Raw genomic sequence first — 230,686 nt, 5'->3', positions numbered from 1 at the left:
GGCGCGGCCCAGGTACTCCAGGTCGCCGCGCGCGTCGTACCGGACGAGGTCGCCCGTACGGTAGAGCAGCTCGCCCTCGGCGCCGTGGGGGTCGGGCAGGAAGCGGCGCGCCGTCTCCTCGGGGCGGCCCCGGTAGCCGGGCGACAGGTACGGGCCGCCGATGTACAGCTCGCCCGTGACGCCCTGAGGGAGGAGTTCGCGGTCCGGGCCCAGGACGCGCAGCCGCATCCCGTCGACGGCCCGCCCGATCGGCGGGGCCTCGGGCCAGCCGTCGGGGTCGCCGGACAGCTCGTGCCAGGTGGCGAGGTGGGTCTCGGACGGCCCGTACATGTTGAGCAGCCGGGCATGGGGGTGCCGGGTGAAGAACTCCCGGATCTGCGGGGAGACGACCAGCGCCTCGCCCACCGAGGTCACCTCGCGCAGCGCGTCGCAGCGGATGTCCTCCGCGACGGCGAGCGCCGCGAACCGCTGGAGTGCGATGTACGGCAGGTACAGGCGGGTGACCTTGTGCGCGGCGACGAAGGCGGCCAGCCGGTGCAGGTCCTTCTGGAGTTCGTCCGGGATCAGGGCGAGCGTTCCGCCGACGCAGAGCGTTCCCAGGATCTCCATGACGGAGACGTCGAAGGAGAGGGTCATGTACTGGAGGGTGGTGCCCGTCGCCCCGCACGGGGAGACCCGGTGCTGGGCGGCGACCAGGTTGCCGACCGTCCGGTCCCGGATGACGACGCCCTTGGGGGCGCCGGTCGACCCGGAGGTGTGGATCAGGTAGATCTCGTCGTCGGGCGTCCGGGTCGCACCGAGCGGCGCGGGGTCGGCAGCCGCGATCCGCTCCGCCTCCCGGTCCGTCTCCAACAGCCGTGTTCCGGACGGTAGTTGTGCTCCGGTGGTGCTGTCGGTGAGGACAAGGAGAGCCTCGGCGTCTTCGAGGACGTACGCCACCCGCTCCGGCGGATGGGACGGGTCCAGCGGGACGTAGGACGCCCCGGACTTCACGACCGCGAGCAGTCCCGCGACCATGTCGGGCGAACGGGGCAGCGCGAGGGCGACCCTGCGGCCCGCCGCCGCGCCCTCCTCCCGCAGGACCCGCGCGAGCCGCCCGGCCCGCTCGTCGAGTTCCCGGTACGTCCACGAGCGGCCGCCGTCGGTGACGGCCACGGCGTCCGGGGTGGCCGCCGCCTGCCGCTCGAACAGCTCGGCGACCGGCACCGGGTGCGCGGAGCGGTCCACGCGGTCGTCGTGGGCCAGCGCCTCCCGCTCCTCGTCGGCGGCGAGCAGACCGAGCTCGCGCACCGGGGTGTCCGGTGCGGCGTCGGCGAATTGGGTCAGCAGCCGGCCCAGCCGCTCGCCCATGTCCCGCGCGGTCTCCTCGTCGAAGAGGTGGGCGTCGTACTCCAGACTGGCGTGCAGCCCGTCCGCCTCCCTGGCGAACACCACCGACAGGTCGTACTTGGCGCCGTGCGCCATGTCCCGCCGGACGGTCAAGGCGGTTCCGTCGTGGGTGACCTGGGCGGAGCCGGGGTCGGTGAGCACGAGCATCGTCTGCACGACCGGCGTGTGACCGCCGGTGCGGTCGGGCCGCAGCCGCTCGACGACCTTGTCGAAGGGGGCCCACTTCAGCCGCAGCGCGTCGGTCACCTCCTCGCGCGCCCGCCCCAGCACCTCGCGTACGGTCATCGCGCCCGCCACGTCCTGGCGCAGCACGACCATGTTGACGAAGTAGCCGACGAGGTCCTTGGTCTGCGGGTCGTCCCGCAGCGAGACGGGCGAGCCGACCAGGACCCGTTCCTGGCGGGACAGCTTGGCGAGGTACGTGCCGTACACCGCGAGCAGCGCCATGAACAGCGTGACGCCCTCGCGTTCCGCGAGCCGTTCCAGCTTCCTCGTCACGTCGGCCGGGACGTGCAACGGGACGGTGCCGCCCCGGTGTTCCTGGGTGGCGGGCCGCGGCCGGTCCGCGGGCAGGGTGAGCACCGGCAGTTCACCGGCGAGCCGGTCGGCCCACTCGTCGAGCAGGTGAGCGGTGCGTTCGGGGGTGAGGTGCGTGCGGTGCCAGTGCGCGAAGTCGGCGTACTGCGGGCGCCCCGGCACGGCCTCCACCGGCAGGTCGCGTCCGATCCGGTCGTAGGCGTCGAGGAGTTCGCGCAGGAAGATCCCGGCCGAGGCGGCGTCGGACGCGATGTGGTGGATGTTGCAGACGATCGCGCTCTCCTCGCCCGGACCGAGCGCGCAGGTCACGGAGAGCACCGGCCCGTGCTCCAGGTCGAGGCGCATGTTCGCCACCCGCTGGGCGAGCGCGTCGAGTTCCTTGTCGTCGGCGTAGTGCTCGACGCCGTAGTGGAAGGCCGTGTCCTTGTCGGAGACGACCTGGAGGAGCCGGGCGTCACGCAACGCGTAGGTGGTGCGCAGGACTTCCTGGCGGCGCAGTACTCCGGCGACGGCCCGGCGCAGCCGTTGTCCGTCGAGCCGCAGCGGCAGCCGCGCCAGGAACGGCCCGTTGTACGCCTGGGGGGTCGGCAGGTACTGGTCGATGAGCCAGATGCCGCTCTGCCCGAACGAGGCCTCCGCAGTGTTGTCGCTGCGCGGCGCGGACCCGGCCGTCAGCTCCTGCCCGGCGGAGCCGGACCGGCCCTGTGCGAGCCGTCCGGCCACCGCCGCCGCGCTCTCCGCGCCCGGCCCGCCGACGGACGGCGGGCCGACGGCGAAGACGGCCCGCAGGACCGTGTCCAGTTCGGCCAGCAGCGCGGGGTCGTCGCAGTGGTCCGAGAAGGGCTCGTCCGGTCCCAGGCCGGGGGAGTGGAGCGTTCTGCGGGCCAGGTCCAGAATTGCCGTGATCAAGGGGTCGTTCACGGGTTTGCCACCCTCCGCGGACGTTCGGGCCACCGGCGTGGCGTGCCGGTGGCTGTCGGGCACTGTGTCAGCCGTGCGCCTACGAAGAGGTGGTGGCGGCCTGGTCGCGGGACGTCTCGATGAAGCGCGCGAGCTGCTCGACCGTGCCGTGCCGGAAGACCGACTCGGTGGTGATCTCGATCCCGAATATCTTCTGGAGACGGGAGGCCAGCTGCACGAAGTGGAGCGAATTCCCGCCGTGTCCCAGGAATGAGTCGGTGGTCGAGAACTCATCCATGCCGGATATGTCGATCCAGGACTGGAGGATGACGGCTTCGAGGGGATTCTGCATGGTCTTCTCGCCTTTCTCTGATGTCGAGTTCGGGTTCTTCTGGGATTTCTGGTTCTTGGGGGATTCCACGGTGAGCGCGGTGCGGTCCACCTTCCCGTTCACATTCGTCGGCATTTTCTCCAGATGCCGGAACGTGGAGGGGACCATGTGGGACGGCAGGTCCGCGGAGAGCCGCCGGACCAGGTCCCCGGGGTCGGCCGGGCGGCCGTCGGGGGTGGTGTAGAAGGCGACGAGCCGCTTCTCGCGGGTGTCGTCGTCCTCGAACGCCTTCACCGCGGCGTCCGCGACTCCGTCGAGGGCGCGCACCGCCAGCGTCACGGCGCTGGTCTCCACCCGGAACCCGCGGATCTTCACCATGCTGTCGGACCGCCCGACCAGCACGATGTCGCCGTTCTTGTTCCGCCGCGCGAGGTCACCGGTGCGGTAGAGCAGTCCGTCGCCGCCCGGGTCCCGGGTGAACTTCTCGGCAGTCAGCTCCGGCTGGTCGGCGTACCCGAGGGCCACACCGGCGCCCCCCACGCAGAGTTCGCCCACCTCGTCGGTGTCGCAGGGGCGCAGCGCCGGGTCGTAGACGTCCAGCGTGACCGCGGGCAGCGGCTGTCCGATCGGGACGACGCCCGCGCCGTCGACGTCATCGGGCGAGGTCAGCGGGTGCAGGGCGGTGATGGAGGAGTTCTCGGTGCAGCCGTAGCCGTTGTAGATGACCGCGTCGGTGTGCGCCAGGGCCCGGCGCAGGTGGCCGGGGGAGGGGAAGTCGCCGCTGAGCAGCACGATCCGTACCGGGCGCAGGCACTCCGGTTCCTGGTCGACCAGGGCGTTGAACAGGCCGCAGGGGAGGCTCAGTACGGTCGCGCCGCGCTCCTCGACGGCCTCCCGCAGCACCGGCAGCGAGGGCAGTCCGGGGGGCATCGGCAGCAGGGTGGCGCCGTGCAGGAACGCGAGCCAGATCTCGATGGTCGAGGCGGCGAAGGAGAAGGCGGCCGACTGGGTCAGGCCGTCGTGGGAGGTGATGTCGAGGGGGCCGCTGTGCGGTCCCAGCCGGGCCAGACCGCGGTGCGCGATCCGTACGCCCTTGGGCCGCCCGGTGGAGCCGGAGGTGTACATGAGGAACGCGGTGTCCTCCGGCCCGGTGCCGGGGTCCGGGTCGCCGTCGGGGAGCCCGTCGCTGCCGCGGACCAGGTCGTCCCCGGCGAGCGCGGTGCGGCGGGCGTCGGGGGGCAGGTCGGCCGGGTCGTCGCAGATCACCGGCGACGGGCGGGCCTCGTGGAGGAGACGGGCGAGGTACTCCGTGGGGTGGGCCGGGTCGAGCGGTACGACACAGGCGCCGGCCTTGAGAACGGCGAGGAGGACCGCGTAGAGGTCGGGGGAGCGGCGCATGTGCACTCCGACGCGGTCGCCTCTGGTGACGCCGAGGTCCTTGAGGCGCCGGGCCATCCGGTTGGCCCGCCGGTTGAGACGGTCGTACGTGACCTGCTCCGCGCCGTCCGCCAGGGCGATGGCCCCGCCGTGTTCGCGGACCGTCCGTTCGAAGAGGGTGGTCAGGACGAGCGGTGGGGCCGACGCAGGCGGACTTCCCGTGCGTAATCCCGTGCGTAATGTCGTCCCTGCGGGATTCTTTTCCATGAGCGCTGATCTCCTCGGGGTGGGGCCGGAGGAAGGACTCCCGATCGGTTTCCCGGTGCGCACGCGGCGCATTTCGCGGGGGACCTGATGCGGGCTGGTGCATTGTCAGCGGAGAAAGCCAAGAAATGTGATTTCCCTATGGAAATCAACTAATCACGATTCTGTATCGATGTCAAATGCCTGTACTGGTCCGCAGGTTGGGCGCGCTTTATGGTGCGTAATCCGCGCACGCCGACCGGCGGAATGGGGCGTGCGGGGCTGCCCCGTCTCCGTTGTCGTCTGGTATGTCCCGTGTGCCCGGCCGGTGAGGGTCCGGTGCGGGTTGGCCGGTACTCGTCAGTGACCGGCCCTCGCAGTCCGGTACCCCGGGTTCGCGCGCTCACGCCCCCCGATGGTGTCCTCAGGGAAAACATCTCCCGGCGACCGCGACGACCCCGGCGCGCGACCCCTTGATACCTTGGCACCTTCCCCCACCGGTCACCCCCCGTACGGGAAGCGTTCATGACTCCACGAGACGGCTCGACCCCCACCCATCGTCCGCAACCGACCGTTCTGCAAGCAGCCCTGACCCACCTTCAGTGCCTGCTCGTCGCGCGCCGGTCCCGCGTCAACCCCGAAGGTGTCAACTGGCACCAGTACGACGTCCTCGAACTCCTGCGGGCGCGCGGCTCCATGCGGCCCTCCGAGCTGAGCGACGTGCTGGAGGTCTCCCGGCAGACCACGTCCAAGACCTTGCGTGTGCTGAAGGACCTGAAACTGGTGAAGCAGGTGACCGCCGGAGAGGACCGGCGCGAACTGAGCACCTCCCTCACGCCCGAGGGTCACCTGTTCCTCGCCCGGGTCGCGCGCGGCCACCACGACGTCGGGCAGCTCGCCGCCTCGGTACTCACCGAGGGCGAGAGCGCCCTGTTCGCGGAACTCTGCGAGAAGGTGGCCGCGGCCATGGAGTCCGAACAGGCCCGATGACGTGCCCCGGTGCCTCGCCGGAGGTTCCCTCGTTGCACCGTGCATGAACGATGTGCACCCCGCCGCCCCTCACTCCCCCGTCCTCGTCCTCGGCGCCCGCGGCATCACCGGCCGCCGGGTCGCCGCCCGGCTCCGTGACGCGCACCACCCGGTCCGGGCCGCCTCCCGCGACTCCGCCGTCGCCTTCGACTGGCACGACGACACCACCTGGGAACCCGCGCTCACCGGCGCCGAGCGCGTCTATCTGATGCTCCCTCATGAACTGCCGCTGGCACCGGACTTCGTCCACCGCGCGGTCGCGGCGGGCGTACGCCGGTTGGTCCTGCTGTCCAGCCGGGGCATCGAGGAGATGGGCGACGACCGGCTGATGGCCGCCGAACAGCTGGTCCGCACATCCGGGGTGGACTGGACGGTCGTACGCGCCGACTGGTTCAACCAGAACTTCGACGAGGGCATCTTCCGCGAGGCCGTCCTCGACGGCACGCTGGCACTGCCGCTGGGCGAGTGCCGCCAGACGTTCGTCGACGCGGACGACATCGCGGCGGTGGCCGTCGCCGCCCTCACCGAGGACGGCCACGCCGGCCACACCCACGAGGTGACCGGCCCCGAGGCCCTCTCCTTCGCGGATGCGCTGGCGTTGATCGGCGACGCCGCCGATCTCTCCGTCGACTTCCGCGGCGACCAGGACTCCTACCGCACCACCGGCCGGTCCCAGGGCCGCCCCGCCGAGGACGTGGAGCACGAGATCGCTGCCTACGCGGCCCTCGCCGCCCTCGGCGACGCCCACCCCACGGACACCGTCCTCCGCATCACCGGCCACCCCCCGAAGCGCTTCGCCACCTATGCGAAGGAGGTGGCGGCGGCGGGCGGATGGCCGGGCAAGGAGTAGCAGGACGGCGTCCTGCGGGGGCACGTCCTCGTCGTGGTCGAGGCGGCGGCCCGCGAACGCCGACAGGCAGTCCGGGCTGCGGGCGAACCGCGCTGCGGGGTCGGGCGCTTCGACCAGGGCGGTGACGGTGACGGTCCCGGCTGTTGTCGTGCCGGCTGTTGTCGTGCCGTCTCTTGTCGTGCCATCGCGCACGTTTCGACCCGCTGTGGGGGGACACCCGACCGAACAGCGGCACAGCACGCAGCCGACTACTTCACCCCAGGGAGCTGATCATGGCAGCAGACGAGAAGGCCAAGGCCAAGACCGAGCAGGCCAAGGGCGCGGTCAAGAAGACCGCCGGCGGCGCGGTCGGCAACCAGCGCCTGGAGAACGAAGGCCGCGCCGAACAGGCCAAGGGCGACGCCCGCCAGGCCAAGGAGAAGGGCAAGGACGCGCTGAAGGACTGACCTTCCGCACCGTCCGCACAGCCGGACAGGCCCGGGTCGGCCCACAACAGGGCGGCCCCGGCCGAAGGACTCAGGCCGTGCCGCCCGACCGGAATGTCCCGCAGGGGATGTTCGGGCGGGCGGCACGGCCTGCGTCTCTTTCGTCACCGTGCCCGGGCCAACCGCGCGATCCGTACCGGCGCGGAAGACGTTCCGGGTGGGGCTGACCGGGGATACCACCGTCCGTTGACGAGCAGGACAGCCCGCCCGGTCGCGGCAGCACCAGCGGGCAGCGCGCCCCGCCGAACGCCATGTATCTCGCTCCGCCGGTCGGCGCGGGTGCATGAAGCACGATCTCGGGGAACCCGTGTGCTGGGAACGTTCTTCCCCCGCACCCGCCGACGCACCGGAAGGCTCCGCCGCCATGATCACGCCTCACCCCCAGGTCCTGCGTGACCTCCTCTCCCGCTACGCGACGGCTCGGCTCGCGCACGAGGAACACCCCGGCGACAGGACCCGACGGGTGCTGGAGGACGTGTCCTACACGCTATGCGTCACCACGGCCACCACCGACGTCCCCCACGCCCTCGCCGCCGCCGAGATCCTGCTGGGCGGCGCAGCCTCGCCGGTGCGGGAACCGGCAGGAGAACCGGCGCGAGAAGCAGAAGCGCTCGCCGCCGCCTGACGCCGGTCTTCGGCCCGGTGCACGGCCGGGTGGCGGCAGCGCGCGGGCCGGTTCGGGAGCCGCCTCTTCTGGCGGCCGACCTCGTGTGATTCTATTTGCCGTACGGCAAGAGTTTAGACGGCAACGGCCCCGGGGTTCCGACCGATCCGCAGTCGTCCCAGGCGCGAGGGGCGCGGGATGAAGATCAGCAACAGGACGCCGCTGCCCTGGGCGGCCCCGGTGGCGCGTTGCCCCGGCGACGGCCCCGCGGTCGGGGTCGGCTCCTCCCGTACGACGTGCCCCTGCTCCCGCACCACGCGGCATGGGGCTGCGCGATGACCGCGAGCAGGCCGTCGGCACGTGCGGCAACGGCGCTGAGCACGATGCCCGCGCTCCGGCAGGAAGCCCGGCGCCTCGCCAGGATCTGCCGTCTCGCCCCCGACACCGTCGCGCGGCTCGTGCTGACGGTCAGCAGCCTGGCCGCGAGCACCCTGCGCGAAGGGCGCTCCGTCACTCTCGGCGTGGACACCGGCGTGGCCCCGCCCCCCGCCGCAGGACATGCCGTCCTCACCCTGGAAGGGCTGAACGCCACGGGCCAGCCGGTCCCGACGGACCTCCCTCTCCCGCCCGCGCACACCCGGCCGCACTCCGTGACGTGGCACCTTCCCCTGCCGGACCGCCCGGGGCCCTTCCTTCCCTCGCCGCGGGCCGGATCGCCGACGGCTTCGGACACCGACGCCGACGCCGATGCCTACGAGACGGAGCTGCGGGCCGCACTCGCGCGCCTGGACGGGCTCGAACGCCAGCAGCAGCTCCTGGAGGACGAGCTGTCGGAGACGAACGACGGCGTACTCGCCCTCTACCTGCAACTCGAAGAACGCGAAGAGCAGTTGCGGTGGGCCCAGGGCCAGACCCTGCTCGCGATGGAGGACGCGCTGCGCCCCGCCGCCGTGTCGGTCGCGGGGCTGGAGCTGGCCGTCCACTACGCGCCGTCCGACCCGGCGGCCCCGACCGGCGGCGATCTCTACGACTGGTTCCAACTCCCCGACGGTACGGTGCACATCACCGTCGTCGATGCCCTCGGGCACGGCATCGGCAGCACCAAGAGCGCCCTGTCGGTGACCCATGCCGTACGCACGCTGGCACTGGAGGGCCACCCGCTGGAGTCGATCCTGGCGCGCGTGGACCGCCAGCTCTCCCCGATCGTGCCCGGTTTGCAGGCCACGGCCCTGCTGGCCCGGCTCGATCCGGCAACGGGTGCGCTCACGCTCGCCAGCGGCAGCCACCCGCCCGCCCTGCTGCTGCGCGCGCACGACGGCACCACCGCGTTCCTGTCCGCCCGCGGGCGGGGCGTGGGGTATCCGCTGCCGGGCAGTGAAGTCCTGCGGCACGAGGTCCTGGCACCGGGGGACCTCCTCGTCCTCTATACGGACGGACTCACCGAGAGCCGCCGCGACCCCCTGGAGGGCGAGGCCCGGCTGGTCGCTGCCGCCCGTCGGCACGCGAACCTGCCGCTGGCGGAGATCCCGGCCGCGATCGCCGCGGACATGCACACCGTCGTCCTGCACGCCGACGACACCCTCGCCCTCGCCCTGCGCCGCACCCCGCGGCCCCCGCACCCCCGCCAGACGTTTGCCGTTTGACAACAATGACCATTGGCAACATTCTTGCGTCTGGTTTCGGAACCGCCGCCACCGCCGGCGGGGCGACGGTCCGCCGACGCAGGACGAGAGGGGCCGGGGTGCACCAACTCATCTGCCGCGCCGCGGCGTTGCCCCCGTGGCTAAGCGGTCCGGGGCAGTACGTGGTGAGCAGCCGTCAGATCCGCGGCACGGCGTGTGTCCGCGGGTCTTTCGCCTCCTTCGCCGCCCGGCTCCGGACTCGGGGCCGCGCTCGCCCGGGCGGCCGCACGTGCGGTCGCGGCGTCGTGGGCCTTGCGGAACGCGGCCAGCCCGCTCATCAGGGCGTCCCGCTCCTGCGCCGTCATCGCCGCCAGGGTCGAGGCGAGCTCCTCCTCACGGTGGGCGCGCAGCTCGGAGAGGTAGGCGCGGCCCAGAGAGGTGATCCGCAACGTGACCTCACGGCGGTCGGTGCTGCTGAAAGAGCGGTGCAGGTAGCCGATGGCCTGGAGCCGGTCGCACAGCCGGCTCGCCGATGACGGGGCGGCGCCGATCTGCCTGCCGAGATCGCGGAGATTGATGCCGTCCTGCTGGTCGAGGGTGTAGAGCACACGGAGCTGTGAGGTGGACACCGGCGCGGTCGGCACCGCGTCCCGGCCCCGTTCCCACAGCATCTCCAACTGCTCGACCACCGCCCGTGCCGCCTCCGCGGTCCTGCCGTCCGCGAGGTCCGCAGCAGCCGGTTCCATTCTCCGCACCGTGAATCTCCGATTCAGCCCGTCGGCGTCCCTACCGACCGGGCGCTCAGTCTGCCAGTCAAACTGTACGAAGGTCGAACCCTTCGACCCCCCAAGAAAGGCCCTGCCGTCCATGGACCGCTTCGCCACCGCCGCTCGGGCGCTGCACACCGCGCTGCCCCACGCCCTTGTCGACACGGTCCGTGCCGTCTGCGCCGACCAGTACGGGGCGACCGACGTCGACCTGTGGATGGCGGACTACGCCATGACCATGCTCCAGCCCGTCACCGTCCCGCCGTACACCGCGCAGCCCGTCCCGATCCGCTCCAGCGACCCCGGGCGCGCGCTGGGAGCACAGGAGCCCTTCGTCTGCAAGGCCCGCTACCCGAAGCCGGCCCGCGCACACCTGTCCCGTCCGACGAAACCGCTGGCCAAGCAACCCGAGCCCGGGTCCGCCGTGACGGCCCACCTGCCCGTCAGCGTCCGCGGCGACCGGCTCGGCGTGCTGTCCGTCACGCTGCCCGACGGCCGCCACGAGCCCGCGGACCTGTCCGAGCTCCAGCAACTCGCGGACGTACTCGCCCATGAGCTCGTCGTCGCAGACCGCGACACCGACCTCTACCTCCAGGCCCGCCGGGCCACCCGCCTCACCCTCGCCGCCGAGATGCAGTGGCAGCTCCTGCCCGGCCGCTCCTGCACCCGCCCCGAGTACACCCTGGGCGCCCAGCTGGAACCCGCCTACGCCATCTACGGCGACAACTTCGACTGGGCCACCACCGCCGACACCCTCACCCTCACCGTCACCAACGGCATGGGCGACGGCATCAAAGCGGCCCTCCTCACCAACCTCGCCATCAACGCCCTGCGCAACGCCCGCCGCGCCGGACTCTCGCTCGCCGACCAGGCCGCCCTCGCCGACCAGGCCCTCTACGCGGAGCACCAGGGCGCCCAGCACGTCGCGGCCCTGCTCTTCGAGTTCGATCTGGCCACCGGCGCCTTCGAGGTCATCGACGCGGGCTCCCCGAAGATCTGGCGCCTGCGCAAGGGCACGGCCGAACCGATCGAGCTCGAAGCCCAACTGCCGCTCGGCATGTTCGAGGACACCCCCTACATCCCCCAGCACCACACCGTCGAGCCCGGCGACCGGCTCCTGATCGTCAGCGACGGCGTCTACGCCTCCGCCTCGGAGCACGGCGAGCTGTTCAGCGCCCGCCCCCTCACCCGGGTCCTCTCCGAAACCCGGCTCCTGCCCGCCACCCAGGTGCCGCAGGCCGTCCTGGAAGCACTCGCCGCCCACCGCGTCCCCGGGGCGGACAGCGACGACGCCATGATCATCTGCCTCGACTGGCACGGACGCCCCACCCCCGCTCGGGCCACACCGGCGACCTGAGACGCGAGCGAACGGGAGGAGCCATGGCTGTACTGACGACGTTGAGTACGCCCGAGGGGTTCGTGCTGAGGGAGTGGCGGGAGGAGGACGCCGCCTTCCTCGCGGCGACCTGCTCCTCGTCCCCGGAGCTGGCCCGGCAGATCGGGGAGGCACGGGACGAGGCGGAGGCCCTGGACTGGATCGCTCGATGCCACGGGCGGCGGGCCACGGGCACGGCGTACGCCTTCGCCGTGACGGACGGCGACGCGGGCCCGGTCCTGGGCAACGTCGCCGTCTCCGCCGTGAACCGTACGCACGACAGCGGCTGGATCTCGTACTGGACGGCGGAGGCCGCCCGGGGGAGAGGCGTCGCGGTGGCGGGAACCCGGGCGCTGGCGGACTTCTGCTTCGGTGAACTCGCGCTCCACAGGCTGGAGTTGGGGCACCGTACGAACAACCCGGCGTCGTGCGCGGTGGCCCTGCGGGCGGGCTTCGCCGTCGAGGGCCTGGAGCGGGACAAGCTGCGCTACGGGGAAGCACGGTACGACGTGGAGCGGCACGCCCGGCTGGCGACGGACCAGGGCTTCGGCGCACACGGTGGTCGACCTGTGGTGCCACCGCCGCACCAGCCCGCACGGTGACCGGACGTGGCTGGGCCGAGGAGGGCGCTCCGGGACGCCGGGGGCGGTCCCTTCGTACGGCCGGCCGTTGCGGGCCCTACGGTGTACGGCGCTCCTTGACGCACGTCGGGTCCTGCACCGGCAGCCGGCCGGTGGCCAGGTAGCGGTTGACCTCGTCGTCCACGCAGGTGCTGCCGTAACGACCGAAGAGACCGTGCCGGTTGGCGCCCCGCAGGGTGACCAGCCGGGAGCTCGGCAGGAGGTCGTGCAGGGCGACGCTGCTGCGGTAGGTGGTGCGCGGATCGCCGGTGGCGGCCACGATCAGGGCCGGGGCGTCGTGCCGTACCCGGGTGGGCCGTTCACGCGGCCGGTCCCAGAAGGCGCACGGGCCGATGTTGTGGGTCATCGGCCCGAACAGCGGATGCGCCGCCCGGCTGCCCTGGATTTCCAGCCAATACGACCGGGGGTCCCGCGGGGCGCCCACGTCCCCGCAGAGGACCGCGTGCTGGACGCCCGAGGGTTCGCTCCCGCCGTACAGCAGGTAGCGCAGCGAAGCGGCGAACTCCGCCGGGAGCGCTGTCGGCGCCGCTCCCTCGGCGGCCCGGGCCAGTACCGACATCTGCTCGCTGAAGGAGGCCCGGGCCGGGTCGGTGTCGTCGGCGGTGGCCGTGAAGAGGAGCGCGGGCACCTGGGTGTCGTCGAGCCGGAAGGCGTCGGTGCCGGTGCCGATTTCCAGCGGCTTGCGCGCGGACGCTGCCACGATCCGGTCGACGGCCGCGAGCACGTCGTCACGGGTACGGCCCAGGCGGTAGGTGGTGTGGCGCTCCGCCGCCCAGGCGGCCCAGTCGGCGAGGGCCTGCTCGTTCTCGGCCTCGGAGCCCTTCAGCATGCGGGGGCCGTAGTCGTCCGGGGCGAACGCGCCGTCGAGCACCACCCGGTCGAACCGGCCGGGGAACATCTGGGTGTAGACGGTGCCCAGATAGGTGCCGTACGAGTAGCCGAGATAGGAGATCTTCCGCTCGCCGAGTGCGGCGCGGATGACGTCCATGTCGCGGGCGGTGTTGCGGGTGGTGATGTACGGGAGCACCGAGGGCGGCGGTGTCCCCGGGGTGTACGGGAGCGCGGACGCCCCGGCGGAGCGGCACTGGGCGGACAGGCGTTTCTGCAAAGAGACTTGGCGGTCGAACCCCGCCCGGTCCGCCCCGGCGGAGAACCAGGCGCTTCCGACGGGCCAGCGGCAGTCCAGGGGAGTGCTGCGGCCGACGAAGCGCGGGTCGAAGCCGACGATGTCGTACCGCGGGCCGACGTCCTTCATCGCCTGCCGGATGACCGGCGGGACCGCGAGGGCCGGACCGCCGGGGCCGCCGATGTTGATCAGGAGGGTGCCGATGCGGCGTCGGGTGTCGGCGGCCTTCAGCCGGGAGACCGCCACCGTGATGGTGCGCCCCTGGGGCGCGGAGTAGTCCAACGGCACGGTCAGGTCGGCGCATTGCAGGCCCGCGCTGTCCATGGCGCGGCCCGTGGTGTCCTGGGAGTTCCCGGCGCAGCTGCTCCAGGCGGGGCGCTGCTCGTAGAAACGGCCGAGCGGGGCTCCGGAGACCTCGTCGGCCGGAGAGTCCGCGGCCGAGGCCAGGGGCGGGACCGTGCTGAGACAGGCGGCGACGGCCAGTGAGACGCAGGAGGCGCGGAGCACGGAGGAGCGGAGAAGGGACAAGGGGGCTCCGAAGGTTGCCGGTACGGGTTGCCCCGAGGCTAGGAGTCAGCCCCGCCCGCGCGCGTCGCCCGCGCGCACGAGGACCTCGGTCCCGCCCGGCACGCGGCTTGGGACCAGGGGCCCGGTCGGCGTCCTCCTGGGGGAGGAGCCGGCCGCTGTGGACCCCGCCGGGGGAGCCGTCCGGCGCCGCCGCCGACCGCCCGCACACGGGGGTTACCCCCACCCCGAAACGGTGGCAAGCAGGCTCCTCCACCAGCTCCTTTCCTGAAAATACTGGTCCCGCACACCAGTTGACACCCAGACAGGTCGGGAGCCCCTCCATGCACCACCACGCACGCGCGGCAACAGCCGGACCGCACACGCCCGGCTCGCGCAACGGCAGCGGGCGCGGGAGGAACAGACTGCGGCATACGGCCGTCGGGCTGATCGCGGCCGCGATGGTGGCCTCGCCCGTCACCCCGTCCGCCTCCGCCGGGACCCGGGACGCAGGGCACCGTCCGAGCGATCACCGGGCCACCCAGCAGGCCCTGGACGCAGCGGTGCGGGGCGGCCCGCCCGGCGCGCTCGCCCGTGCCGAACGGGGCCACGACGTATGGACGGGCCGTTCGGGCACCGCCGACCTGGCGAGCGGCCGACAGCCACGGGACGACGACCGGTTCCGCGCCGGTTCCCTCACCAAGACGTTCGTGGCCGCGGTGATGCTCCAACTGGAGGCCGAGGGCAGGCTGAGCCTGACCGACACCGTGGACCACTGGCTGCCCGGAGTCGTACGCGGCAAGGGGCACGACGGCACGGGCATTACCGTGCGCCAGCTCCTCAACCACACCAGCGGTATCTACAGTTACACCGACGACCCCGGTTTCAAGCGCAAGGAATTCGGCACCGGCTTCCTGCGGCACCGCTTCGACACCTGGACGCCCGAACACATCGTCCGGCTCGCCATGACCCACGAGCCTTCCTTCGCACCCGGCACGGGCTGGAGCTACTCCGACACCAACTACGTCCTGGCGGCCATGGTGATCCAGAAGGCCACCGGCCGCGCGTACGCACGGGAGATCGAACGCCGCATCCTGCGCCCCCTGCACCTGGACTCCACGACGTTCCCCGGCACCCGGACCCGCATGCCGGGGCCCAGCGGGCGCGCCTACTCCAAGCTGACCGGCGAACTCGGCGGCCCGGCCGACCCGAAGAGCACGACGTACGACGTCAGCGAGCTCAATCCCTCTCTGGCGGGCGCGGCCGGGGAGATGATCACCAACACCCGTGATCTCAACCGCTTCTACCGGAGTCTGCTGTCCGGGCGCATCCTGAAGGAGCCCCAACGGAAGGAGATGACGACGACCGTACCCATCAAGGGGGTGCCCGACGTCTCCTACGGCCTGGGCCTGATGAAGTTCACCCTGTCCTGCGGCGTCGAGGTGTGGGGGCACAACGGCGGTATCCAGGGCTCGATTTCGCAGTCCGTCACGACGGCGAACGGCGAACACGCCCTGTCCCTGAACCTCAACGGGGACTGGAATGCCCAGGTTCCTCCCGTCACCGAGGCTGAATTCTGCACACCCTGACCACCGCAGCTCGTTCCGGCCTTGTGCCACCAACGGGAAGCGCGAGGTGAGCGTCAAGCTGAGAGCGGGGCGCGCTCACGTCGGGGAGAGACCGAGCTCCTCGACGGCGTAGGCCGGGTCGGGGCGGGAGCCGTTGCGGAAGACGGTCACGGTGACCTCGTCCGGCCGTTCGGCGCCCAGGGTTTGCAGGGCCGCGACGGCCTTGCGGGCCAGCGGGCCGGCGCCGGAGTGGACGACGGGCTCGCCGAGCGTCCACTCGGCGAAGCCCGGGCCCATGACTTCGGGCAGCCAGCCGTCCGCGAGCATGCGCCGGGACTGCTCGCTGCCCGGGTCATCCGGTGTCGGCAGGTTCGCGACGTCGAGTTCCGCGCCGGACGCACCGGTGAGGACCGTGCCGTTGACCGTCGTCATGAACTGGACGACGCTGCCCTGCGGACCGCTCATGACCACGGCTGCGTCGGTCGGCAACGTGCCCAGCACCCAGTCCAGGCGTGCCCGCAGGTCGGCCCACGCCGTGCACGGGCCGGTGACGCCGCGTGCGCTGGGACGATCATCGAAACGCTCCAGGCCGTGGACCCTGAACGGGCCGTCCACGCCCCAGCCGCGCACCGTCACCCGCTCGGTGGGAACCTCCAGCACGTCGCGCAGCGCGGCCACGACGGCCCGGCCGTGCTGCGTGGGAATGTCGGCGTACCAGCGCCACTCCAGGCACCAGGTGGGCCGGGCCGGCGAGACGCCTGTGTCCCTGTTCTTCCAGCCGAGCTCCCTCAGGGCCCGTTCCTGAACGGCGGTCAGCGACATGCCCTCGGGGGGCCACACCTCCGCCACCACGTGGTGTTCACCGCACCGGGTCAGCGTGACGGCGACGGAGTCCTCCGGCGCCCCGATCCGCAGTCGGTCCCGGTCCTGCACGTACTCGTCTCCCAAGTAGCGGGCGACAAGCGGCACTTCACCGTGCCCCAACAACGCGTCCCACACTGTCGATTCCATGCCTCCCAGCATGCCCAACCCCTCCTCCGCCACCGGGCACCGGGGCCCGTGGGGAGACGGCCACCGACGTCACGCGCGGCCGGGGCCGCCTCCCGGTCCGTTGTGCCCAAGGGCGATAGTTGTCAGCAAGCAGGACCGCCGAAAGGCCCGCGCACGTGAAGAGGGACAAGGACGCCCCGTGGTCACACTGCCCGCGGGACGACGAGGGAGGGCACACACATGGCACAGGCCCATCGACCGACCAGCACCGGCTCCGGGTCCCCTTCCTCGGGACCGGCCCCGGCCGCCCCGCGGAACTGGTTCCTCCGGCTGGGTGCGCCGCCCGTCGCGGCGACCGCGCTGACGGCGGTCGTCGCGCTCTGCATGTCCCTGGTCGCGTTCGGAAACATCACAGATTTCGGGACCAACCAGCAGTTCGTCCAGCACGTCCTGAGCATGGACACCACGTTCAAGGATCCTGACCTGATGTGGCGGGCAGTCGAGTCCTCCGCCGTTCAGAACGCCGCCTACGTCGCGGTCATCGCCTGGGAGACGCTGACCGCGGCCGTCCTCCTCACCGCCACCTGGTTCTGGATCACGGGGCTGCGCCGCGACGCGTACGATCGCGCCCGCGCGGCCAGCACCGTGGGCCTGGTCATGATGCTGCTGCTCTTCGGGATGGGCTTCCTCGCCATCGGCGGCGAGTGGTTCGCCATGTGGCAGTCGTCCGACTGGAACGGTCTGGACGCCGCCGCCCGCAACCTGGCACTCGCTGCCTTCACGCTCCTCGTCGTGCACCTGCCCGGGATCCGCCGGGCAGATACGGCACGGACCTGAGGCCGACCACGCAGCGCCTGCGTCCGGCCTCCGGTCAGGACGGCCAGGGTGCCGTGGCGTTGGCATCACTGGGACGACTGGCGCTCCTCGGCGTAGCGGGCAAGCCCTTCGGCCATGCCGCGCATGAACTTCTGGAGGTGGCGCGGCATGACCCAGCCCAGCAGCCGGCTCGTTTCGTACTCGCCGTACCAGCGGATGGCCGTGCCGGCGCTCGCTGTCGGCCTCAACTCGATGCGCGCGCGGTAGTTGTGCATCGACGGGTTGAACGCGTCTTCGTAGGCCAAGAGGCGTTGCTCGACCTTCTCGGTGATGCGCTCACCGGTCACGGTGCGTCCCGTCCGGAAGGCCCGGACGGCGCCGACGCGGTCGTCGCCGCCCGGGTCGAGGTCGACCGACCGTGTCGTATCCAGACTGTCCACCGTGGACCACAGCGGCCAGCTCGCGGCATCGACCAACAACTTCCAGACGGTTTCCGGCGTGGCGCGGGTGGTCACTCTGACGTCGTATCGGTGCATGGTGAAGGGCTCCCTGCGAGTGAGCGCGGGGCGGCGTCCCCGGCGGTCGGACGAGGCGGTCGGACGAGGCGGTCGACGCGGTGTCAGCGACCGGTCGTGCCGTCGGTGATCTCGCGGAGGATGTCCGCGTGGCCTGCGTGTCGGGCGGTCTCCTCGATCATGTGGGCGAGTGCCACCCCCAGGCGTTCCACGCCGTCGATCAGTGGCTGCCACAGTGTCACCCCGTGTCCCAGGGGCTCCAGTTGCGGGGTCTGGGTCCGATAGCTGGCACCGGCCACGGAGCTGTCGATCTCCTGCAGGGGAGCGGCCAGGTTCAGAGCGGTCAGCCGGCGCTGTTGGATGTCGGCGAGAAACACCACCACGTCCGACAGCCCCAGAGCGTGCGCGCACTGACGCACCGAGGTTGCCAGATCCATCGACAGGTGCGCCGGGTCGGCCAGGAATTCCGCCAGTCGGTCTCCCGGCCCTCGCGGGTCGCGGGCTCCGGCCCTGTCGTCGTTGGCCTCGGCGTCATTCACCGCGGAAGTCTCGCAGTGCGGGGAGCCGATCCCGCAGTGCACGCGCCGACGGGTCTCAGGAATGTGTGCGGCCGTGTGCCCGGCGCGCCTCGGTGCCGGCCGGGGGACTGTGCCTCAGGCCGAGGGGGACCGGCGCAAGAGCGCCCGGGCCGCGTCGAGTTCTTCCAGGTCCGACCTCGCGGCCGCTTCCCGGTAGCCGAAGGCGTCGTCGCCCACCGGAACGCGCAGCGGCGTGCGGCTGCCGTCGGCGACGAGGGCCAGCACCTGCTCCGCGAAGTCTTCCGGCCGTCCGGAGTCGGGGTTGTCGGCGAGCGCGCGGAAGGCGGCCAGCACGGCGCTGTTGGTGACATCGTAGGCCTCGATGTGCTCCTGGACCCGGGTCATGGCGGTGCCGTACTGGGTGGCGTACATGCCCGGTTCCAAGACGGTGACGTGGATGTTGTGGGGTGCCGCTTCCAGCGCCAGGGTCTGGCTCATGGCTTCGAGGGCCTGCTTGCCGGCGGCGTAGGCGGCGGCGCCGGGGAGGGCGACGTGCCCCGCCACGGAGGAGACGTTGACGACGTGGCCGTGGCCCTGGTTCCGCATCAGGGGCAGGACGAGACGCGTCAGCCGCCAGGGGCCGACGACCAGGACCTCCAACAGATCGCGCAGGTCGGCGTCCGAGGTCTCCTCGACCGCGCCGAACATGCCGGTTCCCGCGTTGTTGACCAGGACGTCGATGCCGCCGAGCCGCTCGTGGGCCAGCCGCACGGCCCGTTCGCAGGAACCGGCGTCCCGCAGTTCGAGCGGCACCGCGGTGACGCGTCCGGGCCAGGCGCTCACCAGGGCGTCGAGATCCGCGGTCTTGCGGGCGGTGACGACGAGTTCGTCACCGTTGCGCGCGGCAGCGGAGGCCAATGCCTGTCCCAGCCCCGAGGAGCACCCTGTGATCACCCAGCGCCTTCTCATGGAATTCCCCCCGAGCGGTTTCGTTCCTGGCCCCGGACCGTGGGCGCACGGAGAAGCCCCTGAGCGGTACGGCCCCGGCCGTGCGGCAGCAGTTCATCGTCGTGGGCGGCCGGTACCGGCGTCACCCCTGCTGCGGAAGCGCCCTCGGGCGCGCGGACGCACGATGGGGCGCACGGGCGGACGCCGCTGACCCGCGGATGCGCTGACCGGGGACGGGGCTTCTCCTTCACCCCGCACCGGAGCGACCCGTATCGATGCTGCTGAGACTGCTTCCGGGCGGCAGCCGCCGGACCGGCAGTGCGAGATCGGCGCAGACGTCGACGTACGCGATGTCGAGGGGTTCGGGTGCGGACTTCGGCCGGCCTGCCGCCCACCACCCAGGACACTCGCCCGGCAGCGCCTGGACAGCGGGCGGCGCACCGCCACCGCGGCACCTCAGCGCGCGGCACGGTCCGCGATGTCCTGCGCCGCGAGGTAGCCGAAGGTCATGGCCGGGCCGATCGTCGAGCCCGCGCCCGCGTAGCTGTGCCCCATCACCGCGGCGCTCGCGTTGCCCGCCGCGTACAGCCCGGGAATGACCGAGCCGTCCTCCCTCAGTGCGCGCGCGGCGGCGTCGGTGACGATGCCTCCCTTGGTCCCCAGGTCACCGGGCACGATCTTCAGGGCGTGGAAGGGCGGCAGCCACAGCGGGGCCAGTGTGGGGTTGGGGGCGATCGAGGGGTCGGCGAAGTAGTGGTCGTACGCACTGTCGCCACGCCCCTGATCGGTGTCCCTGCCCGCGCGCGCCTGGCCGTTGAACCGGTCCACGGTCGCACGCAGCGCCGCCCCGGGCACGCCGATCGCGCGGGCGAGCCCGTCCAGGGTCAGCGCGGAGCGCACCGCGCCCGAGGAGTACCAGGAGGCGGGGAAGGGCAACGTGGGCGCCACCGTACGGAACAGGTATCGATTGCGGTAGTTCTGGTCGACCACCAGCCACGACGGAATGCACGGCTCGGCGGGATCGCGGTCGTACATGCGGTGGACGACGTCCGAGTACGGTGCGGCCTCGTTGACGTACCTCCTGCCCGCCGCATCCACGAACAGCCCGCCGGGCAGGGTGCGTTCGGCGAGGCAGAAGTACGGGCCGTCGGGCAGTGGGACCGTCGGACCCCACCAGGCGTCGTCCATCAGCGCGAGCGCCGCCCCCGCGCGCTGTCCCGCACGGATGCCGTCGCCGGTGTTCTCCTTGGCTCCCATGGTCCACTCGGTCCCGATGGGCGCCCGCTGGTACTGCTTGCGCATGGCCGCGTCGTGCTCGAAGCCGCCCGAACCGACGATCACCCCGTGCCGGGCCCGCACCAGGCCGGGCGTGCCCGCCCGTTCGACCAGGACCCCGGTGATCCGGCCGCCCGCGGTGTGCAGGTCGACCAGCGGGGTGTTCAGCCACACCGGCACGCCCGCGTCCAGCAGCCCCTTGCGCAGCGCCCCCGCCAGCGCCTGGCCCATCGTCAGAGGTTTTTCGCCGCGCAGCGCCGCCGCGGTGCCGCGCGCCAGGGCCTGCGCGGCCACGGCGGCGCCCTTGGCGCTGACCGCGGTGAGGTTCAGCCACCGGTAGTCCTGGCTGAAGATCACCATTCCGGCGGGGACGGGGAGGTACGACGGGTTGAGGTGCGCCAGTTCCGGGCCGAGGCGGTTCCCGTCGAAGACGTCCGGCTCGATGGAGCGCCCCATCGCCAGGCCACCGGGCCGCTCCGGGTAGTAGTCGCTGTAACCCTCCATCCAGCGGAACCGCAGGGGGCTGTTGCGCTGCACGAAGTCGATCATCTTCGGTCCGCCTGCGAGGAAGGCCCGCTGCCGTTCCACGGGTACGTCGTCCCCGGCCACCGACGCGAGATAGCGGGCGGCCTTGTCCGGGGTGTCGGGAACTCCGGCGCCGCGGATGACCGGGTTGTTGGGTATCCAGATGCCCGCTCCCGAACGGGCGGCGGAGCCGCCGAAGGTCGGAGCCTTCTCGACGACCAGGCAGCTCAACCCGCGTCCGGCCGCGGCGAGCGCAGCGGTGAGACCGGCAGCGCCCGACCCCACGACGACCACGTCGTAGGCCCCGAGGGTCGGCACGTCCGCTGCGTACGATCTCGTGCCGGACCCCAGCAGCCCGCTGCCGGCCGCCAGCCCGGCGGCGCCGAGCACCGTACGACGCGAGGGTAGAGAGACATCGTGCACGGCAACTCCAAGGGCTTGAGGGAGAGTTGATGGTGCGTCAGGAAACTGACGGCTTCCGCCTGCGATGTCAAGGCGCAACGAGGCATCGGTCCTGGGGCGGACCGTGACGCGACTGCTCCTGGGGCCGAGTCTCGGCGGAACCGGGGGGCGCGAGAGGGGGACACCGGGGGTGGGGCGAGGTCCGCCCGCACAGGAGAGGGCCGCTTGCACCGGGAGAACACCAGCCACCGGAAGCAAGGAACAGGCGACATGTCCGTGGACGTCAGCGACACCCCGCACGCGCCACAACGCCAGGACGGGGCGCGCACTGCGTTTCCCGAGACGGCTGCGGATGCGTCCGCCCACCCTGCCGACCGCGACCCCGCCCTCTGCCCGTGCGGATCCGCGACCTGCGGGACGGGGATGTGTCGGGGTCGGTCTGCCGGTCGGCTGTCGCCGCCCCACCCGCCGGCGCGGGACCAGGGGGCTGCGTCCAAGCTCCTGGCCGGTGCCTTCTCCGACGGGAAGAAGGCCAAGAACGGCCTGGTCACGGTCTACGGCGCGAACGGCGACCTGCTGGCCACCGGCACCTTCTCACCAGAACCGCCGGCCTCCGACGCAGCGGTCGTGCACGGGGCCTCCCGGGGCAAGGACGCAGCCTCCACGTCCCGGGCTACCGCCGTTCTCCGGCTCAGTCCGGCCTGACGCCGGTGGCCGGCCAGGTGTCGCGCACCGCGGCCGGGGTGGCGTTGATCTGCGCCGCAGCCTGCGCGCAGATCCTCCCGACGGTCTCGTCGGGCACGCCCTGGGCCTTGATCGCGTCGATCATCGCGCCCCAGGTCACCGGGGCGAGCTCGCACGTTGCTTCGGGCTGGGTGCCGGGGCGGCCGGGGAGCCCGGACGCTGACTCCCGCCGAGGGTCGGTGCGATGGTACGGCTGGAGGTCATGAGTGACGAGGGACCTCCCACAGGCTTACCTGGCTCTCCTCATAGGCCGCGGCGAGGGTTTTGCCGTCCTTGCTGAACGCCAGGTCGGTCAACGCGGTGGGCCCGCCCGGCAGGTTGCCGGTGACGCTGCCCGTGCTCGCCGACCACAGCGCCACCAATGAGGGGTGGGTCACGCTGCCCGCTGCCAGCGTCCTGCTGTCCGGGGCGAATCGCAGTGGCCCGGCAGACCCGCTGAGTGTGAAGGTCACCCTGCCCGCGTCGATGTCCCACAGCTGTACGCCGCCGGCGTCGGCGTAGGCGAAGAGCTTGCTGTCGGGGCTGAACACGCCATGAGGCTTGAGGGCGTTGCGCGTGGTGATCAGCTTGCCGGTGGCGGTGCTCCACAGCCGCACCGGCTGCTTGTCACCGGCCCAGGTGGCGATCATCTTGCCGTCGGGGCTCAGGACCATGTCGTAGACGAAGACGTCGTCCGCACCGCCAAGGGTGCTGACGGCCTTCTTCGTCGTCACGTTCCACAGCCGCACCGTGTGGTCCGTGCTCGCGGTGACCAGGGTTCCGTCGGGCGCGAAGGCCATGCTCTCGACGCCGTTGGTGTGGCCGGTGAGGGTGGCGCGGAGTGTGCCGTCGGAGACGTTCCAGACCTGTACGGGCACGTCACGGCCGGACTTCTCGGCGACGATCGTGCTGGCCGTGGCGAGGATTTTGCCGTCGGTACTGAACGCCGTGACGACGCTGCTCCCTTTGGCGTGGACGCTGACCGTCCTGCCCGTGGCCACGTTCCTCAGGCGAACCTCGACGCCGTCCGTCGTGGAGTCGGCGTCCTGGCCAGCGATGATCTTCCCGTTCGGGCTGAACCTCCAGCGCGCCTGTTTGTCGAGCGTGACGTCGGGCGTCGTCATGCTCCCGCTCCACAGTCTTACCTTCTGCTCGTCGCCGATGACCAGGGTCTTTCCGTCGGCAAGGAACTCGATCCGCTCACCGGCTCCGCTGAAACGCTTCGTGGGCGTGATCGCACCGCCGGAACCCATGCCCGTGGAGCTGCCGTTCGCCCCGGATCCCCCTCCGCCGTTGGTGAGGATCACCGAGATGACCGTGACCGCTGTCGCCAGGGCGATGGCACCCGCGAGGATGAGCCTGGCCCGGCGGCTGCGGGGGATGAGTGATCTCGCGGGCGCCGATGTGGAGGCGGCGGTAGGTGCGGTCGATCGGTCCGGGAGCGGCGTTCGGGGCGGAGCGGGTGGCGGCGAGGACGGCGGGCGGACGGTCGCGGCCCGTGACCCTGGCTGCCGCGCGGGAGGGGGATCTGGCTCGGGTGGGGGTTCCGGTACCAGGGGCGACACCGCCCGCGTCGGCGTCGGCGTCGGCGGAGCCGCCGCTTGCTGTGCCGCCGCAGGCCCGGGCCCCCGTTCCCCCGCGTGCGTGTCCGCCCGTACGACAAGCCCTCGAAGCCGCTCACCGGCCGCCCCCGACACGAGCCTGCTGTCGTCCTCGGTGAGCAGGCGCAGCTCCTCCACTACGGTCGCGCGCACCCGTTCGTTGCCGATGCGGTGCAGGTGGGCGAGCCCGTCGAGAGCGCCGAGCCGGTCGTTGGCCAGCGGACTGGAGAGGGCGTTGCGCAGGTAGCCGGGAAGCGTCCAGTTGATGTTGCTGGCGATGACCGTGCGGCCCTCGACGTTGTCCTGCCTCTTGGGCCGCTGCTGCGGCATCTCCTCGACGACCCGGTCGTGGACGTAGCTGTAGAGCTCGTCGAGGGTGATGTCCCCGTCGCCGTCGAGATCCGCGCTGCCGTCACGCAGCCCCTCGACCAGGTAGCGGGTGAACACCGACTGCGCCGCGTGGCCGTGCGCCTGGTTGCCCTCGAACGAGTACTGCGTCGCGTCCGAGGCGGTCAGCACGGTACGGCCGCGGCCCTGGAAACGCTCCAGAGCCTGGACCGAGGTGTCTCCCTTGGGGCCCCGGGCACCGAACGCGCCGCTGTAGCAACAGTCGAGGATCAGTACCTTCTGCCGCGAGACGCAGCCCTCGATCGCCCGGTCGATCTGTTCGGCGGACAGTGCGGTGAACAGCAGGCTTTCCCGCCGGGAGTTGGACATCGCCAGATAGAGTCGGCCCTCCTCGTCCTTGAGGCCGTGGCCCGTGAAGTAGAGCAGGGCGAGATCGTCGCTGCGGCGGTCGCGGTAGAAGTCACCGATGGCCTCGCCGACGACGTGATGCGGCTGGTTGAGGAGGGTCGTCACCTCGAACCCGGCGACGGCGGGGTCCCGGAGCACCTCGGCGAGCGCCTCCGCGTCGTGGGCCGGAGAGGTCAGCTGCCGAAGCCCGGGATCCTGGTACTCGTACGTGGCGATCAGCAGCGCGATACGGCGTCCCATCGTCAACCCTCCGTGTGCCGACGGACGTACGCGTCGATCAGGGCCTCGCGCTCGGCGTCCGACGCCCGGTCCAGTTCGATCGTGTCGCCGTCGATGGTCACCGACACCCGATGCCCTGCGGAGTTCCTGCCGAGCCAGTCGCGCACCGTGTCGATGAGCGCCGTGAACACCCCGCCGGACGCGCTCAACGCCACGACGACGGCCCCGATGGTGAGCGCGTCGGTACCCTTCGCGCCGGGCGGAGCCGGGCCGGAGGCGTCGAAGCGCGCCGACTCGACGTCCAGGGCGGCGATTTCGGCCCGCAGTCGTCGGACCAGCCGCTCACCCGCCTCCGGCTCCAGCTCCGGATCGGGTGCGACGACCAGCCTCACATCCCGCGCACCGCCCGCCCGCCGGTCCGCGCCGCCGTCTCTTGCCGGTATGCCCTCGGCCATGTGTCCCTCCGGTGGAGAGTCGTCCCAGAGCCTTCTGCACATTGTGACGCCATTCGGGCGAGGGCGGTGGCGAATGGGGACTCACGTTTCCGGAACTTCGGACGGGTCGTCGATGTGGTCGCCGCACTCACTCTCGGCCCGGTAGGACACAGCCCCCCCATCAACCTCAACTCTGTCTCCCCTCGGTGAGCCAGACTGCCTGCAATGCGGCTGCGTGACGGGGTATCAGCGGGCGAGTGTGACCTTCACCGGCGCGTTGGCGCAGGTCACGGCGGTTTGGGCGAGCGCGTTGGCCTCGGCGGGGTCGATGGTGAGCTGCCATCGCATCTTGATGGCCGTCCAGTTGGCCACGTACGTGCAGTGGGCCGCCTCGGTCGGCATCCAGGTGGTGGGGTCCTGGTCGGCCTTGGACCGGTAGGTGGCCGCGGAAACCGCGAGGAGGGCGCGGGGGTCGCCGAGGTCGTTCGCGTAGGCCTGGCGCTGGGCGGCCGTCCAGGTGGAGGCGCCGGAGTCCCAGGCTTCGGCGAGCGGGACGAGGTGGTCGATGTCGAGCTTCTTCGCGTCCCCGACGTAGGTGTTGTCGTACGAGCTGTACCACTCGCCTCCGCTGACGGTGCATTTCGGGCCCTGCCGGGCGGGGAGGAAGGCTTCCTCGAGGAGGACCTCGGACCGGGTGTCGCAGCCGTCCTTGTCGGCGTCGACCCAGTGCCTGAACTTGCTCCGGTCGTACCCGGCTCGGGACTCGTCCTGGATGATCAGGACCTGGAGGGCGTCCTGCAACGGCATGGTCAGTACGTCGCCGGGGGCGCCGAGCGACCCGGGTGCGGGGGCCTGCGCGGCGGCGGGAGCGATCAGGGCCGCCAGGATCGTCGCTGCTGCGGCTGTGGTTGTGATCGTGCGGGAGAAATACATCGTGCCCACCCCTACGTGGTCGAAGGTCACCGACTTCCGCGACCTTCGTAGCGGGGCGGCCGTCGCCAAGTCGACCGATTCCGGGGGGTGTTCACTCCTGCGGGAGGTAACTGTGATCATCGGCCCGGCGGGGATGGACCCTGCAGGAGAACTCGTGGCTTCCTGTGTCCGGGCGACGGGGAGCAGCCCAGGAAGAGGCTGATGCGGGCGTAAAGCTGCTCCTACCCGATCAGGTTCAGTACTTCGGCGGTGGTCCGGACGTCGCCGAAGGATGGCGTCCAGGCGTTCGGGACTGGTGGAGTCGGTCGGTAGCCACGACGACCGCACAGGCGACGGCGCCGGTGCCCGTAAGAACAGGGGGCGGCCGAGCTTTCCGGCAAGTAGGGGCATGCGTCCGGATTCCGCCCCCGGGCACCATCCTGATCAGGTATTTCAGCCCCCGCATGGTGGGCTTATGGCCCTGGTGGGTGGGGTTCTTGCCGTTGGAGCCTTCGGGTATGACGTCGGACGAGGGCCAGGACCCGGGTGTGCTGAGCGAGGCGGATCTCGCCCTGTTGCAGGCGATGCAGCTCTCGCCGCGCGCCCGCTGGAAGGACATCGGCGACACCCTCGGCATCGACCCGGTGACGGCCGCCCGGCGGTGGCGCAGGCTGGAGGCCGACGGCCGGGTCTGGACGACCTGCGGCCCCGCCCTGGAGAACACGACCGCGTTCGCGTACGTGGAGATCCGCTGCGCGCACGGGGCGGTGAGCCGGGTGGCTGCTCAGATCGCCCGGATGCCGCACGCGATGACCGTCGACCTGACCTCGGGCGAGCAGGACCTGCTGGTCACCGTCATCGCCCGGGACCCCGTCGAACTCTCCGACTTCGTACTGGACGGGCTGGCCCGCGTGGAGGGGATCCGCTCCACGGTGACGCACCCGATCGTCACCCTCCACGTCGAGGCGAGCCAGTGGCACGTACGGATCCTGGGCCGCCGCCAGGTCGACGGCATCCGGGCGTCGGCCGACCCCGCCCAGCGCGGCCGTCCTGCCGCACGGCTGCAACGACTCGACGACGCCGACTGGGAGATGGCGCTGCGGCTGGGACTCGACGGCCGCACCCCGCTGGCCGAACTCGCCGCCGCGGCAGGGATGTCGGAGAGCAAGGCGCAGCGCAGGCTCCGGCTCCTGCAGTCCCGGGGGCAGCTGCGGGTGAGGGCGGAGGTTTCCCGATTCGCCAGTCCCACCCCGGTCCTCGCCTGGCTCTTCGCGGACACGCCCACGACCCGCACCGCTGAGGTCGCCGCCCGGCTGTCGCTCTGCCCGGAGATACGGGCGGTCGCCTCACTGGTGGGACGCCGGCAGCTGCTCCTTGCCGTCTGGGTCACCTCGACGGACCACCTGCGCCTGTTCGAGGCCAAGGTCGAGGAGAACCTTCCCCACGTGACGATCACCGACCGGCGCCTGGTGATCCGCCCGGTCAAGCGGATGGGCCGGATTCTGGACCGGCGCGGCAGAGCGGTGGAGCACGTGCCGGTGGATCTCCGCATCCCGGCAGCGGGCCCGTGGGACCACCTGACCTGACCGGGGTTCGTCTGGGCGTCACCCTGCGAGACGGTTGACGCCTCAGCATTCGATGACGTTGACAGCGAGGCCGCCGCGGGCGGTTTCCTTGTACTTCACCTTCATGTCGGCGCCGGTTTCCTTCATGGTCTTGATGACCTTGTCGAGGGAGACCTTGTGGCTGCCGTCGCCGCGCATGGCCATCTTCGCGGCGGTGACGGCCTTGACGGCGGCCATGCCGTTGCGTTCGATGCAGGGGATCTGGACGAGGCCGCCGACGGGGTCGCAGGTGAGGCCGAGGTTGTGTTCCATGCCGATCTCGGCGGCGTTCTCGACCTGTTCGGGGGTGCCGCCCAGGACCTCGGCGAGGGCGCCGGCGGCCATGGAGCAGGCGGAGCCGACTTCGCCCTGGCAGCCGACCTCGGCGCCGGAGATGGAGGCGTTCTCCTTGAAGAGCATGCCGATCGCGCCGGCGGCGAGGAGGAAGCGGACGATGCCGTCCTCGTCCGCGTTCGGGACGAAGTTCATGTAGAAGTGCAGGACGGCGGGGATGATGCCCGCGGCGCCGTTGGTGGGGGCGGTCACGACGCGGCCGCCTGCGGCGTTCTCCTCGTTGACGGCCATGGCGTAGAGGGTGACCCATTCCATGGCGTGGGCCTTGGGGTCGCCGTCGGCGCGCAGCTGGCGGGCGGAGTTCGCGGCGCGGCGGCGGACCTTGAGGCCGCCGGGCAGGATGCCTTCGCGGGACATGCCGCGCGAGACGCAGGCCTGCATGACGCGCCAGATCTCCAGGAGGCCCTCGCGGATCTCTTCCTCGGTGCGCCAGGCCTTCTCGTTCTCGAGCATCATCGAGGAGATGGACAGGCCGGTCTCGCGGGCCATGCGCAGGAGTTCGTCGCCGGTGCGGAAGGGGTGCTTGAGGACGGTGTCGTCGGGGACGATCGGGTTCTCGCCCGCGACGGCGTCCTCGTCGACGACGAAGCCGCCGCCGACGGAGTAGTAGGTCTTCTCCAGCAGGGGCGTGCCCTGGGTGTCGTAGGCGAAGAGGGTCATGCCGTTCGCGTGGTACGGGAGGGAGCGGCGGCGGTGCAGGATGAGCTCGTTGGGCTCGTCGAAGTCGATTTCGTGGGCGTCGCCGATGTCGGTGCCCAGCAGGCGGAGCTTGCCGGTGGCGCGGATGCGTTCGACCTCGGCGTCGGCGGTCTCGACGTTGACGGTGCGGGGGGAGTGGCCTTCGAGGCCGAGGAGGACGGCTTTGGGGGTGCCGTGGCCGTGGCCGGTGGCGCCGAGGGAGCCGAAGAGTTCTGCGCGTACGGACGTGGTCTGGGCGAGCAGGCCGTCCTTCTTCAGGCGTCCCACGAACATGCGGGCGGCCCGCATGGGTCCGACCGTGTGGGAGCTGGACGGGCCTATGCCGATCGAGAACAGGTCGAAGACCGAGATGGCCACGGGGAAAGCACCTTTCGGGAAGGCTGAACCGGTGGGGCGGGGGAGCGCCCCACCGGTGGCGGGAGGTCAGCTGCGGGCTGCGAGCCTGGACAGGGCCCGGCCGCGCTGCTCGGCGTCCAGGGCCAGGTCGGCGGCGGCGCTCGCGAGGGCCTTGGCCCCCACGAGGATCGCGTCGTCGGCCGCCGGGGTGTTGGTCTCGGCGGTGAAGCCGTGGGTGTGGGGCATGTGGGTGGCGCCCAGGATGCCGAGGGCGGGGTGGATGGCGGGCATGACGTGGGAGATGTTCCCGAAGTCGGTCGAGCCGCCCGCCTTGCCGGGCTCCAGGGTGACCGGGGTGCGGCCGAGTGCGGTCAGGTGCGCCAGGTAGCGCTCGCTGAACCAGGTGTCGGCGCGCATGTCCGCGTAGTCGGGCTGGGTCGCCTCCATCTCCATCGCACAGCCGGTGGCCTGCGCGCCCGCGGCGAAGCACCATTCCGCCTTCATCTTCAGGGCCTGCATCTCCTCCATCGTGAAGGCCCGCACCTCGCACTCCACGGTGGTGGACTCCGGGATGATGTTGATCGCCGCGCCGCCGTGGGAGACGTACGCCGCGATGCGGTGGTCGCCGGGGATCTGCTGGCGCAGCTGGCCGATGGCGACCTGCGCGACCACGGCGGCGGACGCCGCGTTGACGCCCAGGTGCGGTGCGGCGGCCGCGTGGGCGGGGGTGCCGGTGTAGTGGACGCGGAAGCGGGCGACGGCCTGGGTGGGGAAGTGATGGGCACCGATGTCGGCGGTGGGCATGGGGTGGGCCATCATCGCGATGGCGACGTCGTCGAAGACGCCCTTCTCCAGCAGGATCACCTTGCCGCCGCCGTGTTCCTCGGCGGGGGTGCCGATCGCCTTGACCGTGATGTCCAGTTGGTCGGCGAACCGGGCGAGGGCGAGCGCGGCTCCCACGGAGGTGGCGGCGATGACGTTGTGGCCGCAGGCGTGACCGATGTCGGGGAGGGCGTCGTACTCGACGCACACGCCCACCGTCAGGCTGCCGGTGCCGAAGGTCGCGGTGAACGCGGTGTCGAGGCCACTGACACCCGTGGTGACGTCGAAGCCGTGCCGGGCGAGGACGTCGGTGACGCGGGCGGCGGAGCGGTGCTCCTCGAAGGCGACCTCGGGGTCGTCGTGCAGGGCGTGGCTGAGGGCGACCAGCTCCGGATGGACGTCGGCGGCGCGGTCCTGGAGGGCGGCCTGGAGCAGGGTGCGGGCGGCGGTGTTCATGGTGGTGGAGCTCCTCTGCGGTACAGGGACGGGAGAAAGGAAGAGGGGGAGGAAGCAGGCGGCGCCCGTCGGACACGGGATGCGCCTGGCGGATACGGGATGCGCCTGCCGGATCAGGGTGCGGAGCGGACCGCGACCTTGCGGATGGTGCGGGTCAGGACGGCCATCACGGCGCAGCAGCCGACGCAGAGGGCGAGCACCCAGACGTACGCAGCCTCGCCCGGCGCCGATCCGGCCCCGGCGGTGAAAGCGGCGAACACCGCCGCGAAGACGGCTCCGGCCGCCGCCCCGGCAGCGACGCGGGCGGTGTTGTAGATGCCGGTGGCGATGCCGGTCGTCTCGGGGGAGACCCGGGCGACGATCATCGCGGGCAGTCCCGCCATGGCGAACCCGTTGCCGACGCCGATCAGGCCCACTCCCAGCAGGAACGGGGCGATGCTGTTGTGGGCGAAGGCCAGCAGGGCGAACCCGGAGCCTGCGACCACCGCGCCGATCACCAGGACCGGGCAGTCGCCGATCTTCTTGGCGCACTTCGCGGCAGCCGTGGAGGAGCCGAAGGCGGCGAGACCGAAGACGGTCATGACCCCGCCGATCTCCAGCGCGGTGAGCCCGAGCCCGAAGCCGGTGGCCACCGGGTCGCTGCCCGCCAGCAGGGCGATGACCGTCTGGGAGCCGAACAGCTGCGCTCCCAGAAGCAGCGCGATGACGTACAGCGGCAGGACACCGCCCCGGGCGACGGCCCTCAAGTCGATCAGAGGCTCCGGAACCCTGAGCGCGGTACGCACCCACATCCCGAGCATCGCCACCCCGCCGAGCAGGCAGCCCAGCGTCAGTACGGAAGTCCAGCCCCAGGTCAGGCCGTTGCCCAGGGCGAGCAGCAGCAGCACCATGCCGATGCTGAGGGTGACCGTGCCCCACCAGTCGATCCGCCCCGCGGCACGCGAGACGCTCTCCGGCACCCCCACCCACAGGGCGAGGAAGCTCAGGGCGACGACGACCACCGGTACGAACAAGGAGACGCCGAGGCTGCCGGTGGCGTTCATGAGCCCGCCGGCGGAGACCATGCCGAGGCTGACGCCGACGGTGAGGGCGCCGACGAGGATGCCGATGATGCTGCCCGCTCGCTCGGGTGCCCGGTCCCGTACGAGACCGATCATCAGAGGCAGGAACGCCGACATCGGTCCCTGGACGACGCGTCCCGCGAGGAGCACCTCGAACGAGGGCGCCAGGGCGACCATCACGGTCCCCACGACGACCGAAGCCGTCGCGATCCGCAGCAGCAACCGGTACCCGAACATGTCGCCGAGCTTGGCGAGCAGCGGCACACAGACCGCGCCGCTCAGCAGGTAGGCGGAGCTCACCCAGTTCAACTGCCCGTGGCTGACCTCGAAAGCCCCGCCCAGCGCGGGCAGCAGCGGAACCGGCCACCCTTGCAGCAGTCCGCTGACGAGTTCGAGCACCACCAGGGAAACCAGCCCCGCCGTACCGAGCCTCGCAGCCGCACGCGGAACCGATCCCGGTATCGCCCCGGGCGGCGGATCGGAATTCTTCACGACGTCGGGTGCCGTGGTCATGGAGCCCTCCTCAAGCCAACACGCGGACAGCGCCGTTGCCGTCCGGCAGGGGCTCACCACGTCCCACCCGGCATCCCGAAACGGCCGCCGGGGCGGGATCTTGAACCCCTCTGGCCGTCATCCTGCAGTTCCGCGACCACAACACCGCGGGGATGCCCGATTCCCCCGTCCGGCGAATGAAGATCGCAGAAATGCGCCGATCTCGGGTGCCAAATGGCATTGAGCACCCATAGCGCCCCCTTGGGTGATGTGCGGCCTCCGGCGAGCAGGCGGCCGTCCAGCCCGAGGAACTCGAAGGGGACGGCGCGACACGGGACTTCGGTCCGTCCGCACGCCGGTGAGGGGGATTTCTCCTGCTGAGGCCGGCCCGTGAGGACCCTGCGACGCCCCTGGGCAAACGGGCCGACTGTCAGGTCGCGGCAGGCCGTCAGGAGCCGCGTACAGCTGCGCGGAGAACGCGGGCAACACCGCTTCCGGGCCCTCCACAGTGTGGAGAGCCCGGACCTGACCAGAGTGTCTTGGGGGGGAGAGATCACCGGGTTAGCCCGGTTTGACCGCCAATGTCGAGAAGTAGTTCGACATGTAGAGGGCGGATGCGTTGGATTGGTGCGGCGCTTCCGTGAAGCCGGTGAGGACGAACCCCGCGGCGAGTTGCCCGCCGATCTGGGCGGTGAGGGTGTGGCTGTATTCAAGAGCCGCATCCGCGCCGAACTTTGCGGCGCGTTCCTCGGCGGAGTAGTGCGTGACATCGCTGTAGGGCAGCTTGTGCACGACGATCAGCTCGCCGCGCTCGTCGAGCGCCTCGTTGTCGAACAAGTACACATCAGGGTTGAGGAAGCCCGCGAGCAGAGTTCCGCCGGGTCGCAGGACGCGGAAGCACTCATCCCACACTTGTGCCAAGTCCGGTACGAATAGGTTGGAGACCGGATGGAAGACGACGTCGAACTCGGCGTCGCCGAAGGCACTGAGGTCGCGCATGTCGCCCAGCACGGTGCGCAGTTCGAGTCCGTCGCGCGCCGCCACCATCCGGTCCTGGCCGAGCTGGCCGGGTGAGTTGTCGAACACGGTGACCCGCGCCCCTGCGGCGGCGAGGATCGGCCCCTGTTGACCACCGCCGGAGGCCAGGCACAACAGGTCCTTGCCGGTCAGGTCCGTCGGCAGCCAGGAGCGGTCGACCGGCTCACGCCCGATGAGAACGATCGACCAGTCGCCCCTGCGGGCGCGCTCGACATCCTCGGCACTCACCGGCCTCGACCACTCGTTGCCCTCGCGGACGTATCTGTCCCAGGCTGCCCGGTTGTGGGCAGCGGGGTCGACGTCAATGCCCTGCATATTCAGCTCCTGCTGTGGCCAATCGGCACCTGCTGTACGGACAGGTCGGTGCTGCCAGCCAACACGTCAGCCGTGTGCCGCTCAACCACATTGTCGGGAGTTCCGCTAGATCCGGGCTGCGCAAGGTGCACGAGTGCCGTCCCGCAGTCGGTCGGGCGTTATGCCGCACCCCCCTTCTCCAGCAGCGCGGCGAAATCAGGAGCGTTGAACAGGGCGTCCCCGTCCTCGACCTTCTTGCCGTCGAGCAGCACCGAGGGCACGGATGTCTCCCCGCTCGCCTGGAAGGCCTTCAGGGACTGCTCGACCCAGCCCTTGTACGAGAGGTCGTTGACCGCCTTGTCGAAGGCCTCGCCCCGCAGCCCCTTCACCTGGGAGGCCAGCTGAAGCAGGTACGCGTTCGAGAAGCCCTGGGCCTCCTCGGTGCCCTGCGCCGTGAAGACGGCCTCCTGGAACTCCGCGAACTTCCCCTCCTCCAGTGCCGCACGCAGTGCGTTGGCCGCCCGGGTGGAGCCGGCCGTCTCGCCCCGGTCCAGGAAGGAGGCGATCGTGTACTCGGCCTTGACCTTGCCGGAGCGGACGGCCTTGGCCACCGCCTCCCCGCCGCCCGTCTCGAACTTGGCGCAGTACCCGCATTGAGGGTCCACCGAGATGCGCACGGTGTGCGGCGCGTCCGGCCGGCCGACGACGACCGTGGTGCCGTCCTGCGCGAGGGCGGCCGGGAGGCCCTTCGCGTGTCCGGCAGGAGTGGGGGAGGTGTTGGTGGGCGGGGCGTCGGACGCCTGGGACGTCGAGCCGCAGCCCGTGGCCGCCACCCCGACCAGCGCGGCCGTCAACACGGCCACCACCACCCGTCCCGTCCGGCGCGCAAGGGGATGAGGGGTCGTGGTCATGGGCCGGGTCCTCCTGGTCGTACCTGGATGTTCCACCGTTCACGCTAGGAGGCGAGGACCGCCGCTCCGCCCGGCAGAAGGCCCGTCCTTCAGGCCCAAGGTCCATAAAGTCCCTGTCAGGGAGACCCCCCGTCAGGAGAAGGAGAGCAACAGAGTCAGCAACCCTGCCGAGCAGGCGAGTTCGACCATCCCCACCGTCCGCACCCGCAGCCTCCGCCCCGGCAGTACCGCCGCCCGCAGCAGGAAGCAGGAGAACAACACCGCCGCCATCGGAAGCAGCAGCGCCGCACAGGCCAGCGCCGCCGCGTGGTACGCGATCGAGCCGTACAGGTAGCGACGGTTCCGGCGCTCCCGGATCATCGTCTTCACGTACAGCACCGTGCCCGCGAAGTAGAGGAAGCAGAGCGCGGCAGGCACCACCCCCTCCGTGATCGTCCCGCCCCCCAACCGCAGCGCCACCAGCAGTACCGCGCAGGCGGGGAACACCGCCAACAGGCCGTTCACCAGCGCCCGTTCACGGTTGCGCCACGCGTAGAGCGTGTTCACGGCGAAGCACGGCAGCGCGGCCGCCACCGCGACGAGCAGCCACGGCCGCAGCACCAGGAGCGGCACGCCCAGCACCGCGAGCGCGCCCGCGAACACGGCCGTCGGCTTCACGTGCCGCCCCGCCGCGCGCGGATTGCGCGAGAGGCGGCGCAGACGTACGTACTGCTGGAGGTGGAAGGCCGTCGCGTACGCCAGCAGCCAGCACACGAACAGCGGCAGATGCAGCCACACCGGGTGGCCCAGGAACGTGCCCACGGCGTACGGCACGGTGAGCATGGCCCACGCACCGTGCTGGTCGGGCACCCACTGCGTACGTTTCCCGCTCATGCCGTACGTCCCGTCCTCACGCGGCGACCACCTGGTGCAGGGGCTCCACGGCGGTACGGTCCAGGGCCGCCCCCGGCGCCTCCCGCTCGCCCGGCCCCGCCAGCAGCTCCACCGGTTCCCCCGCCCGCACCCCCTGCGGCACCACCACCGCCAGCGCGTCGCAGGAGGCCAGGCCGCGCAGCATCGCCGGGCCGTGGAAGTCCAGCGGGTGGACGGACCCGTCCCGCACCGCGACCGGCACCAGCGCCGTGGATGGGGCGCGCCCGGCCAGCCGTACCGCCGCCGGAAGCCCGACCGGGGCGGCGGGCGGCAGCCCCGCCAGGGTGCGCAGGAGCGGCACGGCGAGCGTGGCGGTCCCGGCGACCGCCGCCAGGGGATTGCCCGGCAGTCCGACGACGGGCCTGCCGTCGGGGAGGAGCGCCAGGAGCATCGGGTGCCCGGGACGTACGGCGACGCTGTCCACCAGCATCCGCGCACCCAGCGCCCCCAGGGCGCGCCGTACGTGGTCGACCGGGCCGCGGGCCGAGCCGCCCGTGGTCAGGACGACGTCCGCCGTCGAGCGGGACAGCGCGGCGCACAGCGCGTCGAGGTCGTCGGCGACCCGGGCGCGCGAGGCCACCCGTACGCCGAGCGCCTCCAGCCACGGCACCAGCAGCGGGCCCAGCGCGTCCCGCACCCGGCCGCGCCCCGGCAGGCCCCGGTCGAGGAGCTCGTCGCCCAGTACCAGGAGGTCGGCGCAGGGGGTGCCGGTGACGGTGAGGGCGTCGTGCCCGGTGGCCGCGGCGAGGCCCAGGACGGCGGGGGTGACCCGGGTGCCGGCCGGGAGGAGGGGTTCGCCCGCCCGGCACTCCTGGCCGCGCAGCCGGATGTCGCGGCCGGACGGGAGGTCGGGCGGGAGGTCGGGCGGGAGGTCGGGCTGGAGGTCGCGACCGCGTTCCAGGACCGCCGCTCGGGCGGCCTTCAGCACATCGCCTTCACGCACACCGTCCTCGCTCCGCAGCACCAGCGACGCGCCCGCCGGAACCGGTGCACCGGTCGCGATCGCCACCGCCTCGCCCGGCCCCAGCGGCCGCCCCGTGCCTCCCGCGAGCACCCGCCCGCGTACGACGTGCCAGGGCCCCGGACCGTGCACCGCCCAGCCGTCCATCGCGGAGGTGTCGAAGGCGGGCAGGTCGGTGAGGGAGGCGAGCGGTGCGGCCAGCACCCGGCCCGCCGCGTCGGAGAGCGGCAGCCGCTGCGGGAGCAGGGGCTGGACGGCGGAGGCCGCGACCGCGCGGGCGTGCGCCCAGGTGTGCAAGAGAATCGACCGTCCCTTCGGGAGCGCCCTTCAGCCGCGGAGCAGTCCGCCGGGCCAAAAGGCCTTTTGCGCAAGCATTTTGTTGCCGAATTCCACCATGTCACCCCTCCCGGAGCGGAATTGTGGAATTAGGTCACCGTCCGGCGGGACCTTGGTCCCCGGGGTCGACGGAAAAGCAGTCATAGGGTCGAGGTGGGCCAGGGAATTTACCGGCGAACCGTCGGCAAGTCCGGTCCGCTGTCTTTCCATTCCCCGGAGGGTCAAGTTGCGGCAGAACCAGAGCGGCGCTGCGGAAGCACTGCTCAAGGCCGGACGGTATTTCACCAAGGCCGAAGTGTCCGACGATCTGCGCACGGTGCACCGCACCGGCGGGCGGGACGGCGAGCGGTTCTACCGGGACCGCTGGAGCCACGACAAGGTCGTCAACTCCACGCACGGCGTGAACTGCACCGGCTCGTGCCGCTGGAAGGTCTACGTCAAGGACGGGATCATCACCTGGGAGACCCAGGCGACCGACTACCCCTCCGTCGGCCCCGACCGCCCCGAGTACGAACCGCGCGGCTGCCCCCGCGGGGCGTCCTTCTCCTGGTACAGCTACTCGCCGACCCGGGTCCGCCACCCCTATGTGCGCGGCACCCTGCTCTCGATGTACCGCGAGGCCAAGAAGCGCCTCAGGGACCCGGTCCTCGCCTGGGCCGACATCCAGCGCGACCCGGCCCGCCGCCGGACGTACCAGCAGGCCAGGGGCAAGGGCGGCCTGGTCCGGGCGACCTGGGACGAGGCCCTGGAGATCGCGGCGGCCGCGCACGTGCACACCATCAAGGAGCACGGGCCCGACCGCGTCGCCGGGTTCTCCCCGATCCCCGCGATGTCCATGGCCTCGCACGCCGCCGGCGCCCGCTTCCACTCCCTCATCGGCGCGCCGATGCTGTCCTTCTACGACTGGTACGCCGACCTGCCCGTCGCATCCCCGCAGGTCTTCGGCGACCAGACGGACGTCCCGGAGTCGGGCGACTGGTGGGACGCCGCGTACCTGATGATGTGGGGCTCGAACGTCCCCGTGACGCGCACGCCCGACGCGCACTGGATGGCGGAGGCCCGCTACCGGGGCCAGAAGGTCGTCACCGTCTCTCCCGACTACGCGGACAACACCAAATTCGCCGACGAATGGATGCACCCGCACCCCGGAACGGACGGCGCGCTCGCCCTTTCGATGGGCCACGTCCTCCTCAAGGAATTCTTCGTCGACCGGGAAACCCCCTTCTTCCGGGACTACGTACGGCAATACACGGACCTCCCCTTCCTCGTCACGCTCCGCGACACCGAACAGGGCCTGGTCCCGCACAAGTTCCTGAATGCGGCCGACCTCGGGCAGGACACCGAGAACGCCCGGTGGAAAACCGTCCTCGTCGACGACGCCACCGGCGAACCCGTCGTCCCGCACGGCACCCTCGGCCACCGCTGGGGCGCCAACGAGACCCCCGAGTGGAACCTCGACCTCGGCGACACCGTCCCCCGCCTGACCCTGTACGGGGAGGGCTCGGCGGAGATCGTCCTGCCCCGCTTCGAGGAGGACCGGCCCGGCACCGTACGGCGCGGAGTCCCCGTCCGCCGGATCGGCGACCGGCTCGTCACCACCGTGTACGACCTGATGCTCGCCCAGTACGGAGTCGGCCGCGACGGCCTGCCCGGCGAGTGGCCCACCTCGTACGACGACGCGTCCCAGCCCGGCACCCCCGCCTGGCAGGAGACCCTCACCTCCGTCCCGGCGGCCCAGGCGGCGCGCGTGGCACGGGAGTTCGGCGAGACCGCCGAGAAGTCGCGGGGCCGCTGCATGATCCTGATGGGCGCGGGGACCAACCACTGGTTCCACTCCGAGACCATCTACCGCGCCTTCCTCGCCCTGCTCACCCTCACCGGCTGCCAGGGCCGCAACGGCGGCGGCTGGGGCCACTACGTCGGCCAGGAGAAGTGCCGCCCGGTCACCGGCTGGGCCACCCTCGCCAGCGCCTCCGACTGGGCCCGCCCGCCCCGGCACATGATCGGCGCGGGCTGGTTCTACCTGCACACCGACCAGTGGCGGTACGACACCCTGCCCGCCGAAGCCCTCGCCTCACCCCTCGCGGAGGGCACCTTCGACGGCATGTCCGGCGCGGACTGCCTCGCCGCGTCCGCCCGCATGGGCTGGATGCCCTCCTACCCCACCTTCGACCGCAACCCCCTCGACCTCGGCGCGGCGGAGAACCCCGTCGCAGCGGCCGTCGAGGAACTCAAGGCGGGCACCCTCGGATTCGCGGGCGAGGACCCCGACGCGCCCGGCAACTGGCCGCGCGTCCTCAACGTGTGGCGGGCCAACCTCCTGGGCTCCAGCTCCAAGGGCAACGAGTACTTCCTCAAGCACCTCCTGGGCACCCACAACAACCTCCCCGACGACGGCCCGCGCTGCACACCCCGCGACGTGACCTGGCGCGAGGAGGACGTCGAGGGCAAGCTCGACCTGCTGATGGCGATGGACTTCCGGATGACGTCCACGACGCTGCTCGCCGACGTCGTCCTCCCGGCCGCCACCTGGTACGAGAAGCACGACCTGTCCTCCACGGACATGCACCCCTTCCTGCACGCCTTCACCCCGGCTGTCGACCCCCCTTGGCAGGCCCGCTCCGACTACGACGCCTTCCACGCACTGGCCCGCCGCTTCGGCGAACTCGCCGGTCAACACCTCGGCGTACGCAAGGACCTGGTCGCCACCGCCCTCCAGCACGACACCCCCGGCGGCGAGATGGCCCAGCCCGGCGGCGTCGCCCTCGACTGGTCCCAGGGCGAGTGCGAGCCGATACCCGGGCGCACCATGTACAACCTGGCCGTCGTGGAACGCGACTACGGCGCGATCGGCGACAAGTTCGCGGCGCTCGGCCCGCTCATCGACACGCTCGGCGTCACCACGAAGGCCATCACCTTCGAGGTGGGCGAAGAGGTCGACTACCTCGGCGCGAAGAACGGCACCGTGCGCGGGGGAGTGGCCGACGGCCGCCCCCGCCTCGACACCGCCCAGCGGGCCTGCGAGGCGATCCTCTCCCTCTCCGGCACCTCCAACGGCCGCCTCGCCGTCCAGGGCTTCGAGACCCTGGAGAAGAAGGTCGGCACCGGGATGGCCCACCTGGCCGCCGAGGCCGAGGGCAAGCGGGTCACCTTCGCCGACACCCAGGCCCGCCCGGTCCCCGTCATCACTTCGCCCGAGTGGTCCGGCAGCGAGTCCGGCGGACGCCGCTACACCGCGTTCACCGTCAACACCGAACACCTCAAGCCCTGGCACACCCTGACGGGGCGTCAGCACTTCTTCATCGACCACGACTGGCTGCACGAGGTCGGCGAGGCCCTGCCCGTCTACAAGCCGCCGCTCAACATGCACCGCCTGTACGGGGAGCCCGAACTCGGCCGGGTCGAGGAGAAGACCGTCGCGGTCCGCTACCTCACCCCGCACAACAAGTGGGCCATCCACTCCATGTACCAGGACAACCACTACATGATGGCGCTCGGACGGGGCGGCCAGACGGTGTGGATGTCGCCGCAGGACGCCGCGTCCATCGGCGTCGCCGACAACGACTGGATCGAGGCCGTCAACCGCAACGGCGTCGTCACCGCCCGCGCGATCGTCTCCCACAAGATGCCGCCCGGCACGGTCTACATGAACCACGCCCAGGAGCGCACCGTCGGCGTCCCGCGCACCGAGAAGACCGGCCGACGCGGCGGCATCCACAACTCGCTCACCCGCGTGATGCTCAAGCCCACCCATCTCGTGGGCGGCTACGCCCAGTTGACCTGGGCCTTCAACTACCTGGGCCCGACCGGCAACCAGCGCGACGAGGTCACCGTCATCCGCCGCCGCAGCCAGAACGTGGAGTACTGACATGCGCGTCATGACACAGGTCGCGATGGTCATGAACCTCGACAAGTGCATCGGCTGCCACACCTGTTCCGTCACCTGCAAGCAGGCGTGGACCAACCGGCAGGGCACCGAGTACGTCTGGTTCAACAACGTCGAAACCCTCCCCGGCCAGGGCTACCCCCGCCGCTGGGAGGACCAGGAGAGGTGGAAGGGCGGCTGGGAGCGCACCCGCTCCGGCAAGCTCCGCCTGCGCTCCGGCAGCCGCCTCAAGCGCCTCGGCAACCTCTTCGCCAACCCCGAACTCCCCGAGATCTCGGACTACTACCAGCCCTGGACGTACGAATACAAGAACCTCACCGAGGCCCCGGCGGGCGACGACCTGCCCACCGCCCGCCCGGTGAACACCCTCACCGGCGCACCCCTCGACACCATCGAATGGGGTCCGAACTGGGACGACAACCTCGGGGGCGCGGTCGAGCACGGGCCGCGCGACCCGATCGTGGAGAAGATCCGCGACGAGGTCGGCGAGAAGATCAGGTTCGAGTTCGAGCAGTCCTTCATGTTCTACCTGCCGCGCCTGTGCGAGCACTGCCTCAACCCGGCCTGCGTCTCGGCGTGCCCGTCCGGCGCGATGTACAAGCGCGCAGAGGACGGCATCGTCCTGGTCGACCAGGACCAGTGCCGCGGCTGGCGGATGTGCGTCAGCTCCTGCCCGTACAAGAAGGTCTACTTCAACCACCAGACCGGCAAGGCCGAGAAGTGCACCTTCTGCTTCCCGCGCATCGAGGTCGGGATGCCGACGGTCTGCTCCGAGACCTGCGTGGGCCGCATGCGCTACCTCGGCGTGATGCTGTACGACGCCGACAAGGTCGCCGAAGCGGCGGCGGTCGAGGACGAACACGACCTCTACCCCGGTCAGTTGGAGGCCTTCCTCGACCCGCACGACCCGGCCGTCCAGGCCGCCGCGCGCGCCGCCGGCATCACCGAGGAGTGGCTGGAGGCCGCCCGCCGCTCCCCGGTGTACGACCTCATCGCCACCTACCAGGTCGCCCTCCCGCTGCACCCGGAGTACCGCACGATGCCGATGGTCTGGTACGTGCCGCCGCTCTCCCCGGTGGTCGAGGCGGTCGCCGCGAGCGGCCACGACGGCGAGGACGCGGGCAACCTCTTCGGGGCGATCGACGCCCTGCGCATCCCCGTCGAGTACCTGGCCGAGATCCTCACCGCGGGCGACACCGCCGTCGTGGACGCGGTCCTGCACCGGATGGCCGCCATGCGCGCCTACATGCGGCGCGTCAACCTCGGCGAAGACCGCGACGAGACCATCGCCCGCGCGGTCGGCCTGACCGGCGAGGAGATGGAGGACATGTTCCGCCTCCTGGCGATCGCCAAGCTGGAGGACCGCTTCGTGGTGCCGAGCGCCGCCCGCGCGGACGCCGAGACACTCACCGAGGCGCACCCCTTCGAGGACGAGGGCTGCCCGGTCGCCGACCTCCCCGCCGAAACCCCCGCCCGCGTGATGCTCAACCTCGGCCCCACCCGGAGGAGCGCATGACCACCGCCACCCCGACCTCCGACTCCGTCACCCGGCTGGTCGTCGGGCGCTGCCTGGAGTACCCGGACTCGCGGCTGTACGCAGACCTGCCCCACCTCCGCACGGCACTCGACGACACGGCACCCCGGGCCGCCGCCCTCCTCCACGGCTTCCTCGACCACGTCGCCACCACCGAGCCCCTCGACCTCGGCGCGCACTACACCTCCACCTTCGACACCCGCAACCGCCGCTGCCTCTACCTCACCTGGTGGGCCGACGGCGACACCCGCCGCCGCGGCCTCTCCCTGGTCCGGGTCAAACAGCTCTACCGCGACCACGGCCTGGAGTACGCCGACGAGGAACTCCCCGACTTCCTCCCCGTCGCCCTCGACTTCGCCGCCCGCCACCCCGAGGCGGGCACCGCACTCCTGGAGGAGCACCGGGTCGGCCTGGAACTGCTGCGCCTGGCGGTCACGGCCGCGGACACCCCGTACACCGCCGTCCTCGAAGCCCTCTGCACCACGCTGCCCGGCCCCTCCCCGCAGACCAAGGAGGAGGCCAAGGCGATGGCCCGCAAGGGGCCGCCGCAGGAACTCGTCGGCATCGGCTCCCCGCTGGAACCCTTCGGCCCCGGCATCGACCTGCCGTGGCCGACCGCCGGAACCCGCACCCCGTTCGAAAGGCCGTCGGCATGATGGACCTCCTCCTGTGGGGCGTCCTGCCCTACGTCTCGATCGCCCTGCTGATCGCGGGCACCGTCTGGCGGGCCCGCTACGACCAGTTCGGCTGGACCTCGCACTCCTCCCAGCTCCACGAGTCGAAGCTGCTGCGGATCGGCTCCCCGCTCTTCCACTTCGGGATGCTCTTCGTCGTGCTCGGCCACGTCGTCGGCCTGCTGATCCCGCAGAGCTGGACCGACGCGGTCGGCGTCAGCGACCACACGTACCACCTCATCGCCGTCGGCACCGGAGCGATCGCGGGCGCGGCGGCGGCGATCGGCATCGGCCTCCTGGTCTACCGCCGTCTCAAGGTCCCCGCCGTGCGCCGGGCGACCCTGCGCAGCGACCACCTGATGTACACCTTCCTCCTCGGCGCGATCGTGCTGGGCCTGCTCGCCACGATCCTCAACTCCACGGGTGCGACGGACGGTTACAACTACCGCGAGGGCATCTCCCCCTGGTTCCGCTCCCTGTTCGCGCTCTCGCCGGACTACGCCCTGATGGCGGGCGCGCCCCTCGCCTTCAAGCTGCACATCCTCTTCGGCTTCACGCTCTTCGCCCTGATCCCGTACTCGCGGCTGGTGCACATGTTCAGCGCCCCGGTGAAGTACGTCTTCCGGCCGTACGTCGTCTACCGCAGCCGGGACCCGCACAAGATCCCGGCCCAGCGCCGGGGTTGGGAGCGCACCCGGTGACGCACCCCCGGGCGGCGGCCCCGCGCCGCCTCGTCCGCACACCCCGGCACGCCGTGGCCGACCGCCCCTTCCTGGTCATCTGGGAATCCACCCGCGCCTGCCCGCTGGCCTGCCTGCACTGTCGCGCCGAGGCCATCCCACGGCGCAACCCGCGCGAACTGAGCGGCGCGCAGGCCCGCGACCTGATGGACCAGATCGCCGCCTTCGGCCGCCCCCACCCCCTGTTCGTGATCACCGGCGGTGACCCCTTCCAGCGCCCCGACCTCACCGAACTCATCGCATACGGGACCGGCCTCGGCCTGCGCGTCGCCGTCTCCCCGTCCGGCACGCCGACCCTCACCCGGCAGAACCTGACGGCGGTACGGGACGCGGGCGCGGTCGCCCTCTCGCTCAGCGTCGACGGCTCGACCGCCGCCCGGCACGACACCTTCCGGGGCGTCGACGGCGTCTTCGGCCTGACCCTCGACGGCTGGCGCGCGGCCCGTGAACTCGGACTCAAGGTGCAGGTCAACACCACCGTCTCCCGCTGCAGCATGGAGGACCTCGCCGACATCGCCGCCCTCGTCCACCGCGAGAAGGCGATGCTCTGGTCCGGGTTCCTGCTGGTGCCCACCGGACGCGGCGCCGCACTCGACTCGCTCACAGCACAGGAGACCGAGGACGTACTGCACTTCCTGTACGACTGCGGAGCGGTCATGGCCACCAAGACCACCGAGGGCCACCACTTCCGGCGCGTCGTCCTGCAACGGGCCGCCCTCGCCGAACGCGGCGAACTCCCGCGCACCGGAGCGCTGCACGCCCGCCTCACCGCACGCGCGCACGCGCTCGGACTCTTCGACGGCGGACACCGAGCGGTGCGCCGGCCGCCCATGGACGTGTCCTCGGGGCGCGGCTTCGTGTTCGTCTCGCACACCGGCGAGGTGACCCCCAGCGGGTTCCTTCCGTTGTCCGCGGACAACACCAAACACCGTCCATTGATGGACATTTACCGTGAATCGCCACTCCTTCAAGAGTTGAGGGACCCCTCGCTGCTGCGCGGCAAGTGCGGCGTCTGCGAGTACAAGACGGTCTGCGGCGGATCGCGTTCGAGGGCGTACGCCGTCACGGGCGACTACCTCGCCGCCGATCCGTGGTGCGCCCACCGGCCGCCCGCGTGGCAGCAGGCCGGAGAAGAAGAGGAGTCCCCGTGCGCTCAGTGATCGTCATCGGCGGAGGCATCAGCGGCCTCGCCGCCGCCTGGGAGCTGCGCGGCAAGGCCCATGTCACCGTCCTGGAGGCGCACGACCGCGTCGGCGGCAAGCTCCGCACCGGAAGCCTGGCCGGTATCCCCGTCGACGAGGGCGCCGAGTCCCTGATGGCGTTGCGGCCCGAGGCCGTACACCTCGCCGAAGAGGTCGGACTCGGCGACGCCCTCTGCGATCCGGCCCCCGCCCCCGTCACCCTGTGGAGCGGAGACGCCCTGCGCCCGCTGCCCGCGGGCCACCTGCTGGGCCTGCCGCCCGACCCCGGCGTGCTCGCGGGCACCGGACTGCTCTCCGACGAGGGGCTCGCCCGGCTCGCCCAGGAGGAAGCGGTCCCGGTCCGCCCCGTCACCGCCGACGTCACCGTCGCGGACTACCTCGTCCCGCGCATCGGCCAAGAAGCCGTCGACCGCCTCGTCGAACCGCTCCTCGGCGGCATCTACGCGGGCCGCACCGACCAGCTCTCCCTGCACGCCGCCATGCCCGGCATCGCGGCGATCGCCGCCACCGGCGACTCCCTCCTCGCCGCCCTCCGCCGCCGGGCCCGACCCCGGCCCGCCACCGGCCCGAAGCCCGGCGTGGTGCGCGGCATCGCGGGCGGTACCGGCCGCCTCCCGCTCGCCGTCGCCTGCGCGAGCGGCGCCCGCGTCCTCACCTGCAGCACCGCCCTCGCACTGGAGCGCGTCCCCGGCGGACGCTGGAAGGTGCACGCCGTCACTGGACGAGGACCCCTCGTCCTGGACGCCGACGCGATCGTCCTCGCGCTCCCGGCGCACGCGGCAGCGCCGCTGCTGCGCCCGCACTCACCCGCCGCGCACGCCGAACTGGCGGGGGTCCGCCACGCCGGATCGGCCGTCGTCACCATGGCGTTTGCCCGTACGACAGCGGGCCCGCCGCCCGAGCTGAACGGCTTCCTCGTCCCCCCGGTGGACGGCCGCACGATCAAGGCCGCCACCTTCCTCTCCCACAAGTGGGCCTGGCAGCGGGAGGCGGCACCCTCGACGCTCGTCCTGCGCACCTCGGTGGGCCGAGCGGGCGAGGAACATCTCCTCGACCTCGACGACCAGCGCCTGACCGCCCTGGCCCATACGGAACTCACCGCCGCCGCAGGCCCGTTGGGCGAACTGCTCGCCGCAAAGGTCACCCGCTGGCACAACGGACTCCCGCAGTACGAGGTGGGCCACGCCGACCGGATCGCCACGATCCGCGAGGCAACCGCGCTCCTGCCGGGCATGCAGCTCTGCGGCGCACTGTACGAGGGCGTGGGCGTGGCGGCCTGCGTGGCGACGGGCCGGACAGCGGCCGAACACCTCCTGGAAGGCTGACTACCGCTGCCACCGCCCGCCTCCGGAGCCGGCGACCGGCACCCGGCCCCGGAGGCGGGGCGCGATCCGGTGCTCCGGCGCGCCCGAGGATCAGGTCTGCGGCGTGGTTCCGGGCAGGAACGTCACGTTCGCGGTGTAGAAGAACCCTCCGCCGCTGACGGTGTTGCCGGTGACCTCGACATCGCTCACGGGAGAGACATAGCCGCCCGCGGGCGCTTCCGCGCTCACGCGGACCGCGTTGCGCGAGGCGCCCGAAGCTCCTGCCTTCACGGTCACCCGGTTGTCGAGGATCCTGACCTTCGAGATGGGGTTCGGCCCGACGTGGACCGGGGGCTGGGCGAGCGTTTTGGCCGACATGGAACTGACGTAGACCCCACCGACGCTGTTGTTGATGGTGTTGTTCTGGATGGTGATCTCGGTGGTGTTCATCGCGCCGATGGCATCCCACTTGGCGTTGTCGACCGTGTTGCCCACGATCCGTACGCGTGCGTGGACCTGGCCGACCTTCTCGCCGCCGGTGTGCGAACCGACGAGCTTGGCCCAGGAAGGCTGGGAACCGGATGCACCCGCGTAGTTGTTCAGGATGTCCACCCCCACGGTCGGAGTGCCGTCGCTCGCTCCGGCCCAGGTGTTGTTGGCGAGGGGCAGATCGAGCTGGATGGCCTCGCCCTGCCACAGGCCCCAGGTCGGGTTCTCGATCCAGCCCAGGAAGGAACACTCCTGGACCACGGCCCGCTGCACGGCGTTGAGTTCGATGCCGTGCCACCACTTGACGTTGTAGACCGTCACCCCCCGGACCTCGACGTCATGGGTGTGGGTGAAGGTCAGGACGTTCATCGGCGGAGCCTTGTCGGCGCGGGCCCGTGCGGGCCCGGAATCCTCCCACACCCAGGCGGAGACGGGGTCCCACTCGCCGCCCTTGACCATGATGTTGCCCGGTGCCGCGTACCCCTTCGTGGTGGCGCTGGGAACGTGATTGATCAACATGGTGGAGGCCTTGGCGCCGGACACGGCCGGAGCACTGAACGCCCCCTGGCTGTCCGTCACGTACTCGGGAGTGGGCGAGTGCTGGTTCTTCCGGTCCAGCGTGTACTTCCGCATGACGGTGCCGAACTTGGCCACGAACCTCGCGCCGGTCGCGTCCAGGACGGTGTTGCCGCCGATCACCAGGGTGTTGAGCAGCGTGTAGGTGGGGACGCCCGCATATCCGGCCTTCACGATGATCCGGCCCTTGTCGTCGACCCCGTGCGGGCCCACCACGCCTGCCGCCGCGTCGTCCAACGCCTTGCGCAGCGTACGTACATGAGCCGCCTCGCCCGCAACGGACGGATTGACGCCCGCGGCTGCGGCCGGCCCCGCCGACACCACACCGCCCACGACGGTGGAAACCCCGGCCACTACGCCCCCGCGCAGCAGTCCCCGTCGACTGATCCCCGCCACTCTCCTGCACCACCCCTCGGCCACCGGCCGACTAGTTCGAACATTTGTCAGAGAATTGCCCAGCTGTGCGTCTGTGCGGTGATCCTATTCCGCACCACTGACACCGACGGCTCATCCGTCACTCCGCGCTGCGGCATCGCGGCGATCGCCGCCACCGGCGAGGTCTGCGGGGGAGAGCGGACGGCGGGGCCGCACCGGTCCGGCGTGGACCGGTACCTTCCGTGCGGCTTGCGTCAGCTCATCCGGTCCACGGTGTCCTTGGCCTCCTTGAGCCCTTCGCCGGTGAGTTCCCGGTACACCTTGATGGCTTCGATCTTCTTGCCCTGGCGGATCAGTTCGTGCACCCGCTCCATGCCGGGGAGTTCCGGCTCCGCCACGCCGAGGTGGTCGAGCAGCAGGTCCACCTTCCGCTCCAGCCGGGCGAGCCGCCGCTCGACGTTGTTGACCTTCCCCGACGGGGAGAAGGCGAAGAGCAGGGTGACGAGCACAAGGACGGCGGACAGCAGTACGGATTCCATGCCCGAACCCTATGACGGGGCGACAGACACCCCGAGGGCGGCCGGAACGGAACGCCTCGCCCGCCCGGCCGACGGCCCGGGGCGCCGAATGCCCCGGACCGCCGAAGTGCGCCGGACCGCCGCCCCGCGTCAGGAGCGGTAGTCGCGCAGGAAGAGCGAGGGACTGGAGTCCGTACGGGAGGCGTTGACGCCGTCTCCACGGGTGTAGTCCCTGCCCTCGTTGGCCCCCCAGTCCTGGATCGGGCCGCCCGCGCTCCTCAGGTGCTGGAAGGCGCTCGCGTCACCTGCGGCCGAGCCGAACTGGTACAGCCGGGAGGTGTCGCCGTAGGGGCGGTAGGGCTCGTAAGGGCCCGACGGGGTGAGCTGCTTGGCGAGCGTGTTGTGGAAGAAGACGTTCTGCGGGCCGGTGGAACCCGACCAGCCGACGCCCTTGCTGCCGGCCGCCCAGTAGATGGGCCACCAGGTGCCCTCGTCGCCCGCTCCGCCCTCGCCGCCGCAGTTGGTGTCGCACTCGCCGGAGGAGTGGTTGTACGGCACGCGGACCGTGTTGTTCTCGAACAGGTTGCGGCGCTCCCAGCCGCCGTGCAGGTTGAGGTCGGAGTCGAAGTCGTTGCCGATCGCGACGTTGCCGGACGCCGACCACTGGAAGGTGAAGTGGCGCAGGTTGCGGCTGGTGTTGGAGGCGTACAGGGAGTCCCAGACGCGCGATCCGCGCAGGTAGCCGTTGCCTCCCTTGCCCTTGTTCCAGGAGCCGTCGAAGGTGTTGCGCTCGATCTGGATGTTCCGGGCCACCTCGGTGACGACGGGGTGCGAGCCGACCATGTCGGCGCGCACGCCCCGCACCCAGGAGTCGCGGGCCCACTTGAAGACGATGCCGTGCATCGCGTACTCGGGGGCCATGTTGCCGTAGTTGTGCACGGCCTGGGCGGGGTTGAGCTGGTAGGTGCCGCCGCGCAGCTTGGGCAGGCCGTTCAGGTCCTCGGTGAAGGAGAAGTCCTCGAAGCCCACGTCGGTGATCATCTTCAGTGCGGTGACCTTGCTGACGTACGGCTTGCCGCCGACCCCCAGCGGCGGCGAGCCGTCGGAGGTGGAGTCCACGGGGACGTCGTACTCCAGCGGCTTGTCGAGGGTGACGGTGTGCTTGCCCGCGTCCACGGCGGTGATCGTGAACACCTGCTGGCGCATGTGGAGGTTCTCCAGGCGCCCGTCGTCCGCCGTGGCGCCCGCGACTTCCTGCGCCTGGTAGAACTTCAGGCTGTTGGCCGCGCCCACCCACAGGTCGCCGCCCGGCTTGAAGGCGTCCATCTTCGCCTTGGCGTTCAGCTGGACGATCCGGCCGCCCTGGCGGGCCGCGTAGTTGGCGTCTCCGGGGGCTCCGGCGACGGCCACGCCCGACTCCCAGTGCTGGTTGATCGAGCCCTCGAAGAGGTCACGCCGGTTCTCCGGGATCTTCGACGGGAAGCCGCAGATGCGGGCGTACTTCTCGGCGGCCTCCCTGGTCTGCACCCGGAACAGGCCGCGGCCCGGCCAGATCCAGCCGCCGGTGCCGACGTTGTTGCCGGTGGTGAACTCGCACTTGTGCTCCATGGCGGTCTGGTCCCAGCGCTCGCCCTTCGCGGTGAGGACGTCGTAGCGCGTGTTCTCGTCCGGGCGGAAGACGATCCGCGAGCCGTTCGCGGGGTCGGCGCCCTGGCCTCGTACGAGAAGGTAGGAGGCGTCCACGGACAGCTGCTTGCTGACGTTGAGCACGCCCCTCGGCAACTCGATCACCGACAGCCGGCCGGGGCCCGCGTGCGGGGTGCAGTCGTCGCGGATCGTGTCGACGGCCTTCTGGAGGCCCGCCGTGTCGTCCTGCCCGTCGTCGGCCTTCACCTGGAACCGCGACTCCAGCGCGGACGGGCCGAAGTGGCAGGCGGAGTCCGGGTTGCGGGCGGCGGCCGCGGGCAGCAGCTCGCCGCCCCGGTAACCGGCCCGGCTCCAGTCGGGCAGTCCGGCCACCGGACCGCGCCGGTTGCCCCGGCCGAGGTCCTGGCCCGGTTCGCCGACCGAGCCGTCCACGTCGCCGGGCGGGGCGGACGGCCTGCCCACGCAGGAGGAGGCCACCGGCTGCTCGCCGAGCTGCGCGGCGATCTTCGTCAGGCAGGCGGCGAGGGCCTGCTGACCGTACCGGTTGGGATGGATCGCCTCCTGCTGGTTGCCCTGGGCCTGCCACGGCAGGTCCTTCATCCCGTCGAAGAGGTACGGGACCCAGCGCACCCACTCGGCGTGCTCGGCGCCCAGCGGGGCCGTCAGCCGGTGGTCCGGTCCGGCCTGCCGCGTCGTCGTGCTGCACAGTTCGTGCCCGGCGAACGCGCTCTGGAGGTCCAGGAAGGAGACGGACGCCTCGTTGGCCGCGCCGCGCAGCATGGCGCTGATCCGGGGCACCACGGAGGTGTGCGCCCAGTCGCTGTCGAGGTCCAGGAAGGGGCAGCCGCCGCCCAGGTAGCGGGCGTAGTTGGCGGGCGGCACGGGGGCGTTCTCCGGGTCGCGGTAATTGCGGCCCAGGGGAAGGGGGTTGGCGTAGGACTGGAGCACGATCTGGTACGTGCCGTCGTCCTGCCCCGCCTCACGCAGCACGGTACGGATCGCCTCGACGGTCCGTACGACCTTGGCCCGCACCGGGTCGAGGCTCTCGGCGAACTCCTTCTCCTTGGCGCCCCGGCAGCCCTTGTTGAACAGCGAGGGGTAGAAGTACGCCTTGACGCAGTCCTGGAGGATGTCGGCGAACTTCAGGTCGTTGCCGCCGACGGAGAGCACCACCATGCGTACGTCGTTGCTCTGCGCGAGGGCGCGGAGGTCGTCGACCTGGGGCCGCTGCCCCTTGAACCCGGTCGTGGTGACGTTCTCGGTGGTGGCCCCGGAGCAGGCGATGTTGAAGCGCCGCTCCAGGGGTACGCCGTCGAGTTCCAGGCCCCTGATCTCGGCGGAGTCCGACCTGTCGCAGGCGTCGGCGCCCCGGTCGTAGCCGGTGTCGCCGTAGATCCGGGACACGTCGTGGTCGCAGGTGCTCTCGTCGGCGTTGCAGTTCACCGCAGCGCGGTCGGTGCCCCAGGCGGAACCGGCCGCCGAGGCCGCCGCGTTGCCCGCCCACCGGCCGCCCTCGCCGGAGATGTAGCTGTCGCCCATGGAGACCACGGCGGGCGGCGGACCGCAGGAGTCGTCGGCGGCCGCGCGCACGGCACGGGCGTTCGCCGTCGGGTTGTAGACGGTGCGGCTGCCCCAACTGCTGCCGCACGTCGGCGCGTTCGCCGGGGCGAACCGTACCGGCCAGTGGTCGGAGGTGCCGTTGCGGCCGTTGAGCGACACGGCGAGGTTCTCCAGCTGGTCACTGGCGATCAGGTAGTCCAGTGCGTACCCGGAGAGCTGGGTGGTGGCGGGGACGCCGTCGGGCCGGCCGTTCTGCGTGGCGTAGAAGGTGTTCGCGAACCGGCCGCGGGTGGGGGCGGCCGAGCTGTTGAAGTCGCCCAGGGCCCGCCAGCGCTGCCCGGTCATGGTCTGGGAGATCGTGTTGATCAGGGCGACGGTGTGCGGGTTGGGCGTGTCCCCGGAGCGGATCGACGCGGCGTGGATGTTGAAGTACCAGGTGGCACCCACCTGCACGCCGAAGGCGGGGCGGGTCCTGATCCACTTGTTGCCGGTGGCCTGGGCCGGGAACACCCGGATGCGGGGGGCGAGGGTGCTGAGGTCGTCGGGGGCGTTCTTCAGCCAGATCGCCATGGACTTCTGGGTGTTGCCCTCGGTACCGGTGTCGGGGTCGTCGTCGGCGCCGGTGCCCTGGCCCCAGGCCGCCTTGTCCAGGATCTTCAGATAGATCAGGACGCCGGGGGCCTCACGAGTCCCCGGCTTGCCCCAACGCGCCGCGCTGACCCGGTACTTGAGGCTGGGGAGCCCGGACGGGGTCTGGGTGGTGTCGGCGAGGTTGTCCAGGAGCACCTGCTCGTCCCGGAAGTCGCTCGGCGGCTTCACGGCCTCCTGGAGGGCGATCACGTCGGCGGCCTTGAGCAGGGACGACCTGACGGTGTCCCAGCGGGTGCCGCCCTGGGTGTTGAAGGTGATGGACGCCTCGGTGACGTCCTCGACGGCCTGTGCCGACGCGGGGGCGAGCAGGGTGACGAGGGAGGCGAGCAGTGCGGTGCAGAGCGCCTGCACGAGGGTGTGCCGACGCCAGGCTCTGGGTCTGGGTCTGTGCCGGAGGGCGCTGCGGCCCGGTGTGTGAAGGGAGTGCAGGGACACGGCGGTCCTCTTCTCTTGTCCGCGGGAGTTCGCGGGCGTCTGCGGGGGGCGCGGGATGCGGCCTCCCGTCCACCGGATGCGGTGGCACAACAGCGAGAGACTACAAAGTGGATCTTGGAATGTATGCCCAACCCCTGTGCCGTGGCGCATAACTGACGGTCCGTCGCCCTCACCCGCACTCTATGATGAGGGCCTTTCGTGAAGATCGCGGAGCGTCGTTCCGGGCGGTCGGGACCGGGCCGCTGCGGCCCAGAAGGTGGTTTCCCATGAAGACGAGATCCATCAGGACGATTCTCGCCGCGGGCGTCCTCGCCGGTGCGGCGCTGCTCCTCCCGGCGGCCCCCGCCACCGCGGCCAACCCGCCGTACGCCGACTGCCCCGGCTGGGCACTCTGCCTCTACCAGCACGGCGGCGGCACGGGCTCCAAGGCGGTCATCACCCCCGCCTCCGGCAACGTCAACCTCTACAGCGTCCACTTCCTGAACGGGGACCTGGCCAACAACCAGGTGTCGTCCTGGCTGAACAACTCCACCTGCCAGGTCAAGTTCATCGACGACCCCGCCCACTACTCCGACCTGGACTTCACCCCCAGCAACCAGTACGGCGCCAGGGGCGACTGGGCCGGCGCGTACGCCAACGACAAGCTGACCACGGTCCAGTTCTACTGCCCGTGAGGCGAGCGGCCCCGCCGTCAGCCCGCCCGGTCGGCCCCGGTCAGCGCAGCGAGCGGATCGCCGGGCTCGCGGCGACCAGGGCGGCGCACGCCAGTACGGCGCTCCCGCAGACCACGAACAGCGTCGTCGTGCCGTACGGGAGCAGGACGCCGGCGATCGTGTACGAGAACGGGTCGAACGCCACTGTGGCCAGCACGACGAGGCTCAGCACCCGGCCACGCAGCCGCTCGGGCACGCGTTCCTGCAACGTGGCCACGATGACCACGCCGAGGAACGCGGACCCCAGGCCGACGAGGGAGACGACGGCCGTCGCGGCGACGACATGAGGGGCGGCGGCCAGTCCCGCCACGCCCGCGCCGATCGCCGCGACCCCGCCGACCACGGTCCACCCGCGCCGGGTGGGCGGCCGCCACCCGGCGAGCAGCGAACCGGCCAGCGCGCCCGCGCCGAATCCGGACAGTACGATGCCCAACGCGCCCGCACCGCCGAGGCGTTGATCGGCGAGCACTGCGCCGCCCACGATCACGGGGCCCACGACCGCGATGTTGATCAGGGCGACGGCGGCCAGCATCCCGCGCACCAGCGGTTCACGCCAGGCGTAGGCCAGACCTGCGCCGAGAGCGCGTGCGCTGCTGAGCTGCTCCCCGTCGACGGCGTCCGGGCCGGCGTCGTCCCGGGGGCCCTCGCAGTCCCCTCCGTTCCGTATCGCCCGGTGGAGGGCCGTGAGGGCGAGCGCGGCCAACGCGGCCAGCACCGCGATCCCGCCGAGTGTCGCTTCGAAGCCGATCGCGGCGACGACTCCGGCAGCCACCGCCGGGCCGACCAGATCGCCCCCCGACTCCGCACCCTGCACCAGCGCGTTGACCCGGGACAGCTTCCCGGCCGGTACGACGGCGGGCAGCAGCGCCAGCGCCGCAGGGAAGTACGCGGCGTCGGCGACGCCGAGCAGCGCGGCGAGCAGCGCGACCGAGGTCACCGACGGCGAGGCGAAGGTGACCAGGGCGCCGAGGGCCAGCAGGACGGCGACCCGCAGCCAGGACGCGCCGACCACGACGCGGGCCGCGCCGACGCGGTCGACGAGTACCCCGGCGGGAAGCAGGAGCGCGGTGCGCGGCAGCGCCACGGCGACCAGGACGAAGCCCGTGGCGATCCCGGGCTCCGACAGTTCGAGCACGAACAGGGTGAGCCAGACCAGGAACAGCGCGTCGACCACGGCCGCCAGACCCTGGCCGACCACCAGGCGGCGCAGCTGCGGTTCGCCGAGCGGTTCGCGCGGCAGGGGCCGGTCCTTCGGCTCCGTCGTCATCGCGATCTCCCCGTGCCGCGCTGCTCGCTGACCATCAACGTCCTTGCCTCCACCAGCAGTTGTCGGGACCGGCGTTGTGCCGTCAGGCGATGTGCGTGCCGCCGTCGACCACCAGGGTGGTGCCGGTGATGTAGGACGCCGCGTCGGAGACGAGGAAGACGAGGGTGGCGGCGAGTTCCTCGGGCCGTCCGACGCGGCCCGACAGCACGCGCGGCAGCATCGCCTCCAGGTAGCCGTCGGCATACCCGTCGGTCATCGCGGTGTCGAAGAGGCCCGGTGCCAGGGCGTTCACCCGGATGCCCCGGTCGGGGGTCCACTGCTGGGCCAGGTCGCGGGTGAGCCCGAGGAGCCCGGCCTTCGACGCCGAGTAGGCGGCCTGCGGCAGACCGCCCGTGACCAGCGCGAGGATGCTCGACACGTTGACGATGGAACTGCCGGGCGGCATCACCGCGCCCGCGGCCTGGGCCATCCAGTAGGAGCCGTTGAGGTTGATGTCGACGACCTCGCGGAACTGCTCCGGCGTCTCCTCCGTCGCGGGCCGGTCACCGCTGACCCCGGCGTTGTTGACGAGGATGTCCACCCGCCCGAAGGCGTCCACGGCCGCGTCGACCAGCGCCCGGCAGTCCTGTGGCCTGGCCACGTCGGTACGTACGGAGACGACCCGGCGGCCGAGCTTCTCGACGGCCGTGCACACGGCCTCCAGCCGCTCGGCGCGACGTGCGCCGAGCACGACGTCGGCACCGGCCTCGGCCAGCGCGGTGGCGAAGGCGACGCCCAGCCCGGACGAGGCTCCGGTGACCACGGCGACGCGGCCGTCGAGGCGGAAGCGGTCGAGGACGCTCATGACCGGTGGTCGGCGATGTGGCGCACCACGGCGTCGACGGTTCTCAGCTCGGAGAGGTGGCCGTCGGGGATCTTCACGTCGAACCGGTCCTCGATCACCACGGTGATCTCCACCATCGACAGGGAGTCGATGTCGAGGTCGTCGGTGAACGCCTTCTCGCCGGTCACCTCGGCGGCGGGGATGCCGGTGACCTCCTCGACGATCTTGGCGATGGCGTTGAGGACGTCGGTGGTGTCCGTCACGGGTTTCTCCTTCTGCGGTCGGTAGGGCCTGCTCCGGGTTTCGGTCGGTACGGCTTGCTCCGGGTTTCGGTCGGTACGGCTTGCTCCGGGCGGGGACGTCAGACCCCGAGGCGCCGTCGGTAGGTGAGGAGGGTGCGCAGGAAGCCGTCCATCTGCTCCTCGGTGTGGCCCGCGTGCGGGAACAGGCGCAGGAGCGCCTGGTTGCGCGAGACCGCCGGGTAGGAGAAGACGGGCACGAGGTAGCCGTCCTCGACGAACCACTCCCGCATCTGGAGCGCCGCCGCGTCGCTCCCGATCGGCACCGAGAGCATGTACGAGTCGGTCGGCGTCGTCGGGGTGCCCGCCTCGTGCATCTGATGGCGGAGGCGTGAGGCGTGCGCCAGGTAGTCGTCGACGATCCGCGGATCGTCCGCGAGGGCGTCGATGGTGCGCGTGGCGGCGTGGGCGGTGGGCGGCTGGATGGCGGCCGTGAACATCGAGGTGCCGGAGAGCAGTTCGAAGGCGTCGACGGCCGACGCGGGTCCGGCGATCACTCCGCCCTCCAGGCCGATCGCCTTGGACAGGGACACCATGACGAAGTCCGCCCGCTCCCGGATCGCGGCCGCCTCCCGGGCGTACGGGCGGTGCTCGGGCCCGTAGACCATGAAGCCGTTCGCGTCGTCGATCATGCTGACGGCGCCGTGCCGGTCGCACGCGTCGAGGATGTCCGCGATCGGCCCCATGGTGCCGTCGGCCGAGTAGATGCTCTCGGCGATCACCACGGTCTTGCCCGGCGGCACCCGGTCCAGGACGCGTGTCAGGTGGGCGACGTCGTTGTGCCGGAACGCGTGGACGTTGCGCCCGTAACGGAGTCCCTCCAGGCCCTTCCAGATGCTCCAGTGGACGTCGCGGTCGACGACGAAGACGGTGTCGCGGTTGCGCACCTCGATCCCGGCGTCGAAGTGCGCGGCACTGCTCATGGCGTGGACGAACCCGATGTTCGCCAGGAGCCCGGTGGCGAAGCTGATGGCCCGCTCCTTGCCGGTGTGGCGGGCGACCGTCTCCTCCAGTAGTTGGTGCGGGCGGCAGATCCCCTGTGTCATCCGGGACCCACTGGTGCTCAGGCCGTGGGCGAGAGCCCCCGCCGCGAAGTGTTCGCGTACCGGGATGTGGCGTTCCAGGTCGAGGAAGCTGATGCTGGCGAAGTTCACCAGCTCGCGGCCGCCCTGGACGATGGTCGGCCCGACGGGACCGTCCACCACCGGCGGGCGGTACGCCGTGTCGTGGGTGTTCGCCTCGACGAAGGCGGCGAAGGCCCACGGAGCCAGGCGGTCCACGGACGGTGCGGCGGTGCGGGACGTGGTCATGGTGTGGCTTCTCCTGAACGAGGGGCGCGGGGCGGCAGGGGTTCCAGGGCGGCGGCGAGGTGTCCGAGCGAGGCGGTTCCGGCCAGCTCGTCCGACGCGACCCCGGTGAATCCGAACTGGTGGAGCAGCGCCAGCAGACGGGGCACGGCGACCACGGTGATCCCGTGGTCGGCGAGACAGCGGTTCATGTCCACCGCGTCGGGGCTGGCGACGGCGCCCGTGCCGACGGCGGACACGGCGGCGGCCAGCACCCGTTCCGTACGCGTCGCCGGTGGACGCGACGGGATCCGGAGGATGTCCGGGGTGCTGCCGGGCGGGTCGGGCGCACGGGTGGACTTGTGGCCCGTCGGGGACAGGACGTAGCGGCCGGGGGCGATGAGACCGGGCACTTCGCCGAGGTGGTCCAGGACGTGGCGGTGCAGGTCACTGGGGGTGACACCGGGTGCGGTGCGCACCTGCGCGACGAGGTGCGGTTCGTCGTCGTCCTCCTGCGGAATGTCCTCCTGCGGAGTGTCCTCCCTGGGTGCCACGGCCGCGTCGCGTACTCCGGGATGGCCGCGCAGTACGTTCTCGACCTCGGCCGGGCACACCCATCCCTGCGGGGCGCGCCACCAGCCCGGTGCGGCCGGTGCGGACGGGCGTGCCGGGAGCGGGCGGTCCGCGCCGTCGGCGAGCGCACGCAGGAAGGCGCACAGCCGGACGGGCAGCGCCAGGGCCTGCTCCGCGTCGAGCAGGTGATCCCCGACGGTGACGTCGAGGGTGACGGCGCCCTCGTCGAGAGCGAGGTCGACGTACAGCGTCTCGCAGGGCTCGTCGGGCGTACTGCGGATCCAGGAGGAGGCCTCGTCCGGCGGGGCATCCGGTGTGGGGACCAGGTAGTTCCGTGGCCAGGAGTAGCAGTTGTACTCGATGGTCGGTACGGTCACGATGCCGCGGCGGCGGTCCATGCGGGCCTGGGCGGCGACCAGTTCCGCGGGACGCCACCGGCCGTGCCGGTAGGCCGCGGCGGAGGCGGCGGCGACCGAGGCGACCACCTCGCCGAACCCCGCTCCCGGACGCAGGTCGATCTGCACCGGAACCGTCAGGGCGTGGACGCCGACGCTCTCGCGCAGCGCGGCCCGGGCCCGGTTGGAGACCACCACCGACGCGAGGAAGCGGTGTTCGCCGGTGCGGGAGGCGATGAAGTGGGCCAGCGCCGCGAGCATGACGACCTCCGGGCTGACCCGGTGGCGCCGGGCGACGCGGTGGAGGTCGTCGTAGGCGTCCGCCGAGCGGTGCTGGAGGCGGTGGCGTCCGCCGCCGTCCCGGGCCCCGCCGAACGGGGCCAGTACGCCGGTCGGGTTGCCCGCGAGCCGCAGGAGCCACTCGCGCTCCGCCGCACGGGCGCGTTCCAGGGGCTGATCGGCGAGGACGTCGAGCGGGTGCACGGATGTCACCGCCAACGGGCCTTCACCGCTGAGGAGTTGGTGGAGCTGGCCCAGCAGTATCGCCAGCGCCCAGCCGTCGATCAGCAGGTGGTGGGCGGCGATCAGGACCGCCCGCGGCTTGCCTCCCGCCAGCAGCACCCTGGCCCGCCAGGGCGGCGTGCGCGCCGGGTCGATCGGGCGGGCGGCCAGCTCCGCCGTGGCGGCCGCCAGCGTGGCGGCGTCGACGGCGGGGACATCGAGGTGGTCGACCGGCAGCGGGGCCCAGTCCGCGCGGTGCACGTGCTGCACCGGGCGGAGCGCGTCGACCGTGCTGCGCAGCGCCTCGTGGCGGGCGGTGAGTGCCGCGAGTGCCTCGTGGACGTCGGCGACGGTCGCCGGGGGCGGTACGTGGCAGTGGTCGGCCAGCGGTGTCGGGTTGACCCGCCGGGGTGCGGGGATGGTGTGCTCGAACCAGTGCCACTGCTGGATCCAAGTCAGCGGTCCGCTGCGAGTGCCGGCGCCCGGGGGCGGTGCTGGGAGACGGTTCACGGCCGGCACCTCAGACGGTCCGGACCACGAGAGCTGCGTTGTGCCCGCCGAAGCCGAACGAGTTGCTGAGAGCGACCCGCAGGCGCTCGTGGTGCTGCGCGTGATGCGGCACGAAGTTGATGTCGGGGGCGAGCGGTTCGTCGCAGTTGATGGTCGGCGGGACGTCGCCCGTGCGCAGGGCCTGGATCGACGCCACGAGTTCGACCGCTCCGGCGGCACCGATCATGTGGCCGGTCATCGACTTGGTGGAGCTGACGGGGATCCGGGTGACCCGGTCGCCCAGCACCTTGCGCAGGACGGCCGTCTCGGTGGCGTCGTTCAACTGCGTTCCGGTGCCGTGGGCGTTGACGTAGTCCACGTCCGCGCCGGTGATTCCCGCGTCGCGCAGCGCCGCCTCGACGGCGAGGCACGCGCCGCGTCCCTCGGGATGGGGGGCGGTCCAATGATGGGCGTCGGAACTCGCCCCGTAGCCCGCGAGTTCGGCCAGGGCGGGCGCCCCTCGCCCCTCGGCGACCTCGGCGGCCTCCAGCACCACCACGGCGGCTCCCTCGCTCATCACGAACCCGTCGCGCCGCGCGTCGAACGGGCGGCACGCCGCGGCCGGATCGTCGTTGCGCCGGGACAGCGCGCGGGCGTTGCCGCTGCCCGCGAGGTCGACGGCGGTGACGCAGGCGTCCGCGCCGCCGACGACGACGATGTCGGCCTCGCCGTGGCTGATCATGCGCATCCCCGCGCCCACCGCGTCCGTACCGCTGGCGCACGCCGTGCTCTGGGCGCGGCTGGGCCCCTGGGCGCCGAGCCGCATGCTGATCTCTCCGGCGGCGCTGTCCATGGCGGTGGTGACCTGGGCGAAGGGGCTGATGGCCCGCGGGCCCTTGTCGCGGAGCGTGTTCGCGGCGCGGTAGATCGAGCCCACCGGGCCGTAGCCGCTGCCGATGATCACGGCGACCCGCGGTGCCAGCTGCTCGTCGACGACGAGTCCGGCGTGCTCACAGGCCTCCAGGGCCGCGGCGAGTGCGTACTGTGCGTACGGGTCGGCGCGACGGCTGACCTGCGGAGGCATGGAGAGGCCGGGATCGAACCCGCGGACCTGGCCACCGATCCGTACGTCGAGACCTGTCGTGTCGATCCCCTCCACGGCGGCGATGCCGCTGCGCCCGGCCAGCATCGCCTTCCACGTCTCGTCGACGCTGTGACCCAGCGGGGTCACCGCCCCGTACCCGGTGACCACCACCCGGCGTCGGGCCCGGTCTCGTGCGTCGGTCACTGCGGAACCACCTCGGCGTCGCGGACGGGCGGGGGGACGTCGTCGGGGGAGACCGGCACCATGAGCACCACCGTGCCGCCCCGCGCGCAGCGCCCTCGCGCGGCACGCAACTCGTCGGTCAGCGCGGCCTTGTCGTGCAGTACGCGGCAGTGGACGTCCGGGCCGTCCACCACGGGCGGTGGCGCACCCGGGCGGGTGAAGGGGTAGCTCGCGGCGTCGAGGCCGAGGCGGGCGCGTTCGGCGTCCAGCCAGCCGTAGCCGCCGTTGCACAGCACCACGTAGAGAACGCCGCCGTGGTCGGCCGCGGTGAGGGCGATGTCCGCGCGGGCCGCGAGGAACGCGCCGTCGCCGACGAACGCGGTGACCTCATGGTCCGGGGCGGCCCGTTTCACCCCGATGGCCGCTGCCGCTCCGAAGCCCAGCGGGGTCTGCTCCGAGGGCACGACGGAGCCGCCGCCGACGTGGAAGGGGAAGCAGTACGACCACATGTCCTGCAGCCCGTTCTCCTGGACCAGCACGCGGGGCCCTTCGGAGGTGGCGTCGAGCGCGGCGAGCAGTTCGGCGATGCGGATGTCCGGCAGCGCGGCCGCGCGGGCCAGCTCCGCCTCCACCTCCAGCGCCATGGCCTTGCGGGCGTCGGCGATCGCGTTCGCCCACGACTCGGCCGCCTCCGTGTGCCCGGCCCCGTGGTCCTCCTCCGGTGCCCGCGACCAGCCGAGCACGGCGTGCCGGGCGTCGCCGAGCACGCGCGGGCCGGCGAACTCGGCCGACAGCCCGCCCGGGTCGACGTTGACCTGCACCACCGGGACCGGCGGCCACGGCGATCCGCCCTCGGCGACCGTCTCCTCAAGCCGCCCGGCGAGCGACACCACCAGGTCGCAGGACGACCACAGTTCACGAGCGGGGGCCGCGGCGTAGAGGCCCGCCACGCCGCAGAACAGCCGGTGGTGCTCGTCGACGGAGCCCCGGCCGGACGCGGTGGTGAACAGCGCCGCGCCGAAGCGCTCCGCGAAGCGCTCGACCACACCGTCGTCGTTGCGGTGCCGCATTCCGCCGCCCACCAGCACCACCGGGCGCCGGGCCGCGCGGATCGCCTCCAGCGCCGCTCCTTGCGTCACGGTGACAAGCTCAAGTGCCAGTGCTTCGGGGCGAGTTGGGGGTGGTCCGGTGAAGAGGACCTCGGTCGTGCGGACGTCGTCGGGTATCTCCAGGTACACGGGTCCCGGCGGCGGCCCGAGGGCCCGGGTCAGCGCCGTCACCGTCGCGGGGACGACCCGGTCGGGATGGCCGATCCGGTGGGCCCACCGTACGAGAGGAGCGGTCACGGCGACCTGGTCGAGCTCCTGGAACCCGCCGCTGCCCCGGCGCCGCTCGGGTGCGCCGGCGGCGAGCACGAGGACGGGCGCACCGGACTCCCGTGCTTCGAGCAGCCCGGTGGCCGCATGCGTGACGGCCGGCCCCTTGCCCAGCGCGCAGACGCCGAGCCGGCCCGACTGGAGCGCGTAACCGGTCGCCATGTACATCGCGTTGCGCTGGTCACGGCAGGGTACGAAGCCCAGTCCCGCGGCGTCGGCGGCGCGCAGCAACTCCAGGTCGTCGGCGGGCAGTCCGAACAGGACGTCCACCTCGTTCGCCACCAGCAGGTCGACGATCGCGTCCCACGCGCCCGCGTACCGCTTGCTCGCCCGGGTCACTTCCCACCCACCGTGCTGGGGGCGGCCGTCGGCAGGTACTGTGCCGCCGCCTGCGACATGAGCAGGGGTTCGGCGTGCCGTTCGCCGTTGTAGGAAAGGTAGTTGGCCCGCATGCCGAACCCGCCGAACGGGCGGTTGCCGTCCTCGGAGTCCAGCAGCGTGTGGTTGACGCAGGTGTGGTGGCGCCGGGACAGGATCTGCACGGTCTCCGGGTCGTCCCCGTAGACCATCGCACCCAGCGCCCGTTCGCTGAAGAAGGGGCTCGACAGCCGTTCCCGAAGCAGCCGGGCACCGGGGTAGGCCACGACGTTGAACACCGGGGCGAACATCTCGTCGAGGGGGATCTTGTCGTCGAATCCCCACAGCAGCACGGTCGGTTCGATCCTGCGGGACGGCAGGTCGATGAGCCCGCCGTGCCGTATGTGACGTGCGTGGCGCACCAGGTAGTCCGAGCAGTTCACCAGCGCCGAGTCGTAGTGGATCGGTCCGTAGTCCGCGGAAGGGTCGTCGTTCTGCCCGAAACGCAGCGATGCCAGTTCGGCGGACAGCAGGCCGACGCATTCTTCGGTACGCCCCTTGGGCGCGAATACGACGTCGGGACCCAAGCAGTCCTGGCCCGAGTTGTAGAGCCGGATTTTTGTGAGGTCCTGAACCGCGCGTTTCATGTCGGCGTCGGGTGCGATGACGAAGGGGTTGAGTCCGTGGCCGAAGTAGAGGAAGAGCTGGTCCTCGGCGAGTCCTTCGCGGACGGTCTCGGCATTCTCGAATGTTCCGGTGAAGACGATGAGGTCCGCCTCGCGCACCGGACCCGTCACGAACTTGCGTCGGCTGAGTTCGAAAAGCTCGATGGGTAATCCGTGAACGGGTGCCAGCAGGGCGTGCAGGCGCTGCATCTGGTTTTTGTTCTGCGTGGACGGCCGGAAGGTGATCCGGTCGCTGTAGAGGGACGCCACGAGCAGATAGAGCGCGTAGGAGTAGAGCGGGATGTTGGAGGGGACGAACACTGCGGTCCGCGGCACGTGGCCGGGCCGGACGCGGAGGATCTCCTCCTCGGCTCCGTCGAGGGTGGCGAGGAACGAACGGAGTTCGGCGGCGGCCGTCTGGTGGGGCGAGACCTCGGTGAGGATCCCCAGCACCGTGTCCTCGTTGTCGGCGACGAACCGGCGTACGGCGCGCAGCGCCTCGACGCGATCGGCGAAGGGGATCCGGTACTCGGCTGCTCCGGCTGCTCCGGCCGCCCCGGCCGTCGAGCCGGACGCGGCCGGGCCGGGCGAGGCCGCGCCGGATGCCGTCGAACCCGGCGCGGCCGGGCCGGTGGTCGTGTCGTGCGACGCGTACAGCGAGGTCATGGCGATCTTCTCCAGAGCGGCCTGGTTGGGCTTTCCCGTGTTCGTGAGAGGCAGCGCGGGAAGCACGATGACGTGGTCGGGCTGTTCGTAGCGGGCGAGCACCGGGCGCAGCAGGCGCTTCCAGTGCGCGGGCTCGCGCTCGTCCGGATCGGCGATCACGAACACCAGCCGGGAGCCCAGGCGCGGGTCGGGGACGGCGACGACCGCCGTCCGCGCGCCGGCCGACTCGGCCCGTTCGGCGAGGTGGTCGGGGTACAGCGTGTGGCCGTCCCGGTGCACGGCGCGCTTGCGCCCGACCGGGAAGACGCGCCCGGCGTCGTCGAGCAGACCGATGTCACCGGTGCGGTGAACGGGTCCCGAAACCGGAACGATTTCACCGTCCTCGCCCAGATGACCAGTCATCAGGCCCTCGCTGCGCACAACGAGTTCGCCGATTCGGCCGGGGGGAAGCGGCCTGCCCCGGTCGTCGTGGACCTCGACGGTCACGCCGGGCAGCGGTGTGCCGCACCCGACCGGATCGGCGGGGGGCGCCAGCGCGATGTTGCCGACCTCGGTCGACCCGTAGCCGTCGAGCAGGTGTCGGCCGGTGCGGGCGTGGAAGCGGGCCGCCAGGGTGCGGCCGAGCGGCGCGCCGCCCACGCACCAGGCCCGTACCGACTCCAGCGCGTCGGCCAGGGCCGGACGGTGGTCGAGCAGGTTGAGCAGGCTGTAGTAGGTCGACGGGGCGGCGTCCACGAGGGAGAGGCCGTGGTCGACGCCCACCGCGAGTGCGTGGTCCAGGCGGGTGGTCGGCCCGTGGACCACGAGGGTGCCGCCGCCCAGCCACCAGCAGAGGACCAGCGACAGACCGTACTGGTGGGAGTACGGCAGGACGGGCAGGAAGACGTCGTCGGGCCGGTAGCCCATGCGGTCCGCACTGAGGGCGAGGTTGTCCAGGATCGAACGGCCGGAGCGGACGATGCCTTTGGGGGCGCCCGTCGTACCCGACGACCACGCGATTGCGGCGTCCTGACGCCGTGCCCAGGCCGCGAGGTCGGGAACGGCCACCGATGCTGGGGCCGGGGCCGGGGCTGGGGCTGGGGCTGGGGCTGGGGCTGGCGCTGGGGCCGGCGCCGGATGCGGAATCACGGTGTCGCTCGTACCGTCGCCGATGTCGAGCACCACGCGTGCCCGGGACCGGATCTGCGACCGCTGGGACGGGGTGGCTCGATGGTCGGCCAGGACCACCGAGGCGTCGAGGTGGATGAGCGCGAGCAGACGGACGACCCATTCCAGAGAATTGGCCCCGCTCATCATGACCCGCGAACCGGGTCCGATGCCGCGCCCGGCAAGAATGTCGGTGACACCGAATATGCGGGCCGTTATTTCGTCCGTCTCCCAGATCTGCCCCGCGGGCGCTATCAAGCGTCTGGAGATGGGCAACTCGTGCTCCTTAACGCCAGGGGTGCGTTCGACTTCCTGGGCATGCACGTTTGCAGAAACCGCAGTCCCGCAATCTCACCGATTTCCGCTCGGCGATGAAGACGAAAGCGACTATGCCACGACCGCGAAAAGGCGTCGAGTGGTGCACCGGCACTCCGTGGTACGCGTGGAACTGCTGGGTTTGCAGTGAAGCCAGAGGTGTGATGCGTGGCCAGTTCCCGCCGCCGAATTCTCGGCGCGAGCGCTGTTCGTATACAGGCGGAATTCATCTTCGGCCGGGAGCGGGACACGGATGCCAGGGAAAGATTCCCGCCGAAAATCACCTTCCCCCTGGCGGCAACACTTGATCTTGCCGGTGCCTTCGGTCCGGGACCGTCCACGCGCCCGACACCGCCGCCCCGACGGGGCGTCGCGCGTTCACGGTGCAGCGGCGCCGACGAACCGGTCAGCGGCAGGCCCACTTTGCGCAGCCTGCGCAACCGGTCCGCGTGCGCCGCAGACCGCGGTGCGGCCCGTCGACCACGAACTCGTCCGCTTCGGGGAACCGTTCCGGGGCGGCGAAGACCGGCCGAGCGCCGCACACCGCCGCACACCGCCACACGGAGGCCGAGAAACGCAGGGTGGCCGGGGGCCGACCGGCTGGAGGTTTGCCGCGAAGCGTCCTGCTGACGTTGCCGCGGACGCTTGCGTATCCGCAAGGCGTCGGACCGTGGAGTCGGCCCGCCGGGGAGATTCGGGTCAGTCCCGGCCGGGCTCGGCCAGCAGCCGCCGGTGGAGCTCGGTGGTCATGGCGTGGATGGCCCGGGTCAGTTCGGTGTTCGTCCTCAGCTCCAGTTCCTGCTCGACGAAGTCGTGGTCGGCCTTCGCCTGCTGGAACTCAGCCTGCCGGTTCTGGCCGATCATGACGAATGTCGACAGGAAGATCGCCTCCAGGGAGACGATCAGCGTCAGCATGGGCCACGGGTTCGCCTCCACGAACAGCATCCACACCAGGAAGCCGACCGCGTGAAGGTAGACGAACACCATGGAACCGGCGAACTTGGTGATCGCATCCGCGACGCGCAGTTGCACATCACCCGCACGCTTGGCCCTGTGGGCTGCCACCACCGGATGGTGCCGGTCCGGGGTCCCCGGGGTCCCTCGTTCACTCATGGCGTTCCTGCTCCCTCGGGCTGCGCGACGAAGTGTCTGCTGCCGCTTCCGTACGAAGAGCGCGGCGTGGGCCACCACGCTAGGGGAGACAGGGAGTTCGCCGCCCCGACAGGCCGCACGGATCCCACGGATGCGTGCCGAGCGCCCTTCCGGCTCCCGATGATCCTTTCAAGTAGGGCCGGTTGGCCCGCTGTACAGCCCTTCGGCCCACGCTGCGGACTCGTTGACCGCCGGACACTGAGGGGGTCACCGCAATCGCGGTGGCGATCCCGGGAGGGCGTGTCCGTCATGGCAGTTCACGAGAGCGCGAGCGGACGGACGGCGGCAGGGCCACGGTTCGCCTCGCGGTCGGGGAATCCGACAACGACCACGCGGACATCTGCTGGTGCAACGACCCCGCGGACATCTGCCGGTGCCCTGGAAACCACCCGGTCCACGACGTTCGACACCGTCTTCGCCGGGCTGCGGATCCTGACCGGGTTCGTGTTCCTCTGGCCCTTCCTCGACAAGGCCTTCGGGTGGGGTTACGCGACAGGACCGGGCAGGGCCTGGACCGAGGGAGGGTCGCCGACCAAGGGCTTCCTCGGCGGGGTCGCCGCGGGGCCCTTGCAATCCACCTTCCACAGCATGGCGGGCGAGACCTGGGCGGACTGGCTGTTCATGCTGGGCCTGCTGGCCATCGGCGCAGCGGTGACGGCAGGGGTGGCACTGCGGTTCGCGGCCGTGGCCGGCACGGTGATGATGGCGCTGATGTGGGCGGCCGAGTGGCCGCCGGCACAGCACGTGGCGTCCGGTGCGCCGAGCATGTCCACGAACCCCGTCGTCGACTACCACCTCCTGTACGCCGCGATTCTCATCGCCCTGGCCGTGGGCAACGCCGGGCGGGTGTGGGGCCTGGGCCGTGCCTGGGAGCGGCTGCCGATCGTGCGGAACAGCCCGTGGTTGCGCTGAGGAGATCCGCACCGGACCGAGAAGCCGGACCGAGAAGAAGGAGGTACTGCCATGACGCAGCGAGCGTTGGTGGCGTACGGGACGAAGAACGGATCGACGGCGGGCATAGCCGAGGTCGTCGGCGAGGCCTTGCGCTGCTGTGGCATGGAGGCCGAGGTGTGTTCTGCTGCCGAGGTCGAGGATGTCACCTCGTACGACCTGGTGGTGCTCGGCGGTGCCCTGTACGCGGGGCGCTGGCACGGCGACGCGGTGCGCTTTGCCCGCCGCCACCGGGCCGAGCTGCTGCACCGGTCGGTGTGGCTGTTCAGCAGCGGGCCGCTCGATCCGTCGGCCGGGGAGCGCAACATTCCGCCGGTGCGGGGAGCCCGCCGGGTGATGGACCGCCTCGATGCCCGTGAGCACGCGACGTTCGGCGGGCGGTTGGAGCAGGGCGCTCAGGGCCGCATGGCACGCATGATCGTCGCATCGGGCCGCGGCGGGGACTTCCGGGACTTCGGGGCGATCTCCGCATGGGCGGCCGACATGGCGCTGAAGCTCGGCGCCGAAGTGCCGCAGCGATGACAGTCACCGGCATGCCGACTCCGCCGGACGGCGAAGCCCTCTCGTACAGGCCCGGGTTGATCACGTCACCGCCGGATCAGGTCCACTGCCCTGCGGAAGGGAAGCACGCGCCATGTCTGTCCTGACGAACATCCTGAGCGGCCTTCCCGAGGAGCACCGGCCCCGGCTGTTGGCGCTCGCCCACGAAGTGTCCATTCCGGCCGGTACCCGACTGTTCAACGAGGGGCAGCGCGCCGACCGGTTCTGGGTCGTACGTCAGGGGTCGGTGGCGCTGGACATGCACGTCCCCGGCCGCCGCGCGGCCGTGATCGAGACGCTCGGCCCGGGGCAACTCGTCGGCTGGTCCTGGCTGTTCGAACCGCACGCGTGGCAGCTCGGGGCCACGGCCCTGCGCCCGGTGGCCGCGGCCGAGTTCGACGCCGTCGCCGTACGGGAGTTGTGCCACGGAGACCCGGAACTGGGAGCCGCTGTGGGACTGTGGGTCGCACAGGTCCTCGCCCACCGCCTCCACGCGGCACGGATCCGGCTGCTGGATCTCTACGGGCCCGCGGGCAGCGGCCTGCCGCGCTAGCACTGCCTGATCAAAGGGCTGCCCGACGCCGACCGCCGGTTCCGCGGCCCCGGTACGACCCATGGGACAACCGACGCCCGGAGGGCGATGTGAGCCAGGGACGCGTGTTCTCACCGGAGTCGCCGATCCGGGTCTTCCTCCTCGACGATCACGAGGTCGTACGGCGTGGAGTGCACGACCTGCTCGACTCGGAGCCGGACATCACGGTGGTCGGCGAGGCAGGCACCAGCGCGCAGGCCCTCGTCAGGGCTCCCGCTCTGCGCCCGCACGTGGCCATTCTCGACGTCCGGCTTCCCGACAGCGACGGCATCACCGTCTGCCGCGAACTGCGCGGCCGGATGCCGGAGTTGGCCTGCCTGATGCTCACCTCGTTCGATGACGACGACGCCCTGCTGGACGCGATCATGGCCGGGGCGTCCGGGTACGTGCTCAAGCAGATCAAGGGCTCCGACCTGATCACCGCCGTACGCACGGTCGCCTCCGGGCAGTCGATGCTCGATCCCGCCACCACCGCCCGGCTGATGAGCACGCTGCGCGGTGGGCCCGACGCGCACCCCGTACTGCCGGACGGGCAGGTGGACGTACTGAGCGTCCGGGAGCACGAGATCCTGGATCTCGTCGGTGAGGGCCTCACCAATCGGCAGATCGGCAAGCGGCTCTTCCTCTCGGAGAAGACCGTCAAGAACCACATCTCCCGGCTCCTCGCGAAGCTCGGTGTCGAGCGCCGGGTCCAGGCGGCCGTCCTGGCGGTGCGCTGGGATCAGCCGCCTCGTCAGGACGGCTGATCCGGACAGCCGCTATTGCCGGTCGGGAAGCGGCACGGCCCACCGCAGCAGTGTGCCGCCCCCGCGCGGTACGGACAGGCTCAGCTCCCCGCCCAGGTTCCGGGCCCGTTCGCTGAGGTTGCGCAGTCCGCTGCTGCGCGCGCTCGAACTGATTCCCACCCCGTTGTCGGCGACGGTCAGCGTGAGTCCTTCCTTGTTCACGATGAGTACGATCTCGGTGGCCGAGGCCCGCGCGTGGCGGGCGATGTTCGCCAGGGCCTCGTGGAGGACGGCCAGGACCTCGTCCGCCACCGGTTGCGGTACATCGGTGTCGAGCAGGCCTTCCACACGCAGGGACGGGGTCAGGCCCAGTGTCGGGACGGCTTCCTCGACCGCGCGGGCGGTGCGGGCCCGCAGTCCGCTGCCGCCGGGGCCCGCGTCGTGGGCCCGCAAACCGAAGATCGTCGAGCGGATGATCTTGATGGTGGTGTCGAGGTCGTCGACCGCCCGGCCGATGCGTTCGGTGGCCTGCGGGTGCTCGACGAGGCGCTCGACGCTCTGGAGCGTCATGCCGGTGGCGAACAGCCGCTGGATGGCCAGGTCGTGCAGGTCGCGGGCGATCCGGTCACGCTCCTCCAGCAGGCTCACCTGCTCGGCGGCCCGGCGCCGGTCGGCCAGTTCCAGCGCGAGCGCTGCCTGCCCCGCAAACCCCGGGAGCGGCTCGATCTCCTCGCGCGTGAACGGCCGACGCCCGGCCTTGCGGGCGAGCACGAGGACCCCCCGGTCCCCTCCGCTCGTGCTCATGGGGATGGCGACCGCCGGACCCAGTCCCTGCCAGTGCCCGCTGCGGAAAGTGACCCGAGGGTCGCTGTCCACGTGCGAGGTGACGACCAGCCCACCGGTGGCCAGGGCCGTGCCGGCCAGCGTTCCCTCGCGCGGCAGCCGCAGGCCGCGGTGCACCTCCGCACCCTCACCGAGCGCAAACGCGCCACGCAGTTCCCGCGTCCCCGGTGCGACCAGGTCGACCACGCCGAGATCGGCCGATGTGATCTCCCGCGCCCGGTTCAGCATCAGCTCCAGCACCTGGGTCTCCGGAGCGCCGGAGAGCAGCCCGCTGGTCAGCTCGGCGCCTGCTGCCAGCCACCTCTCGCGGACCTGGCCCTCGGCGAAGAGGCGGGCGTTGTCGACGGCCACCTCTGCCGCCGCCGCCAGCGCCGAGAGCACCGCCTCGTCGTCGCCGTCGAACGCGGTGCCGTCGCGCTTGCCCGCGAGACAGAGGGTGCCGAAAGGGGCGCCACGAACGACGATCGGCACGGCGAGGAAGGCATCCCACCGCACACCGTTCGAAGAGGGCTCACGATCGACGCTGCGTTCTGTCGATCGCGGTGTGTCCGGATGGCGGACCGGTTCGCCGAGCAGGCGGTGGCCGCTGGGGAGCTGCCCGCTCAGCGCGAGCGCCTCCGGGCTGATCCCAGCCGTGAGGGACGGATCCAGCTCCGGTTCCACGACTCCGATGCCGCCGCACTGTGCACCGCTCAAGATCACTGCCGCTTCCGCGATGCGACCCAGGACCTGGGGAAGATCGAGTTCCCGACCCGCGGAGAGCACCGACTCCAGCAGCGCGTACGGGTGGTCCCGGATGCCCCGGACGACCTGGATCTGGGGCCTCAGCACGGCCAACGGCCCATCAGGATCGTGCCGGGCTCGCGAGCGGGGCGGCGAGGTTCGTTCCGTGTTCACTGGTGCCTCCGTCGGCATGCTCGTTGCAGGCGGCCGTGCCTGTCCGGCGACGGCCATGGGTGACGAGGCCGAGTCAGGTCTGGTGTTCCGCTTCGTGACAGATGAGGCAGGTGAGGCGACGGGCGGGTTCGTTGAGCGTGGTGAGGCCCATGCCTTCCGGGCGCATCACGTCGTCGGCGTTGGACTTGATGTGCTCGGGGCAGACAGCCCCGCCGCAGTGCCGGCAGACGGCAACGGCGGGAACGGTGGTGCCCAGGAGATGGCAGTCGTAGCAGTTCATGGCTTCCTCTGCGTGCGGAGATGCGTGCGGAGTTGCGTGCGGCGCGCACGCTGTGGCGGCGCACCTCCTCGATCTTTCGGGGCTCGTGAAAGGGCCCGTCGGCGAGATGGCCGTGCCACCGTCCGTGCGGCGGTCCGGGGTGCTGCCGGGAGCCCGGCCGTCGCGCTGCGGGCATCGGGTGCCACGGCTTCACATGGTTCGGCCGACGGCTGGGATGCGTGCTCGTCGCGCGGAGGCAGGAGGAAGTCCTCCCACCAGGCGAGCCCGATCATGGTGCCGAGCAGGGCCAGGGGGAGTGCGACAGGGAGAAGCAGTAGGTACACGTGTACCGCCAGGGCTTTGTCGGGCGGGAGCCGTGAGTGCGGGACACAGCAAGAAGACGTCCCGCCGGACGTATCGGCCGGCCCTCGGGTGCCCTGCGCGGGACGTGGTGGTACGCCGATGCGACGTCGTGGAGACAAGCGGCGCAGCCGGGGACCGGGGCGGCATGCCTCACGCTAGTCCTCCCCTGCGGCCTTGCACAGGTCCGGGCGCGTCCGCGGGGCACGGACGCAGTGGGTCCGGGCAGGGAGAAGGGCCGTCCGGCCCCTCGTGCGAACCCGGGGGCGGTCCTAGCCTCAGGAACGAGACACGGGCCGCCGACGGCTGGGCCATCGCCCGGGACCGGTCGGTGATCTCGCCCTGCCCCACTGCTCAGGAAGGGATGACGGGATGCCGCAGTTCGATCAGGAATCGGCCGCCTACCTCGGTGTGCAGGAGTTGGCGGCGCTGGATGCGCACTGGCGGGCGGCGAACTACCTCGCCGTCGGCCAGATCTATCTGATGTCCAACCCGCTGCTCACGGAACCGTTGCGTCCCGAGCACATCAAGCCCCGACTGCTCGGGCACTGGGGCACCTCGCCGGGGCTGAACCTCGTCCACACCCACCTGAACCGAGTGATCAGGGACCACGGGAAGGACGCCCTCTGCGTGTGGGGGCCGGGGCACGGAGGCCCCGCCGTTCTGGCCAACTCCTGGCTGGAGGGCACGTATACGGAGACGTACCCCGATGTGAGCCGGGACGCGGAGGGCATGGCGCGGCTGTTCCGCCAGTTCTCTTTCCCCGACGGCGTGCCCAGCCACGTGGCACCGCAGACGCCCGGTTCGATCCACGAGGGCGGTGAACTCGGCTACTCCCTCGCGCACGCGTACGGCGCCGCCTTCGACAACCCGGACCTCCTCGTCGCCTGCGTGATCGGCGACGGCGAGGCGGAGACCGGGCCCCTGGCCGCGTCCTGGCACTCCAACAAGTTCCTCGATCCCGTGCACGACGGCGCGGTCCTGCCGATCCTGCACCTCAACGGCTACAAGATCGCCAATCCGACCCTCCTGGCCCGCCTGCCGTCGTACGAACTCGACGATCTTCTGCGCGGACTGGGACACGACCCCCTGCACGTCGAGGGCGACGACCCGCTCCAGGTGCACTGCGCGATGGCGCACGCCATGGACACCGCCCTCGACATGATCAACACGATTCAGCGCGGCGCCCGCGACGAAGGGGTCACCGAGCGCAGGCGCTGGCCGATGATCGTGCTGCGCACTCCCAAGGGCTGGACCGGCCCCGCCGAGGTCGACGGCGTACCGGTCGAAGGGACCTGGCGGGCGCACCAAGTGCCGCTCACCGCGGTCCGCGAGAACCCGGAACATCTGCGTCAGCTGGAGGAGTGGATGCGCTCCTACCGGCCGCGGGAACTCTTCGACGACCAGGGACGGCCGTACGACCAGGTCCTCGCATGCGTGCCGCAGGGCACCCGCCGCCTCGGCGCGAACGAGCACACGAACGGCGGCCTCCTCGTACGCGACCTCCCGGTGCCGCCGCTGGAGCGGTACGCGGTCCCGGTCGACAAGCCCGGCGTCACGGCGCACGAGCCCACCCGGGTGCTCGGCGAGCTGCTGGAAACGCTCATGGAGAACACCGCCGAACGGCGCGACTTCCGCCTCGTCGGCCCGGACGAAACCGCGTCCAACCGGCTCGACTCCGTCTACCGGGCCACCGGAAAGGCCTGGCAGGAACAGACCCTCCCGGTCGACGAACACCTCGACCGGCACGGCCGCGTCATGGAGATCCTCTCCGAACACACCTGCCAGGGCTGGCTGGAGGGCTACCTCCTCACCGGCCGCCACGGCCTCTTCTCCTGCTACGAGGCCTTCACCCACATCGTCGACTCCATGGTCAACCAGCACGTCAAATGGCTCCGCACCTCCCGCCGCCTGCCCTGGCGCCGCCCCATCGCCTCCCTGAACTACCTGCTCACCTCGCACGTCTGGCGTCAGGACAGCAACGGCTTCTCCCACCAGGACCCCGGCTTCGTCGACCACGTCCTCAACAAGTCGCCCGAGGTCGTACGGGCCTACCTGCCGCCCGACACCAACACCCTCCTCGCCGTCGCCGACCACGTGCTGCGCTCGCGGGACTACGTCAACGTCGTCGTCGCGGGCAAACAGCCCTGCTTCGACTGGCTGACCCTGGAAGAAGCCCGGGGGCACTGCGCGCGCGGCGCCGGAATCTGGGAATGGGCCGGTACGGAGAACGGCCGCCGCGAGCCGGACGTCGTCCTGGCCTGCGCCGGTGACGTCCCCACCCTGGAGGTGCTGGCAGCGGCCCAACTCCTGCGCCGCCACCTGCCCGAGCTGGCCGTGCGCGTGGTGAACGTGGTCGACCTGGCCCGGCTCCTGCCCTCGGCGGAACACCCGCACGGCATGCCGGACGCCGAGTTCGACGCCCTGTTCACCACCGACCGGCCGGTCGTCTTCGCCTACCACGGCTACCCGTGGCTGATCCACCGCCTCGCGTACCGCCGCACCGGCCACGCCCAGCTGCACGTGCGCGGCTACAAGGAGGAGGGCACCACGACCACGCCCTTCGACATGGTCGTCCGCAACGACCTCGACCGCTACCGGCTCGCGATGGACGTCGTCGACCGTGTGCCCGGACTCGCGGTCCGGGCAGGGGAGTTCCGGCAGGAGCTGGCCGACACCCGGCTGCGCCACCACGCCTGGATACGTGAGCACGGTACGGATCTTCCGGAGGTCGCCGACTGGACCTGGACCGGCTGACACCCGGCACGCGAGGACGGGGACGTCAGCCGACGGGCGGAGCCCCGCCGGCGGAGCGCCGTAACGGACGACGGCCGGGAGGCTGGTCAGGGGCGGTGCCCTCGGGGGCCGCGGTGGGCAGGGTCACTGACCGGGGAGACAGGGGGGAAACCTTGAGCGGTGTTCCGTAGTGCTGGATCTCCAGTGGCTCCCCGGCCGGAACGGAATAGGTGGCCGTTCTCCTGGTGACCTCGACCCGCAGGGCCCGGCCGTGCACGAGGACGGTGAAGGCGAGACGGCTGAGTGCCGTCGGGAGCCGGGGCGCGAAGGAGAGCAGCCCTTCGTGGTGCCGCATGCCGCCGAACCCGGCGACGAGCGCGGTCCACGTACCCGCGAGTGAGGCGATGTGCAGGCCGTCGCGGGTGTTGTGCTCCAGGTCGGAGAGGTCCATCATCGCGGCCTCGCCGAGATAGTCGTACGCGAGCTCCACATGACCGGTCTCGGCGGCGAGCACCGCCTGGGTGCAGGCGGACAGGGAGGAGTCCCGGACCGTCAGGGCCTCGTAGTACGCGAACGCGCGGGCCTTGTCGTCACGGGTGAAGGCGTCACCGCGCAGATGCAGCGCGAGCACCAGATCGGCCTGCTTGAGGACCTGCTTGCGGTAGAGGTCGAAGTACGGGAAGCACAGCATCAGCGGGTACTGCTCAGGGCCGGTGGCAGGGAAGTCCCACACCTCGTGGGAGGTCGAACCGGCGGACTGCTCGTACATCCCGAGCGCGGTGCTGTACGGCACCGACATCCGGGCCGCCGCGTTCCGCCAGGAGGCTGTTTCCGCCCCGCTCACGGCGAGCAGTCCGGCCTCGCGCGGGTAGCGGGACACCAGGTGGGCCGCGGCGGCGAGGTTCTGCTGTGCCATCAGGTTGGTGTACGTGTTGTCGTCCGAGAGGGCGCTGTACTCGTCGGGGCCGGTCACTCCGTCGATGTGGAAGGCCCCCTGCGGGTCGTGGTGCCCCAGGGCCCGCCACAGCCGGGCGGTCTGCACGAGCAGGGGCACCCCTGCCTCCCGTGCGAAGGCGTCATCGTCCGTGGCGGCGACATAGCGGACCACGGCGTCGGCGATGTCGGCGTTGATGTGGAAGGCGGCGGTCCCGGCCGGCCAGTACGACGAGCACTCGCTGCCGTTGATGGTCCGCCACGGGAAGGCGGCCCCGGCCAGGCCCAGTTGCCGTGCCCGCTCCTGCGCGGCGGGCAGGGTGGCGAAGCGCCAGCGCAGGGCTTGTGCCGCTGCCTGAGGGGCGGTGTAGGTGAGCAGGGGCAGGACGAACGTCTCGGTGTCCCAGAAGCAGTGGCCGTCGTAACCGGGACCGGTGAGGCCCTTCGCCGGGATGGCGCGTTCCTCCGCACGCGCCCCGGCCTGGAGCACGTGGAACAGGGCGAACCGGACCGCCTGCTGGATCTCGGCATCCCCGTCCACTTCCACGTCGGCCCCGGCCCAGAAGGCGGCCAGGTACGTGTGCTGCTCCGCGCGCAGTCCGTCCCATGCGGTGTGGGTGGCGGAGAAGAGGGCGGCTTCGACCTGGTCGTGCAGGGCGGGCAGGGATCGGGTGCTGGACCAGCCGTGGGCGACGAACTTCTCCACGCGCAGCGTCTGCCCCGGGTGCAGGTGGGTGGTGAGCGTCAGTCGGCTCAGGTTCTCCGTGCTCTCCGCACTCGTCGTCGTACCGGCAGGCGCCTCGACGACGTGGTCCGCCGCGACGGCCACCTGCAGTCCGCTTCCGGCCGTCCGGTGGATCAGCCGAAGCCGGGTGTCGCGTGCGAAGTTCTCCTCGGGCACCAGAGGTGATTCCAACGCGGCCGCGCTGCGCGGATCCCCTCCGGGGACGGGGGGAAGCTGCTCGTTGGCGACCAGCTCGGACTGCAGCACGATGCGTATCTCGGCGTCGACGGGTTCGACCTCGTAGGCGACGGCGGCCACCGCGCGTTGCGTGAAGGAGACGAGCCGTGAGGAGCGGATGCGGACGGTGCTTCCGGCGGGGGAGGTCCAGGCGACGGTCCGGTGCAGGAGCCCGGTGCGGAAGTCGAGCACCCGCTGGTGATGGTGGAGCCGGCCGTAGCGCAGGTCGAAGGGCTCGTCATCCACCAGGAGCCGGATGAGTTTGCCGTTGGTGACGTCGATGACGCTCTGGCCGGAGGCCGGGTAGCCGTATCCGGCCTCGGCGTACGGAAGAGGGCGCAGCTCGTACACCCCGTTGAGGTAGGTGCCCGGCAGTCCGTGCGGTTCGCCCTCGTCGAGGTTTCCCCGCCAGCCGACATGGCCGTTGGAGAGCGCGAACACGGATTCGCTCTGGGCCAGCAGGCCGAGGTTGAGTTCGGTCTCGCGCAGGCACCACGGTTCGATGTCGTAGGCGGGATGACTGATCACCGGGGGTCCTGGAGCAGGTCGGCCAGGTCGCGTACGACCACGTCCGCACCGCGCTGGTGAAGGGCGGCGGACCGGTTGCCGCGGTCCACGCCGACGACGAACCCGAACCCGCCGGCCCGGCCCGCGTCCATTCCCGCCAGGGAATCCTCGAAGATCGCGGAGCGGGCGGGGGAGACGCCGAGGGCGCGGGCGGCGGCCAGGAAGGTGTCGGGGTGCGGCTTGCCCGGCAGGTGCTGTGCGGCGGCGACACCCGCGTCGATCCTGACCTCGAAGAGGTCGGCGATACCCGCGGAAGTGAGGACGTCGAGGCAGTTCGCGCTGGAAGAGACCACGGCACGCCGAAGCTCCGCCCCCCGGACGGCCCTGACGTAGCGGACCGAGCCGGGATACGCCTGCACGCCCGCGTCCCTGATCTTCCGGAGGAGGATCACGTTCTTCCGCTCGCCGAGATCGTGCACGGTGTCCGCCTCCCGCCTCTGGGGCAGCGCGATCTTCCGGGAGGCGAGGAAGCTGCGTACACCGTCCTCACGGGAGAGTCCGTCCACGTACGAGGCGTAGTCCTCGACCGGGTCGAAGGGGCGGAAGGCGCTGCCGTCGCGGCGGAGCAGGAACGCGTCGAACGTCTCCTTCCAGGCTGCCGCGTGCACGACTGCCGTGCGGGTGAGGACGCCGTCCAGGTCGAAGAGGCAGGCACGAATGCGGGAAGGGAGGCCGAGGCTGGGACCGGTCGCGGAGTGTGGAGGCGGGTCGGCGTTCACAGGGCGTAGATCCTGGTGAGTATCCGGTGGTGAACGGCCTCGCCGGGGCGGGGGTGGGTCACCATGACCGTCACATGGCTGGGGTCACGTCCTTCGACCCAGGTGATGCCGTCGGCCGTCAGGGTCTGGACGTGTGCCTGCCGGGCCTTGAGCCACCCCTCGCAGCGCTTCAGGTCCGCAGCACTGGGTGCGGCCCAGACCACGCACTGGATGCCTACCGCCCCCAGCGGATGCGGGGCCCGGCGGCCGACGGCACGCAGATACAGCTGGAACCCTTCCGGGTTGAAGAGCAGCGCGGCCGTCGGAGTGCCCGATGCGCCTTCCTGGAGTTGCAGCAAGGAGCGGTAGAACGCCACGGACGCCGGGAGATCCTGTACGTACAGGACGACCGCCGCGAGGGCCATGCCAGGCCCCGATGACACGCTCGCCGCGGTGGGACCGGTGTCCGTGATCTGGACCGTTGCACGGTGCGCCATGCGCGTGCCCCCTTTCGCTGCTCGGCTGGGACAGCGGCGCGCGGTCCGCACCGCTGTCGAGTCTTGCGCGGTTCACGGACGAGCAGCAGGGGCCGAACGGCCCTCACGACCGTCGGCCCGGTGCTTCCGGACACGGCGCCGGTCCGTGGGGTTCGGTCCGTGGGGTTCGGTCCATGGATTCGGTCCGTGGGATGAGGGACCTTTGTCCCCTGCCCGGACGCCACCGACCGGCGGGAGGCTGTGGACATCAGGGCCCCTCCGCCCCGCCGCATCCACCCGAAGGTGGTCAACAGCCATGCAACACCGCACTGTTCAGGATCTGATGACCCACGACGTCATCCATGTCCGTGCCGGCACCGGCTTCAAGGAGCTGGTGCAGAAGCTGACCGACAACGACATCACCGCAATGCCGGTCGTCGACGAACGGAACTGTCCCATCGGGGTGGTCTCGGAGGCCGACCTGCTGCACGGCGAGGCCGTGCGCCCCGACCCCGAAGGCCGTCCGGCCCCAGGCGGAAGGGAGTACAACGGGCCCGGCCGCCAGACGGAGGACGCGGGCCGGCTGATGTCCTCGCCGGCCGTCTGCGCGCAGCCGCAGTGGAACGTCGTCGAAGCAGCCCGCACCATGGAGCGCTACCACATCAAGCGCCTGCCCGTCGTCGACGAGTCAGGGAAACTCGTCGGCCTGGTCAGCCGGAGCGACCTCTTGCGGATCTTCCTGCGCCGCGACTCGGCCATACGCGAGGAGATCGTCTACGACATCCTGGGCCGAACCCTGTCCCTGCGCCCCGACGCCGTACAAGTCACCGTTTCCGACGGGGTGGTGACACTCCGCGGGAGCATCGGACAGCGTGCCCTGCACACCACCCTGCTCCGGATGTGCCGGGCGGTCGACGGCGTCGTAGCGGTCCGCGAACTGGCAGCCGACACTGCTCACCCCCCGCACCACACAAGCGTGCAGTTCCTTGAGCGGTAGCGGCCGGTCCTCGATGCCCCACCCGGCGGTGGTCACGTCGAGGATCTCGCGGACGTCGAGGTTGATGCGGTCGGGTCTGCGCCAGCGTCTCGTCCAGCGTGTGCTGCCCCACGACCCTGTGCGGGGTGGTCTGTGCGATCTGGCCGATCGCCGTGATCCCCCCCATCGCGCGCCATCCGTGCCCGGGGCAGGGGCCGAACGGCCCCGCATCAGGTCCGGTTGGCTGCAGACCGGGCCGGTGTCCGTACGTAGCGTGAAGGTGCCGTGCGAGCCGGTCCGGGTTGCGCGGCACCTAGCGGCAGGGGATCGACCATGACCCAGCACACCCAGGACAGGCCCCGCATCGTCGTGGGCGTCGACGGCTCACCGTGCTCCCGGGCGGCACTGCGATGGAGCCTGGCCCAGGCCGCCCTGACCGGAGCGCAGGTCGAAGCGGTCGCGGCGTGGCAGTACCCCGAGGTGTACGGGTACAGCTACGGCTGGGTGCCCTCGATGTCCGACGGCGGCGTGTACGCCAAGGCAGCCGAATCAGCCCTGCTGGACACCGTCGCCACGGTACGGGCCGAGCAGCCGCAGTCCCCGGAGGTCACGTCCCGGGTTGTCGAAGGACACCCGCTCCCGGTCCTCATGGACGCCGCCCGCAGTGCCCGACTCCTCGTCCTGGGAAGCCGCGGGCACGGCACGTTCGCAGGTGCCCTGCTCGGTTCGGTCAGCCAGCACTGCGTGCAGCACGCACCGTGCCCCGTCGTGGTCGTGCCCCAGCCGTGATCGTCGTGCCCCGGCCGTGATCCGTACGGCTTCGAGCACCTGCTCGGCCATTGCACAGCTCCACCGGAGAAGGGCTTCCCATGGGCGGGTCGCGAAACAGCACGGTGCGCAAAGGTCGCGCGGCGGACGAGCCCCACAACGGGGAACCCGATGACGCCGAGGAGACCGACGAGCGCCTTCCGCCGGCCGACCTCTTCCGCGAGCTGCGCACCTCCCGTTCGGGCCTGACCGGCAGGGAAGCAGCGCGGAGGCTGCTCGTTTACGGGCCCAACACCCTGACCAGGGCCGGCGGGCGTCGGTGGCCGGGCGAGCTGCTCTCGCAGTTCACCCAGCCGCTGGCGATCCTGCTGGCCCTGGCCGCCGTCCTGGCCTGGGTCGGCGGAACTCCGGCGCTGTCGGTCGCCGTCGTGGCGGTGATTCTCCTGAACGCCGGGTTCGCCTTCGTCCAGGAGATGCAGGCCGAACGGGCTGTGGAGGCGCTGGCAGCGTTCCTGCCGCCCACCGCCCGGGTCGTACGCGACCGCGTGCGCAGCGACATCGAGGCGCGGGATCTCGTGCCGGGCGACATCCTTGTCGTCGCCGAGGGAGACCGCGTCTGCGCGGACGCGCACCTCGTCGAGGGCACGCTCACGCTCGACCTGTCCTCCCTCACCGGCGAATCCCTGCCCGTCACCCGCTCGCCCGAGCCCTCCGCGGACACCGTCTCCCTGCTGGAGGCGCACGAACTCCTCTTCAGCGGCACCACCTGCACCGGCGGCGAAGCCGAAGCCGTCGTCACCCGCACCGGAATGCACACCGAACTCGGCCGCATCGCCACCCTGTCGCAACGCGGCAAGACCGAACGCAGCCCCCTGGAACGCCAGGTCCGCAAGGCCACCTGGATCATCGCCGCCGTCGCCGTGGTGATCGGGGCCGCCTTCCTGCCCGTCGGAGTCGCCGCGGGACTGGGCTGGAGCGCAGCCATCAGCTTCTCCATCGGCCTGATCGTCGCGAACGTACCCGAAGGACTCCTCCCCACCATCACCCTCGCCCTCGCCGCCGGAGTACGGGAACTCGCGCGAGGGGGAGCGGTCGTCAAGCGCCTCTCGGGCGTGGAGACCCTGGGGTCCACGACGGTGATCTGCACGGACAAGACCGGAACCCTCACCGAGAACCGCATGCGCGTCACCCGGCTGTGGCTGGCCGGCCACGAACGCAGCCCGGACGAGGCAGCCCACGACCCGCAGGCGGCACTGCTCGCCGCGAACGGCGCCGCCTGCACCACGGCCGACGCACCGACCGAAGCGCAGCCCCACGGCAGCGGCGACCCCACGGAACTCGCCCTGCTGTCCCTGGCCGACGACCTCGGCGTCGCCGTCGAGTCCGACCGCCGCAGGTCCGCCCGGCGCACGATCTTCCCCTTCGACGCCCACCTGAAGCGGATGACCACCGTGAGCGACACGGCGGACGGGCTCACGGTGCACACCAACGGGGCCCCCGAATCCGTACTCCCGCACTGCACCCACCTCCTCGATTCCCCGGGCAAGAACCGCGACCTGGACGAGCCGGCACGACACGAACTGACCACCGTCATCGACCGCTACGCAGCCTCCGGGCTGCGCGTGCTCGCCCTCGCCCATCGCGTCCTGGACCCCGGCGAGGAAGTACCGACGCAGCGCGAGCAGGCGGAATCCGGCCTGACACTGCTCGGCCTGGTCGCCATGGCGGACCCCGCACGCCCCGGCGTCACCGAGGCCGTCAAGGCCGCGCACCGGGCCGGAATCCGCATCCACGTCATCACCGGCGACTACGGACTCACCGCCGCCGAAATCGCCCGCCAGGTCGGCATCGGCGCCCCCGGCAGCCCCGTCCTCGCAGGCGACGTACTGGAGCGCATGACCGATCACGACCTCGACGAACTCCTCTCGGGCCACCAGGAGATCGTGTTCGCCCGCACCTCACCGGAAGCCAAACTGCGCATCTGCGAGGCCCTCCGCGCACAGGGCGAGGTCGTGGCGATGACCGGAGACGGCGTCAACGACGCCCCCGCGCTCCGCCACGCCGACATCGGCGTCGCCATGGGCAAGTCGGGCACGGACGTGGCCCGCGAGGCGGCCACGATGGTCCTCACCGACGACAACTTCGCCACCATCGTCTCCGCCGTCGACGCGGGACGACGCGTCTTCGACAACGTCCGCAAATTCGTGCTCTACATCTTCGCCCACGCCGTCCCCGAGGTCGTTCCCTTCCTCGTCTTCGCGCTCTCCGGGGGCAGCATCCCGCTCCCGCTCACCGTCCTGCAGATCCTGGCCATCGACCTCGGCACCGAAACGGTGCCCGCGCTCGCCCTCGGACGCGAACCCGCCGAACCCGGACTCATGTCCCGCCCGCCCCGATCCCGCACGGCCGGAGTCATCGACCGGACCCTCCTCTTCCGCGCCTGGGTGATCCTGGGCACCCTCTCCGCGATTCTCGTCATGGCCGGCTACCTCTTCACCCTCGGGCAGGCCGGCTGGCATCCCGGAGATCCCACCGGCAGCGGCACCCCCCTGCACCAGGCGTACCTGGAAGCCACCACGATCACGTTCGTCGGCATCGTCGCCTGCCAGATCGGCACGGCGTTCGCCGCCCGCACCGACCGTGCCTCCCTGTTCACCATCGGCGTCCTCACCAATCGCCTGCTCCTGTGGGGCATCGGCTTCGAACTGGTCTTCACCGCGGCAGTCGTCTACGCGCCACCGCTCCAGGACGTCTTCGGCACGGCAGCCCTCAGCCCGGCCCAACTGGCCGTCGTCGCCCCCTTCCCGCTCCTCGTCTGGGGAGCGGACGAACTCCTTCGCCGGGCCCGCCGCCACAAGACCGCCGGGTTGGGCGCGGGCGCGGGCTGAGGGGGGAGGTGCACCGGAGTCCCCTCCCGTGCACCTCCCCTTCTGCTCAGCTACTTGCCGTAGTACGCGTGGTGGATCGTCAGTGCCGACGTATTGCCCTGCTTGTCCACGATCTCCGCGCGGAACGAGACGGCCTTGTCCTTCGCCGGGTTCTTCACGGAGATGCTTCCGCCGTCGACCTTCGCGGACTGCCAGGTCTTCCCCTCGTCGTAACTCACCTCCAACGCAAGGGACTTGAGGTTCTTCCCGGCCGCCGAACCCTGCACGGTCACCGGCACCCGTACCGTCCGGCCCGCCGGAGCGCGCGAGGCGAGGTCGACAGGGACCGCGAAGCGCACCGTGGAGACCGGCATTGCCGTGGTCCGCGTGACGGGCTTCGAGCGGAAGGTGAAGTCCGCGTCGACGCGGGTGGAGGCCTCGGCGATCTCCGCCGAGCGCTCGATGGAGACCGTGAGCCGGTACTCGGCGTCGGAGGAGTCGACTGCGAAGGGCACCCGGCCGTTCGGCGGGGCGCTGCTCCCGGCGATCTTCACGCCGTTGCGGTACAGCGTGGAGGAGGCCGACGTGTACGACTGGACGTAGGGGTCCGCCGTGTCGTCGAGGTGGCCGTTGCCGTCGGACAGGAGCGGCAGCAGACCCACGATCAGCTGCTTGCCCGTGATCGGGTCGGGCGCGGTGCGAAAGACGCCCCTCTCCTTGTTCAGCAGGGGGCCGAAGACGCCCGTGTTGAACCTGTCCCGGTAGGTGCGGCCCGCTTCGTAGCGCTGCGGCCCGACCGTCGTGGAGTAGCTTTCGAGGAACCGGCCGCCGTCCGCGTCGGGCTTGCCGTACTGCTGGACCTCGGTCTGCCACCGGACGCCGTCGGCCGTGGATACGTACAGGGTGCGTGTGCCGTGCGCCGCCTGAAGCACCGGGAATCCGCCGTCCGTCGACGCGCCGGGCAGCTGGGGAACGGCGTAGGCCGCGAGGGCCTTTCCGGGAGCGGAGGCGCCGAGGCCGATCTTGAGCGTCGCGAGGTCCTTCGCCTGCGTGTGCCTGACGAGGCCGGTCGCCAGCTTCTTCGTACTGCCGCCGAAAGCCACCGAGTACTGGGAAGCCGCGTCCTTGACGAAGTCCGCGTTGAAGGTCTGGACGAGGGTGCCGTCGGTGACGGCGGGGCCCACGTGCGCGGTGCGGAAGTCGATGAAGTCCCCGACGAACACCCGCCCGAGGCCGACGGCGCTGCCGTCGGCTCCACGGCTCTGGTACGCCACGGCGCTGTCCGCCGTGCTGTGCCCGGGTGCGGTGAGGATCACCGGCTTGGCGGTGCGTGCGTCGAGGGTGACCGTAGTGTCCCCGTTGACGTCCAACTGCGGCTGGGAGACCGAGTCGACGCCCTTGGTGGAGTCCGACGCATCCTGCTCGATGTTGGCGAAGAGAGCGTACGACCCCTTGGGCACCTGGAGCGTGTGCGGGCTCGACGGGTCGAAGTAGCCCCCGAAGCCCTTGGCCGGACCGCTGACTCCGCCCAGCAGGGCGAGGAAGCTGGTGGCGTCGGCGCCGTCACGGCCGAGCACCTTGACGTTGAGCTTGTACGACTCCGCCTCGCGGACGGCGACGGCGGCCGTACGGACCGACTGCCCCGCGCCGGTGGCGGTGACATAGCCCGAGTAGGTGCCGTCGGCGGAGCCGACGCCGGTGTGGGCGGTCAGGTCGACCTCGGCCCTGCCCCCGGCGGGCACGGTCACCTTCTTCGCGCCGAGCGTGAAGAACCCGGCGGGAGCGGGTTTGCCGTTCGGGTCCCGCGTGGCCACCGCCAGGTCGAGGGTGACGTCGGCGGTCCCGAGGTTGCGGTAACCGACCTTCTGGGTGAGGGGCTTGTCGTCGGTGTGCGGCCACTGCGCGACGCCGAAGTTCAGCGAGACCGGATCGGCGATCACGCTCAGGCCGAGCGCCTTGTCGGCCTGGACGCGCCCAGCGCCCTGTTGGAAGGCGGTGTACGGGCCGTCCTTGGCGGAACCGGTCAGCGCGCCCTTGAGCTCGGCGGCCTTCCAGCCCGGATGCCGCTGCTTGAGGATCGCCGCCGCGCCCGCGACATGCGGGGTGGCCATCGAGGTGCCGTCGATCTGGAGGTAGCCGGGGGCCGGGTGCGGCGTGTCGGGGAGGGTGTCGATGGCGCTGCCCGGTGCGGCGGCTGCGGTGATGGCGACACCGGGAGCGGTGACGTCCGGCTTGACGGCACCGTCGGTGGCGCGCGGGCCCGTGCTGGAGAAGGGGGCGAGCACGTCGTCCTTGTTGACCGCGCCGACGGTCAGCGCGGCGTCCGCGGTGCCCGGGGAGTCCAGCGACGAGCTGCCGCCCTCGCCCGCGTTGCCCGCCGCGGCCGCGAACAGGATTCCCTTCTCGGCGGACAGCCTGTTGACCGCCGCCTCCACCGGGTCGACCTCGGGGCTGTCCGGGTGGCCGAGGCTGAGGTTGACCACGTCCGCGCCTTCGGCGGCGGCCCACTCGATGCCCGCGAGGACGCCGGAGTCGTCGCCGTACCCGTCGTCGTTCAGCACCTTGCCGCTGAGGATCTTGGCGCCGGGAGCGACGCCCTTGTACTTCCCGCCCGACGCGGCGCCCGTACCGGCGGCGATCGAGGCGACGTGCGTGCCGTGGCCGACGCGGTCGGCGAGGTCGGGGGCTTCGGAGAAGTTCTTCTCGCCGACGACCTGGGTCCTGAGGTCGGCATGGCTCTTGTCGACACCGGTGTCGAGGACGGCGATCTTGACGCCCGTGCCGTCGTACCCGGCCTGCCACGCCTTGTCGGCGCCGATCTGCCGGACGCTGCGATCCAGGCTCGCCCGGCGCACACCGTCGAGCCAGACCTTGGCGATGCCGGAGCCGGTGGCCCGTACGCCGTTGTGCCGCAGGTCGGTCAGTGCCTCCCAGACCTTGGCGGCACTGCCCTGCGAGGCACGTACGGCATCGGCGTTGATCGTGGGGAACGTGCGCCGCCCCTGGACGCCGGTGGCCGCCCGCACCTGTGCCCGTGCGGTGGAAGCGCCCTGTTCGTACTGCACGATCAGCTTGAGCCCGTCGCGGTGGCTCTTGCGCACCTGCGGGTCGGTGAGTTCGTTCAGGTCGAACAGCCGCCGGTCCAAGCGGCCCGTGGAGATCAGGCGCTGTGCGTCCGCGGGGATCACCAGTGTGTGCCCCTTGGCGCGCAGCGTCTGCACGGGTATGCGTTCACGGCCTTCGGCGGCCTCGAAGCCCGCCAACCGGCCCTTGGCGTCGACGCGCACGTGGTCGCCCGTGACGAGTTGGATGCGCTGACTGCCGTCGGGCTGTGCGGCACGGGACGGCGCGGCGGGCGGGTCGACGGCCGTCGCCGGGCCGGTCATGCCCGCCACGAGGGCCACCGAGGCGGCCGCCGCGACGGACAAGGCGCTCTTCGATCTTCCGGTCACTTTCCTGCGCAAGTCTCCCCCAGGAGCTTGGGATATGGGGGGCGGGGGCGGCATCCGGTCATGCGCCGAACGCCGAACCTGCCGGTCAGCGCAGTATGTGAGCTGTGTGACGTGTGATCAACGAAGGGACGGGAAGGCAGAGTTGAGGTGTGTACTTTCCGGCCACGTTGATAAAACCCGCCCCTTCAGGAACCTTGGCCCTGCCGGTTGAGGACCTGCACCGGCAAGAGCGACAGCCGCGGGGAGCGCCCCTGACTGACTCCGGCAGACCGGCGCATTCACGGACAGAGCGGCACGCCCGCATTGGCCGTAACCGCGTGTGCGGGCCCTGTGCGCTGTGTACTGCTACGTGCGAGTTCCGTTGACGCGTTCGGCTCGCAGTGCTTCGGCCTGCTCGCCCACTCCTGGAAGTGGGGCCTGCGGGGTGCAGCGGTGGCGACGTCAGGCGACCCGCGTGCCTGGGAGGCGCGGACGCCTGCCGTGAACCAGGTTCAGGCTGCCTCGGTCACCTCGGGCGCCGCGAGCGGGCGGATCGCCGTCGCCCGGCGGGCCGTTGGGCCCATGGCGCAGGAAGCGCCCAGCAGGAGGAAGCCGAGCAGGAGCCAGCCCAGGGTTCCCACGTCGATGAGCAGAGTGGTGAGTACCAGGGGGCCCAGGGTTCGGGCGACGGTGACGCCCGTGCCGAAGAAGCCCTGGTACTCGCCGATCCGGTCGTCCGGGGCAAGTTCGAAGCCGAGTTGCCAGGAGCCTGCGGACTGCAGCATCTCCCCCGTGACCAGCAGGAGTGAGCCCGTGATCAGGGAGGTGACGGCCACCCAGGTCGGGGTTCCTGCGGAGAGGGCGAAGACGGCACAGGTGAGGAGCATGAGGGCGCCGGAGCGGCGGAGTGCCGTGACCGCTGTGGTGGTGCTGGTGACGGAGCGGGCGGTGCGGACCTGGAAGAGCATGACCGCGACGGTGTTGAGGACAAAGAGTGCGGAGACCAGCCAGGCGGGGGCGGTGGTGCGTTCGGTGATCCACAGCGGCAGGCCGAGGCTGAGCAGGGGCATCCGCAGCAGGAGCACCGTGTTGAGGAGGGTGAGGACGGTGTACGGGCGGTCACGCAGTACCGCGAGCTTGGCTCCCTTCGGCGCGGGGAGCGGGGTCACCGCCGGCAGGCGCAGCAGGACCACGGCGCAGAGCAGGAAACTTGCCGCGTCGACGGCGAAGACGGTCAGGTAGGCGCTGCGGGTACCGGCGGAGAGGGCGAGACCGCCGAGGGCCGCACCGAGGGCAAGGCCCGCGTTGAGGGTGGACTGGAGGTGGGCGAGCGCGCCCGTGCGTTCGTCTTTGGCGATCAGGCCGGCGAGGAGCGCCTGCCTGGCGGCGGCCAGGCCGGACTGCGCGGTGGCGTAGAGGCAGGCCGCCAGTACGAAGGGCAGGAAGTCCCGTACGACGAGGAACGCGGCGACGGACGCACTGGTCGCAAGGGCGAGCAGTGCTGCGGTTCCGCGCGGGCCCCTGCGGTCCGCGAGGCGCCCGAGCGGTACTCCGACGATCGAGCCGACGGCCCAGGCCACCGCGAGGCCGAGACCGATCCTGGCGGGGGCGAGGCCGACGACCTGGGTGAAGTAGAGCGCGGAGGTCACGTAGAACGCTCCGTCCCCGACGGAGTTGCTCAACTGGGCCAGGGCAAGCGTGCGTTGAGGCCCCGGAGGCGGTAGTGGCTTCATCGATTCCCTGCCCGTGAGTGAGTCAGTGAGCGAGTGTGGGGCTGAACCACGAACCGTGGATGGTGCGGTGAGCGAGCCACTTCGCCGGGCGACCGGCAGGCGCATCGGGCCTGCGCTGTGACCGACGAGGCAGTGCCGGGTCGCGGCAGCGAACACCGTGCGGGCCCGTCGGCCGGGCCGCACGAGACAACGCGGGCGTCCCGCGCCCACAGCTGACGCACCGACCACACGGTCGGATGCCGGTGCGGGGGAGCGCCTCACCGGGAGTGCGGGTATTCCTTCTCGATCCAGTCGAGGACGGAGGAGTGGGCGGGGCGCCAGCCCAGTTGGGCCGCTGCGCTGCGTACCCGGCTGTTGGAGGCGAGTACGTACAGGGCGAGTTCCTGCCCCCAGAAGGCGACGGCGGTGTCCGCGTCCCAGGACTCGGCGGGGCCGAGGCCGAGTGCTGAGGCGAGGGCGGCGCAGATGTCGGCGAACGACACCTCGCCGTTCTCGACGAAGTAGAAGGATCCGGCCGGGGCGTCGGTGAGGGCGCGGAGATAGAGGTCGGCCATGTCGTCGATGTGGACGGTCGACCAGATGTTGCGGCCCGTGCCTATGTACCGGGCCACTCCGCTGTCGCGGGCCTGCCGGGCGAGTACGGGGATCTGGACGCTGTCGCGTGCCATGCCCCGGCCGTACCCGTAGACAAGGGAGTTGCAGAGTACGACCGAGCGCACGCCGTTGTCCGCCGAGTCCAGGACGAAACGGTCGAGGGCGACGCGGGCCTCCTTCTCCTTGACGGGCCGCCAGCTCGTCCCCGCTGTCACGATCATCTTCTCGGTGTGGATCTCGTCCGTGGCGGCACCGCGGGAGTCGGTGCTGACGATGCTGGAGCCGCTGGTGTGCACCAGGGGGCGGCCGGTGTCCGTCAGTCCTGCGACGAGCGCTTCGACGGCCCCTCGGTGGTCGCTGTTGGCGGCGTTGACGACCGCGTCGGCCGCACGGGCTCGCGCGGTGAGCAGTGCGCTGTCGTCGAGCGTGCCGAGAACGGGGGTGATGCCGCGGCGCTCCAGTTCGAGGGCCTTGTCCCGGGTGCGGACGAGACCTTCGACCTGGTGTCCGCGGCGCAGCAGCAGATCGGCGACCGAACCGCCTATGTAGCCGGTGGCCCCGGTGAGGAAGACGCGCATGGGAGGACTCCAATTCGTTTACGTCGACAGGGATGGTGCACCTGTGACCGGGGCCGGGCCGGGGCATGACAGGCCGGGGGCGGCTGCGCGCGGGTCCGGCTGCGCGTTGCGTCAGTCGAGCGGCCAGGGCCGGGCGGTGGCGCCGAGCCGGTTCCAGGCGTTGATCACGGTGATGGTCCAGATCAGCTCGGCGAGTTCGACCTCCGTGAACGCGTCGGCCGCCCGGCCGTAGACCTCGTCGGTCACGGGGCCGTCGGTGAGCCGGGTGGCCGCTTCGGCCAGCTCCAGGGCGGCCCGCTCGCGAGCGGTGAAGAACGGGGTCTCGCGCCACACGGGCAGTGCGTAGAGGCGCTGCTCGCTCTCGCCTCCCGTACGGGCGTCCCGGGAGTGCAGGTCGACGCAGTAGGCGCAGCCGTTGAGCTGGGAGACGCGTGCCCGCACCAGTTCCAGCAGTGCGGGCTCCAGGCCGACCTTCCGGGAGGCGGCGTCGAGCGCGTTGAGGGCACGGTTGATGTGCGGGGCCAGCTTGTCCACCGGCAGTCGTACGGATGTCATGGAATTCTCCTTCGAGGGCGATGTCGGTTTGCGGGGGGTCGTGCGGTGGTCAGTCCACGAGGGCGACCTCGCCGTCGCGGAAGACGCGGTAGAGCACCCCTTCGCGGTCGTAGCGCTCCACGACGCGCTCGATCTGCTCGCTCTCGGGAATCGGCGAGCGGTAGTGCGGAACGAAGGCGTAGTCCAGGAGGCCGAGGCCTTCCCAGAGCACCGGCCGGTCGTAAACGGTGACGGCGTCGGCGGGGTCGTCCACGAGTTCGAGGCCGCGCAGGCTGGGCGACAGGACGCAGGCCCCTGCACTCCAGCCGGCGTACACGAGGGCGTCGCGGCACAACAGGTCGGACAGGATCTTGTCGGCGCCGCTGAGGGCCATCGCCAGCCGCAGGACGAACGGATTGCCGCCGTGGACCCAGACGACGCCGACATCGGAGAGCCGCTCGGCGAGCGTGCCCGCGTCACCGAAGTGCTCCCGCAGGTCAACCTCGGCCGCCAGGTAGCCGCGGTCGCGCAGCATCGCGATCTCCCGGCCGGTGGCCTGCTGCCTCTGCGGGGCGGGGAGGGCGTCCAGCGCGTTGCCGATGACGGCCGTGTTCCGCGCGTCTTTGGCCAGATCGTCCAGCAGTTCGGGGGTGTCCCCCAGCTTCCAGGAGGAAAGGAACAAGCGCATGGTCCTGCTCTCGTGACAAGAGATGCGGGCAAGGGACTTCGGGCCGCTGTGCTCTGCCGCGGCAAGCAGCGGATCAGTCGGAAACGGTGAGTACGATCTTTCCGGCCGTGCGGCCCCTCTCGCCGAACTCGTGTGCCGTGGCGGCCTGTTCGAGCGGCAGGACCGTGTCGACGCGCACCCGCAGCCGCTGGGACGCGGCAAGGGAGGCGATCTCCTTCAGCCCCGCCTGGTCGGCTTCGGTGATCATGAAGGTGGAGCGCAGTCCGAGCGCTCGGGCCCGGTCCTCCAGGTGCGCCTCGGCGGGGGACGCGAGCGACACGACCATGCCGCCCGGCCGCAGGGTCTTGAGGGAGCGAGGGCCGTAGTCGCCGCCGATGGTGTCGAGCACGACGTCGATGTTCCGGGCGACGGTGGTGAAGTCGGTGCGGGTGTAGTCGATGACCTCGTCGGCGCCCAGCCCTCGTACGAAGTCGTGGTTGGCGCTGCGAGCGGTGCCGACGACATGGGCTCCACGCGCCTTGGCGATCTGTACGGCCAGATGCCCGACCCCGCCGGCCGCGGCGTGGATCAGCACCCGTTGCCCGGGGCGGAGCCCGGCGGTGTCGACCAGGGCCTGCCACGCGGTGAGCGCGGCCAGGGGGAGGGCCGCAGCCTCCACGTGGGAGAGTCCCGGCGGCTTGGCGGCCAAGTGCCGCGCGGGAGAGACCACGTACTCGGCGTAGGTACCGGCAGGGGCCGGCTGGCGCGGCATGCCGAACACCTCGTCGCCGGGTGCGAACAGGGTGACACCCGGCCCGGTGGCTTCGATGACACCCGAGACGTCCCAGCCCAGGCGGATCGGTGTGTCGCCCGCCAGTCCTCCGGTGGCCCGGTGCCACCAGTCGGTCGGGTTCACCCCCGCCGCACGTACCCGGACGAGCACTTCGGCGGGGCCGGGCACCGGACGCGGTACCTCAACGACCTTCAGCACGTCCGGTCCGCCGAAGGAGTCCTGCCCGATGGCGCGCATAGTGAGGTTCCTTTGTGTCCGGGAGGCCGTCCGTGGTGGTCCGGCCGTGCGGGTGGAATGAGCGGAGGTCTCGCGTCCAGACGGCACGGGCCCGGCCGCAAAGGCGACCCGGGAGCCTCGGGCGAGGGGTGCAAGTGCCGTGCGAGGGCGGCCCGTTCAGACTCCTACGGGTGCGATGTGCCAACAAGCTGGCATAGTGCAACGGTCGTTAAGGTGGGTTTAACGTCCGGAGGACTGGGTGCTGGAGCGGCTTGAGCTGGAGGCCTTCCTGACGCTGGCCGAGGAACTGCACTTCGGCCGCACGGCCGAACGCCTGCATGTGAGCACCGCGCGGGTCAGTCAGACCATCAAGAAGCTGGAACGTCACATCGGCACGCCGCTCTTCGAACGCAACAGCCGTCATGTCCGTCTCACCGAGGCCGGCCGGCTGCTGCGCGAGGACGTGCGCCCTGCCTACGACCAGATCGAGGCCGGGGTGGAGAGGGCGATCAACGCCGCGCGAGGCGTTGATCGCCTGCTGCGGGTCGGGTTTCTCGGCGCGGCGGCCGGACAGCTCATGGCCCAGGCCGCCCGGCTGTTCGACCGGGGCAACCCCGGCTGGAGGGTCCGGCTCAGGGAAATGCAGATCGTCGACGGCCTTCGGCGGCTGCGGGCCGGCGACGTCGATCTTCTGGTCGTGAGCCTGCCGCACCACGAACCCGACATGGTCACCGGGCCGGTCCTGTTCTCCGAGCCCCGGGTGCTGGGGGTGCCGTCCGGCCATCCGCTCGCCCGGCGCGACAGCGTTTCGCTGGAAGACCTGGCCGCGGTCAGGATGCTTCAGGTGGCCGGGGCGTTCCCCGACTACTGGCGCGCGGACCGCACACCACGCCTGACGCCTGCGGGCCGACCCGTCGAATGCGGCCCCGAGTTCGAGACGCTGCAGGAGGCTCTGGCGCTGATCGACGCCGGCGAGGGTGCCTTCGTCATGGGCGCCCAGGTGACACGGTTCTACGCGCGCCCCGGCGTCACCTATCTGCCGCTGAGTGACGCGGCGCCCCTGGAATGGGCACCCACGTGGCTCGTGACCAACACCGCACCCCAGATCCTCGCCTTCAACCAGGCCGCCCGGAGCGTCGCCGTCCGGCTTCCTCCTCCTGCCCCTGTCGGGGAGTGAGACCGGCCGGTGCGCCGACTCTGAAGGGTCCTGCCGCATTCGGGCCGCGAGACAGGGCATGCTGCCTTGAGGCGTGGGCCTTCCGCGAGGGGGCACCGTAGTCGGCGGCCTGGCCACAAGACGGAAACGGCGACTTAACGACGACTGCCGGCCAGAAATAGAGAACTCTGGCCGACAGTCGCATTCTCCGCCCGGATCGCTACAGAATTTCGATCGACTTCACCTTCGGCGGACGGTTCGGGTACGTGATTTCGGTCCAGCGGTTGATGCGGACCGAGTCGCCGTTCACGTCGTAGTAGATGAGGTCGTTGTTTCCGGTGGAGATCTTGTCCACCCACCACCCGCCGAAGTCGGTCCGGCCCCGGTTGGCGTAGCAGTCCACGCTGTCCCGGCCGCCGCTGTGCGACCAGATCTTCAGGAAGTTCTCGCCGCCACGGCACTCCACCTTGTCGATGGCGAACGCGTTGCTCGTGGGCATGGCCAGGGTGAGGGTCGCGGCTGCCGCGATCGCGAAGGCGGAGGAGCGCACCAAGCGCTTTGCTCGGGAAACCATGAAAACTCCGTTCGTTACGGGAGATGAATGCTCGCGCAGTCGTCGATGAATCAACCGGTCCACGACCTGGCTCGGTCAATTCGATTTCAACGAACGTCGCTTGCACTTTCTTGATCCAGGCTCCTCTGTGTATGGGGCATGTAGCAACCCCGCTTTCGCTTACAGGCTGGAAATTGCTTGAGCGTGACTTGAATCGATCTTGTCCGAGCTGAATAGATGTTTTGCCGATTGGCTCAATAAGAGCGAACCTGCGGACCCTTTCGGGCATCGGGGAGAAACCTGCGAACTCCTGCCGGACCGGTCGCGTCCCGTACCTCACCGACCAGGACCACCGCTGCGACGCCGGTACCCGGCAGGCGGTGTTGACGGGTGGTCAGGGAAACGGCGGGGCACGCCAGGCGGAGGCGCCCGGATCTGCCGACACCACCTCGTCAGCGCGCATGCCGCGCTCCTCGGCCACCCCGGGGCACCGAGCGCGTTGACGTACCCGCGTGCGGAGGCACATCGGGGGAGGGCGGGCCCCAACGTCCGCGAGGAGCATGCGCCCTTGGTCCTGGATTGGCTGCTCGGGGACCGTGCGCGGTGCGCTGAGCGGAGTTCACGTGGTGTGCCATCCGGCCGCGATGGTGGGCCTCGGCAAGGACCTCACGGACGCCCCCGAGGAGGAGAGGTGCGGCGACGCCGCGGCCCGCAGTCGCTACGCACTCCTGCGGCTGCTGCTGCGGTTATGCCGGGAAGTCCTCCTCGAAGTAGCTGTCGTGCCGTACGCGGAACTGCTTGAGTTCCTCGCTGCCGCGCTGTGACATCTCGGCGACGCGTTCGAAGAACTGCTCGCGCGGGGCGCCCGGGGCGAAGAGCATGAGCATCGAGGTGGGCTCGTCGGTCACGTTCTTGAACGCGTGCAGGCCGCCTGGCGGTACGTAGAGGAAGTCCCCGGTGCGGCCCGTCACCCACTTCTCGCCGTTGAAGAGCGCCAGCTCTCCGGACAGGACGTAGAAGGACTCCGACATGGCCTTGTGGAAGTGGGTCCTGGCACCCGCGGCCCGTGCTGCCAGGTCGACTTGGTACAGGCCGTACTCGCCGCCGGTCGAGCCGTGGGTGGCCAGGTAGCGGTAGGTGTCACCGCGGGGCGAGGTGAGGTCCGGCGGGGTGTCCGCGCTGCGGAAGGAGGCGCTCACCTCGCCGGCTTCGCCCTGGTAGCGGGGCTCGGGGTAGTGGAGGTGCTGGGGGTGTGACATCACGGGCTCCTGTCGTTCAGCCTTGAGAAGTTCAACGTTGAGATAAAATCACCCCAACTCGTTCAACGTCAAGTATTTCAACGTTGAGATATGCGAGGTGGGTGCCCGGCGCGAAGGGCGGCGCACCGTCGGCAGCCCCCGTCCGGGATCTGCGTCGGGCACACCAACGCCGAGCCGGGGCATCGGAGCCGCTCCGGCGGTGCACCGGCCGCCTCGAAACGTATATTCCGGGCCACATGGCGATCTCCTACCTGGCCTGCGACCGAACCGCCCAACGGCCCGATCTGCCGCCTGCCGGGCGAGCGCCGAATCCGCACTAGCCCGCGATTCCGTCCCGTGGGTGACCATCGGCCGAATCGCCACCTGCCGAGCGCGGGCGTAGATGTGCCCGGGAGCTGAACTCGGGTGTTCCGCCGAGGATTTCCGCCCTCGGACGCTGCGGGTCGTAGGGAACCCAGCCGGTGCTCCCGGTGCGGGCGAACGCGACCCAGGCGCCGTGTACCCGGGCCGCCAGGCCGGCGGGGGCGGAGGCGGCGCCGAGCAAGCCGGTGTCCCCGTGCAGCCAGGGTTCGTCGGCGAGGTCGAACACAAAGGGCAGTTCGACGGCATGGGCGGCCCCGAGCCGCCCGTCCAGGGCCGTCGAACGGTACCCGAACGAGTAGAGGTACGTACGGCCGCCCGAGACCCGCGCGTGGGCACGCGCCATACGCGTCGTACCGGCCTCGAACAGGACCTGCCCGAGCAGTGCCGAGCGCAACTCGCCCGGTGTTGCGTGGGGCAGCGCCGCGCGGTGTGCGGCGAGAACCGTCTGCGGGTCCGTGTGAGCCCGGGCGGCGAAGGCGCGCACCTCCGCCTGCGTGGTGGACTCCAGGACGCCCTGCGGTACGAGATAGAGGTGCCCCTCTTGGGAGTTGGTGCCGATGAGCAGGTCGATTTCTGCGGCCGGGCCGTCAGCGAGGGCGTCGGCGGGCTGGACCGGCAGGACCAGGCTGAACGGGCTGAGTCCGGCCAGTGGGTCGCCGGCGGTACTGGTGCGCAGGTCGAGTCCGGCCAGTGCGGGCAGCACCGCCAGGAAGCGGCTGTCGGGGATCGCAGCGAACGCCTCGGCGGTCGGCTCGACGCCCAGGGCGGCGGCCGCTGCGGCACCGGCCCGTTGCGCCTGCTCCGGAGTGAACGCACCCATCCCGTTGCCGCTCTGGATGATCGCCCGCCGGAACAGGCCCTTGGCCTCCGGTGTCGCGAGCAGCGCACCGATGAGGGTGGCGCCCGCGGACTGGCCGAAGACCGTGACGTTTCCGGGGTCGCCCCCGAAGGCCGCGACGGTGTCGCGTACCCAACCGAGTGCGGCGAGCAGGTCGAGCAGCCCGCGGTTCGATGGAGCCCCCTTCAGGTCGAGGAACCCGGGGATGCCGAGCCGGTAGTTCACCGTCACCAGGACCACGCCGTCGCGGGCGAACGCGCTGCCGTCGTAGAGCGCCGCGCGGTTCGAGCCGGTGACGAAGCCCCCGCCGTGCACGAAGACCATGACGGGTCGCCTGCCGCCGTCGGCCGCAGGCGTGTGCACGTCGACGGACAGGTACTCCCCGCCGGGCACCCAGCCCGGACCGAAGTAGGGGGTCATGTCGAGGCGGCCGAAGTCGCGGGTCGGCTGGGGAGCGGTGGGCGAGGGCCGCGTGCCGTCCCGCACACCGGACCAGCCCGGGTGCGGTGCGGGCGCCTCGAAGCGGCCGGCGCCGGTCGGCGCCGCCGCGTAAGGGAGGCCGCGGTAGCGCTCGCCCGTTCGGCCGCGGAGGCCGCGTACGGCACCTGATGGGGTTTCGACGAGCGGATCTGCCTGTCGGGGCACGGACGTTTCCTCTTCAGAAGGGGGGAGCGGGGAGAAGGGGAGGGGGAGGGGGGAGGAGGTGTCAGGAGAGGCGGGAGAAGCCCGCCCACCCCTTGATCGCGAACTTCGATCCGTTGCGCACGATCTCCGCGGCACCGTGTCCGCCGAAGTGCGCCGGAAAGACAAGTGCGTTGTTCTCGCAGGCGCTGCCCAGCAGTCTGTGCCGGGTGGCGCGGGACTGCGCCGGGTCCTCGCAGAAGCAGGAGTTGGTGTCCGGCTCCGCGATCTGCAGCGCGGTGTGTACCAGATCCCCGACGAACAGGCCCTGATCAGTGCCGGATTCCAAGGTCAGCACGGACGAGCCGGGGGTGTGCCCGGGAGCAAGATCGAGGCGCAGGTTCCTGTCGATCCGGTACGACCCTTCCCACAGATGCGTCAGCCCCGCTTGGTGGACGGGGGCGACGCTGTCCTCGAAGACGTTCTGGTTCCCGCGGCCGAGCACGCTCGTGTACCCGCCCGCCGGGTCCCAGAAGTCGAAGTCCCGCCGGGCCATCAGATACGTCGCGTTCGGGAAGGTCGGCACCCAGGACCGGCCGTCGAGGCGGGTGTTCCAGCCCACGTGATCGATGTGCAGGTGGGTGTTGACCACGATGTCCACGTCCTCGGGCCGCACGCCGGCGGCGGCGAGATTGTCGAGGTAGTCCGTGTCCATGCGGCTCCACACCGGCGCGTAGGGGCGGTCCTTGTGATTGCCCACGCCGGTGTCGACAAGGATCGTGCGCCCCTCGCTGCGCAGCAGCCAGGACTGGATCGCCGTACGGCACTCGTCCGTCCGCGGGTTCCAGAAGTCGGGCGCCAGCCAGTCACGGTGCTCGGCCCACGAACCGTCGGGGCTGTCCGGGAAGAACGCGCCGGGGGACATCCGGGCCGAGCCGTAGAACTCTCTGACGCGGGTGACGGTGACATCGCCCAGGGCGATCTGCTCAGGTTTCCGATCCATGCGGTCCGTCCTCGGGCAGGGTGTACGTGCGGACGGAAACGAGCTTGGACGCGTGTACGGACACGAGCCACTCCCGCCCTGTCCCACCCCTCGCAGGGTGTGGCTGAGGGCGGGCCCGGCACCGAATACTGGGGCGATGAACGCACCCGGCCCACTCGGCACCTTCCTCCAAGCCCGACGGGCGAGGCTGCGACCCCAGGACGTGGGTCTGCGCGACCTCGGGCCCCGCAGACGGGTGGCCGGCCTGCGGCGCGAGGAACTGGCACAGTTGGCGGGCGTCAGCGTCTCGTACTACGCACGGCTGGAGCAGGGCCAGTCACGCGGGGCCTCGGCCGAGGTGCTCGACGCGATCGCCCGCGCTCTCCTGCTCGACCACCACGAACGCGAACACCTCGACCGGCTCGCCGAGGCCGGCCGCCACGCACCCAGGCCACGCCGCCCACAGCCGGAGACCCTCGCCGACGAAACCCGCGACCTCCTGCGCGCCGTCGACGGTGTCCCGGCGATGGTGCTCGGCCGCCGTACGGACGTGCTGGCCTGGAACACCCTCGGCCACGCCCTGCTGGCCAGTCACCTGGACCTCCTCGACCCGAACGACCCGTCACGGCGTCCGAACATGAGCCGGATGCTGTTCCTCGACCCGCACTGTCAGGAGTTGTACGCGGACTGGAAGCGCAAGGCCCGCGCGGTGGTCGGCAACCTGCGCATCGCCGTCGGCAGACACCCGGAGGACCCGCTGCTCGCCGCGCTGATCGGCGAACTGACGATGAAGAGCCCCGAGTTCGTCGCCCTGTGGGCGGACCATCGCGTGACGCCGTGCGACGCCGCGTCCTACGAGCTCCACCACCCCGTGGTCGGCACAGTGACGGTGACTCAGCAGACCCTGTCGATCGCCCGCGCGCCGGAACAGGCGCTCGTCGTATGCACCACCTCCGCCGACTCCGCTTCCGAAGAGGCCCTCGTACTCCTCCGGCACGCGAGCCGCAGCAGGCACCGCATGCGGACGGCCCCAACTGAGGACAAGGACACGGCGGTGAGACAGAACGCTTCGGCCACGCCATGACAAGGACACGGGTGCGGCCCGGCCGGCCCGTGGTCCAGCCCGAACCGGTCCGGCAGCGCCGCGAGGAAGTCGTCCAGGCCGGTCCGGCAGGGACGGATGTGGGTCTTCCGCAGGGTGTCGGGACGAGTGATGATCCATCCGGCGACCGTGCTCATGGCAGGGGGCCCTCGCTGTCATGCTTGGCGGGCGTAGGACGCGAGGCGATCGACGAACTCGCTGACGAGGTCGCGCAGTTCAGCGGGACGCTCGATGACGAACGGCCGGTCGAGTGAGGCGAGTACCGGAGGCAACCAGTCGAGTCGCTCCGCCCGCAGCTCAACGCGTAGCCAGCGCTCGGTTGCCCGGTCCTCGGTTGCCCGGTCCTCGCCCGCCGCGGGCTCGTGCTCCTCCAGGCTCGCGACGCTGGCGGGAAGGTGCGCGCGGATCAGCTCGACCGTCCCGTGGACCCGCAGGGTCACCTCATGCCGGTACGCGGCCGTGGCGAAGCCCGACAACACGCGCTGTGCCGGACCGGGACCCGTTGGCGCTTCTGGCGCTTCGAACGAGCCGGGCAGGGTCCGCGCGTCTGCGATGCGATCGAGCCGGAAGGTTCGGTCCTCGCCGATCCGGGCGTCCTTGCCCGTGACGTACCACCGGCCCGCATGGGCGACGATCCCGTACGCGTGCAGCGTGCGTTCGCTGCGCCGGCCGTCGCGGTCGGTGTAGCGGATCGAGACCGGCCGCCGGTGGCGCACCGCATCGGCGATGGCGAGCAGGACCCCGGCATCCGCGGCCTCCGCGACGTCCGGGGTGTCGAACTTTCCGTGCTGATCCGTGAAGGAGAGGGATTCCAGGAGTGTGTCGAGTCGGCGGGCGATGTGCCGGGGCAGCACTCTCCGGATCTTCGCCGATGCCGTCTCGTGCGCCGTGTGCTGCGTCGTGGTCAGCCCCGCCCGGCGGCCGGCCATCAGGCCGAGCAGTACGGCCAGCGCCTCGTCGTCGCTGAGCATGAGCGGAGGCAAGCGGGACCCGGGGGCGAGCCGGTACCCGCCGTAGCGGCCGCGCACCGACACCACCGGAACGTCCAGTTCGATCAGCTGCTCCACGTACCGCCGCACGGTGCGCCCTTCGACACCGAGTCGGTCGGCCAGTTCGGCCACCGTCCGGGTGCCGCCCGACTGCAGGAGCTCCAGGAGTGTCAGCACGCGGGCAGTGGGTCGAGGCATGGTCACAACCTAACGCGAATACAGGACCGATTCTGTCCACTATTTCTCCTAGCCTGCGCAGTGCACCCCTCCAGCACAGCCAAGGAGATCCCCATGGACTTCGTTTCGATTCGCATCATCACCGGCGACGTGGCGCGCCTCGTCGGTTTCTACGAGCGAGCCACAGGAATGCGGGCGACGTGGGCCACCGAGGACTTCGCCGAACTCAAGACTGCGGGCGCCACCCTCGCGATCGCCGGCACCCGTACCGTCCCGCTGTTCGCCCCGGGCTCTGCCCGCCCGGCGGACAACCACAGCGTGATCACCGAGTTCCTCGTCGACGACGTGGACCGCGTTCACCAGAACCTGACCGGCTTCGTCACCGATTTCGTCACCGAGCCCACGACGATGCCCTGGGGCAACCGGTCGCTGCTGTTCCGTGACCCCGACGGCAACCTCGTCAACTTCTTCACCCCCGTCACCTCAACGGCCGTCGACAAGTTCGCACGCTGACGCCACGCGCAGCCGCTCACGCGGGAGTCCTGAGGCCCCAGGGCTCCCGGTGAACGCGGCCGCCGAGTCCGGGAGCGCCAGCAGCACGGGCCGGCCCGCCTCGCTGCCGATCTCCAGCGCGGCGGCACGGCGTTACGCTCGCGCCCGCGACCGAGTCGGCGACCTGGCCCAGCCGGCTGCGGGAAGGTCTAGCGGATCGGCTCTGGCCGGCCGCCCGAACCACTCGCGGACATCCCGCAGCAGCTCACCTTCGAGTGGTCAGCGGGGTCGCGTTCGTGGGAACAGGGGCGAGTGCGGTTCGCAGGACCCTCACGTCGCCCCGGAACTCGCCGGCGGCGATGCCCTCCTCGACGCTGATCGCTCCGGTGGCCAGAGCGACGACCACGTCGGGAGCGGCAGTGAACACGGAGGCCGGATCCCGATCGGGAACGTATGCGCTTGGACCGTCCTCGTCGATCCTCAGGGCCAACAGGAAGCCGCCGGTCTCGATGCCGAGCTCGACGGGAGGAGAGGCGGTCGCGCCTCGGAGGAGGGCAGGCAGCGCGAGGGTCAGCCAGCGCGGCTGGAAGGCGTCGTCTCCCCGGCCGGTCGCCAGCAGCGGCGCACCCCATCGGCCCAGTGCCTCCATCGGCTCCCGCAGGCCCGCTCCCCATGACGTGAGGGCGTAGACGACTGCCGCGCCCTCAAGGCGACGATCGACGATCCCGTTCGCCTCCATGGCCTTCAGCCGCTCGGACAGGAGGTTCGTCGCGATGCCTGTGAGTGAGGTCTTCAGCTCCGTATAGCGCATCGGACCCGGTAGCAGCTCGCGCACGATGAGCAGCGTCCACCGGTCGCCTATGACGTCCAGGGAACGCGCGAGGGCGCAGAACTGCCCGTACGAGCGTGAACCCCGGACCTTCTGGTTTACTTTTTCCACCATGCTTGATGATATCAAGCGAACGGTGAGAGCTCCGGACAGAGGAGATTCCGTGGAACTGAGCATCAGCTGGCCGGCGGTCGTGGCCGCGATCGCGGTCGGAATGGCGATCGCCTGGGTCTGGTACAGCGACTGGGGGTTGGTCGGCGGCATCTGGCGGAAGCTGACCGGGGTGACCAAGGAGGACTCCGCGAAAGGCGGCAAGGGTCCGTTCGTGGTCCTGGTGGCGTCGATCGTCGTCACGGCGCTGGCACTTGCAGCCGCCAATTCCGTCGCTTCCGGCTTCTTCGGCACCGACTCCCTCTGGGCCGCCCTGACCGTTGCTCTCGTGGCATGGCTCGGCTTCTCACTGTCGACCCTGGTACAGCACAACAGCTTCGAGCAGAAGCCTGGCCGGCTCACTGCGATCAACAGCGCCTATCAACTCGTGCTGTTCCTGGGCATGGCAGTCCCGATCGGGTTGCTGCAGTAGCAGCCCACAGGGGGACACCCCGTGGATTGCGCCCAGCCAACTCACCACGCCGTCGGCCCGCGCCGGTGCGGGAGACCACGCTCTGTCCTGCGGCATGTGTCCGGCTGCGCAGGGCACGGGACCCGTGTTCCGGTTCCTTCCGCGGAGATCGGGCAGTTCTGCCGGGTCGGCACGCAGCGGGGGTGTTCGGGCTACGGTGGAGGGATGGCCAAGGAGATTCGCGTTCAGGTGGATGACGAGACGTACAACGAGCTCGTCCGCCTCGCGGCCGGTGACCAGGTCGAGCCGGGCCAGTACGCGGGCCGGCTGCTCACCGCCGACATCACGCGTGCCCGCTTCGACGACGCGTTCGCCACCTTCGCCCAGGAGCACGGTGCGGCGTTCGCCCGCCACTTCGGGACCACCCGCCGTGCTGACGGTGCCGCCGCCTGATGCCCTTCACCCTTTTTGTTGATGAGCGCTGGATTCTTGACCAGGCGGAGAGCCGTGTGCCCGGGGACCCCGACGTCACCGACTTCGGCTCGATCGCAGCAGCTGTCGCACGCCATCGTGCCGAGGTCATGGGCGTTCTCGTGTACGCGGAGCCACACCACCGTGCCGCCGCGCTCCTTCACCAGCTCGTACGGGTGCCGGCCTTGGAGCACTCCAATGAGTTCCTCGGGGTCGGGGTGGCGGTGGCGTACCTGACCGCGAGCGGCAAGGTGGTGAAGGTGTCGTCGGACGAAGCCGTTGACCTCGCGGTGAGCGTGGCGGTGGGAAGTGCGGATGTGCGGCAGGTGGCGGCGGCCCTCAAGTCCTGGGCGCAGTAGATCCGTCACCCGTGCGCGGATGGGCCACCGCGGTCGGTCGACTGCGACGGGATCAGCTCGTCGTGGCCGTGAACGAGTGGCGGTGACCCTCGACCATCACGCGCTGGGATCCACGTTCCACACCTCCGGCAGATCGCTGCCGCAGAAGACGCAGACGAAGTCGTCCTCGCGCACGATGTTGTGCTCCTGGCAGGCAGGACACCGGCGGAACACCATCTCGTGGGTGAAGCTGGAGGGTCGTTCGAGCCCTGCACCGTCCAGAGCACGAGCGACGCTCGGCCAGGAGTCGATGTCGGGGCAATACCCTGTGGACTGGTTGCTGACCTCGCCCACGGCCCACCGGTCCGCCTCGCGCACGAAACTGATCTCGCCGGCGCTCAAGACCATGGCTCCGCCGGCGCAGGCCACGTGCTCGCTCCGTCGGGGCGCCAACCGGAGCGCACCGTCCAGGCCGACCACGAAGGTGAACGGCTCGGCAAGTTCCGCCGCCGATCGCACAGCGATCCACTCGCCGAATTCAGCTGCCGAGCCGATCCGGCGCCCGCCGCTGCCAGGCCGGACCGCAGCCTTCAGCTCGACCGGTCCGACGTATCGGTAACTCCGCCCCCGCGCACTCACGTCAGCCAACCTAGAGCACTTCCTCCACAGGCCCTGGGCGGGTGCAGGTTCCTCGTGATCAGCAGCTTCGGGTCTTGCAGAGATGCCAGGGTGGCCGCTTTCCGTGGTCCCACTGCTGCACCGACCCTATTCCCGGTAGTTCATGAACCAATGGGTGTCGAAGTAGCGGGCCAGGGTGAACCGGTGGTGCGGGTCGACGAGGATGCGGCAGACGAACTCCGCGGCCTGGCAGTCGAAGGGAACGTTCTCGCCGTCGGAGGACCGAACCACGACGGGCCAACGGTCGTGGTCGTCGCCGTCGGTCCTCCAGCAGTACAGGTCCTCGTGTTCCGTGCCCGCCCAGATGAGCAGCCCATCCTCCGCGAAATCGGTCCACGGCTCCTGGATCAGGTTCAGGAAGCCGTCGAAGGCGCCCTCGCCGAAGGTCTCGACCATGCGCTTGTAGTCGCTCGGCAGTGCGGTTCCCAGGCGTGACTCCACCTCCGCCCAGTCCACGTCAGGCCGCTGGGCGGGCTGGGTCCAGCCGGTGATCTGTAGGAGCCGCTGCATCCAGTCGACGTCCTCGTCCGGGGTGACGTCGGGAGCGACCTCCAGGGGTTCGGGCACTTCCCTGCGAGCGATCACCAGCACCGGCCGCTCGGTTCCCTCCGCGTCCCGCGCCGTACCGGTGCCGACCCACTGATCCCCGAACGCCCACGCCCGTATCTTCACGGCCCGGCCCTCGAAGGGGACGAGGAGAGCCGCGCCTGTGGACTCATCGGCTGTCGGATCGACGAAGCCGTCGAGGACGAGGGTGCGCGGATTGCCGTACCTGCTGGCGAGCAGGTCCGTCAGCTCCTGTGGGTCCAAGTCGCTGGGCAGGTACAGAGAGGCGTCCCCTGGGCCGAGTTGGGCCAGCAGGTCATTGACGGTCGCTTGCGTGAGCTCCATGGCGGACAGTGAAGCTCACTGCACTGACAATCGGTTACTCCGTGCCCGCCCGGTTCAGTGCCACCGCACCATCCGGGATCGTGGCACCCGGAGGCCAGTGGCAGGCACGCCGCCGACCGGACGGATGCGCCGGCCTCGCCTTCGCGACCATCAACCCCGTCTCGGCGGACAACGACGTGGGTTCCGATGCGACGGTGACTCGCAGCGATGGCTGTCACCGAGCGTGGGATCTGAGCCGGCCTTCGAAGGCGATCTGGAAGGCGTTCAGCGGCGGGCGACGTGCGACGGTGCTGCTGGTGAGGGTGAAGTCCTGGCCCGCCCCTTCCCCGGGCGGGGGTGAGGAGGCGGAATAGCCGACGGGGGGCTGGTAGTTGGCTGATGTGATCATCACCGTCACTGGACCACTGGACCACTGGACCGACTTGGGAGCACTGGTGTCTCGTTCCTTCCTCTTCCTCCTCGCCAGCGCCCGCCCGGAGGGCAATTCCGAGTTGCTGGCACGGGCCGCGGCACAGCAGTTGGGGTCGGGCACGAAGCAGACGTGGCTGGACCTGACGAGGCTTCCCCTGGCCGACTACGTGGACGAGCGGCATGCGCCGGGCGGGGCCACCGACGGGGACGAGGTCGAGGCGGCGCTGCATCGGGCCACGCTCGACGCCTCGGACATCGTCATCGTCTCGCCCCTCTACTGGTATTCGATGTCCTCGTACGCCAAGCGCTACCTGGACTACTGGTCCAAGTGGCTGGCCACCCCGGACCCCGGCTTCAAGTCGAAGATGGCCGGAAGGACGCTGTGGGGCGTCACGGCCATGGCGCACCGGCAGGAGGAAGTCACGGAGCCGCTACGGCTGACCCTTCATCACACGGCGGCGTACATGGGCATGCGATTCGGCGGGGTGCTGCTCGGGAACGGTACCCGGCCGGGGCAGGTGCTCGCCGATGAGCGGGCAGCGGTACGGGCCAAAACGTTCTTCGCCGACGAGGCCCCGATTGCCCGTTTCCCTTACGAGGTGTAGCGCCCGGTCCTGGGTCACGTCTGCGCCCCTCGCAGTTCACACTGCAGGGTGGCACCACGTGCGCCGAGCACGGGGGCGCGGTGCCCGCATGCCGTGGAGTGCCACCTGTGCGGTGGTCTGACCTGCGCGGTTCTCCTGGAGCCACCGCTGTGCGGTCCGCAGCGCGGCCGAGCCGCGTACGCTGCCGTCTCTCGACCGCCCGGCGTGCAGAGCTTCCTGCACACGCCGCCCGGCCGACACCGAAAGTTTGACCCCATCCCCTGCACCTCACGAGAGGTCCCGCGACCGTGCAACACGGTTGCCACACAGGCGATATGACGACCCTTCATATATACAGCGGGCGCGTGCGGCGGTACCGGCGAGGCGGTCGGCCGTTCCCCGGGGAGTGAGCGGCGCGGTGTGGGGCACACGCAGCGCATCCCGTACTGCCCCCACCCACAGCGAACCGAGGTGTTCCCATGATGGTCGTCGGCATCGTCGCCGTATGCGTGGTCCTGCTGGTCCTGGCCTTTTTCCTGCCCCGACTCTCGCGCCACCCGGAGCGCGGCACGCAGCGGACCCTCGGCGCGGGCTCCCGAGCCGCGAGCAAGGCGCCCGGCCCGCTGGGGCGTTGGCTGAGCAAGCCGTTCGCCACCAGTTCCCGGGCGGTCGGCCGCAGCGGCGCGGCGGGCCGCAAGGGTCGAGGCCGGATGCCCTTCTGACCGTAAACCGGTCGGTACATCGGCGCGACGACACCGCGGGCCGCGAGGTGCGAGAACGCCCAGAGCCGGAACGTGACGGAGCCCGGGAGCATGTCCAGCTCCCGGGCTCCTCCTTGCCACCCACCGGTACGTCCTCGTCGTACACCTCGACCTGTGCCAGGTGTCTCTCCGTGGCTCGGCCTCCACGTGGTTGCGCGGGACCTTCTTCGTACGGGTCGTCCGCACCCGCCGAAGGGGCCAGTCTCCACGCCTGGCAGGCTTCCGGCGCCGACAGCTTGCGCATGAAGGTATGCAGGTCGGAGAGCTGCTTCTCCAGGAACAGCAGACACGGGACGGACACCTGCGGCAGCAGCACCGAATCGAGAGATCCGCCACGCGGTCCGGTCCGCACTGGCGGGACCGGTCCTGCGAGCCTCATCGGCCAGGAAGCGGTAGCCGAACTCTGGGCCCTCACGGTGGGCGAGGTACCCAGGGGCAGGGAAGGCACCACCGTTGATGCAGCACTGCAAGTGCTACTCCAGTACGGTGAGTTCGTCCCCGGCTCCAAGACCCGCTTGGCGGACTGCCGCTTCGCAAAACTTCCGAGGCGGACAGTACTGGTGCTCCAGGATGTAATGGAGCACCAGCGTGGGAGCCGCGTAGACAACCCCTTCTGCGCCCTCGACGTGTACCTCGGCAGATCCGAGGAACACCTCGTTCGTACCGCTGTCACCCCCGAGGACAGATGGTGCGAGTGCCCGGCAGAACTCGCACTGGTGATAGCCGCGCATCTGATTCTCGGGACGAGCACAAAGGACTTTGAGCGCGTTCACGACGACGTCGGCCACGAGCCCCTTGGGGTACCGGTGCCGACCGGAGAGCCATCCCACGTTGACCATGTGGCGTTCGGACGGCTCGTAGGTGTAGGGCGAAAGGTCTGGGAAGTAGGCCATGGTGCCTTCCTGCTGATCTTTTCGAAGGCTTGGTGGCGTCGGCGACACCGGCGAGGTTGTCGAGTTCACGTTTCTTGAGCGAGGACCACAGCAGTTCCACGGGGTTCAGATCGGGAGCGTAGACGGGCAATCGTTCCAGGGCGAGCCAGTCCTGTTCCGCGACCTGGGCCAGCATTGTCCGGCTCCAGTGGGCCGCCAGGCCGTCCCAGACCATAGACCACGCGCTCGCCGCGGTAGAACACCTTCATCTGCTGCAGGACCTCGATGAGGGCGGCGGTGTCGTGGCTGCCCGGCTTGAGGTGAAAGCACAGGCACGCCCCGGCGGCCGGGGTCGGTGGCGTGGTGACCCAGGGTCCCGGCCATCGATGCACGCTCTCGGCACACACTCCCACCGCCCCTGCGAACTCCGCAGGGCCTGCTGGGAAAGTGGTGGCCCCGTCGAGGAACGTTTGACTCCGCCGTGCTGGTCGTCACTGTGTCCTCGTAGGCTCTCGGTGACCTGATCGAAGGGACTGACGTGGAAGACCCGACGGGTGTCGCAGCGCTGGCCAGGATTCTTCCTCCGGATTTCGGCGCCGACGAGGAGATCGACTGGGCGGCTGCGGAGGCGCTCTGGGGCACACGGCTCCCGCGGGACTACATGGCCTTCATGTCCGTGTGGGGCGGCGGCACCATCGCTGAGGCCTCTGGGGAGGTCGCCATCCTCATGCCCTTGCCGAAGGAGTACATCCAATGGGATCCCGGGACCTTCGAGGAGGAAACGGAGAACGTTCGCTACACATGGGAGATGCTGGGCGGTCAGGAAGGCCTTGCCATCAACCCGGACGCCCTACTCGCCTGGGGCGTTACCTCCGGCGCGGACATCCTGTGCTGGCTGACCACTGACCCCGACCCTGACAGGTGGCCGGTCCTGGTCTGCGGTCGCCACACCCGCGAAGACTTCACCCTGTTCGCCTGCGGCATGGTCGAATTCCTCCGCAAGCTGCTCCTGGACGAGTTCGACCCCTATCCGCTCAGTATCGATCTCCGCGACGCCTCGCCGCGCTACGTGCACTGGCTCACGCAGCAGCGTCGCTGGAAGGCGGGCCGGGACCCGTACTCCGGTGAGGCACGGCCCGCCAACCAGTGAGGGGGGGGCGCGGCCCCGCTGATCACGGCCACGCGATGTGCAGCCGTCTCCTCGTCACCCGGCCCCTGCCCCCCCCCGTGTCGCCGACCCGTCTGTCAGCTCAGGTTCGGGTCCTTGCGGACCGCTGCCAACAATTTGTCCACATCCGTGAAGTCCAACGGCACGATCGGGAGCTTGGCGAGCTGGCTCAGCCTCATGTCCGCGATCATCCGGTACCGGGAGCTCCCCTCCTGCGGGTACGCGTCGCCCATGGTTTCCCGTACGCGCTCCAGCAGACGGTCGACCGCCGCGCCGCCGACCGGGTGGGCGCGCCACTCCGCGATGGTGGAGTCGGCGTTCGGCGCCTCCTTGCGAGGGTCTCCCTCGACGGTGAGCGTCGTGGTGAGGCGGATGTCCCGGCTGGAGGCGCCGACCTCGACGCGGTAGTCCGTTCCTTCGACCAGCCAGGCGTCGTCGACGATGTCGAAGTACGCGAGGTCCTCGCGGGCGACGCGCAGGGTGATGTCCCGCGCCTCACCCGGCTCCAGGAGGATGGTGCTGAATGCCTTCAACTCGCGTACGGGGCGCAGTACTTCGGATTCGAGGGCGCCCATGTACACCTGTACCACCTCGTGCCCCGCGCGGCTGCCGGTGTTGGTGACCCGGACGGTGATGTCGCATCCGGTGGCGTCCTGGGTCGCCCGCAGGTCAGTGTGCGCGAAGGTGGTGTACGAGAGGCCGTGCCCGAAGGGGAAGGAGACGTCCATGTCGCGGGCGTCGTAGTGGCGGTAGCCGACGAACAGTCCCTCTCCGTAGCGGGCGTGTCCCCGCTCTCCCTTCCATTCGAGGTGGGCGGGGGTGTCGGCGATGCGCAGCGGGACGGTTTCGGTGAGGCGGCCCGACGGGTTGGCGTGGCCGAAGAGCAGGTCCGCGGTGGCGGAGCCGCCCGCCTGGCCGAGGAGCCAACCCTCCAGGACGGCGGGGACGTCGTCGATCCAGCCGGAGAGGCGGACGACACCGCCGTTGGCGAGGATCACGGCCACGTTCGGGTTGACGGCGGTGACCGCCCTGAGCAACTCGGTCTGCTCGGACGGGAGATCGATGTGGTCGCGGTCGTAGCCCTCCGACTCGAAGCTGGGCGGGAGGCCCAGGAACAGCAGCACCACATCCGCCGCGCGCGCGGTGTGCACCGCCTCCGTCCGGAGGGCTGCGATGTCGGCGTCCGGGTCGTCGACCGGGAAGCCGGGGGCGAAGTCGACCGTCGCCGCCGGTGCGGTGGCGGCGATAGCGGTCAGGGCGTCGTCGAGGCGGGTCGGGGTGACGCGGGAACTGCCGGCACCCTGGTAGCGGGGGGTGCGGGCGAACTCGCCGAGTACCGCGATGCGCAGTCCGGCGGCAGGGTCGAGCGGGAGCAGGGGGCCGTCGTTCTTGAGGAGTACGGCCCCGCGCGCGGCGGCCTCGCGGGCGAGGTCGTGGTGCGCGTCCCGGTCGTAGTCGGCGGGTTCCTGGGGCTGCCCGGTGGCCTTGTGGGCGAGTGCGGCGATGCGGGTGGCGCTGGTGTCCAGGGCCTGCTCGTCGAGTTCACCCGACGCGATCGCCGTGAGCAGCCGGGCGGGGCCCAGGCCGGAGGAGGTGGGCATCTCCAGGTCGAGTCCGGCGGCGAGCGCGCGGGCCCGGTCGAGGACGGCGCCCCAGTCCGAGACGACGACTCCCTCGTATCCCCATGTGTCGCGCAGCAGTTCCGTGAGGAGCCAGTGGTTTTCGGAGGAGTGCACGCCGTTGATGCGGTTGTACGCGCACATCACGGTCCAGGGTTTCGCCTCGGTGACCACCCGGCGGAAGGCCGGGAGGTAGATCTCGTGGAGGGTGCGGGTGTCGATGTCGGCGCTGACCGACATCCGGCCGCTCTCCTGGTTGTTGGCGGCGAAGTGCTTGAGGGAGGTGCCGACGCCCTGCGACTGGACGCCGTTCACCCAGGCGGTGCCGAGGACGCCGCTGAGGAAGGGGTCCTCGGAGTAGTACTCGAAGTTGCGTCCGCACAGCGGGCTGCGCTTGATGTTGATGCCGGGGCCGAGGAGGACGTGCACGCCGTGGGTGCGGGACTCCCGCCCCAGCGCACGCCCGACGCGTGTGGCGAGATCCGTGTCCCAGGTGCTGGCCAGTGTGACAGCGGGCGGGAAGCAGGTGGCAGGGGCGCTGTCGTTGATGCCGAGGTGGTCGGCCCGCTCGTCGTTCTGCAGGCGCAGCCCGTGCGGGCCGTCGGCGAGACGGAACGCGGGGACGTCCGCGTGAGGGTGGGCGGCGGTGGTCCACCAGCTCGCTCCGGTGGCCAGCGCGGCCTTCTCGTCGAGGGTGAGCCGGGCGACCGCTGCTGAGGCGGTGCTGGGAACGGTCCGGAGCGGGTCGGTCATGGGGAGGACTCCATGTTCTGGATGCGGGTGGAGAGGTGCGCGTACGGGAGGCGGGCGCGGCCCTGCGCAGGAGGCGTGTGCCGGAACAGCAGAGGGCTCGGGACGGGCCAGTCCGAGAGCGGGCGGCGGACCTGGTGGGCGGCAGCATTGCGGTGAAGTGGTGGTGCAGGCGGCGGCTGCGGGCCCTCCCGGGGGTCCTTGCACGGGCGGGACCTTCTTCGGCCGTCCGCCTCGTCCGCCTGCCGCGGAACCTCCGGCTGCAGCGAAACAGTACGACGTACGGTTTTGTGGGGCAAGGGGTGAGTGCCGACCGGCGGGAAAGAGGTGGGGGAGGGGGTGAGTGCCGACCGGCAGGAAAGAGGTGGGGCAGGAGGTGGGTGCCGACCGGCAGGAAAGGGGCCGCCCGGGTCCGGTCCACTCCGCGGCGGCTGTCTCCCGGTGTCTAGGGTGGTCCGGTGAAAGCCAAGAGTTCGTACGCCAAGGGCATCGCCAAGAGACAGGAGATCCTCCAGGTCGCCCTGGAGGTCTTCGGCCGGGAGGGTGCACGGAACACGACACTGCGTGCGGTTGCCCAGGAGAGCGGCATCAGCCTCACCGGCCTGATGCACTACTTCGATTCCAAGGACCACCTCCTCACCGAGGTCCTGCGCGCGAGCGACCGCGCGGCCGAGACCCGGTACCGGGCCCCGGACGCGGTGCGTGACCCCGGCGAGTTCCTGGCCGTGGCACTGTCGGCGAACACCACCGACACGGCCCGCGCCCGGCTGTACATCACCCTGCTCGCCGCCTCGACGGACCCCGCCCACCCGGCGCACGCCTACTTCCGGGAACGGTTCACCCTGCTGCGTGCCACCATCGCCGAGCACCTCGCGGCCGAGGAGGCCGCGGGCCGGATCGCCCCCGGGCTCGACCCGGACTTCACGGCTTCGGCGATCGTCGCGGCGTCCGACGGCGTCATGATCCAGTGGCTGAGCGATCCCGCGATCGACATGGCCGACCAGGTGCGCCGGGTGTGGCGCGCCCTCACCGCTCCCCGGGCCGCCGGGTGACCGTCCGGAACCCGCAGTTGCCGCTGCTGGAGCCGGGGGTGTTGGCCGAGCGGGCAGCCACCCGGTAGCGGTGGCAGTAGGAGCGGTGGCAGAGGTACGAGCCGCCGCGCATCACCCGCCGGTCCCCGCTCTCCGGCCCCCGGGGGTCCACGGCGGGTGAACGGGCGTAGTAGCCGGGCGCGAACCGGTCGGCGCACCACTCCCACACGTTCCCGGCCACCTCGTACAGGCCGAAGCTGTTGGGCGGGTAGCTGCGGACGGGCGCGGTCGCCAGGTGGCCGTCGGCGCCCGTGTTCTCGTACGGGAAGCGACCCTGCCAGATGTTGCACGGCCACCGGCCGCCGGGGGTCAGTTCGTCGCCCCAGGCGAATCGGCGGCCTTCGAGGCCGCCCCGGGCCGCGTACTCCCACTCGGCCTCGGTCGGCAGCCTGCGGCCCGCCCACGCGCAGTAGGCGACGGCGTCGTCCCACGCGACGTGCACGACGGGGTGGTCGGGTTCGGCACGGGACAGGGGGCCGTGCGGGTGCCGCCAGTCGGCACCCCGCACCTCCAGCCACCACGGGACGGCCGGGTCGGACCGTACGACGTCGGTGCGGGCGGCGGCGACCGCCAGGTGGAAGACGGCCGAGCTGCCCTCCCGCTCGGCCACGGTGACGTACCCGCTCTCCTCGGCGAAAGCCCGGAACATCGCCACGGTGACGGTGGTGGCGTCGATGCCGAACGGTGCGACGCGCACCGTGTGCACAGGACGTTCACCGTCTGCCGGATAGCCCTCGTCGAAGGCGTCCCCCATCGCGAACTCGCCGCCCTCCAGGGGGACTTCCGCGTGCACGGGTGGGACGGCGGCCCGCTCGGGGAGCGGTCCGGCGGTACCGGCCCGGGGGACTGATGAGCAGCAATCCATTGACGCCTCCATGACCCGAGTATATGAATACTCACATAGGTGAGAACACACATAGGGAGTCGCCAGGGTGAAGTTCGAGTACGTGCTGTTGGGGCTGCTGGCGCGCCGCCCCTACAGCGGCTACGACCTGCGCAAATGGCTGGAGACGGAAGGCCAGTTCGTGTGGGCCAAGGTCCATCACAGCCAGATCTACCGAAAGCTCGGCCAGCTGGAGACCGACGGGTGGGTGAGCCATGAGGTCGACGCGCGCGAGGGCCGGCCGGACGCCAAGGTGTACCGGCTCACCGAGCGCGGACGCGACGCGCTGATGCAGTGGGTGCGTTCCCCGTACGAGCCCTCGGACCGACTCCAGGACATCGACTTCACCGCGCGCTTCAGCGTGTCCGCCCCCCTGGACAGGGACACGGCGATCGGCATGCTCCGCACCGAACTCGACTTCCGCCGCGCCCAGATCGCCAAGAACCGCCACCGGGACCGCACCCTGCACTACGAGGACCCGCTGCCGGAACTCGACCAGGACCTCGACCGTCAGGTCCACGAATCGCTGCACCTGCTCGGCGCGGGGGCGATGGACTACTGGATCGCCTGGCTGGAGGAGGCCCTGCACCGGCTGACCGGGGAGCGAGCGACGCCCGACGACCGTACGACCGGAGACCGTGCGACGCCCGACGACCGTACGACCGGAGGGGAGGACGCCCGATGAAGGCCATCATGGTGATGTTCGACAGCCTCAACCGTCACATGCTGCCCCCGTACGGGGGCGACTGGACGCACGCCCCGAACTTCGCCCGCCTCGCCGAGCGGGCCGTCACCTTCGACAACGCGTACGCGGGCTCCATGCCCTGCATGCCGGCCCGCCGCGAGATCCACACCGGGCGGCACAACTTCCTGCACCGCAGCTGGGGCCCGCTGGAGCCGTTCGACGACTCCATGCCCGAACTGCTGAAGCAGCACGGCGTGTACACCCACCTCGTCAGCGACCACCCGCACTACTGGGAGGACGGCGGCGCGACCTACCACGGCCGGTACCACACCTGGGAGTTCTTCCGCGGCCAGGAGGGCGACCCGTGGAAGGGCCAGGTCGCCGACCCGCCGATGCCCGAAGACCTCAAGAAGGTGCGGTTCGGGGCCGGTTACCGCCAGGACTGGGTCAACCGGCAGCACACGGCCACCGAGGACCGTCACCCGCAGACCCTCACCTTCGACGCCGGTCTCGAATTTGTCCGTACGAACAAGGACGCCGACCGGTGGTTCGTCCAGATCGAGACCTTCGACCCGCACGAGCCCTTCTTCAGCCCGCAGCGCTACAAGGACCTCTACCCGCACGACTACGAAGGCCCGCACTTCGACTGGCCCGACTACAAACGGGTCGTCGAGACCGACGAGCAGGTCCGGCACGGGCGCATGGAGTACGGGGCGCTGCTGTCCCTGTGCGACCACTCGCTGGGCCGCGTCCTGGACACCATGGACGAGCTGGGGCTGTGGGACGACACCCTGCTGATCGTCAACACCGACCACGGACTGCTGCTCGGCGAGAAGGGCTGGTGGGGCAAGGGCGTCCAGCCTTGGTTCAACGAACTCGTCCACCTCCCCCTGTTCGCCTGGGACCCCCGCACGGCTGCCGCGGGCGCACGGCGGGAGTCGCTTGTGCAGACCGTCGACCTCGCCCCGACCCTCCTCGAGTTCTTCGGCGTCGAACGGCCCCGCGACATGCAGGGCGCGCCGCTGCCGATGGCCGACGACACACCCGTACGGGAGGCCGGTCTCTTCGGCCTCCACGGCGGACACGTCAACGTGACCGACGGGCGACACGTGTACATGCGGGCACCCGTCTCACCGGACAACTCCCCTTTGTACGAGCACACGTTGATGCCGACGCACATGCGGGGCCGGTTCTCGCCCGCCGAGCTCGTCGGCCTGGAGCTGGCCGAACCCTTCGCCTTCACCAAGAACGTCCGCACGGTACGCGTACCGGCCCGCACCCTCTTCAACCCGTACCACCACGGCACCCTCCTCTTCGACCTGGAGAGCGACCCCGAGCAGAGCACCCCGCTCGTCGACGACGCCCTCGAACTGCGCATGGCGACCCTGATGACCGAACTGATGCGGGCCAACGACGCACCGCCCAGCCAGTACGAACGTCTGGGCCTGCCCGAGCACGGCCCGGTCGGGGACGAGCACCTGCTGGTACGGGACCAGCGGGCCCAGGCCGAACGAGCGGCGCAACCGCTGCCCCGCACGGCGGACTACCCGCAGGGCCGGCTCTCGCTGCGCACCCCGTTCCAGGCGCTCATCGCCGACCCGTTCGCGGTCGAGGTGCTGCGCGCCCACCTGCCCGGCGTCGTGGACTCCGAACTCCTCCAGATGGTCGGGTCGACACCGCTGATCGACCTCGCGGCGACGGCGGGGGCACTGTTCCCGTCCGACGCGCTGCGCCGGGTCGCCGAGGAACTCGCCGAACTCTGACCGCGCCCGGCGCCCTCGCCCCTCTTCCGCGATCCCTCTCTCCGACCCCCTGTCCGCTGTTTCGCCGAACAGAATCGAGAAGGCACGATGACCGAGCTCAGCAAAGACGCTGCGCCCCCGGGCCCGGCTTCGGGCTCAACTCCCGCCCAGGTCAAGGGGCGCAACGGACAGCTCGCTCTGCTCGGCGGCACCCTGCTGGTCGACAACACCGAGGCCAGCCTGGTCAGCAGCCTGTTCCCCCTGATCAAGCAGTCCCTCGGCGTCTCGCTCGGCGCCCTGGGCATCCTCACCGCGGCCAGTAAGATCGTGGGCGTGTTCGCCGGCCCGTTCTGGGTGTGGGCGGCCCAGCGGACCTCCCGCAAGAGCGTCCTCGTCGTGGCCACCGGCCTGTGGGGCGTCTGGGGACTGGCCGCGGGATTCTCCCAGAACTTCACCCAACTCCTGATCTTCTACACGATATTGGCGGCGGGCTACGCCGCGGGCGGCCCGATCATCACCGAAGTCATCGGTGACCTCTTCGGCAGTTCGTCCCGCGGCCGTGCCGTCGGCATCGTGTACGGGACGGTATCGCTGGTCAGCGCGGTCATCGGGCCGCTCAAGGGACAGCTCGCAGGCGTGGACGAGGGCTGGCGCTGGGGTCTGTGGGGCATCGGCACGTTCAACGTCCTGCTCGGCCTGGCCCTGCTGATCTGGTTCCGCGATCCGGGCCGCGGCGCCGCCGAGCAGCAGCTCGCCGATCTCGACCAGGCCACGCGCGATGCCCACTCGAAGCTCACTTGGGACAAGGCGTTCTCGCTCCTCAAGATCCGCAGCCTGATGATCCTGATCATCTCGCGCCTGCTGTCCGGGCACCTGCTGGTGATCACGTTCGGCGTTGTGTTCCTCGTGGACGTGCACGGCTTCAGCACCCAGAAGGCCGCACTCGTCACCCTGCCCTTCGGCGTCGGCTACTTCCTCGGAACCCTCCTGGGCGGGGCCGCCTCCGACTGGGCGTCCCGGCGCAGCCCCCGCTACGGGCCGGTCGCCGTGCTCCAGGCGGCACAGTTCGCTTTTGCCGTCTTCGCCTTCTTCGGCACCCAGTTCCACTACGACAGCATCCTCGTGTACGGCACCTTCTTCGCCCTGATGGGCGCGTCGCAGGGCATCAACCCGAGCGTCAACCGGCCGATGGTCATGGCCATCACCCCGCCCGAACTCCGCGCCCCCGCCTTCGCGTTGTACGTGTCGATCGCCGAAGCGATCGCCTGGGCGGGCTACAGCCTGGGGGCGGGCTTCCTCGCCGACGCCGTGGGACTGGGCGCCGTGTTCCTGTGGGTCCTGGTCGTCCTCATGGTGATCAACGGCCTCTTCCTCTCGCTCCTCTACCGCCCGTACGCCGCCGACACCGTCCGCGTGCAGCGGGAGCTGGACGCGCGGCGCGACACCGCCCTGACCGAACCCCGCTAGCCACAACCTCACCCCGCACTCCGCACCCCTCACCCCTGGAATCGAGTACCGCCCATGACACCCGTACGCCGTTTGCCCGAGGGATTCCTCTGGGGCACCTCCACCGCCGCGCACCAGATCGAGGGCAACAACACCAACAGCGACTGGTGGTTCTTCGAACACATGGAGAACCCGTACGTCAAGGAGCCCAGCGGAGACGCCTGCGACAGCTACCACCGCTGGCCCGAGGACATGGACCTGCTGGCCGAACTCGGCTTCACCGACTACCGGTTCAGCATCGAGTGGGCGCGCATCGAGCCCGCCCCCGGCGAGTTCTCCAACGCCGCGATCGCCCACTACCGGCGCATGGTCGACGGCGCCCTCGCGCGCGGCCTGCGCCCCATGGTGACGCTGCACCACTTCACCGTTCCCCGGTGGTTCCTGGAGCGCGGCGGCTGGGCCGCCGCCGGTTCCGACGAGCTTTTCGCCCGGTACGTCACGGCGGTCGCACCCGTCTACGCCACCGACGTGGCCCACGTGTGCACGATCAACGAGCCCAACATGGTCGCCTCCATGGCAACCGCCTACGAGGCCGTGATGTCCGGCCGACCGCTGCCGACGACCGGGCTTCCGGCACCGGACGCGGCCACCACGGACGCTCTGATACGGGCACATGCCCGCGCCGTGGAAACGGTCAAGTCCCGTGCCCCACACGTGAGTACGGGGTGGTCCGTCGCCAGCCTCGTCTACCAGGCCCTGCCCGGAGCCGAGGACATCGCGGTGACGCTGCGACGCCCGCGCGTGGACGTCTTCCTGGAGGCCGCCCGCGCCGACGACTGGCTCGGCGTGCAGTCGTACACCCGCACCCTCATCGGTCCCGACGGGCCCCTGCCCGTACCGGAGGACGCCGAACGCACTCTCACCGGCTGGGAGTTCTACCCCGAAGCCCTCGGGCACGCCCTTCGCCACACTGCCGCCATGGCCCCCGGCGTCCCGCTGATCGTCACCGAGAACGGCCTCGCCACCGCCGACGACACCCGCCGTGTCCACTACACCGCCGGAGCGCTGCAAGCCCTCTGCGCAGCCATGGACGACGGCATCGACGTCCGCGGCTACTACCACTGGAGCGCGCTCGACAACTACGAATGGGGCCGCTACGCCCCCACCTTCGGCCTGATCGCCGTCGACCGCGAGACCTTCGTCCGCACTCCCAAGCCCTCCGCCGCCTGGCTCGGAGCGGCGGGGCGCACCCGGACCCTGCCCGTGGCCCCGCAGCCGGCATAGCCGCCCCGCTGCGAGAGCCGCCGGACACCACGGATACGAATCACCAGCTCCCACCCACCGAGAAGGCAGAACAACCGTGACGCACGACACCCCCCAACCGCTCGACGAACACCTCCTCCGCGCCGCGCTTGCCGTCGCCGTCCGTGCCCGCAAGAACGGCAACCACCCCTTCGGAGCCCTGCTGACCGATGAGAAAGGCCGCGTGCTGCTCGAAGCGGAGAACACCGTCGTTACCGACTCCGACGTGACCGCGCACGCCGAAACCAACCTGGTCCGCAGCGCATCACGCACCCTCGCGCCGCAGCAGCTGGCGACCGCGACGCTGTACACCAGCACGGAACCGTGCGCGATGTGCGCGGGAGCCATCTACTGGAGCGGCATTCCCCGGGTCGTCTACGCCCTGGGCGAGGACGAACTCTGCGTCCTCGCCGGAGCCGGCGGCGAACACCCCCTGCTCGCCCTTCCCTCCCGTCAGGTCTTCGCACACGGCCACCCCGTCGTGGAGGTAGCGGGCCCGTACCTCCACGACGAAGCGGCTGCGGTGCACGCCGGTTTCTGGACCTGAGCATCCCGCCTCGGCGTCCTGTCCCGCAGTGGTGACGACCGGACGAGGGAGCGGCCCCTGGAGGCACGCCGCATTCCGGGTTGACGTGCTGCCCGTATCGGCGTGCCTGTCATCCCCGGGTCGTCGCTTCGGGCAGATTCCCCATCATGCAGGATCCATTTGATCGCACCCTTGGCTGGCCGAGCTCTCATTACCCCCCAGCGGCGATTCAGGTCGGACTGGTGGCGGCGGGCGGTGCAGGCGGCCTTCCGTCGGCGGACGTCTCAGTACAGAGCTGCGGCGTGGGTCAGGAGCTGTGCGGTGGCACGGTGATGCCGGTGGGGGTTCAGGAGGCGGCGCATGGCGTCGAGGCACCGTCCGATGCGCAGCGAGTGCAGGCCGGGGGCTTCGTCGAGGAACGTCTGCCAGTGGGTGAGGGCGGCATCGAGATGTCCTTGGCCCAGGAGGCTCTCGGCGAGCCGCGCTCGGGTGAGCGTACGGGCCTGGCCTTCGGCGGGGGAGCGTAGCCGCAGAGATGCGGTCAGGGCTCTGGTGGCGCCCGCCTGGTCGCCGAGAGCGGCCAGGGTCTCAGCGCGCTGGTAGTGCAGGGCGCCGACCGGGTAATGGGTGAAGGGTCCCGGTGTGGTGTGTGCCTTCTCGTAGAGGCGCTCGCAGGACGTCAGAGCGGTGAGAGCGGCGTGCTTGTCGTGGTGGGCCTGCACAACGGCCAAGTGGGCCTGTGCGTAGGCCTGCACGATCGGCGCGGTCTCGCGGGTGGCGGCCCGTTCGGCCAGGTTGAGGACGGCGGGGGTGCGGTGGCCCAGGTCGTGGGCGTGAGCGGACATGGTGCGCAGCGCGATGGCGAGGGTCGAGGCGTCACCGGCCTCGACCGACAACTGGGCGCCGGTCTGGTGGTACCGCTGGGCGAGCGCATCCGCCCCGCTGTCGGCACACATGGTCCCGAGCAAGATGGTGAGCTGGGCGGCGCCGGACAGCAGTTGCCGGTGCAGGTCCTCCGTGGCGCGGGCGTGGAGGTAGCCGGTGGCGTCGTGGCCGAGGTAGGCGGCCAGTGCGGTGCGGACGTGCCCCGGGCCGTGAGCCTGGGCGGCCTCCGCGAAGACCCGGGTCATGGTCTGCATCTCTTCGACCTCCGCACGCCCTGCCCGGCCGGGCGCACCGGCCGGCCCGGCCGGGGGCTTCCTGTGCGGCTGCAGGGCTTCGGGTGCGGCCAGAACAGCCAGGCTGTACAGACCGGAGCTCAGCAGGTGACGCCTCGTGGGGTCGAGTTCGGCACGGGTCAGTGCGGAGAGCCTGCGCAAGGGGTCGGCCTCCTGGATCAGTTCGGAGACGGTGGACGGGGCGCGGCTGAGGCCCGCGTCCTCGGCGGTGACCGTCCGCTGAAGGCGCCGTGACAACACCTCCAGCAGGAGTGACGGAGCCGGGGGCCGCGGAGAGGTTCCGGACAGCCATCGCGAGACCATGGACCGGTCGTAGGCCAGACTCCTTCCGTGTTCGGTTCCCAAGTGTCGCAGTGCGGAGGCGAGTTGGGCACCGCTCCAGCCTGCTTCCTCGAGCAGCGACCGCAGCTGGGTGTTGGGCCTTCTGGGCACGTTCTTTCCTCCCGGCTGGAGCCGACCAGGCCGCTCACGGCTGATTTCACAACTGCGCAATGTTGCAGCGCTTGCATCGCATGCATCGCCCCGGCCCTCTGTGCGGCGCGGGGACGGGGCGATGTACTGGTTCTGCCCGACAACCACCTGCCCGCAACGTGATTGCGCCTGGGCGGGTTGGTGTCGGTCGCGTCCAGGCCCCGGCGGAGGAACGCCTGATGACCGTTGCCACACCTTCAGGGCCTAGCCCGGCCGTCGAACGCCCCCTGCTTGCCGGGGCCGCCCGCGCCGGAGGCGGCACAGAGTTGTACGAGGCCCTGAGCGGTATAGCCCTGCCCAGCAGCAGATACTGCAGGACCTGGTGGGCAATCCGGCGCTCGACGCGGAAGGCACCGCCCGCATCCGGCCCGTACTCCAAGCAACCGGCGCCCGTGCCCGGGTGGAAAACATGATCTCCGACCGCCATGCACAGGCCCTCACCGCACCGCAAACGGCCCCCTGCCCGTTCGCTGCTGCCGCCGCCCGGCGCCAGATCGCGGACCAGGCTGTGCGGCGCACCGCATAGGACGCGGCACGGCTCTCCTGCGCGGTGCGGTCCCGCCCCGGGCCGGCCGTCCGAGCCGCTCCGCATCGGCGATCTCCCGGATTCTCCCGCACAGACACCACACGGAGCGAATGATGACCACGACCCACGACTCCGATTCCGCGCGGACACGGCCCGCGGACGGGAATCAGGCAGCCCGGAAGAGTTCGGAAGGGCTGAAGGGAACCTACGGATACGTCTGGGCGGACTGGCTGTACGGCCCTCACAAGGACATATTCATGGCGTCGGTCTACAACGCCTGTTATGAGATCGACAAGTGCGACTCGCCCGTCATGAAGTCCACATTGATCGAGCAACTGAGAAAGCGTGTACACCGTTCCGGCGAAGCCTGGGTTGAGGGCATCAGGGAATTCCTGGACTTCGAGGAATACCGGCTCAGTCATGGGGCCGCGCCGGTCGATGTGCTGGACGACGGTGACGACTACCGGGCACTTGCCGCGCTGGACGCCGCCTATCGGCACGGGGCGTTTCGAGGTCTCTGCAAGACTCCCAGTGGTGCCGAATGGGTCGGCCGAGTCGGCGAGTTCGCCGCTGCTTGCGTGCACCAGGGATTCAAGTGGGTGCGGGTCCATGGTGGAACGGACGAGTGGGAGCTGCCCACGTTCGGAGAAGCCTGGTGCAAGGGGGCCGTCATGTGGGGGCTCACCACTATGTGGGTGGCCGTTGACGAAGCCGGTGCCTTCGCGGACAACGACGAGGTCCTGGCTCGCATGCACACCGTGATCTGCGCCCATCACATGGCGGGAGCCGGCTGGAGCGCGTACAGGGGTGAGCACCCCCACGAACACCGAGAGTGGGACCGTGCCGTTCCGGGCAGGGCGCCAAGTCCGGACGCGATCAAGGAGTTCGGCCACAAATGCTGCTGGCCCGAGCAGATGATCGCCGTTCTCGTTCGCTCCGCCGAGCACGTCAACACCTGGGCCAACCCGCCCTTCGATCCGGCTCACTTCGACCGAACGCGGGGGCTCGTGATCGCGGATTACACGCCGCGGCTGAACGCTGCTCTCATCAAGCTGCGCGATGAATTGTGCACGGAGCTGGGGGAGGCGGCGGGAGGAATCACCGACAGCGAGGCGCGAGAGATTCTCTTCCGCATCCAAATCTGGGTGTGCAATTTCTCAACCCATTGGAGGGGGCGAGGGACACGCAGTGACCTGTTCCTGGAAACCAGTGCGGTCGGTGCTGTCCTGGGGGTTCTGCGTGAGAACCGGCCTCATCTGACGGCCGAATTCGTTGAGCGGGCCGTCGAGTGGACTGCGGGGCGATTCGGCAGCCTGCCCCGTGAGCAACGGGACACAGCGCTCGAGCGGGTTCGGCGCTATGTAGAGGTCCGGGGAAGGGTCCCAGGGGCAGCAGGCTCCGCTCTCGGTAGTGCCGGGTCAGGCAACGACCGATTTGTGGACGGGGTTTGGGACTATGCGGAGTGGAGTGTGAGTCAGGTCGAGAACCGGGGTCGGCTCCCCGAGGTTCACCGAGAAGACGCTGTCAGGATGTTCAACGCACTGACCATTCAACGGCGCCTGGCAAGTCGGTACGACCTCGGACCCGACAAGGAAAACCACGGAGGGTGCTGGGTGTGCATCTGCGGCACCTTGTTCCGCGGAATGGTGGACAACCGGCCAACGACAGCCGTCAATCAGTGCCAGATTTGGGGTGGGCTGCTGTACGGGAATCTCGGCCTCGGTGCGGTGGATGACTGGTCTCTCGGAACCAGGTGAAAGGGTGGTCGCAGTGGATGCCATTCCCCTCCCGCAGGAGCGCAGCAACCCGCTTCTTCCTGCAGATGCTTACCAGGAAATCAACGGTCGGCCCGTGAGGGTTCGCATCCGCGACGGCAGTACGCCGTGGATGTTCAGCAAGTACGAAGAAGTGCGGCACATCCTGAACGACATGGAGACGTTCAGTGTCGACAACCACTCCCCGTACCACCCGCACCTCTCCAAGACTTCCTCGACCGGTTTCATCACGCTGCCCTTCCTTGACATTCCTGATCACCCCAGGGTCAGGAAGAGTGTGCAGCGGGAGTTCACCCATCATCGGATCAAATCCCACCGGGACAAAATTGAACACCGGGTCCACCAGCTTCTTGACGTCATGGAGGAGCACGGGCCGCCCTTCGACTTCCTCAACGGCTTTGCGATCCCCTTCCCGGTGGGGGTGCTTTGCGATCTGTTCGGGCTCCCCGAGAGCGAACAGCGAGAGTTCGTAGGAAACGCTTCAACGATCCTCCTCCCTGATGCGACACGGGAGCAAGCCGCACACGGCATGACGTCCGTCGTCCAGTACGTGGAGTCGTTCGTGTCATCCCCGTGCAGGCCGCCTGGCCTGGTGGACCGAGTGGTGCAACACGTGACGGATACGGGCTGCATCTCGCACAGCGAATTGCAGGGACTCATCCGAACAGTTCTGTTTGCCGGGCATGAAACCACCACCAGGGCGCTGGGCCTCGGTGTCCTGGCACTGTTCCAGAACCGCGACCAACTTCCCCAGCTCATGGCAGACCCGGCGAACGCGGTGGAGGAAATCCTGCGCCATCAGACCATCTTCCACTTGGGCATGGGGCTCTTCGCAAAGGAAAGCACAGAGCTAGGAGGTATCCGATTGGATCCCGGCGACGGAGTAGTGGCCTCCTTCGTGGGAGCCAACCACGACAAGGAGGTGTTCCCTCATCCTCACCGGCTCCACTTGGCTCGGGAAAACGCCTCTAAGTCAGTGGCGCTCGGACACGGGCCCCACGAGTGCCTCGGTGGGAATCTCGCGCACCTGGAATTGCAAATCGCGTTCGCGTCGCTGTTCGAGAGGTTCCCGAACCTTCGGCTGGCGGTGGATCAATCAAGGCTCACGTTCCAGGACTCGGGAATTCTCTATGGAGTGGCAGGCCGCATGCCCGTGACGTGGTGAACGAATCCGCCAGGCTGCGGTCCTCCTGCTGCGGTCCTTCTGTGGTGCGGGTCAGGGAGCCTTCTCGCGGTGCTGCTTCAGGGTGAGGATGTCCTCGGCGATCGGCGTGTCGTCCGGTCCCGGGCGGTGCGCACCGCCCAACAGCGCGGCGGGCATCGCACTTCCTCATCGGCGAGCCCTGCGATCGTCCCGGACGATCTGAGGGAAGATCTGCCCGCGACGGCGCAGGCGGCCTTGTCCTCCATCGTCAGCAGGCCGATCCCGGCCACGACATCGAGGGAGCACATGCCGTGCGACAGCGGGCAGTGACCAGCGTGCCCTGGGCTCCAGCCCTCCTGCTGATCGCCTGTGTGGCGCTCGACGCCGTGACCCCGTACGACCAGCGGTTCGACTGGCTTCTTGCAGCGGTTCCCGCACTCGCCGCGGCTTCCTGCACGGTGCGGACCACGCTGGGCATCGGCGCCGTCACGATCGCGGTGGAGATCCTCCTGTGCATGGTCAACCACCGCCTCGGCGCCTACATGGTCCTCCCACTCGTGGCGATCGCGGCCATCACCCTCTCGGCCGCCCACACGAGCCGGGTCCGCATCCGGCGCGAGGAGAGCCTGGAAGACACCCGGTCGGTCGCCCGCACCCTCCAGAACGTCATCCTGCGCGTACCGCCGCCTGCGCTGGGACGGCTGAACCTTTTTGTGCACTACGAGGCGGCCGCCAGCGAGGCCCGCATCGGTGGCGACTTCTACGAGGCCCTCCACACGGCCCACGGCGTCCGCGTCATCCTCGGAGACGTACAGGGCAAGGGGCTGCCCGCGGTCGAGAACGCGGCGGTCCTTCTCGCCTCCTTCCGCGAGGCCGCCTACGACGAACCCGACCTCGCACACCTGGCGGCGCGGCTGGAGACCAGCATGCAGCGCCACAGCGAACGCCACCCGGGATCGCCGAGCGCCGAGCGGTTCGCCACCGTCGTGCTGGCCGAGTTCCCCGACGCCGTGCCTGTGGTGCGGATCGTGAACTGCGGCCACCCCGAACCCCTGTGGCAGCGAGGCCCGGAGCTACGGTTCCTCGAGCCCGACGACCGGCTGCCGCCGGTGGGACTCGCCGGCCTGCTCACCGATGCCTACCGCTGGAAGGACTACCCGTTCGAGGAAGGCGACCGGCTGCTCTTCTACACGGACGGCGTCAGCGAGGCCCGTGACGACTCCGACACGTTCTACTCCCTTGCGGAGCGCGCCAGAATCTGGGCCGTGCTGCCCGCACGGGAGTCCCTGCCCGCCTTGGCCGCCGACCTGCGTCGGCACCGGGACGGGGAGGCCGACGACGTTGCCGCACTCCTTGTCGAACGCCCTCTGCCCGAGTCGGCTCCCACAGGGAGGAAAGCCCCGGCGCGCCGCTGACCCGGCATTCGACCCACGGCAACACGCGGCCTCGCTGTGGCACACCGCCCTGGCGCGGTCCGGATTCACGCGGTGGGACATGCTTCTCCCCTGCGGGCAGGGTCCGCGAAGACGGCGGCGAGGACGAACCCCATGCGTGCTTCGGCCCAGGGGCTCCAGAAGTGGAGGCGGGCGGTACCCCGGGGAGGGCCGATCTTCCTCCGCGAGCTTGCTCAGAGCGAACCGGTCCGCACCTGCGGCGAGGCCACTGCCCGGGGCGTGGCCATCGTGTCCGGTGAAGGCGTGGGCCGTTCGGCGAACCGTCGAGCCCCGCAACAAGCGCTCCTTGGTACGGCAGTCGGACCGTGCCTGTCGGCGGCATCCCGCCGTGCAGAGTACGTGGCCGTTCGGACGGGTTACGTACGCCATTCAGGTTGACCTTCGGGCGACTCTCCAAGATCAACATGGGGATTTCGGCATGTACGACATTCTCGCTGCGTTGATCCCCCGTTTGGAGGCGCAGATGTCACATGAGCCGACTCCTTGTGAGCGCGGTCGGTACGCCATGCCCGAGCGGCTCCAGCGAGCCGTCCGCGTCGCGGTGGCCCTGGCCATGATCGCGGGTGTGCAGTCGGCCGGAGCCGCCTCCCTTGCCGTCGCCGCCGCGGAACGCGGCCGGTGTGACAACACCGCGTACATGCTGCGGGACACCCAGGACGGCAAGCGCCGCAGCCTGGGCACCCTGGACCTCCACGCGGGGGACGGCACTCCGCTTGCCCGCACCGAGGGGCTCGACGCTCTGGGCTTCAGCCGCCGCGACGGACTTCTGTACGGCGTACGCCCGTCGGCGGACGGCACCAGCTCCGAGGCCGTCGCCCTCGACCCGGCCACCGGCACGCAGAAGGCCGCACGCCTGTCCCTGGCGGGAACCGGCTACACCGCAGGCGACACCACGGACGATGGGCACCTCGTCGTGCGGGCCGACCGCGCGCTGAGCATCGTCGACATCGATCCCGCCGGCCCCGACTACCTCCGGCGTACGGCCAGCGTGCCCCTGTCCGAACCCGTCACGGGTCTGGCGGACTTCTCCTACCACCCCGGCGACGGCGCGCTCTACGGCGTGGACGACACGGGCCGCCTGGTACGCGTGGATGTCGCATCCGGCGCGGTGAGCCGACACGGCAGTGTCGGGGTCAGGGGCGTCGGTGCGACGTACCTGGACCGAGGGGGCCGCTTCTACGCCGTCGGCGACAAGACCGTACAGATCGACCTCGGTCCCACCGGAATCACCGGCAGGTCCAACCGGTCGCTGACCGCCACCGTGATCGCCGGAGCCCCGTCCGGACTCCGCGACGGCGCCGGGTGCCTGGCCGACGAGAACCGCGCACCCGAAACCCCCGCACCCCGCCCCGCCGCCCCGCAGGCACCGGCCCGTGCGGAACGGGAGGAGACGGCCGACGCGGCGCCCGAGCGGCCCTCCCCGCAGACCCGCCGTGCGCCGCGAAGCGCACCCTCCTCCGTGCCGCGGCCTCGCGGACAGGCCGCTGCGGTCGGGCCGAACTGCGACGACGTCTTCTACCGCTCGGTCAACACCTCGTCGAAGACAGTTCTCCAGGCCGTCGACCTGACAACCGGGGCCGTTCAGGAGCGGGGCACCGCGGACATCGCGTACAACGCCCTGGCCCACGACAGCCAGAGCGGCGGTCTGTACGCGGCCCCCCGGTCCAAGGCCGACACGATTCTGCGGATCAACCCCACGACCGGCGCGGCGACCGAGGTCCAGGTTCCGGGGCTGCCGTCCGCCAACTACACGCAGGGCGCGATCAGTCCCGACGGCAGCACCTACTACCTGCGTGCGGGCAGCGGCGCTCTCTACGCGGTCGCGCTCTCCGCAGGCAACACGGTCTCCAACGTCAAGGTGTCCAACGAACTCGGTGACTTCGCGGTCCACCCGGGCGACGGCAAGCTCTACGGGTACACCTCCACCGGTACGCTGTACGCCCTCGACCCGGCCACCGGCACCGCCACGCGGCTCGGCTCCGTCCCGAAGACCGGCAGCACCCTGGAGAGCGTCGCCTTCGACGACCTCGGCAACCTGTACTCGATCGCCCGGGACGGCACCATCACGCAGGCCGACCTCACCGAGGTCGACGCAGGCACGGCAAAGCTCGGCAGCTCGTACCAGACGGGCAAGACCACCACCGGCTCCAACGCCGACGGGGCGGGATGCCTGGTCGCCCGTGACCGAGGCGACGCTCCCGACTCGTACAGGACCACCGACAGCTCCGACGGGCCCCGCCACCGTCACATCCCGGGCCTGACCCTCGGCGACAAGTGGGACGCCGAGCGCGGTGTCGGTGCGGCGAAGCTGAACACGAAGCTGGACGACGAGACGCTCGTCCCCGACGAGGACGGCCTCGCCGGGACATGGCCCTCGACCGTCACGGGAAACACCTACACGGGCGACGTCACCGTCACCAACACCACGGGCAGACCCGCCACCCTCGCCGGCTGGGTGGATTTCGACGCCAACGGCACCTTCGAGCCGGCCGAACGGACCACCGCGACCGCCAACGGCTCCGGCACGGTCCGGCTCAACTGGACCGTGCCCTCGTTCCGTTCCGGATATCTGACCGTGCGGCTGCGCCTGTACCCCGACCAGACGGCGGACCCCCAGCCCACCGGTGACATCACCGGCGGGGAGGTCGAGGACCACCGGGTGTGGGTGTGGAAGCCGGGCAACTGCCCGAACGACGTGTGGATCGTGAAGAACAAGGAGGAGAACCTCTACACCTGGACGCCGGAGGGCGGCACCAACCTCAACCTGATCGGCTCCGGACCGGCGAAGGTCGACGCCCTCGGCTACAACGTGATGGACGGCCATCTCTACGGCATGTCCTATCGCTACGGCGGCGGCACAGCGGGCCTGGTGGTACGGATCGACCCGGCCACCGGCGCCAGGCAGAGCTACCCGGTCGCCCCCAACGCTGAGGGGCAGAAGCTCTACGTCACGGATTACGAGGCCGGAGTCGTCTCCCCCGACGGTCAGAAGCTGTACGTGCTCACGCACACCGCGGGCGGTGGTTTCCAGGCGAACACCGTCAACGTGATCGACATCTCCGAGCCGACCCGTCCCCAGTTCGTCAGAAACATCCCCAAGGTCATCGCGCACAGCCATGACATCGCGTTCCACCCGCAGGACAATCACATCTACCAGGTCGACAACGGTGGACGGATCTACCGGGTGGATCCGGAAACCGGCAGCCAGAGCACCCTTCCCAGCGTCACCCTGGGCACGTCGGGCGGCTTCATCGAAGGTGCCTGGTTCGACAAGGACGGCTGGCTGTACGTCTACGGCAGTTCTGGCGGCACGGTGGCACGCATCGACCTGCGCAGCACCGATCCCTCCACGGGACTCGCCGTCGTCGGATCCACCACGGCCGAACCCGTGGGCCAGATCGGGAACTACAGCGGCCCCGGGTCGGACGCGGCCGGCTGCGTGCCGCCGCCACTGCTGTCGAAGAAGACCGTCAGCAAGACGACCGCCACCCCCGGAGAGACGCTCACCTACACCTGGACGATCGAGAACCTCGCGGACGAGCCGAAGCGCAACGCCCGCATCGAGGACGACCTGGCCAAGATCCTGGACGGCGCGGACTTCGTCGAAGGCAGCCTCACCGCCTCCAGCGGCACTGCCACCCACAACGGCAACACGATCACCTGGACCAATCCGCAGGTCGCTCCCCGCGAGAAGATCACCGTCACCTATCGGGTCAAGGTCAAGAACCCCCAGCCGGCCGGTTCCGACGGCATCCTCGACAACCGCATCCTCGCCAGCGAGGGCAACTGCCGTCTCGGCTCACCCGACGCACGCTGCGCCACCCGCGTCCGCATCGGTGTCCTGGACATCAACAAGACCGCCGACAAGACGACCGTCGACCCCGGCGGCACCGTCACCTACACGGTCCGGGTCAAGAACCCCGGCACCTTCCGCATCGACAAGGGAACCTTCACCGACGACCTCGCCAACGTCCTCGACGACGCGAAGCTCACCGCGGGCCCCACCGTCACCGGTCCCGGAACGGCCACCACCACCGGCGACAAGCTCACCTGGACCGGCGACCTCGACCCCGGCCAGGAAGCCGTCATCACCTACACGGTCACCGTGAACGACCCGCCCACCGGCGACCGAGAGATGATCAACTCCATCACCGGCGGCGGCAACTGCGCCCCCGACTCCACGACCCGCAGGCTCTGCACCACCACCACCGCCGTCCTCGCACCCACCGTGCAGAAGTCCGCCGACACCGCCGAGGCCGCGCCCGGCGACACGGTCACCTACACGATCACCCTGGACAATCCCGCCGACGCCCCCATCAACGGCTTCACGCTCTCCGACGACCTCGCCGACGTCCTCGACGACGCCGACGGCCCGACCGGCCTGGCCTCCACCCACGGCACCGCCCCGGCCTTCACCAATGGCAAACTGACCTGGAACGGGACGCTGCCCGCGAAGAGCACAGTGACGCTCACCTACCAGGTCACGATCAAGGACGCCGTCGGCGGCAACCACGCCATGAACAACCTGGTCGTCACGAACAAGGGCAACTGCCCGGCGGGCAGCAGAGACGCGAGCTGTACCGCGCACGTCGCGATCGACCCGCTGAATCGGCCCCTCGCCCTGAAGAAGACCTCCGACGCCGCCTCCCCGGTCAAACCCGGCGACAAGGTGACCTACACCGTCACTGTCACCAACCCCAACCCGGCAACCTACCCGGGCGCCACGTTCGAGGACGACCTGACCGGTGTCCTCGACGACGCGAAGTACAACAGCGACGCGGCAGCGACCGCAGGCTCAGTGTCGTACACGGCACCGAAGCTGTCGTGGACCGGGGACATCCCGGCCAAGAGCACGGTCACCGTCACCTATTCGGTCACGGTGAACAAGCCGGTCACCGGTGACGGCACGCTGACCAACGCCGTCGTCGGCCCGGAGGACTCCAACTGCCCGACCGGTTCGACAGACCCGGAGTGCACCAGCCCCGGCGGCGAGATCGCCGAACTGAAGCTGAAGAAGGCCTCGGACGCCACCGGCCCGATCAAGCCGGGCCAGAAGGTCACCTACACCGTCACGGTCACCAACAACGGAGACGTCGCCTACCCCGGCGCGACGTTCGAGGACGACCTGACCGGCGTCCTGGACGACGCCGCCTACAACAACGACGCGGCAGCGACCGTGGGAACGGTCTCCTACGCGGCTCCGAAGCTCTCCTGGGCCGGCGACGTCCCGCCGGGCGACACGGTCACCATCACGTACAGCGTCACAGTGAACAAGCCGCTGTCCGGCGACGGACAGCTGAAGAACGCGATCACCGGCCCCGGCGGCTCCAACTGCGAACCCGGCTCCACCGACCCCGACTGCAACGCGGGGGAGGGCAACACCGCTCAGCTCGCCTTCAAGAAGACCTCGGACGCCAAGAACCCGGTCAAGCTCGGTGACAAGGTCACCTACACGGTGACGGTGGTGAACTCCGGCAAGGCGGAGTACAAGGGCGCCACGTTCGAGGACGACCTGACGGGTGTCCTGGACGACGCGAAGTACAACGGCGACGCTGCGGCCACGTCCGGTGGGGTGTCCTACGCGGCGCCGAAGTTGTCCTGGTCGGGTGATGTCCCGGCCGGCGGTACGGTGACGATCACGTACAGCGTGACGGTGAACAAGCCGGCTTCGGGCGACGGCAAGCTGACGAACGCGGTCGTCGGCCCGGAGGATTCCAACTGCGCGGCCGGTTCGTCGGACCCGGAGTGCACCAGCCCCGGCGGTGAGATCGCCGAGCTGAAGCTGAAGAAGTCCCTGGACAGGACGGGGGTGATCAAGCCGGGTGAGAAGGTCACCTACACCGTGACCGTCACCAACCCCGGCAAGGCCCCCTACCCCGGTGCGACGTTCGAGGACGACCTGAGCGACGTCCTGGACGACGCCACGTACAACGACGACGCCACAGCATCGTCCGGCAGTGCCTCCTACACGGCGCCGAAGTTGTCCTGGTCGGGTGATGTTCCATCCGGTGGCACGGTGACGATCACGTACAGCGCGACGGTGAACAAGCCGCTGACGGGCGACGGCAAGCTCGGGAACGCGGTGGTGGGTCCGGAGGACTCCAACTGTGCCACCGGTTCGTCGGACCCGGAGTGCACCAGCCCGGGCGGCGAGATCGCGGACCTCAAGCTGAAGAAGGTCTCGGACGCCAAGTCGCCCGTCAAGCCTGGTGACAGGGTCACCTACACGGTGACGGTGACGAACACCGGGAAGGCACCGTACGAGAACGCTCGCTTCGAGGACGACCTCACGGGCGTTCTGGACGACGCGAAGTACAACGGCGACGCGGCGGCCACCACGGGTACCCCCACCTATGCGGCGCCGAAGCTGTCCTGGTCGGGTGATGTTCCTGCGGGGGCGACCGTCACTGTGACGTACTCGGTGACGGTGAACAAGCCGGCTTCGGGTGACGGCAAGCTGGCGAACGGGGTCGTCGGTCCGGAGGACTCCAACTGCGCGGCCGGTTCGTCGGACCCGGAGTGCACCAGTCCCGGTGGTGAGATCGCCGAGCTGAAGTTCAAGAAGGCATCCGACGCATCCGGTGCGATCAAGCCCGGCCAGAAGGTCACGTACACCGTCACGGTGACAAACTCCGGGAAGGCTGACTACCCGGGTGCCTCGTTCGAGGACGACCTGACCGGTGTGCTGGACGATGCGAAGTACAACAACGACGCGGCAGCCACCTCGGGCACGATGTCCTACGCTCGGCCCAAGCTCACCTGGACCGGCGACGTCAAGACCGGCGAGACAGTCACCGTCACGTACAGCGTGACCGTGGACAACCCGATCACCGGTGACAAACAGCTGAAGAACGCGATCACGGGCCCCGAGGGCTCGAACTGCGAGCCGGGGTCCACGGCACCTGAGTGCGACTCCGGCGAGGGCGGCATCGCGGATCTGAAGCTGAAGAAGGTGTCGGACGCGAAGTCGCCGGTGAAGCCGGGTGACAAGGTCACCTACACCGTGTCCGTGGTGAACTCCGGCAAGGCGGAGTACAAGGGTGCTTCGTTCGAGGATGACCTGACGGGTGTGCTGGACGACGCGAAGTACAACGGCGATGCTGCGGCTTCCTCGGGTGCGGTCTCGTACGCTGCGCCGAAGTTGTCCTGGGCGGGAGATGTACCCGCAGGCGCAACGGTGACGATCACCTACAGCGTGACCGTGGACAAGCCGATCAGGGGTGACAAGCAGCTGAAGAACGCGGTGGTGGGTCCGGAGGACTCCAACTGCGCCGCCGGTTCGACCGATCCGGAGTGCACCAGTCCCGGTGGTGAGGTCGCCGAGCTGAAGCTGAAGAAGGTGTCGGACACCTCGGGTGCGATCAAGCCCGGTCAGAAGGTGACGTACACCGTGACGGTGACGAACTCAGGGAAGGCTGACTACCCGGGTGCCTCGTTCGAGGACGACCTGACCGGTGTGCTGGACGATGCGACGTACAACAACGACGCCGCCGCTACGTCGGGCAACGTGTCCTACGCCGAGCCCAAGCTCACCTGGACCGGCGACGTCAAGGCCGGCGAGACGATCACCATCACGTACAGCGTGATCGTCGACAAGCCGGTCAAGGGAGACAAGCAACTGAAGAACGGTGTCACGGGCCCGGAAGGTTCGAACTGTGAGCCCGGTTCCACCGACCCGGACTGCACCAGTCCCGGGGGTGAAGTCGCCGACGTGCAGTTGCAGAAGGTCTCCGATGCGAAGTCCCCGGTGAAGCCGGGTGACAAGGTCACTTACACCGTGACCGTCAGGAACGACGGCAAGGCCGACTACACCGGTGCCTCGTTCGAGGACGACCTGACGGGTGTGCTGGACGACGCGACGTACAACGACGATGCCTCGGCTTCCTCGGGCGCCGTGACGTACACCGCGCCGAAGCTGTCATGGACCGGCGAGGTGAAAGCCGGTGGAACGGTGACGATCACGTACAGCGTGACCGTGGACAACCCGATCACCGGCGACAAGCAGCTCAAGAACGCGGTGACCGGTCCGGAGGGTTCGAACTGCGAGCCCGGCTCCACCGACCCGGACTGCACCAGTCCCGGGGGCGAAGTCGCCGACGTGCAGTTCAAGAAGTCCCTGGACAAGACCGGTGTCCTGAAGCCGGGTGACAAGGTCACCTACACCGTGACCGCCACGAACACCGGCAAGGCCTCTTACCCCGGCGCGACGTTCGAGGACGACCTGAGCGACGTCCTGGACGATGCGACGTACAACGCGGACGCCGCGGCCACCTCGGGCACCGTGACGTATACGCGGCCCAGGCTGACCTGGACCGGTGACGTTCCGGCCGGCGGCACGGTGACGGTCACGTACTCGGTGACGGTGAACAAGCCACTGTCGGGTGACGGCAAGCTCGGGAACGCGGTGGTGGGTCCGGAGGACTCCAACTGCGCCCCGGGTTCGACCGACCCCGACTGCAAGACGCCCCCCGGAGAGGGAGGCATCGCCGAACTCAAGCTGAAGAAGACCGCGGACGCGAAATCCCCCGTCAACCCCGGCGACAGGATTACCTACACGGTCACTGTCACCAACCCTGGCAAGGCCCCGTATGAGAACGCGCGGTTCGAGGACGACCTGGACGGCGTTCTGGACGACGCGACGTACAACGCTGACGCCACCGCCACCGCCGGTACGGTCAACTACACCGCCCCCCGGTTGAACTGGAGCGGTGACGTCCCGGCCGGCGGCTCCGTGACGGTGACGTACTCCGTGACCGCGAAGCTCGGCGGCGACGCCGAGCTGTACAACGCGGTGAGCGCTCCGGACAGCAACTGCCCGGCCGGAGCGGCCGCAGGAAGCGGCGACTGCGGGATCGTGCTGGAAATGCCCACCGTCGAGGTGAGCAAGAAGGCGGACAAGAAGACGGTCAAGGCGGGTGAGAAGCTCACGTACACGCTCACCTTGCGCAACACCAGCAACACCCCGGCTCGCGGCATGACGGTGCGCGACGACCTGGCCGCAGTTGTGGACGACGCTGTCGTCGACGTCAACAGCCTCACCGCGACGGCCGACCCGGCCGCGCCGGTCGACGCACCGACCTACGACGCGGCAGCCCAACGGCTCGACTGGGCCGGGGACATCGCCCCCGGCACGACGGTGACGCTGACCTACACGGTCACCGCCAAGCAGGGCAGCGCGCTCGGCGACCACCTGCTGCGCAACGGGGTGACCACCTCCCTGGGCGGCTGCGCCGCGAGCAGGCTGAACCGGGCCGCATGCACGACTGCCACCCCGGTGGCGGCCCTGGAGCTGCGCAAGGCCTCCGACGCGAGCGCACCGGTGAGGCCGGGCGACACGGTCACCTACACGGTCACCGTCACCAACCCGGGCAAGGCTCCGTACCAGGACGCCCGGTTCACGGATGACCTCAGCCAGGCGCTGGACGACGCGACGTACAACAAGGACGCGGCAGCCTCCGCCGGCAGCGTGGCATACACGGCGCCGAAGCTGACCTGGACCGGAGACGTACCGGCCGGCGGCACGGTCACGGTGACCTACAGCGTGACCGTGAACGACCCCGTCACCGGCGACCACCGACTGGCCAACTCGATCGTCGGACCCAACGGCACGAACTGCGTCCAGGGATCCACCGACCCGGCCTGCGCCTCGACCGGCGGCAACATCGCCGACCTGAAGATCAAGAAGACGTCCGACCAGGACGCGTCCGTCCAGTTCGGCGACACGATCACCTACACCGTCACCGTCACCAACCCCGGCACTGCGGCCTACCCGAACGCCCGGTTCGAGGACGACCTGACGGACGTACTGGACGACGCCTCCTACAACCAGGACGCCACCACCACCTCGGGCAGCGTGGTCTTCGCGGCCCCGAAGCTCACCTGGACCGGCGACCTGGCCGCCGGGGCAACTGTCACGATTACTTACTCGGTACGGGTGGGCCTGGGCGGCGACGGCACCCTGCGCAACGCGGTGACCACCATGCACGGCAACTGCAAGGCGACCCGTCCCGCTGCCGTCTGCTCCACCACCCACACGATGCCCGAGGTCGACGTCGCCAAGACCGTCGACAAGGAGGTCGCCCGCCCCGGCGAGAGGGTCACCTACACCGTGACCCTGAAGAACGACAGCGACGCCTCGGCCCGCAACGTCGACGTCTTCGACAACCTCACCGAGGTCCTCGACGACGCCGTCCTGGACCCGGACAGCCTGATGGCGACCGCCACCCCGGCCGGCAGCCCGCCAGCTCCCGTCTTCGACGCGGCCACCAGCAGGCTCACCTGGCGCGGAGACGTACCCGCCAGGACCACGATCGTCCTTACCTACACCGTCACGGTCAAGGGCTACCGTGACCTCACCGACCACCGGCTCACCAACACCCTGACCACCTCGCTCGACGGTCACCGCTCGCTGCGCGACCTCCGCCGGATCATCTCCACCACCACCCCGGTGGCCACGATGGAACTGCGGAAGTCCACCGACGCGGGCCCCGAGGCCCACCCCGGGGACAAGGTGAGCTACACCGTCGAGATCACCAACAAGGGCAAGGCCCGCTACACCGGCGGCTCCTTCAGCGACGACCTGAGCAACCTCCTGGACGACGCCACCTACAACCAGGACGCCACCGCCACGGCGGGCAACGTCACCTACGACGCGCCGCTGCTGGCCTGGACCGGCGACATCGAGCCGGGACAGACCGTCACCGTCACGTACTCCGTCACCGTCAAGCCGACGGGGTCCGGCGACGGCAGGCTCACCAACCGGGTGACCGGCACCAGCCCCGGTGCAGGCTGTCCCGCCAACGCATCCGAACCGGACTGCGCGACCACCCCGGTGCCCGTCACGCCGCGGCCCACCGGCCCCGGGCCCTCGCCCAAGCCCACCCCGACCGGCCCGACGAAGCCGACCACCGGCCCGACTGCCGGGCCGGGCAAGCCGAAGCCCTCGGGCGAACCCACCGGCACCCTGCCGGACACCGGCACCGGCGAACGCGCGTGGATGCTGTGGCTGGCGATGATCGCCTCCGCAACCGTCCTGACCGGTGCCGGACTGGCGCTCAAGCTGCGCAAGGGCCCGCGAGGACGCCACTGACCACAAGGCATCGGCCGGACGGTGTGCGGGTGGGACAGCTGCGTGCTGTCCCACCCTCGACGGCAGAGTGAGGGCAGGCAGCGGACTGAGCGATTGTGGTGGGCGTACCTCACGAGGCCACCTCTGGTTGCCGTTCGGGGTACGGAGAGCGCCACGTGGGAGACCGACCGGGTTGTGGGCAGCGTGCGCCGGTCGTCAGAGAGCGGTTGGTCTGATCAGTCGCGGGTGGGCATGGTGAGCGTCGCCAGCAGGGCGAGCAGCGTCACCGCGGCGCACACTCCCCAGATCGTCAGGTAGGCCCCGAGGGCGGGGGAGCCGGTGCCGCCCAGCACCCATGAACCCAGGAGCGCCGCGAACCCCGTGCTCGCGATGCTGCCGCCCACCGTCTTGAGGTTGTTGTAGACGGCGGTTGCGCCCGCCACCCGGTCGGGTGTGCTGGCTTCCACCACGGCACTGGGCAGCCCGCCCAGTGCCAGGCCCATGCCGGCCGCGGCGATCGCGTAGGCCAGCAGGAACAGCGGCAGCGAGTCATGGACGGCCAGGAGCGCGAGGTGACCGGCCGCGGTGAGCAGGAACGCGAGCGTGAGCATCCGTCGCAGTCCCAGACGGGCCGCTACGGATGCGGCCAGGGCGGCCCCGGCGAAGGACAGGAGTTGGGGGAGCGCGATGCACACGCCGATCTGCCACGAAGCGAGGCCGAATCCGTACCCTTCGTCCTGCGCGGAGGCATCGAGATAGCTGACGCAGACGACCGGTGCGGCGAGCATCACCACGCCGAAGGCCAGGGCGGACAGGAGATGGGGGGCCATGGCCCGCGACGCCGACGCCCGCACGTCCACCAGCGGATGCATGACACGACGTTCCCACCCCACCCAGAGGGTGAAGAGGAGCAGTCCAGCGACGACGGCCGCGGCGGAGGGCAGGGGCGAGCTGTTGACCTGGGAGATGCCGGCCAGGAACAGGATCAGGGCGGCGCTCAGCAGGAGTGCGCCCGCCCAGTCCATCGTGCCGTGCGCCCGCACGGTGGATTCGGGGACACGGGTGAAGGACAGCGCCAGACACAGGGCGGCGAGGAGGGCGAAGACCCACAGCATCGGACGTACTCCGCCGACCAGGTCGCTGACCGGCCCGGTGGCCAGCGCACCGAGCAGTGAACCCAGGGCGAGAGTGGAGACCAGGACGCTGACCGCCTGCCGACCGTACTGCGGTGGGAGCCGGGTGCGGCACAGCCCGATCTCCAGGGCCAGCAGGGCCGCGAGCGGGCCGAGCAGCACCCGGCCGGCCAGAAGCAGCGGCAGACCGGGAGCCAGTGCGACGAGCACGCTGCCGAGCGTGATGAATCCCAGCGCCCAGCGCAACAGGCGACGGTGCCCCGTACGGTCACCGAGCCGGCCGAACACCGGAGCGCAGAGGGCCGCGCCGAGCAACTGGACCGCGGCGATGAGCTGGGCCTGCCCGGTGCTGAGGTCGAAGGAGTCGCGGATCTGCGGAATCAGCTGAGTCGTGCCGCCCTGAATGAAGCCGCTGAGCAGCTCGAACAGGGCGAGCAGCCCGACCGCGGTGCGGGCCTGTGACCGGGAGACGGGCTGAGAGGCATCCGGCGCCGCGGCGGAGTCCACGGTGCTCATGGGCGTTCGCTGCGGCGGGCGAGACGGGAGGCCGCGAGTTCGGCCAGCAGGGCTGCCTGCGGGCCCAGCACGCCGTCGTCGAACACCGCGGCGGGGGAGTGGATGGGCGGAGCCGTCGCCGGGTCCAGCCCCGGCGGCGTCGCGCCGAGCAGGAGCATCGCCCCCGGTACCTGCTGCAGGACGTAGGAGAAGTCCTCCGATCCGGCACTGGGCTGCGGGGACAGCCACACCCGCTCCCCGCCGAACAGCTCTCGTGCGGTGTCCATGGCGAAGTCGGTCTCGTCGGGCGTGTTGACCGTCACCGGGTAGAGCCGCTCGTAGGTGACCTCCGCCTCCAGGCCGTGTGCGGCGGCGATGGAGCGCACCAGCAGGGGCAGCCCCTCGGCCAGCCTTTCCTGGTTGGCGGCGGAGAAGCTGCGCACCGTGGCCTGGAAGGCGGCGGTCTCCGGGATGACGTTCTGCTGCGATCCGGCGTGGAAGCTGCCGACCGAGACGACGACGGGGTCGAAGATGTCGAAGGTGCGCGAGGTCCAGGTGTTGATCGCGGTCACCACCTCGCAGGTGGCAGGTACGGGGTCGAGCGCGTTGTGGGGTGCCGAGCCGTGGCCGCCACGGCCGTGCACGGTCACGTGCAGGACGTCGGAGGCGGTGGTGATCGGGCCGGGACGGCTCGCGACCATTCCCGCGGGCAGCGTGTTCGACGCCACGTGGAGGGCGTACGCCGCGTCCAGCGGTTTGCCCGCTGCCTCCAGCACTCCTTCGTCGATCATGAGACCGGCGCCGTTGAAGCCTTCCTCACCCGGCTGGAACATGAACACGACGTCGCCGCTCAGGGCGTCGCGCTCGGCACTGAGCAGTCGTGCCGCCCCCACGAGCGAGGCGGTGTGCAGGTCGTGGCCGCAGGCGTGCATCCGCCCGGCGATCTCGGAGGCGTAGTCCAGGCCCGTCTTTTCCTGCAGCGGCAGGGCGTCCATGTCTCCCCGCAGCAGCACGGCGCCGCCGGGGCGGCCACCGCGCAGCACGGCGGTCACCGAGCTCAGGCCCTTGCCCAGGGTGATCTCCAGGGGGAGCCCGGCCAGGGCATCGAGAACCTTCTCCTGGGTACGGGGCAGCGACAGCCCGAGTTCGGGTTCACGGTGCAGCCTCCGGCGCAGCGCGACCAGATCGTCCTGGATCTCCCCGGCGTTGCTCAGCATCGACGTCGACAAGGCGGGTGCCGTCCTTCCTGGTGGGGCAGCCCTCGGCGGGCGGGGGCGAGATGGATGTCGGTTACGCTGCGGGAGGCCCGGCGGCAATGGCGAGAGAACGCCGGAAACACGCAAGGAGCACCGAGGGATGCAGGAATCCCGCCCGGCCCTGGACGGTGCGGACCGGGCCCTGGTGCACGCGCTGCAGGTCGACGCCCGGGCCAGTTGGTCCCGGCTGGCCACGGTGCTGGGTGCTGACGAGGTGACCCTCGCCCGTCGCTGGGCGCGGCTCAACGAGCGGGGCGCCGCCTGGATCAACGGCCATCCGGGCATGGCCCTGAGCACCCAGGGCTGCCTCTCCTTCGTCGAGGTCGTCTGCGCCAACGGCCAGGTCGTGGAGGTCGCCGAGCGGCTGCAGCGGCATCCGATGGTCGTCACCGTCGAACACCTCACCGGTGACCGGGACCTCCTGCTCACCCTCATGACGCCGGACGTGGCGAGCCTGTCCCAGTGGCTCACCCAAGTCGCCGGTCTCACGCCCGGCATCACGTCCGTACGCACCCACCTCGCCGACTCCGTCTACACCGAGGGCAGCCGCTGGAGGACGCATGCCCTGAGCGCCGCCCAGGTCGCCCAGTTGCAACGCGGCACGCCCACGGGCGAGCGACCCTCGGTGCCGGTGCTGGACGAGGTGGACCGCAGGATCACCGCCCTGCTCTCGGTCGACGGGCGCGCGTCCTACCGCGATCTGGCCCACCGGAGCGGCGTCAGCGCCGACACCGTCCGCCGTCGCACCAAGCGTCTGCTGGATTCGGGCGCCGTCCAGCTGCGTTGCGAGATCTCCCGGCTTCTTTCGGACCGCCCCACCACCGTGATCCTGTGGGCCCGGACTCCGGTGGAGCGACTGGAGTCCACCGCTCGTCACATCGCGGGCATGGGAGACATCCGCCTGTGCGCCGGCGTGACGGGACGCGACAACCTGCTCGTCGCCGGCTGGATCCGCTCCGTCAACGATCTCCAACGACTGGAGAGCCGCATCCTGGAGCGCGCCCCGCACGTGGTGATCAACGAGCGCGCGGTCACGCTGCGCACGATGAAACTGAGCGGCCAGGTCCTGGCCGCCGACGGACTGCGGCAGTACGCGGTCCCCATCGACCCCTGGCTGAGCCTGGACTCCGCGGACGACGATCGGGCCCCCGCTCCGCAGTAGACGTGTCCCCCCTTCGACGGGCATCCGCAGGAGAACCCGCGGCAACCTGCGGCCGTCACCGTGAACCTCAGGAGGTGGCGCACAACGGGGCGGCGACGTGGCAGCACTCCCGGCGGAGCGCGCCCCCCCCCCGTGACGGGTTCTCAGGAACGCTGTTCGGGTGAATCCGCCGCACGAACAGAGCCCGCCTGCCCCGAGGGGGGAGGGAGCCTGAGTGCCCCCGGGGATCTGCCCGTCGGGTGGCCGCCCCTGCCCGCAGACGGAGGATTGCGTTGACGACCGCCGACCCTGCCACCGCCCGCCCCCACGCCACCCGGCCGCCGCCCAACGACTACTCCCTGCTCCTGGGCCAGATGCGCTCCCACGGCCTGCTCCGCCGAAGGCCCGCGTGGTACGTCGTGCGGATCGGCGCGCTCCTGGCGTCGGTGTGCGCGCTGTGGTGGGCCGTGCGCGAGTTCGGCGACACGTGGTGGGCGCCGGCGGGAGCCGTGGTGCTCGCCTTCCTGTCCGCACAGGCCGGATTCCTGGGACATGACGCGGCGCACGAACAGGCCTTCGCCTCCCACCGGGCCAACGCCTGGACGGCGTTCCTCCTGGGGAACCTGCTGACCGGTACGAGTTCCGCCTGGTGGCGGGACGAGCACAACCGGCACCACCGCCACCCCAACGACCCCGACCGCGACCCCAACGTCGCCGAGATCGTCCTGAGCCTCAGCCCTGAACGCGCGGCCGTGCGGCGTGGCGCGAAACGGTTTCTGGCCGCCCACCAGGCCTGGCTGTACTTCCCCGCGACCCTCCTGCAGGGAGCCAACCTCCACCACGTCAGCATCCGCGCGCTGCGTCGCCGCGAACTGCCCTGCCGCACCGTTCCCCGGATCGCGGAGATCACAGGACTTCTCCTGCACGTACTGGCCTACACCGGGTTGCTGCTGGCGGCCCTGCCGCCCGGCCGCGCCGTGGTGTTCGCCGTGCTCCACCACGCGCTGTGGGGCCTCTACCTGGGCGCCACCTTCGCCCCCAACCACAAGGGCATGCCGCCCCTGACACCTCAGGATGCCCGCGACCCCGTCCGCCGACAGGTCGTCACCGCCCGCAACATCCGCGGCGGGCGGTTCGTCGGGTTCCTGTACGGAGGGCTCAACCACCAGATCGAGCACCACCTGTTCCCGACGATGCCACGCCCGGCCCTGCGGCGGGCGGCCCCGCTGGTCGCGGAGTTCTGCCACAGCCGCGGCATTCCCTACGTCACCGAGACGGTGACCGGCTCCTACGTACGGGTGCTGCGTCATCTGCACGATGTCGGCACCGAGCTGCGTGCGGGAACCCGGTGACGCCCGCACCGCCCCGCTTCCCGTCGGCCTCCGGGCCGGTAGCGGGGGAACTGCGTCCGGTCGGTACGGCCAAGCGCTCGGCACTCCTGATCGGGGTGGTCATCCTCCCGCCGGCCGCGCTCCTGGCCGCGGTGCCCGTCGCCTGGGGGTGGGGCGTCACCCTGCGGGACGTGGCGCTGACCGCGTGCATGTACGTCATCGGGATCTGCGGCATCACCCTCGGCTACCACCGGCTCTTCACCCACCGGTCGTTCAAGGCGGGCCGCGGGCTGCGGATCGTGCTGGCCCTGGCGGGCGGCTTCGCGCTGGAGGGCTCGGTCGTGCACTGGGTCGCCGAACACCGCCGACACCACCGGTACGCCGACGCTCCCGGCGATCCCCACTCGCCCTGGCGCTACGGGGACAGCGGGTGGGCGCTGTTCAAGGGGCTCGCGCACGCGCAGGTCGGCTGGTTCTGGTCGAACCGGGAACGCGCGGACTTCGGCCACTGGGCCCCCGACGTCCTCGCCGATCCCGACCTGCGGGCCCTGTGCCGGTTCTACCCGCTCGTCGCGCTCGCCTCGTGGCTGCTCCCTCCGCTGGCCGGAGGGCTCTGGGCAGGTTCCTGGCAGGCGGCGTGCACCGCCTTCTTCTGGGCCTCCCTGGTGCGCTACGCGCTGGTCCACCACGCGACCTGGTCGGTGAACTCCGTCGCGCACACCTTCGGTACCGCCGCGTTCGCCACCCGCGACCGCTCGCGCAACGTGCCCTGGGTCGCCCTGCTCACGCTCGGCGAGGGCTGGCACAACTACCACCACGCGGACCCCACCAGTGCACGGCACGGCGTACTGCCGGGGCAGCTCGACCCGACCGCCCGGCTCATCCGGCTGCTGGAACGGGCGGGCCTGGTCCGGGACGTCCGCTGGCCCACCGCCGAGCGGATCGCCGCCCGCCGGCTCGACTGACGGGCTGCCGCACGCGCACTCGTTCGGCCCAGTACGCGTGCGGCCGGGCGGCGGACGGGGGTTCCCTGGAAGGACGCGCCGTCACGCGGTCCGGCGGTTCGGTTCGCGCAGAGAGCGGGCCGTACCGGCAAGTCGCATCGCCGAACCGCCCTATGCCTCGGACCTTGGAGTTGATCCCCCGTGAGTGCCCCGCCCCGCGAACCCGCAGCGCCCCGCACCACCTCCCGGACGCCTTCTCACGGTGGACCCTCCGGGGCCAAACAGCGCCGTGCCTGGTACGACAGGACGCGCGTCCTGGGGCTCGCCGAGCTCACTCACCTGCGTACGCAGATGGTCCGGCACAACCTCTTCGACGCCTACAGCGCCACCGAGCGGGCCGGCCGGGCGCCGGCCGGGCTCACCCCGTACCGCAGCTACGACGGATCGGGCTACGACCCGCACGATACGGACATGGGCCGCTCCGGAACCCGTTTCGGCCGCAACATGCCGCCGGAGTCCAGCGTCCCCGAGACCCTGCCCCAGCTCCTCACCCCCAGCCCCCGTGACGTCAGCCGACTGCTGCTGACCCGGGACGTGTTCCGGCCCAGCGACCGGCTCAACATGCTCGCGGCCTCCTGGCTGCAGTTCCAGGTGCACGGCTGGGTCAGCCACGGCGACGCCGTCAAGGACGATCCGATCGAGGTCGGCCTCGCCGACGACGACCCGTGGCCGTCGTGCCCGATGCGGGTGCGCCGCACCTCCGCGGACCCCCACCCCTCCTCGGAAGCCGGGGCGGCACCGGGATTCGCCAACCACATCAGCCACTGGTGGGACGGCTCGCAGATCTACGGAGCCGACGAGGCGCGCTGTCGGCAACTGCGTACCGGTGAGAACGGCAAGCTCGCCATGACCGACGGCCGTCTCCCCGACGAAACCGCCCCCGGCATGGCGGGCATCGACAGCACCGGCTTCAACGACAACTACTGGCTCGGCCTCTCGCTGATGCACACCCTGTTCGCCAAGGAGCACAACAGCATCTGCGACAGGCTGAAGGCGTCCTACCCGACCTGGGACGACGAGCGGCTCTTCCACACCGCCCGGCTGGTCAACACCGCCGTCATGGCCCGCATCCACCTGCTGGAATGGACCCCGGGAATCATCGACTGCCCCGCCCAGCACCTCGCCTCCTCCGTCGTCGGGCGGGGCGGACTGCCCCGCTGGCTCTCCTCCCGGGTACGCCACGGCGGACTCCTGTCCCGCAGTGTCGAAATGACCGGGGCCCTCGGCTCGACCATCGACCACGAGGGCGTGCCGTTCTCCCTCACCGAGGAATTCGCCTACTGCTACCGCCTGCACCCGATGCTGCGCGACGACTACCCCGTGCGCGCCCACCAGGACGGACGACTCATCGACACGGTCGACTTCACCACGCTCCAGGGCCTGGAAACCCGGACCGCGGTCGACCGCTTCGGGCTCAGCGACCTCATGTACTCCTTCGGCACGATGCCGTGCGGCGACAACGCGCTGCACAACCACCCCCGCGCCCTGTCACAGCTCACCCGCCTGGACGGCGAGGTCCTCGACGTCGGCACCCTGGACATCCTGCGCGGCCGGGAACGCGGCATCCCCCGCTACAACGACTTCCGCGCCCAGGTCCGCAAACCCCGCCTCACCGACTTCTCGCAGCTCAGCACCAACCCCCAGTGGGTGCGGCAGATCCGGGACGTCTACGAGGGCGACCTCGACCAGGTCGACGCCATGGTCGGCATGCTCGCCGAACCGCGCAAGGCGGGCTTCGGGTTCAGCGAGACCGCGTACCGCATCTTCGTCCTGATGGCGGTCCGCCGGATGACCAGCGACCGCTTCTTCACCGACGACTACTGCCCCAAGACCTACACCCCCGAGGGCATGGAGTGGATCGAACGCACCGGCATGCACCAGCTCCTGCTGCGCCACCACCCCGAACTCGCCGACGGCCTCGAAGGAAACCGCAACCCCTTCCACACCTGGCAGTCCTCCCGGTGAACGCGGACGCCGCGGACACCGCCCCGCCCCCCTCGGGCACCGAAGCACTGCACGCCGCGTCCCGGCTGCTCGGCAGCGCCGCCGCCGACGCCCGGCGGGCCGGCCGGGACGCCACCGCCGCCCTGTGCTGTACCGAACTCCTCGTCGCCGGCCTGCGCCGACCACGGACCGGACTGACCGCGGCGCGCGCCCTGCTGCGCGCCCTCACCCACCGCCGGGGCCTGGGACACGGCTTCGCCGGAGGACGGCGCGGGACGGCGGTGGAGTACGTCGGCCTGCTCCTCAACCGCACCGGCCTCGCCCGCGATCTGGCCGTCACGGGCCTGCGCCTGCGCATCGAAGCCGCAGCCCTGCGTCACCCGGAACTTCTGCAGGGGCCACTCGTCCGCCTCATCGAGGCGATCGAAGCAGACCGGCAGGCCGAGGCGGTGAAGATCTTCCGGGAGATGTCCGCGGCGGACGGCACCTCCTACTCCCTGTCCTCCGTCGCCCCCGTCTTCGCCGACCTCCTCGCCTGGAACGCACTCATCGACGAGAACCCCTTCAACGACCGCAGCGCCTGGGCGATCGCCACCGGGGACGTCCCGGACGCCGAACCGCTGCTGGGCATCCCCATCAGCTTCTGGGCGTTCTTCGACCGGGGCGCGGGACGCGCGGAACTCCTCACCGAGGACCCCGACCTCCTGGCCCGTCTCGGCACCGGGGGCTCGATCACCCAGTGGGTACGCAACATCGCGGCCCTCGGCAACGTAGGCCGGATCATGATCCACGCCGTGAGCTGCCCCGACGGTGGCGACCGCTACGTCCTGCAGATGTCCGGCATGGGCGGCGGCGCCCCCCGCAACGACAGCCCCATGGACCTGGTCGGCGGATTCACCAACGTCGGCCGCACGGACACTCCTTACACCCGAGCGGCCCGCAAAGCCGTCGCCGCCTGCGTGCCCGCCGGAGCACGGCTGGCGATCGTCGGCCACAGCCAGGGCGGCGCCGCGGCCATGAACCTGGCCTCCCTCCCCGCGTTCACCGGCACCTACGAGGTCACCCATGTCGTCGCCGTCGGCTCACCCGTCGACTACAAGAGGCCCGCCGATCCCCGCACCCAGGTGATCAGCCTGGTCAACGAACACGACATCGTGCCGGCCCTGGACGGCCGCAGCGCCGTCTCTCCGTACCAACTCCCCGACGGATGGCTTGAGTTCACCTGGCTCGACACCAGCCACGCCTTCCCGCTCTGCCACGCGGCCGAGCGCTATGCCGACAACCTCGACCACCAGGTCCCCCAGGCGCGCGACCGGATCGACGTCCTGCTGGCCCCGTACCGCGGACCCGTCACCGCCACCAGTGTCTTCCGCCTCTACGACCGCTGACAGGAGCCGACATGCCGCTGCGCACCCCGCTCACCGCCCGCGCGGACACCCTGCGCTCACACGCCGCACGTCTGGACAACGCGGCCGCGGAACTCGAAGCGCTCGCCGGTACGACGCAGCGGCAGGGCGGCCCGGGGGAGGGCCTGGCCGCACAACTGCGGGGCCAGGCCGAGCGTTCCCGGCAGGCGGCCACCGACCTGCGCGAGGCGGCCGGCCGGCTCGCTGACTGCGGGGGGCTCCGGCCGCGACCACGTACGGCAGCGCTCGGGGCCGCGGCGCTGCTGGCCGGGGCGGTCGCGGTACGGGCTCACCACCGACGGAGCGATCACCGCTGGTCCGTGCCCGGGGCGGCGGTGCGGTGGCGCAGCTGTGCCTGGAGGGCGGCGCTCTCGCGGGCGTAGGGGCGGTACAGCAGGGTGACCAGGGCGCCATTGGCCAGCATGAGGACGACGGTCAGCCACAGGAACGCCGTCTGGAGGCCGTACGCGTCACCGAGGTAGCCGACCAGCAGGGAGGTCAGGGCCCAGCCGGCCGCCTCGACGGAGAGCACCAGCGCGAAGGCGGTGCCGCGCAGCTCCGGCAGGGTCACCGAGGCGATGATCGGCCGGTTGATCGCGGGGTTGGAGCCCTGGACGGCGCCGAGGACGCCGAACAGCACGACGTACGCCCACAGCGGTTCCCAGGCGATCTGGCTGGCGACGTAGGAGAGCAGGCCGTAGACGACGAGGGCGGTCTGCATCATGGCGATCCGGCCGGTGCGCGGCGCACGGCGGTGGACCCGGTCGGCCACCACTCCGGCCAGGACCGTCCCGCCCAGGTAGCAGAGCATGACGGGCAGGGTCACGACTGAGGCCGCGGCGTTGCTGAAGCCGCGCACCTGGACCAGGAAGGTGACCCCGAAGCCGAACAGGATGAACTGACCCGTCGTCAGCCGCTGGGCGCAGATCAGCAGCAGTGTCCGGTTGCGCAGCAGGGCGCCCAACTGGGCGCGGGTCGGCGGAGGCTTGTCGGCCCGCCGGCCGTCCGTGGCTCCCACCCCGGGGTCGTGCAGGAACAGCAGGACCAGCACCCCGAAGAGCACCTGCACGGCGCCGGAGGCGAAGAAGCCGTACCGCCAGCCGTCCCGGACGTCGGAGAGCAGGCCGAGCAGCGGCCCGGCGACGCCCACGCCGAGGCCGGCCAGGCCGTAGAGCAGTCCGGCGGCGCGGCCGCGGGCGCGGTCGTCGAAGAGGTCGGAGAGCATCGCGCTGGTGAGCGGACCGCCGCCGGCGGCCCCGGCGGCGGCCACCGTGGTCAGGATCAGGAGCTGGGTGAAGTTCTGGGCCAGGCCGGCGGCGGCCGTCCACACGCCCCAGAATCCGCAGCACACGGCGAGGACCTGCTTGCGGGGCCACCGGCGGGCGACGGCGACCCAGGCCGGTCCGGCGACGACGGCGACGAGCTTGCCCGCGGCGATCAGGCCGCCGAGGGCGGCCATCGGCAGGCCGAGCGCCGCTCGCAGGGCGGGGAAGAGCACCGACAGCACGCTGGCTTCGCCGTTGTCGACGCTCAGCAGGCCGCCGAGCAGGGCGAGTTGGCGCCAGCGGCGCGGTGGTTGGGAGGGGGCCTGTGAGGGAGGGGAAGGAGAGATCGGTGTGGCGGGGGGAACGGCTTCGGTCGGCATCGCGGCTCCTTTGCCGGTGCGGTGGACCTGCGGCGGGTGGGTGGGTGAGCAGCCGTTGGCGCGCTGGGCGGAGGGCCGGTGGTCGGCGCGGCTCGGCAGGGCGTCGGGCGCGGGGTCAGCGGTCGGCGCGGCTCGGCAGGGCGCTGGGCGAGGGGTCAGCTGTCGGCGCGGTCGGCAGGGCGCTGGTCGCGGGTCTGCAGCAGGTGGATCCAGCGTTCGAGGAGCTCGGTGGTGCGCGGCCGGTCCGGGGCGTGCCAGGAGACCGGCACGTTCAGCGTCGCCAGGCGGTGCTCCAGATCCTCGGCGAGGTGGGCGCGGCCGGACTCGCGCAGGTGCCGGGCGTAGCGGGCGGGGTCGTTGTAGTACGTGGGGCCGGTCTGCAGGGTCGCCTGCATGGGGTCGGGCAGGGCGCCGGGCCGGCCCGCGTACTCGTTCCACCACTCGGCGAGGTGCGAGCGCATCCGGGCGGCGAGTTCGGGCTCCTGCGCCAGCAGGTCCCGGGTGAGGTACGGGTCCTCGGTGACGTGGAACAGCTGCTCCCACTCGGCGCGGAAGCACCCGGGGTGGTAGGTGCGGAGGTAGAGGTGGTCGCGGGTGCGCACGGCACGCTGGTAGGTGTGGGCGCCGTGCCCGAGGACCAGGTACGCGCGGGAGTCGATCCGCTCGCCGCGGACCGCCGCCGCGAAGGACTCGCCCTGCCAGCCCGCCGGTACGTCCAGGCCGAGCAGGTCGCACAGGGTCGGGGCGAGGTCGATGTTGTACAGCAGTGCGTCGTTGCGGCGGGCCTCGGGCGGCAGGCGGTCGGTCACCCCCGGCCAGTGGACGATCAGCGGGACGCGCTGGACCGGCTCGCTGGCCATGCCGTGCTCGGCGTAGGAGCCGAGCTCGCCGAAGGACTCGCCGTGGTCGGCGCTGACGATCACCGCGGTCTCCTCCGCGATTCCCAACTCCTCCAGGGCGGCCATCAGTTGACCGAAGTAGTGGTCCCAGTAGGAGATCGCGCCGTCGAAGCCGTTGACCAGGTGTTCGAAGTCGGCGCGGGAGCGGATCGCGTCCGGCATGTTGTGCGGGACGGGCGACTTCCCGGCGCCGTGGATCGAGTAGTTGAGGTCGAGGGCGCTGCGCGGGCCGTAGACCTCGGCGTGCGCGGCGATGGTCTCCTCGTCGGGCCAGGCCTGGACCGGGCCGGAGGCGGCCATCTTCTCGGTCCACTCGGCGGGCTGGGTGTAGTTGGTGTGCGGCTCCCAGTAGGTGAGGTGCAGGTACCAGTCCTCCTCGTCCGCGTGGCGGCGCAGCCAGTCGATGGCGGCGCGGTTCACGTCGGGGGCCTCCTCGTCGCCCATCCGGTCCGTGGCGCGGAGCGACTCGCGGAAGTTGCCGTGGAAGAAGTACGCGCGGTGGCGCTCGGCGAAGACCGAGATCGCGGCGGTGTAGTAGCCGCTCCAGATCAGCCGCTGGCCGAGCAGCGGGCGGTCCGGCTCCGGGCCGTGGCCCGCGTCGAGGCGGTACTGCGCGGCCGGTCCGAAGTGGCCTATCACGCCGTTGCTGATGCCGAACTGACCACTCGTCAGTGCGGTTCGCGACGGCAGGCACGGGGAGTCGGAGCAGTAGTAGCGGTCGAAGACGACGGACTTGTCGGCGAGCTTCTGCAGGTTGGGGGTGGTGGGGCGGTGGTATCCGTAGGGGGTGGTGTGGTCGGCGCGGAGGGTGTCCACGTCGACGTAGATGATGCGCATGCGTGGCTTCCAGGGGTGTGCGGGGTGGATTTCGGGCAGCACTCGTCCGCCGCGCGGCGGTACGGCGCACCGCGCGGTGGGGGAGTGCGGGGAATCAGCGGCTGAGCCGCGCCTCCAGTCGCGCCTTGGTCAGCTGGAGCCAGGCGATGTACGAGGCGGTGGACGCGTAACCCTGCTCGCGGGCCGTGGTGTGCACCTCGCGGGCCCAGTCCGCGTCCAGCTCGGGAAGCTGCGGCTCGTAGTCGTCGATGGGCGGGGCGGGCGAGGTCGCGTCGTGCTTGAGCCGGAACTCCAGCTCGGTGCTGACGATGTCCAGGGCGATCTCGGGGCCGAGCTGACCGGCGAAGAGGAAGCGCAGCTTGAACTCGGGGTCCATCGGGCGCGGCGACGGCTCGAACGGGGAGTGGGCCCACTCCAGCAGCGCTGCCCGGCCGTCCTCGGTCAGCCGGTAGACCTTGGCGTCCGGGCGGCCCTCGCGGGGGTCCACGTCGAACGCCACCCAGCCGCGATCCACCAGGGAGCCGAGCCGGCGGTAGATCTGCGGCAGCTGCACGCCGTAGCCGAGGTACCGGCCCGGTCCGTCCATCCAGCGGCGCAGGTCGTAGCCGGACGTTCGGCGCAGGGCCAGCACGCCGAGAATCACGTAGTCGAGCTGCATTCGGACCTCATATGTTCGCAAGAATCTATATGCCTCAGATTCACCTGGGGTGCTGGCGGTGTCAAGAGTCCGCCGGAACCAGTCCGCCGGAACCGGTCGCGCGACGTCAGAGCACGCAGCGGAACCCGGCATGGCCGCTGGAGCTGTCGGGGCTGTTGGCGGCTCGGGCGGCCACGCGGTAGCGGTTGCAGTACGACACGTGGCACAGGTGCGAGCCGCCGCGGGTGACCTTGTCCGTCCCCCGCCGGGGGCCCCGTGGGTTGACCGGCGCACGAGGGGCGCGGTGGTCGGTGCCCCACCAGTCGGCGCACCACTCCCAGACGTTGCCCGCCATGTTGTACAGGCCGAAGCCGTTGGGCTCGAAGGCGTTGACGGGCGCGGTGCCCCGGTAGCCGTCGGCGGCGGTGTTCTTCGTCGGGAAGGCGCCCCGCCAGATGTTGCAGCGGTACTCGCCGGCCGGGTCCAGCTCGTCGCCCCAGGGGTAGCGCCGCTGCTCCAGGCCGCCACGGGCGGCGTACTCCCACTCCGCTTCGGTCGGCAGCCGCTTGCCAGCCCAGGCGGCGTACGCCGAGGCGTCGTTCCAGGAGACGTGCACCACCGGGTGGTCGCCGCGCCCCTCCAGCGTGCTGCCCGGCCCCTCGGGCCGGTCCCAGGCGGCGCCCTGCACCCCGCACCACCACGGGGTGCGCTCGGGCCGGGGTGCACCGCGGCGCAGCGCGGCGGGCAGGAAGGCGGCGAAGACGTACGACCAGCCGAGGCGCTCGGCGTCGGTGCGGTAGCCGGTGGCGGCGACGAAGGCGGCGAACCGGTCGTTGCTGACCGCGCAGGCGTCGATCCGGAACGGGTCGAGGCGCACCCGGCGCACCGGCCCTTCGCCGTCCCCCGGGAAGCCCTCGGCGTCCTCGGCCCCCATCAGGAACTCGCCGCCGGGCAGCAGCACCGTCCCCTGCGCCGGCGGCACGGCGGGCGCCCGGCTCGCGGAGAGCAGCAGAGGTGCGGGGGCGACGTGGGCGCCGCCGCTCGTGGGCATGCAGCAGCGGGCGGGGCCACCTTGGCTGCGGGAATCGCTCATCTCGTCTCGGGTCCTTTCGAGCGGCCTGGGGTGCCGGACCCCGATCTATGTTCCAACGTACATATGAAGCGGAGATCGCGACAGAGCGGTGCGCGCATGAAGGTCACGCTGTGGCTGCTGTCCGGCACGTTCCTGCACCCCATCGAGACGCCCCGCTGAACACCCGCATCGGCACGGGAAGGTGCACCACGACGCAACGTGCCACGAAGCGGCCGCAGATCGCTGGAACGTTTCGTGCCGGACGCCACACAGTGGGCTCGACGAATGAAGAGGAATGAAGGCTTCTGCCGCGTCGCGCAGGAAGCGGAACCGGTGGCGGACATTCGGGCGCGAATCGAAGAAGCGATCACATGGTGAAGAAAGAAGGGGAGTGGATGGATAAACAGTGAAGGAGAGGGAGGTGCTGGTTCCCGTGGGCGGGTAGGGCAATTGACGCCCCGGCGTCCCGCCCCGGCACCCCGGTACCCCGGCCCCCGGTCGCTGCGGCGAGGTGGGCTGGGGAGGCCTGCCTGACGGCCCCGGACGCCCCGTCAGGCAGGTCGGCCAGATGAACTGATGTGGACCTTGGATGAATTGAGGGGCTGGTCCGTTCCCGTCGACGGCCGACCGGGCGGGTCCTGGCGGGCGCTCCGCGTGCTCCGTGGAGTCCGGGTGCGGCTGCGGCCTCGCCGCAGTGTGTAACCCCGCGCCCTGCACGAGACGGTCGAGCCTCCCCGCTCACCGGGTGCGGCGCGCCCGCCCCGGACTCCGGGGCCGCGCGGGACCGCAGCCCTCGCCGGGCGTCGCCGAACTGCCGGTCAGCCGGACGTCACACCGGCGGATCGGCGTGCAGACCCGGGAAATGCAAACGCCGTCCGGCTCCGCGCACGGGGCTCCTCACCCCTTGCTTCGATGGCGTGTGCTCACGCAGTGCGATCGACGGACGACCCGCGAGGGCGCTTCCCGTCGTGCGGCGTGCCGACTCGTGGTCCTTCCGGGCCGGGCCGGGCGTCCGCTGGCCGGACGCCCGGCCCGGCGATCCTGACGGTCCGCGATCAACTTCGGGGTAGACACGCGTCACCGGTACGGAAGCGTCACGTTCGGTGTCGCCCGCGATCGGGAGCGCCTCGCGCCCCAACTGTTTCCGGGGGTGCTCGTGATGCAGAGCCGGCCCGGCCGTTCCGTCACGGAAGGGAACCGGGCCTTCCGAATGAATTCGGGTCCTGTTGCTCTTCGCAGGCGCGACATCGTGAAGACGTCAGGAGCGGTGGTGCGCACAGCGGCCCGGATTCTGTATGCGCATTCCTGAAGTGCCGGTGCCGGTAATCGTCCTTATGCAAACGACCTCCCCGCCCAATCGTGGTGGCCGGCGCCGGATTCGCGCGCACTGACATTGCGTGACGTGCCGCCCCGGCGGGCGTCGTGACGACGCCTTTCCGTAGCCGGGAAAGAAGAACAACGCGCCATCCCTGGCTGAGGGAGAGCGGATGGCCGAGTTTGCATCTTTCTTACGGACTGAACGATCTGAAACGGGCCCTGACGTGCATCGGGCGGTCCCTCATAAGTCGGACATTTGCATGGAAATAGGCCCTGTTTGGGTCCTCATTCCTTGCGTGAGGGCTTGTCCGCAACATGCCCACGTCCCTCTCTCAAGGGCTGATCTGGCCATGTTGAATCAACCATAAACCGTGCTTGACGCCCCCCGGGGGAGCTGTTAGAACAAGCGGCGGAAAATCTGCGTCGCCGCTGGTGACAGCAGAAGAGAGGTGGGGGCACTTCCTGAGGAATCACGTACGGGGTTTTCGGTATTCGCTTCCGGATGCGCGCGTGAATTCGCAGATCAATCGTATTGAGGCACTTTTCTCCGTCGTCATTCGATGCGCTCGTCGAGCCTGACGGCAGATCAAGGAAGGGTTGCCTTTCCTTCGCACACCCAAAGCGCTTTTGGCGTGTTCTGCACGCCGCCCCGTCTGCCTTGCCCGCCCTTTTCGGCCTACTGAACGGTGTGGAACGTGAAAGCATATTTGGCCATCCTGCGCATCGGTGACTACCGACTGCTCTGGTCGGCCCTCGTCCTGAATCTCCTCGGGGACGGCGCCACCTACGCCGCCCTCGCGTGGATCACCCTGGAGAAGGCGGGAGCCCCTGGACTCGCCGTCCTCGGTGTGTGCCTGACCCTCCCGGTGATCCTGGGAGGGGCTGTCGTCGGACCGCTCCTCGACCGGTTCTCCCGGCGCAAGCTCTTCATCTACGACTCGGTGTTCCGCGGCTTCGTCGTCGCCCTGATTCCGCTGCTCGCGCTGCTGGACGCGCTCCAGACCTGGCACCTGTACGTCGTGGCGCTGGTGTACGGACTGCTCAAGATCATCCCGTTGGCAGGCACCCCCGCCGTGCTTCCCGAACTGGTTCCCGAGGAGAAGCTCCAGGCGGCCTCCGGTCTGGAAGCCACGGCCATGGGGGCCGCCAACGTCGTCGGCCCGGCTCTCGGCGCCGCCATGATCACGGCCTTCGGCGCCCCCCAGGTGCTCATCCTGGACGCCGTGACCTATCTGGTCTTCGCCTTCCTGATCAGCCGTATCAAGGCCCCGATGGGCCGGCCCGAACCGGTGGGCGAGGCCGGTGCCAAGGACTCCCGGCCCGGCTGGGGACCGGTGTTCCGCCTCATCGTCCGCGACCGCTTCCTCCTGGTGCTCACCCTGGCCTTCGGCGCGTTCAACGTCTCGGCGGGCGCGCTCATCGTGGCGCTGCCCTGGCTGGCGAAGTTCGAGTTCGGCGGCGGCCCCGGCATCCTCGGCCTGATGCTCGCCGTCATGGCGGCCGGCGAGCTGATCGGTTCCCTCGTCTCGGGCGCGGTGCAGACCTCCGAGCGGCAGATGCTCCGCATCGGCGTGCTCCAACTCCTCTCCGGGGCCGTGCTGTTCCTGCTCCTGCCGACCGCGCTGCCGTGGATCCTGCTCGGCCTCGCGCTCAACGGCATCCTCTCCGCACCCATGACGGTGCTCGGCGGAGTGGTGCGCATGACCCGGGTGCCCAACGCGATGCGCGGGCGCGCCATGACGCTGATGCGCACCGTGATGGCCGGCGCCCTGCCCGCCGGATCGGCGCTCGGCGGTGTGCTGCTGACAGGCAGCCACTACGGCGCCCTGATCCTGGTGGTCTCCGCGCTGGCTGCGGCCCCCGGTGTCCTGACCGTCGTCCTCTTCCGCAACACCCCGTTCCGGCTGGGGGTGACTGCAGCAGATGACCAGCGCGCCCAGCGGGACTCCGACCCCGACGCCGTCAACACCGCTTCCTGACCCGGGGACGCCTGCCCCGGGGACGTCGGATGCCGACGCCGTACTGCTGATCACCGACCGCCCCCGTACCCGGGAGTCCGCCTCCGGTCCCCTGGCCACGCTGCGGGTTCCCGGTGCTGGGGGAGCACAAGCCCTCGCCGCCCTCGCGGTTCTGCTGCACCGCCACACCGGCCAGTCCCGGCTGCTCCTCGACATCGGCACGGCGCACGGTGCAGCGGGCGCGCTCACTGTGACGCTGGACCCGGACGAGCCCGTGGCCGCGCTGCTGGCGCGGACGGCCGAGGTCCTGCCGGAGGGTCCCCCCACCGGTGCGGCCGTGCGGTTCGTCCAGGCCGCGGACGCCCGGCCGGGCGGCCCGTACGCGCCTTCCGCCGAACCGCACACCCCAGGCGGCAGCCCGTACGAACTACTGGTGACCAGCGACGGCGACGACCTGCTTCTCGGGTACCGCACCTCCCTCTTCGAGGAGGCCACTGCCAACCGCCTCGCACGTCACCTCGTGCTGATCGGAGCGTTCCTGACGGAACATCCGGACGCGACGGTCGGAGAGGTGGACCTGCTGGCCGACGGAGAGCGGGACCAGGTGGTCGGTGCGTTCAACGACACCACGCGCCCCTACCCCGACACCGCCACCGTTCACGGCCTGTTCGCCGAGCAGGCCGCGCTGACGCCGGACGCCCTGGCCCTCAGCTGGCGCACGACAGAAATGACGTACCGTCAATTAGACGCTCTGTCCGACGAGTTGGCGCACCGCATCCATGCGGCGGGAGCGAGGCCGGGCGACCGGGTCGCCCTGCGCTCCGGGTGCACCCCCGACTTCGTCGTCGGAGCCCTGGGCATCCTCAAGGCGGGCTGCGCCTACCTTGCACTGGAGCCCGACTACCCCGCCGAACGCGCCTCCTGGCTCCTCGCGGACGCGTCCGCGAGGATTCTGGTGGCGGCCGGTGACCTGCCGGTGGACCTGCCCTTCGACGGTACGGTCCTCACCCCCGGCTCGCAGGCCGTGGCCGACTCCATCGCGCCCGGCATCCCCGGGGCCGCGGACGACCTGGCGTACGTCTGCTACACCTCCGGCACCACCGGCAAGCCCAAGGGTGTCGAGGTCACCCACCGCAACGTGGTGCGCCTGGTGAAGGCCGCCCACTACGTGGACCTGGGCCCCGACGTCAGGATCCTGCCCACCGGCTCCACCGTCTTCGACGCGAACACCTTCGAAGTGTGGGGAGCCCTCCTCAATGGGGGATCGCTGCGCCTGGTGGACCGCGACGTGGTCCTCGACGCGCATGCGCTGGGCCGGGAGCTGGCCGAGCACCGCATCACCACGATGTGGCTCACCTCGCCCCTGTTCAACCAGCTCGCGGAGCAGGACGCGAGCGCCTTCGCCCCGCTGCGCGAACTGCTGGTGGGCGGGGACGCCCTGTCGTCCGTACACGTCCGGAAGGTGATGGACGCCTGCCCCTCGGTGACGCTGGTCAACGGGTACGGGCCCACGGAGAACACCACGTTCTCCGTGACGCACCGGCTGGACCGGTCCGACCTCGCGCGCATCCCGATCGGCCGGCCGATCACCCATTCCACCGCGTACGTCTTGGACGAGCGGGGCCGCCCCTGCCCGGTCGGCGTACCCGGCGAGCTCTGGCTCGGCGGTGCCGGAGTCGCTCGCGGATACCTGGGACGGCCGGACCTGACGCGGGAACGCTTCGTCGCCGACCCCTTCGGCCCCGAGGGAGGCAGGCTCTACCGCAGCGGCGACCTGGCGCGCTGGCGGCCCGACGGCGTCATCGAGTTCCTGGGCAGGCGCGACCACCAGGTCAAGGTGCGCGGCTTCCGGGTCGAGCCCGCCGAGATCGAGACGGCCATGCTCGCCCACCCCGACGTGGCGGAAGCCGTCGTCGTGGCCCGCACCAGGCCCGGACGGGGCGACAAGTACCTGTGCGGCTACTACGCGGGCCCCCGCACGCCCGACCCCCGGCACCTGCGCGACCTGCTCGCGGCCGAACTGCCGGGGCACATGGTCCCCGCCCACCTCGTGCCGTTGCCCGCACTGCCGCTCAACCACAGCGGCAAGGTCGACAGGTCCCGGCTGCCCGACCCCGACGGCGGGCACCTTCTCGCCGGGACCGACTACCTCCCGCCCTCGGACGACACCGAGCGCGTCATCGTCGAACTCGCCGAGCGCGCCCTCGGGATCGACGGCATCGGCACAGCGCACGACCTGCGCGAACTCGGCGCCGACTCGCTCACCGCGACCCTGATCGCGGCAGGCGTCCAGGAACGGCTCGGACGGCACTGCCCGGTCAGCGCCGTCCTGCGCGCGGGCACCCCCGCCCGGCTCGCGGAACTGGTGAGAGGGGCCGCGCCCGGACTCGGCCACTCCGTGCCGCCCGCACCCAGGCAGGAGACCTATCCCCTCACCCCGCAGCAGCGCCAGCTGTACTTCGAGCAGGTCAAGGACGACCGGGCGGTGCACTACAACGTGCCGCTCAGCCTGGAGCTGCCCGCCGACACCGACCCGCACCGTCTGGTGCGCGCCCTGACGGAGCTCGCCGGGCACCACGAGGCACTGCGCACCCGCTTCGTCGTCGAGGACGGCGAGGTGCGCCAACGCATCGAGACGCGTGCCGACGTCGAGGTGCGCGTCATCGACCAACCCCCGGGACCCATCGGGGAGTTCGTCCGGCCCTTCGACCTCGGGCGGGTGCCATTGTGGCGGGCGGACGTGCACCGCACGCCGTCCGAGGTGACACTGCGGCTCGACCTGCATCACATCGTGGTGGACGGGTTCTCCCTCGCACCGCTGCTGGAAGATCTGGCGACCCTGTACGCGGGAGGGGCGCCGCAGCCCGAGGCCACGCGCTACCGGGACTACGCGGTGTGGTTGAACGGTCCGGCCGGGACCGCCCTGCGGGAGGCCCAGGAGCCGCACTGGCAGCAGGTCTTCGCCACCCCCGTCGATCCGGCGGACCTGCCGACCGACACGACGAGGCCCGCCCTGCGGGAACTCGCTGGAGCGGTAGCGGAGTTCGAGGTGGGGCCCGAACTGACCGCACGGCTGCGCCAGTTGGCGCGCAAGGAGGGAGTCACCCTGTTCGCGGTGCTCGCGGGTGCGTACAGCGCCCTGCTCGCCGCGCTCAAGGGCACCGACGACATCACGGTCGGTGCACCCGTCTCCGGTCGCACCGCCCCCGGGCTGCACCGCACGGTCGGCATGTTCGCCAACACGGTCGTGCTGCGCACCGCTGCCACCCCCTCCCTGCCCTTCACCGCCTACCTGCACCACCTCTCCGACGTCGCCGAAGACGCCTTCGCACACCAGGACTTCCCCTTCGAGAGCCTGGTCACCGCGGCGGCCCCGGTGCGCGACTACAGCCGCAGCCCGCTGTTCGACGCCCTCATCGCGCTGCACAGCGGTCGCTACCTCACCGTCGACTTCCAGAGCACCGGGGTCCCGGTGCGCCTGGAACAGACCGGGCAGTCCGTCTTCGACCTGGACCTCCAGATCTACGAGGACGCCGGATCGCTCCGCATGTGCTGGCGGTACTCGCGCGGGCTGCTGCGGCCGGAGACCGTGCACGCCTGGCGGGACGACTACCTCCGGCTCCTCGGCGCGGTCGCCGACGACCCCGCGCGCACGCTCGCCGAGCTGCTGCCCGCACTGCTCCGTACACCCGTCGTGCCGGAACCCGTACTCGACTTCGACTTCTGACACCCGAGCAGCACACCGCGTGCCCGCCACGCACGTGCCGCCCCTCTCCGTCCCCGCCGCGCACGCACGCTTCACCCGCACCCCCCGCTCGTACGTCCAGGCGCACGTCTCACGCGTACGCCTGCGACGTCGACGGCTCAGCCACATCCGAACGGCTCACAGCTCAGTGCAGGAGAAACACATGCCACTGCTCGACTCCGAAGCGAACAGCTCCGCTTCCCCCTCCCAGGCCGCCTACTGGCGATCCCAGCTGGCCTCGCTCACACCGACGCCCGGCCTCCTCCCCGACCTGCGGCCGCAGCAGGCCGCGGAGGGGACGGCGCGCGCGGAGCACGGCACCCACGCCGTACGCCTCGGCTCTCCGCTCACCGAACGGCTCGACCGCATCAGCCGCGACCAGCCCGAGATGCTCGCCGTCGTCCTCACCGCCGTGCTGGCCGCCCTCGTCGCCCGGTACACGGGCGAGGAGGACGTGACCGTGTCCCAGCCGACCCGGGGCGCCGTCCCCGAGTTCGCGGGCGGTCCGCTGGCGCTGCGCATCACCACGGGCGGCACCCTGCGGGAACTCCTGGGGCGGGTGGCCCCGGCCGTCCGTGAGGCGGAGCACCACCAGAACCACGCGGTGGCCCCGCTCGCCGCCGAACTCGGCCGCACCGACGTCTTCGCCGTCGCGATCACGCTCGACGGGTACCACGACGCACCGGACACCTCCACCGACGGCGTCCGCCTCACCGTCTCCCGTGACGGCGCCGAACTGGTCGTCACCCTCTCCTACGACACCACCCGCTACACCGCCCCCTCCGTCGAACGGATCGGCGCGCACTACGCGCTGCTCCTGGAGAAGGCCGCCCACGCCCCGGACGACGACCTCTCCAGCCTCGACCTGCACACCGCCGACGACGCCTCGGTGATCGACGCGAGCAACGCCACCGGGCACCCCTTCGACGAACAGGCCACCCTGCACGGCCTGTTCGCCGCACAGGCCGCCAGGACCCCCGGCGCACCCGCCCTGCTCACCGACGACCTCACCCTCACGTACGCCGAACTCGACGCCCGCTCCAACCAGTTGGCCCGCACCCTGCGCGAGCGCGGCCTGGGCCGGGACCAGGTCGTCGCCCTGGTCGCCGAGCGCTCCCCGGAGATGATCACGGCGATCCTGGCCGTGCTGAAGGCGGGCGGTGCCTACCTGCCGGTCGACCCGTCCTACCCGCAGGCGCGCATCGACTACCTGCTCGCCGACAGCGCGGCCCGCCTCGTCCTGCACCAGGCCCGCTTCGCCGCCCTGCTCGGCGACGCGCCCGGCCTCGACCTGGACGACGACGCCTCGTACGCGACGGACTCCGCCCCGCTCGAAGCGGCCCCCGGGACGGACTCCGGCCCCACCGACACCGCCTACGTCATCTACACCTCGGGCTCCACCGGCCGCCCGAAGGGTGTCCTGGTGGAGCACCGCAGCGCCGTCAACCGGCTCACCTGGATGCAGCGCGCCTACCCGATCGGCCCCGAGGACGTCGTCCTGCAGAAGACGTCGATCTCCTTCGACGTATCGGTGTGGGAACTGTTCTGGTGGTCCTTCACCGGAGCCGCGCTCGCCCTGCCCGCGCCCGGCACGGAGAAGGACCCGGCCGCCCTCGTCGCCGCCCTGGACCGGCACAAGGTCACCACCACGCACTTCGTGCCGTCGATGCTCACCATGTTCCTCGGCCACCTCGCCCGGTTCGGCGACGGCACCGCGGCCGGCACCCTGCGTCAGGTCTTCGCCAGCGGCGAGGCCCTGGGCACCGCACAGGCACAGAAGTTCGGCCAACTGCTGCCGAACGCACGCCTGGTGAACCTGTACGGGCCGACCGAGGCCACCGTCGACGTCACCCACCAGCCCGTCGAGGGACTGGAGAGCGTGGCCCGCCTGCCGATCGGCCGCCCCATCGACAACATCCGGCTGTACGTCCTGGACGCGGCCGGGCGCCAGACCCCCGTCGGCATCCCCGGCGAGCTCCACGTCGCGGGCGTCGGAGTGGCCCGCGGCTACCTGGGCCGCCCCGAACTGACCGCCGAGAAGTTCGTCACCGGCGACGCGGTGCGCGAGGCGACCGGCGAGGAGCGCCTCTACCGCACGGGCGACCGGGCGCGCTGGCTGCCGGACGGCGGCATCGACTACCTGGGCCGGGTCGACCTCCAGGTCAAGGTGCGCGGCTTCCGGGTGGAACCGGGCGAGATCGAGGAGCGGCTGCGCACCCACGACGCCGTCCAGGAAGCCGCGGTCGTCGCCGTGGACGACGGCTGGCAGACCTCGCTGCGCGGCTTCGTCGTCCTGGCCGACGAGGCGAGCGAGGCCCAGCTCAAGGACTACGTGCGGGCCGCACTGCCGGAGTACATGGTGCCCGGCCGCGTGGTGTCGCTGGCCGAGCTGCCGCTCACCCCGAACGGCAAGCTGGACCGGGCGGCGCTGCGGCGCCCCGAGGCGCTGCGCAAGCAGGCCCCCGCGCACGTCGCCCCGCGCACCGAGCGCGAGGAGACCCTCGCGGAGATCTGGAAGGCCGTGCTGGGCCGCGAGAAGGTCGGCGTGCACGACAACTTCTTCGCGCTGGGCGGCAACTCCATCCACTTCGTGTCCGTGCTCGCCAAGTCCCGTGCGGCCGGACTGGACTTCACCTTCCAGCAGCTCTTCAAGCACCAGACGGTCGCGCTCCTCGCGGAGTCGATCGCGGCGGAGCAGGAGAGCGCGACCGTGGCCGAGGACGTCGCCGCGCGCGGCGCCTTCCAGCCGTTCGAGCTGATCGGCGACGCCGACCGGGCCCTGCTGCCGAAGGACGCGGAGGACGCCTACCCGCTGTCGATGCTCCAGGCGGGCCTGATCTTCCAGACGGAGATCACCGGCGGTCTCGGCCAGTACCACGACGTCCTCAGCTACTCGATCACCGGCGGCTTCGACGCGGAGGCGTTCACCGAGGCGGTGCGACTGCTGACGCTGCGGCACCCGATCCTGCGCACCACCTACCACCTCACCGGCTTCAGCGAGTTCCTCCAGATCGTGCACCGCGAGGTGCCCGTCCCGCTGACCGTCGACGACCTGCGCCACCTCGACGAGGACGGCCAGGAGGCGTGGCACGAGGACTGGCTGGCCCGCGAGAAGGCCCGCCCCTTCGTGTGGGAGGAGGGCGGCCTGGTCACGCTGCACGTGCAGGTGCTCAGCGACGAGCTGTACCGGTACACCGTCAGCCAGCACAACTCGGCGCTCGACGGCTGGTCCATCTCGCTGCTGCACACGCAACTGTTCGAGCTGTACCACCAGGTGCGCGACGGCCGGGACACCGCACGGCCCGCCGTCGACAACCACCTGCGCAACTTCGTCGGACTGGAGACCGAGGCGCTGCGCTCTCCCGCGTCCCGCGACTTCTGGCTGGACGTGCTGGAGGACGCCGGCCCCGCCGACGTACCGCCGAAGCCCGGCGCCGTCGCCACCGACGACTTCCGGGTCGTGCTGCGCGACGTACCGCTGCCGGCCGGACTGACCGAGCGCGTGGAGGCGACGGCCGACGCCCTGTCCGTACCGTTCAAGGACGTGCTGCTGGCCGCGCACATGAAGGTGCTGGGGCTGGTCTCCGGGCAGCAGCGGGTGATGACCGGCTACGAGCACAGCGGCCGTCCCGAACTGCCGGGCGCGGAGACGACGCTCGGCCTGCACCTGAACTCCGTGCCCTTCCAGATCGACCTGGGCGGCGGCAGCTGGGCGGACCTCGTCCGCCGCGTCTACCGTGCGGAGCTGGACCTGCTGCCGCACCGCCGTTACCCGATGGCGAAGATGAAGCAGGACCTGGCCACCCAGCGCACCCTGTTCGAGACGACGTTCAACTTCACGCACTTCTACCTGCTGAAGAACCTCCAGGAACTGCCCGAGTTCTCCCTGCTGGACATGCGGGTGGACTCCGAGACGGAGTTCCCCTTCCGCACGGAGTTCTCCCGGCACTTCTTCGACGACGAGGTGCAGCTGTGCCTGCACTACCACACCCACCTCTACGACCAGGAGCAGATCGACCGCATCGGCGGTTACTTCGTCCGCGTGCTGGAGCTGATGGCGAGCGAGCCCGACGCCCCGCACGAGGCACGGCAGTTGCTCGCCGACGAGGACCTCGCGCTGCTCGGCCGCACCCGCGCCGACGAGCCCGCGACGGTCGCACCGGGCGCTGGTGCGGCGGCGTCCGAGGAGACCGTCGCCGCGATCCGTACCGCGTGGGAGAGCGTGCTCGGCCTCACCGCCCAGGACATCGGCGCGGACGACGACTTCTTCGCACTCGGCGGCAACTCGCTGTCCGCACTGCGGGTCGTCCTGGAGCTGGACGGCCTGGTCACCCTCTCCGACCTCACCCGCGTGCCCCGGCTCGCCGAACTCGCGGCGCTCGTCGAGACCCGCGGCAGGCAGGAGGGCCCGGAGGAACTCCTGCACCTGCTCAGCTCGAAGGCCGACGGGGCCAGGGCGGCCGTGGTGTGCGTGCCCTACCCCTGCGGGCACCCGGTGAACTTCAAGCCGCTCGCCGAGGAGATCGAGAAGCTCGACCCGACGCTCGTCGTCTACGGACTGGAGCCGCCCGGCCACGACCCGAGCAGCCCCGGCGAGTTCGCCGACGTCCTTGAGACGGCGGCGCGCACGGCTGACGAGATCGAGGCCAAGGCGGACCTGCCGCTCATCCTGTGGGGCCACTGCGGCGGAGCCGCCGTCACGGTGGAGCTGGCCCGCGTCCTGGAGGACCGGGGCTTCGACCTGCGACACGTGTTCATCGGGTCGAAGCTGCTGCCGCCCGCGAAGGACATGCAGGAGTCGATCGACATGATCGAGACCTGGTCGGACGACCAGATCATCTCGTACATGGTCGAGGAGACCGGCTACAGCGAACTGGACGGTCTCGACCACCGCTACACCGCGTTCACGGGCCGCCTCTTCCGCCACGACGTGTGCGGCGGCTACCGCTACTTCATCAACGTCACCGAGGAGCAGCCCGACTGGCGCATCCAGGCGCCCGTCACCGCCGTCGTCGCCGACGACGACAAGGGCCTCGCCCACGCCCGGGACGAGTTCCGCTGCTGGGAGCGCGTCGCGGACGACGTCAGCTTCCTCGAACTGGCCGGCGGCGGCCACTACTTCGTGCGCGGCAATCCCGCCGGCACCGGTGAACTGATCGTGCGGGCGTGGGCGTCCGCCGCCGAGTTGGAGGGCTGACATGCAGATCCCCGTCCTGTGCTTCCCGTTCGCGGGAGCCGGAGCCTCCGCGTTCCGCCGCTGCCAGGAGTACGGCAGCGACACCGTCCAGATCGTTCCCGTACAGCTCCCGGGACGTGAGGAGCGGTTCGGCGAGCCGCTGTACACCGACGTCGTCACCGCCGTCGACGACCTGCTGCCCACCGTCCTCGACCAGGTGGCGGGCAGCCCGTCCGTCGCCCTGTTCGGGCACAGCCTGGGCGCGGTCATGGCGTACGAGATGGCCCACCGCATCAGCGCGCTCGGCGGCCCCGAGGTCGTCAAGCTCTTCGTGAGCGGCTCGCCCGGTCCCTGGACCCAGCGCGAGACCCGGGCCAGCGGGCTCTCCGACGACGCCTTCCTCAAGCAGGTCGAGGAGTTCGCGGGCTACACGCACCCGGCGCTCGAACACCCCGACCTGCGGGAGATGCTGCTGCCCCCGCTGCGCGCCGACGTCGAGATGCACGAGGCCTACCGCTCCCCGTCCGAGGTCCCCCTGAGCGTGCCGGTGGTCTCGATCCGGGGCGAGGTCGACGAACTGGTCGACCGGGCCCAGGCCCGTGAGTGGGACGCGGCCACCACCGGCCCGGTCCGCCAGGTGGAGCTGCCCGGCGGGCACATGTACCTGGTCGACTCGCCCGCCGCACTGGTCCGCCTCCTCGACGAGGAACTGGCCGCCCAGGGGGTGGGCCGATGAGCACCCTGCTCGGTGCGGCTCCCCACGGAACCGGTCCGTTCACCATCGCGCCCCTCGCGGGCAGGACGGCCCTCGTCACGGGAGCAGCCCGCGGCGTCGGCCGGGCGTGCGCCCTCGCGTACGCCCGCGCCGGGGCCGACCTGGTGCTCACCGACATCGGCGAGGACCTGGACGGCGTCCCCTACCCGCTGGGCACGGCGGGCCAGTTGGAGTACACCGCGCGGCTGTGCCGCGAGGAGGGCGGCGGGCCCGTCTCGACGGCCACGGCCGACGTCCGCGACCTGGACGCGGTACGGGCCGTGGTGGACGGTGCGCTCGACCGGTTCGGCCGGATCGACGTGCTGCTCAACAACGCCGGGATCGCCGCGCCCTCCGGCAAGACGGTCCACGACATCACGCCCGACGAGTGGGACCTGATGCTCGACGTCGACGTCTCGGGCGCCTGGCGGATGATCCGGGCGGTGGGCGCGGCCATGACCGCCCAGCGCGCGGGCAGCGTCATCAACGTGGCGTCCACGGCGGGCCTGGTCGGCTACCGGCACTTCGCCGGATACGTCACCGCCAAGCACGCCCTGGTCGGCCTGACCAAGGCGGCGGCCCTGGACCTGGCGCCCTTCGGGGTGCGGGTGAACGCCCTGTGCCCCGGGTCGGTGCGCGACGACGACGCCGCCGAGGGCCGGATGCTCACCGAGATCGCCCGGTCCCTGGACGTACCCGTCGAGGAGCACGAGGAGACCTTCGTGGCGGCCCAGCCCATGAACCGGCTGATCGAGCCGGAGGACGTGGCGGGCGCCGCCGTGTGGCTCGCCTCCGACGCCTCCCGCCAGGTGACGGGTTCCACCGTCACCGTCGACGGAGGGTTCACGAGCCGGTGAGCGCCCGAGCCCTGGAGGGGAAGACGATGAACGACACGGGAAGACTGTGCCAGGCCCTCGCGCTGCGGGTGCACACCGGCGCGGACCCCGAACGGCTGCGCCGCAACCTGGCGAGCGTCGCCGACGGCGTACGGCTGTGGGTGGAGGACGTGCCCGGCGGCGCCGACTCCGAGACCGCCGCACTGTGCCGCGAGCGGGAACTGACCCGGCCCGCCGACCCGCGCACCGGCCCCGGCCTGCGCGCGGTGCTGCTGCGGTACCGGGACGGGGCGGCGGACCTCGTGGTGGTCGCCCACCGCGCGGTCCTCACCGACCCGTACGACCTGGTGCAGTCCCTGCTGGTGGAACCGGCCCGGCCCGCCCCGGTCCCCGGAGAGGCCGGTGAACGGCTGCGTTCGGCGCTCACCGCGCTCGACCGGGCCGAACTCCCGGAGTGGGGGCTCGGCACCCCGGGCGCCACCACGTCCGGACTGCACCGCTTCGAGGTTCCCGCGGCGGGCGGCGCCCCCGCGGAGCTCACGCTCCGGGCGGCACTCGGCCTGGTCCTCGCACGCTGCACGGGCAGCGGCGAGGTGGGTGTCGGCGTGGACGCGGAGCACGCGCTGGTCCTCACGGTCGACCCGGCGGCGACGGTGGAGCACTATCTGGAACAGGTGGCGCGGGCCGTGCCCGTGACCGGCCGGACGCCGGTGGCGGGCCTGGTCACCACCCGGGCGCCGGAGGCGCTGACGGGGGAAGGGCTGAAGGCCGAACCGCTGGCGCACCTGCCGTTCCTGGACCCGGTGCACGCCTTGTCGGTGCACGTCGCCGACGACGGCTCCACGCTGCTGCGCGGCACGGTCCGCCACCGTCACGCCGCGTTCGGCGACGAGACGGCCGCGTGGCTGACCGGAATGCTGGCCACCGCCCACCGGGCACTGACCGCCGCCGACCCCGGAACCCCGGTCGGTGACATCCCGCTGTTCGACGCAGAGCAGTCGCGTGCCCTGGCGGTGCTCGGCGGCCTCGGCCGCGCACCCGAGGTGCCCGACGAGCGCATCGAGCAGGTGGTACGGGAGAGGGCCGACCGGACACCCGACGCACCGGCCGTCGCCTACGGGGACCAAGAACTGACCTACCGTCAACTCCTGCACAGGGCAGACCAGTACGCCGCCGCACTGCGCGACCTCGGAGTCGCCCCCGGCGACCGGGTGGGCGTCTGCCTGGAACGGTCGCTGGACCTGGTGGTGGTCCTCCTCGCCGTCCTCGTCGCCGGGGGCACCTACGTACCGATGGACCCGGCCTACCCGGCGGAACGCCTCGCGTACACCAGCGAGGACGCCGAACTCACCCTGGTGATAACGGAGTCGGCCCACTTCCCGTCGCGCGAGGGCGTCCGCACGGTGCGCCCCGACGCGCTCGCCGAGGGCGGCAAGGAGCCCTTCACCCCGGGCGACCTGCCCGCCGACGCGGCGGCCTACGTCATCTACACCTCCGGCTCCACCGGGCGTCCCAAGGGCGTCGTCGTCCCGCACCGCAACGTGGGCGCGCTCCTCGCCGCCACACGCGAGGACTTCGGCCTCGGCGGCGGCGACACCTGGACGCTCTTCCACTCCAGTGCCTTCGACTTCTCCGTGTGGGAGATCTGGGGCTGCCTGATGACCGGCGGACGCCTGGTCGTCGTCCCGTACGAGGTCTCGCGCGACCCCGCCGCGTTCGCGGCGCTGCTCGCCGCCGAGCAGGTCACCGTCCTCAGCCAGACGCCGAGCGCCTTCGCCCAACTGGTCGCCACCGACGGGGAGAAGAGGGTCTCGGACTCGGTGCGTCTGGTCGTCTTCGGCGGTGAGCCGCTGGACACGAGGCCACTGCGGTTCTGGCTCGACCGGCACCCCGAGTCGGCGTGCCGTCTGGTCAACATGTTCGGCATCACCGAGACCACCGTCCACGTCACCGCGCAGACCGTCACCCGGCGCGAGGCCCTCCAGGGCTCGCGCTCGGTGGGCGGCGCACTGCCCGGCTGGCACCTGTACGTCCTCGACCCCGAGGGCCGCGAGGTGCCCCCGGGGGTGCCCGGAGAGATCTACGTCGGCGGCCTCGGCGTGGCGGGGGAGTACCTCAACCGGCCGGAGCTGACCGCCCAGCGGTTCCTGCCCGACCCGTACGCACCGGGCCCGATGTACCGCAGCGGCGACCGGGGACGACTGCTGCCCGACGGCCGCCTGGAGCACCTCGGACGTCTCGACAGCCAGGTCAAGCTGCGCGGCTTCCGCATCGAACTGGACGAGATCAGGGCCCGGTTGCTGGACGCGCCGGGCGTGGGAGCCGCCGCGGTCGTCCTGCGGCAGGGCTCCGGTACGGGTGACACGGCAGGGGCGCGCCTGGACGGGTACGTCGTGTTCGGCGACGCCTCGGACACCGACACCGGGGAAGTACGGCGGCACGCCGCCCGCTTCCTCCCCGAACACATGCTGCCCGCCACCCTCACGGCACTGCCCGCGCTGCCGCTGACACCCAACGGCAAGGTCGACACCGCGCGCCTGCCGGAACCCCTGGCCCGCGAAGCGGGCGACGAGACGCCGCCCGAGGGCGACGACACAGAGTCGCGGCTGCGCGCCGCGTGGGAGAAGGTCTTCGGCTTCCGGATCGTCCCGGACGACGACTTCTTCACCCTGGGCGGCAACTCGCTGCTGAGCGTGCGGTTGCTCGCAGCGGTACGCACGGCGGGCCTGCCCGCCTTCGCGCTCCCGCACCTCTACCTCCACCGCACCGTGCGGGCGCTCGCCGCGCACCTGGACACGCTGGGGGCCCGGTCATGACGCTGGTGCTGGTCGGCGCGGGCTCGCAGGCGTACCGCGAGTACCTGCTGCGCTCGGTGGCCGCCGCGTACGAGGTCCACCTCCTGGCGGACCGGGGGCCTCTCTGGGAGGCGCCCTACCTCACCGGGCACACCGTCCTGGACACCACGGACGTCGCCGCGATGGCCGACGCGGTCCGCGGGCTGTCCTGCGAGGGGGTGATGACCTGGGACGACACCCGGGTGGTGCACACCGCGGAACTGGCCAGGCTGCTGGGTCTGCCGGGCAGCGACCCGCAGGCGATGCTCCGCTGCCGGGACAAGCGGGCCACCCGGGAGGCACTGCGCGAGGCGGGAGTTCCGCAGGCCCGCTCCGAACTGGCCACCTCCCTTCCCCAGGCACGGGCGGCGGCCGCCCTGGTCGGCTACCCGCTGGTCCTCAAACCCCGGGCCCTGAACGCGAGTACGGGCGTGGTGAAGGTGGACGCGCCCGAGCGGCTCTCCGCCGGATTCCGGCTGGCACGCGGGGCGAAGGCGCCCGGTGCCGTGGAGGTGGCGCCCGGGGACGTCCTGGTCGAGGAGTACCTGGACGGCCCGGAGATCAGCTTCGACGCCGCCTGGTACGAGGGCCGGATGCACCCGGCGTTCGTGGCCCGCAAGGAGTGCGGGTTCGCCCCGTACTTCGAGGAGACGGGCCACGTCGTCGACGCCGCCGACCCGCTGCTCACCGACCCGGCCGTCCTGGACGTGGTGGCCGCCGCCCATGCGGCGGTCGGCTTCACCACCGGGTGGACGCACACGGAACTGCGCCTGACGGCGGCCGGCCCCAAGGTCGTCGAGATCAACGCCCGGATCGGCGGCGACCGCATCCCCGACATCGGACGCCTCGCCCTGGGCGTCGACGCGGCCCTTGCCGCGGCCAGGGTGGCGTGCGGAGCCGCCCCCGACGTCACCCCGGACCGGCACCGGGTCGCCGCGGTGCGCTTCCTCTACCCACCGGCGGACTGCATCGCCCGTGAGGTCGTCGTCGACACCGGGGCGCTGCCCGCCCCGGTGGACACGGCCCTGGCCATCGCCCTGCCGGGACAGGAACTGCGCCTGCCGCCGAACGGTCACGTCTCCAGCCGCTACGCGCTGCTCACCTCGGTCGCCGCGACGGAGGCGGAGTGCTGGGCGGCGCTGGAGAAGGCGTCGGGGGCGGTGCGGCTGGAGGTGCTGAAGGAGCTCTGAGTCGCTCGCGGGGCCACCGCGACGACACCGCGCTCGCCGGATGCAGCCCTACGGGCTGCGTCCGGCTCCAGCGCCTGTGCCATGTCGGTGCCCGCTCGTCGGGAGTGATGCCGCTGCAGATGCCCGCCAGGTGAGCAGTTCCGGTGAACTCGCCCGCCTCGCGGGATCGAGCTTTCGTACAGGTCAGGGCCGGTGATCGCTGCGGAGACGCTCTGCATTGCGAAGGTTCAGCGGCGAAACGCTTGGCGTTACTACGTGCGTGGGGTTGCGTACGAGGACGGGTGCCGCCCTGTCGGCCGGTCGTTGGAGGACGCCCAAGCGATGGCCGGGCTCCCGCCGGGGGTGCGCACGGGGGCGCGGTCTGACCGTGCTCGGACTCGCCGACGGGCAGGCGGTGACGGAGCGGCAGCTGGAGCTGCTGTTCGATCGGGGCCGGCACCCGGACACGCCGGTCGACCAGCAGCTGGCCGACGGGCGACTTCACCTGCGGGATCCAGGCGTGGTCAGCACTGGGCGGGCTCGGGAGGGACCGCTTTGCTGCGGATGCGCTGCGTCCAGGCGGTTGTCGCCGCGGTGGCGTTGGGGGCGGCTTCTGTGTAGAGGGCGTAGCCGTCGCCGTAGCTGCCGCCCAGGTAGAAGCCGACGATGTACTGGTGGCCGGGGAGGAGCAGGTCGTAGCGGCTCGTTCCTTCACCGATGGTGTACGAGCCGTCCGGTTTCGTGTCGACGGACTGACCAAGGCGGAAGGAGCCCGGGGGCGTGCCTTTCAGGATCTTGTCCGTGCGGACGGTGACGGTCTGGACGCCGCCGGGCGTGGCGCGTTCCTCCGCGACGAAGCCGTGTTTGCCCGTCACCGTGATGAGCGCGATGTTCTCGCTCGCGGCGGATACGTACTCGGGCCGGGACAGGTCGGGAGCGCACAAGGCAGGGGAGTCGGCCGGGGAGGGACTGCCGTGCCACCAGGTGCAGCCCGCCCACCCGCCGGCGGCCAGCCCGCAGACCGAGAGGGCTGAGGCGAAGAGCGTGAAGGTGCGTCGCATGGGCTGTCCCCAGAGCTTTCGGTAGCTGGCCTTGTCGATGGCGGTGGGGGCCAGGAGCGAGCCCGGTGACGTGAACCTGGTGAGCCTGCTCAGCGTCGCCGACGACCTCGCTCGCAGCCTCTCCGCGCTGAAGATCCCGGTCCAGCCCCACACCCCGAAGACCTCGCTCGTCAGCCCCGAACGAGCCCGGGCAAACACGGAGAAGGAAGTCAACCACCTCCTGGCCACGGCCGTTGACCTCCAGCGCCACGCCCTGCCGCGATGCTCGGATGCTGCGTCCTGGGCGCGGAGTCCAAGGAGGACTGCTCGGAGTAGGTGTCAAGAGTTGTGGATGGGGCGGTTGATGTCTATCGGTGCTGCTCCCACTCGGTCCGGGTGAGTTCGTACTCGACTTCACCGTGCTCGGAACCCTCGATCGCCTCCGGCCAGTCCCCGGTGAAGTTCCGGACGAAGGACAGGCCCGATTTCTCCATCACGCGACGGGAGCGGGTGTTGACGGCCATGGTGTTTGCGGTGACCCGCTCGACCTCCAGCTCCGCGAACCCCTTGTGGACCAGGGCCCGGGACCCCTCGGTAGCATAGCCACGCCCCCATGTCGCCTGGTTCAACCGGTAACCGAGTTCGACCACGGCGGGGCTGTGCTCCTCCAACGGCCGGAACTCGAACCAGCCCAGGAAGGTGCCGGTGGGCTTTTCCTGCGCAGCCCAGTAACCGCGGGTCTCCCAGCACGGGTAGTCGTGCAGGAGCCGCGGGAGGGTCCGTGTCTCGATCGCCTCCCGACTTGTGGGGCGGCCACCATTGATGAAGCGCATGACCTCGGGGTCGTTGTCCAGGGCGAGCAGGTGGTCGATGTCGGTGGCCGTGAACGCGCGCAGGACGAGCCGGTCGGTCTCCAGGAAGTTGGGCATGCCGCGATCTTCGCCACGGGCGGGCCGGGCCTGCCACTGGTTTTCTGACCGGCGGCAGGCGGTGGTGTTCATGCCGCGCGGGCCCCGGATCGCTCGACCAGGAAGCCCCGCTCGAAGCGGGCGCCGGCCCGGACCAGGGCGACGAGACGGGGTGCGTTCACGGCCCGCCGGTGTTCCTGGGCTGACGCGATGAGCCTGAAGACCATGACCAGGACGGCGGCCTTCGCCTCTTCCCGGCGTATGCGCAGGTGAACGCCATCGGCCCAGACGTAGACATAGTCCGCGGCTGGTGGAAGCCGTTGCGCACGACCAGGCGGCGGCCGGAATCGTCTCGCTGATCGGTCACCTCGGTTACGTAGGCGTTGACTTCTGCTTACAGGGCGGCGGCCGGCACGGGCGTGCCTTCCCAACCGGCGCAGCGGACGTCGGCCTCCTCGATGACCATCACAGGATCATCGGGAGGGTACGCCCTTCGCGTGCCAATCGGAGCCCGATCCACAGGACTTGAGCATTGCTCAATGCTGAGGGTGTCGCCAGTTCCGGTGCGACGCCAGGTGACGTGCTGTGCGCCGGGATGCGTGGCCGGTCCGTACGGCCGCGGCGCGCGACTGTTGCCGTTTCGGATGAGGTCGCATGCGCTGGGCGCGCGGTGGCTACTTCGGGTCCGCACCCTGCCGGGCCCGGTGCGGTGCCACCGGGGCGGGCGGGCCCAAGTGTCCGGTTGCGGTGTCGGCGGACTCCGGGTGCGGAATGGTGTCGATGCGCAGACCGGTCAGGGCAATGAGGGCGACGAGCGCGAAAGCGCAGGCGCCGAGTGCGAAGGAAATCGTGTACTGACCCTCGGCGGGCAACGGATGTGTTCCGGGAGGAAGGCCTGTCAGCAGATGGGCACTCAGCACCGCGGTGATCACAGCACTGCCCAGGGAACTGCCCAGGGACCGGGCGATCGAGTTGATGCCGTTGGCGATCCCGCTCTGATGAGAGGGAACACCTGCCACGATGAACGCGGGCAGCGTCGCGAAGCCGAAGCTGACCGCGATGCCGGTGAGCAGGCCTGCCGCCACGACGCCTGCGGGGCTGCCGTGGCTGAGGGCCAGCCAGCCGAAGCCCATGACCCCCGACGCGGCCCCGGCAGCAAGGGTTTTGCGGGCACCGATGCGGCGGACCAGTACGCCACCGAACTGCGCGGCGATCAGAGATGCGATGGTGCCGGGCAGCAGATAGACCACGGCGGCTTCCAGCACCGATGCCGAAAAGCCGTAACCCGCCACGCTGTTCGGGGTCTGCACAAGGTAGGAGATCCCGATGAACTGGGTGAACATGCCGAACCCCAGAAGAACGCCGGCGAGGTTGGTGAAAACCACCGGCCGCAGCACGAACATCCGCATGTCGACCAGCGGCTGACGCACCCGACGTTCCACGAAGACCCACACTGTGGTGAGCAGCACCGCTCCGCCCAGCAGCCCCAAGCTGCGTGCCGATGTCCAACCCCAGGCCGCACCCTGTGAGACGGGCAGCAGAAGCAGGATCATCGCGCCGGCGAGCGTTGTCACCCCCAGCCAGTCCGTGCGCCCGCCGACGGAGGAGGGGGACGGCGGCACAGCGATCGCCGCGGTGGCCAGGGCGATCAGGGACAGGACGGTCGCCAGCCAGAAGACCCGGTGATAGTCCGGGTGCGGGCCCTGGCTGAGCAGTCCCGCACCCACCAGGGCGAGGCCGCTGCCGAACGCGAGCGTCCCGCTGACCAGACCCATCGCCCCTGGCAGACGTCGGGCCGGCAACTCGTCGCGCAGCACCGACAGGGCGAGCGGGAAGATCGCCGTGGAGGCGCCCTGCATCGCGCGGGCGAGGAGGAGCAGCGGGAGCGAGCTGGTGACGGCGGCCAACACGGATCCGGCGACGGTCACCCCCAGAACCCCCAGCAGCACGGGCCTCTTTCCGTGCATGTCGCCGAGCCGGCCGAGCACGGGGGTGAACACGGCGGCCGACAGCAGCGTCGAGGTGGCCAGCCAGCTGGTTGTGGAGGAAGACAGGGACAGATCCTTCTGAACCACTGTCAGGATCGGGACGATCAGGGTCTGCATCATCGAGACGATCATGGCCGCCAGGCCCAGTGCGAAGACGAGACCGCGTCCTGAGGAATCCTTCGTGGCGGAAAGCCGGTGAGTGCGTGGCATGGTGGTCCGCTTTCCGTTGCGGTCGGAGGCAGGAGGCAGGAGGCAGGAGGCAGGAGGCAGGAGGCAGGAGGCCCGCCGGTGGGACAGCCCGTCAGCGGGGCACGCCGACCGTGGTGGACAGCAGTGCCGACACGTCGTCGGCGAGGATGCGCAAGCCGCCCTCGGACAGAAGGGATTCCGGGTGGAACTGCGTGGAGCGCAGCCGCGCTCCGCGCAACGCGTGGACTTCGCCGCTGACCGGGTCCCGGCTCACCTCGACCTCCTCGGGACCGTGCGGGCCGCGGAAGCGGTCGGTGGGGCACAGGGCCGCGTAGGTGTTGTAGAAACCGAGCCTGGCCGGGTGACCGAAGTGGTCGATCTGCCGCTGCACCCCCTGGTTGGGCGGGTTCTTGCGGACCAGGTCGAGCCCGAGTTCCGCGCAGAGCACCTGGTGTCCGAGGCAGACGGCCAGGAACGGCCGCTGTGCGGCCAGGAGCCCGCGGACGGTGCGGCCCAGGGCGGCGATCTTGGGATGGTCGCGGTCGCGCGGGTCGCCGGGACCGGGGCCCACGATCACGAGGTCGTGATCGGCGGGTTCGTAGGGTTCGTCGAAGCGCCGGACCGTGACGTGCAGGCCCAGGGAGAGGAGTTGGTGGTTGAGCATCGCGGTGAACGCGTCCTCACCGTCGATGAGCAGGATCCGCCTGCCGTTCAGGACCTCGCGCTCCTCGCGGTGCACCTGTTCGTCGAACGGGTCCAGCCAGAACCGGGCGAGGTGGCGATTGCGGTCCGCCAGGGAGCCGAGGATGTCACTGTTCCCGGTGAGCCCGGCGTCCGGAAACGTCCCGAGCGCGTCGCCGCGCAGGGCCTGGAGCACCGCCGCTGTCTTGGCGCGGGTTTCGGCCACCTCGGATGCCGGGTCGGAATGGCGCACCAGGGTGGCGCCCACTCCGATCCGCAGCCGTGAGTCCCTGGTGATGTCGGCGCAGCGGATGAGGACCGCGGAGTCCATGCGGCGCGCGCCCGCGCCGTCCCGGCCGATCAGCGCGAAGATCCCGCTGTAGTAGGCGCGTCCGTCGGTCTCGTACCGGTTGATGACCCGGCAGGCGTTCTCCAGCGGGCTGCCGGTCACGGTGGGGACGAACATCGTCTCCCGCAGGATGTCGCCCGGCTCGCGCGTGGTGCGCCCGGTCAGGTGGTACTCGGTGTGGGCCAGTCGCGTCATCTCCCGCAGGAACGGGCCCTCGGCACGGATTCCCGGCTCGCAGATCCGCGCCATCATCTTCAGCTCTTCGTCGACGACCATGTACAGCTCGTCCGTCTCCTTGGCATCCGCGAGAAAGCGGAGCGTGTCCGGGACGGTGGGGCCGAGAGCCGGGTAGCGGTAGGTGCCGCTGATCGGGGTCATGGTGACGGTGCCGTCGTTCAGTGCGACGTGCCGCTCGGGGGTGGCACCCACGAGGGTGCGCGTTCCCGTGTGCACGAGGAAGGTCCAGTACGCCCCCGCCTCCCCGCGAAGCAGACGGCGGAACACCGTCAGCGCTGCCGGGGTGGGCGGCCCCTGGACGGTGGCGACGAAGGAGCGTTTGATGACGAAGTTGGCCCCTTCGCCGCGTCCTATCTCCTCGCTCATGATCTTGCGGACGATCGTCTCGTACTCGGCGTCGTCCGTGTCGAAGCCGGCGTCCGTCAGCTCGAAGGGCCGGTCGGGGATGGCCGCGAGGGTCTCCTCGACGCTCATCCTCGTCTGCTCGTTCACCGTCATGGCGAGCAGGGGGGTGCCGTCGTCCTGGTGCGCGTAGCCGCGCTCCGCTATCTGCCGGTACGGGACCAGGACCACGAGGTCGTGACGGTTCCCGGATCCGTCCTGCGGGGGGTCGCAGGGCAGCGGAAGGTCGCTCAGGCCCGGCACCTCCATGACGTCCCCGAGGAGGAGTTCGACATCCTCGTGCCCCGCGGAGTGCGGCCTGTGCAGCAGGACGAACGACGGGGCGTCGAGCCCGCACAGTGCCTGCAGACGTGCTGTGTTCATCTCATTCACGAGAACTCCCCGAAAGCTCGCAAGGCAACAGGATGGCCGCCGCCTCTGGGCTCTTGTTTTCGCGCATTCACACTTCTCCTGCGCTGCGACCAGAGTCTTGCAGCCGGGCCGGGCGGGGGCCACTACTCACATACGCTGCGCGCTGTGCCGGGCGAGTAGGTTGTCAACAGCTTCCGGCTACTCGTACGGGTAGCCCGAAAGGGCTTCCAGGCGGCTACATTCGAAATCGGCTGACCGCGACGGACTCAGCTGCGCACACCGGCTGTTCAGCCGAAACAATCGTTCAACCTCAGCGTCATTCGGCTGTAACGTGCCGAACACCGACGATTCACTTTGTGCCTCATTCAGTTGCTCTGTGCCGAGGCTGCCGACAGGGGATACGGGGATCGAACCTTCATGAATGTCGCCATCAACTGGGCCGGACTCACCGAATTCCATTCCGCCCTCACCGAGGACGAGATGCGGTCCTGGCGGCTGTTGCCTTCGCGCCAGCAGCCCGCCTGGAACGACGACTGGCTCGTCACGGGCATCAGGCGGGACCTCGCTCTGCTGCCGGAGCTGGTGGACGCCGTCGAGGTCAACGCCCTGCACTCGGCCCTGGCCGAGGTCGCGGAGGGCCGCAGGCAGGTCATTCAGGCGGGTGACTGCGCCGAGGACCCGGCCGAGTGCACGCCCGCCCAACTCGGCCGGAAGACCGGCCTGCTGGACGCTCTCGCCGGCGTGATGCAGATCGGCTCCGGGCTCCCGGTGCTCCGGGTGGGCCGCTTCGCCGGTCAGTTCGCCAAGCCCAGGTCCGCTCCGACCGAGATCGTCGACGGCGTCGAACTGCCCGTCTACCGGGGTCACTTGGTCAACGGGCCGAAGGAGACCGAGGAGGACCGTCGGCCCGATCCGCTGCGCATGTTCGCCTGTCACGAGTCCGCGACCACCGCCATGGCGTACCTGCGCAAGCAGCAGGAGATCACCAGGGTGCCGGTGTGGACCAGCCACGAGGCCCTGGTGCTGGACTACGAACTGCCGCAACTGCGCCGCGGCAGCGAGGGAGATCTGCTGCTGACGTCCACGCACTGGCCGTGGATCGGCGATCGCACCCGGCAGATCGACGGGGCACACGTACGGATGCTGGCCCTGGTGTCGAATCCGGTCGCCTGCAAGGTCGGCCCCAGCATGACGGAGGACGAACTCCTGCGCCTGTGCGCACTGCTGGACCCCGAGCGCAGCCCCGGCCGGCTGACCCTCATCGCACGCATGGGAGCCGGAGAGGCGAGCCGTCGCCTGCCGGCGCTGGCCGCGCGGGTGCGGGAGGCTGGGCACCCGGTGGTCTGGCTGTGCGACCCGATGCACGGCAATACCGTCAGGGCCGCCAGTGGGCGCAAGACGCGACTGCTGACCTCCGTCGTGCAGGAGATCCGTGAATTCCAGGGTGCTCTGCGCGACATCGGGTTGTTCCCCGGCGGACTTCATCTGGAGACCACTCCCGACGACGTCGGCGAGTGCGTCACCGACGCGTCGGAACTCACCGGTCGCGACGGCCGCTCCACCTCGCTGTGCGATCCCCGGCTGAATGTGGAACAGGCAATTCATGTCGCTGCGAACTGGAATTGAGGAGCAGTCGGTGCCCGGAGTGGAGAAGTCGATGCCCGGAGTGGAGAAGGTCGCCGCGCTCGATCGTGTGCGCAGCATCGTCGCCGATGTCCTCGAAATAGAATTCGAGAACGTGGAGGCGGACTCCATATTCTACGACGACCTTGCGGCGGACTCCCTGGAAAAGGTCGAGATCGTCGTCCGGGTGGAGCGGGATTTCGGTGTCGAAATCAGCCCGGACGAGGCCGCCGGAGCGACGTCGGCCGCCGGTGTGGTGGCGCTGCTGCGCACCAAGCAGGAGACGGTCTGATGGCGGCGCCGGTGGAGTGCGCGCCGGGGCGGCCGGGTGTGGTGGTGACGGGAGTCGGCGCCGTTTCACCGGCCGGGCTGGGCCGGCGGGCGCTGTGGGAGGCCGTCCGCGGGGGGAGGGTGACGACGGGCCCCGTCACCCGTTTCGACACCTCCCGCCACCCCTCGGACCGCGCCGGGGAAGTTCCCTGCGACGCGCTGTCACAGCTCGACTCCCTGGTGGCGCCGCACCGTTCGCTCGCGGCACGCTTCCTGGCGGCCGCCGCCCTGGAGGCGGCGCACGTCGCGCGACTCACCGGCGGGCACCGCACCGGGGTCTTCGCCGGGACGGTCATGGCCACCAGGCCGGTGCTCGACCACGGGATCACCTCCGAGGGCCTGACGCCCGAGGGCACCGAGTGGGCCGAGCCGGAGCGGCTGCTCGATCTGATGCCCGACGTGGTGCCGTACGACGGGCCCGCGGTGCAACTGGCCTCCGGCTGCTCCGTCGGCGGCGACGCCGTGGCCCTCGGGGCCGACGCGATCGCCGAGGGCGAGGTGGACGTCGCCATCTGCGGCGGGGCGGAGGAGCTGTCCCAGGAAGTGTTCGCCATGTTCACCACGTTGCGGGCGCTCGCCCCCGACGTACCCCGCCCCTTCGACGCCGACCGGCTCGGCATGCAGCCCGCCGAGGGCGCCGGCGTCCTGATCCTCGAAAGCGCGGCGCACTGCGCCGCACGAGGCGCCGAGCCGCTGGCCGTCCTGCTGGCACACGGCGGCGCGGCCGACGCCTACCACCTCACCCGGCCGCGGCCCACAGGTGACGCCCTCGTCCGGGCGATCCGCACCTGCCTGACGGACGCGGGCCGGTCACCGGAGAGCGTCGACTGGGTGTGCGCACACGGCACCGGCACCCCCGCGAGCGACGGGATCGAGGCACGGGCGATCGCCGCCGCCCTCGGCGGCCCCACGCGGCGCAAACCCGCCGTTTCCTCGCTCAAGGGCGTGCTCGGCCACACCCAGGGCGCGGCCGGCGTCCTGGAAGCCGTGGTCGCCGTGCTCGCGCTGGCCGAGGGCCACCTCCCGGGCAACGCCACCCTCCGCCGCGCCGACCCGGACTGCGCCGGGCTGGATCTGGTCCCGCCCCCGGGCCGCCCGGCGGACCTCGCCTCCGTGCTCAGCCTCGCCTTCGGGCTGGGCGGCGGGGTGTCGGCACTGCTGCTCGGTGCGGCCGGGAGCGACGATGCGGCCTGACACCGTCGTACGGACCGCCCCCAGCGCCCCCGTGCGCCGAACGGCGGCAGCTGTGGCAGGGGTCGGCGTCCGGCTGCCCGGCGCGGCGGGGCTCGCCGAACTGCTCGCACCGTCCGGCCCGCGCACCTTCGCGCAGGAGGCGCCGGAGCACGCACACGCGCTCGCCGCGGCCACCGCCGCCCTTGGTGCCACGTCATGCCGCGCCGCCGGGGCGCCGGGCGCGACCGCCACGGTCTGGGCGACGTCCACCGCGGGGCTGGCGGACTACGCGCAGACCTGCGCGGACATTCCGGTGAGCGGGCCCACCCGGGTCTCCCCGCGGCGCACCGCGCACTCCGCGTTCACCGCGCCGGCGACGGAGCTCTCCGTACGGCTGGGACTCGACGGACCGTACCTGAACGTGACCGGCGGGCGGGACGCGGGCGCCCACGCCGTCACCGAGGCGATCCGCATGCTGACCCGCCGGCGGTGTGAGCGGGTCGTGGTCGGTGGGTCCGCCGAGGCCTCCGCCTGGCGGAGCGGCCCCGACGGCGACCCCGCGGAAGGGGCCCTGTGCCTGGTGCTCCGCCCGGAGGCCCCGGGCCACCGGGCGACGACCCTGCGGCCGGTCCTCAGGGCCCGCTGGACCCGTGGCGGCATCGACGCCCTCGTCCGCTCCTGCCTGGCACGCATGGACGGGCCGGCGAACGGGATGGTGCTGTCCGCGTCGGCCGCCGACGCCCCCGCACCGGACGCGCTGGCCCCGCTGAGCCTGGCGACGCCGCTGCGCGTCGAGGACGAGCTCGGTGACCTGGGGGCCGCGGGCGGCGTCGCCGCCCTGATCGCCGCCGTCGCCCGGACGGCGGACCACAGCACTTCGCAACGACGGGGCCCGCGCGTGCTCGCGCTGGCCCTCGGCAACGGCAACGCCGTTGCCCTGGAAGCGACGTCCCCGAGGAAGGATCCGCGATGAACCTGGTGGAACTACTGGTGGGCAGGCATGTGCGGGCAGGCGCGGGGGACCGCGTCAGCCACCTGGACCCCGACGTCGGCGAGGTGACCTACGCGCAGCTGCACGCCGCCGTGACCGGTTACGCGGGCGCGCTGCGCGAGCGGGGCGTGCCCGCGGGCACACGGGCACTGGTGGTCGCCGACGACTCGGTGGCGACCACCGCGGCGATCCTCGGCCTGTGGTGGCACGGGTGCGTGCCCGTGCCGGTCAGTCCCGCGCTCTCCGACCCCGAACTGCGGTTCATGGCCGCCGACTGCGAGGCCGGGTTCGCGCACTTCGACCTCCCCAACGCCGACCGGCGCGAACTGGGCGAACACATCAACGGCCTGCCCCGCAGCACGGGGGAGGAAGTCCGTACGGTCTTCGGCGGTGCTCCCGACACCCGTGTGCACGCCCCCGGCTCGGCGTCGGAAGAGGCGGACTGGGCCGCCGGGCAGCCCGCACTGATCCAGTACACCTCGGGCAGCACCGGCTCGCCCAAGGGAGTGCTGCACGCGGCCGGCGGCATCGAGGCCGTCACCTCCGCGGTCGGCTCGCTGACCGGACTCGGCCCCGACGACACGGTTCTCTCCACCGCCAAGGTGTCCTTCGGCTACGGCTTCGGGAACTCCGTCATCCTGCCGCTGGCGGCGGGCGCCCGCACCGTGGTGCTGCGCGGCGGCGTCGACGCGCACGCCGTCCACAGCGCACTGCGCCGCCACCGGCCGACCGTGCTGTTCTCCGTCCCCCGGATGTACGTCGCCCTGATCGCGCTCACCGCCGCCCACGGCACCGACGCCATCGCGTCGCTGCGGCTGGCGGTCACCGCGGGCGAGCACTGCCCGGCCACCCTCACCGAACAGGTGCGCGAGGCCTTCGGGGTGCCTCTCGTCAACGGCCTGGGTGCCACCGAAGCCCTGCACATCGTCGTCGCCACCCCGCCCGAGGCCGCCACCGCCGGGGCGACCGGCCGCCCCGTCGCGGGCGTCACCGCGACCGTCAGGGACAAGGAAGGCGCCCTGCTCCCGGACGGCACCGAGGGCGCCCTGCACGTGGCCGGGCCCTCCGTGGCACTGGGCTACCTCAACCGGACCGAGGCCACCCGCCGGACCTTCGCCGACGGCGGCGCGTACACCGGCGACATCGTGCGCCGCGACGAGGCGGGTGACCTCTGGTACCTGTGCCGCGCGGACGACCTGCTGAACATGGGCGGCTACAAGGTGGCCCCCAGCGAGATAGAGGCGGTCGTGCGCGAGGCCGTCGAGGTGGCGGAGTGCGCGGTGGTGGCCGTGAGCGACGAGAACGGCCTGGACCAGGCCGTCGCGTACGCGGTCCCCGTGCCGGGCGTTGACCCCGGAGTCGCCCGCAAGGCGATACTCGCCCTCCTCCGCGCCCGCCTCGCGCCGTTCAAGCGCCCGGCCAGGGTCGAGGTGATCGACGTCCTGCCCACCACGTCCACCGGAAAGCTGGCCCGCAACCGATTGCGGGAGTCCGCGGGACGGGAAGCGGGGCCGGGCCGATGAGCTGGGACATCACGGGCCTGGGCGCCGTGGCGAGCATCGGCGACACCCCGCGCGCCGTCTACGACGCGCTGTGCGCCGGCCGCAGCGGCCTGGCCGGACTGCGCGCCTTCGACCAGGAGAAGTACCGGGCGAAGCAGGCCTACGAGATCGACGACCGCGGCCCGGACGGCGCGGACCGCCCGCTGCGTGCCACCCGCTGGCTGGAGACCGCGGTCGAGCAGGCCCTCACCGACGCGGGCCTCGACGCGGCGGACGGCGACATTCCCGTCCTCGTGGGGACGACCCTGCGCGAACAGCGCTCGGCGGAGCTGTGGTGGCGCGACGGGGCCCCGCTGACCATGCCGGACCTGCACTTCGGGAGCGCGCTGCGGGACCGGTTCGGCACCGCGCGCAGCTACACCTTCGCCAACGCCTGCGCGGCCACGCTGTACACGCTCGCCCTGGCCACCGACATGATCGAGCTGGGGCAGGCCGACACCGTCGTGGTGGCAGGCACGGACTCGATCGCCGAGAGCGCCTTCGGGACGCTCGACCGGGTGCAGAACGATACGCCGCGCGCCCTGCGGCCGTTCGACCGGGCACGGGCCGGCATGCTGATGGGCGAGGGCTCCGTCGCCGTCGTCGTCCAGCGAAAGGGCGTCTCCCGCGCGGGAGTTCACGCCGTCGTGCGCGGAGTCAGCACGAACTGCGATGCCTCGCATCCCACCGCCCCCGACCCGACGGCCATCTCGTGGGCCATCAGGGACGCGCACCGCAGGGCCGGACTCAAGGCGGACGAGATCGATCTGGTGATGCTGCACGGCAGCGGCACCCAGCTCAACGACTCGGCCGAGGCGACCGCGGTGTCCCGGGTCTTCGAAGGCGTCGGCCAGGGCCCCCTGCTGACCGCAGTGAAGTCCATGACCGGGCACACCCTGGGCGGCTCCGGACTCCTCAGCCTGATCACCGCGGCCTTCGCCCTGCGTGAGGGCGTGGTCCCGGCCGTCCTGGGACTGACCGACCCGATCGAGGAGGCGGCCGGTCTGCGGCTGGTCCGCGACACGGCCGCCACCGCCCGGATGACCACCGCACAGATCAACGCCTTCGGCTTCGGCGGCATCAACGCCGTGGCCGTCCTGGAGAAGGGGGACCGCCCGTGACCGCGCTCCATGAGGAAAGGACGGCGGCGTCCGCCGTGATCACCGGGGTGGGCACCGCCGTCCCCGGCCTCACCGAAGCCGCCGATCTCCTCGCTCCGGGCGACCCCGACGGCGGATTCGACCCCGGCACCGGTCTCAAGGGCCGGGAGATGCGGCACAAGGACCGTGCCTCGCGCCTCGCCCTGCGGGCCGTCGCCCCCGCGCTGCGTCAGGCCGGTCTGCTGTCCGACGACGGCGAGACGTACACCGGCCCCGGTGACACCACCGCCGTGGTGATCTCCTCCAACCTCGGCAACCTCGACAGCGTCTGCGACTTCGTCGACACCATCACCGCGCACACGGTCACCGGACTGAGCCCCCTCGGGCTGCCGCACACCTCGTCCAACGTGACAGCGGGCTGGATAGCCATCCGGTACGGCATGCGCGGCCCCAACCTCACCGTGTGCAACGGGGCCACCAGCGGAGCCGACGCCCTGCACTGGGCGCACAACCTGCTCGCCGCGCGCAGGGCCGACACCGTCGTCGTGATCGGCGTCGAACCGGACACCGAGCCCGCCGCCAAACTGCTGGACGACGGCTCCGGGCGCACCCCGCTCGACGGCGCGGCGGCGCTGGTCCTGGAGTCGTCGGAACGCGTCGCCGCGCGCGGTGCCCACCCCCTGGCCACCCTGACGCGCAGCGTGCGGGCCGCCGACTCCGCCACCGCCCGCGCCGGCGCGCTCGGCGACGACACCGCTGTCGCAGGCCTGTGGCTGGGGTCGGCCGAAGACGCCGCGACGGCCTCCGCGCTCGACCTCTCCGCACGGCTCGGCCACTGCTCCGGGGCGCTCGGCGTCCTGCAAGCGGCTGTGGGCGTCGCACATCTCGCCGGTGGGGGGCCGGGACCCGTCCTGGCCACCAGCGGCGGAGGGGCCGAGGACGACGGGGCTGCCGCACTCGTGCTGACCGCAGCCGGTGAGATGCCGTGAGCGCCCACGACCGGCACGGCCGCCGGGTGGTCGTCACCGGCCTCGGAGCGATCTCCTGTCTGGGTTCGGGCGTGCCCGCGTTCTGGCAGGGACTCGCCGACGGGGGCGCCGCGCCGCGCCCCGTGACGGACCCGGACGCCCGCATGGCGAACCGGCTGATGTACCTGGTGCCGGAGGCCGACGTGCCCGAAGGCCCCCGGCGGCACGCCCACGTCGAGCTCGGTGCCGGCCCCCGCATGGCGGTCGCCGCCGCCCGCGAAGCGGTGGCGGACGCGGGCCTCGACGCCGTACTGCGCGAACGCCTCAGCGTGGTGCTCGGCGTGGAGATGGGCAACGCCGGACAGCACGAGGCCCGACGCTCCGCGCGACGTGACGCGCCGACGCGCCCGGCCGCCGGCACCTGGTCGCCGATGACGGTGACCTGCGCCGCCGTCTCGGCAGCGATCGGGGCCACCGGTGGCAGCACCAGCTTCGGCAACGCCTGCGCGGCCAGCGGCTACGCGGCGTCCGTCGCCGCCGACATGGTGCGTGCCGGCGAGGCGGACGTGGTCCTCACCGGCGGGGCCGAAGGCCCGACCCGGGTGGGCATGGGCGTCTTCAACCGCATCGGCGCGGCCGACCCGGTGGCGTGCCGCCCCTTCGACACCGACCGGCAGGGCACCCTCTTCGGCGACGGCGCGGCGATGCTGGTGCTGGAGGCGGCGGAGCACGCCGAGGCCCGGGGGGCGAAGGTGTACGCGGAGTTGTCGGCCGCCGCCTTCAGCTGCGACGCCCACCACCCCACCGCCCCCGATCCCGGCGGCGTCCAGGCCGTACGCGGCATGCGCCGGGCGCTCGCCGAGGCGGGCCTGCGGCCCGACGAGGTCGGAGCAGTGGTACCGCACGGAACGGGAACCCCGCTCAACGACGTCGTGGAGAGCGAGGCGCTGCGTGCGGTGTTCGGGGCGCACTGCGACGAGCTCCCCCTGTTCAGCCTCAAGGCGATGATCGGCCACACCGCGGGAGTCGCGGGCGCGTTCGGAGTGCTGACGGCGGCACTGATGCTGCACCACGGGCAGGTCCCGGCCAACGCGCCCGTCCTGGCCCAGGATCCGCGCTGCGCGGTGTGGCTGCCGCAGGACGGACCGGTGCCGCTGGGCGTGCCCTCGGTGCTGGTCAACGCCTACGCCTTCGGCGGCAACAATGTCTCGCTGGCGCTGACCGCCGCGCCCGGACGAGCGGCCGCACACCGGGACGCGCCGGGCCCGGCGGCCGCCGCGCGCCCCGCACCCGCCCGCTCCGGCCCGGCCCGCCGGGACGTCGACCTCGGGGGAGCCGCCGCATGAGCACCCTGAACGTACTCGGTGTGGGCGTCTGCCTGCCGGGCACCGACAAACCCGCCGAAGCCTTGTCGCCCGCCGTCACCCGCACCCGCGGCCCCGGCTGGCTGGACGTGGCCACGGCGCTGCCGGGCCGCGGTTACAAGCGGCTGCCGTCGGGCTGTCAGTACCTGCTCGCCGCCACCGGCAATGCGCAGCAGGACGCCGAGGGGGCGCTGTCCGCCGTGCCCGCCGACCGCCGCGGTGTCGTCGTGGGCACCAACAACGCGGGCATGGCGCTGCTGGACGAGCAGGACCGCACGATCCTCGACGAGGGCGCGGCGGCCATCGCCCCCCTGAGCGCGCCGTACTTCGCGATGAGCCTGTTCGCGTCCCGGCTCGCGACGGAGCACCAGGTCAACGGATTCACCCTCACCGTCAACTCGCCGCGCACCGCGGCCCTGGACGCGCTCGGCGCCGGTGCCAGGGCGCTGGCGGCCGACCGCGCGGACACACTGGTCGTCGGGGCGACCGAGGAGACACTGCCGCCCGGCGAACCGGGTGCCGAGGGCAGCGACACCGGAGCCGTCGCATTGATCTGCGCCCGCCCGGACACGCGGTCCCCGGGGTCCGGGTACGGGACCGTGCGGGTCCGTACGGCCTTCCTGGCGTCCGGCGCCGGTGCCCCCCGCGTACTGGCCGACGTCTGGCGCGACCTCGTCGCGGACGCGGAAGGAATCCCGAAGGTCGACGCGGTCGTCGACGACTCGCCCGTCGGCGAAGCCGTGCTGGCCTGGCTGGGAGCCCAGGACGCGGATCTCACGTTCTTCCCCGCCGGCGCCGGAGCACTCACCCCGCTGCGCCACCTGGTCGCCGCGCTCGCCGCCCGCGACGGCCGCCGCAGGATCCTCGTGACGGCCGCGGCGGAGGGCAACGTGGCCTTCGCCCGGCTGGACGCCCCCGGGCCCCCGGCCCCCCACCATCCCCAGCAGCAAGTCCACCCCCAGCAGAAAGGGAACCGGCAATGATCACGGACATCCAGGGATCCTGGTCCCTCGTCCTGGGCGTCTCCAGCGGCTTCGGCAGGGCCGTCGCCGGAGCGCTGGCACAACGCGGCGGCAACGTCATCGGTGTCCACTTCGACACCGCCGACAACGCCGAGGCCGCCGCCAAGTTCGAGGCCGAACTGCGCGACACCGGAGTGTCTGCGCACTTCTTCAACCTCAACGCGGCGAGCGCGAACACGCGCAGGGAGGTGGTCGCGCGCGCCGTCGACCTCGCAGGCGACCAGGGCATCCGCATCGTGCTGCACTCGTTGGCGTTCGGCTCGCTGCTGCCGTTCGCCGCCGCGCCGGACGGCCCGCAGGACCAGGAGACGGTCACCTCGCGGCAGTTGGCGATGACCCTCGACGTCATGGCCAACAGCCTCGTCTACTGGACGCAGGACCTGCTGGCGGCGGGACTGCTGCGCCGCGGCGCGAAGATCTACGGCATGACCAGCGCGGGCAGCACGCGGGTCCTGGACAGCTACGGGCCCGTGTCCGCGGCCAAGGCCGCACTGGAGGCCCATCTGCGCCAGCTCGCGGCGGAACTCGCACCGCGCGGCATCGCGGCCAACGCCCTGCGCGCGGGCACCACGCTCACGCCCGCCCTGGAGAAGATCCCGGGCAGCGCCGCCTACGCGGAGGTGTGCCGCAACGCCAACCCGCACCGGCGGCTGACCGAACCCGAGGACGTCGCCGAGGCGGTCGTCCTGCTCTCGATGTCCGACTCCTCGTGGCTCACGGGCAACGTCATCGGCATCGACGGCGGCGAGATCCTCACCGCCTGACCTGACCCGATCCGACGTGCCCTGACCTGACCGCGCGTCACCCGAAGCCACCGCCACCAGCTCCACCCGCAGCATCCCGCACGTCTCCACGGAAGGAAGTCACCACATGTCCGAGAACACCGCTGTCGCCGTCGACACCGAGGAACTGCGCTCGCTCGTCGCCGACGCCCTGGAACTCCCCGTCGAAGAAGTGACCGACGAGGCCCACTTCGTCGACGACCTCCAGGTCGACTCGCTGATGGCCCTGGAGATCGTCGTCAACCTGGAGAAGAAGTACGCCATCAAGGTCGACGAGTCCGACTTCAAGCAGGTGTCCAACCTGCTCCAGGTGCGAGCACTGGTCGACTCCCGGCTCAAGTAACCGTCCCGGCCCCGGGTCCGTGGGCCCCCGCGCGTCGGCGCGGGCCCACGGACCCGCCCCGCACCACCGGCCGGGCCCCACCGTCCGCCGGCCCGCGTCCCGTGGCCGCCCCGCGAGGGCGGCCGCGGACACCGACCCGCACGTCCAGCGAAAGGCAGCAGGCATCATGAGTGACGGCGCACGACCGGTCGCCCTCGTCACCGGGGGTTCCCGTGGAATAGGGCGGTCCGTGGCCACCCGGCTCGCCCGCGACGGCTTCGACGTGGCCCTGTGCTACCGCTCGGACACCGGCGCGGCCGAACAGGTCGCCAAGGAGATCACCGAACTCGGCGCACGGGCCCTGACCTGCGCGCTGGACGTCGCGGACCCGGCCGCGGCCCGCGAGTTCGTCACCCGGACCGAGGCGGAACTCGGCTCGCTCGACGCCGTGGTCACCAGTGCGGGCATCGTGCGCGACAGCCCGCTCGTCCTCATGGAGGACGCCCAGTGGCGCGACGTCGTCGCCACCAACCTCGACGGCACGTACGGCGTCTGTCGCGCCTCGGTCTACTCCTTCATGAAGCGGCGTACCGGCACCATCGTGACCATGTCGTCCGTGGCGGGCGTGTACGGCAACGCCACCCAGACCAACTACGCGGCGTCCAAGGCCGGCATCATCGGCTTCTCGCGCTCGCTCGCCAAAGAGGTGGGACGGTACGGCATCCGCGTCAACTCCGTCGCTCCGGGGCTCATCGAGACCGACATGACCGCGGCCATGTCCGACGCCGCCAAGAAGCAGATCCTGGGCAGGATTCCGCTGCGCCGCTTCGGAACGGCCGAGGAGGTCGCCGACCTCGTCTCCTTCCTCGTGTCGCCGCGGGCCGCGTACATCAGCGGCCAGGTGTTCGGCGTCGACGGAGGGCTGGTGGTGTGAGCAGCAGCGGTACGAACTCCGGGGGCGGCCATGCGCGTACGCCCGGGGCGTGCGGCCCGACGCACCGCACGCGGACTTTGCGCCTTCGGCCAGGGACGCGGTCGTGAGCGGCCGCGGCGGGGTGCTCGCGGCGCCTTTCGACGCCCTGCGCGCCGCGTACACCGCCTTCCACCCGCCGGGAACGGCACGTCGCCGCCGTCCCGCGCAGTTCGGACTCACGGCGCAGGAGGTGACGATCCCCGCGGGCCGCGGCGGCCGGACCCTCTCCGGCTGGTACTGCGCCGCGGAGCGGACCGACCGCGTGGTGCTGCTCGGCCACGGGCTCGGCCTCGACAAGTCCCGCAGCCTGCCCTACGCCCAGGCCCTGCACCGGGCCGGGCACTCGGTGCTCCTGTTCGACTACCGCAACCACGGCGACAGTTACCGTGACCGAGGCTTCACCGGCTTCGACCGCAGGTTCGCCCAGGACACCGTCGCGGCCGCTCGCCACTGCGCCGTCCTGACCGGGGGCACCCGCCCCCGGCTCGTCCTCTACGGCTTCTCGCTGTCCTCGTTCGCGATGCTGCGTGCGCTGCGCACGCTGCACCGGGACGTCGACGCCGTGGTCTGCGACAGCGGACCGGCCTGCGACCCCCCGGCGATCTCTCCGAACCTGCTTCGCGAGGGTTTGCTGACGCTCCCCGAACGCTCCCGGGAGGGGAGGGCCGCCACCGTCGCCGCACGGGCCTTCGAACTGTTCAACCACCTCACCATCGGCAGCACACAGTGGCCGCCGGCCCCGACCGCGCCCGGATACGCCACGACCCCGATGCTCTTCATCGGCGGCGGCGCGGACACCGTGGTGCCCGCCGAGGAGATCGTGCGCCTCGCGCACCGTTACCCCCACGCCCGCACGCTCGTGCTTCCGGGCGCCCGGCATCTGCGCGGCCTGTGGACCGACAAGGACCGCTACACCTCGACCGTCCTGGACTTCCTGGACACCACGCGCGTACGGACCGCAAACGCCACGGAGACGGCCGCCGAACCGACCAGGACGGTGCACCGATGAGACTCGGACTGAACCTGCGCTACCTCGGCCCGCTCGGCGCGGGCGCCGACCCGAGGACCTCCGCCCGCTACGTCCAGGAGGCGGAACGGCTCGGTTACGCGGTGGCCTGGACGGCCGAAGCCTTCAGCTCGGACGCCGTGTCCCTGCTCGGCTACCTCGCCGCCCACACCAGCCGCATCGGCCTGGGCACCGCCGCCATGCAGATCCCGGCCCGGAGCCCCGCCATGACCGCCATGACCGCGACCACGCTCGACATCCTGTCCGAGGGCCGCTTCCGGCTCGGCCTCGGTGTCTCGGGGCCCCAGGTGGCCGAGGGCTGGCACGGCACCCGCTTCGACAGACCACTGGCGCGCACCCGCGAGTACCTGGACATCGTCCGCATGGCGCTGCGCCGGGAGGACGTCGTGTACGACGGCGCGCACTACCGGCTGCCGCTGCCCGACGGACCGGGCAAGCCGTTGCGCCTGGGCACCCGGCCGCGTCGCAAGGACGTGCCGGTCTACCTGGCAGCCGTCGGCCCGCGCAACGTGGAACTGGCCGGGGAGGTGGCCGACGGCTGGCTCTCGGTCTTCTTCCAGCCCGAGACCGTCGCCGAGCATCTGCCCCTGTTGCGGGCGGGAAGGGCGCGTACGGGCCGGGACCTGCACGGGTTCGACGTCGTGTCCTCGATGCCCGCGGTGATCGGAGACGACGTCGCCGACTGCGCGGACCGCGTCCGCATGTACACCGCGCACTACCTGGGCGGGATGGGGTCCCGCAAGGAGAACTTCTACAACCGCCTCGCCGCCCGCATGGGTTACCCGGACGCCGCGCGCCGCGTCCAGGAGCTGTACCTGGAGGGGCGCCCGCGCGAGGCCGCCGAGGCGATACCCCAGCGGTTCCTGGAACGCACGTGCCTGCTGGGTCCCGTCGACCGCGTCGCCGGCCTGCTGCGGGAGCACGCCGGGTCGGGCGTCACCACGCTGTCCGCGATGATCTTCCCCACGGACGCGGAGGACGGCCTGCGGACCCTGCGCTCCCTCGCGGACGCCCTGGACAAGGCGGGCGTCGGATGAACCCCACGACGCGCGCGGCCCCGGTGACGCCGCGCCTGTCCGCGCGGACGCCCGCCTCCCCGCCCGGCCCTCCACCGGGCCCCGTCTCCGCACTCCGGACCCTCACCCTCAGGAAAGGCATGGTCGTCCCGTGTACGACGTCATAGTGGTGGGAGCGCGGGTCGCGGGCTCCCCGACCGCGATGCTCTTCGCCCGTGCCGGATACCGCGTGCTGCTGCTGGACCGCGTACGTCATCCCCGTGACACTCTCTCGACCCTCTACATCCACCAGCCGGGCGTCGCCCATCTGAACCGCTGGGGGCTGCTCGACGCTGTCGCGGCGACCGGCTGCCCGCCGATAGAGAAGATCCGCCACCAGGTCAAGGACGTGGCCCTCGAAGGGTCTTCGTGGCCCGCCGACGGAGTCACCGCCGCATACGCGCCGCGGCGCTACCTCCTGGACCACATCCTCACCGAGGGGGCGGTCGCCTCGGGCGCCGAGTTCCGGGAGCAGTCCACGGTCGACGAGCTCTTGTTCGAGGAGGGCCGGGTCACCGGCGTCCGTTACCGCTCGGGCGGGAAGCAGTTCGAGGAGCGGGCCCGCCTGGTGGTCGGCGCCGACGGCATGCGCTCGAAGGTCGCCGAGCTCGCAGGCGCCGGGACCGAGATCGAGGATCCCCTTCTGACCTGTGTGTACTACTCGTTCTGGTCGGGCATCGACACCGGTTTCGAAGTGTACGAGAGCACCCGCAAGTGGGCCGGGTTCGTCCCCACCAACGACGGCCTGACCCTCGTCGGTACGTATTTCCCGATGGCCGAGTACGACCGGGTGCGGGCCGACGCCCGTTCCGCCTACCTGGGCAACATCTCCGCGATCGCACCCGTGCTCGCCGACCGCATGGCGGGGGCCACGCAGGAGGACCGGTTGTTCGGCACCGGCGACCAGCGCAACTTCTTCCGTCAGGCGGCCGGCCCCGGCTGGGCGCTCGTGGGAGACGCGGGCCACCACAAGGACTCGCTGACGGGCAAGGGCATCACCGACGCCTTCCGGCAGGCTGTCGCACTCGTCGAATCCGTCGGCGAGGGACTGCGGGACGGGCCGGGGCTGGACAAGTCGCTGCGCCAGTACGGCGAGCGACGCGACGACCTGGTCATGGACGGCTATCGGGACACCCTGGCGGCGGCGGAGCTGCGGCCGGGCCGCCGACTGCCGCTGATGCGGGCCATCGTGGGCGACCCGCAGCTGACCGCGCGCTTCTTCTCCGCGATCTCCGGCGTACTGCCGTCGGAGGAGCTGATGACGCCGGAACTGCGAGAACGCGTCGGGGCGTGACGCGGGCCGTCCTCACCGGCCGGACAGCAGACGCACGCCGGCCCTCGCCCGCCGTCAGAGAGGCGGGGAGGGCCGGCGTCCGGACGGACCGGTCTAGAAGCCGGCCACCGCGGGACGGGCGGCCACCGAGCGGAAGCACTCCCGGGGGTCCGGGACGAGCTTGCGCGCGTCCAGATCGAGGATGCCGCCGACGTTGAAGACCTCCGCCACGAGAGTGCCGTCCGTCTTGGTCATGGTCTGCTCCACCCGGAAGCTCTTGCCCTCGCCGAAGACGAAGGCGCAGCTGACGTCGACCTCGTCACCGGCGACCACTTCGCGGTGGTAGCGGATGGTCGTCTCCAGGTTGACCGGACTGACCCGCTTCTTCAGCAGGTCGCCCTGGTGGATGCCCGCCGCGTTCAGCAGCTCCCACCGCGCGTGCTCGGCGTGCTGGAGATAGACGTTGCCGTTGAGGTGTCCCTGGGCGTCGGTCTCGTAGACGCGGACGGTGACGCGGACGGTGAAGGGCTCGGTCATGGCTGGTTCTTCCTTTCGACTGCGCGCGCTTCACGCGCCGTGGACGATGTGGCGGGCGACTTCCACCCGGGAACTGATGTCGAGCTTCCGGAAGATCGCCCGCAGGTGGTAGTTGACCGTGTGCGGGGACAGGCTGACCCGTCGCGCGACCTGACGGTTGGTCAGCCCGTCGCTGACCAGCAGGGCGATGGATCTCTCCGTCTCCGAGAGCGCCTCCCAGCCCGTCGTGGCCGCCTCGGCCCGGCGAGGAGCGTGCGAGGGCGGCGGCCCCTGACGCTGTTCCCTGAAGGCCTGGATGCGCGCGGTGTCGCCCTGCGAACCGATCTGCGCGAAGCGCCGCTCCGCCGACCGCAGCGCCGCGGCACCGAGAGCGCCGGTCTCCTCCCGGCCGCTCAGGAGTATCCCGAGGTCCTCCTCGGCGAGCGCGCCCGCGCAGGGACTGACGTGCTCACGGGCCGCCTGGCGCAGGGCGTCGGAGTTCCGTTCCAGCAGCCCCCTGGCGTGCAGCGCGCCGACGGCCAGGGTGGGGTGACCGACGTTGGCCGCCGCGAACCTCTCGGCGGCCGTGACCACGGTCGTGGCGAGCGGGATGTCGTCGGCGGCCAGGGCGAGCCTGACCAACCAGGCGGCCGCGGCCGCCTCTTCGACGAACAGTTGGGGGGAGGTGAGCAGATGGGCGTACGTGGTGGTCAGCACCTCTGACGTGCGGTGCGGGCCGAGTTGCAGGGTGGCCACCAGACACTCGCCCCAGTCGAAGTGGATGGAGGGGAAGACCGTGCTGTCGGCGCCCACCGCCGCCCTGCACCGCCACACGTAGTCGGAGGCCGACGCCAGGTCGCCGCGGCGCAGGGCGACCAGGATCAGCACCGCCTGCCCCACCGGCACGACCCAGCCGCCCCCGGCCCGTGCCGCGATCTCCAGCCCGGACTGGGCACAGGCCTGGGCCTCCTGGAGCCTGCTGGACTGGAGCAGCACTCTGGCCCGCGCGATCAGCGGCGTGGCCCGGTGCGGTCCTCCCAGCGCCTCGGCCTCCGTACCCGCCGCCTCGATCAGCTCCTCGGCCTCCTCGAAGCGGCCGACGTCGGAGAGCTTGGTGGCCAGCGCCATCCTGACGTAGGGGGACCACATCGGCGGGGTCGCGGGACCCAGGCTCTCCACGGCGCGCCGCGCCCACGTGAGCCCTTCGGCCAGGTTTCCCGCCGCCCACTCCAGGTTGGACATGACCACGGTGGCCGTCACGATGTCCGCCTCGTCCGCGCGGCCCCGGTGGCCGGCGAGCACGGCCCGCGCCCGAGCGGTGGTCCGCTCCGTCCCGTCCGAGAAGAGGGAGACCGTGTTCCGGGTGATGGTGCCGAGGTGCTCCGCGCGTGCGGAGCGCGTCCTGGTGGGCTCCACGAGGGCGTAGTGGGACTCCAGTGCGGTGGACAGGCCGGTGCGCAACGCCTCGGTGAGCCCCAGCGGCAGGGGCTGTGCGCGCGTGCTGCGTGCCATCAGCAGGGCGGGCAGCAGCCGGTCGACGGCTCCGGGCCCGTCGGACGGCACCGGGAGGCGGGCCGGTACCGGCAGCCGGGAGGGAGCGTCCGCGGATGCGGGCGGGCGGGCGGGGGAGGCGGGGGTGGCGGTCACCGGGCTGCCGGTGACCAGGAACTCCGGTGGGATCGGCACTTGCAGGCAGTGCTGGCTGCTCAGCGCCGCCATGTCCTGGCGCAACGCCTGACGGACCGCGGCGGGGAGCGTGGCGGCGATGGCGCACCGAATCAACTCGTGCTGGAACAGGGTCTGTTCACCGGGGCAGATGAGCAGACCCGAATCCAGGGCTTCGTTCAGAGTGGGAAGCATCGACGCGGTGGTCTCCCGCAGCATCGACGCGACCTCCATGACCATGAAGGATCCGCCAACGGCCGCGGCGACCTGGAGGAGTTGGCGGGCCTTGTCCGAGAGGGAGTCCAGCCACTGCTGCGCGAGGTCGCGCACCCGCCGGGGCACGCGCTCGTCCAGCAGCTCGGCCCGGCCGCGGGAGATCTCCACCAGACCCTCTTCGCGCAATCCGCGGATCAGCTCCACGACCAGCAGGGGATTTCCTCCCGCGCTGGAGACCGCGGCCGCGAGTCGCGGATCGGGTGTCGCGCCGAGGAGGCTGGCGGCCATTGCCTGGGAAGTGCCGTCGGAGAGTCTGCCGAGATCCATGCGGTCGCTTCCGGTGAATTCACTGGAAAGACGGCGTAACGCATGGTCCTGCAATCCGGTGCGGAGTCCGATTATCCGCACCAGCGGCGCTTCTGGGGAATTCCTGGGGATCCGGTGGCGGGCGAGTGCTGTCACCGCCTCGGTCAATTCCTCGGACGCGTCGTGCAGGTGGTCCACGACGACCAGTCGGGGGCCGGTGCTGGGGGCTCCGGGGGAGAGCACCCCGCGGAGTGAAGCGGTTTCCTCGCGCCCCGCGGTCCTGCCCACGGCAGGTGCGAGGAAGGAGGAGACGGTGTATCCGCCCTTTTCGGCGGCGCGTTGGGATTCCAGCAGCAGCTGTGTCGTACCGATACCAGGGGGTCCCTGGATGACGAGGGTGCCGCTGTGTCCGGCCCTCCCGTCGGCAAGTAGCTGCTGTATTCGCTCAATTTCTGCTGTCCGACCGAAAGTCTGAAGTAATTCAGTGCGATCTGTCATGTCGCCTTAAGGGGTGCGGGCGTCGGATCGGGCAAAATCCGAACATGCGGACAGGTGGGTGCTTTCTGTGCACTTGCGTTGCGGTTTCACCATGGTTTCCTCTCCCCTTTGCGGCGGATCGGCTACCAGTGCGACCCCCGTTCAGACTGGCATAGACCCAACTGTTTCCGGCGTGACCTTCGTCTCGGTTTCGAATTCCTTGACGAGGATTTGGTGTGGCGAGCAGGGAAGTGCCCATGGCGGTGCGGTGTTTCGGGTGGGGAGGAGCCGGCTCGGAGGGGGCGGGTCAGGGCCGTGGCGGCGGACACGTCTCGACGTGCGGGCGACCGTCCGTGATGCGCACCACGGGATCGCCGGTGAGCTGCAACAGGACGGTGCGCAGCGAATCCCGGGCGAGTGGGGTCAGCCCGGCGAGCAGGTCGCTCTCGATCGCGTCCACGTCACGGCGGGCGGCCGTGAGGGCGTCCCGGCCCGCGTCGGTCGCCTCCACGATGCGCGCGCGTCTGTCGGCGGGATCGGGGCGACGCTGGACCAGCCCGGCCGCCTCCAGCTCGTCGAGGACGATGACGAGCTTGCTCTTGTCGACGGACACGACCTGGGACAGGGCGAGTTGACTGCGTGTGGGTGCGTCGACGACCCCCATCAGCACCGTGTATCCCCACAACGTCATGCCGTGCTCGCGGACGGCCGCGGTCTCCGCGGTGGCGAGCCCTTGCTTCAGTCGGGAGAGCAGCCAGTGGAGATCGCTGCCGAGCAGGCTGCCCGACGTCCGTCCGTCGACGGGGGGTGTGAGGGACATGGCGGCAGTCTAGCGCAGAATTGAGATCGTCTTGACTTGAGATTATCTCCAACTACCCTTATTTCAGGGCGAGATCATCTCGTCAGCAGGATCATTCAGATCGAAAGGGACAGTTGTGCCGCATCTGCTGCACCTCGACACCAGCGCCCGGAGCGACTCCTTCTCCCGGGAGCTCGGAGCCACGTTCGTGGACCACTGGAGGGCCGCCCAACCGAACGGCACCTACACCTACCGCGATCTGGTCAAGGACCCGGTGGAGCCCATCGACGAGGCGGGTTCGCGGCTGGTCACGGAGTCCTCCGTGCACGGCGTGCAGGACCTCGCAGCCATGGACGAGCTGGCGTCCGCGCCCGAACTCGCCCCTGCCTGGGCAGTGACCCGCCCGCTCATCCACGCGCTCCTGAGCGCGGACGTCCTCGTCATCGGCGCCCCGATGTACAACTTCTCCGTCCCCGGCTCCCTCAAGACCTGGATGGACCGGGTGACCCTGCCCTGGCTCCCGCTCTCGGGCAAGACCGCCGTGATCCTCAGCGCCCGCGGCGGCGCGTACGGCCCGGGGACCCCGCGGGAACCCTTCGACTTCCAGGAGCCCTACCTGCGCGCCTACTTCTCAACGCTCAACCTGACCGACATCGAGTTCGTGCACACCGAACTCACCCACGCGCCCGCCGTGTCCCGCCTGGCGCACTTGCGCGACATCCATGACACGTCCCGGGCCACCGCGCTGGACAGGGTCAAGGAGCTGGCCCACCGGCTCCCCCCGACGGTGCGGAGCGCCTGAGCCGTACGTCCCGACCGGACGTGACGGACACGGAGCCGGCACGCCCCGGACGGCTCGTTCCAGGGGCATGCCGAGGACCGGCGGCCGGGACACGCTGCGCGCGGCGCCCCGACCGCCGGCGCGGCCGCTCTCGCCCTGGCCGCGACCGTTGACGGGTGAGGGGCAGGGGCAGGCCGTGGACCTGGTGCGTCTCTCAGACGGGGACAACAGTCTCCGGGTGCGTGTGCCGGGCCGCCGCAGGCCGGGGGTGCTGCTGCACGACCGGCTGGCCGCTGAGGTGCTCATCGAGAGTGGTTTCGTCTGGATGTACTGGCCTCGGGCGGTGACGTCTGCTGGATGGACGACGACCGAAGCCCTGAGATCCGGGTCCAGGCACTCAACGAAGCCTTCAGACGGGGGCGTAGCAGGTCGATGGCTTCTTGCCCCGGCCAAGGGCGACCAGCAGCCGGGCCTCGACTGGTGCGGCCAGGCGGTCCGCGCCTTCCTGGGCGCGTATGAGGGCCAGGGCTGCTTCGGTGCGTCCCCAGCTTTCCAGCAGCGTGGCGGCGAAGTTGACCGCCTCCCACTGGTGGGGCTGGGCGTAGGGGGCTGTCACCGCCCAGGCATCCTCGTGCCGCCCCTGGCGGCTCAGTTCCGCAGCCGCGGTCCGCGCGCACTCCGCCAGGTCATGATCTTGCGTCTTCATGGGCGGCACTCTAGGGACGCCCACTGACAATCCGTTGTCTGCAGAAGCCACCGCGAGGGCGACTCCCGCGCCCTGATGAGCACGGGAACCGGCGTAGTGACAGTGGTGCTCGAGGACGTGAACTCGGCCGAGGACGCGATGCGGACCGCGCTCACGAACCGGTACGTGACGGTGCACCCGTTCCTTCGCTAGGGCTGTGTCTGCGGAGAACGCCCGTCGAGGGTCAAGGCGCGCAGCCGCAGCGGTACGACCAGGACGTCGATGGCGTCCACCAGGCTCAGGAGGTCTGTGTCCAGGCCCGTCACTGCAACGGGCACACGCCGCGCCCGGCTCCCCATCGAGAATCAGACAATCGGCATTTCAGGTGTGATCAGGAACTTCCCGGGCACTCGGCCTGGCGGAGGGGGCACCGGCTTCCGCTACGGCCGGACAGCCGCCCCTCCCCGCCGGACCCAATGAGGAAAAGGGAGTTATCGTGAGCGACATCTGGGGTTACCAGCCGACCACGGGCCACACCGCCGGAACCGACCTGACCGGGTACAAGGTCGAGGCGACGGACGGCAGCATCGGCAAGGTCGACAAGCACTCCGACGAGGTCGGCTCCGCCCATATCGTCGTCGACACCGGGGTATGGATCTTCGGCAAGCACGTCCTGCTCCCCGCGGGCACGGTCAAGTCGATCGATCCGCAGGAGAAGAAGATCCACGTCGCGCTCACCAAGGACCAGATCAAGGACTCGCCCGAGTTCGACAAGGACAAGCACACCGGCGACGCCGGATACCACCAGCAGGTGGGCGACTACTACGGCAACCCGCGCATCTGACACCCAGGTACAGCGCGTGAAGGCCGGAGCCCGGCCGGAGTTCATTCTCCGGCCGGGCTCCGGCACGGACTGCTTGAGCCGGGAGGGCACTGCGACGGCCGGATCCTGCCCGGTGGCAAGGACGAGTAACCGGCGCAGTTCGACGGACGGTGGTGCGCGGCCTCTACGGTTGGCTGCGTCTCGGTCCGCACGTGGATCCAGGAGATCGAGCTCCCCGCCTTCGCCGGCTACGACCCGTCATGGGTGAGGTGCTCCTGGTCGCAGCGCGCGCCCTCAGGACGCCTGTCAGTGGACGGAGGTGAGGCGGGCGTAGACCACGACGTTGTCGTCGTAGCGGCGGGTGGTGGGGGAGTAGGCGCCGCCGCAGGTGATGAGGCGGAGACCGGCGTGGTCGAGGTTCTTGTACACCTCCACGGTGGGGAAGTCCTTCTTCGGGTAGCGGACGGTGCGTTCGACGGTGAAGCGCGCGGTGCGGCCGTCCGCGCGGGTGATCTCGATCTGCTGGTCCTTCTTGAGGTCGCCCAGCTTGAAGAACACGCTGGGCCTGTCGTTCCAGGTGACGTGCCCCGCCACGACGGCGGGTCCCTTCTGCCCGGGTGTGGGGCCGGGGGTGAACCAGCCCGCCTTGTCCGGGTCCTGCGGGGTCTCCATGGCGCGCCGGGCGTCCAGGCCCAGCCGCTCCAGGGAAGAACGGACGCCGATCGCCGGAATCGAGAGGAGCTCGGGGGAGGAGGCGGGCAGGACTTGCCTGCCTCCGGGCGAGCGAGTGGGGTTGTGGTGGGCATGACCGGACGGTGGCGGACCGCCTCGGACGGACGAGTTCGCGGACGGGGGAGGAGCGGGCGCCGCCTGCGGCGGTGCTGGTTCCTGGCGGGCCACCCCCACGGCCAGGAGGACTCCGGCGGCGGCCGTCAGGGCGGCGGACGCCACGAGGAGCGCCCGCCGCCGACACGCGTTTTCTGCCCCGTACCGCCGGGCGGCGCTGTCGCCCCTCGGTGGTGCGGTCTCTTCGGGGGAAGTTCCTCCGGTCATGGCCGGGACCCCGGTTCAGCGAGCCCGGGCGTCGTGGCGCCGGCGCGCCACGACGAACGTTCCGGCAGCCCCGGCGAGGGCCGTGCCCCCGAGCGCGAGCAGAGCGGGTGACTCGACGCCGCCCGTGGTGCCGGTACCGGTCTCGACGCCCCCGACCGGTACGGAGCCGACGGCCGCGCCCTCGATCATGCCGCAGCTCGCAGGTGCGGTGGCCTCCTGAGGCAGCTTCGGGTCGAGTTCGCTCTTGCCCTGGGAGAAGTCGTACTTCTTGTTCTCGTTCGGGTCGATGCCGTGCTGGACGACGTGCAGGTCCTGGAGATGGTCGGCCGCTGTCTGCGACACGGTGATCGTGCGCTCGTAGGAAAGGCGTCCCTGGGCGTCTGCCGTCGGCATCCGGTCGACGGCCAGGCCGCTCGCCTTGCTGGTGTCCCCCTTCGTGGTCAGAGAGATGTTGATGTCGCCGTAGTCCGGGATGCCCTCGGCGGTGGTGACGAGGCCGTCGCCGTTCTTGTCGGCGGAGGCGCTGGGGCAGTGGAAGTCGTGCCCGTCGGTCGAGCCGTGCAGGTGCTGCGCGTGCGGCTGTCCTGGGACCAGGCCGTCGGCCTCTATCTTGACGGTGAGCTTCGTGCCGTCCAGCGTCAGCATGGCGATGCCGCTGGCCCCGCTGTCGTTCAGCTGCTCCAGGCCGACCTGGTAGGTCTTGCCGTCGGCCGCCGCAGCGGTACCGGCGAGGCCGAGGACGAGTGCGGCGGGCAGTATGGCAAGGGCGGTGAGACGGGCGGTGCTTGGGGTGATCACGATCGTTCGACCTCCAAGAGGGCGGGACCGCCCGGCACATTGCGTACGGGCGGGATGAACGTGGTTCACCGGTTTCGCCGTCCGGGGGCCAGGGGTACGAAGACCGATCTGGTGTGTGATTCGGAACGGGGTGCAGGGGTGGATTGGTCGCACCCGGCGTTCTCTCGCCAACGTTCCTTGCCGGGACTGTAGTTGTGAGCCCGGCTGCGAAGGGGAGCGCCCTGTTCGCAGCGGACCGGTCGCCCGGGAGAACCCGTGCCACAAGATGCCTGGCGCGCGCCCTCAAGGGCGGAGACTCCTGGTGAACGAGGCGCTGGAGTCAGTGGATAAGGACGGACCGAGGGTGCGGTGACTGTCCTGCATCGAGCGCGGAATGCGCGACATATGCCTGGTGGGCAATTTCGTATTGCTTTGTCCTGGGGAGTACGTTGCGGTACTGCCGGGCCACATTGGTGGCTCCCGCAGGATGGAGAAGAGCCGCATGCTGATCGCGCAGCGTCCGTCATTGACCGAGGAAGTCGTGGAGGAGCACCGATCCCGGTTCGTGCTCGAACCCCTGGAGCCGGGATTCGGCTACACACTCGGCAACTCGTTGCGCCGTACCCTCCTGTCGTCCATCCCGGGGGCTGCGGTGACGAGTATCCGTATCGAGGGGGTGCTGCACGAGTTCACCACCGTGCCAGGAGTGAAGGAGGACGTCACCGACCTCATCCTGAACATCAAGCAACTCGTGGTCTCCTCGGAGCTTGACGAACCGGTGACGATGTACCTCCTGGCGCAGGGTCCCGGAGTTGTCACCGCCGGCGACATCGCCCCGCCGGCCGGTGTCGAGGTCCACAACCGGGATCTCGTCCTGGCCACCCTGAACGGCGGGGGCCGCCTGGAGATGGAGCTGACCGTGGAGCGCGGCCGCGGCTACGTCTCGTCGGTCCAGAACAAGCGGGAGGGACAGGAGATCGGCCGGATCCCCGTCGACTCCCTCTACTCACCTGTCCATCGGGTCACCTACAAGGTCGAGGCCACCCGGGTCGAGCAGCGCACGGACTTCGACCGTCTGGTCGTCGATGTGGAGACGAAGCCGGGCATGCTGCCCCGTGACGCGATGGCATCGGCGGGCAAGACCCTGGTGGAACTCTCCGGCCTGGCCCGCGAACTCAACACCGACGTCGAGGCTCTGGACTTGGGCAACCCCCTGGTGGACGCAGCGACGACGGCCCAGCTGGTGGTGGCGATCGAGGACCTGGACTTCTCCGTCCGCACCTACAACTGCCTCAAGCGCGGCGGCATCCACACCGTGGGCGACCTGGTGGCCCTCACCGAGGCCGACCTCCTCGACATGCGCAACTTCGGTTCGAAGTCGATCGACGAGGTGAAATCCAAGCTGGAGGAGTGCGGACTGACCCTCAAGGACGGGGGCCCTCCCGGTTCCGCTGCGGCCCCGGCACCGGGCTTCGAAGGGCAGGATGCCGGTACCGGTTTCGTGGGCATCGGGCAGTACTGAATCCACGCACACGTTACTGGCCGGCATGCACGTCGCGGGTCACCGCAAGCCCGTTGTCGGCGGGCCGCCGGGCAGCGACGTCGGCGGAGGCGGTGGATCGTTGACGCCCGCGTTTCAAGGGGTGCGCTCGCTGTTTCTTGTGTCCCGCCTGGGCTCGGACGCCGACATACTCGAGGCCGCCCGGCAGGCGGGTGTGGAACATGTCGTGCTGGTGTCGTCCATCACCGTCCAGACCCACCCGCACCTCGGCCCCGCCGGCGAGAACCTGGCGGTGGAGCAACTGCTCAAGGCAAGCGGCATGGCCTGGACGATCCTGCGGCCGACGCAGTTCGCCTCGAACGCCCTGATGCGGGCGGCTTCCATCCGGGGCCACGAGACCGTCCGCGCGCCGTACGCCGAGACCGCGCTGCCGACCATCCATCCTGCGGACATCGCGGCGGTGGTACGGGCGGCACTGACCGAGCCCGGCCACCACGGGCGCACATATGCCTTGACGGAGGCTCAGACGACAGGTCGAATCTGGAACTGATTCACGCAGACTGCCATCGGGAACACCATGCCCTTGGCGACCGAAGGGCACCAATTGCGCGGGCCTCGCAGCCCGCTTGAGCCGTGTGCGTTGCGAGGCGCACGCACGGTTCTGAGGGGGGTCCGGCGCAGCAATGCGCCGGACCTGCCCGACCGCAGAGGCCTCGCCGGTTCCGCCGTCGGCACCCCCGACCTCCAGATCCTCAACGGCACCGCCCGCCCGGTCCACCACGCCGACGTCGCGGTCATCGTGACCAACGGGCGGGTGACCGTACCCGCAGAGACCTTCGCCCACCAGCAACGCCTCCACGTCGTCGACCGTCACATCCTCGCCACCTGGGCCTCCGGCTCCCGCCCCCTGTGGGACCTGCTCCCCGCCGTATCCCGGCCGCGCAAGCCCGGCGCCCTCTCTTGAGCCCCACGCATACCGATCGCCGCGGTCGGGGCAACAGCCCGGCGGCAGCGGCGGTTTCAGGAGATGGGCACCGCCGGGCGACGCACGGGGCGACATCCGGGCCTGGTACCGCTCAGGGCCGGGGTCTGGGACGTTGCGCCCGGCACCCCGTTCCATTGGTGGGCTCCCAGCCGAACGTCCCCTGCGTGCAATGGGCGTTGGCCGTTGGCACTGTGTTGCCGTGCGGAATTACGTCCTAAGGGCTGTCCCGTAACTGGGGTTACGGACAGGCGTCAGACGCTCGGGTTCCTCCACAGGTGTCGCTCGTCCAGGGTCCCGAACCGCACCTCTCCGCGTGCAAGGTCGACGAGGATGGGCCAGCAGTCCAACAGCTGCTCTCGCGGCTCCCGCGAGGCGAGGTACTGCACAGAGTTGTAGGGCACGATCAGGGGCCCGTTGCTCACCCGAACTCGCTCTGCGTCGATGGCGAGAGGCGGCTCATCATCACGCTGGCTGTCCGCGAGAAACGCCACCGCGAGTTGCAGGGCCTCATCCTGTTCCATGATCCGTCTCCAGCCCGTCGCCTCGAAGGAGAAACCCTAACCAGCCTGGAATGATCTTGGTGTGGCTGGTGTGATCACGGCGTCGGAGCCGTCTTGGATAGCCCCGTTCACCGGGCTGAACCCGCGGCAGTTCGGGAAGCTGGTGACTGTGCTGCGGCGGTAGGGGGCGAACGCGGTCCGCAGAGGCCGGCCGTGGAGTCCTCCGCTGGAGGACCGGGCCCTGCTGGTGGCGGCCTACTGGCGCACGAACCTGACCATGCGCCAGCTCGCTCCGTTGTTCGGGGTGTCCAAGTCGGCGGCTGACCGGATCATCGACCACCTCGGGCCGATGCTCGCGCTCCAGCCCCGCAAACGGTTCGCGAAGGACACCGTGCTGATCGTGGACGGCACCCTGGTCCCCACCCGTGACCACACCATCGCCGAGCGGTCGAAGAACTACCGGTACTCCACCAACCACCAGGTCGTCATCGACGCCGACACCCGCCTGGTCGTCGTGGTCGGTTGGCCGCTCGCCGGGAACCGCAACGACTGCAAGGCATGGGAAGAATCCGGCGCCAAGGCCGCCGTCGGCAACACCGTCACGATCGCCGACGGCGGCTACCCGGGCACCGGACTCGTGATCCCCCACCGCCGACAGCAAGGCCAGACCGAACTGCCGGACTGGAAAGAGGAACACAACAAGTCCCACAGGCAGGTCCGGGCCCGCGTCGAGCACGTCTTCGCCCGCATGAAGACCTGGAAGATCCTCCGCGACTGCCGCCTCAAGGGCGACGGCGTCCACCACGCCATGCTCGGCATCGCCCGGATGCACAACCTCGCCCTCGCCGGATAGACCAGGGATCACACCGCGACCAACGATGCCCGGGACAACTTGGAGATCATTTACGGGACAGCCCTTAGCATCAGGGCATGGCCGACCACGAGACGGCGTTCGCTTCCCTGGACGGAACCGCCCTGTCCGGCACGTTCCGTCTTGAATGCCGTCAGGCTGCTGCTCAGCGCAGCGACGTGGAGCTTGACGAGGTTGACGCTGTGGCTGATGTCGCGGTAAATCTCCTTGTAGTGCTCGGAATCCTGCGCGCCGATCCACGGCGGGCGTATCCAAGGTTCATTTCCGGGCTGGGTCATGTTTCCTCCTTTTCGTAGCGTTCGCTGTTTCTCTGGCCCCTTCACATGTCTCGCTGAGGAAAAGGGTGGATGAATCGATACTCGGTCCCTGGATCTGCTGGCTCATCATCCTGTTTCCGGCGGCTGCGGTGGCACCGTGGGTGCTGCACTCCTGTTTCATACGTATACGGCTCAGGATCTGGGGGGTCGCAGTCAAGGCGGAATGCACGGGGACCAGCTATTACGGCCAAAAGCAGGGCATCGATTACGTGTACTTCGCCCCGAAGGGGAAAAGGAACTGGCGGCTCTTCAGGGTCGAGTACGGGATTCCACACTTCGAGGAGGGCGACGCGGTCGAGGTGGTGTACGACAGGGGACGGCCGTCCCGCTCCCGCACCCAGTTCGAACTGGACCGCTGGTGTCCGTGGGCGGGAGCGACCGTCGGGTCCTATCTGTTCGCGCAGTTGGTGTGCGGCATCGTCGGTGTGGTGTTTCTCCGCGTCGGGATGTTCCGGGGGTAGGCAGTCCGGTCAGCCGAAGAAGCAGACCATCTCGGCGACACTCGGGCCGGAGGCCGCCGGATCGGATGCTGCCGGGCCGGAAGTCCCGGACTTCGACGGCAGGTCCTCGTCAGGCTCCCGGACTCCTGTGCCGGGGCGCACCACCGGCACCGGATACTCCAGCCTTTCCGCGTCCTCGTCCTGATTGACCGTCGCGTACATCCAGTTGGCCTCGGCGAGGTGGTCGACCGCTCGTGCCAGCAGGTAGTCGGTCACGGACCAGTCCGCGGCCTCGCCGTTCAACTCACGGGCAGAGGCGCTGTCCTGCGGCGGGTGCCGCACCAGCACCGCGAGTCGGCGGGAGGAGAGCCGGCCGCGGTGCCAGTCGAGCAGGTCCACGCCGTAGTGCCTGAGCAGGTCGGCCTCCAGGGCCTCGGCGTGCTCTTCGACGAGCGCGCCGAGGCTCAGTCTTCCCCCAGGCCCAGCCCCGCCTCCTGGCCGTAGGCCTCCAGGATGGCGGAGATGTCCTGCATGGTGACGCCGTCGAGCCCGTCGAAGCGGGCGTACTGGCTCTCGCCGAGCAGCAGGGTCAGCAGGGTCTGGTGCGCGCCGGCCAACGGCGGGACGAGACCGGCGCGAAGGTGAACGAGTACCACTACTCCAACACCTCCTCAGCCGCGTCGAGTTCGACCAGAATCCGGTCCGCTTCCGCCTGAAGCTCCTCCGCTCGCACCCGGGCAGTGGTTTACCGCTCCTCCAGCAGCCCCATCACCGACGCCACCGGCCACCTCCGCATCGCCGAGAACGAACTGAACGCCCGCCCCTCCCTCGAGGACATCGGAACCATGCCTGACCAGGGGAAACTCAACGCTCACAATCGGAAAGACAACGGCTTCTAGGAGGTCGTTTTCATCTGCAGAGTCTGTTTGCTCCCAACATGCCCTTGTGGCAGGGCGGCATCCAAGCGCTGCCGTGGGCACCCGTGACTCGGGGGCTCACGGGAGGCCCGGATTGCCTGTCTCATCCCGCAGGGCCTGTCTCACTCCAACAAGCGTGGCCCACACCGTTACGTCCCTCGCCGACGCGTCCAGATCCGTGAAGCGAGCGGCAGCGGTGCTGTATTGAGGCATATGAGGGGGCGCAAACCAGATGAAAACGACCTCTGAGGCCTGCGGCGGTCAGAACAGTGGGAGGGTGCCCGTCAAGGCCCGCCGGTAGGCCGTCGGGAGACGCCGATCGCCGCCGAGGGGTGCTGGTGCAGGGAGACGGCCGCGCCGAAGCTCGCGTGGCCGCGACGTCCTCGACGGATTTCTCGCGGGAACCGGCCTCTCCCTCGACCTTCCACCACCATCACCCCGAAGCGCCGACTGCAAGTACGGCGCCCTCTTATGGTCGTGCCTGCGTGGGCAGGGTGAGAACTTCGGCTCCGTTGTCGGTGATGGCGATGGTGTGCTCGCTGTGCGCGGTCCGGCAGCCTGTCGCGCTGCGCAGTGTCCAACCATCGGGGTCGGTGACGAGTGTGGCAGTGTCGGCCATGACCCAGGGCTCCAGGGCGAGCAGCAGTCCGGGGCGCAGCTTGTATCCGCGGCCGGGCCGCCCGGTGTTCGCGACGTGTGGGTCCTGGTGCATGGTCGAGCCGATGCCGTGGCCTCCGAACTCGGTGTTGATCGGGTAGCCCGCCTTGCTGAGGACCGTGCCGATGGCGTGGGAGAGGTCGCCGATGCGCGCCCCAGGCTTGGCGGCGGCGATGCCCGCGGCGAGTGCACGTTGGGTCGTCTCGATCATCGCAACGCTCTCCGCCGGCCTGGCCTTGCCCACCAGAAAGCTGATCGCGGCGTCCGCTGCCACCCCGCCCCTGGCCACGGCGAGGTCGAGAGTCAGCAGATCCCCGTCTGCCAGTGTGTAGTTGTGAGGCCGCCCGTGGAGCACTCCGTCGTTGACGGCCGTGCAGATGTAGTGCCCGAACGGGCCGCGCCCGAAGGAAGGCGCGTAGTCGACGTAGCAGGACTGTGCTCCCGCCTCGGTGATCATCTCCTTGGCCCACTGGTCGATGTCCAGCAAGTTCGTCCCGACCGTGCTGCGCTGCTGCAGCGTGTGCAGGATGTTTCCGACCAGGGCGCCGGTGTCTCTCGCCCGCTCAAGCCGCGCGGGGGTCAGGATCTCGATCATGGGGGCCTCTCCGATGCGTCCAATAACTATGCCGGTATAACTGTACCGGTATTTGAATGGGGCTTTGGTCGTGTTGCCGCTCCTCCCTGAACTCCCGCCCCTCACCGAGCCGACTCCGACGGCGGCTGCTCGTGCTGCTCTCCTCGATGGCCCTGGGCTCTCCGGCCTGCTCGTCACCGCCGGTCCCACACACGCGGACGAGCTGGTCCAGATCACCGAGTCGGCCGACCCCGTCACGGTCGGCACCCCGTACACCTACACCGTGACCGTTGTCCCCGGACGGGATCTCTTCAACGCCTCCGACAGCATCAGCGGTCCGGCCACGATCACCAGTGCCGACAACGGCGGGGACCCCAGCCTTGTCTGCTCCCTCTCCGCAACGAGCTACTACCGCTACACGGCCCAGTCCGGTCTCACGAACTCGGCGGTCCTGACGCTGACGGTGCTGCCCCACGCCGCTGGCACCGTGACCGCCAGTGGCGCCTCGGAAGCCAACAACCGTCAAGGCTCCGACAGCATCACGACCACTGTCAACGCGGCCCCGCCCGTAGCGGCGGACATCGACGTCGATGTCACCGCGCAACCGCACCTGGGCATCCTGGTCCTGTAGCTCACCTACACCCTCAAGGCCAAGAACACCGGCCTCGGCGACGCTCACCGCGGCCCTGCCCCCGGGGGGCGAGCGCCACGAACCTCTCCGCCGGATGCACCACCAGCACAGGTACCGTGACCTGTACTTACGGGGCTGTCACCGACGGAGCCGCCTCTTCGAAGACATTCCGCGTCCCGCTGCACCTGCTGTCCCTGGGACCCGTCACGGTAACCGGCACACGAACTGCGTCCGCCCCAGCGACCCGAACGCGGCCAACGACCGCGACTCCGCCTCCTGCACCGTGATCTCCCTCGTCCTCGTCTCCTGCGCGTAGGCTGCACCCCTGCCTCGACGCATAACCGCGCAGGGCCCGCACCTCACCTCGGGTGCGGGCCCTGCCGCCGCCCCCCTCACGCTGGTACGGCCTGGTTTCGCGGGACGGCTACGTGTGGGAGCACACCGGCTGCGAGGCCTTCACCGCCCTCGCCACGGTCTCTACCGCCGAGCTGACCACCACACACGTCGCCGAAGCGACCGTCAACGGCGACTGCGGACACTGCACCCCGCGTGAGCGGGCCTCCGGGCGCGTCTTCCTGGCCCGGTTCGCGGCGGGCTTCCGCTGCACCCGTGACTCGTCGGGCACCGGCTGGCGGGCCGAATCCCTCAACGGTTCCCCCGGCTTCACCCTCCTACGCTCCTGACCCGCATGCAGGCCTCTGGCCGCGGTGCGAGAGGCGACACGGATCGTGTGTGCCAGGGCCCGGGAGGAAGAGGCGCGGTGAGTGTCGGCGCATGAGGCCTCGGTACAGCGGGGCCATGCCCGTGGAGGGGGTTGAGGGCGCACTGGGCGTCCCCGACGAAGGCGAGTCGCCGCAGCGGAGGGGCCGGCCGTAGCGGTGCCAGTGGTTCCCGAGCCCGGAGTACCGGCTAGAGGGGGCTGAGGGGCTGACAGCCCTCTACGATCTGCTTGATGTGGGGGTTTTCGAGGGCGGCGGCGTAAGCGTCGAACCCCTCGGGGGCGGAGACATCGCCGGCGCCGAAGAGACAGACGAGCCAGCGGTCGTCCTCGATGGCGACGACCAGGCCGCCACGGGGAGTGGTGGGGGCGATGGTGGCCTGCAAGGAGGCCTGGAAGCCCGGGTGGCAGCCGGGAGGGGGCGGTCGGGAAGGTGCCTGGACGGTACGGAAGGGTGCCGTCGGCTGTCCTGCCTGCCTGTTCGTCCTGCGGTCACGGGCACAGTACGGCCCTGCCACGGATTCGGCCCGCCGTCAGATCGGCAGCGGCACGTGCCGCGTCCGCCAGCGGGTAACGGCGGACGTGACTGAGGTCGAGGCGTCCCGCGTGGGCCAGTTGGAAGAGATCGTGCAGTTCGGCGAGGCCGCCCCAGACGCTGGTGGACAGCTCGGTCTCGAAGGGTACGTCGGTGCTGCCGACCCCGAAGGAGACGGTGCCGCCCTTCGCGCCGACGACCAGGCAACGGCCGGAGGGGCGAAGGGCGGCCGCGGCCAGTCTCAGCGACTCGGCGGTGCCGACGGTGTCGATGACCGCGTCCACCTCACCGCCGGGCACCAGGTCGCACAGGCCGTCGGGCCCGTCGGCGAGCCCCGCGACGGCATCCGCTCCGAGCCGGCGCGCATGGTCGGCGAGTTCGACGGGGCGTCGTACGCAGCTGACGACCATGGCCGGGGTGAGCAGCCGGGCCAGCTGGACGGCGAAGGAACCCACACCACCCAGACCGATCACGACGACCGCCCCGCGTGGACCACGCGAGGCCAGTGCGGGGAGCGCGCGGCGCACGGCATGGTAGGCCGTCAGCCCGGCATCGGTCAGCGGGGCAGCCTGTTCTGCCGGAAGACCGTTGAGGGGGAGCAGGTGGCGGGCGTCGGGCACGGCGACGTACTCCGCGAAGCCGCCCGCACGGCCTACGCCGAGCCAGCCGCCGGAGCCGGGGCACAACTGCTGGTGTCCGGTCGTGCAGCGGGCGCAGTCGCCGCAGCCGCCGGGGCCGTACACCGCGACCGGGCTGCCGTCGGCCACGTCGGCGGGTGGCCGTGCGTCAGGGCCCAGTTCGGCCACCACTCCTGCCACCTCGTGGCCCAGGACCCAGGGGAACTCCGGCAGCGGGAACAGGGGTGCCAGCTCGCCGGCGGCCAACTGCAGGTCGGTGCCGCACAGGCCGCAGGCCCGCACCTGGACGAGTGCCCCGCGCGGCGGGACCGGAGGCACAGGGTGGTCCCAGGCCGCGAGCGGGGTGCCGTAGGCGGTGAGCAGCACGGCCTGCATCGTGGTCATGGCGGATCACAGCGCCTTTCCGGGGGAGACGAGGGACGGCACGCGGGAGGCCAGGGTGCGGTGTTCGGCCGAGCCCAGTTGCAGGACCACCGGAGCGGCGGCCCGGCCCCGGGTGAGTTCCGCCAGGAAGTGCGCCGCGCCTTCGTCCTGGGTGAGTCCGCTGAGGTGGGCCCGGCGTGCGCCCAGCGCCTGGGTGAGGGGCGCGGAGCCCATGCCGACGTCCCGCCACAGGGTCCAGGCGATGGTCTGTTCGTCGTGCCCGGCGGCATGGGCCAGTGTCGCGCAGGCGCCGAGGTAGTCGTTGGCGGCGGCGTAGTCGGCTTCGCCGGGCTGGCCCAGGGTTCCGGCGAGGGAACCGAAGTTGACCCAGCGACGGCAGTGGGTGCCGAAGGCGTCCTTGAGGTGGTGGTAGCCGGTGGTCTTGACCGCGGACACGGCGCGGAAGTCGGCGAGGGACTTGCGGCCGGGGACGGTGGAGCGGTTGATGCCCGCGCCGTGCACGAAGAGATCGATGCGGGGGTGCCGGTGGAGGACGCGGGCAGCCGCGGCGGTGACGGAGGCGGCGTCGGTGACGTCGCAGCGGACGTAGTGGACGCGGTCGGGGCCGAGAAGGGAGCGCAGTTCACCGAGGGTTCGGGTGGTCTCGGATGCGGCACCGGCACGTTCCTGGGCGCGGACGGCGTCGGCGAGGGAACGGCCGGGGTGGGCGGCCAGCCAGTCGCGCAGGAACGCCTTCCGCTCCTGGCCGACGGCCGCTTCCGACTTCTCGTCGGGTTCGGGCGAGCTGCCCAGGAGCCACAGGTGGACCCTGGCGGTGGCAGCCAGTGCGCGCAGACAGGCCGCGGTGATCCCTCTGGCGCCGCCGGTGGCGACCACCACCGCGTCGTCGGACACCAGTGCTCCGGCGGCTGTCGGCCGGGCGGCCCGGACGCGTTCCGTGTAGCGCTGTCCACCCCGGTGATGCACGCCCTGGGCAGTGGGCGCGCAGGTCGTTTCCGCGGCGAGGGTGCGCAGCCCTTCGTCCAGGTCGGAGCTGTCGGTGAGCACCGTGGTGAAGCGCAGGCCCGGCAGGTCCAGGGTCAGGCTCTTCGCCAGGCCGGCGAGGAGGGCGGTGTCGGGGTGCGGCGTGGAGGCGAGGAACGCGCGCAGACACAGCGTCAGGAACGAGCCGGTGTCGGCGTTCTCCCGCCACAGCCGGCGGGCGGCGAGGAATCCGAGTTCCTGGAGGCGGACGGTGGCTGGTTCGGCATGCGGAACGTGCGGTGGTTTCGGTGTGGCGCAGAGGTTCACCAGACGGATGTGCCGGGAGCCCGCCGCGAGGGCGTCCAAGCTCGTTTCGGTGACCTCGGTGAGGGTGTGAACGGCGCGGTGTGCGGCGCCTGACCGCGTGCAGACGACGACGGAGTCGGAGTGCCGTTCGGCCAGAGTGTCGGCGATGTGGCTGTCGTCGCAGATGACGAGGGTTCCCGGGGGCATGGCCTCGACGGGGGTGCGTACGGCGGTCGGGGGCTCCTGGACGCGCCCGAGGATGTGGCGGCGGGCGGTGAAGGCCGCGTCCGGGGCGGTGACGCCGCTCTCGGCCGGTTTCTCGTCCACGGCCGTGCAGTCGACGGCCGCGCAGTCCACGGCCCCGCAGTCCACGGCCCCGCAGTCCACGGCCGTGCCGCCCCGCACGGAGCGGCGCAGCACCAGGGAACGGGCTCGGCCCGGTACCCGTACGACGGGTGTGTCCGCCTGACGCAGTGCGGCCGCCAGAGCCGTGGCCGGGTCGTATCGCCGTGGGCCGGCGGGCACCGTAAGGGTGGCCACCGCCCCCTGTTCCGCCGTGACTTCGGCGAGCACCGGCCAGCCGTGGGCGCGGGCGCGGTCGGCGCGGGCGAGGGCGAAGAGGTGCGTGGTTGCCGCGGTCTGCGGGCCGGCCTTGGTGAGGGTGGTGGCCCAGGGTTCCGGGTTCGTCGGCGAGGACAGAACCAGTGCCAGTTCGAGGTCGCCGTCGCGCAGGTAGCGGGTCGCGAGGTCGACGGCCGCGTGCAGGGAATCGGGGCCGTCGCACACGGCCATGGCCAGACCCCGCAGGTTCTCCCTGTTGGTGATGCGGGACGGGGTGACGTTGGGCATCAGACCCGGCGCGGTGTCGGGGCCGGTCGGCGCGGCCCGGTTCTGGAGTGCGGTGAGCCCGGAGCGTACGCCGACAGCGGCCCGGGGCATCCCGGACGCGGACAGGTCGTCGGCGATGCGTGCGACCACGGTGCGATAGGCGCGGGCGGTGACGTCTGCCGAGCGGGCGGGCGGCTCCCACATCGCCGAGATCACACCGGTGCGTTCGGCGATGTCGGGGTCCTGCCACAGACGTCCGTGTTCGGCTGCGAAACGTTCGGCCACGAGCAGGGCCTGGACCTGCGTGGCGTCGATCTCCCGCACCGTCCGTGGGGTCAGGCGCAGTTGGCCCGACGGGGGAGGGGCCGGGGAGGCGGGCTGTGTCGGCAGGGCGGTGAATGCGAGGAGCACCAGAGGTTCGTCACTGTCGGCCTCCGGAGTGTCCTCGGCCTCCGGAGTGTCCTCGGCCTCCGGAGTGTCCTCGGCCTCCGGAGTGTCCTCGGCCTCCGGAGCGGCCTCGGCCTCGGGGGCGGGATGGTACGGGTCGCTGACCAGGAGATGGGCGTCCGTACCGCCGAAGCCGAATCCGGAGATTCCGGCGACGCGCGGTGACTCGTCGGCGGTCCGGGGCCAGGGCACTTCCCTGGTCGGTACCTCCACGGCCGGCAGCTCGTCCGCGAGGCCGGCCGGCAGGTGTGTGAAGCGGGCCTGGGCCGGGATGAGGCCGGTATCGAGCGCGGTCACGGCCTGGACGAGGGAGACGGCGCCCGCTGCCCAGCCGGTGTGTCCCAGTACGGACTTGTTCGCCGTCACCGTGACGGGGCGCTCGCCCCTGCTCTGCTGGATGACCGTCAGTTCGGTGCTGTCGCCTGCGACGGTGCCGGTGGCGTGGGCGAGCAGCCACTGGGGCGGGGTGCTCCGGGGGTCGCGGTGGCGTGCGGTGGCCCGTTCGATCGCGTGGCGCTGGCCCTGGGCGTTGGGGGCGCTGATGCTCTTGCCCCGGCCGTCGCAGGCGGCGCCGAAACCGCCGAGTACCGCGAGGACACGGTCTCCGTCCGCACGCGCCCGGTCGAGACGTTTGAGAGCGACGATCGCCGCGCCGTCCGTGAACATGGTTCCGTCAGCGGCGGCGTCCAGCCCGCGTACGTCTCCGGAGGCGGAGAGGCCGTGGAGCTTGCTGAACATCACCGAGTAGCGGGGCGTGTTCTGGTAGACGCCGCCGCACAGAGCCACCTCGCAGCGTCCCTCGCGCACGGCCCTCGCCCCCAGATCCACGGCGTACAGGGAGGAGGAGCAGGCCGTGTCGACGACGAGCCTCTCGGCGAGCCGCGGGAACAGTCCCTCCAGCGCGGCGTCGAGGACGGCCTCGGGCAACAGGGTGCTCGGATCGTCGGTCAGCCGGGGCAGGTGCTTGCGCAGTACCCCCTCCAGCCGGGACGTGTCCGCGGCGCCGGCCCAGGTGCGCAGCAGCAGCCCGAGCACGTTCTCCTCCAGGTCCTGGCTGCCGTCCACCCACTGGCCGCTGTAGCAGGCCACGCGGTGGGACTCGTCGATGCGTACCTGCTCGGCGGCTTGAACGAGGCTGTGCCGCAGCCAGTGTGCGCAGTCGCCGCCCGATGCGGGGCGCGCGGCCCGGGGGTGCGGCACGAAGTCGTGCAGGTATCCGGAGAGCCGTGAGTACGTCTTGTCCTCGGCGGTGCGGTCCGAGGACCAGAAGTCGTCGATGTCGAAGCGGTCGTGCGGCTCGTCGAAGACCGGACGGCCCTCCTTCACCAGCCGGTGCAGTTCCTCGGGCGAGGAAGCGCCGGGCACGGCGATGCCGCAACCGACGACGGCCACCAGATCGCCGTCCGGGCCCGGGGCGGCCCGTGGTGCGGGCTCGGAGACCGACAGCGAGGCCGTACGGACCCCCGTTCCAGCCGTACGGACCCCTGTTCCCGGTGTCTCCGGCAGCCCGGGGACCAGGGGCGGGGCCGCCGGCCGTCGGGGTGGCGACAGCATCACGCCGCCCAGCGACAATCCTCCGTCCGCCATCACGGACTGCCCCGTGACCCACTCGGCCGCCGGGGAGGCGAGGAACCCGACGACCGCGGCAAGGTCTTCCGGGCGCCCCATGCGCCCCATGGGGGTCGCTGTTGTGACCGCCGCGCGTACCTCCTCCGGGTGCGGGAACAGCCCCGTGACCCTGCCCTCGATGAAGCTGGCGTTCGCCGTGTTGACCCGGATGCCGAGTGGTGCGTACTCGTACGCCAGGTAACGGGTGTACGCCTCCTGTGCTGCCTTGGAAGCGGCCACGGCGGCGTAGTTGTCGATGATGAACTGTGTGCCGATGGAGGAGACGTTCACGATGGCCGCGTGCTTCCGGCCGAGCATGAGGGGGATCGCCTCGGCGCAGCACCAGCGGACGCCGTGGAAGTTGAGGCCCAGCACCCGGGCCCAGTCCTTCTCGGTCAGCTCGGGGAGCGGTACGAAGCTGCCGTACGCGGCGTTGTTCACGAGGACGTCCAGTCCGCCGTGGCGTTCGCGCACCTCGGCGAACAGCTGCCGGACGCTGTCCTCCTTGGCGACGCTGGCACGGATCAGCTCTGCCGACAGTCCGTCCCCCGTCAGCTCCGCCAGCGTCTCCTCCGCCGCCTCCTGGGAGTGGAACCAGTTGACCAGAACGTGCGCGCCCCGTTCGGCGAAGTACCGGGCCGTGGCCCGGCCCACCCCCTTGCTGGCACCCGTGATCAGTACGACGCGTCCCGTGAACTCGCCCGTGGCCGCCTCGCCGCTCATGCTGCCGCTCCCGTCCCGGCCTGGGATTCCAGCAGTGCGGCGACCTCACTCAGGGTGGTGTACTGAGTGATCCGGAGTGTGTCCGGAAGGTTTCCCAGGCCGTACTGCTCCATGGCCTGCGCGAGCACTTCGGTCTGCCGGATGGAGTCGACTCCCAGGTCGCCCTCCAAGTCCGCCTCCGCGTCGAGGAGTTCCTCGGGGTACTCCAGCGCTTCGGCGTACAGGGTGCGCAGGTCGGCCAGGAGCTGGCCGTGCGCGGGCAGTGTGCCGGGTGCTTGTGACGACGGCCCTGTCCCGACGTCTGTCGTCGTGGCCCGCACCGGCTCGCGGTCCTTCCTCTCGTCGACAGCCACGGGCGCGGGTTCGGGAGCCTTCGTCGTGGCGGCCACCGGCGCCGCCTTCGGAGCGGGGGCCACCGGACTCGGCCCCGGGGAGGCGTCGCTCGCAGGCTCCGCGGAGCCTCGGGGGCGCACCACACGGGGTGCTGCGGAGGCGGGCAGCGCTGTGACGACCCGCAGCATCCCCCGCAGTTCCTCCCCGGACACGGTCGACTCCAACGGCGCCACCGTCTGGATCTGGGCGACCGCCGCACGGGCCAGTCCCGTCAGTGCCGAGCGGGCTCCGGCCTCGACGAAGAAGTCCGTTCCCGCGGCCTGCAGTTCACGCACGGCGCGCAGGAATCCCACCGGGTGGGTCAGATGCGCGCACATCAGTGCGGTGACGTCGTCACCGTCCGTGTACCAGCGGTGGTGCACGGTCGAGTGCACGGGGAACCGCATCGGCCGCACCGGGACATCGGCGAGAGCCTGCTCAAGGTGCCGGGCGACGGGCTCCAGGAACCGGTGGTGGTAGGGGTGGGGCGACTCCAGCCGCTTGCGCGGAACACCGAGTTCACCGGTGATCGCGACCAGCTGTTCCAGGGACGCGTCGGGGCCCGAGAGCACCGTCTGGCGCGGACCGTTGACCGCGGCCACGTCGATGTCGACCAGCCCCGCACCGGTGACGAGTCGGTGCGCCCGCTCGACGGACAGGCCCACTGCCAGCAGCCCTCCGGCCGGTACGTCGAAGGCGCTCATCGCCTTGTCGCGTTCGCACAGGACCCGGGTCCCGTCAGCGACGGAATAGGCACCTGCGGCGGTGAGTGCGGTGATCTCACCCACGCTGTGCCCCACCAGTACGACATCGCTCAGGCCGAGTTCCTCGACGGCCAGCGTGGCGACGACCAGTGACGCCGCGAAGATCGCGACCTGGAGGCGGTCGGGGTCATCGGCGAGCAGGACGCCGAGCGGGGGCGAATCGGAGTCGGTGAGGAGCGGTGACACGGGGGCGACGCCGTACTGCGCCGCCACTCGGTCGATGGTGTCGAGCTGCTCGGCGACCGACTCGTGGTCGTCGTGCAACTTCTGCAGGGCGCCCGGCAGATAGGCGCCTTTCCCGGGGAAGAGCAGCGCGGTACGGGGAGCGGTCAGGACAGACATGCGGACATTCCTCCAGGACGCAGGACGCAGGCACGAGGTGGACGGGTCGGACGGCAGGGGGCTGGGGCTGGGCAGGTCACGGGGGCAGGGCCTGGGGCGGGGACAGAGAACCCGCGCGGACGTTTCGGGCCGGGGCACAACGGGCCGAGTGCCGGGGTCCCGAGGGGGCGCGACGGCGTCGGCGGGCAGCCTGGCCGGCGGCCGTGATGCCGCCGGGGTACCACTCGGCCCGAGGTGTGGACGCCCTGGCCCGCGACACGGAGCTCGGGGCCTTGCCGTGCTGCCCCTTCCCTCGTGCTGCCCCTTCCCCCGTGCCGCGCCTTCGGTGTGGGTCACGCGCGGGCACAGTCCCCGCCCCACGGAGCGGGAGCTCAGGAAGGCGCAGGCGTCGCCGTTCGCCTTCCGGGTACGTCCGTCACTCGTGGCCCCGCGGAAGCGGACAGCGGTTTCACACCGCGCGAGCCGCTCCCTGGACCTCTGGCCATGTACCCGGCAGATGTGCGGGCGTCGCCACGGACACGGCAAGTGACAGCACGACGGCATCGCACTCTCGCGCAAACCGCACTTTCTTCTCGACGACTGCCGCCTCCGGGGCACCGGTGAGGCACCGGCACTGTCACGACGTCGCCTGCCCGGCCGCCCGGCCCCCGCGCCGGCTCAGGCTCGTGGACGATTGCCCTGCGACCCCGCGGCGTGCACGACACGGAGCGATCCCTCCACCGTACGAGGCAGCCGGCGGCCGTCCGGGAACGGTGGCGCCCAGGTCGAATTCCGCCGTCCACGGGGGACCCACTCCTCGTCCTGCTCCACCGCCATCGCCACCGCACTCCTCGGTATCCCGTACGACTTCACATGCTGGATTTTCAGGTTGAATCTCGACATTCCAGATTTCAATAGCCCCTAAGGGCTACTACCGCACATCAGGGGCAAGTCCATATAGTTTGCAAACGTGAGCGAATGTGATCCTGTTGACACCCCCCACGGTCTCCAGCCACGCGAACCTCTAGCCGGCCAGGACCTCCCCCCATGCGAACTCACCGTCGCCGTCATGCATGCCGTCAGCCAACTGAGCAACAGGTCCGACCAGTTGGATCATCCTGTTGCGGAACCACTCCCGGAAGATCTCCCGGAAGATGCGGTGCAACCCCCCGACGACACGGGGCTCCAAGCCCCCCAGGTCGCCCGCGGCCTGAGCCGTCGAGAGCTCGGCGTGGCACTCCTGATTGCGCAAGGACACACCAACCAACGGATTTCCAGGACCCTGGGGATCTCACTCAACACGGTCAAGAACCACAACAAGAAGATCCTCGCGAAACTGGGGCTGCGCAGCAGGACCGAAGTGGCCATCGCCGTCCACCGCGTACCCGGGCAATGCCGGGGAAACCGGAACAGCGATGCCTGACGGTGCTTCTCCCGTCCGGTTCCAGGGCCTTCCCCCTCCCGAGGGGCTGGTCGCGCAACCCGGTCCGGCCTCAACGTCCCTGTACTGGTGGCCCGTTCCCCAGGTGCGTCCCGTGTCGGCTCCCGAGGTGCTGACCCTTCGGGAGAGACGCCGTGTCACCGCGCTTCCGCCCGGCCCGGGCGCCACGTACGCATCCGCCAGGACCGGAACCCGTATCCTCCTGGCGGCCTTGCTGGACGAGGACCCGTATCGCCTCGTCCTGCGTCGTGCCCGCTGTCCCTTGTGCGGTTCCCTCCGGCACGGTCCACCCGAGGTCGCCACCCCTCGTGGCCCGGCTCCGCTACGGATCGCGCTGACACACACGGCCGGTGTGGTGCTGCTCGCCACGTCGACGGCGCATCGCCCCGGCGTCGATGCGGAGGTGCCGCACCGCAGTCCCGCCCCGCCGTCCCCGGCAATGCTGAGGCTGCTCTCCGAGCCGGTGGAAGCAGCCCGTATCACCTCGGCGAACTACCTGAGGGCCTGGACTCGCAAGGAGGCGATCTCCAAGGCCATGGGGGTCGGGCTGGGCATCCCGCTGCCCGCACTCCGTGTTCGCCCTGAACACGAGAGTCCGCTGGAGATCCGCGTTCCCCCGGGCCCCTGGTCCTGCGTCTGGCGCGTGGACGATTTACGGTGTCCACTGCCCGGCGCGGAGGGCACGGTCGCGGCACTGGCCACACCGGGCCGGGGGAATCTGCAGGGACGACGGCGACCGTCGTGAACACGTCAGCAGCGGTCGAGTTGCTGGACCTGCCGCGCAGCGCGGGCCTGGCGGCCGCCCGGGACGCGATCGCCGACCCGGAGACGGCACCCGCAGCAGGCGAGGGCCCGCACGTACGCTACTTCTCCCGCAGCGTGGCCAGAGTGGCCGGTGCCGTCGGCAGTCCCCGGGCCGCGACCTCCCGCTTCGTCCCGTCGGTGAGCGGCACCCCCCACGCCGCGGAGAACGCGGTGAGATCCTGTCCGGCGACGCGGCTGGTCAGGACGGCCGGATTCCCCTAGCGGTCGCTGCCCGGCATCGGGTGCTCCCGCAGGTGCCGCTGCGTCCGCGGCCAGAAGTCGTCCCCGTACTGGAGGGTCAACTGCTGGAGCATCACCAGCCGTTCGAAGGCGTCGAAGGCCTTCTCGAACTCCGCGCCCGGCGTGCCGACCTTCCGCAGCGCCCGGTCGTAGACGGAGTCCGTCACCAGCCGCGACCGCTGCTGGAACGCCTTCTGCACGGCCGGCGAGAAGACGTTCACCGACACCTCGGCCAGTGCCGACGGCAGCACCGCCCGTTGCTGGCGCTTGTGACCCTGCTCGTGCCACACGCCCCAGCCCGCCTCCGCGCTGTCCGCGACCCACGGCGCGGAACCGTACGGGACCTCGCGTCAGCATTCGTTAGGGCGCGGGAGCGGCCCCCGCTCACAACCGGCGGGTGAACTCCTGGCGGTCGGCGAAGTTCTCGTAGCCTGCCCGTTCGAAGGCCATGATCATGGCGGTGTTGGCCGCGTCGCAGTCGCCGCGGATCTCCTCGGCGCCCGCTTCGATCAGCAGCCGCGTGCCGCGTGCCACCACCGCCGTCGCGTAACCGTTGCCGCGGCACGCGGGAGACACAGCCACCAGGCCGATCACCGCGGTCGAGGGGTTTCGGGCGGGGAGGCTGAGGGCGGCCGGGGTGCCGTCCGGAGCGTAGCCGATCTCCCACCACCGGGGTTCGTACGAGAATTCCTCCATGTCCGTGAAGAGGCTCTCCGCGGCACGCCGGGCGCCATGCCGGGCGACCATGGCGGCGAGTTGGGCGTCGGCGCTGGTCGGCAGCGCCTCGGCGAGGAGAGCGATGAACGGCTCACGGCCCAGACTGGGCAGGGAATTCCAGTTCAACCGGTCATCATGCGATGCGAGTTCCACTCCGGAGTGGCGGCGGAAGCGGCGACCGTCTCGGGCGCGCTCGAAGCCCGCCAGACGGAGAAGTTCGGCGCGCCGTTCCGGCTCCGACTGGTACTGCGGCGGCTGTGTCGGTGAGTCGGTGACGTGCTCCAGCTCCGTGGCGCCGAGCGAGCCGGCCAGGGCGACGGCCTCGGCCAGCAGTGCCTGGCCGGTGGCCAGGCCGGGTTCGTCCCACGGTGCCTCAAGAAGCACCAGGGCCATCGGGACGTCCTTCCCGGGGAGGGTCCACAGCGCGGTGGCCGCGGTGAGCCGACCGGCCTCGTCCTCCGCGACCAGGCACCACTCCGGCCGGGTGCACTTCTTGGCCAGTAGGTCGGTGAGGTAGGCGGCCGTTCCGGCGTTGCGCTCGGGCTGGTCGGAGTGCTGGACGAGGGCAGGCAGTTCGTCTGGGCGCGCTATGCGTATAGGCATGTACGGGGATCATCCTGTCTCTCGATGACGTAGCCGGCTTTGCATGAAACTGCCGCCAGTGGCACCGGCACGGGCTGTTCCTGTCCTTGTCGGACCGAACGTCAGAGCCGGGCCTGCGGCCTGGATACTGTCGGCCTCCTGCGGCAGCGGTGGGTCCCACTGCCGATCGGTGGTGGTCGTGGCCTGGCGCAGGGCGGTGCTGCGTAGGCCTCTCATTCCACCGGGTAGCGCACCACCAACACCCCCTCCACATTCGGCCCCACCGCCTCGTACTGATGCGGTACATCCGCCGCCCACCGGGTGTGGCCGCCCGGGCCCACCTCGAGCGGGGCGGAGGCAGGACCAACCCGCGCCGTGCCGCTGAAGACCAGCAAGTGCTCCTCCGTGCCCGTCACATGAGCGGCCGAGTGCTGCACCGCGCCGCTCTGAATGCGGATGCGATACACCTCCGACACCGCAGCCGCGTCCTGCACGCGGTCCGTCAGCACCGCGTGCACCGCCGCACCCTGTACCGGGGCGGGGCCGACCACCGTGCTCAGCGGTGCCTCGAGGGCCGTGGTCAGCGCGTACAGCGTCTCCAGGGTCGGATTGCGCCGGCCGGTCTCCAGTTCCGAGAGCGTGCCTTTTCCGACGCCGGAGCGGCGGGCGAGTTCCGACAGCGACAGGTCACGGTCCTGGCGCAGACGGCGCAGCCGCGAGCCCACCTCCTGGGCCAGTTCCATAGTTTTCCGCCCCTTACTGCGTCGTTGATGCATGGGCCGTGACGCGACTAGCGTTCCACAAACAGAACGTTCTGTAAACGGAACGATCGAGGCGATGCACGCGCAACGCGGCGCAGGCGTGGGTTCGGACTTACTCGTCTAGAGGGTGGCGAGCCAGTCGGTCAGCAGGCGGTTGACCTCGTCGGGGCGTTCCTGCTGGATCCAGTGGCCGGTGCCGTCCAGCAGGTGGGAGGCGGACAGGGCGGGGAGGGTGGTGGGGTGGGCGTCGATGGCATCGGACATCCAGGTGGTGGAGGCGTCCAGTGCGCCGCCGATGAACAAGGCGGGCTGGGTGATCGGGGCGCCGCGGTGGGGAGCGAGGTCTTCCCAGTCGCGGTCCATGTTGCGGTAGCGGTTGAGGGCGCCGGTCAGGCCGGTGCGCTCGAACTCCCCGGCGTAGACGTCGAGGTCGTCCTCGGTCAGCCAGGCCGGGAGCGGGCCGGCGGGGAACCGGTCGCGCAGCTGACAGCCCTGGGCGACGAAGTGCGGGTCGGGCTCGCCCTGGGCGGGCATGGTGTCGGCGGACAGGGCCGCGTAGAAGCCCGCGAGCCAGCCCCGTACGTCGGGTTCGATCTCCGCCTCGGCGCGGCCGGGCTCCTGGAAGTAGGAGACGTAGAACTCCTGCTCGGGGCCGCCGATCCGGCCGAAGATGTCGGTGGGGCGGGGCCCGCCGGGCGGCGCGTACGGGACGCTCAGCAAACCGACCGCGCGGAAGACCTCAGGGTGGAGCAGGGCGGAGGTGGCGGCGATGTTGGAGCCCCAGTCGTGGCCGATGACCACCGCGTTCTCTTCACCGAGGGCGCGCACGACGGCGACGTTGTCCTCCACCAGGTCGAGCATGCGGTAGGCGTCGGTCGCCGCGGGCCTGGAGGAGCGGCCGTAGCCGCGTACGTCGATCGCCACTGCCCGGTACCCGGCCGCGGCGAGGGCAGGAAGCTGTCGGCGCCAGGAGTACCAGGACTCGGGGAAGCCGTGCACGAGCAGGATCAGCGGGCCGGTGCCCTGCTCTGCCAGGTGCAGGCGCCCGGCTGGGGACTCGATGGTGCGGTGGCGGAGCGCAGTGGTCTGCTCGGAGCGCATGGGGGACTTCTCCTTCTGTTCGCAGGCGGTCGGCGGCACCCAGCGATCATGCGGCGCTGCGGCCGGTCGGCGCGATCAGCGTTGCCATTTTGGCAAGGTTGCCGCACAGGGCGGTGAAGCGTGCGAGGGGAAGGAACGGGGACGGCGGCTGGTGACGACGTGATCCAGACGCTGGCGGCGATGGGGCCGCGGTTGCGGGTCGTGCGCGAGTGCCGCGGCGTCACACTCGCCGATGTCAGCCGCGCGACCGGCATCGCGCCCAGCACGCTGTCACGGATCGAGACCGGCCGGCGCAAGCCCACCCTGGAGGTGGTGCTGCGCTGGCGAAGGAGTACGCAGTCGTGCGGTGTTTGCGCTGATTGCGAGCGCATGCGGGCCACGCAGCGACCTCATTCCAGGACTCGGCCATCCGGTCGGTCCGCCACCTCGCTCTTTCGCCGCGCCTTGAGAGCGCTCAGCCGGTGACCGTCTTGCGGCTGCGGAAGGCCGCGACGCGGGTCCGGTTCTGGCAGGTCACCGAGCAGAAGCGGCGTCGGCCGCCGGGAGACTGGTCGAGGTAGACATCGGCGCAGTTCCTGGCGGTGCAGACGCCGATGCGGGCGAAGCCGTGGGCGGCCAGGTACTGACGCAGAGAGATCGCGGCTGTCGCGAGCAGGGCGTGCTCGGCATCGTCGACGCTCCACACGGCCCGCAGCGAGCCGCCGTCCCCGGCCCCCAGGGCGGGGCGGACGCCACTGTCCGCCAGCAGACGCGTCAGGTGCCGTGCGCACGTCTCGGCGTCCTGGGCGGAGAAGACCGGGTACAGGCGGTCGGCCGCATGCACGAGCGCCTGCGGGGTCAGCCCCGCGTCCACCCGCGCGGGCAGCCCGAGGTGTGCCGTGATGTCGGCTACGGGCCGGTACGGAGCGTCTCCACGGCCGTCTCCTTCGCGTGGCAGCGTGCCCCAGCCGTTGACGAGGTCCGTCAGCACCTGGAGAGGAATGTCCATGAAGGTGACCGCCATACGTTCCAGCGTAACGCGCTACTGCTCCTCTATGCGTTGCGGCGACAACATCGGGTAGGTAACGTAATGAAGAGCTTGTAAGCGTTACTCGCCCAAGTGCGGGAGGATGTCATGCTGGACCTCACACTGTTACCCGCCTATCTGGCGGCGGTCGCGATTATCACCATCGCCCCCGGGCCCGACGCCGCGTACATCACGGCCGTAGCACTCGAACGGGGCCCCCGGGCCGGTCTGGTCTCCGCCACCGGTATGGCGCTGGGCATGGTCGTGCACGTGACGGCCGCCGCCCTCGGCTTGGCCGTCCTGCTGCGCTCGACGCCCGCAGCACTGTTCGGGGTGGAGCTGGTCGGCGGCCTCTACCTGGGATGGCTCGCGGTATCCACCATCCGCTCAGCCAAGAAGCCGCCCACAGAAGCCCCTGAGGCACCGCCCGAGCGCCGAATCCTGCGCCAGGCCGCCCTCACCAATCTGCTGAACCCCAAGACCGTGCTGTTCTTCGCCGCGTTGCTGCCGCGCTTCACCAGCCCCGGACACGGCCCGCTGTGGCTCCAGCTCCTGGCACTCGGGCTGATCTTCCTGGCAGTGGGCTTCCTCTGGGACAGCACGATCGGCCTGTGCGCCGGCCGGCTGGGCCAGGGCCTGATGCGGAGCCGCCGCACGGCCGTAACAGTGAACAACGTCGTCGCCGTCACCTTCGCCACGCTGGCGGCATTCCTGCTCCAGGACGCGCTGGCCACGCTCCTAGCAGCCTGACCACAGACCGAACGACCACCACACCGCCCAGCCCGCCCACCCCACCACCGACTGCCAGCGCCGCCACCATACGGCGAAAGCGCCCCGTCGATCTCCACCTCCACGGCGACGAACGGCCCCAGCCCGGTCGCGCCCCCGCCTTCCCGCCTTGTCCACGACGTCCGGTCCCTGCTGGGAAGCCTCCTGTCCACGCACGCTTCTCACGAACCGCCGTACCGCCCCCGAGTCTGTCCAACATCCCACCGCCCGGACTACGTAGGGGCAAGCACCCGATGGCACGTCGTGGGCGCTGCTCGCGGCCGCCGGCGGCGGGATGATCGCCGAAGGGTCCGTGTAGCGAACGGTGGAACTCCGTCGGTCTTGTTCAGCGGCGTCCGGCGGTGAGCCGACCTAGAGCGGCCGTGCGGGTCGGTGGCGTACACCTGCAGGTCCGCGAGCGGTCCGAGCGGCTGGTTGCCCACGCTGTAGCTGATATGGCCGTGCGGGTCCATGACGACGGAGCGGCCGTCGTCGCTGCGGAGGAACACCCACAGAGCGAATTGATTCTGGCGGCGACGAGCGCGTGCGAGGCCCGCTGGAGCAGACCGTCGTTGTAGTCGTAGTCGCCCCCCTCTGCTTCCGGGGCGATGACCGCGCGAAGGTCGGCGTCGGGTTCGGCGTCGAGCCAGTGGGCCCGGACGGCTTGCCGCCTTCCCCACCGCAGGTCCAGTTCGGCGAGCCGGGCGCGGCCGTGCTCGATGGTGACGTTGCGGTAGGCCGTCTCGTCGGGAACGTGGGACATGAAGCCGCCCACCGCCGCCTCGACACCCTGCTCGGAGGCATGCGCCCCGTGCAGTGGAGCGCGTGACGTCCAGGGCCACGACTGCCTCAGTGGCGGCGCAGGTTGGCTGCGAGTACGCGGTCGACCGTGCGGTCTGAGAGGAACCGGCCCAGACGCATGATCAGGGCTGCGTCCCGCCCTGCGGTGTACCGGGTGCGCGGCTTGCGCGTCGTGACGGCCTTCGCGATGACCTGGGCTGCGGCGTCCGCGGTCAGACCCGACGCGGTGCCCGACGACATCAGCTTGTTGTTCGACCGGACCAGCCTGCCGTAGCGCTCGTCCTGCTCCGGCGTCATCCCGGCAGCCAGGCTGTTCGCAGTCGCCACACCGCGGGCCGCCATCTCGGTGCGGACGCCGCCGGGCTCGACCACGACCACCCGTACGCCCAGCGGGGCGACCTCCCGGCGGAGCGAGTCGCTGACCGCCTCAAGGGCGAACTTCGAGCCGGCGTACGCGCCGTAGGTGGCCATCGCGTATTTGCCGCCGATCGAACTGATGTTGATCACGCGGCCCTTGCTGCGCAGCAGGTCCGGCAGGAGTGCCTGTGTGACGGCGATGTGGCCGAACAGGTTGACCTCGAACACCCTCCGCCACTCGTCCATCGGCAGGGCTTCGACCGGGGCGTTCACCTGGATGCCCGCATTGTTGACGAGGGCGTGCAGCGCGCGCGGGTCCTCGGCGACCCGCGCGGCCAGCGCCGCCACCTGTTCGGATCTGGTGATGTCAAGGATGACCGGTTCGATCCCTGCCGACCGGACGGCGTCGGCGTCACGGTCGCGTCGGACACCGGCCAGGACGTGGAAACCCTGATGAGCCAGTTCACGGGCGGCCGAAGCGCCCATGCCTGTGGAGGCGCCGGTCACGACGATCAGCTTCTGAGTTTCAGTTGACGTTGTCACCTTAAGTACGTTACCAGTTCAGATGACGTCGTCAACTCGTTGTACGATCGTGGCATGGTCACCCGTGCGGAATCCGCCGCTCTCACCCGTCGCGCACTGCTCGACGCGGCTGCCGAGCTCCTCGACCTCGGCGGTCCCGAAGCGGTGACCCTGCGGGAGGTGGGCGCGCGGGCAGGGGTGAGCCGGGGGGCGCCGTACCGGCACTTCACCGGCAAGGACAGCCTGCTGACCGCCGTCGCGACCGAGAGCTGGGAGCGGATCGCCGACCAGGTCCACGCCCTGCGTACCGATCCGGCCCTGTCGGCCTCCGAGAAGCAGCGCGGCGCCCTGCGCACCCTCATCGGCGTCGGCCGGGACCAGCCGCACCTCTACCAGATGCTCTTCAGGCGCCCAGGGCACCGCCCCGAGGACCAGGGCGAGGGGATCGGCCGGGTGCGGCGGCAGCTGTGCGGACAGGCCGGCGGACCGAGGAACGGGCAGACCTGCGATGCGACGGGCGAACAGGCAGGCGGGCCGGGGGAAGGGCAGGCCGGCGGGCCGGTGGACGGACCGATCGGTGATCCGGCCGCGGACCGCATGCGCGCGGCCGGACGCTTCCAGAACGAGTTCCTGGCCGTGGTCGCCGAACTCGTCGGGGAGGAGAACGCACGGCACTACGGCGCCCTGCTGCTCACCAGCGCCCACGGCATCGCCGACATGGAACTCAGCGGCCACCTCGGCGCGGAGAGCCTGCGCGCCACTTCCGACGAGCTCGTGGACACGCTCGTCCGCCTGGTCGGGGACGCCGCCAGGACGGCATGACGGCGCCCGCACCTACCTCCTGCCAGGAGGAGTGAGGTGCGGGCGGCGCAGTTTTCGATCAAGTTATGGACACAGTTGCTCGTTGTCCAATGTCCGCACGTGGCCATCAGGTTCAGTACCGGGCTGACGTCGTCGCGGCAGCGGATCACGTGCCCAGCACCGAGCCAATCCGCCATGGCGGAGCGCCGAGACGTGCGGTCGGGACCGTCGAAGCTCCCAACGCGGGACTTCGGCAGCGGCGCGCCGCCGGAGTCCCGTGTGTGAAGGCGTCTGGTTCTGCCCTCACCAGGGTCGCTCACGGCTGATGGGCAGCGATGACCTTGTAGAACTCCAAGTTCTGCTCGGCAGCGCCATCGCCGGGCTTCTCGGCGTCAGCGTAGGACTTGATTCCGGACAGGCAGCCGATGCCGGGGACCTTTGCGGCAAGACCGCGCAGGTCGTCGGGGGTGAACACGGCTCCTGGCAGGTCCTGGGAGCCCTGGGTGCCGAATCCGACCATGGCGCCCATCCGGCGCCATACCTGTGCCTGGCTCCATCCGGGCCACAGCTTGGCGATGTCGCCTTGCGCACCAGTGAGGATCGTCATGCATGCCTGGGCAAGATCGCTGGGAAGCGTCGTGGAGAGCGGGCTCTTGTCCATCCTCAGATCACCGAGGTCGATGTTGATCAGCGAGGGCACGTAGCCGCCACCGGCAACCTGGGCCAGCAGCGCCTGCGCGTACCCGTGGAGTCCGTCGTAGCTGCCGGATGCGTCGAGGAACGCGGGGACCGTGTAGGAGACCTGGAGGCCGGGGTTGGCCGACAGGAGACGCCTCACCGCCGCGACGTGCCGGTCCCACGGTGTCGTCGTCCCGTCGCTGGTCCCCTGCAGCTGCAGGGTCCACGCGTTGCTGAAGTCGATGTGAGTGCACCGGTAGTTGTCGATCACCCGCTGGTACGCCGCCGTGACCTCCGCAATGTCCGTCTCCTCGGCTTCGGGCAGGCGCCCGGCCTCCCCGCCGAAGGAGAACGCGACGTGTCCGCCCGCGTCCCTGAACGCCTTCAGATCGTCCTTCTGGAAATCGGTGCTCCCCGCGTCCCCGTCGTACGTCTCCCACGTCGACTCGTAGGGCCGGCCGGTCTCGGTCTGCTCAACAGTCGACGTCGCCGTGCTCCAGCCGAGCACCGCCGGCTTCTGCGGCGCTGCGGAGACCCAGCCCACCGTGAATCCGTCCAGCCCGGTCGCACTCTGGCGCTGGGCGAGCTGCGGCGTGGGGAACTCGTCGTACTGCACCACGACACTGCGCCGGATCGACCATGTCCCCGGATCAAGCACGTCACTCTGGTTGGTCATCGAACCTCCTTGGAGTAGGAGCCGCACGCCGGCCCGCCCAACCAAGATCGCAGAACCGGACCATCCTCGTACCCGAAATCCGGCACCGCTGGCCCTAACCTTCCGTCACCGCAAGGACGTTAAGGAACGAATGGACAGAACGCTGGGGACCTGTGAGGTGCCCGGCTCTGCCGGCCGCTGGTCTGCGGGAAGACGCATGGACGACGCTCGAAGGCGCCCTTGGCACCGAGCCCGGCTGCATTGGGCGGGCAGAGCATCGATGCCGTGCGTAGACGGAAACTTACCTTGCGGCGTGATCAAGAAGACCGCCAGACTTGGTACGCCCTGCAGCCAGCCTGAAAGGACGCCTCCATGAGCGACCAGAGCGACACAACCGCCTCGCAGATCCCGGTCGTGGTGACCTACCCCAACAACAACGCGCCGACGATCCCGCAGGGGCATCTGACCGTCACCGGCACGGGCGAGCCCGGAGCTGCGATTACCCTCGCCTACGATTTCTTTCCGGGCTCCGCAACGATCGGTACGGCGGTGGTCGACGCCACCGGCGCGTGGTCCTGCACCACGACGACCTACTTCGTCAACTCGATGAAGTCCCTGTCCGACGGGGAACACATCGAGGTCCGTCAGAAGTCCTCCGGCCCCACCGCGGCCGAGAGCTGGACCAGCTTCAACTTCTCGATCGAGTACGACACCTCCTTCGACGAAGGCGATCCCTCGAGTAACGAAGGGCGGCCGAACCACGGAGCGTGGCAAGACCTGCGGTAGGTCACGGGTCCTCAGTTCCCGCGACCGGGTCCCTGGCTCGGGGTTCTCAAGGCGCGGCGGCCGCTATACGGGATGGGTGGCGGCAGCACGAGCTGCCCTGAGCTTGACTCTGTCGGGGATCTTGGAGTTTGCCGGTGTGGCAGAGCGGTGAACGGGCATGCCCGGGTAGTTCCGCCGACCGATGCAGCTGTCGAGGTGCCCGTTGTCCCTGCGCCCCCGTTCCGGTGAGCAATTCCCTCCCTCCTCTGACTGCGCAGGTCGCACGCGCGAGCAACCCGGTTAGTACGACGGCGATATGGGTGCGGGATCGCCTCGACGGGCTGTGGCGTGACGAGGATTTCGCCGACGGGTACCCGCGCGACGGACGTCCCGGCCTCTCGCCAGCTCAACTGGCCACCGTCTGTGTGCTGCAGTTCCTGCTCGGCCTGTCGGACCGGAAGGCTGCGGAGGCGGTTCGCTGTCGCATTGACTTCAAGTACGCGATGGCCATGGAGCTGGACGATCCCGGCTTCCATCACAGCGTGCTGTCTGATTTCCGCGACCGTCTCGCTGAAGACGACCGCGCTGAACGTCTTCTTGACCTTGCACCAGCCCGTCTCAGAGAGGCCGGACTGGTCCGCGAGCGCACCACGCAGCGCACCGATTCCACCCATGTCCTGGCCGCGGTGCGGGACCTGACCCGCCTGGAGTTGATCACCGAGGCGGTCCGTGCCGCACTGGAAGAAGTCGCCGGCATCTCGCCTCATCTGCTGGACGAGCTGGTCGATGAGGACTGGGGGCGCGCCGCTACGGCCGACCGGTCCGCCTGGGCAAGAACCCCACCAAGCCCAAGACCAGGATCCTTGCCACCGGACACGACGCCGTCCAGCTCCTGGAACACCTCTACCGGCACGGAGCAGACCGCACCTCCGGCCCTCATGTCCAGGCCCTGGGCCAGATCCTGGTGCAGAACTACCACCGTGACACCGCAGGGCACCTGCGCTGGCGCACCGCCCGAGGCGGAAGGCGGGCGCGGACTGCCGCCCTCGTCCCGGGCGATCGTCTCGCCCTACGACACTTCGGCCCGCTCCGCACGGCACGGACACATCATCAGCTGGAAGGGATTCGCCGCTCACCTGACCGAGACCTGTGCTCCCGACGGCCCCAACGTGACCACGGATGTGGCCACCACCGCGGCGACCACCCACGACAGCCAGGTCCTGCCCGGCATCCATACCCGCCTGCCGCATCGCATGCTGCTGCCCGCCGAGCACCTCGTCGACGCCGACTACACCTCACTTCCGCACGTGGAACAAGCCACCCGTGAACACCAGATCACCGTCTCCGGACCACTGCGGGGCAACCCCACCTGCCAGCACCGCCAGACCGAGGGCTTCGCCCGTGACGACTTCCACGTCGACTACGACCGCCAGCAGGTCACCTGCCCCAGGGCCAAGTCAGCCAGGGCTGGCACGGCCCCTACCCGACCTCCTCACCCACCGCCGCCCCGCTCATCGTGGCCAGGTTCACCAAGAGCCAGTGCCGCCCCTGCCCGGCCCGCACCCAGTGCACCACCACAGCCGACAGCAACCGCACCGTGGGCTTTCCCCGAGAGAACTCCGCGACCTGCAACTCCGCGTCCGCGCCGAACAATAGACACCCGAGTGGAAGACCCGCTACGCGGTCCGCTCCGGAGTCGACGGCACGGTCAACGAGTTCGCCCACGGACACGGACGGCATGCGACGCTGCCGCTACCGCGGACAGAGAAAAGCCCACATCCAGCACGTCCTGACGGCCATCGCCGTCAACATCGAACGCCTCAGCGGACTGCCACCGAACGAGGAAGCTCTTATCCCCCGCCGACCGACGGCCTTCCAGAACTACCTCGACCGGCACGAGCGACCCCGACCGAAGTCTTGGCGAACCCTGGGCACCTGACCTCGGCGACTCCAGATCCCCGACAGAGTCAAGCTCAGTGACCTTCGGGTGGCAGGGGCATGAGGGTCGACACGGGCGCACTGCGGCCGTTTCGTCAGGTGCACCAGTAGGTCGGAGCCCGGGACTGCCTTGTCCGGGGCACGCGACCACCCCGGTGTGCGGTTCCCGTGCGAGCTCTGGGAAGCGTGGGAGGAACGGGGCGAAAGTCCCGTCCCATTCGGGACCTTCGCGGGGAACCCGCCACTCCTTTCCTCCCTATGCTTTGCCCGTTCTTTTGCATTCCTTTACCCATATCGGCATGCTTACGTTGGCTACGAAAAAAGGCCCATGACGGAAACCATTCCGCCCAGACCTGCCCGTACACCCCGCCACCGAGCCCGCATCGGTCTCGGCCTGGCCGGTGTCCTCCTCCTGGAAGCAGCCGTCGGGGGGCTTGCCGCGACAACAGCGCACGCGGCTCCCCGGCCGGACGGCAAGCCCACCCCGAAACAGGACGCCAGCAGTGCGTCTCTTGAGGCCCGCATGACGGGTCAGCGGGTCGAGGTGCTCGGTGAACGCACCGAGACCCAGACCGTGTGGGCCAACCCGGACGGAACCCTGACCGAGGATCAGGCTGCGGGGCCCATCCGATTCCGGGGCCCGGACGGCGCCTGGACGGACGTGGACATCGAGCTGAAGAAGTCCGCCGACGGCGGCGTGGAGTCCAAGGCCCACCCCCTCGGCCTGACCCTGGCGGGGCAGCGGGCCGAGCGGCCCGACGCCGATGCCACCAAGCGCCTGCGGTCGGCCGAACCGGTCGCGGCCGCCAACCCGCTGGTGTCCCTGACGTCCGACCGGGGCCGGCGCATCGAGCTGGGCTGGCGCGGAGCACTTCCCGCGCCCCGCATCGACGGCACGAAGGCGACCTACCCGAAGGCCCTGCCGCATGCCGACCTGGTGGTGGACGCCACCCGCACCGGGTTCGAGCAGTTCCTCCTGCTGAAGTCCCGCGAGGCGGTGGACGAGGCCGGAACCCTGCGCATGACCCTGAACGCCACGGGCCTGACCGCCCGCAAGGGCAAGGACGGCGGGGTCGAGTTCCTCGACTCCAAGGGCGCGCCGGTCGGCACCCTGCCCGCGCCCATGATGTGGGACGCCCGGGTGGACGAGCGGTCCGGTGAACAGCTCCACCGGGCACCGGTCGCCCTGGAGTTCGCCCAGTACGGGGACCAGGTCGAGCTGACGCTGACGCCCGACGCGGCGTTCCTGGCCGATCCGGCGACGAAGTTCCCGGTGACGGTGGACCCCTCGGTGAACCTGCTGACGACGTTCACGACCTTCGTGCAGCAGGGGTACACGACGGACCAGTCCACGTCCAAGGAACTGAAGATCGGCAACAACGGGTCGAACCAGGTGGCGCGTTCGTTCCTGAAGTTCAACAACCGGCCGGTCAAGAACAAGGTCGTCCAGTCGGCCACCCTCAAGCTGTGGAACCACCACTCGTGGTCCTGCCAGGCCCGTTCCTGGGAGGTCTGGGACACCGCCTCGCCGAGCACGGCCACCCGTTGGACCGCGCAGCCCAAGTGGAACAACAAGTGGGCCACGTCCACCCAGACCAAGGGGTTCAGCAGCGCCTGCAACGACGGCTGGGTCACCGCCGACGTCAAGTCGCTGATGCAGGCGTGGTCGAACAACCCGAACGCCGAGAACTCCCTGGGCATCCGGGCCACGGACGAGAAGGACGCGTACGGCTGGAAGCGGTTCAACTCGCGCAACGCGGCCAGCAACGTGCCGGTGCTGTCGGTGACGTACAACACCCTGCCCGACACCCCGCAGGGCGCGGCGGGCATCGCCCCGTCCTCGTACAACGAGTTCAACAAGCAGACCTACGTCACCTCCCCGACGCCGACCTTCTCCGCGAAGGTCTCCGACCCGGACAGCGGGACGGTCAAGGCCCAGTTCGAGGTGACCGCGGTGTCGGCCGCCGCGAACGGCTACGCGTGGACGGCGACGAGCGCCGGTGTCGCCTCCGGGCAGGTCGCGAAGGTGACCGTGCCCGCGGACAAGAAGCTGGGCGACTACTGGTACAAGGTGCGGGTGCGCGCGCACGACGGGACCGCGTACGGCCCGTGGAACACGCACTTCTCCTTCCGCGTGAACACCGGCAAGCCCGCCGCGCCCAAGATCAGCTGTGACGGCTACCCGCAGGAGCAGTGGACCGACAGGCCGGGCGGCGACATCACCTGCACGCTGACCACCGCTTCCAGCGACGGTCGCGGCTACCTGTACGGGCTCGACGACCCGAACACGCCGCAGAAGGTCAACGACCCCGACGGCACCGGCGGCAAGCCGCAGACCGTGAAGGTCAAGGCGGGCAAGGGCTGGCACACGCTGCACGCCCGCACCGTGGACTCGGCGGGGCTGCTCTCGGGGACGACGGCGTACCAGTTCGGCGTGGGGCCCAAGCCGAGCGTGCTGACCGTGCCCGACGTGCCGACGACGCTCCAGGAAGGTGCGGAGGCGAGCGACACCCCCCTGCTGTCCGGCGTGCTGACGTCCCGGGGCCAGGAGAGGCTGCGCGGTGAGTTCGCGCTGTTCGACGCCCAGGGCAAGGAACTGCCCGGCGTCGCGCTGCCGCCCGCGTTCGAGTACAGCGGCAACCGGGTCGCTTCGGTGATCCCCGAGGACACCATCGCCCCCAACCGCCCCTACCTGTGGGCCATGCGCGCCTGCAACGACGAAGCCTGCTCGCCGTGGACCCAGCGCCGTGCCTTCAGCGCGAAGACGCCCAAGGACGACCCCGCACCATCGACCCGTACGGTGGAGATCTCCGGCGCGGCCCTGGCGGACGCGACCGCACCCACGGGAGCGGGCGACTGCGGCGGCAAGCCCTGCGCCGTCGTCCAGGACGGCACGCTGAAGGTCGGTACGCCGGGCGGGACGGCCTGGCGCACCTGGTTCAAGCCCGACGTGTCGGCCGTGCCTCCGGGCGCGCTGATCACCGACGCGCGACTTCAGCTGCACCGCGCGGACTGCACCGGATCCTCGTGTGTGGAGCCTGCCGCGTCGCTGCGCGAACTCAACCGGCCGTGGAACCCCGCGACGCAGAGCGGTCAGGAGCTGGCCGCCGCCGCTGCCGAGGACCTGTACCACGCCGAGGACGAAGTGCCGGTGGGACTGCCGGACCTCAACATCGGTGACCTGATCGCCGACTGGAGGTACGAGCACACGGACGACAACCACGGTCTGAGCCTCCAGCTGGGCGACGAGAAGACCGCCAACCCGGGCGTCGTCTACCACTCCTCGCGCGCCGCCGACACCGCCAAGCGCCCGAAGCTCGTGGTGACGTACGTCCCGTCCGGCGCACCCAGCGCCGCCGGGCACGTCAAGGCCGTACCCGCCGACGGCGGCCTGCTCGCCACGTGGAACGCTCCCGAGGAACCGGGCGCGGAGACCGAGGCGTTCCGGTACGAGGTCGTGCTCCGCAAGGGCGGCTCGGAAGTCGCGCGCCGGACGACCGAGGACACCCGGACCACCTTCCAGGGCCTGGACAACGCAGCCGACCACACGGTGACCGTCACCGTCCTGTCCCCGTACGGAAAGTCTCCGGCCGCCTCCTCGGCGGCGGTCCGGCCGACGCCCGTGTCCGACGCCGACCGCTACACGGCTGCGGTACGGGACTACCACGCGGCCCGCGACGGGCTCCGGAGCGGCATCCACACCACCCTGGAACAGGCACTGGCCGGCTCGCCGCACTCGGCGGTGTTCCGCGACCTGCTCTCCGCTCAGACGGAGAACCTGACCGAGCGGCACAAGACCTTCGCGAAGAACGGAATGAAGATCACGGCGAAGACCGAGCTCACCGACCTCCTCGTCGGCCCCGGTCCCGGCGGCAGCATCCTCGTACGCGGCGAGGTCACGGAGAAGAGCGCTCTGCGTCACACGGACGGAACCGAGGAGACCGAGGAGGATTCGCTGCCCGGCCGGTTCGTCTTCATCGACGGAAAGATGCAGCGCAAGGCGAACGACGCCGAGGTGGAGGTCACCCTGCCCGCCACGCCCGAAGCGGCGCAGTCCGCGACCGTGGCCCTGTCCGGCGAGGAGACCTTCGAGGAGCTCTTCCCCGAGGACGGCGAGGCCCCGCTGGTCGACGTCGGCGAGAACGGCCTGCCGGTGGACACCCCGGGTGCCGCCGCCGCACCGATGCCGTTCGCCGCACCCGACGGCAACGGCACCTCCAACTGGGCCAAGCGCAATGTCGCCACGTTGAGCCGCCCCTACGACCAGGGCTGCGCCAACTTCGTCTCCCACGCGCTCAACCGAGGCGGCAAGGTGCAGCAGCGCAAGGGCGGCCGTACGAATCCGTCCCGATGGTTCCAGAACAAGATCGGCCCGAAGCGCTTCGACAGCTACACCTGGGCGGGTGCCAACAACCTGCGCAACCACCTCAAGGCTCACCGGGGCGGCCGGGAGATCTCCCGGTACAACGTCCGCCCGGGCGACGTGATCTTCGCCTTCTACCGGAGCGACCGGACGTGGAACCACGCGGGCGTCGTCACCGGTGGCAGTGCTGGCCGGATGAACATCGTCCAGCACGTAGGCAAGAACCAGAGGCTCAACCAGTCCACCCTCAATGGCTGGTTCCAGCGCAACAAGGACCTCAGAAGCCGTCTTCCTATCGACCATGAGCACGATGTGATCGAAAAGGGGGATGGAGGCGGGTGAACTTGGCCGTGGCGTGCATGAAGGCAGGGCCTCCGGTGCAGCACGAGGGTTGCGAAGCCAACTCGTGACCCAGGAGG

General features: G+C 70.8%; 177 protein-coding genes and 9 pseudogenes (1 of these 186 cut by a window edge). 93 read left to right on the top strand and 93 right to left on the bottom strand.

The genetic code is table 11. The features are described 5' to 3' along the window. A protein-coding gene (locus ACIO3O_RS00930) for an amino acid adenylation domain-containing protein (protein WP_401740269.1) crosses the window boundary here: on the bottom strand, positions 1–2,847 show its 5' portion. Its footprint begins 1,797 nt before the window's first position; only the first 2,847 of its 4,644 coding nucleotides appear in the window; the start codon lies at positions 2,845–2,847; the stop codon falls past the left edge of the window. A gap of 79 nt (positions 2,848–2,926) precedes the next feature. Further along, positions 2,927–4,801 carry an amino acid adenylation domain-containing protein gene (locus ACIO3O_RS00925; RefSeq protein WP_401740266.1) on the bottom strand — a complete coding sequence of 625 codons (1,875 nt, stop codon included), beginning with the start codon at positions 4,799–4,801 and terminating at the stop codon, positions 2,927–2,929. 501 nt (positions 4,802–5,302) lie between these two features. Here ACIO3O_RS00925 and ACIO3O_RS00920 point away from each other — a divergent pair. From ACIO3O_RS00920 to ACIO3O_RS00900, 5 genes are all read left to right on the top strand, one after another. Then, a complete protein-coding gene (locus tag ACIO3O_RS00920; RefSeq protein ID WP_401740263.1) occupies positions 5,303–5,767 on the top strand; it encodes a MarR family winged helix-turn-helix transcriptional regulator in 465 nt (154 codons plus the stop codon). Between the two features lie 43 nt (positions 5,768–5,810). After that, entirely contained in the window at positions 5,811–6,656 is an 846-nt protein-coding gene (locus tag ACIO3O_RS00915; RefSeq protein ID WP_401740260.1) for an SDR family oxidoreductase, read from the top strand. Between the two features lie 272 nt (positions 6,657–6,928). Further along, complete coding sequence (locus tag ACIO3O_RS00910) at positions 6,929–7,102, top strand: CsbD family protein (RefSeq protein WP_401740258.1); 174 nt, start codon at positions 6,929–6,931, stop codon at positions 7,100–7,102. A 403-nt stretch (positions 7,103–7,505) separates the two neighbouring features. After that, entirely contained in the window at positions 7,506–7,766 is a 261-nt protein-coding gene (locus ACIO3O_RS00905) for a DUF5133 domain-containing protein (RefSeq protein WP_401740256.1), read from the top strand. Positions 7,767–8,080: 314 nt separating this feature from the next. After that, positions 8,081–9,388 (top strand): PP2C family protein-serine/threonine phosphatase, encoded by a 1,308-nt coding sequence (locus ACIO3O_RS00900; protein WP_401740254.1) that lies wholly within the window; start codon positions 8,081–8,083, stop codon positions 9,386–9,388. A 140-nt stretch (positions 9,389–9,528) separates the two neighbouring features. Here ACIO3O_RS00900 and ACIO3O_RS00895 read toward each other — a convergent pair whose 3' ends face one another. Next, positions 9,529–10,113 (bottom strand): MarR family winged helix-turn-helix transcriptional regulator, encoded by a 585-nt coding sequence (locus ACIO3O_RS00895; protein ID WP_401740251.1) that lies wholly within the window; start codon positions 10,111–10,113, stop codon positions 9,529–9,531. Positions 10,114–10,234: 121 nt separating this feature from the next. Between ACIO3O_RS00895 and ACIO3O_RS00890 the strand changes: the two genes are divergently transcribed. Beyond that, positions 10,235–11,491 (top strand): PP2C family protein-serine/threonine phosphatase, encoded by a 1,257-nt coding sequence (locus ACIO3O_RS00890; RefSeq protein WP_401740248.1) that lies wholly within the window; start codon positions 10,235–10,237, stop codon positions 11,489–11,491. 23 nt (positions 11,492–11,514) lie between these two features. Further along, positions 11,515–12,111: a GNAT family N-acetyltransferase gene (locus tag ACIO3O_RS00885; protein WP_401740246.1), complete on the top strand. Its 597-nt coding sequence runs from the start codon at positions 11,515–11,517 to the stop codon at positions 12,109–12,111. A gap of 76 nt (positions 12,112–12,187) precedes the next feature. On the opposite strand, the gene ACIO3O_RS00880 is transcribed toward ACIO3O_RS00885, so the two are convergent. Beyond that, positions 12,188–13,804: an alpha/beta hydrolase gene (locus tag ACIO3O_RS00880; protein WP_401740244.1), complete on the bottom strand. Its 1,617-nt coding sequence runs from the start codon at positions 13,802–13,804 to the stop codon at positions 12,188–12,190. Between the two features lie 320 nt (positions 13,805–14,124). Here ACIO3O_RS00880 and ACIO3O_RS00875 point away from each other — a divergent pair, with 320 nt between their 5' ends. Beyond that, positions 14,125–15,369, top strand: a complete 1,245-nt coding sequence (locus ACIO3O_RS00875) for a serine hydrolase domain-containing protein (RefSeq protein ID WP_401740242.1) — start codon at positions 14,125–14,127, stop codon at positions 15,367–15,369. Between the two features lie 75 nt (positions 15,370–15,444). On the opposite strand, the gene ACIO3O_RS00870 is transcribed toward ACIO3O_RS00875, so the two are convergent. Next, positions 15,445–16,359, bottom strand: a complete 915-nt coding sequence (locus ACIO3O_RS00870; RefSeq protein ID WP_401740241.1) for a TY-Chap domain-containing protein — start codon at positions 16,357–16,359, stop codon at positions 15,445–15,447. A 219-nt stretch (positions 16,360–16,578) separates the two neighbouring features. On the opposite strand from ACIO3O_RS00870, the gene ACIO3O_RS00865 reads away from it, so the two are divergent. Next, on the top strand, positions 16,579–17,175 hold the full coding sequence (locus ACIO3O_RS00865) for a DUF2165 domain-containing protein (RefSeq protein WP_401740239.1): 597 nt from the start codon (positions 16,579–16,581) through the stop codon (positions 17,173–17,175). 65 nt (positions 17,176–17,240) lie between these two features. Here the strand turns inward: ACIO3O_RS00865 and ACIO3O_RS00860 are convergent, their stop codons facing one another. The 4 genes from ACIO3O_RS00860 to kstD all read right to left on the bottom strand — a co-directional run bounded on the left by ACIO3O_RS00860 (position 17,241) and on the right by kstD (position 21,358). After that, a complete protein-coding gene (locus ACIO3O_RS00860) occupies positions 17,241–17,690 on the bottom strand; it encodes an SRPBCC family protein (protein WP_401740237.1) in 450 nt (149 codons plus the stop codon). Between the two features lie 83 nt (positions 17,691–17,773). Further along, the gene (locus tag ACIO3O_RS00855; RefSeq protein ID WP_401740235.1) at positions 17,774–18,208 is read right to left on the bottom strand and encodes a DUF664 domain-containing protein; all 435 of its coding nucleotides are present in this window, start codon (positions 18,206–18,208) and stop codon (positions 17,774–17,776) included. 114 nt (positions 18,209–18,322) lie between these two features. Continuing rightward, positions 18,323–19,141 (bottom strand): SDR family NAD(P)-dependent oxidoreductase, encoded by an 819-nt coding sequence (locus tag ACIO3O_RS00850; RefSeq protein ID WP_401740234.1) that lies wholly within the window; start codon positions 19,139–19,141, stop codon positions 18,323–18,325. Between the two features lie 450 nt (positions 19,142–19,591). Next, complete coding sequence (kstD, locus tag ACIO3O_RS00845) at positions 19,592–21,358, bottom strand: 3-oxosteroid 1-dehydrogenase (protein ID WP_401740232.1); 1,767 nt, start codon at positions 21,356–21,358, stop codon at positions 19,592–19,594. Positions 21,359–21,607: 249 nt separating this feature from the next. Between kstD and ACIO3O_RS00840 the strand changes: the two genes are divergently transcribed. Beyond that, positions 21,608–22,042 (top strand): hypothetical protein, encoded by a 435-nt coding sequence (locus tag ACIO3O_RS00840; protein ID WP_401740231.1) that lies wholly within the window; start codon positions 21,608–21,610, stop codon positions 22,040–22,042. On the opposite strand, the gene ACIO3O_RS00835 is transcribed toward ACIO3O_RS00840, so the two are convergent. The 4 genes from ACIO3O_RS00835 to ACIO3O_RS00820 form a co-directional block, all read right to left on the bottom strand. Then, complete coding sequence (locus ACIO3O_RS00835) at positions 22,029–22,181, bottom strand: hypothetical protein (protein ID WP_401740230.1); 153 nt, start codon at positions 22,179–22,181, stop codon at positions 22,029–22,031. The two genes, ACIO3O_RS00840 and ACIO3O_RS00835, sit on opposite strands and share 14 nt — an antisense overlap. A 100-nt stretch (positions 22,182–22,281) precedes the next feature. Next, positions 22,282–24,657, bottom strand: a complete 2,376-nt coding sequence (locus ACIO3O_RS00830; RefSeq protein ID WP_401740228.1) for a caspase family protein — start codon at positions 24,655–24,657, stop codon at positions 22,282–22,284. A gap of 2 nt (positions 24,658–24,659) precedes the next feature. Further along, positions 24,660–25,091, bottom strand: coding sequence for a hypothetical protein (locus tag ACIO3O_RS00825; protein ID WP_401740226.1), 432 nt, complete (start codon positions 25,089–25,091; stop codon positions 24,660–24,662). 225 nt (positions 25,092–25,316) lie between these two features. Next, on the bottom strand, positions 25,317–26,033 hold the full coding sequence (locus ACIO3O_RS00820) for an HNH endonuclease family protein (protein ID WP_401740225.1): 717 nt from the start codon (positions 26,031–26,033) through the stop codon (positions 25,317–25,319). Positions 26,034–26,500: 467 nt separating this feature from the next. Between ACIO3O_RS00820 and ACIO3O_RS00815 the strand changes: the two genes are divergently transcribed. Beyond that, positions 26,501–27,568: an Lrp/AsnC family transcriptional regulator gene (locus tag ACIO3O_RS00815; protein ID WP_401740224.1), complete on the top strand. Its 1,068-nt coding sequence runs from the start codon at positions 26,501–26,503 to the stop codon at positions 27,566–27,568. 42 nt (positions 27,569–27,610) lie between these two features. Here ACIO3O_RS00815 and ACIO3O_RS00810 read toward each other — a convergent pair whose 3' ends face one another. The 7 genes from ACIO3O_RS00810 to ACIO3O_RS00780 all read right to left on the bottom strand — a co-directional run bounded on the left by ACIO3O_RS00810 (position 27,611) and on the right by ACIO3O_RS00780 (position 36,219). Further along, a complete protein-coding gene (locus tag ACIO3O_RS00810) occupies positions 27,611–28,996 on the bottom strand; it encodes an L-serine ammonia-lyase (protein WP_401740222.1) in 1,386 nt (461 codons plus the stop codon). 66 nt (positions 28,997–29,062) lie between these two features. Continuing rightward, positions 29,063–30,253 (bottom strand): amidohydrolase, encoded by a 1,191-nt coding sequence (locus ACIO3O_RS00805; RefSeq protein WP_401740220.1) that lies wholly within the window; start codon positions 30,251–30,253, stop codon positions 29,063–29,065. Positions 30,254–30,366: 113 nt separating this feature from the next. Further along, on the bottom strand, positions 30,367–31,827 hold the full coding sequence (locus ACIO3O_RS00800) for an MFS transporter (RefSeq protein ID WP_401740218.1): 1,461 nt from the start codon (positions 31,825–31,827) through the stop codon (positions 30,367–30,369). Positions 31,828–32,367: 540 nt separating this feature from the next. Further along, a complete protein-coding gene (locus tag ACIO3O_RS00795) occupies positions 32,368–33,159 on the bottom strand; it encodes a class I SAM-dependent methyltransferase (protein ID WP_401740216.1) in 792 nt (263 codons plus the stop codon). A 158-nt stretch (positions 33,160–33,317) separates the two neighbouring features. After that, positions 33,318–34,049 carry a thioredoxin domain-containing protein gene (locus tag ACIO3O_RS00790; RefSeq protein ID WP_401740214.1) on the bottom strand — a complete coding sequence of 244 codons (732 nt, stop codon included), beginning with the start codon at positions 34,047–34,049 and terminating at the stop codon, positions 33,318–33,320. Between the two features lie 132 nt (positions 34,050–34,181). Next, a complete protein-coding gene (locus tag ACIO3O_RS00785) occupies positions 34,182–34,922 on the bottom strand; it encodes a YwiC-like family protein (protein ID WP_401740213.1) in 741 nt (246 codons plus the stop codon). A 16-nt stretch (positions 34,923–34,938) separates the two neighbouring features. After that, the gene (locus ACIO3O_RS00780) at positions 34,939–36,219 is read right to left on the bottom strand and encodes a molybdopterin molybdotransferase MoeA (protein ID WP_401740211.1); all 1,281 of its coding nucleotides are present in this window, start codon (positions 36,217–36,219) and stop codon (positions 34,939–34,941) included. Between the two features lie 265 nt (positions 36,220–36,484). Between ACIO3O_RS00780 and ACIO3O_RS00775 the strand changes: the two genes are divergently transcribed. The 6 genes from ACIO3O_RS00775 to hemG are packed head-to-tail and all read left to right on the top strand — an operon-like array spanning position 36,485 to position 45,619. After that, positions 36,485–40,126, top strand: a complete 3,642-nt coding sequence (locus tag ACIO3O_RS00775; protein ID WP_401740209.1) for a nitrate reductase subunit alpha — start codon at positions 36,485–36,487, stop codon at positions 40,124–40,126. A gap of 1 nt (position 40,127) precedes the next feature. Further along, positions 40,128–41,660: a nitrate reductase subunit beta gene (gene narH, locus ACIO3O_RS00770; RefSeq protein WP_401740208.1), complete on the top strand. Its 1,533-nt coding sequence runs from the start codon at positions 40,128–40,130 to the stop codon at positions 41,658–41,660. Then, positions 41,657–42,334 (top strand): nitrate reductase molybdenum cofactor assembly chaperone, encoded by a 678-nt coding sequence (gene narJ, locus ACIO3O_RS00765; RefSeq protein WP_401740206.1) that lies wholly within the window; start codon positions 41,657–41,659, stop codon positions 42,332–42,334. Before narH ends, narJ begins: the two co-directional genes overlap by 4 nt. Then, positions 42,334–43,053, top strand: a complete 720-nt coding sequence (narI, locus tag ACIO3O_RS00760) for a respiratory nitrate reductase subunit gamma (RefSeq protein WP_401741813.1) — start codon at positions 42,334–42,336, stop codon at positions 43,051–43,053. Before narJ ends, narI begins: the two co-directional genes overlap by 1 nt. Then, positions 43,050–44,252 (top strand): TIGR04053 family radical SAM/SPASM domain-containing protein, encoded by a 1,203-nt coding sequence (locus tag ACIO3O_RS00755; RefSeq protein WP_401740204.1) that lies wholly within the window; start codon positions 43,050–43,052, stop codon positions 44,250–44,252. The genes narI and ACIO3O_RS00755 overlap by 4 nt, the downstream gene beginning before the upstream one ends. Beyond that, complete coding sequence (hemG, locus tag ACIO3O_RS00750; protein ID WP_401740203.1) at positions 44,240–45,619, top strand: protoporphyrinogen oxidase; 1,380 nt, start codon at positions 44,240–44,242, stop codon at positions 45,617–45,619. The genes ACIO3O_RS00755 and hemG overlap by 13 nt, the downstream gene beginning before the upstream one ends. Positions 45,620–45,709: 90 nt before the next feature. Here the strand turns inward: hemG and ACIO3O_RS00745 are convergent, their stop codons facing one another. The 3 genes from ACIO3O_RS00745 to ACIO3O_RS00735 form a co-directional block, all read right to left on the bottom strand. Next, positions 45,710–47,017 carry a hypothetical protein gene (locus ACIO3O_RS00745; protein WP_401740201.1) on the bottom strand — a complete coding sequence of 436 codons (1,308 nt, stop codon included), beginning with the start codon at positions 47,015–47,017 and terminating at the stop codon, positions 45,710–45,712. A gap of 275 nt (positions 47,018–47,292) precedes the next feature. Next, positions 47,293–47,577, bottom strand: a complete 285-nt coding sequence (locus ACIO3O_RS00740) for a ribosomal protein L7/L12 (protein ID WP_401740200.1) — start codon at positions 47,575–47,577, stop codon at positions 47,293–47,295. A gap of 129 nt (positions 47,578–47,706) precedes the next feature. Next, positions 47,707–51,765 (bottom strand): hypothetical protein, encoded by a 4,059-nt coding sequence (locus ACIO3O_RS00735; protein WP_401740199.1) that lies wholly within the window; start codon positions 51,763–51,765, stop codon positions 47,707–47,709. A 350-nt stretch (positions 51,766–52,115) separates the two neighbouring features. Between ACIO3O_RS00735 and ACIO3O_RS00730 the strand changes: the two genes are divergently transcribed. Next, entirely contained in the window at positions 52,116–52,523 is a 408-nt protein-coding gene (locus ACIO3O_RS00730; RefSeq protein WP_401740198.1) for a peptidase inhibitor family I36 protein, read from the top strand. Positions 52,524–52,563: 40 nt separating this feature from the next. On the opposite strand, the gene ACIO3O_RS00725 is transcribed toward ACIO3O_RS00730, so the two are convergent. From ACIO3O_RS00725 to ACIO3O_RS00685, 9 genes are all read right to left on the bottom strand, one after another. Continuing rightward, entirely contained in the window at positions 52,564–53,829 is a 1,266-nt protein-coding gene (locus ACIO3O_RS00725; protein WP_401740197.1) for an MFS transporter, read from the bottom strand. Between the two features lie 82 nt (positions 53,830–53,911). Beyond that, on the bottom strand, positions 53,912–54,673 hold the full coding sequence (locus ACIO3O_RS00720; RefSeq protein WP_401740195.1) for an SDR family NAD(P)-dependent oxidoreductase: 762 nt from the start codon (positions 54,671–54,673) through the stop codon (positions 53,912–53,914). Beyond that, positions 54,670–54,915 (bottom strand): acyl carrier protein, encoded by a 246-nt coding sequence (locus ACIO3O_RS00715; RefSeq protein WP_401740194.1) that lies wholly within the window; start codon positions 54,913–54,915, stop codon positions 54,670–54,672. The genes ACIO3O_RS00720 and ACIO3O_RS00715 overlap by 4 nt, the downstream gene beginning before the upstream one ends. 98 nt (positions 54,916–55,013) lie before the next feature. Further along, positions 55,014–56,261, bottom strand: coding sequence for an aminotransferase class I/II-fold pyridoxal phosphate-dependent enzyme (locus ACIO3O_RS00710; RefSeq protein WP_401740192.1), 1,248 nt, complete (start codon positions 56,259–56,261; stop codon positions 55,014–55,016). Further along, on the bottom strand, positions 56,258–58,216 hold the full coding sequence (locus ACIO3O_RS00705; RefSeq protein ID WP_401740191.1) for a condensation domain-containing protein: 1,959 nt from the start codon (positions 58,214–58,216) through the stop codon (positions 56,258–56,260). The genes ACIO3O_RS00710 and ACIO3O_RS00705 overlap by 4 nt, the downstream gene beginning before the upstream one ends. Before the next feature lie 10 nt (positions 58,217–58,226). After that, entirely contained in the window at positions 58,227–59,483 is a 1,257-nt protein-coding gene (gene fabF / locus ACIO3O_RS00700) for a beta-ketoacyl-ACP synthase II (protein ID WP_401740189.1), read from the bottom strand. Then, the gene (locus tag ACIO3O_RS00695) at positions 59,480–61,177 is read right to left on the bottom strand and encodes a thiamine pyrophosphate-binding protein (protein ID WP_401740188.1); all 1,698 of its coding nucleotides are present in this window, start codon (positions 61,175–61,177) and stop codon (positions 59,480–59,482) included. The genes fabF and ACIO3O_RS00695 overlap by 4 nt, the downstream gene beginning before the upstream one ends. Beyond that, positions 61,174–63,948 (bottom strand): aldehyde dehydrogenase family protein, encoded by a 2,775-nt coding sequence (locus ACIO3O_RS00690; protein ID WP_401740187.1) that lies wholly within the window; start codon positions 63,946–63,948, stop codon positions 61,174–61,176. The genes ACIO3O_RS00695 and ACIO3O_RS00690 overlap by 4 nt, the downstream gene beginning before the upstream one ends. 738 nt (positions 63,949–64,686) lie before the next feature. Next, positions 64,687–65,052 carry a DUF1003 domain-containing protein gene (locus tag ACIO3O_RS00685; RefSeq protein WP_401740185.1) on the bottom strand — a complete coding sequence of 122 codons (366 nt, stop codon included), beginning with the start codon at positions 65,050–65,052 and terminating at the stop codon, positions 64,687–64,689. Positions 65,053–65,388: 336 nt separating this feature from the next. Between ACIO3O_RS00685 and ACIO3O_RS00680 the strand changes: the two genes are divergently transcribed. The 4 genes from ACIO3O_RS00680 to ACIO3O_RS00665 all read left to right on the top strand — a co-directional run bounded on the left by ACIO3O_RS00680 (position 65,389) and on the right by ACIO3O_RS00665 (position 67,968). Next, the gene (locus ACIO3O_RS00680) at positions 65,389–66,051 is read left to right on the top strand and encodes a hypothetical protein (RefSeq protein ID WP_401740183.1); all 663 of its coding nucleotides are present in this window, start codon (positions 65,389–65,391) and stop codon (positions 66,049–66,051) included. 51 nt (positions 66,052–66,102) lie between these two features. Beyond that, positions 66,103–66,612 carry a flavodoxin domain-containing protein gene (locus tag ACIO3O_RS00675; RefSeq protein ID WP_401740181.1) on the top strand — a complete coding sequence of 170 codons (510 nt, stop codon included), beginning with the start codon at positions 66,103–66,105 and terminating at the stop codon, positions 66,610–66,612. 112 nt (positions 66,613–66,724) lie between these two features. Continuing rightward, positions 66,725–67,183 (top strand): Crp/Fnr family transcriptional regulator, encoded by a 459-nt coding sequence (locus tag ACIO3O_RS00670; protein WP_401740180.1) that lies wholly within the window; start codon positions 66,725–66,727, stop codon positions 67,181–67,183. Positions 67,184–67,272: 89 nt separating this feature from the next. Then, the gene (locus ACIO3O_RS00665) at positions 67,273–67,968 is read left to right on the top strand and encodes a response regulator (RefSeq protein WP_401740179.1); all 696 of its coding nucleotides are present in this window, start codon (positions 67,273–67,275) and stop codon (positions 67,966–67,968) included. A 12-nt stretch (positions 67,969–67,980) separates the two neighbouring features. Here ACIO3O_RS00665 and ACIO3O_RS00660 read toward each other — a convergent pair whose 3' ends face one another. Next, a complete protein-coding gene (locus ACIO3O_RS00660) occupies positions 67,981–69,621 on the bottom strand; it encodes a GAF domain-containing sensor histidine kinase (protein ID WP_401740177.1) in 1,641 nt (546 codons plus the stop codon). 139 nt (positions 69,622–69,760) lie between these two features. Then, on the bottom strand, positions 69,761–69,967 hold the full coding sequence (locus ACIO3O_RS00655; protein ID WP_401740176.1) for a DUF2180 family protein: 207 nt from the start codon (positions 69,965–69,967) through the stop codon (positions 69,761–69,763). Positions 69,968–70,678: 711 nt separating this feature from the next. On the opposite strand from ACIO3O_RS00655, the gene ACIO3O_RS00650 reads away from it, so the two are divergent. After that, positions 70,679–73,063: a phosphoketolase gene (locus ACIO3O_RS00650; RefSeq protein ID WP_401740174.1), complete on the top strand. Its 2,385-nt coding sequence runs from the start codon at positions 70,679–70,681 to the stop codon at positions 73,061–73,063. A gap of 25 nt (positions 73,064–73,088) precedes the next feature. On the opposite strand, the gene ACIO3O_RS00645 is transcribed toward ACIO3O_RS00650, so the two are convergent. From ACIO3O_RS00645 to ACIO3O_RS00635, 3 genes are read right to left on the bottom strand one after another with little or no spacing between them, the layout of a single operon-like run. Next, positions 73,089–75,464, bottom strand: a complete 2,376-nt coding sequence (locus tag ACIO3O_RS00645; RefSeq protein WP_401740173.1) for a glycoside hydrolase family 65 protein — start codon at positions 75,462–75,464, stop codon at positions 73,089–73,091. After that, entirely contained in the window at positions 75,461–76,222 is a 762-nt protein-coding gene (locus tag ACIO3O_RS00640) for an HAD family hydrolase (RefSeq protein ID WP_401740171.1), read from the bottom strand. The genes ACIO3O_RS00645 and ACIO3O_RS00640 overlap by 4 nt, the downstream gene beginning before the upstream one ends. Further along, complete coding sequence (locus ACIO3O_RS00635) at positions 76,219–76,698, bottom strand: VOC family protein (RefSeq protein ID WP_401740169.1); 480 nt, start codon at positions 76,696–76,698, stop codon at positions 76,219–76,221. Before ACIO3O_RS00635 ends, ACIO3O_RS00640 begins: the two co-directional genes overlap by 4 nt. A 295-nt stretch (positions 76,699–76,993) precedes the next feature. Between ACIO3O_RS00635 and ACIO3O_RS00630 the strand changes: the two genes are divergently transcribed. From ACIO3O_RS00630 to ACIO3O_RS00620, 3 genes are all read left to right on the top strand, one after another. After that, complete coding sequence (locus ACIO3O_RS00630; protein ID WP_401740168.1) at positions 76,994–77,674, top strand: CBS domain-containing protein; 681 nt, start codon at positions 76,994–76,996, stop codon at positions 77,672–77,674. A 312-nt stretch (positions 77,675–77,986) separates the two neighbouring features. Next, positions 77,987–78,442 (top strand): universal stress protein, encoded by a 456-nt coding sequence (locus tag ACIO3O_RS00625; protein WP_401740166.1) that lies wholly within the window; start codon positions 77,987–77,989, stop codon positions 78,440–78,442. A gap of 80 nt (positions 78,443–78,522) precedes the next feature. Continuing rightward, the gene (locus tag ACIO3O_RS00620) at positions 78,523–81,309 is read left to right on the top strand and encodes a cation-translocating P-type ATPase (protein WP_401740164.1); all 2,787 of its coding nucleotides are present in this window, start codon (positions 78,523–78,525) and stop codon (positions 81,307–81,309) included. Positions 81,310–81,359: 50 nt separating this feature from the next. On the opposite strand, the gene ACIO3O_RS00615 is transcribed toward ACIO3O_RS00620, so the two are convergent. From ACIO3O_RS00615 to ACIO3O_RS00590, 6 genes are all read right to left on the bottom strand, one after another. Continuing rightward, entirely contained in the window at positions 81,360–84,674 is a 3,315-nt protein-coding gene (locus ACIO3O_RS00615; RefSeq protein ID WP_401741812.1) for a S8 family serine peptidase, read from the bottom strand. Between the two features lie 557 nt (positions 84,675–85,231). Then, positions 85,232–86,452 (bottom strand): MFS transporter, encoded by a 1,221-nt coding sequence (locus ACIO3O_RS00610; protein WP_401740162.1) that lies wholly within the window; start codon positions 86,450–86,452, stop codon positions 85,232–85,234. Positions 86,453–86,709: 257 nt separating this feature from the next. Further along, positions 86,710–87,624: an NAD-dependent epimerase/dehydratase family protein gene (locus ACIO3O_RS00605; protein WP_401740161.1), complete on the bottom strand. Its 915-nt coding sequence runs from the start codon at positions 87,622–87,624 to the stop codon at positions 86,710–86,712. 111 nt (positions 87,625–87,735) lie between these two features. Further along, positions 87,736–88,179 carry a carboxymuconolactone decarboxylase family protein gene (locus tag ACIO3O_RS00600; protein WP_401740159.1) on the bottom strand — a complete coding sequence of 148 codons (444 nt, stop codon included), beginning with the start codon at positions 88,177–88,179 and terminating at the stop codon, positions 87,736–87,738. Positions 88,180–88,228: 49 nt separating this feature from the next. Beyond that, entirely contained in the window at positions 88,229–88,846 is a 618-nt protein-coding gene (locus ACIO3O_RS00595) for a Type 1 glutamine amidotransferase-like domain-containing protein (protein WP_401740158.1), read from the bottom strand. 73 nt (positions 88,847–88,919) lie between these two features. Further along, positions 88,920–89,855, bottom strand: coding sequence for an NADP-dependent oxidoreductase (locus ACIO3O_RS00590; protein WP_401740156.1), 936 nt, complete (start codon positions 89,853–89,855; stop codon positions 88,920–88,922). A 238-nt stretch (positions 89,856–90,093) separates the two neighbouring features. On the opposite strand from ACIO3O_RS00590, the gene ACIO3O_RS00585 reads away from it, so the two are divergent. Further along, on the top strand, positions 90,094–91,011 hold the full coding sequence (locus ACIO3O_RS00585) for a LysR family transcriptional regulator (RefSeq protein ID WP_401740154.1): 918 nt from the start codon (positions 90,094–90,096) through the stop codon (positions 91,009–91,011). A 199-nt stretch (positions 91,012–91,210) separates the two neighbouring features. On the opposite strand, the gene ACIO3O_RS00580 is transcribed toward ACIO3O_RS00585, so the two are convergent. From ACIO3O_RS00580 to ACIO3O_RS00565, 4 genes are all read right to left on the bottom strand, one after another. Next, complete coding sequence (locus ACIO3O_RS00580; protein ID WP_401740152.1) at positions 91,211–91,564, bottom strand: beta/gamma crystallin domain-containing protein; 354 nt, start codon at positions 91,562–91,564, stop codon at positions 91,211–91,213. Between the two features lie 725 nt (positions 91,565–92,289). Further along, positions 92,290–92,802, bottom strand: a complete 513-nt coding sequence (locus ACIO3O_RS00575) for a cupin domain-containing protein (protein WP_401740150.1) — start codon at positions 92,800–92,802, stop codon at positions 92,290–92,292. Positions 92,803–93,118: 316 nt separating this feature from the next. Continuing rightward, the gene (locus tag ACIO3O_RS00570; protein WP_401740148.1) at positions 93,119–94,648 is read right to left on the bottom strand and encodes a carboxylesterase/lipase family protein; all 1,530 of its coding nucleotides are present in this window, start codon (positions 94,646–94,648) and stop codon (positions 93,119–93,121) included. A 61-nt stretch (positions 94,649–94,709) separates the two neighbouring features. After that, positions 94,710–95,627 carry an MBL fold metallo-hydrolase gene (locus ACIO3O_RS00565; protein ID WP_401740146.1) on the bottom strand — a complete coding sequence of 306 codons (918 nt, stop codon included), beginning with the start codon at positions 95,625–95,627 and terminating at the stop codon, positions 94,710–94,712. A gap of 136 nt (positions 95,628–95,763) precedes the next feature. Here ACIO3O_RS00565 and ACIO3O_RS00560 point away from each other — a divergent pair, with 136 nt between their 5' ends. Further along, positions 95,764–96,690, top strand: coding sequence for a helix-turn-helix domain-containing protein (locus ACIO3O_RS00560; RefSeq protein WP_401740144.1), 927 nt, complete (start codon positions 95,764–95,766; stop codon positions 96,688–96,690). A gap of 173 nt (positions 96,691–96,863) precedes the next feature. Here ACIO3O_RS00560 and ACIO3O_RS00555 read toward each other — a convergent pair whose 3' ends face one another. Further along, positions 96,864–97,895, bottom strand: a complete 1,032-nt coding sequence (locus ACIO3O_RS00555) for a helix-turn-helix transcriptional regulator (protein ID WP_401740142.1) — start codon at positions 97,893–97,895, stop codon at positions 96,864–96,866. Between the two features lie 93 nt (positions 97,896–97,988). Here ACIO3O_RS00555 and ACIO3O_RS00550 point away from each other — a divergent pair, with 93 nt between their 5' ends. Beyond that, positions 97,989–98,387, top strand: coding sequence for a VOC family protein (locus ACIO3O_RS00550; protein WP_401740140.1), 399 nt, complete (start codon positions 97,989–97,991; stop codon positions 98,385–98,387). Between the two features lie 244 nt (positions 98,388–98,631). On the opposite strand, the gene ACIO3O_RS00545 is transcribed toward ACIO3O_RS00550, so the two are convergent. Next, positions 98,632–99,309 carry a winged helix-turn-helix transcriptional regulator gene (locus tag ACIO3O_RS00545; protein WP_401740138.1) on the bottom strand — a complete coding sequence of 226 codons (678 nt, stop codon included), beginning with the start codon at positions 99,307–99,309 and terminating at the stop codon, positions 98,632–98,634. A gap of 49 nt (positions 99,310–99,358) precedes the next feature. Between ACIO3O_RS00545 and ACIO3O_RS00540 the strand changes: the two genes are divergently transcribed. The 3 genes from ACIO3O_RS00540 to ACIO3O_RS00530 all read left to right on the top strand — a co-directional run bounded on the left by ACIO3O_RS00540 (position 99,359) and on the right by ACIO3O_RS00530 (position 100,587). After that, the gene (locus ACIO3O_RS00540) at positions 99,359–99,778 is read left to right on the top strand and encodes a DUF1761 domain-containing protein (RefSeq protein WP_401740136.1); all 420 of its coding nucleotides are present in this window, start codon (positions 99,359–99,361) and stop codon (positions 99,776–99,778) included. 204 nt (positions 99,779–99,982) lie between these two features. Further along, complete coding sequence (locus ACIO3O_RS00535) at positions 99,983–100,210, top strand: hypothetical protein (protein ID WP_401740134.1); 228 nt, start codon at positions 99,983–99,985, stop codon at positions 100,208–100,210. Then, complete coding sequence (locus tag ACIO3O_RS00530) at positions 100,210–100,587, top strand: fic family toxin-antitoxin system, toxin component (protein ID WP_401740132.1); 378 nt, start codon at positions 100,210–100,212, stop codon at positions 100,585–100,587. The genes ACIO3O_RS00535 and ACIO3O_RS00530 overlap by 1 nt, the downstream gene beginning before the upstream one ends. A 96-nt stretch (positions 100,588–100,683) precedes the next feature. Here the strand turns inward: ACIO3O_RS00530 and ACIO3O_RS00525 are convergent, their stop codons facing one another. From ACIO3O_RS00525 to ACIO3O_RS00515, 3 genes are all read right to left on the bottom strand, one after another. Further along, on the bottom strand, positions 100,684–101,205 hold the full coding sequence (locus ACIO3O_RS00525) for a hypothetical protein (RefSeq protein ID WP_401741810.1): 522 nt from the start codon (positions 101,203–101,205) through the stop codon (positions 100,684–100,686). A 126-nt stretch (positions 101,206–101,331) separates the two neighbouring features. Beyond that, positions 101,332–102,135 (bottom strand): hypothetical protein, encoded by an 804-nt coding sequence (locus tag ACIO3O_RS00520; protein WP_401740130.1) that lies wholly within the window; start codon positions 102,133–102,135, stop codon positions 101,332–101,334. 214 nt (positions 102,136–102,349) lie between these two features. After that, positions 102,350–102,523 (bottom strand): hypothetical protein, encoded by a 174-nt coding sequence (locus ACIO3O_RS00515; protein WP_401740129.1) that lies wholly within the window; start codon positions 102,521–102,523, stop codon positions 102,350–102,352. Between the two features lie 46 nt (positions 102,524–102,569). On the opposite strand from ACIO3O_RS00515, the gene ACIO3O_RS00510 reads away from it, so the two are divergent. Both ACIO3O_RS00510 and ACIO3O_RS00505 read left to right on the top strand, forming a co-directional pair. After that, positions 102,570–103,151 (top strand): flavodoxin family protein, encoded by a 582-nt coding sequence (locus ACIO3O_RS00510; RefSeq protein WP_401740127.1) that lies wholly within the window; start codon positions 102,570–102,572, stop codon positions 103,149–103,151. Between the two features lie 458 nt (positions 103,152–103,609). After that, entirely contained in the window at positions 103,610–103,852 is a 243-nt protein-coding gene (locus tag ACIO3O_RS00505; RefSeq protein ID WP_401740125.1) for a DUF6411 family protein, read from the top strand. 118 nt (positions 103,853–103,970) lie between these two features. Here ACIO3O_RS00505 and ACIO3O_RS00500 read toward each other — a convergent pair. From ACIO3O_RS00500 to ACIO3O_RS00490, 3 genes and pseudogenes are all read right to left on the bottom strand, one after another. Continuing rightward, positions 103,971–104,207, bottom strand: a pseudogene (locus ACIO3O_RS00500) (hypothetical protein); the annotation flags it as partial. 157 nt (positions 104,208–104,364) lie between these two features. Then, positions 104,365–104,784: a hypothetical protein gene (locus tag ACIO3O_RS00495; protein WP_401741911.1), complete on the bottom strand. Its 420-nt coding sequence runs from the start codon at positions 104,782–104,784 to the stop codon at positions 104,365–104,367. A gap of 118 nt (positions 104,785–104,902) precedes the next feature. Beyond that, positions 104,903–104,959 (bottom strand): annotated as a pseudogene (locus ACIO3O_RS00490) (hypothetical protein); the annotation flags it as partial. A gap of 342 nt (positions 104,960–105,301) precedes the next feature. On the opposite strand from ACIO3O_RS00490, the gene ACIO3O_RS00485 reads away from it, so the two are divergent. Continuing rightward, complete coding sequence (locus ACIO3O_RS00485) at positions 105,302–105,913, top strand: SMI1/KNR4 family protein (protein ID WP_401740123.1); 612 nt, start codon at positions 105,302–105,304, stop codon at positions 105,911–105,913. Positions 105,914–106,008: 95 nt separating this feature from the next. On the opposite strand, the gene ACIO3O_RS00480 is transcribed toward ACIO3O_RS00485, so the two are convergent. Then, on the bottom strand, positions 106,009–108,303 hold the full coding sequence (locus ACIO3O_RS00480) for a glycoside hydrolase family 3 C-terminal domain-containing protein (protein WP_401740121.1): 2,295 nt from the start codon (positions 108,301–108,303) through the stop codon (positions 106,009–106,011). A 455-nt stretch (positions 108,304–108,758) separates the two neighbouring features. On the opposite strand from ACIO3O_RS00480, the gene ACIO3O_RS00475 reads away from it, so the two are divergent. Further along, the gene (locus ACIO3O_RS00475; RefSeq protein ID WP_401740119.1) at positions 108,759–109,352 is read left to right on the top strand and encodes a TetR/AcrR family transcriptional regulator; all 594 of its coding nucleotides are present in this window, start codon (positions 108,759–108,761) and stop codon (positions 109,350–109,352) included. Here ACIO3O_RS00475 and ACIO3O_RS00470 read toward each other — a convergent pair. Continuing rightward, the gene (locus ACIO3O_RS00470; RefSeq protein ID WP_401741807.1) at positions 109,327–110,256 is read right to left on the bottom strand and encodes a formylglycine-generating enzyme family protein; all 930 of its coding nucleotides are present in this window, start codon (positions 110,254–110,256) and stop codon (positions 109,327–109,329) included. The genes ACIO3O_RS00475 and ACIO3O_RS00470 overlap by 26 nt on opposite strands. 67 nt (positions 110,257–110,323) lie before the next feature. On the opposite strand from ACIO3O_RS00470, the gene ACIO3O_RS00465 reads away from it, so the two are divergent. The 5 genes from ACIO3O_RS00465 to ACIO3O_RS00445 all read left to right on the top strand — a co-directional run bounded on the left by ACIO3O_RS00465 (position 110,324) and on the right by ACIO3O_RS00445 (position 115,996). Continuing rightward, positions 110,324–110,959, top strand: coding sequence for a PadR family transcriptional regulator (locus tag ACIO3O_RS00465; protein ID WP_401740117.1), 636 nt, complete (start codon positions 110,324–110,326; stop codon positions 110,957–110,959). Next, positions 110,956–112,722 carry a sulfatase gene (locus ACIO3O_RS00460; protein WP_401740116.1) on the top strand — a complete coding sequence of 589 codons (1,767 nt, stop codon included), beginning with the start codon at positions 110,956–110,958 and terminating at the stop codon, positions 112,720–112,722. The genes ACIO3O_RS00465 and ACIO3O_RS00460 overlap by 4 nt, the downstream gene beginning before the upstream one ends. Before the next feature lie 87 nt (positions 112,723–112,809). Beyond that, on the top strand, positions 112,810–114,168 hold the full coding sequence (locus ACIO3O_RS00455) for an MFS transporter (RefSeq protein ID WP_401740114.1): 1,359 nt from the start codon (positions 112,810–112,812) through the stop codon (positions 114,166–114,168). 54 nt (positions 114,169–114,222) lie between these two features. Continuing rightward, positions 114,223–115,431: a glycoside hydrolase family 1 protein gene (locus ACIO3O_RS00450; protein ID WP_401740112.1), complete on the top strand. Its 1,209-nt coding sequence runs from the start codon at positions 114,223–114,225 to the stop codon at positions 115,429–115,431. Positions 115,432–115,507: 76 nt separating this feature from the next. Further along, the gene (locus ACIO3O_RS00445; protein WP_401740110.1) at positions 115,508–115,996 is read left to right on the top strand and encodes a nucleoside deaminase; all 489 of its coding nucleotides are present in this window, start codon (positions 115,508–115,510) and stop codon (positions 115,994–115,996) included. Between the two features lie 263 nt (positions 115,997–116,259). Here ACIO3O_RS00445 and ACIO3O_RS00440 read toward each other — a convergent pair whose 3' ends face one another. Beyond that, positions 116,260–117,393, bottom strand: coding sequence for a hypothetical protein (locus tag ACIO3O_RS00440; protein WP_401741806.1), 1,134 nt, complete (start codon positions 117,391–117,393; stop codon positions 116,260–116,262). 870 nt (positions 117,394–118,263) lie between these two features. On the opposite strand from ACIO3O_RS00440, the gene ACIO3O_RS00435 reads away from it, so the two are divergent. The 4 genes from ACIO3O_RS00435 to ACIO3O_RS00420 all read left to right on the top strand — a co-directional run bounded on the left by ACIO3O_RS00435 (position 118,264) and on the right by ACIO3O_RS00420 (position 133,612). Further along, positions 118,264–119,907, top strand: coding sequence for a hypothetical protein (locus ACIO3O_RS00435; protein WP_401740109.1), 1,644 nt, complete (start codon positions 118,264–118,266; stop codon positions 119,905–119,907). A 4-nt stretch (positions 119,908–119,911) separates the two neighbouring features. Beyond that, positions 119,912–121,090, top strand: coding sequence for a cytochrome P450 (locus ACIO3O_RS00430; RefSeq protein WP_401740107.1), 1,179 nt, complete (start codon positions 119,912–119,914; stop codon positions 121,088–121,090). 290 nt (positions 121,091–121,380) lie between these two features. Continuing rightward, positions 121,381–122,484: a PP2C family protein-serine/threonine phosphatase gene (locus tag ACIO3O_RS00425; RefSeq protein ID WP_401740106.1), complete on the top strand. Its 1,104-nt coding sequence runs from the start codon at positions 121,381–121,383 to the stop codon at positions 122,482–122,484. 502 nt (positions 122,485–122,986) lie between these two features. Then, positions 122,987–133,612, top strand: coding sequence for a DUF6923 family protein (locus ACIO3O_RS00420; RefSeq protein WP_401740105.1), 10,626 nt, complete (start codon positions 122,987–122,989; stop codon positions 133,610–133,612). Positions 133,613–133,827: 215 nt separating this feature from the next. Here the strand turns inward: ACIO3O_RS00420 and ACIO3O_RS00415 are convergent, their stop codons facing one another. Together ACIO3O_RS00415 and ACIO3O_RS00410 are read right to left on the bottom strand one after the other, a co-directional pair. Then, positions 133,828–135,240 (bottom strand): MFS transporter, encoded by a 1,413-nt coding sequence (locus ACIO3O_RS00415; protein ID WP_401740103.1) that lies wholly within the window; start codon positions 135,238–135,240, stop codon positions 133,828–133,830. Further along, complete coding sequence (locus ACIO3O_RS00410; RefSeq protein ID WP_401741805.1) at positions 135,237–136,436, bottom strand: M20 family metallopeptidase; 1,200 nt, start codon at positions 136,434–136,436, stop codon at positions 135,237–135,239. The genes ACIO3O_RS00415 and ACIO3O_RS00410 overlap by 4 nt, the downstream gene beginning before the upstream one ends. 139 nt (positions 136,437–136,575) lie before the next feature. Between ACIO3O_RS00410 and ACIO3O_RS00405 the strand changes: the two genes are divergently transcribed. From ACIO3O_RS00405 to ACIO3O_RS00385, 5 genes are all read left to right on the top strand, one after another. After that, positions 136,576–137,637, top strand: coding sequence for an Lrp/AsnC family transcriptional regulator (locus ACIO3O_RS00405; protein ID WP_401740102.1), 1,062 nt, complete (start codon positions 136,576–136,578; stop codon positions 137,635–137,637). A 272-nt stretch (positions 137,638–137,909) separates the two neighbouring features. Next, positions 137,910–138,968 carry a fatty acid desaturase family protein gene (locus ACIO3O_RS00400; RefSeq protein ID WP_401740100.1) on the top strand — a complete coding sequence of 353 codons (1,059 nt, stop codon included), beginning with the start codon at positions 137,910–137,912 and terminating at the stop codon, positions 138,966–138,968. Further along, positions 138,965–139,912 (top strand): acyl-CoA desaturase, encoded by a 948-nt coding sequence (locus tag ACIO3O_RS00395; RefSeq protein ID WP_401740099.1) that lies wholly within the window; start codon positions 138,965–138,967, stop codon positions 139,910–139,912. The genes ACIO3O_RS00400 and ACIO3O_RS00395 overlap by 4 nt, the downstream gene beginning before the upstream one ends. 180 nt (positions 139,913–140,092) lie before the next feature. Continuing rightward, on the top strand, positions 140,093–141,916 hold the full coding sequence (locus ACIO3O_RS00390) for a peroxidase family protein (protein WP_401740098.1): 1,824 nt from the start codon (positions 140,093–140,095) through the stop codon (positions 141,914–141,916). Continuing rightward, positions 141,913–143,283, top strand: coding sequence for a hypothetical protein (locus tag ACIO3O_RS00385; RefSeq protein ID WP_401740096.1), 1,371 nt, complete (start codon positions 141,913–141,915; stop codon positions 143,281–143,283). Before ACIO3O_RS00390 ends, ACIO3O_RS00385 begins: the two co-directional genes overlap by 4 nt. 56 nt (positions 143,284–143,339) lie before the next feature. On the opposite strand, the gene ACIO3O_RS00380 is transcribed toward ACIO3O_RS00385, so the two are convergent. The 5 genes from ACIO3O_RS00380 to ACIO3O_RS00360 form a co-directional block, all read right to left on the bottom strand. Then, positions 143,340–143,612: a hypothetical protein gene (locus ACIO3O_RS00380; protein WP_401740095.1), complete on the bottom strand. Its 273-nt coding sequence runs from the start codon at positions 143,610–143,612 to the stop codon at positions 143,340–143,342. Then, a complete protein-coding gene (locus ACIO3O_RS00375; RefSeq protein WP_401740093.1) occupies positions 143,609–144,946 on the bottom strand; it encodes an MFS transporter in 1,338 nt (445 codons plus the stop codon). Before ACIO3O_RS00375 ends, ACIO3O_RS00380 begins: the two co-directional genes overlap by 4 nt. 155 nt (positions 144,947–145,101) lie before the next feature. After that, positions 145,102–146,682 carry a sulfatase gene (locus tag ACIO3O_RS00370; RefSeq protein WP_401740091.1) on the bottom strand — a complete coding sequence of 527 codons (1,581 nt, stop codon included), beginning with the start codon at positions 146,680–146,682 and terminating at the stop codon, positions 145,102–145,104. Positions 146,683–146,776: 94 nt separating this feature from the next. Next, on the bottom strand, positions 146,777–147,340 hold the full coding sequence (locus ACIO3O_RS00365; protein ID WP_401740090.1) for a PadR family transcriptional regulator: 564 nt from the start codon (positions 147,338–147,340) through the stop codon (positions 146,777–146,779). Positions 147,341–147,446: 106 nt separating this feature from the next. Next, complete coding sequence (locus tag ACIO3O_RS00360; RefSeq protein ID WP_401740088.1) at positions 147,447–148,412, bottom strand: formylglycine-generating enzyme family protein; 966 nt, start codon at positions 148,410–148,412, stop codon at positions 147,447–147,449. Between the two features lie 1,991 nt (positions 148,413–150,403). On the opposite strand from ACIO3O_RS00360, the gene ACIO3O_RS00355 reads away from it, so the two are divergent. The 7 genes from ACIO3O_RS00355 (at position 150,404) to ACIO3O_RS00325 (ending at position 166,201) form a co-directional block, all read left to right on the top strand. Continuing rightward, on the top strand, positions 150,404–151,687 hold the full coding sequence (locus tag ACIO3O_RS00355; RefSeq protein WP_401740086.1) for an MFS transporter: 1,284 nt from the start codon (positions 150,404–150,406) through the stop codon (positions 151,685–151,687). After that, positions 151,632–155,393, top strand: coding sequence for an amino acid adenylation domain-containing protein (locus ACIO3O_RS00350; RefSeq protein ID WP_401740084.1), 3,762 nt, complete (start codon positions 151,632–151,634; stop codon positions 155,391–155,393). The genes ACIO3O_RS00355 and ACIO3O_RS00350 overlap by 56 nt, the downstream gene beginning before the upstream one ends. 181 nt (positions 155,394–155,574) lie before the next feature. After that, positions 155,575–160,608, top strand: a complete 5,034-nt coding sequence (locus ACIO3O_RS00345) for an amino acid adenylation domain-containing protein (protein ID WP_401740082.1) — start codon at positions 155,575–155,577, stop codon at positions 160,606–160,608. 1 nt (position 160,609) lies between these two features. Beyond that, entirely contained in the window at positions 160,610–161,323 is a 714-nt protein-coding gene (locus ACIO3O_RS00340; protein WP_401740081.1) for a thioesterase II family protein, read from the top strand. Beyond that, positions 161,320–162,198 (top strand): SDR family oxidoreductase, encoded by an 879-nt coding sequence (locus tag ACIO3O_RS00335; protein ID WP_401740079.1) that lies wholly within the window; start codon positions 161,320–161,322, stop codon positions 162,196–162,198. The genes ACIO3O_RS00340 and ACIO3O_RS00335 overlap by 4 nt, the downstream gene beginning before the upstream one ends. Before the next feature lie 26 nt (positions 162,199–162,224). Next, a complete protein-coding gene (locus ACIO3O_RS00330; RefSeq protein ID WP_401740077.1) occupies positions 162,225–164,993 on the top strand; it encodes an amino acid adenylation domain-containing protein in 2,769 nt (922 codons plus the stop codon). Further along, on the top strand, positions 164,990–166,201 hold the full coding sequence (locus tag ACIO3O_RS00325; RefSeq protein WP_401740076.1) for an acetyl-CoA carboxylase biotin carboxylase subunit family protein: 1,212 nt from the start codon (positions 164,990–164,992) through the stop codon (positions 166,199–166,201). Before ACIO3O_RS00330 ends, ACIO3O_RS00325 begins: the two co-directional genes overlap by 4 nt. Before the next feature lie 503 nt (positions 166,202–166,704). Here the strand turns inward: ACIO3O_RS00325 and ACIO3O_RS00320 are convergent. The 4 genes from ACIO3O_RS00320 to ACIO3O_RS00305 form a co-directional block, all read right to left on the bottom strand. Continuing rightward, positions 166,705–167,454, bottom strand: a complete 750-nt coding sequence (locus ACIO3O_RS00320; RefSeq protein WP_401740074.1) for a hypothetical protein — start codon at positions 167,452–167,454, stop codon at positions 166,705–166,707. A 134-nt stretch (positions 167,455–167,588) separates the two neighbouring features. Then, entirely contained in the window at positions 167,589–168,149 is a 561-nt protein-coding gene (locus ACIO3O_RS00315) for a GNAT family N-acetyltransferase (RefSeq protein WP_401740073.1), read from the bottom strand. Positions 168,150–168,802: 653 nt separating this feature from the next. Beyond that, positions 168,803–170,326 (bottom strand): MFS transporter, encoded by a 1,524-nt coding sequence (locus tag ACIO3O_RS00310; protein ID WP_401740071.1) that lies wholly within the window; start codon positions 170,324–170,326, stop codon positions 168,803–168,805. Positions 170,327–170,417: 91 nt separating this feature from the next. Beyond that, complete coding sequence (locus ACIO3O_RS00305; RefSeq protein WP_401740070.1) at positions 170,418–172,337, bottom strand: anthranilate synthase family protein; 1,920 nt, start codon at positions 172,335–172,337, stop codon at positions 170,418–170,420. Positions 172,338–172,742: 405 nt separating this feature from the next. On the opposite strand from ACIO3O_RS00305, the gene ACIO3O_RS00300 reads away from it, so the two are divergent. The 15 genes from ACIO3O_RS00300 (at position 172,743) to ACIO3O_RS00230 (ending at position 187,890) form a co-directional block, all read left to right on the top strand. Next, on the top strand, positions 172,743–173,951 hold the full coding sequence (locus tag ACIO3O_RS00300; protein WP_401740068.1) for a 3-deoxy-7-phosphoheptulonate synthase: 1,209 nt from the start codon (positions 172,743–172,745) through the stop codon (positions 173,949–173,951). After that, complete coding sequence (locus tag ACIO3O_RS00295; protein WP_401740067.1) at positions 173,929–174,240, top strand: acyl carrier protein; 312 nt, start codon at positions 173,929–173,931, stop codon at positions 174,238–174,240. Before ACIO3O_RS00300 ends, ACIO3O_RS00295 begins: the two co-directional genes overlap by 23 nt. After that, on the top strand, positions 174,240–175,472 hold the full coding sequence (locus ACIO3O_RS00290; protein WP_401740066.1) for a beta-ketoacyl synthase N-terminal-like domain-containing protein: 1,233 nt from the start codon (positions 174,240–174,242) through the stop codon (positions 175,470–175,472). Before ACIO3O_RS00295 ends, ACIO3O_RS00290 begins: the two co-directional genes overlap by 1 nt. Continuing rightward, the gene (locus tag ACIO3O_RS00285) at positions 175,462–176,424 is read left to right on the top strand and encodes a beta-ketoacyl synthase N-terminal-like domain-containing protein (protein WP_401740065.1); all 963 of its coding nucleotides are present in this window, start codon (positions 175,462–175,464) and stop codon (positions 176,422–176,424) included. The genes ACIO3O_RS00290 and ACIO3O_RS00285 overlap by 11 nt, the downstream gene beginning before the upstream one ends. Beyond that, the gene (locus tag ACIO3O_RS00280) at positions 176,421–177,965 is read left to right on the top strand and encodes an AMP-binding protein (RefSeq protein ID WP_401740063.1); all 1,545 of its coding nucleotides are present in this window, start codon (positions 176,421–176,423) and stop codon (positions 177,963–177,965) included. Before ACIO3O_RS00285 ends, ACIO3O_RS00280 begins: the two co-directional genes overlap by 4 nt. Continuing rightward, positions 177,962–179,104 (top strand): beta-ketoacyl-[acyl-carrier-protein] synthase family protein, encoded by a 1,143-nt coding sequence (locus tag ACIO3O_RS00275; protein ID WP_401740061.1) that lies wholly within the window; start codon positions 177,962–177,964, stop codon positions 179,102–179,104. Before ACIO3O_RS00280 ends, ACIO3O_RS00275 begins: the two co-directional genes overlap by 4 nt. After that, positions 179,101–180,072 carry a beta-ketoacyl synthase N-terminal-like domain-containing protein gene (locus tag ACIO3O_RS00270; RefSeq protein WP_401740059.1) on the top strand — a complete coding sequence of 324 codons (972 nt, stop codon included), beginning with the start codon at positions 179,101–179,103 and terminating at the stop codon, positions 180,070–180,072. Before ACIO3O_RS00275 ends, ACIO3O_RS00270 begins: the two co-directional genes overlap by 4 nt. Then, positions 180,069–181,397 carry a beta-ketoacyl-[acyl-carrier-protein] synthase family protein gene (locus ACIO3O_RS00265; protein WP_401740058.1) on the top strand — a complete coding sequence of 443 codons (1,329 nt, stop codon included), beginning with the start codon at positions 180,069–180,071 and terminating at the stop codon, positions 181,395–181,397. Before ACIO3O_RS00270 ends, ACIO3O_RS00265 begins: the two co-directional genes overlap by 4 nt. Beyond that, a complete protein-coding gene (locus ACIO3O_RS00260) occupies positions 181,394–182,398 on the top strand; it encodes a beta-ketoacyl synthase N-terminal-like domain-containing protein (RefSeq protein ID WP_401740056.1) in 1,005 nt (334 codons plus the stop codon). The genes ACIO3O_RS00265 and ACIO3O_RS00260 overlap by 4 nt, the downstream gene beginning before the upstream one ends. Then, positions 182,395–183,201, top strand: coding sequence for an SDR family oxidoreductase (locus ACIO3O_RS00255; protein ID WP_401740055.1), 807 nt, complete (start codon positions 182,395–182,397; stop codon positions 183,199–183,201). The genes ACIO3O_RS00260 and ACIO3O_RS00255 overlap by 4 nt, the downstream gene beginning before the upstream one ends. A 106-nt stretch (positions 183,202–183,307) precedes the next feature. Continuing rightward, positions 183,308–183,562 carry an acyl carrier protein gene (locus tag ACIO3O_RS00250; RefSeq protein ID WP_401740054.1) on the top strand — a complete coding sequence of 85 codons (255 nt, stop codon included), beginning with the start codon at positions 183,308–183,310 and terminating at the stop codon, positions 183,560–183,562. Positions 183,563–183,728: 166 nt separating this feature from the next. Further along, positions 183,729–184,475, top strand: coding sequence for a 3-oxoacyl-[acyl-carrier-protein] reductase (gene fabG, locus ACIO3O_RS00245; protein ID WP_401740053.1), 747 nt, complete (start codon positions 183,729–183,731; stop codon positions 184,473–184,475). A 103-nt stretch (positions 184,476–184,578) separates the two neighbouring features. Then, complete coding sequence (locus ACIO3O_RS00240) at positions 184,579–185,523, top strand: alpha/beta hydrolase (RefSeq protein WP_401740052.1); 945 nt, start codon at positions 184,579–184,581, stop codon at positions 185,521–185,523. Continuing rightward, the gene (locus tag ACIO3O_RS00235) at positions 185,520–186,578 is read left to right on the top strand and encodes an LLM class F420-dependent oxidoreductase (protein ID WP_401740051.1); all 1,059 of its coding nucleotides are present in this window, start codon (positions 185,520–185,522) and stop codon (positions 186,576–186,578) included. The genes ACIO3O_RS00240 and ACIO3O_RS00235 overlap by 4 nt, the downstream gene beginning before the upstream one ends. Positions 186,579–186,708: 130 nt before the next feature. After that, entirely contained in the window at positions 186,709–187,890 is a 1,182-nt protein-coding gene (locus ACIO3O_RS00230) for an NAD(P)/FAD-dependent oxidoreductase (protein WP_401740049.1), read from the top strand. A gap of 93 nt (positions 187,891–187,983) precedes the next feature. On the opposite strand, the gene ACIO3O_RS00225 is transcribed toward ACIO3O_RS00230, so the two are convergent. The 3 genes from ACIO3O_RS00225 to ACIO3O_RS00215 all read right to left on the bottom strand — a co-directional run bounded on the left by ACIO3O_RS00225 (position 187,984) and on the right by ACIO3O_RS00215 (position 191,869). Continuing rightward, positions 187,984–188,406, bottom strand: coding sequence for an acyl-CoA thioesterase (locus ACIO3O_RS00225; protein WP_401740048.1), 423 nt, complete (start codon positions 188,404–188,406; stop codon positions 187,984–187,986). Between the two features lie 30 nt (positions 188,407–188,436). Then, positions 188,437–190,593 (bottom strand): LuxR C-terminal-related transcriptional regulator, encoded by a 2,157-nt coding sequence (locus ACIO3O_RS00220; protein WP_401740047.1) that lies wholly within the window; start codon positions 190,591–190,593, stop codon positions 188,437–188,439. Between the two features lie 763 nt (positions 190,594–191,356). Further along, positions 191,357–191,869, bottom strand: coding sequence for a MarR family winged helix-turn-helix transcriptional regulator (locus tag ACIO3O_RS00215; protein WP_401740045.1), 513 nt, complete (start codon positions 191,867–191,869; stop codon positions 191,357–191,359). Between the two features lie 115 nt (positions 191,870–191,984). Between ACIO3O_RS00215 and ACIO3O_RS00210 the strand changes: the two genes are divergently transcribed. Both ACIO3O_RS00210 and ACIO3O_RS00205 read left to right on the top strand, forming a co-directional pair. Continuing rightward, entirely contained in the window at positions 191,985–192,650 is a 666-nt protein-coding gene (locus ACIO3O_RS00210) for an FMN-dependent NADH-azoreductase (protein ID WP_401740044.1), read from the top strand. Next, positions 192,571–192,939: pseudogene (locus ACIO3O_RS00205) on the top strand (hypothetical protein); the annotation flags it as partial. The gene ACIO3O_RS00210 and the pseudogene ACIO3O_RS00205, both read left to right, overlap by 80 nt. Positions 192,940–193,038: 99 nt before the next feature. Here ACIO3O_RS00205 and ACIO3O_RS00200 read toward each other — a convergent pair. Further along, positions 193,039–193,335: a hypothetical protein gene (locus ACIO3O_RS00200; RefSeq protein WP_401741909.1), complete on the bottom strand. Its 297-nt coding sequence runs from the start codon at positions 193,333–193,335 to the stop codon at positions 193,039–193,041. Between the two features lie 188 nt (positions 193,336–193,523). Continuing rightward, entirely contained in the window at positions 193,524–193,652 is a 129-nt protein-coding gene (locus ACIO3O_RS00195) for a hypothetical protein (protein ID WP_401740043.1), read from the bottom strand. A 155-nt stretch (positions 193,653–193,807) separates the two neighbouring features. Between ACIO3O_RS00195 and ACIO3O_RS00190 the strand changes: the two genes are divergently transcribed. Then, entirely contained in the window at positions 193,808–194,158 is a 351-nt protein-coding gene (locus tag ACIO3O_RS00190; RefSeq protein ID WP_401741804.1) for a PRC-barrel domain containing protein, read from the top strand. 285 nt (positions 194,159–194,443) lie between these two features. Here ACIO3O_RS00190 and ACIO3O_RS00185 read toward each other — a convergent pair whose 3' ends face one another. Further along, complete coding sequence (locus tag ACIO3O_RS00185; protein ID WP_401740041.1) at positions 194,444–195,190, bottom strand: class F sortase; 747 nt, start codon at positions 195,188–195,190, stop codon at positions 194,444–194,446. Positions 195,191–195,205: 15 nt separating this feature from the next. Then, positions 195,206–195,988: a hypothetical protein gene (locus ACIO3O_RS00180; RefSeq protein WP_401740040.1), complete on the bottom strand. Its 783-nt coding sequence runs from the start codon at positions 195,986–195,988 to the stop codon at positions 195,206–195,208. Between the two features lie 481 nt (positions 195,989–196,469). Between ACIO3O_RS00180 and ACIO3O_RS00175 the strand changes: the two genes are divergently transcribed. From ACIO3O_RS00175 to ACIO3O_RS00160, 4 genes and pseudogenes are all read left to right on the top strand, one after another. Continuing rightward, the gene (locus tag ACIO3O_RS00175; protein WP_401740038.1) at positions 196,470–197,489 is read left to right on the top strand and encodes a DNA-directed RNA polymerase subunit alpha; all 1,020 of its coding nucleotides are present in this window, start codon (positions 196,470–196,472) and stop codon (positions 197,487–197,489) included. Between the two features lie 25 nt (positions 197,490–197,514). Continuing rightward, a pseudogene (locus tag ACIO3O_RS00170) lies at positions 197,515–197,985 on the top strand (SDR family oxidoreductase); the annotation flags it as partial. Next, complete coding sequence (locus ACIO3O_RS00165) at positions 197,973–198,098, top strand: HNH endonuclease (RefSeq protein ID WP_401741803.1); 126 nt, start codon at positions 197,973–197,975, stop codon at positions 198,096–198,098. The pseudogene ACIO3O_RS00170 and the gene ACIO3O_RS00165, both read left to right, overlap by 13 nt. Before the next feature lie 73 nt (positions 198,099–198,171). Then, positions 198,172–198,432 (top strand): annotated as a pseudogene (locus ACIO3O_RS00160) (restriction endonuclease); the annotation flags it as partial. 272 nt (positions 198,433–198,704) lie between these two features. Here ACIO3O_RS00160 and ACIO3O_RS00155 read toward each other — a convergent pair. Beyond that, on the bottom strand, positions 198,705–198,974 hold the full coding sequence (locus ACIO3O_RS00155) for a hypothetical protein (RefSeq protein ID WP_401740037.1): 270 nt from the start codon (positions 198,972–198,974) through the stop codon (positions 198,705–198,707). A 61-nt stretch (positions 198,975–199,035) separates the two neighbouring features. Here ACIO3O_RS00155 and ACIO3O_RS00150 point away from each other — a divergent pair. After that, positions 199,036–199,806: pseudogene (locus ACIO3O_RS00150) on the top strand (transposase). Between the two features lie 50 nt (positions 199,807–199,856). Here the strand turns inward: ACIO3O_RS00150 and ACIO3O_RS00145 are convergent. After that, the gene (locus ACIO3O_RS00145) at positions 199,857–200,102 is read right to left on the bottom strand and encodes a hypothetical protein (RefSeq protein ID WP_401740035.1); all 246 of its coding nucleotides are present in this window, start codon (positions 200,100–200,102) and stop codon (positions 199,857–199,859) included. A 65-nt stretch (positions 200,103–200,167) separates the two neighbouring features. Here ACIO3O_RS00145 and ACIO3O_RS00140 point away from each other — a divergent pair, with 65 nt between their 5' ends. Further along, positions 200,168–200,602 carry a hypothetical protein gene (locus ACIO3O_RS00140; RefSeq protein ID WP_401740033.1) on the top strand — a complete coding sequence of 145 codons (435 nt, stop codon included), beginning with the start codon at positions 200,168–200,170 and terminating at the stop codon, positions 200,600–200,602. 9 nt (positions 200,603–200,611) lie between these two features. Here the strand turns inward: ACIO3O_RS00140 and ACIO3O_RS00135 are convergent, their stop codons facing one another. The 3 genes from ACIO3O_RS00135 to map all read right to left on the bottom strand — a co-directional run bounded on the left by ACIO3O_RS00135 (position 200,612) and on the right by map (position 202,750). Continuing rightward, positions 200,612–200,980 (bottom strand): hypothetical protein, encoded by a 369-nt coding sequence (locus ACIO3O_RS00135; protein ID WP_401740031.1) that lies wholly within the window; start codon positions 200,978–200,980, stop codon positions 200,612–200,614. Positions 200,981–201,045: 65 nt separating this feature from the next. Next, entirely contained in the window at positions 201,046–201,237 is a 192-nt protein-coding gene (locus ACIO3O_RS00130) for a hypothetical protein (protein ID WP_401741907.1), read from the bottom strand. A 730-nt stretch (positions 201,238–201,967) separates the two neighbouring features. Then, on the bottom strand, positions 201,968–202,750 hold the full coding sequence (gene map, locus ACIO3O_RS00125; protein ID WP_401740029.1) for a type I methionyl aminopeptidase: 783 nt from the start codon (positions 202,748–202,750) through the stop codon (positions 201,968–201,970). 70 nt (positions 202,751–202,820) lie between these two features. Here map and ACIO3O_RS00120 point away from each other — a divergent pair, with 70 nt between their 5' ends. Beyond that, positions 202,821–203,360: a hypothetical protein gene (locus ACIO3O_RS00120; protein WP_401740027.1), complete on the top strand. Its 540-nt coding sequence runs from the start codon at positions 202,821–202,823 to the stop codon at positions 203,358–203,360. A gap of 428 nt (positions 203,361–203,788) precedes the next feature. Further along, on the top strand, positions 203,789–204,043 hold the full coding sequence (locus ACIO3O_RS00115) for a hypothetical protein (RefSeq protein WP_401740026.1): 255 nt from the start codon (positions 203,789–203,791) through the stop codon (positions 204,041–204,043). A gap of 226 nt (positions 204,044–204,269) precedes the next feature. Here ACIO3O_RS00115 and ACIO3O_RS00110 read toward each other — a convergent pair whose 3' ends face one another. The 4 genes from ACIO3O_RS00110 to ACIO3O_RS00095 form a co-directional block, all read right to left on the bottom strand. Continuing rightward, entirely contained in the window at positions 204,270–204,464 is a 195-nt protein-coding gene (locus ACIO3O_RS00110) for a hypothetical protein (RefSeq protein ID WP_401740024.1), read from the bottom strand. Positions 204,465–204,570: 106 nt separating this feature from the next. Then, positions 204,571–205,635 (bottom strand): alcohol dehydrogenase catalytic domain-containing protein, encoded by a 1,065-nt coding sequence (locus tag ACIO3O_RS00105; RefSeq protein ID WP_401740022.1) that lies wholly within the window; start codon positions 205,633–205,635, stop codon positions 204,571–204,573. Positions 205,636–205,641: 6 nt separating this feature from the next. Further along, a complete protein-coding gene (locus ACIO3O_RS00100; RefSeq protein WP_401740021.1) occupies positions 205,642–210,510 on the bottom strand; it encodes an SDR family oxidoreductase in 4,869 nt (1,622 codons plus the stop codon). Further along, the gene (locus ACIO3O_RS00095) at positions 210,507–211,988 is read right to left on the bottom strand and encodes an acyltransferase domain-containing protein (protein ID WP_401740019.1); all 1,482 of its coding nucleotides are present in this window, start codon (positions 211,986–211,988) and stop codon (positions 210,507–210,509) included. The genes ACIO3O_RS00100 and ACIO3O_RS00095 overlap by 4 nt, the downstream gene beginning before the upstream one ends. A 1,048-nt stretch (positions 211,989–213,036) precedes the next feature. Here ACIO3O_RS00095 and ACIO3O_RS00090 point away from each other — a divergent pair. Genes ACIO3O_RS00090 through ACIO3O_RS00080 form a run of 3 tightly spaced genes read left to right on the top strand, consistent with a single transcriptional unit; the run spans position 213,037 to position 214,434 of the window. After that, positions 213,037–213,390 (top strand): response regulator transcription factor, encoded by a 354-nt coding sequence (locus tag ACIO3O_RS00090; protein ID WP_401740018.1) that lies wholly within the window; start codon positions 213,037–213,039, stop codon positions 213,388–213,390. Next, entirely contained in the window at positions 213,383–214,153 is a 771-nt protein-coding gene (locus ACIO3O_RS00085; protein ID WP_401740016.1) for a 4'-phosphopantetheinyl transferase family protein, read from the top strand. The genes ACIO3O_RS00090 and ACIO3O_RS00085 overlap by 8 nt, the downstream gene beginning before the upstream one ends. Beyond that, positions 214,150–214,434: a hypothetical protein gene (locus tag ACIO3O_RS00080; protein ID WP_401740014.1), complete on the top strand. Its 285-nt coding sequence runs from the start codon at positions 214,150–214,152 to the stop codon at positions 214,432–214,434. Before ACIO3O_RS00085 ends, ACIO3O_RS00080 begins: the two co-directional genes overlap by 4 nt. Here ACIO3O_RS00080 and ACIO3O_RS00075 read toward each other — a convergent pair. The 4 genes and pseudogenes from ACIO3O_RS00075 to ACIO3O_RS00060 form a co-directional block, all read right to left on the bottom strand. Further along, positions 214,431–214,757 (bottom strand): annotated as a pseudogene (locus tag ACIO3O_RS00075) (M60 family metallopeptidase); the annotation flags it as partial. The gene ACIO3O_RS00080 and the pseudogene ACIO3O_RS00075 sit on opposite strands and share 4 nt — an antisense overlap. A 79-nt stretch (positions 214,758–214,836) precedes the next feature. Further along, entirely contained in the window at positions 214,837–215,772 is a 936-nt protein-coding gene (locus ACIO3O_RS00070; RefSeq protein ID WP_401740013.1) for a GNAT family N-acetyltransferase, read from the bottom strand. A gap of 212 nt (positions 215,773–215,984) precedes the next feature. Then, a complete protein-coding gene (locus tag ACIO3O_RS00065) occupies positions 215,985–216,494 on the bottom strand; it encodes a helix-turn-helix domain-containing protein (RefSeq protein WP_401740012.1) in 510 nt (169 codons plus the stop codon). Positions 216,495–216,632: 138 nt separating this feature from the next. Beyond that, positions 216,633–217,613, bottom strand: coding sequence for an alpha/beta fold hydrolase (locus tag ACIO3O_RS00060; RefSeq protein WP_401740010.1), 981 nt, complete (start codon positions 217,611–217,613; stop codon positions 216,633–216,635). 180 nt (positions 217,614–217,793) lie between these two features. Here ACIO3O_RS00060 and ACIO3O_RS00055 point away from each other — a divergent pair. Then, positions 217,794–217,954 (top strand): annotated as a pseudogene (locus tag ACIO3O_RS00055) (helix-turn-helix domain-containing protein); the annotation flags it as partial. A 113-nt stretch (positions 217,955–218,067) separates the two neighbouring features. On the opposite strand, the gene ACIO3O_RS00050 reads toward ACIO3O_RS00055, so the two are convergent. Further along, positions 218,068–218,616, bottom strand: a complete 549-nt coding sequence (locus ACIO3O_RS00050) for a CGNR zinc finger domain-containing protein (protein WP_401740009.1) — start codon at positions 218,614–218,616, stop codon at positions 218,068–218,070. A 111-nt stretch (positions 218,617–218,727) separates the two neighbouring features. On the opposite strand from ACIO3O_RS00050, the gene ACIO3O_RS00045 reads away from it, so the two are divergent. After that, complete coding sequence (locus tag ACIO3O_RS00045; protein WP_401740007.1) at positions 218,728–219,369, top strand: LysE family translocator; 642 nt, start codon at positions 218,728–218,730, stop codon at positions 219,367–219,369. A gap of 364 nt (positions 219,370–219,733) precedes the next feature. Here ACIO3O_RS00045 and ACIO3O_RS00040 read toward each other — a convergent pair whose 3' ends face one another. Together ACIO3O_RS00040 and ACIO3O_RS00035 are read right to left on the bottom strand one after the other, a co-directional pair. Continuing rightward, positions 219,734–220,150: a hypothetical protein gene (locus ACIO3O_RS00040; RefSeq protein WP_401740006.1), complete on the bottom strand. Its 417-nt coding sequence runs from the start codon at positions 220,148–220,150 to the stop codon at positions 219,734–219,736. Between the two features lie 86 nt (positions 220,151–220,236). Beyond that, positions 220,237–221,088, bottom strand: coding sequence for an SDR family oxidoreductase (locus ACIO3O_RS00035; protein WP_401740005.1), 852 nt, complete (start codon positions 221,086–221,088; stop codon positions 220,237–220,239). Between the two features lie 54 nt (positions 221,089–221,142). Here ACIO3O_RS00035 and ACIO3O_RS00030 point away from each other — a divergent pair, with 54 nt between their 5' ends. Continuing rightward, positions 221,143–221,889 (top strand): TetR/AcrR family transcriptional regulator, encoded by a 747-nt coding sequence (locus ACIO3O_RS00030; RefSeq protein WP_401740003.1) that lies wholly within the window; start codon positions 221,143–221,145, stop codon positions 221,887–221,889. A 295-nt stretch (positions 221,890–222,184) separates the two neighbouring features. On the opposite strand, the gene ACIO3O_RS00025 is transcribed toward ACIO3O_RS00030, so the two are convergent. Then, the gene (locus ACIO3O_RS00025; protein ID WP_401740002.1) at positions 222,185–223,222 is read right to left on the bottom strand and encodes a hypothetical protein; all 1,038 of its coding nucleotides are present in this window, start codon (positions 223,220–223,222) and stop codon (positions 222,185–222,187) included. Positions 223,223–223,573: 351 nt separating this feature from the next. On the opposite strand from ACIO3O_RS00025, the gene ACIO3O_RS00020 reads away from it, so the two are divergent. From ACIO3O_RS00020 to ACIO3O_RS00005, 4 genes and pseudogenes are all read left to right on the top strand, one after another. Then, the gene (locus ACIO3O_RS00020) at positions 223,574–223,987 is read left to right on the top strand and encodes a hypothetical protein (protein ID WP_401740001.1); all 414 of its coding nucleotides are present in this window, start codon (positions 223,574–223,576) and stop codon (positions 223,985–223,987) included. Positions 223,988–224,121: 134 nt separating this feature from the next. Beyond that, a pseudogene (locus tag ACIO3O_RS00015) lies at positions 224,122–224,508 on the top strand (transposase); the annotation flags it as partial. Between the two features lie 974 nt (positions 224,509–225,482). Then, on the top strand, positions 225,483–225,905 hold the full coding sequence (locus tag ACIO3O_RS00010; RefSeq protein WP_401741801.1) for a transposase: 423 nt from the start codon (positions 225,483–225,485) through the stop codon (positions 225,903–225,905). Between the two features lie 327 nt (positions 225,906–226,232). Then, positions 226,233–230,609, top strand: coding sequence for a DNRLRE domain-containing protein (locus tag ACIO3O_RS00005; RefSeq protein WP_401740000.1), 4,377 nt, complete (start codon positions 226,233–226,235; stop codon positions 230,607–230,609). The last annotated feature ends 77 nt before the right edge of the window (positions 230,610–230,686 follow it).

This window comes from Streptomyces sp. NPDC087440 (genome assembly GCF_044744005.1).
In the GTDB taxonomy this organism is placed as follows: domain Bacteria; phylum Actinomycetota; class Actinomycetes; order Streptomycetales; family Streptomycetaceae; genus Streptomyces.
Note: the sequence above shows the minus strand (reverse complement) of the source record. Positions and strands in the feature narration are given on the sequence as shown.

What these genes read in the sequence shown, in the direction of transcription:
- ACIO3O_RS00925 (WP_401740266.1), bottom strand. Translation starts at nt 4,801, where the DNA reads ATGGAAAAGAATCCCGCAGGGACGACATTACGCACGGGATTACGCACG.
- ACIO3O_RS00920 (WP_401740263.1), top strand. Translation starts at nt 5,303, where the DNA reads ATGACTCCACGAGACGGCTCGACCCCCACCCATCGTCCGCAACCGACC.
- ACIO3O_RS00915 (WP_401740260.1), top strand. Translation starts at nt 5,811, where the DNA reads ATGAACGATGTGCACCCCGCCGCCCCTCACTCCCCCGTCCTCGTCCTC.
- ACIO3O_RS00910 (WP_401740258.1), top strand. Translation starts at nt 6,929, where the DNA reads ATGGCAGCAGACGAGAAGGCCAAGGCCAAGACCGAGCAGGCCAAGGGC.
- ACIO3O_RS00905 (WP_401740256.1), top strand. Translation starts at nt 7,506, where the DNA reads ATGATCACGCCTCACCCCCAGGTCCTGCGTGACCTCCTCTCCCGCTAC.
- ACIO3O_RS00900 (WP_401740254.1), top strand. Translation starts at nt 8,081, where the DNA reads ATGACCGCGAGCAGGCCGTCGGCACGTGCGGCAACGGCGCTGAGCACG.
- ACIO3O_RS00895 (WP_401740251.1), bottom strand. Translation starts at nt 10,113, where the DNA reads ATGGAACCGGCTGCTGCGGACCTCGCGGACGGCAGGACCGCGGAGGCG.
- ACIO3O_RS00890 (WP_401740248.1), top strand. Translation starts at nt 10,235, where the DNA reads ATGGACCGCTTCGCCACCGCCGCTCGGGCGCTGCACACCGCGCTGCCC.
- ACIO3O_RS00885 (WP_401740246.1), top strand. Translation starts at nt 11,515, where the DNA reads ATGGCTGTACTGACGACGTTGAGTACGCCCGAGGGGTTCGTGCTGAGG.
- ACIO3O_RS00875 (WP_401740242.1), top strand. Translation starts at nt 14,125, where the DNA reads ATGCACCACCACGCACGCGCGGCAACAGCCGGACCGCACACGCCCGGC.
- ACIO3O_RS00870 (WP_401740241.1), bottom strand. Translation starts at nt 16,359, where the DNA reads ATGGAATCGACAGTGTGGGACGCGTTGTTGGGGCACGGTGAAGTGCCG.
- ACIO3O_RS00865 (WP_401740239.1), top strand. Translation starts at nt 16,579, where the DNA reads ATGGCACAGGCCCATCGACCGACCAGCACCGGCTCCGGGTCCCCTTCC.
- ACIO3O_RS00860 (WP_401740237.1), bottom strand. Translation starts at nt 17,690, where the DNA reads ATGCACCGATACGACGTCAGAGTGACCACCCGCGCCACGCCGGAAACC.
- ACIO3O_RS00840 (WP_401740231.1), top strand. Translation starts at nt 21,608, where the DNA reads ATGTCCGTGGACGTCAGCGACACCCCGCACGCGCCACAACGCCAGGAC.
- ACIO3O_RS00830 (WP_401740228.1), bottom strand. Translation starts at nt 24,657, where the DNA reads ATGGGACGCCGTATCGCGCTGCTGATCGCCACGTACGAGTACCAGGAT.
- ACIO3O_RS00825 (WP_401740226.1), bottom strand. Translation starts at nt 25,091, where the DNA reads ATGGCCGAGGGCATACCGGCAAGAGACGGCGGCGCGGACCGGCGGGCG.
- ACIO3O_RS00815 (WP_401740224.1), top strand. Translation starts at nt 26,501, where the DNA reads ATGACGTCGGACGAGGGCCAGGACCCGGGTGTGCTGAGCGAGGCGGAT.
- ACIO3O_RS00805 (WP_401740220.1), bottom strand. Translation starts at nt 30,253, where the DNA reads ATGAACACCGCCGCCCGCACCCTGCTCCAGGCCGCCCTCCAGGACCGC.
- ACIO3O_RS00800 (WP_401740218.1), bottom strand. Translation starts at nt 31,827, where the DNA reads ATGACCACGGCACCCGACGTCGTGAAGAATTCCGATCCGCCGCCCGGG.
- ACIO3O_RS00795 (WP_401740216.1), bottom strand. Translation starts at nt 33,159, where the DNA reads ATGCAGGGCATTGACGTCGACCCCGCTGCCCACAACCGGGCAGCCTGG.
- ACIO3O_RS00790 (WP_401740214.1), bottom strand. Translation starts at nt 34,049, where the DNA reads ATGACCACGACCCCTCATCCCCTTGCGCGCCGGACGGGACGGGTGGTG.
- ACIO3O_RS00785 (WP_401740213.1), bottom strand. Translation starts at nt 34,922, where the DNA reads ATGAGCGGGAAACGTACGCAGTGGGTGCCCGACCAGCACGGTGCGTGG.
- narH (WP_401740208.1), top strand. Translation starts at nt 40,128, where the DNA reads ATGCGCGTCATGACACAGGTCGCGATGGTCATGAACCTCGACAAGTGC.
- narJ (WP_401740206.1), top strand. Translation starts at nt 41,657, where the DNA reads ATGACCACCGCCACCCCGACCTCCGACTCCGTCACCCGGCTGGTCGTC.
- narI (WP_401741813.1), top strand. Translation starts at nt 42,334, where the DNA reads ATGGACCTCCTCCTGTGGGGCGTCCTGCCCTACGTCTCGATCGCCCTG.
- ACIO3O_RS00740 (WP_401740200.1), bottom strand. Translation starts at nt 47,577, where the DNA reads ATGGAATCCGTACTGCTGTCCGCCGTCCTTGTGCTCGTCACCCTGCTC.
- ACIO3O_RS00730 (WP_401740198.1), top strand. Translation starts at nt 52,116, where the DNA reads ATGAAGACGAGATCCATCAGGACGATTCTCGCCGCGGGCGTCCTCGCC.
- ACIO3O_RS00725 (WP_401740197.1), bottom strand. Translation starts at nt 53,829, where the DNA reads ATGACGACGGAGCCGAAGGACCGGCCCCTGCCGCGCGAACCGCTCGGC.
- ACIO3O_RS00720 (WP_401740195.1), bottom strand. Translation starts at nt 54,673, where the DNA reads ATGAGCGTCCTCGACCGCTTCCGCCTCGACGGCCGCGTCGCCGTGGTC.
- ACIO3O_RS00710 (WP_401740192.1), bottom strand. Translation starts at nt 56,261, where the DNA reads ATGACCACGTCCCGCACCGCCGCACCGTCCGTGGACCGCCTGGCTCCG.
- ACIO3O_RS00680 (WP_401740183.1), top strand. Translation starts at nt 65,389, where the DNA reads ATGGCAGTTCACGAGAGCGCGAGCGGACGGACGGCGGCAGGGCCACGG.
- ACIO3O_RS00675 (WP_401740181.1), top strand. Translation starts at nt 66,103, where the DNA reads ATGACGCAGCGAGCGTTGGTGGCGTACGGGACGAAGAACGGATCGACG.
- ACIO3O_RS00670 (WP_401740180.1), top strand. Translation starts at nt 66,725, where the DNA reads ATGTCTGTCCTGACGAACATCCTGAGCGGCCTTCCCGAGGAGCACCGG.
- ACIO3O_RS00655 (WP_401740176.1), bottom strand. Translation starts at nt 69,967, where the DNA reads ATGAACTGCTACGACTGCCATCTCCTGGGCACCACCGTTCCCGCCGTT.
- ACIO3O_RS00650 (WP_401740174.1), top strand. Translation starts at nt 70,679, where the DNA reads ATGCCGCAGTTCGATCAGGAATCGGCCGCCTACCTCGGTGTGCAGGAG.
- ACIO3O_RS00635 (WP_401740169.1), bottom strand. Translation starts at nt 76,698, where the DNA reads ATGGCGCACCGTGCAACGGTCCAGATCACGGACACCGGTCCCACCGCG.
- ACIO3O_RS00630 (WP_401740168.1), top strand. Translation starts at nt 76,994, where the DNA reads ATGCAACACCGCACTGTTCAGGATCTGATGACCCACGACGTCATCCAT.
- ACIO3O_RS00625 (WP_401740166.1), top strand. Translation starts at nt 77,987, where the DNA reads ATGACCCAGCACACCCAGGACAGGCCCCGCATCGTCGTGGGCGTCGAC.
- ACIO3O_RS00620 (WP_401740164.1), top strand. Translation starts at nt 78,523, where the DNA reads ATGGGCGGGTCGCGAAACAGCACGGTGCGCAAAGGTCGCGCGGCGGAC.
- ACIO3O_RS00615 (WP_401741812.1), bottom strand. Translation starts at nt 84,674, where the DNA reads ATGACCGGCCCGGCGACGGCCGTCGACCCGCCCGCCGCGCCGTCCCGT.
- ACIO3O_RS00610 (WP_401740162.1), bottom strand. Translation starts at nt 86,452, where the DNA reads ATGAAGCCACTACCGCCTCCGGGGCCTCAACGCACGCTTGCCCTGGCC.
- ACIO3O_RS00605 (WP_401740161.1), bottom strand. Translation starts at nt 87,624, where the DNA reads ATGCGCGTCTTCCTCACCGGGGCCACCGGCTACATAGGCGGTTCGGTC.
- ACIO3O_RS00600 (WP_401740159.1), bottom strand. Translation starts at nt 88,179, where the DNA reads ATGACATCCGTACGACTGCCGGTGGACAAGCTGGCCCCGCACATCAAC.
- ACIO3O_RS00595 (WP_401740158.1), bottom strand. Translation starts at nt 88,846, where the DNA reads ATGCGCTTGTTCCTTTCCTCCTGGAAGCTGGGGGACACCCCCGAACTG.
- ACIO3O_RS00590 (WP_401740156.1), bottom strand. Translation starts at nt 89,855, where the DNA reads ATGCGCGCCATCGGGCAGGACTCCTTCGGCGGACCGGACGTGCTGAAG.
- ACIO3O_RS00580 (WP_401740152.1), bottom strand. Translation starts at nt 91,564, where the DNA reads ATGGTTTCCCGAGCAAAGCGCTTGGTGCGCTCCTCCGCCTTCGCGATC.
- ACIO3O_RS00575 (WP_401740150.1), bottom strand. Translation starts at nt 92,802, where the DNA reads ATGTCACACCCCCAGCACCTCCACTACCCCGAGCCCCGCTACCAGGGC.
- ACIO3O_RS00565 (WP_401740146.1), bottom strand. Translation starts at nt 95,627, where the DNA reads ATGGATCGGAAACCTGAGCAGATCGCCCTGGGCGATGTCACCGTCACC.
- ACIO3O_RS00560 (WP_401740144.1), top strand. Translation starts at nt 95,764, where the DNA reads ATGAACGCACCCGGCCCACTCGGCACCTTCCTCCAAGCCCGACGGGCG.
- ACIO3O_RS00555 (WP_401740142.1), bottom strand. Translation starts at nt 97,895, where the DNA reads ATGCCTCGACCCACTGCCCGCGTGCTGACACTCCTGGAGCTCCTGCAG.
- ACIO3O_RS00550 (WP_401740140.1), top strand. Translation starts at nt 97,989, where the DNA reads ATGGACTTCGTTTCGATTCGCATCATCACCGGCGACGTGGCGCGCCTC.
- ACIO3O_RS00545 (WP_401740138.1), bottom strand. Translation starts at nt 99,309, where the DNA reads ATGGTGGAAAAAGTAAACCAGAAGGTCCGGGGTTCACGCTCGTACGGG.
- ACIO3O_RS00535 (WP_401740134.1), top strand. Translation starts at nt 99,983, where the DNA reads ATGGCCAAGGAGATTCGCGTTCAGGTGGATGACGAGACGTACAACGAG.
- ACIO3O_RS00530 (WP_401740132.1), top strand. Translation starts at nt 100,210, where the DNA reads ATGCCCTTCACCCTTTTTGTTGATGAGCGCTGGATTCTTGACCAGGCG.
- ACIO3O_RS00520 (WP_401740130.1), bottom strand. Translation starts at nt 102,135, where the DNA reads ATGGAGCTCACGCAAGCGACCGTCAATGACCTGCTGGCCCAACTCGGC.
- ACIO3O_RS00515 (WP_401740129.1), bottom strand. Translation starts at nt 102,523, where the DNA reads ATGATCACATCAGCCAACTACCAGCCCCCCGTCGGCTATTCCGCCTCC.
- ACIO3O_RS00505 (WP_401740125.1), top strand. Translation starts at nt 103,610, where the DNA reads ATGATGGTCGTCGGCATCGTCGCCGTATGCGTGGTCCTGCTGGTCCTG.
- ACIO3O_RS00495 (WP_401741911.1), bottom strand. Translation starts at nt 104,784, where the DNA reads ATGGCCTACTTCCCAGACCTTTCGCCCTACACCTACGAGCCGTCCGAA.
- ACIO3O_RS00480 (WP_401740121.1), bottom strand. Translation starts at nt 108,303, where the DNA reads ATGACCGACCCGCTCCGGACCGTTCCCAGCACCGCCTCAGCAGCGGTC.
- ACIO3O_RS00470 (WP_401741807.1), bottom strand. Translation starts at nt 110,256, where the DNA reads ATGGATTGCTGCTCATCAGTCCCCCGGGCCGGTACCGCCGGACCGCTC.
- ACIO3O_RS00460 (WP_401740116.1), top strand. Translation starts at nt 110,956, where the DNA reads ATGAAGGCCATCATGGTGATGTTCGACAGCCTCAACCGTCACATGCTG.
- ACIO3O_RS00455 (WP_401740114.1), top strand. Translation starts at nt 112,810, where the DNA reads ATGACCGAGCTCAGCAAAGACGCTGCGCCCCCGGGCCCGGCTTCGGGC.
- ACIO3O_RS00450 (WP_401740112.1), top strand. Translation starts at nt 114,223, where the DNA reads ATGACACCCGTACGCCGTTTGCCCGAGGGATTCCTCTGGGGCACCTCC.
- ACIO3O_RS00435 (WP_401740109.1), top strand. Translation starts at nt 118,264, where the DNA reads ATGACCACGACCCACGACTCCGATTCCGCGCGGACACGGCCCGCGGAC.
- ACIO3O_RS00420 (WP_401740105.1), top strand. Translation starts at nt 122,987, where the DNA reads ATGTCACATGAGCCGACTCCTTGTGAGCGCGGTCGGTACGCCATGCCC.
- ACIO3O_RS00415 (WP_401740103.1), bottom strand. Translation starts at nt 135,240, where the DNA reads ATGAGCACCGTGGACTCCGCCGCGGCGCCGGATGCCTCTCAGCCCGTC.
- ACIO3O_RS00410 (WP_401741805.1), bottom strand. Translation starts at nt 136,436, where the DNA reads ATGCTGAGCAACGCCGGGGAGATCCAGGACGATCTGGTCGCGCTGCGC.
- ACIO3O_RS00405 (WP_401740102.1), top strand. Translation starts at nt 136,576, where the DNA reads ATGCAGGAATCCCGCCCGGCCCTGGACGGTGCGGACCGGGCCCTGGTG.
- ACIO3O_RS00375 (WP_401740093.1), bottom strand. Translation starts at nt 144,946, where the DNA reads ATGCCGACCGAAGCCGTTCCCCCCGCCACACCGATCTCTCCTTCCCCT.
- ACIO3O_RS00370 (WP_401740091.1), bottom strand. Translation starts at nt 146,682, where the DNA reads ATGCGCATCATCTACGTCGACGTGGACACCCTCCGCGCCGACCACACC.
- ACIO3O_RS00365 (WP_401740090.1), bottom strand. Translation starts at nt 147,340, where the DNA reads ATGCAGCTCGACTACGTGATTCTCGGCGTGCTGGCCCTGCGCCGAACG.
- ACIO3O_RS00360 (WP_401740088.1), bottom strand. Translation starts at nt 148,412, where the DNA reads ATGAGCGATTCCCGCAGCCAAGGTGGCCCCGCCCGCTGCTGCATGCCC.
- ACIO3O_RS00350 (WP_401740084.1), top strand. Translation starts at nt 151,632, where the DNA reads ATGACCAGCGCGCCCAGCGGGACTCCGACCCCGACGCCGTCAACACCG.
- ACIO3O_RS00345 (WP_401740082.1), top strand. Translation starts at nt 155,575, where the DNA reads ATGCCACTGCTCGACTCCGAAGCGAACAGCTCCGCTTCCCCCTCCCAG.
- ACIO3O_RS00340 (WP_401740081.1), top strand. Translation starts at nt 160,610, where the DNA reads ATGCAGATCCCCGTCCTGTGCTTCCCGTTCGCGGGAGCCGGAGCCTCC.
- ACIO3O_RS00335 (WP_401740079.1), top strand. Translation starts at nt 161,320, where the DNA reads ATGAGCACCCTGCTCGGTGCGGCTCCCCACGGAACCGGTCCGTTCACC.
- ACIO3O_RS00330 (WP_401740077.1), top strand. Translation starts at nt 162,225, where the DNA reads ATGAACGACACGGGAAGACTGTGCCAGGCCCTCGCGCTGCGGGTGCAC.
- ACIO3O_RS00325 (WP_401740076.1), top strand. Translation starts at nt 164,990, where the DNA reads ATGACGCTGGTGCTGGTCGGCGCGGGCTCGCAGGCGTACCGCGAGTAC.
- ACIO3O_RS00315 (WP_401740073.1), bottom strand. Translation starts at nt 168,149, where the DNA reads ATGCCCAACTTCCTGGAGACCGACCGGCTCGTCCTGCGCGCGTTCACG.
- ACIO3O_RS00310 (WP_401740071.1), bottom strand. Translation starts at nt 170,326, where the DNA reads ATGCCACGCACTCACCGGCTTTCCGCCACGAAGGATTCCTCAGGACGC.
- ACIO3O_RS00305 (WP_401740070.1), bottom strand. Translation starts at nt 172,337, where the DNA reads ATGAACACAGCACGTCTGCAGGCACTGTGCGGGCTCGACGCCCCGTCG.
- ACIO3O_RS00300 (WP_401740068.1), top strand. Translation starts at nt 172,743, where the DNA reads ATGAATGTCGCCATCAACTGGGCCGGACTCACCGAATTCCATTCCGCC.
- ACIO3O_RS00295 (WP_401740067.1), top strand. Translation starts at nt 173,929, where the DNA reads ATGTCGCTGCGAACTGGAATTGAGGAGCAGTCGGTGCCCGGAGTGGAG.
- ACIO3O_RS00290 (WP_401740066.1), top strand. Translation starts at nt 174,240, where the DNA reads ATGGCGGCGCCGGTGGAGTGCGCGCCGGGGCGGCCGGGTGTGGTGGTG.
- ACIO3O_RS00285 (WP_401740065.1), top strand. Translation starts at nt 175,462, where the DNA reads ATGCGGCCTGACACCGTCGTACGGACCGCCCCCAGCGCCCCCGTGCGC.
- ACIO3O_RS00280 (WP_401740063.1), top strand. Translation starts at nt 176,421, where the DNA reads ATGAACCTGGTGGAACTACTGGTGGGCAGGCATGTGCGGGCAGGCGCG.
- ACIO3O_RS00275 (WP_401740061.1), top strand. Translation starts at nt 177,962, where the DNA reads ATGAGCTGGGACATCACGGGCCTGGGCGCCGTGGCGAGCATCGGCGAC.
- ACIO3O_RS00260 (WP_401740056.1), top strand. Translation starts at nt 181,394, where the DNA reads ATGAGCACCCTGAACGTACTCGGTGTGGGCGTCTGCCTGCCGGGCACC.
- ACIO3O_RS00255 (WP_401740055.1), top strand. Translation starts at nt 182,395, where the DNA reads ATGATCACGGACATCCAGGGATCCTGGTCCCTCGTCCTGGGCGTCTCC.
- ACIO3O_RS00250 (WP_401740054.1), top strand. Translation starts at nt 183,308, where the DNA reads ATGTCCGAGAACACCGCTGTCGCCGTCGACACCGAGGAACTGCGCTCG.
- fabG (WP_401740053.1), top strand. Translation starts at nt 183,729, where the DNA reads ATGAGTGACGGCGCACGACCGGTCGCCCTCGTCACCGGGGGTTCCCGT.
- ACIO3O_RS00235 (WP_401740051.1), top strand. Translation starts at nt 185,520, where the DNA reads ATGAGACTCGGACTGAACCTGCGCTACCTCGGCCCGCTCGGCGCGGGC.
- ACIO3O_RS00225 (WP_401740048.1), bottom strand. Translation starts at nt 188,406, where the DNA reads ATGACCGAGCCCTTCACCGTCCGCGTCACCGTCCGCGTCTACGAGACC.
- ACIO3O_RS00220 (WP_401740047.1), bottom strand. Translation starts at nt 190,593, where the DNA reads ATGGATCTCGGCAGACTCTCCGACGGCACTTCCCAGGCAATGGCCGCC.
- ACIO3O_RS00215 (WP_401740045.1), bottom strand. Translation starts at nt 191,869, where the DNA reads ATGTCCCTCACACCCCCCGTCGACGGACGGACGTCGGGCAGCCTGCTC.
- ACIO3O_RS00200 (WP_401741909.1), bottom strand. Translation starts at nt 193,335, where the DNA reads ATGAAGACGCAAGATCATGACCTGGCGGAGTGCGCGCGGACCGCGGCT.
- ACIO3O_RS00185 (WP_401740041.1), bottom strand. Translation starts at nt 195,190, where the DNA reads ATGACCGGAGGAACTTCCCCCGAAGAGACCGCACCACCGAGGGGCGAC.
- ACIO3O_RS00175 (WP_401740038.1), top strand. Translation starts at nt 196,470, where the DNA reads ATGCTGATCGCGCAGCGTCCGTCATTGACCGAGGAAGTCGTGGAGGAG.
- ACIO3O_RS00155 (WP_401740037.1), bottom strand. Translation starts at nt 198,974, where the DNA reads ATGGAACAGGATGAGGCCCTGCAACTCGCGGTGGCGTTTCTCGCGGAC.
- ACIO3O_RS00145 (WP_401740035.1), bottom strand. Translation starts at nt 200,102, where the DNA reads ATGACCCAGCCCGGAAATGAACCTTGGATACGCCCGCCGTGGATCGGC.
- map (WP_401740029.1), bottom strand. Translation starts at nt 202,750, where the DNA reads ATGATCGAGATCCTGACCCCCGCGCGGCTTGAGCGGGCGAGAGACACC.
- ACIO3O_RS00105 (WP_401740022.1), bottom strand. Translation starts at nt 205,635, where the DNA reads ATGACCACGATGCAGGCCGTGCTGCTCACCGCCTACGGCACCCCGCTC.
- ACIO3O_RS00100 (WP_401740021.1), bottom strand. Translation starts at nt 210,510, where the DNA reads ATGAGCGGCGAGGCGGCCACGGGCGAGTTCACGGGACGCGTCGTACTG.
- ACIO3O_RS00095 (WP_401740019.1), bottom strand. Translation starts at nt 211,988, where the DNA reads ATGTCTGTCCTGACCGCTCCCCGTACCGCGCTGCTCTTCCCCGGGAAA.
- ACIO3O_RS00090 (WP_401740018.1), top strand. Translation starts at nt 213,037, where the DNA reads ATGCATGCCGTCAGCCAACTGAGCAACAGGTCCGACCAGTTGGATCAT.
- ACIO3O_RS00085 (WP_401740016.1), top strand. Translation starts at nt 213,383, where the DNA reads ATGCCTGACGGTGCTTCTCCCGTCCGGTTCCAGGGCCTTCCCCCTCCC.
- ACIO3O_RS00070 (WP_401740013.1), bottom strand. Translation starts at nt 215,772, where the DNA reads ATGCCTATACGCATAGCGCGCCCAGACGAACTGCCTGCCCTCGTCCAG.
- ACIO3O_RS00065 (WP_401740012.1), bottom strand. Translation starts at nt 216,494, where the DNA reads ATGGAACTGGCCCAGGAGGTGGGCTCGCGGCTGCGCCGTCTGCGCCAG.
- ACIO3O_RS00060 (WP_401740010.1), bottom strand. Translation starts at nt 217,613, where the DNA reads ATGCGCTCCGAGCAGACCACTGCGCTCCGCCACCGCACCATCGAGTCC.
- ACIO3O_RS00050 (WP_401740009.1), bottom strand. Translation starts at nt 218,616, where the DNA reads ATGGCGGTCACCTTCATGGACATTCCTCTCCAGGTGCTGACGGACCTC.
- ACIO3O_RS00045 (WP_401740007.1), top strand. Translation starts at nt 218,728, where the DNA reads ATGCTGGACCTCACACTGTTACCCGCCTATCTGGCGGCGGTCGCGATT.
- ACIO3O_RS00040 (WP_401740006.1), bottom strand. Translation starts at nt 220,150, where the DNA reads ATGTCCCACGTTCCCGACGAGACGGCCTACCGCAACGTCACCATCGAG.
- ACIO3O_RS00030 (WP_401740003.1), top strand. Translation starts at nt 221,143, where the DNA reads ATGGTCACCCGTGCGGAATCCGCCGCTCTCACCCGTCGCGCACTGCTC.
- ACIO3O_RS00025 (WP_401740002.1), bottom strand. Translation starts at nt 223,222, where the DNA reads ATGACCAACCAGAGTGACGTGCTTGATCCGGGGACATGGTCGATCCGG.
- ACIO3O_RS00020 (WP_401740001.1), top strand. Translation starts at nt 223,574, where the DNA reads ATGAGCGACCAGAGCGACACAACCGCCTCGCAGATCCCGGTCGTGGTG.
- ACIO3O_RS00005 (WP_401740000.1), top strand. Translation starts at nt 226,233, where the DNA reads ATGACGGAAACCATTCCGCCCAGACCTGCCCGTACACCCCGCCACCGA.